Origin of the sequence: Halomonas sp. AOP12-B1-6 (genome assembly GCF_052379225.1) — a bacterium.
GTDB classification, from domain to species: domain Bacteria; phylum Pseudomonadota; class Gammaproteobacteria; order Pseudomonadales; family Halomonadaceae; genus Vreelandella; species Vreelandella casei.
This window is the reverse complement of record NZ_JBQSYK010000001.1, coordinates 920552-1151237: the sequence shown is the minus strand read 5'-3', so window position 1 is coordinate 1151237 and position 230686 is coordinate 920552. Positions and strand designations below refer to the sequence as shown.

The 230686-nt window shown below is 55.5% G+C and carries 214 protein-coding genes and 1 tRNA gene (2 of these 215 cut by a window edge); 124 read left to right on the top strand and 91 right to left on the bottom strand.

The features are described from left to right. Together ACT3TR_RS05180 and ACT3TR_RS05175 are read right to left on the bottom strand one after the other, a co-directional pair. Positions 1–317 carry the 5' end (the start) of an insulinase family protein gene (locus ACT3TR_RS05180; protein WP_444624420.1) on the bottom strand. 2575 nt of this gene lie to the left of the window's left edge, so the window shows 317 of its 2892 coding nt (coding positions 1–317); the start codon lies at positions 315–317; the stop codon falls past the left edge of the window. Next, the gene (locus ACT3TR_RS05175) at positions 317–1003 is read right to left on the bottom strand and encodes an SOS response-associated peptidase (protein ID WP_441684527.1); all 687 of its coding nucleotides are present in this window, start codon (positions 1001–1003) and stop codon (positions 317–319) included. The genes ACT3TR_RS05180 and ACT3TR_RS05175 overlap by 1 nt, the downstream gene beginning before the upstream one ends. A 191-nt stretch (positions 1004–1194) precedes the next feature. Between ACT3TR_RS05175 and ACT3TR_RS05170 the strand changes: the two genes are divergently transcribed. Together ACT3TR_RS05170 and ACT3TR_RS05165 are read left to right on the top strand one after the other, a co-directional pair. Beyond that, positions 1195–1809, top strand: coding sequence for a TetR/AcrR family transcriptional regulator (locus tag ACT3TR_RS05170; RefSeq protein ID WP_096276075.1), 615 nt, complete (start codon positions 1195–1197; stop codon positions 1807–1809). Then, positions 1806–2471, top strand: coding sequence for a 1-acyl-sn-glycerol-3-phosphate acyltransferase (locus ACT3TR_RS05165; protein ID WP_096276073.1), 666 nt, complete (start codon positions 1806–1808; stop codon positions 2469–2471). The genes ACT3TR_RS05170 and ACT3TR_RS05165 overlap by 4 nt, the downstream gene beginning before the upstream one ends. Before the next feature lie 26 nt (positions 2472–2497). On the opposite strand, the gene ACT3TR_RS05160 is transcribed toward ACT3TR_RS05165, so the two are convergent. Together ACT3TR_RS05160 and ACT3TR_RS05155 are read right to left on the bottom strand one after the other, a co-directional pair. Next, on the bottom strand, positions 2498–3772 hold the full coding sequence (locus ACT3TR_RS05160; protein ID WP_444624421.1) for an HlyC/CorC family transporter: 1275 nt from the start codon (positions 3770–3772) through the stop codon (positions 2498–2500). 118 nt (positions 3773–3890) lie between these two features. Then, the gene (locus ACT3TR_RS05155; RefSeq protein WP_441684526.1) at positions 3891–4688 is read right to left on the bottom strand and encodes a cytochrome C assembly family protein; all 798 of its coding nucleotides are present in this window, start codon (positions 4686–4688) and stop codon (positions 3891–3893) included. Positions 4689–4947: 259 nt separating this feature from the next. On the opposite strand from ACT3TR_RS05155, the gene ffh reads away from it, so the two are divergent. The 11 genes from ffh to ACT3TR_RS05100 all read left to right on the top strand — a co-directional run bounded on the left by ffh (position 4948) and on the right by ACT3TR_RS05100 (position 15997). Further along, a complete protein-coding gene (gene ffh, locus ACT3TR_RS05150) occupies positions 4948–6375 on the top strand; it encodes a signal recognition particle protein (protein WP_444624422.1) in 1428 nt (475 codons plus the stop codon). 247 nt (positions 6376–6622) lie between these two features. Beyond that, positions 6623–6871, top strand: a complete 249-nt coding sequence (gene rpsP / locus ACT3TR_RS05145; protein ID WP_096276065.1) for a 30S ribosomal protein S16 — start codon at positions 6623–6625, stop codon at positions 6869–6871. A 60-nt stretch (positions 6872–6931) separates the two neighbouring features. Beyond that, complete coding sequence (rimM, locus tag ACT3TR_RS05140; protein WP_444624423.1) at positions 6932–7501, top strand: ribosome maturation factor RimM; 570 nt, start codon at positions 6932–6934, stop codon at positions 7499–7501. A gap of 98 nt (positions 7502–7599) precedes the next feature. Further along, the gene (gene trmD, locus ACT3TR_RS05135; RefSeq protein ID WP_096282205.1) at positions 7600–8361 is read left to right on the top strand and encodes a tRNA (guanosine(37)-N1)-methyltransferase TrmD; all 762 of its coding nucleotides are present in this window, start codon (positions 7600–7602) and stop codon (positions 8359–8361) included. Positions 8362–8534: 173 nt separating this feature from the next. After that, entirely contained in the window at positions 8535–8891 is a 357-nt protein-coding gene (gene rplS, locus ACT3TR_RS05130) for a 50S ribosomal protein L19 (RefSeq protein ID WP_096276061.1), read from the top strand. A gap of 151 nt (positions 8892–9042) precedes the next feature. Continuing rightward, the gene (gene xerD / locus ACT3TR_RS05125) at positions 9043–9924 is read left to right on the top strand and encodes a site-specific tyrosine recombinase XerD (protein WP_096276059.1); all 882 of its coding nucleotides are present in this window, start codon (positions 9043–9045) and stop codon (positions 9922–9924) included. Continuing rightward, entirely contained in the window at positions 9899–10702 is an 804-nt protein-coding gene (locus ACT3TR_RS05120) for a DsbC family protein (protein WP_192536227.1), read from the top strand. The genes xerD and ACT3TR_RS05120 overlap by 26 nt, the downstream gene beginning before the upstream one ends. Positions 10703–10783: 81 nt before the next feature. Next, positions 10784–12100, top strand: coding sequence for a homoserine dehydrogenase (locus ACT3TR_RS05115; protein WP_096276055.1), 1317 nt, complete (start codon positions 10784–10786; stop codon positions 12098–12100). 6 nt (positions 12101–12106) lie between these two features. Beyond that, the gene (gene thrC / locus ACT3TR_RS05110; RefSeq protein ID WP_444624424.1) at positions 12107–13495 is read left to right on the top strand and encodes a threonine synthase; all 1389 of its coding nucleotides are present in this window, start codon (positions 12107–12109) and stop codon (positions 13493–13495) included. A gap of 7 nt (positions 13496–13502) precedes the next feature. Beyond that, on the top strand, positions 13503–15314 hold the full coding sequence (locus ACT3TR_RS05105) for a single-stranded-DNA-specific exonuclease RecJ (RefSeq protein WP_444624769.1): 1812 nt from the start codon (positions 13503–13505) through the stop codon (positions 15312–15314). 53 nt (positions 15315–15367) lie between these two features. Then, positions 15368–15997 (top strand): YitT family protein, encoded by a 630-nt coding sequence (locus tag ACT3TR_RS05100; protein WP_096276049.1) that lies wholly within the window; start codon positions 15368–15370, stop codon positions 15995–15997. Between the two features lie 60 nt (positions 15998–16057). On the opposite strand, the gene ACT3TR_RS05095 is transcribed toward ACT3TR_RS05100, so the two are convergent. Together ACT3TR_RS05095 and ACT3TR_RS05090 are read right to left on the bottom strand one after the other, a co-directional pair. After that, positions 16058–18343 carry a heavy metal translocating P-type ATPase gene (locus tag ACT3TR_RS05095; protein ID WP_444624425.1) on the bottom strand — a complete coding sequence of 762 codons (2286 nt, stop codon included), beginning with the start codon at positions 18341–18343 and terminating at the stop codon, positions 16058–16060. Beyond that, entirely contained in the window at positions 18340–18768 is a 429-nt protein-coding gene (locus ACT3TR_RS05090; protein ID WP_096276047.1) for a MerR family transcriptional regulator, read from the bottom strand. Before ACT3TR_RS05090 ends, ACT3TR_RS05095 begins: the two co-directional genes overlap by 4 nt. 279 nt (positions 18769–19047) lie before the next feature. Between ACT3TR_RS05090 and ACT3TR_RS05085 the strand changes: the two genes are divergently transcribed. From ACT3TR_RS05085 to ACT3TR_RS05050, 8 genes are all read left to right on the top strand, one after another. After that, entirely contained in the window at positions 19048–20427 is a 1380-nt protein-coding gene (locus tag ACT3TR_RS05085) for an OmpP1/FadL family transporter (protein ID WP_096276045.1), read from the top strand. Positions 20428–20592: 165 nt separating this feature from the next. Then, positions 20593–21691 (top strand): peptide chain release factor 2 gene (prfB, locus tag ACT3TR_RS05080; RefSeq protein WP_096276043.1). Its coding sequence is split into 2 segments (ribosomal slippage): positions 20593–20667 and positions 20669–21691, totalling 1098 coding nucleotides; the frame shifts between segments, so codons are not numbered across the junction. 34 nt (positions 21692–21725) lie between these two features. Then, complete coding sequence (lysS, locus tag ACT3TR_RS05075) at positions 21726–23264, top strand: lysine--tRNA ligase (protein ID WP_096276041.1); 1539 nt, start codon at positions 21726–21728, stop codon at positions 23262–23264. An 84-nt stretch (positions 23265–23348) separates the two neighbouring features. Further along, positions 23349–23729, top strand: coding sequence for a hypothetical protein (locus ACT3TR_RS05070; RefSeq protein WP_096276039.1), 381 nt, complete (start codon positions 23349–23351; stop codon positions 23727–23729). Positions 23730–23975: 246 nt separating this feature from the next. Beyond that, positions 23976–25379 (top strand): MFS transporter, encoded by a 1404-nt coding sequence (locus ACT3TR_RS05065; protein ID WP_096276037.1) that lies wholly within the window; start codon positions 23976–23978, stop codon positions 25377–25379. Positions 25380–25421: 42 nt separating this feature from the next. After that, a complete protein-coding gene (locus ACT3TR_RS05060) occupies positions 25422–25730 on the top strand; it encodes a BolA family protein (RefSeq protein WP_096276035.1) in 309 nt (102 codons plus the stop codon). Next, positions 25727–26596: a hypothetical protein gene (locus ACT3TR_RS05055; RefSeq protein WP_096276032.1), complete on the top strand. Its 870-nt coding sequence runs from the start codon at positions 25727–25729 to the stop codon at positions 26594–26596. The genes ACT3TR_RS05060 and ACT3TR_RS05055 overlap by 4 nt, the downstream gene beginning before the upstream one ends. Further along, positions 26586–27038, top strand: coding sequence for a GNAT family N-acetyltransferase (locus ACT3TR_RS05050; protein WP_096276030.1), 453 nt, complete (start codon positions 26586–26588; stop codon positions 27036–27038). Before ACT3TR_RS05055 ends, ACT3TR_RS05050 begins: the two co-directional genes overlap by 11 nt. Before the next feature lie 19 nt (positions 27039–27057). On the opposite strand, the gene zapB is transcribed toward ACT3TR_RS05050, so the two are convergent. Together zapB and rsmD are read right to left on the bottom strand one after the other, a co-directional pair. Next, positions 27058–27252 carry a cell division protein ZapB gene (gene zapB / locus ACT3TR_RS05045; protein ID WP_096276028.1) on the bottom strand — a complete coding sequence of 65 codons (195 nt, stop codon included), beginning with the start codon at positions 27250–27252 and terminating at the stop codon, positions 27058–27060. Between the two features lie 138 nt (positions 27253–27390). After that, positions 27391–27999: a 16S rRNA (guanine(966)-N(2))-methyltransferase RsmD gene (gene rsmD / locus ACT3TR_RS05040; protein ID WP_096276026.1), complete on the bottom strand. Its 609-nt coding sequence runs from the start codon at positions 27997–27999 to the stop codon at positions 27391–27393. Positions 28000–28089: 90 nt separating this feature from the next. Between rsmD and ftsY the strand changes: the two genes are divergently transcribed. The 4 genes from ftsY to rpoH all read left to right on the top strand — a co-directional run bounded on the left by ftsY (position 28090) and on the right by rpoH (position 32074). Beyond that, complete coding sequence (ftsY, locus tag ACT3TR_RS05035; RefSeq protein WP_444624426.1) at positions 28090–29385, top strand: signal recognition particle-docking protein FtsY; 1296 nt, start codon at positions 28090–28092, stop codon at positions 29383–29385. After that, positions 29382–30050 carry a cell division ATP-binding protein FtsE gene (ftsE, locus tag ACT3TR_RS05030; protein WP_096282203.1) on the top strand — a complete coding sequence of 223 codons (669 nt, stop codon included), beginning with the start codon at positions 29382–29384 and terminating at the stop codon, positions 30048–30050. The genes ftsY and ftsE overlap by 4 nt, the downstream gene beginning before the upstream one ends. Then, positions 30047–31090 carry a permease-like cell division protein FtsX gene (gene ftsX / locus ACT3TR_RS05025; protein ID WP_096282202.1) on the top strand — a complete coding sequence of 348 codons (1044 nt, stop codon included), beginning with the start codon at positions 30047–30049 and terminating at the stop codon, positions 31088–31090. Before ftsE ends, ftsX begins: the two co-directional genes overlap by 4 nt. A 114-nt stretch (positions 31091–31204) precedes the next feature. Further along, on the top strand, positions 31205–32074 hold the full coding sequence (gene rpoH / locus ACT3TR_RS05020; protein ID WP_096282201.1) for an RNA polymerase sigma factor RpoH: 870 nt from the start codon (positions 31205–31207) through the stop codon (positions 32072–32074). A 136-nt stretch (positions 32075–32210) separates the two neighbouring features. Here the strand turns inward: rpoH and slmA are convergent, their stop codons facing one another. The 5 genes from slmA to coaBC form a co-directional block, all read right to left on the bottom strand. Continuing rightward, positions 32211–32819, bottom strand: coding sequence for a nucleoid occlusion factor SlmA (slmA, locus tag ACT3TR_RS05015; protein ID WP_096282200.1), 609 nt, complete (start codon positions 32817–32819; stop codon positions 32211–32213). Positions 32820–32838: 19 nt separating this feature from the next. Beyond that, the gene (gene argB, locus ACT3TR_RS05010; RefSeq protein ID WP_096282199.1) at positions 32839–33738 is read right to left on the bottom strand and encodes an acetylglutamate kinase; all 900 of its coding nucleotides are present in this window, start codon (positions 33736–33738) and stop codon (positions 32839–32841) included. A 96-nt stretch (positions 33739–33834) separates the two neighbouring features. Then, positions 33835–35229 (bottom strand): phosphomannomutase/phosphoglucomutase, encoded by a 1395-nt coding sequence (locus ACT3TR_RS05005; protein ID WP_096282198.1) that lies wholly within the window; start codon positions 35227–35229, stop codon positions 33835–33837. Between the two features lie 57 nt (positions 35230–35286). Next, the gene (gene dut, locus ACT3TR_RS05000; RefSeq protein WP_096282197.1) at positions 35287–35745 is read right to left on the bottom strand and encodes a dUTP diphosphatase; all 459 of its coding nucleotides are present in this window, start codon (positions 35743–35745) and stop codon (positions 35287–35289) included. Continuing rightward, a complete protein-coding gene (gene coaBC, locus ACT3TR_RS04995; RefSeq protein WP_096282196.1) occupies positions 35742–37061 on the bottom strand; it encodes a bifunctional phosphopantothenoylcysteine decarboxylase/phosphopantothenate--cysteine ligase CoaBC in 1320 nt (439 codons plus the stop codon). The genes dut and coaBC overlap by 4 nt, the downstream gene beginning before the upstream one ends. A gap of 190 nt (positions 37062–37251) precedes the next feature. Here coaBC and radC point away from each other — a divergent pair, with 190 nt between their 5' ends. From radC to ald, 7 genes are all read left to right on the top strand, one after another. After that, entirely contained in the window at positions 37252–37926 is a 675-nt protein-coding gene (radC, locus tag ACT3TR_RS04990; protein ID WP_096282195.1) for a RadC family protein, read from the top strand. A 295-nt stretch (positions 37927–38221) separates the two neighbouring features. Continuing rightward, positions 38222–38458: a 50S ribosomal protein L28 gene (gene rpmB, locus ACT3TR_RS04985; protein ID WP_096282194.1), complete on the top strand. Its 237-nt coding sequence runs from the start codon at positions 38222–38224 to the stop codon at positions 38456–38458. Positions 38459–38509: 51 nt separating this feature from the next. After that, positions 38510–38665 (top strand): 50S ribosomal protein L33, encoded by a 156-nt coding sequence (gene rpmG / locus ACT3TR_RS04980; RefSeq protein ID WP_096282193.1) that lies wholly within the window; start codon positions 38510–38512, stop codon positions 38663–38665. 156 nt (positions 38666–38821) lie between these two features. Then, entirely contained in the window at positions 38822–39682 is an 861-nt protein-coding gene (gene mutM / locus ACT3TR_RS04975) for a bifunctional DNA-formamidopyrimidine glycosylase/DNA-(apurinic or apyrimidinic site) lyase (RefSeq protein ID WP_096282192.1), read from the top strand. A 172-nt stretch (positions 39683–39854) separates the two neighbouring features. Beyond that, positions 39855–41045 carry a class I SAM-dependent rRNA methyltransferase gene (locus tag ACT3TR_RS04970; RefSeq protein ID WP_096282191.1) on the top strand — a complete coding sequence of 397 codons (1191 nt, stop codon included), beginning with the start codon at positions 39855–39857 and terminating at the stop codon, positions 41043–41045. Between the two features lie 17 nt (positions 41046–41062). Next, the gene (locus ACT3TR_RS04965) at positions 41063–41497 is read left to right on the top strand and encodes an acyl-CoA thioesterase (RefSeq protein ID WP_096282190.1); all 435 of its coding nucleotides are present in this window, start codon (positions 41063–41065) and stop codon (positions 41495–41497) included. 190 nt (positions 41498–41687) lie between these two features. After that, on the top strand, positions 41688–42809 hold the full coding sequence (gene ald / locus ACT3TR_RS04960; protein WP_096282189.1) for an alanine dehydrogenase: 1122 nt from the start codon (positions 41688–41690) through the stop codon (positions 42807–42809). Positions 42810–42833: 24 nt separating this feature from the next. Here ald and ACT3TR_RS04955 read toward each other — a convergent pair whose 3' ends face one another. Further along, positions 42834–43082 (bottom strand): SlyX family protein, encoded by a 249-nt coding sequence (locus ACT3TR_RS04955; protein ID WP_096282188.1) that lies wholly within the window; start codon positions 43080–43082, stop codon positions 42834–42836. Positions 43083–43194: 112 nt separating this feature from the next. On the opposite strand from ACT3TR_RS04955, the gene ACT3TR_RS04950 reads away from it, so the two are divergent. Continuing rightward, positions 43195–43734: a cold-shock protein gene (locus tag ACT3TR_RS04950; RefSeq protein WP_096282187.1), complete on the top strand. Its 540-nt coding sequence runs from the start codon at positions 43195–43197 to the stop codon at positions 43732–43734. 86 nt (positions 43735–43820) lie between these two features. Here ACT3TR_RS04950 and ACT3TR_RS04945 read toward each other — a convergent pair whose 3' ends face one another. The 7 genes from ACT3TR_RS04945 to map all read right to left on the bottom strand — a co-directional run bounded on the left by ACT3TR_RS04945 (position 43821) and on the right by map (position 51595). Then, complete coding sequence (locus ACT3TR_RS04945; protein ID WP_096282186.1) at positions 43821–44210, bottom strand: hypothetical protein; 390 nt, start codon at positions 44208–44210, stop codon at positions 43821–43823. After that, positions 44207–45379, bottom strand: a complete 1173-nt coding sequence (gene dapE, locus ACT3TR_RS04940; protein ID WP_096282185.1) for a succinyl-diaminopimelate desuccinylase — start codon at positions 45377–45379, stop codon at positions 44207–44209. The genes ACT3TR_RS04945 and dapE overlap by 4 nt, the downstream gene beginning before the upstream one ends. Next, positions 45366–46391 (bottom strand): 2,3,4,5-tetrahydropyridine-2,6-dicarboxylate N-succinyltransferase, encoded by a 1026-nt coding sequence (gene dapD, locus ACT3TR_RS04935; RefSeq protein WP_096282184.1) that lies wholly within the window; start codon positions 46389–46391, stop codon positions 45366–45368. The genes dapE and dapD overlap by 14 nt, the downstream gene beginning before the upstream one ends. Positions 46392–46450: 59 nt before the next feature. Next, complete coding sequence (locus ACT3TR_RS04930) at positions 46451–46795, bottom strand: Spx/MgsR family RNA polymerase-binding regulatory protein (protein WP_096282183.1); 345 nt, start codon at positions 46793–46795, stop codon at positions 46451–46453. Positions 46796–46840: 45 nt separating this feature from the next. Then, a complete protein-coding gene (dapC, locus tag ACT3TR_RS04925) occupies positions 46841–48037 on the bottom strand; it encodes a succinyldiaminopimelate transaminase (protein ID WP_096282182.1) in 1197 nt (398 codons plus the stop codon). 91 nt (positions 48038–48128) lie between these two features. Next, positions 48129–50804, bottom strand: coding sequence for a [protein-PII] uridylyltransferase (locus ACT3TR_RS04920; RefSeq protein WP_096282181.1), 2676 nt, complete (start codon positions 50802–50804; stop codon positions 48129–48131). Next, positions 50804–51595 (bottom strand): type I methionyl aminopeptidase, encoded by a 792-nt coding sequence (gene map, locus ACT3TR_RS04915; protein ID WP_096282180.1) that lies wholly within the window; start codon positions 51593–51595, stop codon positions 50804–50806. The genes ACT3TR_RS04920 and map overlap by 1 nt, the downstream gene beginning before the upstream one ends. 348 nt (positions 51596–51943) lie before the next feature. Here map and rpsB point away from each other — a divergent pair, with 348 nt between their 5' ends. The 18 genes from rpsB to tilS all read left to right on the top strand — a co-directional run bounded on the left by rpsB (position 51944) and on the right by tilS (position 72834). Then, a complete protein-coding gene (gene rpsB / locus ACT3TR_RS04910; RefSeq protein WP_096282179.1) occupies positions 51944–52693 on the top strand; it encodes a 30S ribosomal protein S2 in 750 nt (249 codons plus the stop codon). Positions 52694–52935: 242 nt separating this feature from the next. Next, positions 52936–53805, top strand: coding sequence for a translation elongation factor Ts (tsf, locus tag ACT3TR_RS04905; RefSeq protein ID WP_096282178.1), 870 nt, complete (start codon positions 52936–52938; stop codon positions 53803–53805). Between the two features lie 149 nt (positions 53806–53954). Beyond that, positions 53955–54734 (top strand): UMP kinase, encoded by a 780-nt coding sequence (gene pyrH / locus ACT3TR_RS04900; protein WP_096282177.1) that lies wholly within the window; start codon positions 53955–53957, stop codon positions 54732–54734. A gap of 4 nt (positions 54735–54738) precedes the next feature. Next, positions 54739–55296 carry a ribosome recycling factor gene (gene frr / locus ACT3TR_RS04895; RefSeq protein ID WP_096282176.1) on the top strand — a complete coding sequence of 186 codons (558 nt, stop codon included), beginning with the start codon at positions 54739–54741 and terminating at the stop codon, positions 55294–55296. A gap of 92 nt (positions 55297–55388) precedes the next feature. Then, complete coding sequence (gene uppS, locus ACT3TR_RS04890; RefSeq protein ID WP_096282175.1) at positions 55389–56177, top strand: polyprenyl diphosphate synthase; 789 nt, start codon at positions 55389–55391, stop codon at positions 56175–56177. Further along, positions 56170–57012 carry a phosphatidate cytidylyltransferase gene (locus ACT3TR_RS04885; RefSeq protein ID WP_096282174.1) on the top strand — a complete coding sequence of 281 codons (843 nt, stop codon included), beginning with the start codon at positions 56170–56172 and terminating at the stop codon, positions 57010–57012. Before uppS ends, ACT3TR_RS04885 begins: the two co-directional genes overlap by 8 nt. Continuing rightward, positions 57009–58217, top strand: coding sequence for a 1-deoxy-D-xylulose-5-phosphate reductoisomerase (ispC, locus tag ACT3TR_RS04880; RefSeq protein WP_096282173.1), 1209 nt, complete (start codon positions 57009–57011; stop codon positions 58215–58217). The genes ACT3TR_RS04885 and ispC overlap by 4 nt, the downstream gene beginning before the upstream one ends. Positions 58218–58264: 47 nt before the next feature. Then, the gene (rseP, locus tag ACT3TR_RS04875) at positions 58265–59623 is read left to right on the top strand and encodes an RIP metalloprotease RseP (protein WP_096282172.1); all 1359 of its coding nucleotides are present in this window, start codon (positions 58265–58267) and stop codon (positions 59621–59623) included. Positions 59624–59723: 100 nt separating this feature from the next. After that, positions 59724–62075, top strand: a complete 2352-nt coding sequence (bamA, locus tag ACT3TR_RS04870) for an outer membrane protein assembly factor BamA (protein ID WP_407647780.1) — start codon at positions 59724–59726, stop codon at positions 62073–62075. 83 nt (positions 62076–62158) lie between these two features. Then, the gene (locus ACT3TR_RS04865; RefSeq protein ID WP_096282170.1) at positions 62159–62659 is read left to right on the top strand and encodes an OmpH family outer membrane protein; all 501 of its coding nucleotides are present in this window, start codon (positions 62159–62161) and stop codon (positions 62657–62659) included. 53 nt (positions 62660–62712) lie between these two features. Beyond that, positions 62713–63747, top strand: a complete 1035-nt coding sequence (lpxD, locus tag ACT3TR_RS04860) for a UDP-3-O-(3-hydroxymyristoyl)glucosamine N-acyltransferase (protein ID WP_096282169.1) — start codon at positions 62713–62715, stop codon at positions 63745–63747. A 149-nt stretch (positions 63748–63896) separates the two neighbouring features. Beyond that, complete coding sequence (gene fabZ, locus ACT3TR_RS04855) at positions 63897–64340, top strand: 3-hydroxyacyl-ACP dehydratase FabZ (RefSeq protein WP_096282168.1); 444 nt, start codon at positions 63897–63899, stop codon at positions 64338–64340. Beyond that, complete coding sequence (gene lpxA / locus ACT3TR_RS04850; RefSeq protein ID WP_096282167.1) at positions 64337–65104, top strand: acyl-ACP--UDP-N-acetylglucosamine O-acyltransferase; 768 nt, start codon at positions 64337–64339, stop codon at positions 65102–65104. The genes fabZ and lpxA overlap by 4 nt, the downstream gene beginning before the upstream one ends. Before the next feature lie 17 nt (positions 65105–65121). Further along, positions 65122–66294, top strand: coding sequence for a lipid-A-disaccharide synthase (gene lpxB / locus ACT3TR_RS04845; protein ID WP_096282166.1), 1173 nt, complete (start codon positions 65122–65124; stop codon positions 66292–66294). Then, positions 66284–66910 carry a ribonuclease HII gene (gene rnhB / locus ACT3TR_RS04840; protein WP_444624427.1) on the top strand — a complete coding sequence of 209 codons (627 nt, stop codon included), beginning with the start codon at positions 66284–66286 and terminating at the stop codon, positions 66908–66910. The genes lpxB and rnhB overlap by 11 nt, the downstream gene beginning before the upstream one ends. A gap of 79 nt (positions 66911–66989) precedes the next feature. Next, positions 66990–70496 (top strand): DNA polymerase III subunit alpha, encoded by a 3507-nt coding sequence (gene dnaE, locus ACT3TR_RS04835; protein WP_444624428.1) that lies wholly within the window; start codon positions 66990–66992, stop codon positions 70494–70496. A gap of 114 nt (positions 70497–70610) precedes the next feature. Further along, positions 70611–71567: an acetyl-CoA carboxylase carboxyl transferase subunit alpha gene (gene accA, locus ACT3TR_RS04830; protein ID WP_096282163.1), complete on the top strand. Its 957-nt coding sequence runs from the start codon at positions 70611–70613 to the stop codon at positions 71565–71567. Continuing rightward, positions 71548–72834 carry a tRNA lysidine(34) synthetase TilS gene (tilS, locus tag ACT3TR_RS04825; RefSeq protein ID WP_096282162.1) on the top strand — a complete coding sequence of 429 codons (1287 nt, stop codon included), beginning with the start codon at positions 71548–71550 and terminating at the stop codon, positions 72832–72834. Before accA ends, tilS begins: the two co-directional genes overlap by 20 nt. Here the strand turns inward: tilS and ppx are convergent. Further along, positions 72809–74359, bottom strand: coding sequence for an exopolyphosphatase (gene ppx, locus ACT3TR_RS04820; protein WP_096282161.1), 1551 nt, complete (start codon positions 74357–74359; stop codon positions 72809–72811). The genes tilS and ppx overlap by 26 nt on opposite strands. A 501-nt stretch (positions 74360–74860) precedes the next feature. Here ppx and rho point away from each other — a divergent pair. From rho to ACT3TR_RS04780, 8 genes are all read left to right on the top strand, one after another. After that, on the top strand, positions 74861–76120 hold the full coding sequence (rho, locus tag ACT3TR_RS04815) for a transcription termination factor Rho (RefSeq protein ID WP_444624429.1): 1260 nt from the start codon (positions 74861–74863) through the stop codon (positions 76118–76120). A 76-nt stretch (positions 76121–76196) separates the two neighbouring features. Beyond that, a complete protein-coding gene (gene ubiD, locus ACT3TR_RS04810) occupies positions 76197–77693 on the top strand; it encodes a 4-hydroxy-3-polyprenylbenzoate decarboxylase (protein ID WP_441683971.1) in 1497 nt (498 codons plus the stop codon). 57 nt (positions 77694–77750) lie between these two features. Next, complete coding sequence (locus ACT3TR_RS04805; protein WP_441683969.1) at positions 77751–78491, top strand: FAD-binding oxidoreductase; 741 nt, start codon at positions 77751–77753, stop codon at positions 78489–78491. Between the two features lie 212 nt (positions 78492–78703). Next, positions 78704–78871 (top strand): hypothetical protein, encoded by a 168-nt coding sequence (locus ACT3TR_RS04800; protein ID WP_441683967.1) that lies wholly within the window; start codon positions 78704–78706, stop codon positions 78869–78871. Between the two features lie 136 nt (positions 78872–79007). Then, positions 79008–79166, top strand: coding sequence for a hypothetical protein (locus ACT3TR_RS04795; RefSeq protein ID WP_441683965.1), 159 nt, complete (start codon positions 79008–79010; stop codon positions 79164–79166). A 2-nt stretch (positions 79167–79168) separates the two neighbouring features. Further along, positions 79169–80326 (top strand): 3-deoxy-7-phosphoheptulonate synthase, encoded by a 1158-nt coding sequence (locus ACT3TR_RS04790; RefSeq protein WP_444624430.1) that lies wholly within the window; start codon positions 79169–79171, stop codon positions 80324–80326. A gap of 68 nt (positions 80327–80394) precedes the next feature. After that, complete coding sequence (locus ACT3TR_RS04785) at positions 80395–80907, top strand: DUF3087 family protein (protein ID WP_096282157.1); 513 nt, start codon at positions 80395–80397, stop codon at positions 80905–80907. 59 nt (positions 80908–80966) lie between these two features. Further along, on the top strand, positions 80967–81698 hold the full coding sequence (locus ACT3TR_RS04780) for an MliC family protein (protein ID WP_096282156.1): 732 nt from the start codon (positions 80967–80969) through the stop codon (positions 81696–81698). Positions 81699–81724: 26 nt separating this feature from the next. On the opposite strand, the gene ACT3TR_RS04775 is transcribed toward ACT3TR_RS04780, so the two are convergent. Beyond that, the gene (locus ACT3TR_RS04775) at positions 81725–82795 is read right to left on the bottom strand and encodes a metal-dependent hydrolase (protein WP_096282155.1); all 1071 of its coding nucleotides are present in this window, start codon (positions 82793–82795) and stop codon (positions 81725–81727) included. A gap of 129 nt (positions 82796–82924) precedes the next feature. Between ACT3TR_RS04775 and ACT3TR_RS04770 the strand changes: the two genes are divergently transcribed. Together ACT3TR_RS04770 and ACT3TR_RS04765 are read left to right on the top strand one after the other, a co-directional pair. Beyond that, the gene (locus ACT3TR_RS04770; protein WP_096282154.1) at positions 82925–83365 is read left to right on the top strand and encodes a VOC family protein; all 441 of its coding nucleotides are present in this window, start codon (positions 82925–82927) and stop codon (positions 83363–83365) included. Between the two features lie 67 nt (positions 83366–83432). Then, on the top strand, positions 83433–83894 hold the full coding sequence (locus ACT3TR_RS04765) for an META domain-containing protein (RefSeq protein WP_096282153.1): 462 nt from the start codon (positions 83433–83435) through the stop codon (positions 83892–83894). Positions 83895–83907: 13 nt separating this feature from the next. Here ACT3TR_RS04765 and ACT3TR_RS04760 read toward each other — a convergent pair whose 3' ends face one another. The 8 genes from ACT3TR_RS04760 to ACT3TR_RS04725 form a co-directional block, all read right to left on the bottom strand. Further along, positions 83908–85038 (bottom strand): FAD-dependent oxidoreductase, encoded by a 1131-nt coding sequence (locus ACT3TR_RS04760; protein WP_096282152.1) that lies wholly within the window; start codon positions 85036–85038, stop codon positions 83908–83910. Continuing rightward, positions 85035–87179, bottom strand: a complete 2145-nt coding sequence (locus ACT3TR_RS04755) for an FAD-dependent oxidoreductase (RefSeq protein WP_096282151.1) — start codon at positions 87177–87179, stop codon at positions 85035–85037. The genes ACT3TR_RS04760 and ACT3TR_RS04755 overlap by 4 nt, the downstream gene beginning before the upstream one ends. Positions 87180–87298: 119 nt before the next feature. Next, a complete protein-coding gene (locus tag ACT3TR_RS04750) occupies positions 87299–87934 on the bottom strand; it encodes a TIGR04282 family arsenosugar biosynthesis glycosyltransferase (protein WP_096282150.1) in 636 nt (211 codons plus the stop codon). Next, a complete protein-coding gene (locus ACT3TR_RS04745; protein WP_407647781.1) occupies positions 87924–88586 on the bottom strand; it encodes a TIGR04283 family arsenosugar biosynthesis glycosyltransferase in 663 nt (220 codons plus the stop codon). Before ACT3TR_RS04745 ends, ACT3TR_RS04750 begins: the two co-directional genes overlap by 11 nt. Before the next feature lie 25 nt (positions 88587–88611). Then, complete coding sequence (locus ACT3TR_RS04740; RefSeq protein ID WP_096282148.1) at positions 88612–89244, bottom strand: ATP-binding cassette domain-containing protein; 633 nt, start codon at positions 89242–89244, stop codon at positions 88612–88614. Then, positions 89241–90920 (bottom strand): ABC transporter permease, encoded by a 1680-nt coding sequence (locus ACT3TR_RS04735; protein WP_096282147.1) that lies wholly within the window; start codon positions 90918–90920, stop codon positions 89241–89243. The genes ACT3TR_RS04740 and ACT3TR_RS04735 overlap by 4 nt, the downstream gene beginning before the upstream one ends. 3 nt (positions 90921–90923) lie before the next feature. Further along, complete coding sequence (locus ACT3TR_RS04730; protein ID WP_193062914.1) at positions 90924–92141, bottom strand: ABC transporter substrate-binding protein; 1218 nt, start codon at positions 92139–92141, stop codon at positions 90924–90926. Positions 92142–92197: 56 nt separating this feature from the next. Next, complete coding sequence (locus ACT3TR_RS04725; protein ID WP_096282145.1) at positions 92198–93241, bottom strand: aminoglycoside phosphotransferase family protein; 1044 nt, start codon at positions 93239–93241, stop codon at positions 92198–92200. Between the two features lie 135 nt (positions 93242–93376). Here ACT3TR_RS04725 and ACT3TR_RS04720 point away from each other — a divergent pair, with 135 nt between their 5' ends. Next, on the top strand, positions 93377–94687 hold the full coding sequence (locus ACT3TR_RS04720) for a serine hydrolase domain-containing protein (RefSeq protein WP_096282144.1): 1311 nt from the start codon (positions 93377–93379) through the stop codon (positions 94685–94687). A 114-nt stretch (positions 94688–94801) separates the two neighbouring features. Here the strand turns inward: ACT3TR_RS04720 and ACT3TR_RS04715 are convergent, their stop codons facing one another. Together ACT3TR_RS04715 and ACT3TR_RS04710 are read right to left on the bottom strand one after the other, a co-directional pair. Continuing rightward, positions 94802–97648, bottom strand: coding sequence for a valine--tRNA ligase (locus ACT3TR_RS04715; RefSeq protein ID WP_096282143.1), 2847 nt, complete (start codon positions 97646–97648; stop codon positions 94802–94804). 61 nt (positions 97649–97709) lie between these two features. Beyond that, on the bottom strand, positions 97710–98870 hold the full coding sequence (locus tag ACT3TR_RS04710) for an MFS transporter (RefSeq protein ID WP_096282142.1): 1161 nt from the start codon (positions 98868–98870) through the stop codon (positions 97710–97712). A gap of 170 nt (positions 98871–99040) precedes the next feature. Between ACT3TR_RS04710 and ACT3TR_RS04705 the strand changes: the two genes are divergently transcribed. Next, the gene (locus ACT3TR_RS04705; RefSeq protein WP_096282141.1) at positions 99041–99496 is read left to right on the top strand and encodes a Spy/CpxP family protein refolding chaperone; all 456 of its coding nucleotides are present in this window, start codon (positions 99041–99043) and stop codon (positions 99494–99496) included. An 87-nt stretch (positions 99497–99583) separates the two neighbouring features. On the opposite strand, the gene ACT3TR_RS04700 is transcribed toward ACT3TR_RS04705, so the two are convergent. From ACT3TR_RS04700 to ACT3TR_RS04690, 3 genes are all read right to left on the bottom strand, one after another. Continuing rightward, a complete protein-coding gene (locus tag ACT3TR_RS04700; protein ID WP_096282140.1) occupies positions 99584–100015 on the bottom strand; it encodes a DNA polymerase III subunit chi in 432 nt (143 codons plus the stop codon). Positions 100016–100103: 88 nt separating this feature from the next. Then, positions 100104–101243: a branched-chain amino acid aminotransferase gene (locus ACT3TR_RS04695; RefSeq protein WP_096282139.1), complete on the bottom strand. Its 1140-nt coding sequence runs from the start codon at positions 101241–101243 to the stop codon at positions 100104–100106. 161 nt (positions 101244–101404) lie between these two features. After that, a complete protein-coding gene (locus tag ACT3TR_RS04690) occupies positions 101405–102925 on the bottom strand; it encodes a leucyl aminopeptidase (RefSeq protein ID WP_096282138.1) in 1521 nt (506 codons plus the stop codon). Positions 102926–103071: 146 nt separating this feature from the next. Here ACT3TR_RS04690 and lptF point away from each other — a divergent pair, with 146 nt between their 5' ends. From lptF to ACT3TR_RS04640, 10 genes are all read left to right on the top strand, one after another. Beyond that, the gene (lptF, locus tag ACT3TR_RS04685) at positions 103072–104151 is read left to right on the top strand and encodes an LPS export ABC transporter permease LptF (RefSeq protein ID WP_096282137.1); all 1080 of its coding nucleotides are present in this window, start codon (positions 103072–103074) and stop codon (positions 104149–104151) included. An 11-nt stretch (positions 104152–104162) separates the two neighbouring features. After that, positions 104163–105227 carry an LPS export ABC transporter permease LptG gene (gene lptG / locus ACT3TR_RS04680; RefSeq protein WP_096282437.1) on the top strand — a complete coding sequence of 355 codons (1065 nt, stop codon included), beginning with the start codon at positions 104163–104165 and terminating at the stop codon, positions 105225–105227. Between the two features lie 4 nt (positions 105228–105231). Next, a complete protein-coding gene (locus ACT3TR_RS04675) occupies positions 105232–105705 on the top strand; it encodes an RDD family protein (RefSeq protein ID WP_096282136.1) in 474 nt (157 codons plus the stop codon). A 192-nt stretch (positions 105706–105897) separates the two neighbouring features. After that, positions 105898–106104 carry a (2Fe-2S)-binding protein gene (locus ACT3TR_RS04670; RefSeq protein WP_096282135.1) on the top strand — a complete coding sequence of 69 codons (207 nt, stop codon included), beginning with the start codon at positions 105898–105900 and terminating at the stop codon, positions 106102–106104. A 204-nt stretch (positions 106105–106308) separates the two neighbouring features. Beyond that, the gene (bfr, locus tag ACT3TR_RS04665) at positions 106309–106791 is read left to right on the top strand and encodes a bacterioferritin (RefSeq protein WP_096282134.1); all 483 of its coding nucleotides are present in this window, start codon (positions 106309–106311) and stop codon (positions 106789–106791) included. A gap of 394 nt (positions 106792–107185) precedes the next feature. Then, complete coding sequence (locus ACT3TR_RS04660) at positions 107186–108160, top strand: Bug family tripartite tricarboxylate transporter substrate binding protein (RefSeq protein ID WP_096282133.1); 975 nt, start codon at positions 107186–107188, stop codon at positions 108158–108160. Between the two features lie 74 nt (positions 108161–108234). Beyond that, on the top strand, positions 108235–108726 hold the full coding sequence (locus tag ACT3TR_RS04655; RefSeq protein WP_096282132.1) for a tripartite tricarboxylate transporter TctB family protein: 492 nt from the start codon (positions 108235–108237) through the stop codon (positions 108724–108726). Beyond that, on the top strand, positions 108720–110213 hold the full coding sequence (locus tag ACT3TR_RS04650) for a tripartite tricarboxylate transporter permease (protein WP_096282131.1): 1494 nt from the start codon (positions 108720–108722) through the stop codon (positions 110211–110213). Before ACT3TR_RS04655 ends, ACT3TR_RS04650 begins: the two co-directional genes overlap by 7 nt. After that, on the top strand, positions 110210–110905 hold the full coding sequence (locus ACT3TR_RS04645) for a GntR family transcriptional regulator (protein WP_096282130.1): 696 nt from the start codon (positions 110210–110212) through the stop codon (positions 110903–110905). The genes ACT3TR_RS04650 and ACT3TR_RS04645 overlap by 4 nt, the downstream gene beginning before the upstream one ends. Before the next feature lie 60 nt (positions 110906–110965). After that, positions 110966–111913: a 2-hydroxyacid dehydrogenase gene (locus ACT3TR_RS04640; RefSeq protein WP_096282436.1), complete on the top strand. Its 948-nt coding sequence runs from the start codon at positions 110966–110968 to the stop codon at positions 111911–111913. 214 nt (positions 111914–112127) lie between these two features. Here the strand turns inward: ACT3TR_RS04640 and ACT3TR_RS04635 are convergent, their stop codons facing one another. The 6 genes from ACT3TR_RS04635 to sodC form a co-directional block, all read right to left on the bottom strand. Then, positions 112128–113891, bottom strand: a complete 1764-nt coding sequence (locus ACT3TR_RS04635) for an ABC transporter permease subunit (protein ID WP_096282129.1) — start codon at positions 113889–113891, stop codon at positions 112128–112130. 13 nt (positions 113892–113904) lie between these two features. Next, positions 113905–115419 (bottom strand): ABC transporter substrate-binding protein, encoded by a 1515-nt coding sequence (locus ACT3TR_RS04630; RefSeq protein ID WP_096282128.1) that lies wholly within the window; start codon positions 115417–115419, stop codon positions 113905–113907. 122 nt (positions 115420–115541) lie between these two features. Beyond that, complete coding sequence (locus ACT3TR_RS04625) at positions 115542–116435, bottom strand: ABC transporter ATP-binding protein (RefSeq protein WP_096282127.1); 894 nt, start codon at positions 116433–116435, stop codon at positions 115542–115544. Next, positions 116436–117266, bottom strand: coding sequence for an ABC transporter ATP-binding protein (locus ACT3TR_RS04620; protein WP_096282126.1), 831 nt, complete (start codon positions 117264–117266; stop codon positions 116436–116438). It lies immediately after the preceding gene. 198 nt (positions 117267–117464) lie between these two features. Beyond that, entirely contained in the window at positions 117465–118934 is a 1470-nt protein-coding gene (locus tag ACT3TR_RS04615) for a carbon starvation CstA family protein (protein ID WP_096282125.1), read from the bottom strand. Positions 118935–119146: 212 nt separating this feature from the next. Further along, a complete protein-coding gene (gene sodC / locus ACT3TR_RS04610) occupies positions 119147–119683 on the bottom strand; it encodes a superoxide dismutase family protein (RefSeq protein ID WP_096282124.1) in 537 nt (178 codons plus the stop codon). A 406-nt stretch (positions 119684–120089) separates the two neighbouring features. Here sodC and ACT3TR_RS04605 point away from each other — a divergent pair, with 406 nt between their 5' ends. The 5 genes from ACT3TR_RS04605 to ACT3TR_RS04585 all read left to right on the top strand — a co-directional run bounded on the left by ACT3TR_RS04605 (position 120090) and on the right by ACT3TR_RS04585 (position 125165). Next, on the top strand, positions 120090–120863 hold the full coding sequence (locus tag ACT3TR_RS04605) for a pseudouridine synthase (protein ID WP_096282123.1): 774 nt from the start codon (positions 120090–120092) through the stop codon (positions 120861–120863). A gap of 11 nt (positions 120864–120874) precedes the next feature. Continuing rightward, positions 120875–121714: a tRNA cyclic N6-threonylcarbamoyladenosine(37) synthase TcdA gene (tcdA, locus tag ACT3TR_RS04600; RefSeq protein WP_096282122.1), complete on the top strand. Its 840-nt coding sequence runs from the start codon at positions 120875–120877 to the stop codon at positions 121712–121714. Beyond that, positions 121711–121929, top strand: coding sequence for a DUF1653 domain-containing protein (locus tag ACT3TR_RS04595; RefSeq protein ID WP_096282121.1), 219 nt, complete (start codon positions 121711–121713; stop codon positions 121927–121929). The genes tcdA and ACT3TR_RS04595 overlap by 4 nt, the downstream gene beginning before the upstream one ends. 177 nt (positions 121930–122106) lie before the next feature. After that, positions 122107–123015 carry an MBL fold metallo-hydrolase gene (locus tag ACT3TR_RS04590; protein ID WP_096282120.1) on the top strand — a complete coding sequence of 303 codons (909 nt, stop codon included), beginning with the start codon at positions 122107–122109 and terminating at the stop codon, positions 123013–123015. Between the two features lie 116 nt (positions 123016–123131). After that, positions 123132–125165 (top strand): RecQ family ATP-dependent DNA helicase, encoded by a 2034-nt coding sequence (locus ACT3TR_RS04585; protein WP_096282119.1) that lies wholly within the window; start codon positions 123132–123134, stop codon positions 125163–125165. Here the strand turns inward: ACT3TR_RS04585 and ACT3TR_RS04580 are convergent. The 5 genes from ACT3TR_RS04580 to ACT3TR_RS04560 are packed head-to-tail and all read right to left on the bottom strand — an operon-like array spanning position 125162 to position 130128. Beyond that, positions 125162–126583 carry an FAD-dependent oxidoreductase gene (locus tag ACT3TR_RS04580; protein ID WP_096282118.1) on the bottom strand — a complete coding sequence of 474 codons (1422 nt, stop codon included), beginning with the start codon at positions 126581–126583 and terminating at the stop codon, positions 125162–125164. The two genes, ACT3TR_RS04585 and ACT3TR_RS04580, sit on opposite strands and share 4 nt — an antisense overlap. Then, entirely contained in the window at positions 126583–127545 is a 963-nt protein-coding gene (locus ACT3TR_RS04575) for a polysaccharide deacetylase family protein (protein WP_096282117.1), read from the bottom strand. Before ACT3TR_RS04575 ends, ACT3TR_RS04580 begins: the two co-directional genes overlap by 1 nt. A gap of 4 nt (positions 127546–127549) precedes the next feature. Further along, a complete protein-coding gene (locus tag ACT3TR_RS04570; RefSeq protein ID WP_096282116.1) occupies positions 127550–128503 on the bottom strand; it encodes a polysaccharide deacetylase family protein in 954 nt (317 codons plus the stop codon). A 12-nt stretch (positions 128504–128515) separates the two neighbouring features. Then, a complete protein-coding gene (locus tag ACT3TR_RS04565) occupies positions 128516–129184 on the bottom strand; it encodes an isochorismatase family protein (protein ID WP_096282115.1) in 669 nt (222 codons plus the stop codon). Between the two features lie 26 nt (positions 129185–129210). Beyond that, a complete protein-coding gene (locus tag ACT3TR_RS04560; protein WP_096282114.1) occupies positions 129211–130128 on the bottom strand; it encodes an isocitrate lyase/PEP mutase family protein in 918 nt (305 codons plus the stop codon). 226 nt (positions 130129–130354) lie between these two features. On the opposite strand from ACT3TR_RS04560, the gene ACT3TR_RS04555 reads away from it, so the two are divergent. The 6 genes from ACT3TR_RS04555 (at position 130355) to ACT3TR_RS04530 (ending at position 136514) form a co-directional block, all read left to right on the top strand. Then, on the top strand, positions 130355–131161 hold the full coding sequence (locus ACT3TR_RS04555) for a GntR family transcriptional regulator (protein WP_096282113.1): 807 nt from the start codon (positions 130355–130357) through the stop codon (positions 131159–131161). A 144-nt stretch (positions 131162–131305) separates the two neighbouring features. Beyond that, entirely contained in the window at positions 131306–132745 is a 1440-nt protein-coding gene (leuC, locus tag ACT3TR_RS04550) for a 3-isopropylmalate dehydratase large subunit (protein ID WP_096282112.1), read from the top strand. Beyond that, entirely contained in the window at positions 132745–133383 is a 639-nt protein-coding gene (leuD, locus tag ACT3TR_RS04545) for a 3-isopropylmalate dehydratase small subunit (protein WP_096282111.1), read from the top strand. The genes leuC and leuD overlap by 1 nt, the downstream gene beginning before the upstream one ends. 247 nt (positions 133384–133630) lie before the next feature. Continuing rightward, positions 133631–134629: a TRAP transporter substrate-binding protein DctP gene (dctP, locus tag ACT3TR_RS04540; RefSeq protein WP_096282110.1), complete on the top strand. Its 999-nt coding sequence runs from the start codon at positions 133631–133633 to the stop codon at positions 134627–134629. Between the two features lie 65 nt (positions 134630–134694). Further along, positions 134695–135201, top strand: coding sequence for a TRAP transporter small permease (locus tag ACT3TR_RS04535; RefSeq protein WP_096282109.1), 507 nt, complete (start codon positions 134695–134697; stop codon positions 135199–135201). Beyond that, complete coding sequence (locus ACT3TR_RS04530; RefSeq protein ID WP_096282108.1) at positions 135201–136514, top strand: TRAP transporter large permease; 1314 nt, start codon at positions 135201–135203, stop codon at positions 136512–136514. The genes ACT3TR_RS04535 and ACT3TR_RS04530 overlap by 1 nt, the downstream gene beginning before the upstream one ends. 70 nt (positions 136515–136584) lie before the next feature. On the opposite strand, the gene zigA is transcribed toward ACT3TR_RS04530, so the two are convergent. Further along, a complete protein-coding gene (gene zigA / locus ACT3TR_RS04525) occupies positions 136585–137811 on the bottom strand; it encodes a zinc metallochaperone GTPase ZigA (protein WP_096282107.1) in 1227 nt (408 codons plus the stop codon). Positions 137812–138261: 450 nt separating this feature from the next. On the opposite strand from zigA, the gene ACT3TR_RS04520 reads away from it, so the two are divergent. The 8 genes from ACT3TR_RS04520 (at position 138262) to ACT3TR_RS04485 (ending at position 147953) form a co-directional block, all read left to right on the top strand. Further along, positions 138262–139455 carry an ABC transporter substrate-binding protein gene (locus ACT3TR_RS04520; RefSeq protein WP_096282106.1) on the top strand — a complete coding sequence of 398 codons (1194 nt, stop codon included), beginning with the start codon at positions 138262–138264 and terminating at the stop codon, positions 139453–139455. Positions 139456–139493: 38 nt separating this feature from the next. Then, entirely contained in the window at positions 139494–141452 is a 1959-nt protein-coding gene (locus tag ACT3TR_RS04515) for an ATP-binding protein (RefSeq protein WP_217990298.1), read from the top strand. After that, the gene (locus tag ACT3TR_RS04510; RefSeq protein ID WP_096282105.1) at positions 141440–142714 is read left to right on the top strand and encodes a sigma-54-dependent transcriptional regulator; all 1275 of its coding nucleotides are present in this window, start codon (positions 141440–141442) and stop codon (positions 142712–142714) included. Before ACT3TR_RS04515 ends, ACT3TR_RS04510 begins: the two co-directional genes overlap by 13 nt. A 162-nt stretch (positions 142715–142876) precedes the next feature. Beyond that, the gene (locus tag ACT3TR_RS04505) at positions 142877–144199 is read left to right on the top strand and encodes an ABC transporter substrate-binding protein (RefSeq protein ID WP_096282104.1); all 1323 of its coding nucleotides are present in this window, start codon (positions 142877–142879) and stop codon (positions 144197–144199) included. 69 nt (positions 144200–144268) lie between these two features. Then, on the top strand, positions 144269–145999 hold the full coding sequence (locus tag ACT3TR_RS04500; protein WP_096282103.1) for an ABC transporter permease: 1731 nt from the start codon (positions 144269–144271) through the stop codon (positions 145997–145999). Positions 146000–146015: 16 nt separating this feature from the next. Beyond that, complete coding sequence (locus tag ACT3TR_RS04495; RefSeq protein ID WP_096282102.1) at positions 146016–147065, top strand: ABC transporter ATP-binding protein; 1050 nt, start codon at positions 146016–146018, stop codon at positions 147063–147065. A 3-nt stretch (positions 147066–147068) separates the two neighbouring features. Next, positions 147069–147626, top strand: coding sequence for a histidine phosphatase family protein (locus ACT3TR_RS04490; RefSeq protein ID WP_096282101.1), 558 nt, complete (start codon positions 147069–147071; stop codon positions 147624–147626). Between the two features lie 123 nt (positions 147627–147749). Then, on the top strand, positions 147750–147953 hold the full coding sequence (locus tag ACT3TR_RS04485; protein WP_096282100.1) for a hypothetical protein: 204 nt from the start codon (positions 147750–147752) through the stop codon (positions 147951–147953). A 34-nt stretch (positions 147954–147987) separates the two neighbouring features. On the opposite strand, the gene ACT3TR_RS04480 is transcribed toward ACT3TR_RS04485, so the two are convergent. Continuing rightward, positions 147988–149355: a PepSY-associated TM helix domain-containing protein gene (locus tag ACT3TR_RS04480; protein ID WP_096282099.1), complete on the bottom strand. Its 1368-nt coding sequence runs from the start codon at positions 149353–149355 to the stop codon at positions 147988–147990. 94 nt (positions 149356–149449) lie between these two features. Beyond that, positions 149450–150082, bottom strand: a complete 633-nt coding sequence (locus ACT3TR_RS04475; protein WP_096282098.1) for a class I SAM-dependent methyltransferase — start codon at positions 150080–150082, stop codon at positions 149450–149452. Positions 150083–150459: 377 nt separating this feature from the next. Between ACT3TR_RS04475 and ACT3TR_RS04470 the strand changes: the two genes are divergently transcribed. From ACT3TR_RS04470 to ACT3TR_RS04440, 7 genes are all read left to right on the top strand, one after another. Further along, positions 150460–152043, top strand: a complete 1584-nt coding sequence (locus tag ACT3TR_RS04470) for a glucan biosynthesis protein G (RefSeq protein ID WP_096282097.1) — start codon at positions 150460–150462, stop codon at positions 152041–152043. Between the two features lies 1 nt (position 152044). Further along, a complete protein-coding gene (gene mdoH, locus ACT3TR_RS04465) occupies positions 152045–154546 on the top strand; it encodes a glucans biosynthesis glucosyltransferase MdoH (protein ID WP_096282434.1) in 2502 nt (833 codons plus the stop codon). A 299-nt stretch (positions 154547–154845) separates the two neighbouring features. Beyond that, positions 154846–156261 carry an ethanolamine ammonia-lyase subunit EutB gene (locus tag ACT3TR_RS04460; RefSeq protein WP_096282096.1) on the top strand — a complete coding sequence of 472 codons (1416 nt, stop codon included), beginning with the start codon at positions 154846–154848 and terminating at the stop codon, positions 156259–156261. Continuing rightward, entirely contained in the window at positions 156251–157090 is an 840-nt protein-coding gene (eutC, locus tag ACT3TR_RS04455) for an ethanolamine ammonia-lyase subunit EutC (protein ID WP_096282095.1), read from the top strand. Before ACT3TR_RS04460 ends, eutC begins: the two co-directional genes overlap by 11 nt. 157 nt (positions 157091–157247) lie before the next feature. Beyond that, positions 157248–158681, top strand: coding sequence for an ethanolamine permease (eat, locus tag ACT3TR_RS04450; RefSeq protein ID WP_096282094.1), 1434 nt, complete (start codon positions 157248–157250; stop codon positions 158679–158681). A gap of 118 nt (positions 158682–158799) precedes the next feature. Continuing rightward, positions 158800–159294 carry a CIA30 family protein gene (locus ACT3TR_RS04445; RefSeq protein ID WP_096282093.1) on the top strand — a complete coding sequence of 165 codons (495 nt, stop codon included), beginning with the start codon at positions 158800–158802 and terminating at the stop codon, positions 159292–159294. A 75-nt stretch (positions 159295–159369) separates the two neighbouring features. Further along, positions 159370–160083: an SIR2 family NAD-dependent protein deacylase gene (locus ACT3TR_RS04440; RefSeq protein ID WP_096282092.1), complete on the top strand. Its 714-nt coding sequence runs from the start codon at positions 159370–159372 to the stop codon at positions 160081–160083. Between the two features lie 41 nt (positions 160084–160124). On the opposite strand, the gene bioA is transcribed toward ACT3TR_RS04440, so the two are convergent. The 6 genes from bioA to bioB are packed head-to-tail and all read right to left on the bottom strand — an operon-like array spanning position 160125 to position 165812. Continuing rightward, on the bottom strand, positions 160125–161396 hold the full coding sequence (gene bioA / locus ACT3TR_RS04435; protein WP_096282091.1) for an adenosylmethionine--8-amino-7-oxononanoate transaminase: 1272 nt from the start codon (positions 161394–161396) through the stop codon (positions 160125–160127). Next, entirely contained in the window at positions 161393–162082 is a 690-nt protein-coding gene (gene bioD, locus ACT3TR_RS04430) for a dethiobiotin synthase (RefSeq protein WP_096282090.1), read from the bottom strand. The genes bioA and bioD overlap by 4 nt, the downstream gene beginning before the upstream one ends. Then, positions 162079–162861, bottom strand: coding sequence for a methyltransferase domain-containing protein (locus ACT3TR_RS04425; protein ID WP_096282089.1), 783 nt, complete (start codon positions 162859–162861; stop codon positions 162079–162081). Before ACT3TR_RS04425 ends, bioD begins: the two co-directional genes overlap by 4 nt. Continuing rightward, entirely contained in the window at positions 162858–163604 is a 747-nt protein-coding gene (locus tag ACT3TR_RS04420) for an alpha/beta fold hydrolase (RefSeq protein ID WP_096282088.1), read from the bottom strand. Before ACT3TR_RS04420 ends, ACT3TR_RS04425 begins: the two co-directional genes overlap by 4 nt. After that, positions 163601–164749 (bottom strand): 8-amino-7-oxononanoate synthase, encoded by a 1149-nt coding sequence (gene bioF, locus ACT3TR_RS04415; RefSeq protein WP_096282087.1) that lies wholly within the window; start codon positions 164747–164749, stop codon positions 163601–163603. The genes ACT3TR_RS04420 and bioF overlap by 4 nt, the downstream gene beginning before the upstream one ends. Continuing rightward, positions 164736–165812: a biotin synthase BioB gene (gene bioB, locus ACT3TR_RS04410; protein ID WP_096282086.1), complete on the bottom strand. Its 1077-nt coding sequence runs from the start codon at positions 165810–165812 to the stop codon at positions 164736–164738. Before bioB ends, bioF begins: the two co-directional genes overlap by 14 nt. 164 nt (positions 165813–165976) lie before the next feature. Between bioB and ACT3TR_RS04405 the strand changes: the two genes are divergently transcribed. After that, on the top strand, positions 165977–166771 hold the full coding sequence (locus ACT3TR_RS04405) for a tRNA-uridine aminocarboxypropyltransferase (RefSeq protein WP_096282085.1): 795 nt from the start codon (positions 165977–165979) through the stop codon (positions 166769–166771). A gap of 18 nt (positions 166772–166789) precedes the next feature. On the opposite strand, the gene ACT3TR_RS04400 is transcribed toward ACT3TR_RS04405, so the two are convergent. The 7 genes from ACT3TR_RS04400 to def form a co-directional block, all read right to left on the bottom strand. Next, positions 166790–168082: a TraB/GumN family protein gene (locus ACT3TR_RS04400; RefSeq protein ID WP_096282084.1), complete on the bottom strand. Its 1293-nt coding sequence runs from the start codon at positions 168080–168082 to the stop codon at positions 166790–166792. Positions 168083–168128: 46 nt separating this feature from the next. Continuing rightward, entirely contained in the window at positions 168129–169577 is a 1449-nt protein-coding gene (locus ACT3TR_RS04395) for a TrkH family potassium uptake protein (protein WP_096282083.1), read from the bottom strand. Between the two features lie 52 nt (positions 169578–169629). Further along, the gene (trkA, locus tag ACT3TR_RS04390; protein WP_096282082.1) at positions 169630–171003 is read right to left on the bottom strand and encodes a Trk system potassium transporter TrkA; all 1374 of its coding nucleotides are present in this window, start codon (positions 171001–171003) and stop codon (positions 169630–169632) included. 184 nt (positions 171004–171187) lie between these two features. Beyond that, on the bottom strand, positions 171188–171394 hold the full coding sequence (locus ACT3TR_RS04385; RefSeq protein WP_096282081.1) for a dodecin: 207 nt from the start codon (positions 171392–171394) through the stop codon (positions 171188–171190). A 62-nt stretch (positions 171395–171456) separates the two neighbouring features. Next, entirely contained in the window at positions 171457–172794 is a 1338-nt protein-coding gene (gene rsmB / locus ACT3TR_RS04380) for a 16S rRNA (cytosine(967)-C(5))-methyltransferase RsmB (RefSeq protein ID WP_444624431.1), read from the bottom strand. Continuing rightward, positions 172791–173783, bottom strand: coding sequence for a methionyl-tRNA formyltransferase (fmt, locus tag ACT3TR_RS04375; protein ID WP_444624432.1), 993 nt, complete (start codon positions 173781–173783; stop codon positions 172791–172793). Before fmt ends, rsmB begins: the two co-directional genes overlap by 4 nt. Positions 173784–173827: 44 nt before the next feature. Then, entirely contained in the window at positions 173828–174340 is a 513-nt protein-coding gene (gene def, locus ACT3TR_RS04370) for a peptide deformylase (RefSeq protein WP_096282078.1), read from the bottom strand. 180 nt (positions 174341–174520) lie between these two features. Between def and ACT3TR_RS04365 the strand changes: the two genes are divergently transcribed. Genes ACT3TR_RS04365 through aroE form a run of 5 tightly spaced genes read left to right on the top strand, consistent with a single transcriptional unit; the run spans position 174521 to position 178936 of the window. Further along, complete coding sequence (locus tag ACT3TR_RS04365; RefSeq protein WP_192535974.1) at positions 174521–175333, top strand: peptidoglycan-binding protein; 813 nt, start codon at positions 174521–174523, stop codon at positions 175331–175333. Positions 175334–175373: 40 nt separating this feature from the next. Next, on the top strand, positions 175374–176498 hold the full coding sequence (dprA, locus tag ACT3TR_RS04360) for a DNA-processing protein DprA (RefSeq protein WP_192535975.1): 1125 nt from the start codon (positions 175374–175376) through the stop codon (positions 176496–176498). A gap of 49 nt (positions 176499–176547) precedes the next feature. Further along, on the top strand, positions 176548–177105 hold the full coding sequence (locus ACT3TR_RS04355) for an L-threonylcarbamoyladenylate synthase (RefSeq protein WP_441686682.1): 558 nt from the start codon (positions 176548–176550) through the stop codon (positions 177103–177105). 56 nt (positions 177106–177161) lie between these two features. Beyond that, the gene (gene hemF, locus ACT3TR_RS04350) at positions 177162–178118 is read left to right on the top strand and encodes an oxygen-dependent coproporphyrinogen oxidase (RefSeq protein ID WP_444624433.1); all 957 of its coding nucleotides are present in this window, start codon (positions 177162–177164) and stop codon (positions 178116–178118) included. Then, positions 178115–178936, top strand: a complete 822-nt coding sequence (gene aroE, locus ACT3TR_RS04345) for a shikimate dehydrogenase (protein WP_096282073.1) — start codon at positions 178115–178117, stop codon at positions 178934–178936. The genes hemF and aroE overlap by 4 nt, the downstream gene beginning before the upstream one ends. 123 nt (positions 178937–179059) lie before the next feature. Here the strand turns inward: aroE and ACT3TR_RS04340 are convergent, their stop codons facing one another. From ACT3TR_RS04340 to ACT3TR_RS04265, 16 genes are all read right to left on the bottom strand, one after another. After that, complete coding sequence (locus ACT3TR_RS04340; protein WP_192535979.1) at positions 179060–179866, bottom strand: M48 family metallopeptidase; 807 nt, start codon at positions 179864–179866, stop codon at positions 179060–179062. A gap of 147 nt (positions 179867–180013) precedes the next feature. Next, positions 180014–180628: a hypothetical protein gene (locus ACT3TR_RS04335; protein ID WP_096282071.1), complete on the bottom strand. Its 615-nt coding sequence runs from the start codon at positions 180626–180628 to the stop codon at positions 180014–180016. Between the two features lie 87 nt (positions 180629–180715). Further along, positions 180716–182119, bottom strand: coding sequence for a ribosome biogenesis GTPase Der (gene der, locus ACT3TR_RS04330; protein WP_096282070.1), 1404 nt, complete (start codon positions 182117–182119; stop codon positions 180716–180718). Beyond that, the gene (gene bamB / locus ACT3TR_RS04325; RefSeq protein ID WP_192535981.1) at positions 182116–183270 is read right to left on the bottom strand and encodes an outer membrane protein assembly factor BamB; all 1155 of its coding nucleotides are present in this window, start codon (positions 183268–183270) and stop codon (positions 182116–182118) included. The genes der and bamB overlap by 4 nt, the downstream gene beginning before the upstream one ends. Next, positions 183267–183926, bottom strand: a complete 660-nt coding sequence (locus ACT3TR_RS04320) for a YfgM family protein (RefSeq protein ID WP_192535982.1) — start codon at positions 183924–183926, stop codon at positions 183267–183269. The genes bamB and ACT3TR_RS04320 overlap by 4 nt, the downstream gene beginning before the upstream one ends. A gap of 57 nt (positions 183927–183983) precedes the next feature. Continuing rightward, positions 183984–185285: a histidine--tRNA ligase gene (gene hisS / locus ACT3TR_RS04315; protein ID WP_192535983.1), complete on the bottom strand. Its 1302-nt coding sequence runs from the start codon at positions 185283–185285 to the stop codon at positions 183984–183986. A gap of 91 nt (positions 185286–185376) precedes the next feature. Further along, positions 185377–186492, bottom strand: a complete 1116-nt coding sequence (gene ispG / locus ACT3TR_RS04310) for a flavodoxin-dependent (E)-4-hydroxy-3-methylbut-2-enyl-diphosphate synthase (protein WP_192535984.1) — start codon at positions 186490–186492, stop codon at positions 185377–185379. 8 nt (positions 186493–186500) lie between these two features. Beyond that, a complete protein-coding gene (locus tag ACT3TR_RS04305) occupies positions 186501–187439 on the bottom strand; it encodes a RodZ domain-containing protein (RefSeq protein ID WP_444624434.1) in 939 nt (312 codons plus the stop codon). A 47-nt stretch (positions 187440–187486) separates the two neighbouring features. After that, positions 187487–188221 (bottom strand): type IV pilus biogenesis/stability protein PilW, encoded by a 735-nt coding sequence (pilW, locus tag ACT3TR_RS04300; RefSeq protein WP_441686764.1) that lies wholly within the window; start codon positions 188219–188221, stop codon positions 187487–187489. A gap of 137 nt (positions 188222–188358) precedes the next feature. Beyond that, complete coding sequence (gene rlmN / locus ACT3TR_RS04295) at positions 188359–189543, bottom strand: 23S rRNA (adenine(2503)-C(2))-methyltransferase RlmN (protein WP_192535992.1); 1185 nt, start codon at positions 189541–189543, stop codon at positions 188359–188361. Between the two features lie 115 nt (positions 189544–189658). Beyond that, positions 189659–190084, bottom strand: coding sequence for a nucleoside-diphosphate kinase (gene ndk, locus ACT3TR_RS04290; protein WP_444624435.1), 426 nt, complete (start codon positions 190082–190084; stop codon positions 189659–189661). Positions 190085–190308: 224 nt separating this feature from the next. Further along, positions 190309–190635 carry a HesB/IscA family protein gene (locus ACT3TR_RS04285; RefSeq protein WP_096282062.1) on the bottom strand — a complete coding sequence of 109 codons (327 nt, stop codon included), beginning with the start codon at positions 190633–190635 and terminating at the stop codon, positions 190309–190311. A 30-nt stretch (positions 190636–190665) separates the two neighbouring features. After that, entirely contained in the window at positions 190666–191832 is a 1167-nt protein-coding gene (locus ACT3TR_RS04280) for an aminotransferase class V-fold PLP-dependent enzyme (protein ID WP_193062904.1), read from the bottom strand. Positions 191833–191894: 62 nt separating this feature from the next. After that, positions 191895–192362: a Fe-S cluster assembly transcription factor gene (locus tag ACT3TR_RS04275; protein ID WP_444624436.1), complete on the bottom strand. Its 468-nt coding sequence runs from the start codon at positions 192360–192362 to the stop codon at positions 191895–191897. Positions 192363–192438: 76 nt separating this feature from the next. After that, positions 192439–193314 (bottom strand): serine O-acetyltransferase, encoded by an 876-nt coding sequence (cysE, locus tag ACT3TR_RS04270; RefSeq protein ID WP_193062900.1) that lies wholly within the window; start codon positions 193312–193314, stop codon positions 192439–192441. Between the two features lie 90 nt (positions 193315–193404). Further along, complete coding sequence (locus ACT3TR_RS04265) at positions 193405–194151, bottom strand: RNA methyltransferase (RefSeq protein WP_193062936.1); 747 nt, start codon at positions 194149–194151, stop codon at positions 193405–193407. 189 nt (positions 194152–194340) lie between these two features. Here ACT3TR_RS04265 and ACT3TR_RS04260 point away from each other — a divergent pair, with 189 nt between their 5' ends. After that, positions 194341–195135, top strand: a complete 795-nt coding sequence (locus ACT3TR_RS04260; RefSeq protein WP_193062898.1) for an inositol monophosphatase family protein — start codon at positions 194341–194343, stop codon at positions 195133–195135. A gap of 157 nt (positions 195136–195292) precedes the next feature. Here ACT3TR_RS04260 and secF read toward each other — a convergent pair whose 3' ends face one another. The 5 genes from secF to queA all read right to left on the bottom strand — a co-directional run bounded on the left by secF (position 195293) and on the right by queA (position 200964). Beyond that, positions 195293–196219 (bottom strand): protein translocase subunit SecF, encoded by a 927-nt coding sequence (gene secF, locus ACT3TR_RS04255; RefSeq protein ID WP_193062896.1) that lies wholly within the window; start codon positions 196217–196219, stop codon positions 195293–195295. Positions 196220–196268: 49 nt separating this feature from the next. Next, positions 196269–198122: a protein translocase subunit SecD gene (gene secD, locus ACT3TR_RS04250; RefSeq protein ID WP_193062894.1), complete on the bottom strand. Its 1854-nt coding sequence runs from the start codon at positions 198120–198122 to the stop codon at positions 196269–196271. 132 nt (positions 198123–198254) lie between these two features. Continuing rightward, positions 198255–198581 (bottom strand): preprotein translocase subunit YajC, encoded by a 327-nt coding sequence (yajC, locus tag ACT3TR_RS04245; RefSeq protein ID WP_193062892.1) that lies wholly within the window; start codon positions 198579–198581, stop codon positions 198255–198257. Positions 198582–198737: 156 nt separating this feature from the next. Beyond that, positions 198738–199853: a tRNA guanosine(34) transglycosylase Tgt gene (tgt, locus tag ACT3TR_RS04240; RefSeq protein ID WP_444624770.1), complete on the bottom strand. Its 1116-nt coding sequence runs from the start codon at positions 199851–199853 to the stop codon at positions 198738–198740. Positions 199854–199932: 79 nt separating this feature from the next. Further along, positions 199933–200964, bottom strand: coding sequence for a tRNA preQ1(34) S-adenosylmethionine ribosyltransferase-isomerase QueA (gene queA / locus ACT3TR_RS04235; RefSeq protein ID WP_096282055.1), 1032 nt, complete (start codon positions 200962–200964; stop codon positions 199933–199935). 114 nt (positions 200965–201078) lie between these two features. On the opposite strand from queA, the gene ACT3TR_RS04230 reads away from it, so the two are divergent. The 10 genes from ACT3TR_RS04230 to ACT3TR_RS04185 all read left to right on the top strand — a co-directional run bounded on the left by ACT3TR_RS04230 (position 201079) and on the right by ACT3TR_RS04185 (position 209831). Further along, positions 201079–201165: transfer RNA gene (locus tag ACT3TR_RS04230), tRNA-Leu, on the top strand. Between the two features lie 165 nt (positions 201166–201330). Continuing rightward, positions 201331–202098, top strand: a complete 768-nt coding sequence (locus tag ACT3TR_RS04225) for a helix-turn-helix transcriptional regulator (RefSeq protein ID WP_096282054.1) — start codon at positions 201331–201333, stop codon at positions 202096–202098. A gap of 146 nt (positions 202099–202244) precedes the next feature. Then, complete coding sequence (locus ACT3TR_RS04220; RefSeq protein WP_096282053.1) at positions 202245–202601, top strand: RidA family protein; 357 nt, start codon at positions 202245–202247, stop codon at positions 202599–202601. A 1-nt stretch (position 202602) separates the two neighbouring features. Further along, positions 202603–203538 (top strand): ornithine cyclodeaminase family protein, encoded by a 936-nt coding sequence (locus ACT3TR_RS04215; protein WP_096282052.1) that lies wholly within the window; start codon positions 202603–202605, stop codon positions 203536–203538. Between the two features lie 117 nt (positions 203539–203655). Further along, positions 203656–204729 (top strand): TRAP transporter substrate-binding protein DctP, encoded by a 1074-nt coding sequence (gene dctP / locus ACT3TR_RS04210; protein ID WP_096282051.1) that lies wholly within the window; start codon positions 203656–203658, stop codon positions 204727–204729. A gap of 119 nt (positions 204730–204848) precedes the next feature. Next, positions 204849–205394 carry a TRAP transporter small permease gene (locus ACT3TR_RS04205; protein WP_444624437.1) on the top strand — a complete coding sequence of 182 codons (546 nt, stop codon included), beginning with the start codon at positions 204849–204851 and terminating at the stop codon, positions 205392–205394. Next, on the top strand, positions 205391–206665 hold the full coding sequence (locus ACT3TR_RS04200; protein WP_441686722.1) for a TRAP transporter large permease: 1275 nt from the start codon (positions 205391–205393) through the stop codon (positions 206663–206665). The genes ACT3TR_RS04205 and ACT3TR_RS04200 overlap by 4 nt, the downstream gene beginning before the upstream one ends. A gap of 78 nt (positions 206666–206743) precedes the next feature. Then, the gene (locus ACT3TR_RS04195) at positions 206744–207775 is read left to right on the top strand and encodes a histone deacetylase family protein (RefSeq protein WP_444624438.1); all 1032 of its coding nucleotides are present in this window, start codon (positions 206744–206746) and stop codon (positions 207773–207775) included. Continuing rightward, entirely contained in the window at positions 207772–208878 is a 1107-nt protein-coding gene (locus ACT3TR_RS04190) for a class II histone deacetylase (RefSeq protein ID WP_444624439.1), read from the top strand. Before ACT3TR_RS04195 ends, ACT3TR_RS04190 begins: the two co-directional genes overlap by 4 nt. Then, the gene (locus ACT3TR_RS04185) at positions 208875–209831 is read left to right on the top strand and encodes a branched-chain amino acid transaminase (protein ID WP_441686719.1); all 957 of its coding nucleotides are present in this window, start codon (positions 208875–208877) and stop codon (positions 209829–209831) included. The genes ACT3TR_RS04190 and ACT3TR_RS04185 overlap by 4 nt, the downstream gene beginning before the upstream one ends. Here the strand turns inward: ACT3TR_RS04185 and ACT3TR_RS04180 are convergent. The 6 genes from ACT3TR_RS04180 to ACT3TR_RS04155 all read right to left on the bottom strand — a co-directional run bounded on the left by ACT3TR_RS04180 (position 209828) and on the right by ACT3TR_RS04155 (position 217512). Continuing rightward, a complete protein-coding gene (locus ACT3TR_RS04180; RefSeq protein WP_444624440.1) occupies positions 209828–210931 on the bottom strand; it encodes a pyridoxal phosphate-dependent aminotransferase in 1104 nt (367 codons plus the stop codon). The genes ACT3TR_RS04185 and ACT3TR_RS04180 overlap by 4 nt on opposite strands. Positions 210932–210988: 57 nt before the next feature. Beyond that, positions 210989–212368, bottom strand: coding sequence for an FAD-binding oxidoreductase (locus ACT3TR_RS04175; RefSeq protein WP_444624441.1), 1380 nt, complete (start codon positions 212366–212368; stop codon positions 210989–210991). 43 nt (positions 212369–212411) lie between these two features. After that, positions 212412–214043: an ABC transporter ATP-binding protein gene (locus tag ACT3TR_RS04170; protein WP_444624442.1), complete on the bottom strand. Its 1632-nt coding sequence runs from the start codon at positions 214041–214043 to the stop codon at positions 212412–212414. Between the two features lie 27 nt (positions 214044–214070). Then, positions 214071–214904 carry an ABC transporter permease gene (locus ACT3TR_RS04165; RefSeq protein WP_444624443.1) on the bottom strand — a complete coding sequence of 278 codons (834 nt, stop codon included), beginning with the start codon at positions 214902–214904 and terminating at the stop codon, positions 214071–214073. Continuing rightward, positions 214901–215881: an ABC transporter permease gene (locus tag ACT3TR_RS04160; protein WP_301733444.1), complete on the bottom strand. Its 981-nt coding sequence runs from the start codon at positions 215879–215881 to the stop codon at positions 214901–214903. The genes ACT3TR_RS04165 and ACT3TR_RS04160 overlap by 4 nt, the downstream gene beginning before the upstream one ends. 74 nt (positions 215882–215955) lie before the next feature. Then, positions 215956–217512, bottom strand: coding sequence for an ABC transporter substrate-binding protein (locus ACT3TR_RS04155; protein ID WP_444624444.1), 1557 nt, complete (start codon positions 217510–217512; stop codon positions 215956–215958). Positions 217513–217727: 215 nt separating this feature from the next. Between ACT3TR_RS04155 and ACT3TR_RS04150 the strand changes: the two genes are divergently transcribed. After that, complete coding sequence (locus tag ACT3TR_RS04150) at positions 217728–218438, top strand: GntR family transcriptional regulator (protein ID WP_444624445.1); 711 nt, start codon at positions 217728–217730, stop codon at positions 218436–218438. Next, entirely contained in the window at positions 218416–219453 is a 1038-nt protein-coding gene (locus ACT3TR_RS04145) for a histone deacetylase family protein (RefSeq protein ID WP_444624446.1), read from the top strand. The genes ACT3TR_RS04150 and ACT3TR_RS04145 overlap by 23 nt, the downstream gene beginning before the upstream one ends. Here ACT3TR_RS04145 and ACT3TR_RS04140 read toward each other — a convergent pair. Further along, on the bottom strand, positions 219450–219692 hold the full coding sequence (locus ACT3TR_RS04140) for a helix-turn-helix domain-containing protein (RefSeq protein ID WP_444624447.1): 243 nt from the start codon (positions 219690–219692) through the stop codon (positions 219450–219452). The two genes, ACT3TR_RS04145 and ACT3TR_RS04140, sit on opposite strands and share 4 nt — an antisense overlap. A 313-nt stretch (positions 219693–220005) precedes the next feature. On the opposite strand from ACT3TR_RS04140, the gene ACT3TR_RS04135 reads away from it, so the two are divergent. From ACT3TR_RS04135 to ACT3TR_RS04110, 6 genes are all read left to right on the top strand, one after another. Continuing rightward, positions 220006–223272 (top strand): helicase-related protein, encoded by a 3267-nt coding sequence (locus ACT3TR_RS04135; protein ID WP_444624771.1) that lies wholly within the window; start codon positions 220006–220008, stop codon positions 223270–223272. Continuing rightward, a complete protein-coding gene (locus tag ACT3TR_RS04130; protein WP_444624448.1) occupies positions 223269–224030 on the top strand; it encodes a DUF4391 domain-containing protein in 762 nt (253 codons plus the stop codon). Before ACT3TR_RS04135 ends, ACT3TR_RS04130 begins: the two co-directional genes overlap by 4 nt. Before the next feature lie 3 nt (positions 224031–224033). Then, positions 224034–224366 (top strand): hypothetical protein, encoded by a 333-nt coding sequence (locus ACT3TR_RS04125; protein ID WP_444624449.1) that lies wholly within the window; start codon positions 224034–224036, stop codon positions 224364–224366. Between the two features lie 25 nt (positions 224367–224391). Beyond that, on the top strand, positions 224392–226281 hold the full coding sequence (locus ACT3TR_RS04120) for a site-specific DNA-methyltransferase (RefSeq protein ID WP_444624450.1): 1890 nt from the start codon (positions 224392–224394) through the stop codon (positions 226279–226281). A gap of 12 nt (positions 226282–226293) precedes the next feature. Beyond that, the gene (locus tag ACT3TR_RS04115; RefSeq protein ID WP_444624451.1) at positions 226294–227409 is read left to right on the top strand and encodes a Fic family protein; all 1116 of its coding nucleotides are present in this window, start codon (positions 226294–226296) and stop codon (positions 227407–227409) included. Positions 227410–227698: 289 nt separating this feature from the next. Beyond that, positions 227699–230686: the 5' portion of a type III restriction-modification system endonuclease gene (locus ACT3TR_RS04110; RefSeq protein ID WP_444624452.1), read on the top strand. 120 nt of this gene lie beyond the right edge of the window; 2988 of the gene's 3108 nt are visible here — the first part of the coding sequence; it begins with the start codon at positions 227699–227701; its stop codon lies off the right edge, out of view.

Sequence of the window (230686 nt, the reverse complement as noted above, 5' to 3'; positions counted from 1 at the left end):
AATCCCTTAAGATCGTCAGGATCTTGAGCGCTGCCCACGCGAACATTCATTGATGCGGCCGCTTTGTCTGCTTCTGGGTCGCTGACGATAAGCACATTGAGCCCATTCTCCAGCGTCAAAACGCGATAGTCGCGGCTGTCATAAGGGCTGATGATCGGAGTGATTGTGTCCTTAATCGCGTCTTTAGTAGCGCCAGTCGCCGTGGTGTCACTATCATCGGCTAGCGCGCAAGAGGCTATTCCGAGGCTCACAAAAAAACCAAGCAGCGCGCGCTGAGGCAGAGCGCGCCAGTGCATTAAACTAGAAGATCGCAACATTACAGCTCCTGAGACACAGCCCAGCGCAGCATCGACCCGGTGGGATGGGCGCAGGCCGGTGACTGATAGGCGGGATTATTGACATATTTAGATACCGGAAAAGCGCCTAACAGTTCCAAAGGCGCCGGCGCTAATAGTGAATTAAGCGTTTGTGAGTCGGTGTCCGGGTTAAGCCATGCGGATAGCGCATGGCTTGGGATGACCACCGGCAAGCGGTCGGTCAGCGGTGATAAAAGAACATTGGCGGGCACGGTGATGAGCGCGGCTGAGTCACTAAACGCCGTTAGCGTGGTGTGGTAGCGGCACCATAGCGCGCCTAGCAGTAGCGGCGCCCGTGATACCTGGGTGACCAAGTAAGGCTGCTTGCTGCGCGGCTGATTTTTCCATAGATAGAAGCCGCTGACCGGGATGACGCAGCGGCGTGCGTTAAACGCATCGCGAAACATTGCTCGAGATTCAAGCGTTTCGGCTCGCGCGCAGTGAGGCGCATGATCTAGCACCTCGAGCCAGGGGGGCGTTAATCCCCAGAAAAGCGACGATAGCCGATACTGGCCCTGCTCAGCGCGAATCGCGGAGATGGGCTGTCGAGGCGCAAGGTTGGGCGATTCAATCAGCGGCTCAGATGTGTCGAGCGTCGGCAATAAACGGGTCAGCGGTAAGTTTTGCACATGCAGTCGCCCCGTCATACTTACCTCCTTTAGCAAAATCGTCGTGGAAGTGTACCTGTATAGCGGGAGACTTCGCGCAATAAAGCACGAAAGGGTGTTTTTTAGTGTCGAAAACAGTGTTCGATATAAGGTATCCTATATCACCCGTTGTTCCGACTAAAGTGCAGCGAGGCTTCCTTCTTGTTTGTTGTTGACCTTAAGAGATCGCCATGGCCCGTCCTAGACAGCATGCGCCCGATGCCCTCCATTCGCAGGTGATGAACGCTTGTGATGAGTGGTTGGCTGAGCAGCCAGTCCATGGTCTTTCACTGCGTGCCTTGGCGCGAGACGTCGGCTGTGCTCCCAGCACGCTGCTCAAGCTATATGGCAGCTTTAATAACTTATTGCAGCACGTTAATGTTGAGTCGCTAGCCCGCTTACAGCACACCATTGCTAGCCTTGCCGATGACGCCCCTGAGCCATGGCTGCGCGCGTTGGCGCATTCCTACTGGCGGTTCGCTGAGCAGGATTGCTACCGCTGGCAGCTACTTTTTGATTACCCGCTGGCGCAAGAGGGCGAGCTGGATCAGCGCCAAAGCGATTTGATCGAAGCGCTATTTACGCAGGTGGAGGCGTCGCTTAAATCTTATCAGCCTGCACTGGATGATCTTGAGGCACGTCGTTTGGGGCGTACTCTGTGGGGCAGTGTGCACGGCCTTGTTCAACTGGGCCTGAATGAGCGATTGGGCTACTGGCAAGGCCAGCAGTTGAAGGTTGATGAACTGTTGGATCAACTCATGAGCACCATCCTGGCGGGTTTGCGTCACCGTGAGGCATCGTCGTGACGGGGTGGGTTAATGCAGCTCGCCAAGTGTTGCGCTGGCTTATTTTTGTTTCAATGCGGCTTTGCTATCGGCTGCAAGTGCACGGTCGTCAGCATATTCCCCGTCAGGGAGCCGCGCTGGTGGTGTGTAACCACGTAAGCTTTATGGATGCGCTGGTGCTTGGAGGCGCGAGTCCTCGCCCGCTGCGCTTTGTGATGGATCAGCCGATTTTTGATTCCCCGTGGTTTAAATGGTGGTTTCAGCTGGTGGGGGCTATCCCTATTGAGTCCGAACGGCGCAGCCCGGGTGCTATAAGGCGTGCGTTGGATGATGTCAGCGAGGCGCTGCGCCAAGGTCAAATTGTCATGGTGTTTCCCGAGGGGCGATTAACCCCCGATGGCGAAATTCACGCCTTCCGGCGCGGTTTAGAGACGATTCTGGCGCGCGACGACGTACCGGTCATTCCCGCCGGGTTGGCAGGTCTGTGGGGGTCGTGGACCTCTCATCATGGCGGCAAAGCGCTTAAGAAATGCCCCCGGCGTTTCCGCGCCCCGGTCAGTTTGCACTTTGGGCCAGCGCTAAACCGTCTGGATGCTGACGACATGGCGCTAAGGCGGTTTCTTGAAGCGCGAGTGAGGGCGCTAAAGGCTGCGGCCGATCAGGACCTCGCCAATCGCCGCTGAAGGATGCTCTGCTGGCGAGCCTTAGCCTAGCGGCGTGGCAGGCGAGCTTTCTGCCAGCAGCGTGCTGAGGTGATGAGGTTGTCGCGAATCTCTAATATCTCCATACGCATATTGCCGATCTGTAGGCATGCAGGGCCTTCTGGAAACGCCTCAAGATGCTCAAGAATTAGCCCGTTCAGCGTTTTGGGCCCATCGGTAGGCAGCTGCCAGCCGAGCATTTTGTTAATCTCCCGGATATTGGCGGTGCCTTCAATCACATGGCTGCCGTCATCCTGCTGATGAATCTCTTCATCTTCGGACACGTCAGTGGTGAACTCGCCCACGATCTCTTCCAAAATATCTTCCAGCGTGACGAGGCCGTCCACGTCGCCATACTCATCGACGACGATGCCGATACGCCGCTTCTGCTTTTGAAAATTGAGTAGCTGGGTATGTAGCGGCGTCGATTCAGGAATAAAGTAGGGTTCACGGGCTTCCTGAACAATCGAGGCTTTGGTGACTTCGTCGCGAGAGAGAAAGCGTGCCGCATTGCGAAGGTGCAGCATGCCAATGATGTTATTGATATCGCCTTTATATACCGGCAGTCGCGTGTGCTGGCTGGTGCGAATCTGAGTCAAAATATCTTCTAACGAATCATCCAGATCGATACCCAGCACTTCATGGCGCGGCACCATAATATCGTTCACCGTGACGTTCTCCAGATCGAGAATGGAGAGCAGCATCGCGCGGTGGCGGTAAGGAATCAGCGTGCCGGCTTCATGAACGACGGTGCGCAGTTCATCTCGCGTTAGGTTGTCGCCACCGCTATCAACGCTTTTAACGCCAATGAGTCTGAGTAGGCCATTCGACATCACGTTGACCAGCCATACCAGCGGATAAAGCAGCTTTAGCAGCGGCTCAAGCGCGTAAGACGTGGGGTAAGCAATGCGTTCTGGCTTAATCGCGGCGTAGGTTTTGGGCGTGACTTCAGCAAAAATCAAAATGGTAATGGTTAGCAGGGCGGTAGAAATGGCAGGCCCTGATACGTCGCCAAAAAAGTGAATGGCGATAATCGTGGCAATCGAGGCAGCCAAGTTATTAACGAAGTTGTTGCCGATCAGAATGACGCCAATTAGGCGATCTGGGCGGGTGAGCAGGCGCATAACCCGTTTTGCTCTGCGATCACCGCTGTTAGCCTGATGGCTCAAGCGGTAGCGGTTGATCGACATCATGCCGGTTTCAGAGCTGGAAAAAAAAGCAGAAAGCACTATCAGTAAGGCTAGCAGGCCGAACAGTAACCCCAGGGGGAAGTCGTCGCTCAAGTCGAAAGGTCCTTTGTGGCGTATTAGGCTCGTTTTTAGAAGGTAGCGAGTAGTGTGTCAAGACAACTAAAGGCGTGGTTGCGCCTCGTCAGCAATTAAGCCGTTATCGGTTGAGTAGCTATCGATTGAGTATAATCTCAAGTACAAATTTGCTGCCAAAGTAAGCCAGCACGAGCAAGCCGCAGCCGCCTAGCGTCCAGCGCACGGCGCGCATGCCGCGCCAGCCAAAGCGATAACGGCCTATCAACAGCGTGGTGAAGATTATCCAGGCCAGGAGCGACAGCACTGTTTTATGCGCTAAGTGCTGGGCAAAGAGATTGTCGAGGAAAATGAGCCCGCTAGCGATGGAGAGCGTCAGCAAGATAATGCCGGCCCACACAAGTTCGAAGAGCACCCGCTCCATGGTCGTGAGCGGCGGTAACGATTGCACAATGCCACGTATATGATGGTGGCGAAGCGCTTGGTTCTGCAGGCCCACCAGCACTGCCTGGGCCGCGGCAATCGCCAGTACGGCAAACGCAAGCGCCGAGCTTACCGCATGCAGCAAAATGCCGGGCGTTAGGCCGGTATGACCCCCTTGATTCGGTAGCCAAGTGGCTGCCAAGAGCGCAATGCCTGCCAGCGGGAATAGTGCAATGCCAGCGTTTAAAACCGGTTTGAACAGGCTAGCCACGAGCAGCACATTAACCGCTACGGCCATCAGTAGCGTGGCGCTAGTGGAAAAGCCTGGCAAAAGCCCTGGGGATTGTCCTACCAGTTTGATCGCCACGGGGATGTGCAGCAACAGGCCCAGCACGGCGATTAGGCGCACCATACCTTGGCGCGGCGGCACGCGCCGGAACAATGTCATGCCCTGCCAAATGGCAGCGGCGACATAGAGAATAAAGGCCATCGTGGCGAAAGGGAGCGCCTGCATTGATGCTATCCGTGCGCCTTGCAGCGCGTTGCTTTAAATAAGTAAACGACGTTAAGAGCGGTTGCGGCCAAAACCTACTCCGCTACTATAACGAATCCAAGCCATATCGCACAGCCGTGCACGCGTATACGAAAATAGCGTGCTGGCTCTCATGATCGTCAATGCGCCCCATGGAGACTCAGGGCGTGAACGCGTATAATCGCGGCACATCAGTCCAGGGCGTGCGCGCCGACGGCAGTGACGGAGGCAGAGAGGCCCCATGTTCCAGAATCTTAGCGAGCGTCTTTCCCAGACGCTAAAGTCGATCAAAGGCCAGGCTCGCCTGACCGACGACAATATTAAAGACACCTTACGCGAAGTGCGCCGAGCACTGCTTGAGGCCGACGTAGCGTTGCCGGTCATCAAGGAGTTTATTGAACGCGTGCGCGAGCGGGCCGTTGGGCAGGAAGTATCCAAAAGCCTGTCGCCCGGTCAGCAGTTCGTCAAGATCGTTCAGCAAGAGCTGGAAGCGATCATGGGCGAAGCTAACGATGGCTTCGTGCTTAAAGGCTCCCCCGCGGTTGTATTAATGGCGGGTCTACAGGGTGCGGGTAAAACCACCTCTGTGGCCAAGCTGGCTCGCTATCTGCGTGAGCGCGAGAAGAAAAAAGTGCTGGTAGTGTCTGCCGACGTCTATCGTCCGGCGGCTATCGACCAGCTGGAAACGTTGGCGAAAGAGGTCGAGGTAGACTTCTTCCCGTCTCGCTCTGATCAGCAGCCGGTCGCGATTGCCGAAGCGGCGATCAAGCACGCTAAGATCCAGTTTCACGACGTAGTGTTGATCGATACCGCCGGCCGCCTGGCGATTGATGAAGCGATGATGGCGGAAATCCAGGCGCTGCATAAAGCAGTCTCGCCTCAGGAAACGCTGTTTGTGGTCGATGCCATGACCGGTCAGGATGCCGCCAATACGGCTAAGGCATTCAGCGAAGCGCTGCCGCTGACCGGGGTGATCCTGACCAAGGCCGACGGTGATGCTCGTGGTGGCGCGGCGCTGTCAGTGCGCCACATTACCGGCAAGCCGATCAAGTTTATGGGTGTCGGTGAGAAAGTAGATGCCCTGGAACCGTTCCATCCCGACCGCGTGGCCTCGCGCATCCTCGGTATGGGCGACATGCTGTCGCTGATCGAGGAAGCTGAGCGCACCGTCGATAAATCCAAAGCCGCCCAGCTTGCCAAAAAAGTTAAGAAGGGCGATGGCTTTGATCTGGAAGATTTTCGCGACCAGCTCCAGCAGCTTAAAAAAATGGGCGGTATGGGTGGCCTGTTAGGTAAGCTGCCTGGTATGGGGCAAATGGCCGAGATGGCCCAAGGCCCAGGCCCTGAGAAAGAGATGGGCAAGCTTGAAGCGCTGATTAACTCCATGACGCCTAAAGAGCGCCGTAAGCCCGACCTGATCAACGGTTCGCGCAAGCGCCGTATTGCCGCCGGTGCAGGCCTGCAAGTGCCGGACCTTAATCGTCTGCTCAAGCAGCATAAGCAGATGCAGAAAATGATGAAAAAAGCCGGCCAGAAGGGCGGCATGCAGAAAATGATGCGCGGCATGTCAGGCATGATGGGCGGCGGTGGCTCGGGTGGCCCAGGTGGAATGGGCGGCCCCGGCGGCATGGGCGGTATGGGCGGCCCCGGTGGATTGCCGCGACGCTAAAGTAGGCATCTGCTCGCTGGGTAAGGTTGACGGCCTTTGAGTTTTCTGGCTGTCAGGCTTTCCAAGCAGAGCGCATTTGCGTAGAATGCGGCCTCTTCATGCGTGGGTGTTGCCTAAAAGCGCGTAAAGCGCGGCAGCAGCGCCCATCAATGAAGGCCTTTATATAGCATGTAGCACGACGAGTGTTCCGACGGCGCTAAGCGCTAGAAATACACTCTCGTAACCTCAACCGAAGGATAGTTATCGTATGGTTACCATTCGTTTGGCCCGTGGTGGCGCCAAGAAGCGTCCCTTTTACCACCTGACCGTTACTGATTCTCGTAACGCTCGCGACGGTCGTTTCATCGAGCGTATCGGCTTCTTTAACCCGGTAGCCCGTGGTCAGGAAGAGCGTCTGCGCGTTGACCTAGACCGCGTTATTCACTGGCAGAGCCAAGGCGCCCAGCTTTCTGGTCGTGTTGCTGAGCTGGTTAAAGAAGCACGCAAACAGGCCTAAGCCTGCTGTGTGAGACTTGCTGTGTGAAATTAGTTGAGTGCTAGGTAGCTGAGGTCGTCAATGACGCGTTCTGAACTGAGTCAAAAGCTAAGCCAAGAACTAAGCCAAACTGACGACACGCATGTGGTGCTAGGCAAGCTGACTAGCCCTTATGGGGTGAAAGGTTGGCTGAAGGTGTATTCCTATACTAGCCCGATGGACAGCATTCTCGAATACCCGGAATGGTGGGTGCGCCAAGGCGAAACGCTTAAGCGCATAAGCATTGTTCAGGGGCGTCGGCAGGGCAAAGGCGTTGTGGTGCAACTGCAGGGCGTTGATGACCGTGATGCGGCTGAAGCATTGGCCCAAACGGACATTCTGATGCCTAAAGAAGCACTGCCCGAGCTTTCTGACGACGAATACTATTGGCATGAGCTTGAAGGCATGGCGGTCTTCACTCAGGCCGGCGAGCGGCTAGGGCGGGTAAGCTACCTGTTTGAAACCGGCGCCAACGATGTCATGGTGGTTCGCGGTGATCAGGATGCGATCGACATGCGTGAGCGGCTGCTGCCGTTTTTACCAGACGATGTCATTGTCAAAATCAGTCTCGACGAGGGCCGCATGGTCGTCAATTGGGATCCTGAGTTTTGAGAGAGCTGAGTAAGCTGAGCGAGTTGGATGCGCTGAACAATGATGTGCCGTCCGACTCAAGTGAGCCGGTCACTGGTGAAAACCTAGCAACGCCTGCAATGTGGATTGGTGTGGTGTCGTTGTTTCCCGAGATGTTTGATGCGCTAACGCAACAAGGCGTGGTCGGCAGAGCGGTAGATAAGCAGCGTATCGCACTGGAATTTTGGAATCCGCGGGATTATGCCACTGACCGCCACCGCAGCGTTGATGACCGCCCCTATGGCGGTGGTCCTGGGATGTTGATGAAAGTCGATACCCTGCGCGCAGCGATTTTTGCAGCCCGTGAGCGGGCACAGCAAGCCACTGGCCAAGTGCCGACGGTGATCTACCTGTCGCCTCAAGGGCGTAAACTAGATCAGCAGGGCGTTCAAGCACTAGCTTGTGCCGGACCACTAGTAGTCGTGGCTGGGCGCTATGAAGGCATTGACGAGCGCGTGGTAGAAAGTGACATCGATGAAGAATGGTCAATTGGTGACTATGTGCTGAGCGGCGGTGAGCTGCCAGCGATGGTGCTGATTGATGCGGCGGCAAGGCTGATTCCCGGCGTGTTGGGCCATCAGGATTCCGCTGTCGAAGACTCGTTTAATGACGGTCTGTTAGACTGCCCGCACTACACCCGTCCAGAGGTTGTTGACGGGCGCCAAGTGCCCGATGTGCTGTTAAGCGGTAATCATGCAGCCATCAAGCGCTGGCGGTTAAAGCAGTCGCTAGGCCGGACATGGCAGCGTCGTCCAGATATGTTAGAAGGGCGGCCGTTAGATGCCGAACAGCGCAAGCTGTTGAATGAGTTTATCGAGGAACACGCGCTGTCCACTCAGTAGGCGTTTGCCCACTCAGTAGGCCAGGGCGGCGGTGCAGGGCGAACAAGGCAGCAAGCCTGCGTACCTGTGTCACCCATAACGACTCCCGCGCAGCTTGTTTCGAGCGCCGGGATCACGGCTTCCGCCTCCCATGATTGAGCGGTCAAGCCATTACGTTATTCAGGAGTATGATGATGAGCAGTAAATGCAAAGTGATCCAGGCGATCGAATCTGAGCAAATGGGCAAAGAAATTCCTCCCTTTGCCCCCGGCGATACTATTGTCGTTCAGGTAAAAGTAAAAGAAGGTACTCGCGAGCGTCTTCAGGCATTTGAAGGTGTGGTCATCGGTAAGCGTAACCGTGGCCTGAACTCCGCATTCACCGTGCGTAAAATTTCTCACGGTGTTGGCGTTGAGCGTACTTTCCAGACCTACAGCCCGTTAGTTGACTCGCTTGAAGTCAAACGTCGCGGCGACGTGCGTCAAGCCAAACTGTACTACCTGCGCGAGCGCAGCGGTCGTTCAGCACGTATCAAGGAAAAGTTGGCTTAATCGCCACTGTTCCACAGGCACTCGCTGTTTTCGGACATGCGTAGCGTCTGGATACCAAAACCCCGTCACCGCTTTGCGGGGCGGGGTTTTGTCTATAGAGCAGGTGCTTTGCGTAGTCACGCTAAAGCAGGCGCCGGGAGATGGCTAACGTATGAGCGTTATTGATGCTTTTTTGGATGCCCTGTGGTTAGAGCAAGGGGCTAGCGACCATACTTTAGCGGCCTATCGACGTGATTTAACCGCGTGGCAAAATCATCTGGACACGCACGGTGAGGCGCTGTTGGCACCGCCGCCTGAGCGGCTCAGAGAATGGCTTTCCAGCCGCCGTGAGCAAGGCTACCAGTTACGTAGCACCGCCCGGCTACTATCGACCTTGCGTAGTTTTTACCGCTGGGGCCGTCTGAATAATCAGGTGGCGAGCGATCCTCTAACGGATATCAAGCTGCCGCGTGTGATCCCCGGATTGCCCAACACGCTGGATGAGGACGAGGTAGAGCGGCTGCTGATGGCGCCCGATACGGATACGCCGCTAGGAGTACGCGACCGCGCCATGCTTGAGCTGCTTTACGCCTGTGGCCTGCGAGTTTCTGAGCTGGTAGGACTCACCGGTGACGCGGTCAATCTTCGCCAAGGGGTGGTGCGAGTACGCGGTAAGGGCGATAAAGATCGCCTAGTGCCCATGGGCGAAGAGGCCGCCGATTGGATAGCTCACTACATGCAGACCGCGCGGCTTGCCTTAATGAGCGACCCAACGCGTCCGGCGCTGTTTCCTGGGCGCGCCGACAAAGCCATGACACGGCAAACGTTTTGGCACCGCATTAAAGTTCATGCGATAACGGCTGGGATTACCCGGCCGCTGTCACCGCATACGCTACGTCACGCATTTGCGACCCATTTATTGAATCATGGGGCCAATTTGAGAGTCGTACAGCTGTTGCTGGGTCATAGCGACTTGTCGACGACCCAAATTTATACCCATGTAGCCCAAGCGCGCTTGGAAAGCTTACATGCAGAACACCACCCACGAGGTTGAATTGATGATGCGTCAACGCCATTTTTTAGCACTGCCTTTACTGTCTCCTTTCTCAATGATGACGCTGCTGATAGCGGGTAGCCTATTGCCTGTGGCTGCTCAAGCCGATGACGTGGCAGACCGTTTAGCTGGCTCACTGAGCGTTAATGGTCAATCGATGCCTGTCGAAGCGGTTACTGAAACGCCCATGGATGGTATCTATCATGTGCGGCTGGAAAGTGGCGAGTCCTTCTACTCGAACGCTGACGGTAGCTACTTTTTGCTTGGCGACCTGTATGAAAATGCGCCCAGCGGGCTGATTAACTTAACGGAACAGGCGCAAAACCAAGAGCGCGCCGATGCGTTAGCGGCCGTGCCGGAAAGCGAGCGAGTCGTATTCCGCGGTGCCGCAGAGCCTAAGGCGACCATCGTGGTGTTTACTGACCCGACCTGCCCTTACTGCGCGCGTTTGCACGACACTATTCCCGAGCTCAATGAGCGCGGTATCGCCGTTCACTACATGGCCTTTCCTCGCGCCGGTATGAATAGCGCCGCTGCCACCACTCTGCAGCAGGTGTGGTGTTCGGATAACCGCAGCGAAGCGATGACCCAGGCCAAAGAAGGTCAGAGTATTGCTAGCTCGGCAAGCTGCGACAATCCCGTCGCCGGGCAGTATGATTTGGGCAAAGCATTGGGTGTGCAGGGTACGCCCGCCATTATTTTACCTGATGGGCAGCTAGTGCCTGGATTTGTGCCCCCCGAGCGGCTCACCGCCATGTTAGGCTTAGACGACGAATAACGTCACCGACAGCAACGACTGCTGAGACTCCAAATTTAAGACCCGACACTGACGGGTGCGAACTGTGAAAGGGGAAGTATTTTGAAACCGGTAAGAGTAGGTATTTGTGGTTTAGGCACTGTCGGTGGCGGCACCTTTAACGTATTGACCCGCAATGCCGACGATATTGCGCGTCGTGCTGGCCGTCCTATTGTGATTGAACAGGTCGCTCACCGCAGTATTCACCCTGACTGCGATATTACCGGCATCAATGCCACCTCTGACGTGTTTGAAGTTGCCACTAACCCCAATGTGGATGTCCTGGTTGAGCTGATTGGCGGCTACGATATGGCTCGCGAACTCGTGCTGACCGCCATTGCTAATGGCAAGCACGTGGTCACGGCCAATAAAGCGTTGATTGCCGTGCACGGTAATGAAATTTTCAAAGCCGCCCATGAAAAGGGCGTGATTGTGGCATTTGAAGCCGCCGTTGCCGGCGGCATTCCCGTGATTAAATCGCTGCGCGAAGGCTTAGGTGCCAACCGCATCGAATGGGTGGCCGGCATTATCAACGGCACCGGCAACTACATTCTTACCCATATGCGCGACGAAGGCCGTGCCTTTGAAGACGTGCTCGCTGAAGCACAAGCGTTAGGCTACGCCGAATCCGACCCCACTTTTGATGTGGAAGGCATCGACGCCGCGCATAAGCTGACTATTTTGGCCTCTATCGCCTATGGCGTGCCGCTGCAGTTTGAGCGCGCTTTCACCGAAGGCATTTCGCGAATCACCTCTGAAGATATTGAGCAGGCCGATAATCTAGGCTATGTCATCAAGCACTTGGGTATCTCCAAACGCACCGACCAAGGGCTTGAACTGCGTGTTCATCCCACGCTGATCCCCAAAGAGCGCCTGCTGGCCAATGTGCATGGCGTTAAAAATGCCATCGCGGTCATGGGCGATGCGGTTGGCCCAACGCTTTACTACGGCGCGGGTGCTGGCGCTGAGCCAACAGCGTCGGCAGTGGTTGCCGACTTACTTGACGTGGCCCGGGATATCGCCACGGATCACCGCTATCGCGTGCCTTATCTGGCGTTCAGCGGTATCGATGACGATGTCAGCCAGCTGCCCATCATGCCGATGGAAGATATCACCACGGCGTACTACCTGCGCCTGCTGGCCGTCGACCGCCCAGGCGTGTTGGCACGCGTGGCAACCATTCTTGCTGAGCAGGGCATCTCGATCGAGGCGCTGATTCAAAAAGAAGCCACCGAAGGCGAGCTGGTGCCGATTATTCTGCTGACGCATCGCACCAAAGAGAAACAGATGAACGAAGCCATTCGTGAAATCGAAGCAATGGCTGATATCGCTGGGCCGCTGACGCGTATTCGTGTGGAAAGCCTGGACGAAGGGGAGTAAGCCAAGATGCGCTATATCAGCACGCGTGGGCAGGCGCCCGCACTGTCTTTTGAAGAAGTAGTGCTCACCGGTATGGCCAGTGATGGTGGGCTGTACGTACCAGAAACGCTGCCTGAGTTTTCCCGCGAAGAGCTCGCCGATATGGCCGGGCTCTCCTATGCCGAGATCGCCTTTCGGGTGATGAAGCCGTTTGTGAATGGCGAAATCGATGATGCGACGTTCAAGCGTATCGTTACCGAAGCCTACGCAACGTTTAATCACGATGCGGTAGTGCCGCTCAAGCAGCTCGATGCCAATCACTTTTTGCTTGAACAGTTTCATGGCCCAACTCTGGCGTTTAAAGACGTAGCGCTGCAGCTGCTAGGTCGCCTGCTGGATCACTTCCTGAAAAAGCGCGGCGAGCGCGCGGTGATCATGGGAGCCACATCTGGCGATACTGGGTCGGCGGCGATTGAAGGCTGCCGCCACTGCGATAACCTGGATATCTTTATCCTGCACCCGCACAACCGCGTGTCGGAAGTGCAGCGTCGTCAAATGACCTCGGTGCTGGCCAACAACGTCTTCAATATTGCCATTGAGGGCAATTTCGATGACGCCCAGGCAATGGTGAAAGCGAGCTTCGCCGATCAAACCTTCTTGAACGGGACTCGCCTGGTCGCGGTGAACTCGATCAACTGGGCGCGCATTATGGCGCAGATCGTTTACTACATTGCGTCGGGCGTTGCGCTAGGCGCGCCGCATCGTGAGGTGAGTTTCTGCGTACCGTCGGCTAACTTCGGCAACGTATTTGCAGGCTACATGGCCTACAAAATGGGGCTGCCGGTGAAGCAATTCATCATTGCCACCAATGCCAACGATATTCTGCATCGCACATTAGCGGCCAACGACTTCTCCAAAAAAGAGCTGGCGGCGACGCTAGCGCCTTCCATGGACATCGTGGTGTCGTCTAACTTTGAACGCCTGCTGTTTGACGCCTATGACCGCGACGGCCTGGCCGTGGCGGCGCTGCTTGAACGTTTTCAGCAGGAGCCTACCGCCTTAGCGGATGCGCCGCTGGCCAAGCTGCGCGAGAAGTTTGCAAGCTACAGCGTGGACGATACAACCATTCTGGAAGCGATCCGTGACGCCCATAAACGTACGGGCGAAATGCTTGATCCGCATACCGCTACCGGCTATTGGGCCGCTGAGCGTGCCCGTGCGGACCAGTCAACGCCGATGATTACGCTGGCGACTGCGCACCCGGCCAAATTTGCTGAAGCCGTGGTGAAAGCGGGCTTCCTCGGCGTGCCGTTGCCGCCGCACATGGACGATCTGCTTGAGCGCGAAGAGCGTTACACCGTGCTGCCCGCCGAGCTTGCCGCCGTGCAGCAGTATGTCGCTGAACATCGTCGTTGAACCGTTAATGAACGCCGTGAATGAGTTGTCTAACGACGCGCTGCCCCCTAGTACAACCAGGCCGCGCTTGGAGCCTCGTCCACTGGACGAGGCGCTCTACGCTCGCGCGCAAGCAGAGGGCCTAAGTGAGCTACAGGCGCGCTTGCTAGCCTCACGCTTGCCGGGCTATAGCGGTGAGCTTGCGCCGTTAATCACACCCAGCCTGCGGTATTTGGCTCACCCTGAGAAGCTTGTCGACGGCCGCCGCGCCGCCGAACGCATCGCCCAGGCGGTCGCCGAAGGCGAGGCCATTGGCATTCTTACCGATTACGACGTCGACGGAATCACGTCGCACGTGGTGATTCGGCGCACGCTAGTGGAGCTATTCGGCGTGCCGGAAGGCAAATTGCACAGTTTGATTGGCCATCGTATTAACGACGGCTACGGCATTAGTCTGCCGCTGGTGGAACGCACGCTCGCACTTAAGCCTTTTCCAACGCTGGTGATCACTGCCGACTGCGGTAGCTCCGATGAGCCGCGTATTGCACGCCTCAAAGCAGCGGGTATCGACGTAGTGGTCAGCGACCACCACGCGCTGCCGGTGGAGGGCCCGCCCTCGTCGGCCTATGCCTGTGTAAATCCGACCCGCAATGACTGTGACTATCCCGACAAAACGATTGCCGGGTGTATGGTGGCATGGCTGCTGATGTCGCTTGCACGCGGCGTATTGATCGAGTGGGGCGCGCTGCCAGAATCGACGCCCAAGCTTTCGCCCTGGCTTTCCTACGTGGCGCTAGGCACTGTAGCTGACTGCGTCTCGCTGGGCGGCAGCCCCGCTAACCGCGCAGTGGTCAGCCAGGGCTTAACACTGATTAATCGTATGGATGCGGCCTGCTGGCGCGCTATGGCCACGCGCTTAGGCGCTGACAGCGTGCCGTTTAATGCCGAGACACTGGCGTTTCAGATGGGGCCGCGTATCAACGCGCGTTCGCGGCTTGATGATCCCTACGCGGCGCTGCATTTTATGCTTGCTGAAAGTGATGCCGTTGCCAATCGTCAGCTCGACGTGTTGGATCAGGATAACCAGTCGCGCAAGGCCATTGAGGCGGATATGGCTGCCGAAGCGCGCACCCTCGCGGTGAGTGCACTGTCCGCTGACGAGCCTGCCGTCATAGTGCTGCTGGAAGATGGTCACCCTGGTGTGCAGGGCATCGTTGCCTCGCGATTAGTGCAGGCCTACGGGCGCCCGGCATTGGTGCTTACCCAGGCCGCGACCCCCGGCATGCTCACCGGCTCTGGTCGCTCAATCGATGGGCTGCATCTGCGCGATGCCCTGCAGCGTACTTATGAGCTTGCTCCCGAGGCGCTGCCGCGCTTTGGTGGTCATAGTGGCGCGGCGGGCGTTGGCGTGCCTCGGGGCCAGCTTGATGCTTTTAAGGCGGCTTTCTTGCAGGCAGTCAACGAGCAGTTGGGAGGGCGAACGCTTTACCCGCGCTTATGGACCGACGGTGAGCTTTCCATCGCACAGCTTTCGCTGACAACGCTAAAAGAGATTGAAATGCTCGGTCCCTACGGGCGTGAATTTGATCCTCCGCTGTTTGAAGGGCGCTTTATTGTCGAAGCGCTGCGTCCGGTCGGTGCCGAGGGCTCGCATTTGATGCTGGAGCTTTCCACCGGTCCGGTAACCTGCAAAGCCATCTGGTTTCGTGCTTTAACGCCCGGTGAGCTGCCTGGTTTCAGCGTGGGGGATACGCTGCACTGCGCCTATAAGCTTAATCGTAACCGCTGGCGCGGCCGCGAATCACTTCAATTGATGGTCGAACACGCCAGCGCTATTTAAACCGTCCCACAAACTCGTAAACCCCCAACAACCTCCAAGTAAGGTCGCCCCTTATGCGCGTGGAAGATTTACCCAAAGACCAGCATCGTCCTTATGAAGATCTCATGGCGATGCTGCTGGGCACGTTTTTTGTTGCGCTGGGCGTCACCTTCTACACCCATGCGGTGCTTCTCACGGGCAGCACCGCGGGTCTGGCGCTGTTGCTGAGCTATATGACCAGTAGCGTCACCGGCTGGGGCTTTGGGGTGTACTTTTTTGCCATTAACCTGCCGTTTTATTATTTGGCCGTTAAGCGTATGGGCTGGAGTTTCACGCTGCGTACCTTTGCTGCGATTGGTTTGGTCTCGCTGTTTTCGGAACTCACCCAAGGCTGGGTGCAGTTTGCTAACGTGCCTTCGCTCTATGCTGCGTTAATGGGTGGTGCGTTAATGGGCATTGGCATGCTGATGCTATTTCGCCACCGCACCAGTCTTGGTGGTATTAATATTTTGGCGCTTTATCTACAGGATAAACACGGCCTGCGCGCAGGATATGTTCAACTGGCAATCGATGGCGTCATTTTACTGATTGCATTGACACAGCTACCGTTAGATCGCGTGGGCTACTCGGTGCTGGGGGCGCTGACGCTCAATCTGATTATCGCCTTGAATCATAAGCCAGGGCGCTATATCGGCGTCAGCTGAGCCAGAACCACCACACAATCAGCGCGATGGCACCCAGCCCTGCGAGGTTAACCAATATACTCATGAGGCAATCTCCGGGTTGTCTGATTTCCATAGCCGTAAACGGTTGGCGTTACTCACCACGGTGATGGAAGAGAGCGACATCGCTGCTCCGGCGATCATTGGCGAGAGCAAAGTGCCGGTGAGCGGGTAGAGCACGCCGGCGGCGATGGGAATACACAGCAGGTTATAGCCAAACGCGCCCACCAGGTTTTGTTTGATATTACGCAGCGTTGCCCGGCTTATCTCAATGGCGGACGCCACTCCGTGTAGCGAGCCGCGTATTAGCGTTATGCCCGCACTCTCAATCGCTACGTCGGTGCCTTGACCAATGGCAAAGCCTACATTTGCCCGGGCCAAGGCGGGCGCATCATTAATGCCATCGCCCACCATGCCAACGATTTCTCCCGCCTTTTGCCGCCGCTCAATCTCGGCATGCTTTTCTTCAGGCAATAGACCCGCACGATACTCGTCAATACCCACTTCCTGAGCAACTGCCTTGGCGGTGTGCTCGTTATCACCAGTGAGCATCACAATGGTCAAGCCGTCTTTTTGTAGACGTTTGATGGCGGCCACGGTGTCGCGACGCAGAGGGTCGCTAATACCAAACAGGGCGGCCAGTTTGCCATCTATCGCTAAGTACACCAGCGTGCGGGCCTGCGCTTCCAGAGTGCGGGCTTGGCCCTCACCCGCATGGAGATCCACCCCCGCTTCCGTCAGTAGGCGAGCATTGCCCAGTAATAGTGATTTGCCATCGGCAGTTTGCGCCTTCACGCCACCCCCGGTCACACTATCGAAATGCTCAATCTCAGCGGTTGGAGCGTTATGTTCTTCGGCGTAATACATCAGCGCCGTTGCCAGCGGATGTTCGGAGCCTTGCTCCAGTGCGAACACCCATCCCAGTGCGGTGGATTGCTCGGTGTCAAACATCTGTACATCAGTGACGCTGGGCTTGCCTTGGGTCAGCGTGCCGGTCTTATCGACGACTAGCGTGGTGAGCTTGCTGGCGGTTTGCAGCGCTTCGCCGTTGCGCACCAGTACTCCGTACTCTGCCGCTTTGCCAACGCCGATCATGGTCGAGATGGGCGTTGCCAGGCCCAGCGCGCAGGGGCAGGCAATGATTAGCACGGTGGTCGCCGTGACCAGCATATGGATGACCAGCGGTGCCGGCCCCAGGTTGAACCAGACCAGCGCCGTGAGCACGGCAATGATCATGACCGAAGGGACAAATACGCTGGAGACCTGATCGGCGAGTTCGCCAATCGGTGGGCGCGAGTTCTGGGCACTCGCCACCTGTTCGGTAATCTGCCCAAGCCGAGTGTCGGCGCCTACTCGCGTTGCTTGATACACCAGCCCGCCACGACCATTCACCGTGCCAGCGCTGACGTCATCGCCAACGTGCTTGGCAACCGGCACCGGTTCGCCAGTAAGCATGGACTCATCAATATGGCTTTGGCCTTCGGTCACCTGGCCGTCTACCGGTAGGCGTTCGCCGGGGCGTACCCGAATATGATCGCCTGTGCGCACATCATCAATCTCAACCTCCTGCTCCTGGCCGTCGCGGATAATCCGCGCCGTGCGGCTTTGCAGATCGAGTAGGCGCTTTAAAGCATTGCTGGTACGACCGCGCGCGCGTAGTTCCAGGGCATTGCCGAGCAGAATCAGCCCGATCACCATCGCAGAGGCTTCAAAATAGATACCCTGAGCCACCTCCGGTAGCCACGGTGCGAGCAGCACCACTGCCATGGAGTAAAGCCAGGCGGTGCCAGTTCCCATGGCAATCAGCGTATCCATATTGGCCTGATGATGTTTTACGCTCTTCCAAGCATTGACGAAGAAGTGACGCCCGGGAAAGGCCATGACGGCTAGCGTGAGCAGGCCAACGACTAGCCAATAAAGACGCCCCATGCCCACTGGGTGAGGGTGAAAAAAGAACATGCTAAGCATGAGAGGAATCGCTAAGGCTAGCGAAGCAGCGCTGCCGCGTAGCCGCTGCTGATAGGTCTTGGCATCTTGCTCTGCGCGAGTACGCTCGGCGTCAGCCATGTCCACAATAGGTGCCGCGCTATAGCCCACCGCTTCAACGGCGGCGATTAATGCTTGGCTTTCCGCGCTGCCAACTACCTGCGCAGAGTGGGTGCCGAAATTCACGCTGGCGGTGTCGACGCCATCGGTATGCTCAAGCGCTTTCTGAACACTTGTTACACAGCCCGCACAGGACATGCCGCTGATCGCTAAACGCTGCTTTTTCACCGTGTGCTGGGCATTGCCGGTAGCATCGCGGATGACGCTCAACGAGTTGCTCATGGTGTCTCCTGGCTAGACGCTGGCGCTGGAAAGCTTTCAATCAAGCGGCATACGCTGTGTCCGTCAGGCGTGCCGTCGGGCATGTTTTGCCAGCTCACGAGGGCATGCTCCATGCGCTCGGCCAGCGCTTCCAGTTCAGCAATGCGGGCGCGAATGAGAGGTAGGCGGCTGGTGAGCAGATCACGCACCAGCGGGCAGGGGGAGTCGCCCTGGTCGGCGTGGGAAAGTATGTCGCGGATTTCAGCGACGCTAAAACCTAGCTTGCGCGCCCGCTGAATAAAGCGCAGCCGCTCTAAGTCGGTATCTGAAAACAGCTGATAGCCGTTATCCGGGTGGCGCTGCGGGGCCAGCAGCTGCTCGCGGGCGTAATGGCGCACGGTCTCTGCGGTGACGCCGCCACGTTTGGCAAGCTCATTCACTTTCATGGCCGTCTCCCTCATCTAATAAGCGAATCGTTGGATTGCATCATGCTTTTAAGTGTAAAACCTATGGGTAACCCACAGGTCAAGCTAGGCTTAGTGAATGAGTGAAAATAACTAAAACACTGATTTAAAACGATCGTACGACTAATGTATAAGCGAAAAATGAAATAAAACGCTCGTTTACTCTTGATCCTTTAGCGTAGTTGCGAGAAAACAGTCATGTAAAAAATAACGAAGTTGGATCGTCTGTATCCATCGGATCATTGGGAAGAGAGGCTCGCTATGAACAATACATTTAAGAATAATAAAGTTAAGAGCAATAAATTTAATAAGCTCACCCTGGCTGCTGCCATCACAGCCGCCTTCGCCAGCCAAGCCCACGCGGGCGGGTATCAAATCAACGAACAGAGCGTAAGCGGGCAGGGTTACGGCCATGCTGGGCGCAGTTCTAACATCAACGATGCCTCTATTGTTTATGGCAACCCGGCGGGCATGTCATTTTTAGATCGTGCCCAAATCACCGTGGGTGGAACCTATTTAAATGTAAATACGGATCTTTCAAATGTGGAGGCTACCCGTAATATCGACTCCGGCGTTGCCCTCGGCGGTGCGCCTAATGGCAATCAAATTCCTCTGGGGAGTATTCCCGGCGGTAACGATGGCGATATGGTGCCGGGTACTTTCATTCCCTTTGCCTTCTATGCACAGCCCGTTACTGATCAGCTAGCGTTTGGGTTTGGGGTGTACGCGCCGTTTGGCTCTAAAACCGAGTATGAAGATGACTTCCAAGGCCGCTACTTTGGTGATTACACCGAAGTGACGGTAGTCAGTGCCCAGCCGACGGTGTCTTATCGCTTTAACGATCAATGGGCGGTCGGCGCTGGTGTTACTTATAACCGGGTAGAAGGCGAGCTGCGCCGCCAGTTGCCCTCAAGCCCCGCTTTTGATGCCGCTGGCGATATCGATTCGCGCGTTGAGGGTGACGACGAGGCGTGGGGTTATAACTTAGGCGTTATTTATCGCCCGGTAGCTGAAACGACGCTGGGTCTGACTTACCGCTCAAAAGTAGATTACAACTTGGAAGGCAGTTTTAGTGCGACCGATCCTATGGGTAACGTGGTGCGTGCTGATTCAGCAAGCCTCAATCTAACCACGCCTGAGACGGTTAACCTCTCGCTGACGCAGCAGATGACGGATCGTCTTAAGTTGATGTTTGGCGCTTCATGGGTGCGCTGGAGTCAATTTGATGAGATTTTGGTCAGAGGCAGTCAGGGCGACCAAATCACTCAAGAGCCACAAAATTATTCAAACGCATGGGCATTTGCCACCGGCGGTGAATATCAGCTAACGCCTACCTTGGCGTTGCGTGCAGGGGTGTCGCTGGACTTTACGCCGACCAATGATGAAGATCGCAGCGTGCGTATTCCTTCGGATGATCGGCGCATCTTCTCGCTGGGGGCCGGTTGGAGCCCAACGCCTGATATGACGCTAGACTTTGCATATTCTTACCTGACCGAGCGCGGCACGTTTGTAGAGCAGGAGCGTAATGACCTGCTAGCCAGCGCTGCCACGGGGGGCGCGGCCATCGGTGGAGCGAATTATTCGGCAGACTACAAAAACGAAGCCCATGGCTTTGGCGCTCAGCTGACCTATCGCTTTTAAGCCACAGAGAAGGCTAAGCCTTATCGAAACCCGGCGCACGCCGGGTTTTTTATTGCCCTGACGCTGGCCATTGGATGCGGGGCGGGTCGGCTTTCGTTACACTATGCGCTTTTCTGATCGATACACCTCTGTACGATCCGATGCAGACCACGCTAGGGCAATCCCATGTTGGAAACCAACCCGATTCATAACCAGATCAAGGACCTGTCTGAGCGGACAGACGTTCTTAGGGGGTATCTTTGACTATGCCGAAAAGCAAGATCGGCTAGAAGAGGTCACCCGCGAACTGGAAGACCCCAATGTCTGGAACGATCCGGCCTATGCGCAGAAACTGGGCAAAGAGCGCGCCTCTCTTGAGGCCATTGTGGCCACCATTGATGATCTCGACCAGGGCTTAGGCGATAGCCGAGACCTGCTAGAGTTGGCTGAAATGGAGGACGACGAAGGCACGGTTGATGAAGTGCGCAAAGAGCTAGACAGCCTGCAGGCTGCGCTTGAAAAGCTTGAGTTCCGGCGCATGTTTTCTGGTGATATGGATCAAAATAACGCCTATCTGGATATTCAGTCTGGCTCTGGCGGCACCGAAGCGCAGGACTGGGCGAATATTTTGCTGCGCATGTACCTGCGCTGGGCGGAAAGCCACGGCTTTAAAGCCGATATCAGCGAAATTTCTGCCGGTGAAGTGGCCGGTATTAAGTCGGCAACGGTACATATCCAGGGCGATTATGCGTTTGGCTGGCTGCGTACAGAAACTGGCGTGCATCGTTTAGTGCGCAAAAGCCCGTTCGACTCAGGCGGCCGCCGGCATACTTCCTTTGCATCGGTCTTTTTATCGCCGGAAATTGACGACAGCTTCGAGGTTGAGATTAATCCCTCGGATCTGCGCGTTGATACCTATCGCTCTAGCGGCGCCGGCGGGCAGCACGTTAACACCACCGATTCTGCGGTACGGATCACTCACGAGCCAACCGGCATCGTCGTGGCCTGCCAAGGGCAGCGTAGCCAGCACGCTAACCGCGACTTTGCTATGAAGCAGCTGAAAGCACGGCTGTGGGAACACGAAATGCAAAAGCGCAATGCAGCCAAGCAGGAAGCCGAGGATTCAAAAGCGGATATCGGCTGGGGTAGCCAGATTCGCTCTTACGTGCTTGACGATCAGCGCATCAAAGATTTGCGTACCAGCGTGCAGTCCAGCAACTGCGATAAGGTGCTCGACGGGGATATTGATCAGTTTATCGTCGCTAGTCTCAAGCAGGGTTTGTAATTTTTTAACGGTTTGATTATCAACAGGGTGCCACATGGCTAACCAAGACGCGTCTGAGCAGCATGGCTCTGAAACACATGGCTCTGAACACCAGGAAAATCATCTGATCGCCGAGCGCCGGGCCAAGCTTGCCGCGCGTCGTGAACTGGCCGCCGAGCAGGGTAAGAGTGCGTTTCCAAATGATTTTCGCCGCGATAGCTTAACCGTCGAGCTGCAAAATAAGCTGGGCGATAAAGAAAAGGCGGATCTTGAGGGGCTTGATCATCACGCCTCGGTGGCGGGGCGAGTCATGCGTCAGCGCGGGCCGTTTATCGTTATTCAGGACGTGGCCGGACAAATCCAGCTGTATGTGGATAAAAAAGGCCTGCCCGCTGATGTGCTAGACGATATTAAAAGCTGGGATATTGGTGACATCGTGGCCGCTCGCGGGCCCGTGCACAAGTCCGGTAAGGGCGATTTGTACGTCATGATGAAAGAGGCCCAGCTACTGACGAAGAGCCTGCGTCCGCTGCCAGATAAGTTTCACGGCTTGACTGATATGGAGGCCCGCTACCGCCAGCGCTATGTGGATCTGATTATGAATCCGCAGTCGCGTAAGGTGTTTGAAACCCGTGCCGCGGTGATCAGCTCCATGCGTCGCTTCTTTGAAACGCGCGGCTTTATGGAAGTAGAAACGCCCATGCTGCAGCCGATTCCTGGCGGTGCCGCAGCGCGTCCTTTCATCACGCACCATAATGCGCTGGATATCGACATGTATCTGCGTATTGCGCCGGAGCTTTATCTCAAACGCTTAGTGGTGGGCGGTTTTGAAAAAGTCTTCGAGATTAACCGCAATTTTCGCAATGAAGGTCTGTCGACGCGCCACAATCCAGAATTCACCATGGTGGAATTCTACTGGGCGTACGCGGATTATCGCGACCTGATCGATATGACCGAAGCGATGTTGCGCACGGCAGCCGAAGAAGTGCTGGGCAGCGCGGTGATTGAATATCAGGGCACTAGCTATGATTTTGGGCAGCCGTTTGATCGTTTGACGCTGCGTCAGGCGATTTTGGATCACGGCGACGGCATTGCTGACAGCGATTTAGATTCACTAGAGGCTGCGCGAGCGGCTGCTGAGAAGCTCGGTATCAAGGTCAAAGAGAGCTGGGGCCTGGGTAAGGTGCAAACAGAGATCTTTGAAGAAGTCGCTGAGCACAAACTCGATCGGCCGACGTTTATTATCGAGTATCCGGCTGAAGTCAGCCCGCTGGCGCGGCGTAATGATGCTAACCCTTTCGTTACCGATCGTTTTGAGTTCTTTGTTGGTGGCCGAGAAATCGCCAACGGATTTTCGGAGCTCAACGACGCCGAAGACCAGGCCGAGCGTTTCCGCGCCCAGTCAGCGGAAAAAGACGCAGGTGACTTGGAGGCAATGTATTACGACGCCGATTACATCCGCGCGTTGGAGTATGGTATGCCGCCTACCGCAGGCGAGGGCATTGGTATCGACCGTCTCGTCATGCTATTTACCGACAGTCCCTCTATCCGTGACGTGCTGCTGTTCCCTGCAATGCGCCCTGAAGTGGACTAAACAAATTCTATAGCGGATGAAAAGTTGGTAAGGGCGCGTTATAGCGCCCATAATGGTCAACGTTTCGACGGCGAGGAGAATCCCATGAAACTGCTTAACCGCTCCGCATTGAGCGTCAGGCCGACCCAGCCCTTTGTGGACTGGATCAACGCGCTGGAACCCACCATGGGAGACGACGACCTGACCTTGGACGACGTCGAACGTGAAAGTACCATTTACCTGATTCCTGAGATGGATACGCCGGAAGCGCTGGAAACGTTTGTGCGCGACCGCTACGTGGACATTCTCGAAACGGAGCTGCGCGCGTGGGAAGAGGATGAGGGACAGTGGCCGGATAAACTCGATTGGGCGCTGTTTCAAGAATTTGTGCGCGTCGAGCACAGCTATCTAGCGATTGATCTTGATGATGAAACCGCGCTTGAAATATCAGAAGTAGATGACGCGCTGCTGTTAGATAGTGAGTAGGCGTAGCATTCGAACGGTATAGGCGCTTTAAAACGCGCTGCGCTAGGCCTAATCCTTACTCGCCGACGTTTGAGGCAGAGCCTAGCATTGGCGCACTTTGAAACCGGCTAAGGCCGGTTTCTTTGTTTCTAAATACTGTGCTTCTAAATGCTGTGTTTCTACATGCTGTGTTTCTAAAAACTATGATTCTAAAAACTGTGTTGTTTTAGCCGTTTCGTTAAGGAACGCTCCTCTAGGAACTTCGCTATGCGATTGTTTGAAAGCCGTCCCGGAGACGATGGCCTGCCAGGCCCTGAGCGCGCTCTGGCGGTGCTGGCGCTGGTCACCGGTACCTTAATGGCGGTGGTCGATACCACGATGATTAACTTGGCGCTGCCGACCATTGCCGCCGATTTAGATGTGCCCGCTTCGCGTGCGGTGTGGATTACCAATCTTTTTCAGGTAGTCTGCGCCGCTTTTCTGCTCGTCTTTGCAGGCATTAGTGAGCTAGTTACTCGCCGCCGGCTGTATCTATTCGGAATAGGGATCTTTGTTGCGGCCTCGTTAGGGGCGGCGCTGTCGCGTAATTTGGAAACGCTGCTTGTTTTTCGTGCCTGCCAGGGGCTAGGCGCCGCGGCGACATTGTCGATAGGCCCATCGCTCTATCGGGCGATTTTTCCTTCGCGCTTGCTCGGCAGTGCGCTTGGCCTCAGCGCGTTAGTGGTCGCGGGTGGCTACGCCGCGGGGCCTACGCTGAGCGGAGTGATTTTATCTTTCGCCGACTGGCCTTGGCTGTTTGCATTAAATGTTCCGCTGGGCATGTGCTCTTTCTGGCTAGCGAGCCGCGCGCTGCCCCGCGAAAAGCCGCGTAAAGGCAGCTTTGATGTGGCCGGCGCGCTGCTTTCCATGGTGATGCTGGCCAGTCTATTTATCGCCATGGACGCCGTAGGCCACGCCGTGCCGATTTGGCAAAGCGCTGGCTGGGCGCTGCTGGCAGTGCTGGCTTGCGGCGGATTTATTATTCGTCAGCGCCGCGCACCTTACCCGCTGCTGCCGCTTAGCGTCTTTTCTGAGATGCGCTTTACGCTAGCGGTGTCGGCCTCTGGGCTAGCGTTTATTGGCCAAGGGCTGACGTTTGTAGCGCTGTCTTTTTTCTACCAAGAACAGATGGGGTTTACGCCGCTGGAAACCGCATGGCTATTCACGCCTTGGCCGCTTGCCATCATGTTGGTGGGGCCGATTGCAGGGCGTTTAGCGGACCGGATTAACCCCAGCGTGCTGTCGAGCACGGGGCTAGGACTATTAATTGTTGGCCTGATTGCACTGGCATTAGTGGATGAATCAACCGGAGTGGCGGGCAGCCTGTGGCGCACCGCGCTATGTGGGATAGGGTTTGGACTGTTCCAGCCGCCCAATAATCGCGAAATGATGGGCAGCCTGCCATTAGAGCGCAGCTCGAATGTGTCAGGCGTGATGAGCACGACGCGTACCGTTGGCCAGTCATTTGGCGTGGCGATAGTGGGGGCTGCGCTGGCGCTGGGTTGGCCGGTTCAGGTAACGCTATGGCTAGGGGCCGCAACGACGCTGCTGGCATTACTGGCAAGCGTGGCACGTATGCCGCTGGCTCGCCGCGCGTTACACGCCCGTCGGGCATCGTCGGCGGGTCACTAAGCGGGTACAATAAAACGGTTTCTGATCTCTAGGAGAAATGACATGACGCTGCAGACACAAATTGAGCAGAAGTTAACGGCATTAGCGCCTGACGTGCTGCAGGTTGAGAACGAAAGCCACATGCACAACGTGCCCGCTAACTCTGAAACTCATTTCAAGGTGACGCTGGTTAGCGAACTTTTCAGCGGCATGATGCCGGTGAAGCGCCATCAGCAGATCTATGCGCTGTTGGCTGATGAGCTTTCTGGCCCGGTTCACGCGCTGGCATTACATCTTTATACCGCCAGCGAGTGGCAGGCCCGGGGCGGCGAACGTCCGAACTCACCGAACTGCCATGGCGGCGAAAAGTGACACAAGAAGTTATTCGGCGGCACTACCTTGATGCTATGGGCATTACGGCCTGGGCCGCTAAATATCAGCTACCGAATGCACTGCCCACCGAGGCCTGTGAGTGGGAGGAGTCTGCGCCCGCTCCGACGCCGCCTCGTGAGCGCCTGCAGGCGTTGTTGGATGATGCCCCGGCGCCAAGGCGAGCGGCGCCCGAGTTATCAGTGCCAGGCGATGTAACCGCTTCGCCCTCCGCGATTCGCGCTCTGCTGACCAACGATCAACCCGGGCAAGCCAAGCACGCGGGCGAACCGCCGGTTCCAGCAGCGCTGCCAGATTCTCAGCCCGCAGAGGCTGTTGCTGCGCCTGATGCAGCGCCCGCTAAGCCGCTCGCATTTTCACTTTCCTGCCTGTGTGTTGACGGGCGTTGGCTGGTGCTGCACGCAGGTGAAATGAGCACCTCAGAGCAGCAGCTATTGATCAATCTACTCTATGCGGCGGGTATTCAGCCCAGCGTCGCGCCAAGTATCACGCACTTTACTTGGCCGCAGATGACCAACGCCTTTGCCGTTGAAGACCCTCTGGATGAAGCCCGTGAAGGCTTGGCGGCCTTTGTCGCCGGCCGCGTAAATCGTCAAGGATGGCAATTAGAGCAGCTACTATGGTGGGGAGCGCTAGGCGCCGATCAAGGCACCTTGGATCGCGTCTTAAACGTGGCCGATGGGCAGAGCCATACGCTTTCGCTGCCGGTATGGCAGGGGCCTGCGCTGGCTTCACTGCTCGACAATACGAACAATAAGCGTGATCTTTGGCCTGAGCTTCAGCTGTTGGGCCAGCAATGGGCATCGGTTAGCCCTGCGGACACTCCTCAGGCGGCTGATGATCACTGAGTTGAGGGTCGACGATTTAGCATTACTCACCGCGCTGGAGGATCAGGCGCGAAGCGGCATTAGCGCTTCACAGCTGCAGGCCGCGCTTAGCTGTCAGCAAACCTGTGTGTTGGGCCTATGGCATCAGAAGGCGCTAGTAGGCTATGCCATTGTGGTGCAACTGCTGTTTGACGCTGAGCTACAGGCGATAGGCGTATTGCCGGTGTGTCGTCGACAGGGCGCAGGTGACGCGCTAATGGGCGCCGTCTTAACGACAGCTCAAGGATGGTCTAGCGAGCGGCTGTTGCTGGAAGTTCGCGTTGGCAATCTTAGCGCTATCCGGCTCTATCAGCGCAGCGGGTTTAGCGAAGACGGGCGACGAAAGGGCTACTATCCAAGCTGCCCAGCGGTTGAGGGCCCCGCCGGGCGTGAGGACGCGCTATTGCTGTCTCGAGTGCTTTAGTCGCGTGCCAATGCGCCGTTTAGGACGCGCTGGCGTTATCTTGGCTGTCGAATTTGCTTAACAGGCTGTTGAGACGACGCTCCCATTCTTCACGCTCTTCTTTGAACTTGGCATTTTCACTGCGCAGCTCTTCATTTTCCATTTTCATCATTTCTAGAGCGTCAACGGTATCGGTGACTTTCTGTTCAAGCTGATTAAATAGTTCCAGGCTCATGCATGTCTCCATAGAGTAAAAACGAGCACCAAAAAAAGTAACTAACAAAAAATAAGTACCCAGAAACAAGCGCCGTGCTTGCTAATAGGGACGAATGAGGCGAGCGTAACGCCGCTGCCGCGTGGCGGCAAGCGCTGTTTACGGCAATTGACGTTGGTAAAGCCGTGCGGTGCTTTCGCCGGCCTGGGTTTCGCGGTGTAACTGCCAGTTAATAGGCACGTCCGGCGCCAGCGACGTCTCGGTTTCGAGGTAAATCATTGCCTCACTGGCTAGCCAGCCACCGTTTTCTAGCGCGTGGCAGCACGCTGCGGCTAACTGCTGGTGAAAGGGCGGGTCTAGAAATGCCAGCGAATACGGCTTTGCCGCTCGCGTTAGATACGCCTGCACATCGTTAACATGTACTGCGCTTGCGGTAATATTAAGCAGGGTAAGATTCGCCGACAGCTGCGCAGATACGCGCGGGTCGCGCTCGACAAAGTCGACACACGCAGCGCCGCGTGACAGCGCTTCAATACCCAGTGCGCCGGTGCCTGCGAACAGATCCAACACCGCTTGGCCGTAAAACTGTTGGCCTAGCCAGTTGAACAACGTTTCACGCACGCGGTCTGGGGTTGGGCGCAGGCCAGGGCTGTCTAACACCGGTAGCTGGCGGCGGCGAAATTCTCCGCCAATAATGCGCAGCTTGCCAACCTGCTGAGCAGGTGCGCGGCGAGAAGTGGGTGAACGTGAGGAGCGTTGTCGTGTCATGAAGCGGATTGTAGCGGGCTAGTTATCCAAAGTCTTGGGTTACGGTGTTAGCATAACCTTAATGTTCACTATTTTTGTCGGGTAGCACTCATGTTTGGTTTTTTTAAGCGTAAAAATAAGCAAGATCCACAGCAGACGCCTCAAGAAGAAGAGCAGCGGTTAAAAGAGCAGACCCAAGAGCAGGCTGATGAGGTGGAAATTGAGCCCGAACTTCCTCCTGAGCCTGTTGAAGAGGCCCCGCAAGCACCGGATACTTTGCCAGAGCCAGAGCCAGAGCCAGAGCCAGAGCCAGAGCCAGAGCCAGAGCCAGAGCCAGAGCCAGAGCCAGAGCCAGAGCCAGAGCCAGAGCCAGAGCCAGAGCCAGAGCCAGAGCCAATCGCTCCCCCTGCTGTTTTGCAGGAAAAGCCAGGGGCGGAAAAAAGTGACAAAAAAGGCTGGTTTGCGCGGATTAAATCAGGCCTGGGCAAAACCCGCGCTAATTTGACCGACGGCATCGCCGATCTGTTTTTAGGTAAAAAACAGATCGATGACGAGCTATTAGAAGACTTAGAAACGCAGCTGTTGCTGGCCGATGTCGGCATTGAAGCAACGACAGAGATCATTGGGCGCCTGGAAGCGCGCGTCTCGCGCAAAGAACTCAATAATCCCGAAGCACTCTACCGTGGTTTGCAAGAAGAGCTGACCACTATGCTGGAGCCGGTCGCCAAACCTCTTGTGATTGAAAAACGCTCGCGCAATCAAGAGGGCAACGGGCCGTTTGTTATTTTAGTCGTCGGCGTTAACGGCGTGGGTAAAACGACCACTATAGGTAAGCTGACTCAGCGTTTTCAGCGTGAAGGTAAAAGCGTCATGTTGGCGGCTGGCGATACCTTCCGCGCCGCCGCCGTTGAACAGCTCAAAGTATGGGGCGACCGTAACCGCGTGCCGGTGATTGCCCAGCATACCGGTGCCGATAGTGCTTCGGTTATTTATGACGCGGTAGCTGCTGCCAAAGCACGCGGTGTCGATGTGCTGATTGCCGACACCGCCGGCCGGCTACATAACAAAAGCCACCTGATGGAAGAGCTGAAAAAAGTCCACCGGGTGATGCAGAAACTAGATACCAGCGCCCCTCATGAGGTGATGCTAGTACTCGATGCGGGAACCGGGCAAAACGCTATTTCTCAGGCCAGTACCTTTAACGATGCCGTGCCTATCAGCGGTATCACCTTGACCAAGCTGGATGGCACCGCCAAGGGTGGCATTATTTTCGCGCTGGCTAAGCAGCTAGGAACGCCGATTCGCTTTATTGGCGTGGGGGAGGGCATTGATGATCTTCGCCCCTTTGAGGCCAGTGATTTTGTGCATGCGCTGTTTGACCGTCAAGAGGATGATGTCAACGCATGATCGCTTTTGAGCATGTGGGAAAGCGCTATGGCGGCCGTTTTGAAGCGCTAGCGCACCTCAATTTTCGTGTCGGTCGAGGTGAAATGGTATTTCTTACCGGCCATTCCGGCGCGGGTAAGAGTTCACTGTTGCGCTTAATCATGCGTCTTGAAAAGCCCAGTCGCGGGCGTGTCATAGTGGCCGGTCACGATATTGCCCAGCTGCATGCCAGCCAGGTGCCGTTTTATCGCCGCCAAATTGGCGTCGTCTTTCAGGACCACCAGCTGCTCTTTGACCGCAGTATTTTTCACAACGTCTCGCTGCCGCTGGATATCCAAGGGATTGAATCCCGCGAAACCGCTCGTCGAGTGCGTGCGGCGCTAGATAAGGTGGGGTTATTACACCGTGAGAAAGCGCTGCCGATAGAGCTGTCTGGCGGTGAGCAGCAGCGGGTGGGCATTGCTCGCGCCGTGGTCAATAAGCCCGCGCTGCTGCTGGCGGACGAGCCAACGGGTAACTTAGACCCTCAGCTTTCGGCGGATATCATGGGGCTGTTCGAGGATTTTAATCGCATCGGCACCACTGTCATGATTGCTAGCCACGACCTCGCTCTGATTGCACGACTGCGTCATCGTATTCTGCGCTTGAGTGACGGTCGTCTCGTGGGCGACGAGGGGGCGCTATGAAGCCATCGGCTACTCCCAGGCGCCGCCAAGGAGCGGCGTTAAAAACGCCGCGCAGGTCGCCCGCCAAAGCACCTGATAATAAACTTTCGCAGCGAGGCGCCAGGTCGCATCAGGCGCGCTTTTCAAGCCGCCTGCGGGCCTGGGGTCGTCACCACCGCAGCATGGCAGGAGACAGCTTCTATCGCTTGGTGCGCTACCCGGTTGGCAATCTACTAACAATGCTGGCCATTGCTATTGCGCTGGTGCTGCCGGCCGCTCTCTGGCTAACGTTAGATAGTGCGCGCCTGCTAGATGCGGAGCTTGATGAGAGCGCAACGCTAACGATGTATCTAGAGTTGGCCGCTGATGACGCACAGGCTCTGCGGATTGAAGAAGCCGTCAATGCTGAGGGGAGTGTGCTTGAGACACAGTTGATCAGCGCGGACCAGGGTATGGTGGAATTTCAGCAGGCGCTGGGGCTTGATGATGCGCTGGCTGGCCTGGACGATAATCCGCTGCCGATTAGCATCGTAGTGCGACCAGAAAGCGTTGACCCTGCAGCCATGCAGCAGCTGGCTAACACGCTTGAAGCGCTTTCGGGCGTTGATGAGGTGCGAGTCGATTTAGCCTGGGTCGAGCGGCTCAGAAACTTAGCCGAGCTTGGCCGGCGCGTTGCCCTGGCGCTAGGAGCGCTGTTCGGTTTAGGGGTGCTGCTGGTGGTTGGCAATACTATTCGCTTGTCCGTAGAAAGCCGCCGCCGAGAAATTGAAGTTGTCATGCTGATTGGCGCTACTCATGCTTTTGTTCGGCGGCCATTTTTATATAGTGGCGCTTGGTACGGTGTCGGTGGCGGCCTGTTAGCACTGGGGCTACTCGGCGTGGGCAATCATTGGCTATCACTGCCGGTGGCGGCACTGGCCGCAAGCTACGGCGCGAGCTTCTCCTTGCCTCAACTTGATGTGACAGGCTCTACAATTCTGCTATCTTGCAGTACACTACTAGGCTGGTTGGGCGCTTGGCTGGCGGTGACTCGCCATCTCTCAAGTATTCGTCCAAGATGATGCCGTTGGGTGGCAAAGGCTTTGAACCTTATCCACACAATCGGGTCTGAATGTATAAGTTAATTAAGGCGTGCTACGTCAACCACGATGGTTTACAGGGGAGACCACCTGCACATGAGCACTAGTCTTCTACCGGTGGGGCAGCTTTCACCCGGCGGCGATCTGGGCGGTTATATCCGCGCGGTCAATGGTATTTCGGTATTAACGGCCGATGAAGAGCGCGAGCTTGCCTATCGTTTGCACGATGAAGGCGATTTAGAAGCCGCTCGGCGTTTAGTTATGTCGCATTTGCGCTTTGTTGTGCACATTGCCCGCAGTTATTCAGGTTATGGGTTGCCGCAAGCGGATCTAATTCAAGAAGGTAACGTTGGCTTGATGAAAGCCGTCAAGCGTTTTGATCCCAACCACGGCGTTCGGCTGGTTTCTTTTGCGGTGCACTGGATCAAAGCTGAAATACACGAATTTGTACTGCGTAACTGGCGCATTGTGAAAATCGCCACGACGAAGGCTCAGCGTAAGCTGTTTTTCAATTTGCGCAGCGCTAAGAAGCGCCTAGCATGGTTGAACAACGACGAAGTCGCCGCTATTGCTAAAGATCTCGACGTTAAGCCTGAAATTGTTCGCGATATGGAAGGCCGCCTTTCTTCTTACGACGCTGGGTTTGACGGCTCGCCGAGCGACGATGACGACAGCGCTTATCAAGCGCCGGTGCATTTTTTAGATGATGCTGCGTCAGACCCGGCAACACAGCTGGAAGACAGCAATTTCGAAGAAGACTCCACGCGTCGTTTGCAACTGGCGTTGGAAGGGCTGGACGATCGCTCGCGAGATATCTTGCAGCGCCGCTGGTTAGCCGAAAATAAAGAAACGCTGCATGATTTGGCCGACGTTTACGGCGTGAGTGCAGAGCGTATTCGTCAGCTTGAAAAAAATGCCATGAAAAAGCTGCGCTTGAAAATGGGTGAAGATTCCATTGCTGCATAGCTAGGTTTAACTAACGTAAGTTTAAATACCGTAAGTTGCAGTATGGTATGTGTAATACAAAAAACCGGCCCTCTTTAAAAGCAGGGCCGTTTTTTATGGGTAAGCTTTATGGGGCAAGAGCCCGCGTCCCGTTGGCTTAGGCAGGGAGTGCGACGGCGCGTAGCAAGTGAGCCGACAACAATGACCACTGATCTTCCCAGTGCTCGGTCGGCAGGCGTTTAAAGTCACTGCGCACGTACTGCGAAATGCGTCCCTCTGCCTGGGCTGTTAGCAGGTTAGCGGCGGCCGGGGCCGGAATGGTGGGCCGCAGCCCTTCGCGAAGTTCTGCCTCGCGGAGGATCTGCTTTAGCTGCGTCTCTAGGCGCTCAAACAGCTGATTGACGCGCTGGCGCAGCCGAGCGGTTTCGCCAGTAAGCACGTCGCCCCCCATCACGCGAGCAAGGCCAGGGTTCTTTTCAGCAAAGCCTAGTAGCAGCGCAAGGATGGTGCCGCAGCGCGTGGTGGCATCGGGTACGTCTTCTAAAATGCGCGTAATCCGGGCAAAAATACTCTCTTCAATAAAGTCGATCAGCCCCTCAAACATGCGCGCTTTGCTAGGAAAGTGGCGATAGAGTGCCGCTTCGGATACTCCCACCTGGCGCGCCAGGGCCGCCGTGGTAATGCGTTTTCCGCTGTCCTCTTCAAGCATCAATGCCAGCGCCTGAAGAATTTGCTCGCGACGGCGAGGCTTTTGGTCATCACTCATAAAGTGCCCTCCGTCGCGGTTAGTACGCGTCCATTATTTGAGTGCCTACCCCAGCATTGGTGAAGATTTCTAGCAACACTGCGTGGGGGACGCGGCCATCAATAATGTGTGCGCTGTTCACACCGCCTTTAACGGCATCAAGAGCGCAGCGGATTTTGGGCAGCATGCCGCCATAAATCGTGCCATCGGCGATTAGGGCATCTACCTGGAAAGTGGTTAATCCAGTAAGTACTTCGCCTTCGGCATTCATTAAGCCGGCCACATTGGTGAGCAGCATTAATTTTTCGGCATTAAGAGCTTCGGCAATCTTGCCGGCCACTAAGTCGGCATTAATGTTGTAGCTGTGGCCTTTTGCATCAACGCCGATGGGGGCAATCACCGGAATAAAGTCGCGAGCCGCGAGCATCTCGATTAGCTCGGTTGAGATCGACTCGACTTCCCCTACGTGACCAATGTCGATAATTTCAGGCGCGGTCATTTCGGGGCTTTGGTGCTCAACTTTGAGCTGGCGGGCACGAATTTGTGCGCCGTCTTTACCCGTTAAGCCTATCGCCTTGCCGCCGCTCTGGTTGATGAGATTGACGATGCTTTTATTGACCAGGCCGCCTAGAACCATCTCAACGACGTCCATGGTTTGCGAGTCGGTGACGCGCATGCCGTTCACAAAGCGTGACTCAATGTTGAGCTTTTTTAGCAGGTCGCCAATTTGCGGGCCGCCACCGTGCACCACCACTGGATTGATACCGACTTCCTTCATTAACACGATATCGCGTGCAAAGGAGTCTATCAGGGTGCTTTCAGTCATCGCATTGCCGCCGTATTTGACCACGACGGTTTTGCCGGAAAACTGTTGGATATAGGGAAGTGCTTCAGAAAGCACTTCCACAACGACCTGGGGGTCGCTACTGGCTGAACTCATTATGTTGTCCCTTGCGAACGTTGTTATGCTGATCACATTTGTGCTGATGCAGTGATAAGGGCCGTGCTTTCTTGGTGCACACGATCCCTTCGGCGCCTAGCTTTCTTCAATGGCGAGCTTAAGCTCTGGCGCGGCGCGTAATAACGCGGTGTTAAAAACAGTTTTGACGCGCGCTAGGGCGGCATCGTCTTTGCCTTCAAAGCGCATCACCAGTGCAGGCGTGGTGTTAGAGGCTCGACACAGCCCCCAGCCATCGGCATAGTCGACGCGAATGCCGTCCAGCGTGGTTTTGATACCTTCGCCGAAGTCGCCCTCGCGAGCAAGCTTATCCACGATAGAAAATTTGTTAGCGTCGGTCACCGCAATATTAATTTCCGGGGTGCTCACGTCCTGGGGGAATTGTGCGAAGAGCGTATCAGCGTCGTCAGATTGGTTAGCTAAAATCTCAACCAGTCGGGCGGCGGCATAAAGGCCATCGTCAAAACCATACCAGCGTTCTTGGAAAAAAATATGCCCGCTCATTTCACCTGCCAGCTGGGCACCCGTTGCTTTCATGCGCGCCTTGATCAGCGAGTGCCCGGTGCGCCACATTTCCGGTTCGCCGCCTGCTTCGCTGATTACTTTCACCAGGTTGCCCGTGGACTTAATGTCAAAAATGACCTTGGCGCCGGGCTGGCGAGTGAGCATGTCGGTGGCAAATAGCATCAGTAGATGATCGGGAAAAACTAGCTGGCCGTGAGGCGTCACAACGCCTAGACGATCGCCGTCACCATCGAAGGCAAGGCCAATATCAGCGCTGGTTTCGTGAACCTTGCGTATCAGATCTTGCATGTTCTCCGGCTTGCCAGGGTCCGGATGGTGATTGGGAAAGTTGCCGTCGATCTCAGCAAACAATGGAATCGTCTCCACGCCTAGGCGCGACAGCAGCTGTGGCCCCAGCTCTCCGGCGACGCCGTTGCCGCAGTCGACAACGGCTTTTAGCGGCCTGCTGAGGCGAACATCGCCTAAAATACGCGCTAAGTACGTTTCGCGAATATCTTGCTGAGTGATGCTGCCTTGGCCCTCTACTAGCTCGCCCGACTGGATGCGCTCGAACAGGGCAGTGATGGCATCGCCGGAAAGCGTTTCGCCGCCCAGCACAATTTTAAAGCCATTATAATCTGGCGGATTGTGGCTGCCGGTCACCATGACGCCCGACTGGGTACCCTCTAGCAGATGCGTAGCAAAGTAAAGCACCGGGGTGGGCACCATGCCAATGTCGATGACGTTGCGCCCTGCAGCGTTTAGACCGCGCATTAAGGCCGCTTGCAGCCGCGCGCCGGAAAGACGCCCGTCGCGTGCCACCACCACCGTGGACTCACCGCGTGCGGCCGCCTCGGAGCCCACAGCGCGGCCAATCATCTCGACCGTGCTTTCTGTCAGCGTGTCGTCAACAATGCCGCGAATGTCGTAGGCGCGAAAAATCGAAGCGGGTACGGTTTGTGCATCCATAAGGCTTCCTAGCTAAACGCAACATGCGTTGCTCATCGCGGCGTTATCCGCCAAAGGCTACTGACTGCCGGTGCTGCCAAATCCTGCGCTGCCGCGTGAAGAATCTTCAAAAGCGTCCACAAGAGAGAGTTCGGCCTGTACAACAGGCACAAGCACATACTGTGCCAGACGCTCAAAGGGCGCGAGCGTAAACGCGCTTTGGCCACGGTTCCAGACAGAAATCATCAGCTCACCCTGATAATCAGAGTCGATTAAGCCGACCAAGTTACCCAGTACGATGCCGTGCTTATGCCCCAGACCCGAACGCGGCAAAATCATGCCCGCAAGGGCAGGGTCTTCAATATAGATGGCAATGCCTGTGCGTACGAGCTGACATTCGCCGGGGGCTAATGTTAGCGGCTCATCTAGCAGGGCGCGAAGATCCATGCCTGCGGAGCCTTCGGTGGCATACGTTGGCAAATAGTCGTTTAGTCGCTCATCCAGCAGTTTGCACTGTAGCCGAGGTCGGGCGGTCATAGGATGTCTCCAGAAGCGGTGTTAGATGATTTTTCAGCTGTTTGTGTCGCTAGTAGGGCGAGCGCTTGACGAATAATGGTGCCAGCCAGCTGTGTTTTTGGCTGGGGCGCTTCTGATCGACTTTCAACGCCTTGAGGCGTGCGCCACAGGAGCCAAGCAGCGTTCTGGTCGCTGCCAAAGCCAAGGCCGGCTAAAGAGACGTCATTAGCGACGATCATGTCCAGCCCTTTGCGCTGCAGCTTGTCACGTGCGTAGCGCTCGATGTCCTGGGTTTCGGCAGCAAAGCCGACCACCAGCGGACGCTGCTCAGCAGGCAGTGCCGCGACGCTGGCGATAATGTCAGGGTTTTTTACCAGGGTCAGGGTAAGCGTATCACCCGTTTCCTGTTTTTTGAGTTTGTGCTCGGCGGGGGCCGCGGCGCGATAGTCGGCGACGGCGGCACAGCCAATAAACAGCGCGGCGCGGGGCGCTAGCCGCTGAGTCTCGGCGTGCATCTGTTCGGCAGACTCTACGTCAATACGCGTGACGCCTTTTGGTGTGGGTAGCTCAACTGGACCGCTGATTAGCGTCACGTTGGCGCCTTCAAGCGCCGCCGCAGCGGCCAGCGCGAAGCCCATTTTCCCCGAGCTGTGATTGGAGAGGTAGCGCACGGGGTCGAGCGGCTCACGGGTAGGGCCCGCCGTAATAACAATATGAGGAGCACTCGCTGCAGGGCGTGGCGTGGCGGGAGATGCCATAAATAGGTCGACAATCGCGCTAAAAATCGCGTCAGGCTCGCTCATGCGGCCAGGACCGACATCGCCACAGGCTTGGTCGCCGGCAGCGGGGCCTATCAGTTGCCATTTGTCGTTTTCCAACTGCGCTACGTTGCGCTGTGTGGCGGGATGGCGCCACATGGCTTGGTTCATCGCCGGGGCAATGAGTTTAGGCGCATCAGACGCTAAACACAGCGTAGTGAGCAGGTCGTCGGCCATGCCGTGTACTAGACGTGCGATCAAGTCGGCGGTGGCCGGTGCAATCAGCACGACATCTGCCCAGCGCGCTAGCTCAATATGCCCCATGCCCGCTTCGGCCTCAGGGTCGAGCAAGGACGTGCGCACCGGCTCGCCAGAAAGCGCCTGCAGCGTTAGTGGCGTAATAAACGCCTGTGCCCCGCTGGTCATCACCACGCGTACCTCGCAGCCTGCTTGCTTAAGCAAGCGCACCAAAAGGGCGCTTTTATAGGCCGCGATACCCGCGCTAACCCCTAGTAGCACACGCTTTCCCGTGAGCGTCGACGCCTTGTCAGGCGCGCTTATTGAAGTACCAGAAGCCATGAGCAGTGATCCACGTCAGCGTTCGTGAGGAGGCTTACCATACCATTGGCATCGCGATTTGGCATGCTAGGGGTAAACAAGGTTAAGCTAGCATTATCCGGGCTAGTTTTAATGAGGCTTGTCTGTGGGCGACTATTCTCAATAAGGCGGATATCAATAAGCACAAAAGAGATGAAGGCAGGAAGGTGTCATGGGAATCAATCATTGGCCGGAAGGTGAGCGGCCCCGAGAAAAACTATTAAATAACGGCGCTCAGGCGCTTTCAGATGCAGAGCTACTGGCGATTTTCCTGCGCGTTGGCGTGCAAGGCCGCTCGGCGGTTGATTTAGCGCGAGACCTGCTCAGCAGCTTTGGCGGCTTGCGGCCCCTGCTAGAGGCTAATCAGGCAAGCTTTTGCGCCGCGCATGGATTGGGCAGTGCTAAGTATGCCCAGCTTCAGGCGACGCTTGAGTTGTCGCGACGTCATTTGGCCAGTCAGTTGGCACGCGGCAATGCGCTAACGTCACCTGCCTTGGTACGTCACTATTTGAGTTCACAGCTGCGCCATTTAGGGCATGAAGAATTTGCGGTGCTTTTTTTAGATACTCAGCACCGAATTATTCGCTATGAATCGCTGTTTCGCGGTACCCTAGACAGCGCATCTGTTTACCCCCGCGAAGTTGCCAAGCGCGCGTTAGAACTTAGCGCTGGCGCCGTTATCCTGGCTCACAACCACCCCTCTGGCGTGGCAGAGCCAAGCGATGCTGACCGACGTATTACGGAACGTTTAAAAGACGCTCTCGCACTGTTTGACGTGCGCGTGCTGGATCATTTCGTGGTGGGGGATGGAGACGTGGTCTCTTTTGCCGAGCGTGGCTGGCTATAAGCTCAATTGGTGCATCGTTCTTAGCCGCTAAGAGATTCGCGGTGTAGAACATGGCGCCATCCTTGTTTTGCTAAGTTTTGTGAGCAAAAAGGCTGTTTTTTAGCCTTTTGGGTCGGTTTAGCTTGCTGCTAGTCAGGTGCTCTGGTATAAAGTGCCACCTTTAAACTTGGGTTGAATAACGGATTTGGATAAAGCTTGGCCGGTTAACCGCGTCGACGCCTTCCTTGCTCCGGTTTGCCCGACAGTTTTGAACACTCAGGTTATTATATCCTGGCCAAGCAGTTGAGAGGCTCTCATGTCCAAAGTATGTCAGGTTACCGGTAAGCGTCCGGTAACTGGAAATAACGTTTCACACTCAATGCGTAAGACACGTCGTCGTTTCTTGCCAAACCTGCACACCCATCGTTTTTGGGTTGAGTCTGAAAACCGCTTCGTCAAGCTGCGCGTTTCTACCAAAGGAATGCGCATTATTGATAAAAACGGTATCGACGCAGTTTTGGTTGGTATTCGTAAGCGCGGCGACGCTATCTAAGCCAGCTTTTGGCCAAGCGTTTCGGACCAAGCATTTTGGAAGGATTAAACCATGCGCGATAAAATCAAGTTGGTGTCTAGTGCCGGTACAGGCCACTTCTACACCACTGATAAAAACAAGCGGAACACGCCGGACAAGTTCGAATTCAAAAAATTCGATCCGGTCGTCCGTAAGCACGTTATGTACAAGGAAGCTAAGATCAAGTAATCGCTGTTGCGATGAAGATCGGCTTTCACTGCAGGCTAGCGCCTGTTCAAAAACCCGGCCCCAAGCCGGGTTTTTGCATGCATGTCTTTCATGTTACATGCGTCTCTTTGCCACTTTCACAAGGCTGTCATCAATAGGCCGGTACAGTGTCCAAATATGCCCGAACTCCCCGAAGTTGAAACGACCCGACGCGGGATAGCCCCCTATATTGAGGGCCAGGAAATTACCGAGGTGTTGGTGCGGCAGCCACGGCTGCGTGTGCCGGTGCCAGAGGATCTCGCTGAGAGGTTGGTGGGCGCGCGGATTGGCGTGTTGACGCGACGTGCTAAATATTTGCAGATCCCCATTCACGCTGGCCAAGCGCCAGAAGGCGAACGTGATACCGCGCAACAAGCGGATGCAACGCTGCTATGGCATCTAGGTATGTCGGGTAGCCTGCGTATTGCTAGGGTGGGGGACTTGCCTAAAAAGCATGACCATGTCGATGTGGTGACTGCCAGCGGCTATGTGTTGCGCTACCATGATCCTCGCCGCTTTGGCTTTGTGGATTGGCAGCAAGAGGATGCAGCGCTGGATAAGCGCCTTGCGCACTTAGGACCAGAGCCGCTGTCTGATGCGTTTAACGGTAAATGGCTATACACGCTCTCGCGCAACAAGCGGGTGGCGGTTAAGCCTTTTTTGATGGATAACCAGGTAGTGGTTGGCGCCGGGAATATTTACGCGGCCGAGGCGTTATTTATGGCCGGTATTGATCCACGGCGCGCAGCGGGCCGCGTGTCCCTCGCGCGCTATCAGCAGCTGGCGGTAGCGGTAAAAGAGGTGCTGGCCGCTGCGATTACTCAGGGCGGCACTACGCTACGCGATTTTGTGAGCGGCCAGGGTGAGCCGGGCTACTTTGCCCAGCGCCTGAAGGTTTACGGGCGCCATGGCCAGCCGTGCTTTCGCTGTGGTGCTGAACTGCGCCGCATTACGCTTGGCCAGCGCGCCAGCGTGTTCTGTCCCGGCTGCCAGCACTAATGGCCGCCCCTAATACTGTTGTTTTGCACCTCAAATGATTGCCCTATTCAAGTTTGTTGCCATGCCTAGGTTTTATTAAGCCTAAGATTTTCTAAGCCTCAGGTTTTTCAAGCCTAAGTTTTAAGGCAACGTTTTAAGACAAAGCGCTAAAACAGCGCTTTTGGAGATTTTTGTGACCCAACGCCTGCGCCTAAATAAACACGCTGACCGCCGCCTTAAAGCGGGACATCTTTGGATCTACTCCAACGAGGTCGATATTAAAGAGACGCCGCTGAAAAACTTTGCGGCAGGCGAAACCGCTCTGGTAGAAGCTTCCAACGGCAAAGTCATGGCGGTGGCGTATGTGAATCCTCATTCGCTTATTGCGGCGCGGGTCATGTCACGCGATCCCGAAATGCGCTTGGACCGCTCGCTGTTTGTGCACCGCTTTAACCAAGCGCTTGCTCTGCGCCAGCGCCTGTATGACCAGCCCTATTACCGCTTGATCCACGGCGAAGGGGATCTGCTGCCAGGTTTGGTGGTTGATCGCTTTGGCGATGTGGTCGTCGTTCAGCTCAATACTGCCGGCATGCAGGCATTGGCAGATGAGATCGTTGATGCGCTGGAAAAAGTCATCAAGCCTGAAGTGATCGTCTTCCGTAACGATACCGGCGGGCGTCGTCAGGAAGGGTTAGAGGCTCACGTTGAAGTGATCAAAGGCGTTTTGCCTGACGAAGTCTTGCTTGAAGAGAACGGCGCGCGCTTTGCTGTGCCGGTTATTAACGGCCAGAAAACCGGCTGGTTCTTTGACCACCGGGTGAACCGCGAGTGGCTCAATCGCCAAGTGTCGGGTAAGCGCGTACTGGACGTGTTCAGCTACGTGGGCGGCTGGGGTGTTCAGGCCGCGGTTCACGGTGCCAAAGATGTGCTGTGCTTAGACTCTTCCAAGACAGCGCTTGAGCAAGTGGCTCGCAACGCCGAGCTGAACGGTGTTCAGGAGCAGGTTGCCGTGGGTGAGGGCGATGCTTTTGAAGCCCTGGCGGCTTTGAAAGCAGACGGTGAGCAATTTGATGTCATCGTGCTTGATCCGCCTGCGTTTATCAAAAAGCGCAAAGATATTCCCAACGGCGAGCGTGCCTATGCCCGCTTAAACCGCGAAGCTATGCGCCTACTGGGTCGCGATGGCCTGCTGATGTCCGCCTCGTGCTCTATGCACTTGGCGAATGATCGGCTAATGGATGTCGTGCGTGGCGCGGTACGCCACCAAGACCGTCAAGGCCAGGTGATTTTCCAGGGCCACCAAGGGCCTGATCACCCGGTACACCCGGCTATCCCAGAAACGTCTTACCTAAAAGCACTCGGCGTGCGTGTGTTCCGCGATTAATCGAAAGGAAAAAGCTAATGGAGTGGGCGCTGCCTGATCCCTTCATGATTGATATCCGCGTGGCTGATGAGGCGATTGACGCCTATCAGCACGCCAACAACAGCGAGTATCTGCGCTGGGTTGAGCAGATCAGTTGGGCGCACTCGGAGGCGCTCGGGCTGTCGCTTGAGCGTTATCGTAAGCTTGATCGTGCCATGGTGGTTCATCGCCATGAGCTGGACTATCTCGCGCCCGCCTTTGCAGGCGACGAACTGCTGTTGGCGACCTGGATTGTCGATTGTGATGAGCGGTTCAGTTTGACCCGGCGTTTTCAGCTTAAGCGACCGCGGGATGGCAAAACGTTGCTAAACGCACGCACGCGCTTTGCCTGTGTCGCGCTTAGTACGGGGCGGCCCAAGCGGCTGCCCGATGAGTATCGGCGTATCTATGGCGGCGCGGTGGTGGTGGAGTGACGCAGGGACAAGTTGAATTTTTCGTGTAGAAACGGCATTCGCTAGATTTTTCTCCTAAAAAACGCCTTAGCCGGCGTTTTTTTTGTTTTTATTTTCTGGGCTGGTGGTCAACGTTAGGGGTGATGTAGTTTGCCTAACAGAGCTAATTTTTCTGCTGAGCGCCGACGTTACATTAAAAAGGAAGCCGCCAATGAATATCGCCATCCCTAAAGAAATTAAAAATCATGAATATCGAGTGGCTTTAACACCCGCCGGCGCACGCGAGCTAGTCGAGCGTGGCCATCACGTCAGTGTTCAGGCCGGTGCCGGTGAGGGTGCGGGATTTGCGGATGACGACTATCACGCCGCCGGAGCGCAGATAGAAACCGATGTAGAGGCGCTGTGGCGCGGTGCAGAGCTGATTCTTAAGGTCAAAGAGCCTCAGTCGGAGGAGGTGGCACGGCTCACCGCGAAGCATACGCTGTTCACCTACCTACATCTTGCCGCTGAACAAACGCTTACCCGTGGGCTGATGGAAAGCGGCGCGACCTGTATCGCCTATGAAACCATTACCGACGCGCGTGGCGGCCTGCCGCTGCTGGCGCCGATGAGCACGGTGGCCGGTCGAATGGCCGTTCAGGCCGGTGCGCACAGCCTAGAAAAAGCCCAGGGGGGCGCTGGCGTGCTGCTGCCCGGTGTCCCTGGCGTTGCGCCGGGCAAAGTGACCGTGATTGGGGGAGGCGTGGTCGGCGAAAACGCGGCCCGTATGGCGCTGGGGCTAGGTGCTGACGTCACCATCCTGGATAAGTCGCTGGCCCGGCTAGAAGTGCTGGACGATCGTTATCAGGGGCGCATTAAAACGGTTTATTCAACTACCGACGCATTAGACAGCGCTGTGCGTGAGTCCGATATGATCATTGGCGCAGTGCTGGTGCCTGGTGCGGCCGCTCCCAAATTAATCACTCGGAATATGCTGGCTAATATGAAGCCCGGCAGCGTATTGGTCGATGTCGCGATTGACCAGGGCGGTTGTTTTGAAACCAGCAAACCCACGACGCACGCCGAGCCGACCTACATCGTTGATGGCATTGTGCACTACTGCGTGGCCAATATGCCCGGTGCGGTAGCGCGGACCTCTACCCAAGGGCTAACCAATGCAACGCTGCCGTTTGTGATTGCGCTGGCAGATAAAGGCTGGCAGCAGGCGCTGCGTGATGACTCGCATTTTCTGCCGGGCCTTAATGTCCATGCCGGGCGAGTGACGTACCCTGCGGTGGCGCAAGCGTTTGGTCTTGATGGTGTTGATCCCGCCAGCGTCATCAGCGGCAGTTAAACCGTCCACCCGCTGGCCGTCGGTTTAATAGTGCGGAGGCAGCTCATCCTCAGGGCGTCGGCCACCCTGGGGCTCGCTATCTTGGAGTGCCTGATGTTGCTCGCGCAGACGTTCGCGCATTAGCCCACTTAGCTGCTCTAATTTTTCCAGGCGCCGCTCCTGTTGCACGACCGCTTGGTCTAGCGTGTCCAGCCAGTGTTCTTGGTAGGCGAGACGACTTTCTAACGATTCAAGAAGTTGAGTTAGCTCAGCAGGCGTTAATTCGTGGGTCATGATAACATTGCAGCCTTATGTAGTAGTATGCCGGTGCTATTGGGAGTGGGCCTGATAGTTCGGGTATTGTCCTTCGTCTGTTACCCATACAACAAGAGAGCTTTCTTTTTCTATGAACCCAAAAGTTGTGTTTCGCTGTTTCTTAATCAGTGTATTACTGTCCGCCCCCACGCCATTTCTGCTGGCGGGGATTGTTCATCTAACCGATAGTGCGCTCGCTGAGCTATGGTTGGCCGAGTTAGCCATCAGTGGTATGAGCGGTGTGTATATTGCCGTTGCTATAGGGTGTTTTATTGTTTTGTTCCTCGGCACCTTGGCATCAGCGGCGCTTGCGCCTTCAATGGTGGCGTCAGACGCTATGGCACGCTCCAAGTCAGCGTCGCGCCCGCCCCAGGCGGCTCCTTTGGAAGATGATGAGGAAGAAGACATCATCGACCCCAATGATGGCCGTGAAGAAGGTGATGTAAAGTGGTTCAACACTAACAAAGGTTACGGTTTTATTACCCGCGACAATGGCGAAGACGTATTTGTACATTTTCGCGCCATTCGTGGTCGTGGCCCGCGTATGTTGGCAGAAGGTCAAATTGTGCGTTACCACGTGATAAAAAATGAGCGTGGCCTGCAAGCTGACGATGTGAGTATTATCGAGTAGGTTTAACCACTTATTTGATAGCAAACGACCCCGCCAAGGCGGGGTCGTTTGCGTTTAGCTCGTTGGGTGGTTTAGTGAGCCTGATATCAGCGGCCCGAATCTGGCCACGCAATTTCACCTTCTTTGCCGCCCGGGAATACTTGCCAAAAGCGATCAGGATCATCGCCAGGGTGCCAGCCGCCTAGCGAGCAGCGCACCTCGGTTTGCAGCGCTTCGGCTGCCTGCTGGGCGCAGTCTTGGTCGGTTAGCCAGGGGGTATGGTTGCTATCAAACCAAAGGCTAGCAAACCCATCCGCAGCCCTATCAACCAATAAAACCGGTACACAGTCGCCCTGATATTGGCCGCGGGTTTTCCACTGGCCTTTACCGGCTGGGCTAAGCGGCGGTGCTATCAGCGAGCTTTTAAGCCACGCATTGAGTGCGTCAAGCGAAATGCTCTTCAGGTAAATTTCTATATCGGGGTAACGCTCCATCATACGTTTGCCTCGCCGGGTGTGAGCAGCGCCTGTAGCGTGGCTTCGTAAATCCGGCTTAAATCGTCTAGATCGCTGGCGCGAACGCGCTCATTGACCTTGTGGATGGTATCGTTAAGCGGTCCTAGCTCGACCACTTGCGCGCCCAGGGTGGCAATAAAGCGGCCATCAGACGTGCCGCCGCTGGTTGAAAGCGTGGGCCTCAGGCCGGTCACCGCTTCAACACCTTTAATGGCCGCATCGACAAGCTCGCCTTCTGCAGTCAAAAATGGCTCGCCATTGAGCGTCCAGTCTACCTGATACTCAAGCGCATGCTGGTCCAAAATAGCGTGTGTGCGCGTTTTGAGCTCCTCGTGCGTCACCTCGGTGGAAAAGCGGAAGTTAAATACCACCTCCACGTCGCCAGGGATCACGTTGGTGGCGCCTGTGCCCGCTCGAAGGTTAGATATTTGAAAGCTGGTGGCCGGGAAGAAATCGTTGCCAGCGTCCCAGTGCTCGTTGATGAGCGCCGTTAGCGCAGGCATCGCTTGATGAATAGGGTTGCGCGCTAAATGCGGGTAAGCCACGTGGCCTTGAATGCCTTCGACGTGCAGTACGCCGCCGAGCGAGCCGCGGCGCCCGTTTTTAATCACATCGCCCAGGCGCTCAGTAGAGGAAGGCTCGCCGACGATGCAGTAATCAAGGCGTTCATTGCGCTCGCGTAAATGCTCAACCACCGCACGGGTGCCATCCACTGCGGGGCCCTCTTCGTCGGAGGTAATCAGAAAGGCAATTCGCCCATCGTGCTGAGGGTAGCGAGTAACAAAACGCTCAACCGCTGTCAGCATTGAGGCCAGGCTGCCTTTCATATCGGCAGCGCCGCGGCCGCAGAGCATGCCCTCGTCGTCGATACAGGGTTCAAACGGCGGATGCTGCCAATTGATATGCGGGCCGCTGGGGACCACGTCGGTATGCCCCGCGAACGCTATGACGGGGCCGTGATGGCCGCGTATTGCCCAAAAATTTTGCACATCGCCAAACGGCAGACGCTCAATATGAAAACCGAGCGCTTCTAAGCGCTCGATCATCAGCGGCTGGCAGCCCTCGTCGTCTGGCGTGACCGACGCACGGCGCAGCAGCTCAAAGGCGAGCGTGAGCGTCGGCGACAGTGATTCAGACTCAGTTATGGGCATGCAGCGCCTCGTTTAGGGCGATCGCACTTTTATTGGTCAAGCACTCGATGCGGCCACTTTGTGAATTGCGGCGCCATAGCAGGTCATCTTGGCCGGCTAACTCGCGCGCAGCGACGGTATTCACTTCTTGGCCTTGCTCATCCAAAAGCGTAATTTTAGACCCTGCGGTGATGTACAGGCCTGCTTCTACCGTGCAACGGTCGCCCAGCGGAATGCCGATGCCTGCGTTGGCGCCGATCAAGCAGCCTTCTCCGACCTTAATAACCATATTACCGCCGCCGGAGAGCGTGCCCATGGTCGAGCAACCGCCGCCAAGGTCAGAGCCTTTGCCGATCATGACGCCGGCTGAAATACGGCCTTCAACCATGCCAGGGCCTTCAGTGCCGGCATTGAAGTTGACGAAGCCTTCGTGCATGACGGTGGTGCCTTCACCCAAATAAGCGCCCAGACGCACGCGGGCGGTGTCAGCAATGCGAATGCCGGTGGGCACCACGTAGTCGGTCATTTTGGGGAACTTGTCAACGCAGTCAACGGACAGCGCGCGGCCGGCCATGCGCGCCTTCAGGCGGCGCGTTGGTAGCTCTTCAATATCAATCGCGCCTTCGTTGGTCCAGGCGATATTGCGCAGCAGGCCAAACATACCAGTGAGATCGAGGCCGTGAGGCTTAACTAGGCGATGCGACAGTAGGTGCAGCTTTAAATACACCTCAGGCACGGTTTGCGGAGCTTGGTCTGTGTCCAGGAACATGGCTACCAGGGGGCGCTGGCTGGCAGAAAGCGCTTCAGCAAGCTCCGCTTGGGCAGAATGGCCGGCGGCTTCTAACGCCTTGGCCAGCCGCGTGCAGTCTTCGGGTAGAAAGCTGATGGCGGCATTGCCCTTGGGCGCATCTAGCGCTTGTTGCGCGGCCTCCACCAGACTCGCTTCTGGGTTGAACAGTGGCGCCGGGTAATAAATTTCCAGCCAGTTGCCCTGAGTGTTTTGAGTGCCGATTCCAAGCGCAAAGCTCAGCATAAGTCGTCGTCCTGTGGTTAGGGAAAAGGGTCGTAAAAATAAACAGTGTGTGGCCGCGGCTAGCCGCGTAGCTGGTCGTAATCGCCCTCGCGATAGCCGACTAAAATGGTGGCGTCGTCTACTTCGAGCAGCGGCCGCTTAAGCAGCGTCGGATGTTTGATCAGCAGTTGGCGAGCCGAGTTGGCGTCGTAGTTTTTCTCCTCATCGGAAAGCTCGCGCCAGGTTTTGCTGCGCTTATTGATTGCCTCCACTAGTGCTACGCGCTCAAGGATGTGCTCAAGCAAGCTCGCTGAAAGGCCATCTTTGCGTAAATCATAGCTTTTAAAGGCAATACCTTTCGCTTCTAAATCTTTTTGTGCCTTACGGCAAGTGTCGCAATTATTGATAATGTAGAGCGTTCGCATACGACCTCCAAGAACGTTAAATAAGGGCGCGGTGAGTAATCACTGTTAACCGAGCTCTATCAGCTGGCGAATTCGCTGGGCCGCTTCAAGCGTGGGCGCTAACTCAGCGACCAGCGCTAATCGCAAACGGCCGGCTCCGGGATTTTTGCCACTTCTGCCGGTACGGCCCATTAGGCTGCCGGGCAAAACGCTCACGTGCTGCTCAGCGAATAGGCGTTGGGTAAAGGCGATGTCGTCACCGCCCGGTACCGCAGGCCATAGATAAAAACTAGCCTTTGGCGCCGGAAAGTCCATTACGGGTGCGAGTACACCGGTAACGGCGCTAAACTTTTCGCGATAGGCGTCGCGATTCGCGCGCACGTGGTGTTCATCCTGCCAGGCGGCGATAGAAGCATGTTGCAGTGGTAGCGACATTGCGCAGCCGTGATAGGTACGGTAGCGCTTAAAGGGCGTCAGTAATGCCGCATCGCCCGCCACAAAGCCAGAGCGCAGCCCTGGCAAGTTGGAGCGTTTGGAAAGCGAATGAAAGACGACGCAGCGCCGGTAATCGTCGCGCCCAAGCTCTGCGCAGGCCTGCAACAGGCCGGGCGGTGGGGCGGCTTCGTCAAGATACAGCTCCGAGTAGCATTCATCGGAGGCGATAATAAAATCATGTTCATCAGCCAGCGCAATCAGCTGCTTGAACTCATCAAGAGGCGTGACCGCACCGGTAGGGTTGCCCGGCGAGCAAATAAAGACGATCTGCACCTCGCGCCACGTGGCGGCGGGCACCGCGCTAATGTCGGGTCGAAAGCCATTCTCAGCGGTGCAGTCCAGGTAAAGCGGCTCGCCACCGGCTAACAGCGTCGCGCCTTCGTAAATCTGATAAAACGGATTGGGTACGGCAACTTTGGCCGGGCGGGTGCGGTCCAGCGCCGCCTGAACAAAGGCGAAGATAGCTTCTCGCGTGCCGTTAACCGGCACTACGTGGCGCTCGCTATCCAGCTCGCGCAATTGAAAACGCTGGGCTGCCCAGGCAGCAATCGTTTGGCGCAGTGCAGGCAGGCCGTTAGTGGCCGGGTAGCGGGCCATTTCCAGCTGATGCGCCACCATGGCTTCCAGCGCTGCGGGGTAGGGGGCGTGCTGGGGTTCGCCAATCGTCAGCGAGATAGGTGCGATCTCAGCCGGTGGGGTGAGCGCTGCCTTGAGCGCGGCCAGCTTTTCAAACGGGTAGGGATGCAGGGCGTCAAGGTCGGCGTTCATGATATGTCCGTTGGTGGCGTGGCGGGCGTAGACCGACAATTATAAGCAAGCCCCAGTGTTGGCTCAAACCTTACTGGGCTTGCAGAGCATTCTAAACCCCTAATACTTCTATTAAGCGCTCGCGCAGCTGCTGCTGGCGCTCGGGGTCAGTAAGCGGCTCACCGGCTTTGGTGGTAATGAAAAATACGTCTTCTACGCGCTCGCCTAGCGTGGCAATTTTGGCCGCGGAAATAGCGATGTCCTGCTCCATGAAAATACGCCCTACTCGGGCCAGCAGGCCGGGGCGGTCGGGGGCCGTTAGCTCTAATAGGGTGCGCTCATTAGCCGGATCTTGTTCAATGATGACCTCGGTGGGTACCTTGAAATGCTTGAGCTGGCGCGGAGTATGGCGGGTGACAATCGTGGGGTAGTCATCAGGATCATCGAGCTCTTCGACTAAATGCTGACGCATCTCCTCGATGTACGCAGGATCGCGGATCGGCTGGCTGTGACTATCAAGGACGATAAAGGTATTTAGCGTCCAGTCGTTATGCGAGGTAGCAATACGCGCATCGTGAATTGATAGGCCGAGCTGCTCCATGGCGGCAGCGGTGGCAGCGAATAGATCATCCACCGAGCGGGTGTGGATGAATACCTTGGTGCCGCCTTCGGCCATATCTGCCGTGGGCGCGCTAATCAGCACCAGCGGTAGCGGCGACGGGTTGTGATTGAGGATGCCCTGGGTTTGCCAGACGATTTCGCTGGGCGCGTACTGTAGAAAATAGTCTTCCCCGAGCGAATCCCAAAGCTGGTCAATTTGGCCGCGATTGACGCCAATGGTTTGTAGCAGCGAACGCGCTTCTGTTTTCGTCTCGCGTACCCAGTCGTCGCGGTCCGGTGGATTGTTCAGGCCGCGGCGCAGGGCGCGTTTGGTTTCGGCGTGAAGTTGGCGCAGCAGCGATGCACGCCAGCCATTCCATAGCGTAGGGTTGGTGGCATTGATGTCGGCGACGGTGAGCACGTACAGATAATCTAAGCGGGTCTCGTTGCGCACGATCAGAGCGAAATCGCGAATCACGTCGGGATCGGTAATGTCGCGCTTTTGTGCCGTCATCGACATCAGCAGATGGTGCTCGACAAGCCAGCTAACGAGGTTGGTGTCATGCAGCGATACGTGATGCTTTTGACAAAACTGCTCGACATCGCGGGCGCCGATTTCTGAGTGATCGCCACCGCGGCCTTTGCCAATATCGTGAAATAGGCCGGCAATCCAAAGCAGCTCCAGCTTTGGCAGCTGCGGTATTAGCGCAGCCGCGACTGGGAAGTCGCTCTTGGCGTCCGATTTGCGAAAACCGTGCAGAAACTTAAGCAGCCGCAGGGTGTGAGCATCGACGGTATAGATATGAAACAGATCGTGCTGCATGAGGCCCACCGCGCGGCCAAATTCAGGCAGATACTTGCCTAGAATGCCGTAGCGGTTCATGCGGCGCAGCTGGCGTGGCACGTTGCCAGGGGCGCGCATAATGGCCATGAATAGCCGCTGGTGGCGAGGCTCGTCGCGATAGTGATCGTCAATTTGGTGGCGGTGATCACGAATCAGCCGGATCGTGTCCGCGCGAACCCCTTCAATCTCTGGGTGCTGGGCCATGAGGAGAAACAGTTCCAGCATGGCCGCGGGCTGCTCGCGAAATAAAGTGCGCGAGCGCGCTTGAATGTAGCCGCCTTTGGTCTCAAAGCGCTCATTGAGTTTGACGGTTTCTAGGGCCTCTTTGCCACGCAGAATGACTTCGTCAAAATGCTGTAGCAGCATGTCGTTAAGGCCTGCGAGCGCGGTGACATGCCGGTAGTAGCGTTTCATGAATTGCTCAACCGCCAGGCGTTCCGGCGTATCGCGAAAGCCAAACATGTCGGCAATGGTGCGCTGGTGATCAAACAGCAGGCGGTCTTCAGCGCGGTCGGTGAGCATATGCAGGGCATAGCGGACCTGCCATAAAAACGCCTGGCCCTGGCTTAGAATGCGCAGCTCGGCATCGTTCATAAACCCTTTGGCCACGATGTCGGTGTACTGCTCAGTATCAAAATGGCGCTTCGCGACCCAGCCGATCATTTGGATGTCGCGCAGACCGCCTGGGGAGCTTTTAAGGTTGGGCTCCAAATGGTATTCAGAGTTGTTGTAGCGGTAGTGGCGAGATATTTGTTCCTGCCATTTGGCCTCGAAAAAACGGTCGGCGGGCCAAATGTTGCTGGCGCTTAAGCGCTGCTGCATGGCGACACGCAGGCTTTCGGGGCCTGCGATTAGGCGCGATTCAAGCAGGTTGGTAATCACCGTCACATCGGCTTTGGCTTCTCGCTCGCAGTCGTTGAGTGAGCGCACGCTATGGCCAATTTCAAGGCCGATATCCCACAAAAAAGTGATAAACGCGGTGAGCGGCTCGCGGTAAGCGGTGTCATCGTCCTGTGCCAGCAGCAGTAGCAGGTCGATATCCGAGTGAGGGTGGAGCTCGCCCCGGCCGTAGCCACCCACTGCGACCAATGCAATACCGTCATCAGGCCATGCTTGCAGTGCCCAGGCTATCGCCAGCAGTTGGTCTAAATACCAGGCGCGCCCACGCACCAAGTCGCGAATATCCGCTCCGGCACGAAACTGGTCATCTAGGCGCGTCTGTAGCTCGCGCAGGGCCGCCTTAAACGGTGCAATCGGTGAGCGCGAACCTGCAAGCTCGGCGCGAAAGGCGTGCAGGTCGTAAAGCGAGGTGTCCGGTTCAAACCGGTAGTGGTGTAGGAGCATCAGTTGGGCAAAAAGCTGAAGTCTTCTTCGCTACGTGCAGTCAGCACCTCAACGCCAGACTCAGTGACCAGCAGCGTATGTTCCCACTGGGCAGAAAGGCTGCGATCTCTGGTGACGGCCGTCCAGCCATCGCGCAGTACCTTGGTTTTGTAGCCACCAACGTTGATCATCGGCTCGATCGTGAAGCACATACCCGCCGCCAGTTTAATGTCGGCATCCGGCGCGTAGCCATCGTAGTGTAAAAACTGCGGCTCTTCGTGAAACTCGGCACCTAGCCCGTGGCCGCAGAAGTCGCGGACGACCGAATAGCCGTTCTCTTCAGCGTGCTTTTGAATCACGCGGGCGAGTTCAGAAAGGCGTACCCCGGGTTTTACTAATTCGATGCTTTTATACAGGCACTCTTGAGTGATGCGGCTCAGTCGCTCGCCCTGAATGTTCTCACCGATGATAAACATAACGCTGGAGTCGCCGTGATAACCCGCTGGGGTCTTAACGGTGATATCCAGATTCATGATGTCGCCTTTTTTCAGCGTCTTGGCATCGTCGGGAATGCCGTGGCACACCACGTGATTCAGCGAGGTGCAGGTCGCCTTGGGGAAGCCATGGTAGTTCAGCGGCGCAGGTGTTGAGCCCAGTTCATTAACAATGTATGCGTGGCAAAGGCGGTCGATTTCGCCGGTGCTGATGCCCGCCTGCACATGCGGGGTGATCATTTCGATGACGCTGACCGCTTGGCGTCCGGCTTCGCGCATGTGTTCGATTTCAGAAGGCGTCTTGATAGGAACGTTCATGAATACTCGATTTGAATGTAAATGGGGCAAATAGAATGGCGCAATTTAAAACCGTAAAACGGGGCGCGACTTCATCTTGGCAATGATCTATGGTATAAAGCCGCGCGCTTTCCTGCAATCGTGATTCCGAGCTTCTTTATTGGCTGGGTGCACACTGAAGGGCGGGGCAATGAATATGCAGTGTGCCACGAAGCGGCGCGTTGCTTGCTTAATCACTAAAAACGTCAAGCCTTAAAAACACACATGCACCGGCACATGGTCCCGGGTGCCGCTGGCAGCGTCTAACGCAGTCAACGGTCGGATCCATGGGGTGCGTGGAGGCCTAACCCGAGTTTGAGGAGTTTTACCATGTCTCACGTCAATATGCGTGACCTGCTTAAAGCAGGCGCTCACTTCGGTCACCAGACCAAGTACTGGAACCCGAAGATGAGCAAGTTTATCTTCGGCGCGCGCAACAAGATTCACATCATCAACCTTGAACATACTCTGCCGGCACTGAATGAAGCGGTTGATGTGGTTGAGAAGATGGCGGCATCCAACAACAAAATTTTGTTTGTTGGCACCAAGCGCAGCGCTAGCAAGGTAATTAAAGAAGAAGCCAATCGCAGTGGCCAGCCGTTCGTCAACCATCGCTGGTTGGGCGGCATGCTGACCAACTTCAAGACCATTCGCCAGTCTATTAAGCGTCTGCGTGATCTTGAAACCATGCGTGAAGACGGTACGTTCGAGAAGCTGACCAAGAAAGAAGTCTTGATGGCGACTCGCGAGCAAGAAAAACTTGAGCGTTCTATCGGCGGCATCAAGAACATGGGCGGCCTTCCGGACGCGCTGTTCGTCATCGACGTTGACCATGAGCGTATTGCGATCAACGAAGCCAACAAGCTTGGCATCCCGGTCATCGGCGTGGTGGATACTAACTCCAACCCCGATGGCGTTGATTACGTGATCCCAGGCAACGATGACTCTATCCGCGCTATCCAGATCTACGTTAAAGCGATTGCGGATGCGTGTGGTCGTGCCAAAGAAAGCAATGCTCAAGAGTTTGTTGAAGTGACCGAAGAGGCCGCTGCAGCTGAAGACAACACGGCTGCTGAGTAATAGCCGCTGTGGATGCGGTTGATTTAGCCGCATCGTGATGAAGGGGGCTATGCCCCCTTTGTCGCGCTACAGATGAATAATCTGAGCAAGTCGAATTTGCCCGCTCGTCGAAGCCGGCTTCGTAATGCAGAGTGATACATGATGGTCATCTATTTTGGCTATACTCGCCTGTGTTGCGTCTAACTCTCATAGCACTATTTTCAAGTGCTACTTCAATAGCACTATTTCAGAGGTGAATTCTCATGGCAGCTATTAGCGCCTCTCAGGTCAAGGAACTTCGCGAACGTACCGGTCTCGGCATGATGGAGTGTAAAAAAGCACTCACCGAAACCGATGGCGATATCGACGTTGCAATCGAAAACCTGCGCAAAAATTCAGGCCTTAAAGCCGCGAAGAAAGCCGACCGTATCGCCGCAGAAGGTGTGGTAGTTACGCGCGTAGCGGAAGACGGTAGCTACGGCGTAATGGTCGAAATCAACTCCGAGACCGACTTTGTTGCGCGTGATGACAACTTCATTTCGTTTGCTGACAAAATCGTTAGTGGTTTCTTCGCCGCTAAAAACGAAGATGTCGCTGCTGTAATGGCGGGCGATCTGGAAACTGCACGTGAGCAGTTGGTTCAGAAAATTGGCGAGAATATCGGCGTGCGTCGTGCCGTCGTTGTTAACGCTGTAGAAGGTGGTTTGGTTGGCGAATACGTCCACGGTGGCCGCATTGGCGTTTTGACTGTATTGACTGGCGGTACCGCGGCCGTCGCGAAAGATGTTGCGATGCACGTGGCCGCTATCAATCCTGCGGTTGCGCTTCCTGCTGACATGCCCCAAGAACAGCTTGATCAAGAAAAAGCTATTATCTTGGCACAGCCGGATATGGCCGGTAAGCCGGAGCAGATCGCTGAGAAAATGGTGCAGGGTCGCTTGAAAAAGTACCTGGCCGAAAACAGCCTAACCGAGCAGCCGTTTGTTAAAGACCCTAACCAGACCGTCGCTGAGTTCGTTAAAGCAGCGGGTGGCGAAGTCGTGAGCTTCACGCGCTTTGAAGTAGGCGAAGGTATCGAAAAAGAAGAAGTCGATTTTGCTAAAGAAGTTATGGAACAGGCTGGCCGTCGCTAAGGTCAGAGGTTTCAAGAAGAACATGGCGTGCGCGCGAGCGCACGCCTTTGCGTATCCGGCCCTTGTAATTGGTTCTTGTGCAACGGATGGTTGTACAAATCAGGGCTACCCCGCCTGCTTGTGTTCAGGCCTGCCTCAGGAGAGATGCCATGTCACGTGATGTTCAAGAGCCGACCCCTTACGTCGCACCCAGCAAAGGCAACGCTGAGAGTTCGAAGTCAAAATACAAACGTATTTTGCTCAAGCTTTCGGGCGAAGCGCTGATGGGCGAGCACGATTTTGGTATTGACCCCAAGGTACTTGACCGCCTGGCGCTGGAAATCGGTCAACTGGTGGGTATTGGCGTGCAAGTGGGTATCGTGATTGGCGGCGGTAACTTGTTTCGCGGCGCCGCGCTCAGCGAGGCCGGTATGGATCGTGTGACTGGTGACCATATGGGGATGCTGGCCACGGTCATGAATGCGCTGGCCATGCGTGACGCACTCGAACGTTCCAACATCCGTTCGCGCGTTATGTCGGCTATCCCGATGAGCGGTGTGGTTGAGCACTACGATCGGCGCACTGCCATTCGTTACTTAACCTCCGGTGATGTTGTGCTTTTCTCGGCGGGAACGGGTAACCCCTTCTTTACCACTGATTCAGCTGCCTGTTTGCGCGGCATTGAAGTGGATGCTGATGTGGTGATCAAGGCGACCAAAGTTGATGGCGTCTACAATAAAGATCCGGTAAAACACCCGGATGCTGTGAAGTATGACCAGCTTTCTTACGACGACGCCCTAGATCAAAAGCTGGGCGTGATGGATTTGACCGCTATCTGCCTGGTACGTGACCATAATATGCCGGTGCGGGTGTTTGATATGAATAAGCCTGGTGCCCTGCTGAATATGGTGGTGGGGGGCAAGGAAGGCACGCTGATATATAGAGGGTAATGACGTGATCAACGATATTAAGAAAGATGCCGAATCGCGCATGAAGAAAAGCGTTGAGGCACTGAATAGTAACTTCAATAAAATTCGTACCGGGCGCGCTCATCCGAGTATTCTGGACGCGGTCACCGTTGATTATTACGGTAGCCAGGTGCCGCTTACCCAAGTAGCCTCTGTGAACGTTGAAGATGCTCGTACGCTGAGCATTGCGCCGTGGGAACAGGGCATGGTTCAGAAGATCGAGAAAGCCATCATGACGTCTGACCTTGGCCTTAACCCGGCCAGCGCGGGTAACGTCATTCGTGTTCCGATGCCGATGCTGACTGAAGAAACTCGCAAGGTTTACATTAAACAGGCGCGCAGCGAAGCAGAGAATGCTCGCGTTGCCGTGCGCAACGTGCGTCGTGATGCCAACGGTGACTTTAAGTCGCTGTTAAAAGAAAAAGACATTACCGAAGACGATCAGCGTCAAGGTGAAGATGAGGTTCAGAAATTGACCGACAAATATATCGCTGAAGTCGATAAAGCGTTGGCCGCAAAAGAACAGGATCTTATGCAGGTATAAGTCTGTGTTTTATTTAATGACGGGCAGCGTTAGCTGCCCGTTTTTCGACGCTCTGGCGGGTGTTTTATGACTGAACTTTGGCGCGAGAATCCATGACGTCACCGCAGTTTCCCAAAAAACAACCGGACGATGCCAGCGTTCTTTCCCTGGATGGGGAGGCTATGCCGTCTCATGTTGCCATCATTATGGATGGTAATAACCGCTGGGCGCGTGCGCGTGGGCTTTCTGGCGTGCGTGGACACCGTGCAGGCGTTGAAGCGGTTCGTGCGGTGATTCAGCGTGCCGCTGAGCGTGAGGTGAAAACGCTTAGCCTGTTCGCTTTCTCCAGCGAAAATTGGAAACGTCCAGCAGCAGAGGTTAATGCGCTGATGGAGCTGTTTTTAATGGCGCTTAAGCGTGAAGTCAAAAAGCTCAATGAGCGCAATGTACGGCTGTCGATTATTGGTGAGGAGCGTGGTTTTTCACACGCTATTCAAAAGCATATTCAGCGTGCTGAGGCGCTAACGGCGCATAACACGGGTATGCATTTAGTGATTGCCGCCAACTATGGCGGGCAGTGGGAAATCGCCCGCACGGCGCGAGCTTTAGCTGAGCAGGTTGCCGCCGGTGACTTAGCACCTTCCGCCATTGATGAAGATTGCTTCGATGCAGCGATGGGCAGCGAGCGAGTGCCGCCGGTCGACCTGTGCATACGGACGAGCGGTGAGCAGCGGCTATCTAATTTCATGCTCTGGCAGCTTGCCTATGCTGAGCTGTATTTTTCACCTCTGTTATGGCCTGATTTCGGCGCAGACGCTTTTGATTTGGCGTTAAACGACTTCTGTCAGCGTCGTCGTCGCTTTGGTATGACAGACGAACAAATTGAGGCGCAAGGTGCTTAAACAGCGGATTATCACCGCGGCTTGGTTAGCGCCTCTTACGCTAATCGGCCTGTTCGGATTACAAGGCGGTGCGTTTGCGCTGTTTACAGCCTTGATAGTTGTGCTTGGCGCTTGGGAGTGGACCAATTTAGCCGGCGTTACTCGCCAGCGTGTCCGCTTACAGCTGGTAGCCGCTTTAGCCTTGCTGATGGCAATTATGTGGCTGAGCGGTGCGGTATTTGCCGTTTGGCCGCTATGGCTCGCCGCAGTGGGCTGGTTAGTAAACCTTTACTGGGTCGTCCGCTACCCGGCAGCGGGGGCGCAGTGGCAAGCCACAGGGCGCCGCTTAGCAATGGGTTTATGGGTGCTACTACCGTGTTGGGTGGGCTTTAACGTGCTGCGTGATAGCGGCGCGATTTGGCTGTTGTTCGTGATGCTGCTTGTCTGGACCGCCGATATCGGTGCTTATTTTGCAGGTCGTCGATGGGGTAAACGCAAGCTTGCACCCCGCGTTAGCCCCGGAAAATCCTGGGAAGGCGTTATTGGAGGGCTGGTAGCAACCTCACTACTGGCACTAGCGTTTGCCATTTGGCAGCCGCTGGGCGTCGCGGGAGGATTAGCGTTGATCATAATCACCGCTCTGGTCACTCTGATTTCCGTGCTTGGTGATTTGTTAGAAAGCATGTTGAAGCGATATCGCAATATTAAGGATTCCAGTCAGCTGCTGCCTGGTCACGGCGGAGTTTTAGACCGTATTGACAGCCTGACAGCCGCCATTCCGCTGTTTGCGCTGCTGTATCTCGAAGTCTTGGTCGCAAGGTTTGCTCCAATGCTGGTCCAAGGACTGCCGCTATGATTCAGTCAGCTAAGCCATCATCGTTGCAGCGAGTTACGGTGCTAGGATCGACGGGCTCTGTGGGGGCTAGCACGCTTGACGTGATTGCCCGCCATCCCGAGCGCTATGTAATTCACGCGCTAACTGCACACACCTCAAAGGAAGCGTTGCTAGCCCAGTGTTTGGTGCATCGACCGGCGGTCGCCGTGCTAGATAGCGATGCTGATGCCGCATGGCTGCGTCGTGAACTTAAGCAAGCTGGGCAGCAGGTCGATGTCAATGCCGGCCCGAAAGCGCTATGTGACGTTGCTCGAGATGCCAGTGTCGACTGTGTTATGGCCGCTATTGTGGGTGCCGCAGGCTTGCTGCCAGCACTGGCGGCGGCGGAAGCAGGCAAGCGAGTGCTGCTGGCCAATAAAGAGGCACTGGTCATGAGTGGCGCGCTGTTTATGGAGGCTGTTTCCCGCTCGGGCGCAACGTTATTGCCAATTGATTCCGAACATAATGCCATCTACCAGTGTCTACCCGTGAAGCATCGCGGTGGGTTGGCACAACACGGTATTACCCAGCTTATGTTGACGGCCTCTGGAGGGCCGTTTCGCACTTGGCGTCAGGCCGACATCGATAGCGCAACGCCAGAGCAGGCCTGTGCCCATCCTAATTGGTCAATGGGGCGCAAGATTTCAGTCGACAGCGCAACGTTGATGAATAAAGGATTAGAGCTGATTGAAGCCTGCTGGTTATTTGATGCAACCCCTGAGCAAATCCAGGTGGTGGTTCACCCGCAAAGCGTGATTCACTCCATGGTGGCGTATCATGACGGGTCAGTGATTGCCCAGCTGGGTAATCCAGATATGCGCACGCCTATTGCCTACGGGCTTGCTTGGCCTGAGCGTATTAACGCTGGAGTGGAAACTCTTGATCTTTTTCAGGTGGCACGGCTCGATTTTGAAGCCCCTGACGAAGCGCGTTTTCCCTGTTTAGGCCTTGCTCGCGCAGCGATGCAGCAAGGCGGATTGGCGCCGGCCGTATTAAATGCAGCGAATGAAATAGCGGTTGAAGCATTTTTGCAGCATCGGCTGGGCTTTTCTGCGATTGGACAGCTGGTAGAAGAAATTCTTTCGCGTCCCTCTGAAGGTCGCGTTGATAGTGTGGAAAGCGTATTGGCAGCCGACCAGTGGGCGCGACATCAGGCGATTGAGCTGGTAACCAAGTGGTCCGCTTAAGCATCCGCTGAGCTGGTCGTTAAGAGCGGGGCGTAAAGGAGTTTAGTGTGGGCCTGATACAAAATATTTTAGCGGTCATTGTGGTGCTGGGCCTGCTAGTGACTTTTCACGAGTTTGGCCATTTTTGGGTGGCACGCCGTTGCGGCGTCAAAGTGCTGCGCTTTTCGGTAGGTTTTGGTAAACCTTTGTGGTCCCGGGTTGATCGTCAAGGCACCGAGTACGCTATCGCGGCGATTCCGCTCGGCGGCTATGTCAAAATGCTTGATGAGCGCGAAGCGCCGGTTCCAGAAGATCAGCTAGACCAGGCGTTTAACCGCAAGACAGTTTGGCAGCGCATTGCTATTGTGGCAGCGGGGCCGATCGCTAATTTTTTGCTAGCAATCGTTGTGTACTGGGGGCTATTTGTGGCCGGTACCACGGTCGTTGCGCCCATGGTGGGGGACGTTATTCCGAACTCCCCCGCCGAGCAGGCAGGGCTTGCGCGTGGCTATGAAATTGTCGCTGTTCAAGGCGATGAAATGCGCTCTTGGGAAGATGTTAATCTAAAGCTAGTGTCTATCATTGGCTTTAGCGGCGAGCTGAGTATTGATGCACGCCCAGAAGGGGCGAGTGATTCCCAGCGCTATATGCTGCCGGTGGCAGATTATTTGGTGCGTCAGGATCCACCGCAGCCGTTGGAAACGCTGGGTATCACGCCGTGGCAGCCAGAGTTTCCGGCTATTTTAGGCCAAGTCGTGAGTGGTGAGGCCGCCGAGCAGTCGGGCCTTATGGCTGGCGATACCATGGTGGCGATTAATGGCGAGCAGGTGGATGATTGGATGCACTTCGTCAATATCGTGCGGGGCAGCCCTGGTGAAACGCTGCAGCTCACTTACGAACGAGACGGCGAACGGTCGAATATAGATTTAACCCCAGGGCGTAACAGCTTAGATACAGGGGTAGAAATTGGTTATATCGGTGCCGGCGCGCAGCAGGTTGAGTGGCCTGCGGAGTTCCAGCGTGAAATCCGCTATGGCCCTATTGAAGCGGTTGGACAGGCGCTTTCGCGCACCGGAGAGATGACGCTATTAACCGTAGATGCCATACGGAAGATGTTGGTTGGGCTTATTTCTCCCTCCAATTTATCCGGGCCGATTACCATCGCGCAGGTGTCTGGAGATTCAGCGCGTGCGGGGGTAGAAGCGTTTGTCGGCTTTCTAGCGTATCTTTCTATCAGCCTTGGGGTGCTTAATTTACTACCAATCCCCGTGCTTGATGGTGGCCATTTGCTTTATTATTTCATGGAGGTCGTGCGTGGACGGCCAGTATCTGAAAGAACACAAGCCGTAGGATTGCGCATTGGGCTTGCCATGGTTGGCACCCTGATGTTGATGGCCCTCTATTTTGATCTGATGCGCCTGTGGTAATGACGCGTGTAGCGCGCAGGATGCCTTGTCATCTGCCTGCACAAATGTATATGGTGCCTGTCTGGAATGATGGGCAGACCAACGCGAGCGAATTGACTGCATGAAAATCAAGACCCTTGGAATGGCGGCACTTTTGCTGGCAGGCGCCAGCGGCGCCCAAGCACAATCCTTTGATGTTTCAGACATTCGAGTGGAAGGACTACAGCGGGTATCTGCCGCCTCGGTCTTCAATGCGTTCCCAGTCAGTGCCAATGAGCGCGTCAGCGAGGCCCAGTTGGCTAACGCTGCTCGTGATTTGTTTGCAACGGGACTTTTTGATGATGTCTCCTTAGCACGCGAGGGAGATGTGCTCGTTATTCAGGTCGTTGAACGCCCGACCATTGCACGGCTACAGATCAACGGCAACGACCAGATATCTGAAGACGATCTGCGTAATGGCTTACGCCAATCGGGCCTTTCTGAGGGGCAGGTGCTGGAGCTTTCTACGCTAGAGGAAATTCAGCGCGAGCTGGAAGGTGTTTATCAGTCTCAGGGTCGCTACAGCGCCAGCATTGATACCGAAGTTGAAGAAATTGATGAAGGCCGCGTTCAGGTCAATATCAACATCAATGAAGGCGAAATTGCTAAAATTAGCCAGATCAATATTATTGGTAATGAGGCCTTTGATGATGAAACGCTGCGCCAAGTATTTGAGTTAAACGATCGGCCGGGGCGGTTCTTTGGCTGGTTCTCTAGCGACGAGTACTCCCGCGAAGCATTGTCGGGCGATATTGAGCGACTGCGTTCTTACTACTTAGACCGCGGCTACGTCAACTTTGACGTTACCTCGACTCAGGTATCGATTGGTCCCGAGAAATCGGAGATTTTCATCACGTTAAACGTTGATGAAGGTCAACAGTATCGCGTTGGTAATATTCGTTTTGCGGGTGATCTACAGATCAGCGAAAACGAAGCCCGTCAGCTGCTCACCGTTAATGAAGGTGAGATTTTCTCGCGTGGTGATGTCAATGCCTCCACTGAAGCCCTGCGTCAGCGGCTAGGTGCGGAGGGCTTTGCCTTTGCTGATATTCAGGGCGTGCCTGAAATATCGGACGATGGTGAGACGGTCGATTTGGTCATCGCCGTTAATTCAGGTGAGCGTGCCTATGTGCGCCGCATTGAGTTCTTCGGTAATACCACCACTCAAGATGAAGTGCTGCGTCGCGAGATGATTCAACTAGAAGGCGCGCCTGCTTCGACGGATGCCATCACTCAATCGCGTCAGCGTCTAGAGCGACTGGGTTTCTTTAGCCAAGTAGAAGTGGATACGCAGCCTGTTCCTGGTGAGCCGGATCTGCTGGATGTTACCTATAACGTTGAAGAGCAGCCTTCCGGTTCGGTGTCGGCAAGCGTTGGCTTTTCTCAAAGTGCCGGCGTTATCTATGGCGTAGGTCTATCGCAGAACAACTTCCTTGGTACGGGTAATCGGGTCAACATAGGGGCTCAGCGCAGCGATACCTTTACCAGTGTCAACTTTGGTTTCACCGACCCCTACTGGACGCTCGATGGGATTTCTCGCGGTTACAATGTTTTCTACCGCGAAACCGACTATGCCGATTCCGATATTTCTACGTTCTCGACGGATGCCTATGGTGCGGGTATTAACTTCGGCTACCCTGTCAGCGAGCTATCGCGGCTAAACTTTGGCGCCAGTCTTGAAGACCTAACGGTCAAAACCTACTTTGATACGGCCTCTGAAATTCGCCGCTATGTGGAAGACCAGGGTGAGGACGCGCAAAGCCTTAAGCTAACGGCCAGCTGGACACGTAATAACCTTAACCGCGGTATCATGCCGACGGATGGTAACTACCAGCGTCTTTCAATAGAAACCGGTGTGCCGGGCAGCGATGCGGAATATTATAAGCTGCGTGCGCGTGCCCAGCAGCTTTTCCCGATCAACGATGATGAGTCCTTCGCGCTCAAATTTACCGGTAATGTTGGCTATGCCGACACGTTAGGCGGCAACGATCCGTTCCCCTTCTATGAGAACTTCTACGCCGGTGGCCTAGGCTCGGTACGTGGTTTTACCTCTAATACGTTAGGTCAGCGCACGACGCCATCTTCTGAAGGCGGCCGTAATCGTACGTTGGGTGGTAACGTTTCAATCGAAGGCAGCGCCGAGATCATTTTCCCGCTGCCCTTTATTGAAGATCAGCGCGCACTTCAAACATCGCTGTTCTTAGATGGTGGTAATACCTTCCTGAGCTCTTGCTACGATGTGCTGGATGAAGATGCCGGCCGTCAGCAGTGTAACTCGGGCGTTGATTTAGGTGACCTGCGCTACAGCACAGGTATTGGCCTTTCTTGGCTGACACCAGTGGGCCCGCTAACGTTTAGTGTTGCTCGCCCATTGAACGATGAGAGCGGCGACGATACACAGTTCTTCCAGTTCTCATTGGGACAAACGTTCTAAGAGCTCTAAGAGGCAGCCGTTCTAATTTTGCTAGGTCGCGTGCCATGGTGGCGCGCACTAGCGTGACCTAAGGAGTTAACACAATGCGTAAACTGACAGCGGTTGTATGCTTGTTGGGCGCGATGATTTTACCTGCTCATGCGGCGGAAGTGGCCGTACTTGATTGGCGAGCAGCGTTGATGAATACCCAGTCTGCTCAAGCGTCACTGAGCAGTCTGGAAGGTCAGATCGGCAGCCAGCAGCGGGAAGCGCAGTCTCTTGGCAACGAGCTTCAGCAGCTCCAGCAGCGCTTGCAAAACGAAGGTGAAACAATGGGGCAGTCCCAGCGTGAGTCGCTGATAGGCGAATTGCAGCAAAAGGGCAGCCGTTTTGAGCAACTTCGTCAAGAAGTGATGCAGGCACAGCAGCGTTCTGAACAGCAGTTTTTAGAAAGCGCTGAATCCAAGCTAGAGCAAGCCGTAGAGCAAGTGCTAGAGCGTCACGGCATAGACGTGCTGGTTGAGCCACAGGGTGTACTACACTCCGGTGTTGACCTGCCTAATCTGACCGACGAAGTCACTCAGATTTTTGATGGCTTGAACTAAATTTAAATGATGTTTGGTGTGGCCTGGCCACACCAAAGCTTCTCTGGGTTCCCATGACGCACGCTTCTCATCACCTTACTCTTGCAGACATTGCTCGCCACTTAGGCGTTGCCTTTAAGGGCAATGCTGAGCAGCCGATACGCGGTCTTGCGACGCTAAAAGAAGCGCAGCCGGATCAAGTGGCTTTTTTGGCGAACCGTGCCTATTTGAAAGATTTGGCGACGACTCAGGCAGCGGCGGTGTTATTACACCCCGAGCATGGCAAAGATTGCCCTGTGCCGCGTCTGGAAATTGATAACCCGTATTTAGGCTATGCCAAGCTCTCTCAGCTGTTTGATCCGTTGCCGGCGCGCGATGTGATCGGTATTCACCCGACGGCGGTGGTAGCTGATGACGTTCAGCTAGGTGCCGATGTTTCTATCCAGGCGCACGCAGTCGTGGAAGCAGGAGTGGTGCTTGGCAGCCGCGTCGTTATTGGTGCCGGTAGTATGGTCGGGGCCGATAGTCAGCTCGGCGAAGGTACGCGCCTGCACGCCAACGTTACCGTCTGCCATGGCGTCGTTATTGGCAAGAACGTGATCCTGCAAAGTGGCTGTGTCATCGGCGGCGATGGGTTTGGCTTTGCTCACGATGGTGCCGGCTGGCATAAAATTGTTCAGTTAGGTGGCGTTGTGCTGGGTGATGATGTGGAAGTCGGCAGTTGCTCGAGTATTGATCGTGGCGCGCTGGGTGATACGGTAATTGGCAATGACGTTAAAATCGATAGCCAGGTGCAAATTGCCCATAACGTTATTATTGGCGACCACAGTGCAGTGGCAGGCTGTGTCGGCATTGCGGGCTCAACGAAAGTCGGCAAGCACTGCATGTTGGGCGGCGGCGTCGGGCTATCCGGCCACCTGACCATTTGTGATGGCGTTCAGGTGACGGGAATGAGCCTGGTCACGAACTCTATTCATGAGCCTGGTGTCTACTCTTCGGGCACTGGTGCCATGGCCAATAACCAGTGGCGGAAAAACGCGGTGCGCTTTAAGCAGCTCGATGATATCGCCAAGCGTTTAGCGCGATTGGAAAAAAAGCAGCGAGATTAACAAGTGCTGAATGATTTTATCCGCCGTTAGCTTGAGGCTAGATCGCGGCGGGGTATAATCCACAGCCTTTTCACCAGCAGGCGTGCTGGTATTTACCTGATTCCCCTTCAGGTGTTTCAGGTTTTTTTGTCATTTTAGAGGTCGCTACGATGGTTATGGATATCAATGAAATTCGCGAATACTTGCCCCACCGCTATCCGTTTTTGCTGGTGGATCGAGTAACGGAATTGACCATCGGTGAGTCCATCGTTGCGTACAAGAACGTTAGCATCAATGAGCCGTTTTTCAACGGACATTTTCCGCACCATCCGATCATGCCCGGCGTGCTTGTTATCGAAGCGCTGGCACAGGTATGTGGCATTCTTGGCTTTAAAACGGTTAATAAATTACCGGCCGATGGTTACGTCTATTATCTAGTAGGTAGCGATAAAGTGCGCTTCAAGCGCCCGGTTATGCCCGGTGACAAGCTCACGTTAGAAGCGAACGTTATCAAAGGTAAACGCGGTATCTGGAAATTCGCCTGTCGCGCTTCTGTTGATGGCGAGCTAGCCTGCGAAGCGGAAATTATTTGTGCCGAGAGGAAGGTTGCTTGATACATCCTACTGCCTTGGTCGACCCAGCGGCGCGTCTCGCCGATGACGTTGAGGTGGGTCCTTTTAGTGTTATTGGGCCAGACGTCACTATCGGCGCAGGCTCTGTCATTGGCCCTCATGTGGTGGTTAAAGGCCCCACTACTCTGGGCGAGCGTACGCGTATCTTTCAGTTCGCCTCTGTAGGCGAAGACTGCCAGGATAAAAAATACGCAGGCGAGCCAACGCGCCTGGTGATGGGCGACGATAACGTAATTCGCGAAGGCGCCACGCTGCATCGCGGTACGGTTCAGGATCGCAGTGAAACCACGATTGGTTCGCGCAATTTATTTATGGCCTATGTGCACGTTGGGCATGATTGCGTTATTGGTAACGACTGCATCTTGGCTAATCAGGTCACCTTGGCTGGCCATGTCACCGTCGGCGACTACGTCATCCTAGGTGGCTTGTCGGCAGTACATCAGTTCTGCCACTTTGGCGATTATGCGATGGCGGGCGGTGGCTCGATTATTACCAAAGACACGCCTGCGTATATCATGATTAATGGTAATCCTGCTGAAGCACGCGGCCTTAATTTAGTAGGTTTGAAGCGTCGAGGCTTTAGTCGCGAAGCGATTAACGCACTTACTGCAGCCTACAAAATGGTGTATCGCCAGGGCTTGACGACAGAGCAGGCGCTTGCCGAGATGCGCAGCCGCTTTGATTTGCCTGAGGTCGAGCATTTCGCCGCCTCTATTGAGCGCTCGACACGCGGCATTACCCGCTAGCCCATGCGAATTATTTTATGACCCTGCAACGCGTTTATCTCGTGGCTGGGGAGCTCTCCGGCGATATTCTGGGCGCAGGGTTGATGCGCGAGTTGAAAGCGCGTCATCCGGGCGTTGAGTTTCGAGGTATGGGCGGGCCTCGCATGCAGGCTGAGGGCATGGAAAGTCGTTTTCCATTAGAAACCCTGTCAGTCATGGGGCTAGTTGAAGTGCTCAAGCATCTGCCTGAGCTGATTCGTGTGCGGCGTACTTTAAAAACAGAAGCGCTGGCCTGGCAGCCGGATATTATGCTGGGCATAGACGCACCTGATTTCAATTTGGGGCTAGAAAGACAGCTCCGCGAGGCAGGTATCACGACCGCTCATTACGTCAGCCCCTCCGTTTGGGCGTGGCGTCAGGGCCGAGTGAAAGGCATCGCCAAATCAGTCGATGGCATGTTGACTCTGCTGCCCTTTGAAGCTGCTTTTTATCGCGCCCATCGAGTCCCCGTCGTGTTTGTTGGCCACCCGCTGGCCGACGAGCTACCGCTTGAAAATGATCGTGATGCCACGCGCCGTGAACTCCACGTGCCTGCTGATGCGCCGGTGATGGCTCTGCTGCCGGGCTCGCGCGCTAACGAAGTGCGTTTTTTAGGCGCTACTTTTTTGGCCGCTGCCGAGCAGCTTTGTCAGCGTCATCCCGCGCTGCACGTTGTTATTCCCGCCGCAACGCCTGATCGACGTCGTGAAATAAGCGCACTACTTGCCGACTACCCGCGGCTTGCAGAGCGTACTAGTTTGCTAGATGGGCAAGCCCGCGAAGCCATGGTGGCAAGCGATATTGTTTTGCTCGCCTCCGGTACGGCGGCGCTTGAAGCGATGCTCTGCCACCGGGCGATGCTGGTCGCTTACAAAATGGCGCCAGCCACTCACTGGCTGGCGAAGCGGCTGGTGAAAACTCAGTGGGTGTCGCTGCCGAACCTGATCGCGCAAGAAACACTGGTGCCTGAGTTGATTCAGGAGGCTGCCTCGCCTGAGGCGATTGCTGACCAGCTCAGCGCTATGTTGACCGATGAGCCGAGCCGTTACGCGCTTGAAGCGCGCTTTGCCGAGATACACGCCACGCTGCAGCGCAACGCTAGCCAGCGTGCGGCGCAAGCGCTCGGCGCATTGGCAGCAGGGCAGCCATGGGAAGAGGCTTATGACGATTAACTACGCCGACTATCCGCCTTTAGAGATTGCCTATAGCGGCCAGCGGCTTGCCGGGGTCGATGAAGTGGGACGCGGACCACTGATCGGCAGCGTAGTGGCCGCTGCGGTCATTCTGGATTCTGCCCATCCGATTGAAGGTCTGACTGACTCGAAAAAATTAAGCGCGCGTCGCCGTGAAGCGCTGGACAAACAGATCCGCGCGCGGGCAATAGCGTTTGCGATAGCAGAGGCCAGTGCCGCCGAAGTGGACGCGCTAAATATTTATCACGCCACTCATTTAGCTATGCGCCGAGCCATTGATGCGCTGGCGCCTTCGGCCGAGTATCTGCTCATCGATGGTAACAAGCTTCCCGGTCACCGGTTGCCCGGGCAAGCCGTGGTAAAAGGCGATGCCCGCCATGCGGCTATCGCCGCAGCATCAATTTTGGCTAAAGTGTGGCGCGATGCCCAAATGGTGACGCTGGATATGCGCTATCCTGAGTATGGTTTTGCCCGTCACAAAGGCTACCCCACAAAAGAGCACCTAGCGGCACTGTCTGCGCATGGGCCTTTACCCGAACATCGACGCAGCTTTGCGCCCGTTCAGCGTCAGCTATCAACGACCAACATACCCTAGCGCTGCTTTAAGCCAATGTTTTTATTTGCCGAGAATGTTATGAATTTGTTGAGGGTGTTATGACGTTAGCGAGAGTCTCATGACGGTACCGTTTGTCCATCTGCGTTTGCACAGTGAGTACTCCCTGGTCGACGGCCTGGTTAAGCTTAAATCGCTGGTCAGTACCACCGCTGAACGGGCGATGCCGGCGCTGGCCTTGACCGACGAAACCAATTTATTTGGTTTGGTAAAATTCTATAAAGCGGCCCAAGGCGCTGGGTTAAAACCCTTGATTGGCAGCGATTTATGGCTTCAGAACCCGCACGACGAATCGCACCCTTACCGTATAACGCTGCTGGCGATGAATGACGTTGGCTATCGTAATCTCACCGAACTGATCTCTAAGGGCTGGACTCACGGCCAGCGCCAGGGGCGCGCCATTCTCGACAGACAGTGGGTGATGGAGCAGAGCGAGGGGTTGATTGCGCTCTCCGGCGCTCGCGAGGGCGAAATTGGTCGCCATCTGCTATCTGATCACGAGCAGGATGCGCGGGCGCTGCTGAAAGAATGGCAGGCAGCTTTTCCGGAGCGTTTTTATCTGGAGCTAGTGCGCACCGGGCGCCCCTTAGAAGAGGCCTGTGTTCACGCAAGCGTCAAGTTAGCCATCGAGACTGGTACGCCGGTAGTCGCTACCAATGACGTGCGCTTTTTGGCTCGCGAGGATTACTGGGCCCATGAGACCCGGGTGGCGATTGGCGAAGGCAAAGCGTTGGACGACCCGCGCCGCGAGCGTCGTTATACCGAAGAGCAGTATCTGAAAAGCCCCGAGGAGATGGCGGCGCTGTTCTCCGATATCCCCGAAGCGCTAGAAAACAGCGTGATGATTGCCCAGCGCTGCAGCGTCAATGTGCGCCTTGGCGAGATTTTCCTGCCTGAGTTCGAAATTCCCGAGGGCATGACGCAGGACGAGTTTTTTCGTAAGGTTTCCCACGACGGCCTGAAGGATCGTTTGGATTTCTTATTTCCCGCTGAGCGCTATCCTCGCGAGAGTGACGAATACAAAGCGATCGACCAGCGCTATCGCGATCGGCTTGAATTTGAGCTGAACGTTATTATTCAGATGGGCTTTCCCGGCTACTTCCTGATCGTTATGGATTTTATCCAGTGGGCGAAGGATAACAGTGTGCCGGTAGGGCCTGGGCGTGGTTCGGGTGCAGGTTCGTTGGTAGCCTACGCGCAAAAAATTACTGATTTAGATCCGATTGGTTACGACCTGCTATTCGAGCGCTTTTTGAATCCTGAGCGTGTTTCCATGCCCGACTTTGACGTCGATTTCTGCATGGAAAAACGCGACAAAGTCATTGAGTACGTGGCCGAGCGCTACGGGCGTAACGCGGTCTCGCAGATTGTTACTTTTGGCACCATGGCGGCGAAGGCCGTGGTGCGCGATGTTGCTCGCGCTCAGGGCCGGCCTTATTCGCTGGGCGACAAGCTCTCTAAGCTGATCCCTTTTGAAGTTGGTATGACGCTGTCCAAAGCGATTGAGCAAGAGCCAGCGCTTAAAGAGTTTATCGGCAACGACGAAGAGGCCGAAGAGATCTGGGAGATGGCGCTTAAGTTAGAGGGCACCACGCGCGGTACCGGCAAACACGCGGGCGGCGTGGTAATCGCGCCGACCAAACTCACCGATTTCTCACCGCTGCTGTGTGATGAAGATGGCTCAGGCCTCGTCGTCCAGTTCGATAAAAACGATATTGAAGAAGCGGGCCTGGTCAAATTCGATTTCTTGGGTCTGCGTACGCTGACGATTATCGACTGGGCGCTGGAGATGGTCGATAAAGTGCGTAGCGTTAACGGCCAGGGGGCGCTGAATATCGACAGCATTCCGCTGGACGACGCACCGACCTTTGAAATGCTAAAGCGCGCCGAAACCACCGCGGTGTTCCAGCTTGAATCGCGTGGCATGAAGGAGCTGATTAAGCGCCTGCTGCCCGACTCACTAGACGACATGATTGCCCTAGTGGCCCTGTTCCGTCCCGGGCCTCTCCAGTCGGGCATGGTCGACGACTTTATCAACCGTAAGCACGGCCGGGCCGAAGTTTCTTATCCACACCCGGATTACCAGCATGAACTGCTTAAGCCGGTGTTGGCGCCTACCTACGGCATCATTCTTTACCAAGAGCAGGTCATGCAGATCGCTCAGGTCATGGCAGGCTACAGCCTTGGCCAGGCCGATATGCTGCGTCGCGCCATGGGTAAGAAAAAACCCGAAGAAATGGCTAAGCAGCGCGACGGCTTTATGGATGGCTGTGCCGCCAACGGTATCGATAAGAATCTGGCCGGTAACATCTTTGACTTAGTAGAAAAATTCGCCGGCTACGGCTTTAACAAGTCGCACTCGGCTGCTTACGCGCTGGTGTCTTACCAAACCGCTTGGCTGAAAGCCCACTATCCGGGCCCCTTTATGGCGGCCGTCATGTCCACCGAAATGGACAACCTGGATAAAGTGGTGCCGCTGATTGAAGAGTGTCGCAATCTTAAGCTTACGGTGACGCCCCCAGACGTTAACGTGGGGGGCTACAAATTCACGGTGGATACGGACGCTCGCGTTGTTTATGGCCTGGGCGCGATCCGAGGTGTGGGCGAAGGGCCGATTGGTGCCATTGTTGATGCCCGTAAGGCGGACGGCCCGTTTAAGGATATCTTCGACTTTTGCCGGCGTATGGATCCTAAACGGATGAATAAGCGCACCCTGGAGGCGCTGATTCGCTCCGGTGCACTCGATACGATAGGTCCTAATCGTGCGGTGCTGTTCGCGGCGATGGAAGACGCGCTAAAAGCCGCTGCGCAGAATCATACCAATCAGAATCTGGGCATGCTGGATATGTTTGGCGATGCCTTCGCCGAAGCCGACGACAGCGAGAGCAACGTTTACACCGAGTATCTCAGCGCGCGTGAGTGGACTGATCGCGAAAGGCTTTCGGGGGAGAAAGATACCCTGGGGCTTTACCTAACCGGTCACCCGATTGACGAGTACGAGCGTGAGTTAAAGCGCTTTGTTTCCACTCGCATCAGTGATTTAAAACCCTCTCGCGATCCTCAGCGTGTGGCAGGGCTGGTGGTTGGCGTGCGCACGATGAAGTCCAAACGTGGTGATACCATGGCGTTTATCACCTTGGATGACCGCACCGGACGCATTGAAGCCTCGCTGTTTGGCGAGCTGTTTGAGCAGCTGCGCGGCCAGATTGAGTCCGATCAGGTGTTAATTGTTGAAGGCGAAGTCTCTAGCGACGAATTTTCTGGCGGTTTGCGCCTGCGTGGTAAAGATGTCACGCCTATGGTGACAGCGCGAATTCGCTATGGTCAGGCGGTTGAGCTTGCCCTAGACGCTGAGCAAATCAACGGCCGTTTAATTGAGAGCCTGCGTGATAGCCTTACGCCCTACCGCGATGAAGCAGGGCTGCCAGTACGCCTGCAGTACCGCCATCCGGCAGCGGTGGCTTGGCTTGAGCTTGGCGATGAGTGGAAGGTCGCGCCGAGCGACGATTTATTGCTAGCGCTGCGAGATGTGCAGGGCCAGGCGGGTGTTCAACTTCGCTACCGCTAGCCAGGCGACCACGGAGCCTTCACCTTGCGTGGCAGAATCAGGGTGCGATAATGCTCTTATTCTCTCATTCTTTATCAATGCTTATTTCGATCAGGCTTCTTACAGGTAGCGCCGATGAATCCTAATTATCTCGATTTTGAACAGCCCATTGCCGAACTTCAGGCAAAAATTGAAGAGCTGCGTTTAGTCAGCTCCGACAGTCAGGTAAATCTCTCGGATGAGATCTCTCGGCTGGAAGAAAAAAGTCGCAAACTGACGGAGTCGATCTTCAAGGATTTAACTCCCTGGCAGGTTTCTCAGCTATCGCGTCACCCGCAGCGTCCCTATACGCTCGACTATCTTGAGCATGTTTTTACTGACTTTGATGAGCTGCATGGCGATCGTAACTTCGCCGACGATGCCGCTCTTGTTGGTGGAGTTGCGCGGTTGAACGATGCGCCGGTAATGGTGATTGGCCATCAAAAAGGCCGTGACGTGAAAGAGAAGGTGCGCCGCAATTTCGGTATGCCGCGTCCGGAAGGTTATCGCAAAGCGTGCCGCCTGATGGAGATGGCCGAACGTTTCAAAATGCCGATTCTGACCTTTATCGATACGCCCGGCGCATACCCAGGCATTGATGCCGAAGAGCGCGGTCAGTCAGAAGCAATTGCCTACAATTTGGCCGTTATGTCTCGGTTGAAAACACCGATTATTTCTACCGTGGTGGGTGAGGGTGGCTCCGGTGGCGCGCTGGCTATTGGCGTTTGCGACGAGCTACAAATGCTGCAGTACTCGACTTACTCGGTGATCTCGCCGGAAGGCTGCGCCTCGATTCTATGGAAGAGCGCGACCAAAGCCTCTGACGCTGCTCAGGCCATGGGCATTACCGCCGAGCGTCTAAAAGAGCTTGGGTTTGTCGATTCATTGATTAAAGAACCGTTAGGCGGCTCGCATCGGCATCCTCTAACCACCGCTGAGCGCGTTAAAGAGGCGCTGTCTGCCAGCTTAGAGCGTTTGCAGTCGATGGACACCGAGGCGCTACTGGAACGCCGCTACAAGCGCTTAATGAGCTATGGCGCCCCAGCCGCTTAGCACACTGCAAAGCCTGCTTAACGACGCCCTGGCGGAAACCCCGCCGGGGCGCTCTGTTTGGGTGGCGCTATCCGGCGGTTTAGATTCGTGCCTACTGGTAACACTCGCCGCCATGGTAGGCAAGCAGGCTAATCGCTGCGTTCGCGCTGTTCATATCAATCACGGCCTTCAGGCGGCTGCCGAGACCTTTGAGGCGCATTCGCGGGCGCTGTGTGAACGCTTGAATGTGCCGCTGACAGTGGTCAATGTCACGGTGGCTGTGCAGGGGCAGGGTATCGAAGCCGCGGCGCGTAACGCTCGCTACGAAGCTTTTTACGCCACGCTAGCCTCTGGTGATGCGCTATGGCTTGCCCAGCACCAGGATGATCAGGCAGAAACGTTTCTGCTCGCTGCACTACGTGGCAGCGGGTTGCGTGGCCTGGTGGGCATGCCTTATCGGCGTGAATCTCAGGGCATTACGCTTGTGCGCCCCTGGCTGAGCGCACGTCGAGCCGAGTTGGACGCCGCAGCGCGTTCGTTAGCGCTAACGTGGTGTGAAGATCCTACCAATAGCGATATCAGCTTTGATCGTAATCGCCTGCGCCATCGCGTGCTGCCGGAGATCCAGGAGCGCTGGCCAGGAGCCGCGCGCGCGTTAGCGAATAGCGCGGCGCATGCGTATGAGGCGGATGCCGTGCTGGGCGAATATGTGGCAGCAGAGCTAGCGGGCCTTATGTCCAATGATGGTCAGGTGGATGTCGATGCGCTTAATCGATGCTCACGCCCGCGTCAGCGGCTGCTGGTGCGGGCGCTGTGCCAACAGCAAGGCTTGCCGCCGCCGCCGCAAAAACGCTTAGAAAGCCTGTTGGAGCAGCTTACAGCTAAGGCGAGTGCAGAAGTCTGCGTTGAGTGGCCGGGTGTTCAGGCGCGGCTATGGCGTCAGCGGCTCTACGTGATGACAAAGTTTGAATCGCTACCGCCATGGGACGTTTTCTGGGACGGTCAAACGCCGCTGGAAACGCCATTGGGGCGGTTAGGTTGGCAGGTGGCTTGCTCACAACGGCTGCGGGTAGCCTGGCGCAAGGGGGGCGAAGTGATTCAGTTGCCCGGGCGTGGTCGGCGCGATTTAAAGCGGTTGCTGCAAGAGGCATCCGTGCCGCCCTGGGAGCGCGAACGGCTAGTGGTGGTGATGCAGGCAGGGGCCTGTATTGGTGTGATTTCTCCTCCTGAGAGACTGCTCTGGCAGGCTGAAGGCGTCGAATTTACTCCTCAGCCTTTACCTGCTTAACCGCAAAGTTAAACCCCGCGGCTTGCATAAACGCCTGCTCCTGTTCGAGGTCGGTGCTCAGCAGGGTGGGTTCATCGCTTTCCGGCAGTGTAATCGTCAAACTGTCGCTATCGACGTTTATTAGCGGCAGCGCTGGCATCGCTTCAGGTCGAGAATGATTAAATAAAACCGCCAAGCGCAGCAGTCGGGCAAGCTTTTGAGCGCTTGCCTGCTGTGTTTCTGGCAGCGCCTGCCACTCTTTGAGCGGAAATTTGCGTCGATGGGCGCGCACTAGAAAGGCAAGCTGGCGCTGTTCCGGGCGTGAAAAGCCGGCCAGGTCCGAGTGTTCTAACAGGTAGGCCCCATGGCGGTGAAATTGGCTATGGGAAATCGCAAGGCCAATTTCATGCACATGGCTTGCCCACTGTAAGTGGCGTGCCTGGGCAGGGCCCAACGACCAGGCATGACGTACCTGATTAAATAAGCGCTCGGCGGTGTCGGCGACATTGGCTCCCTGGCGAGTATCTACATCGTAGATTCGCTTCAGCGATTCCAGGCTTTTCGAGCGTGAGTCTTCAGCACTATTGCGTCCCGCCATATCGTAGAGCACGCCTTCGCGCAGGGCGCCGTCCGCAAAACGCATTTGCGTGAGATCGAAGGCTTCAAAAATTGCGCCTAGAATGGCAACCCCTGCAGGAAAGACTTTAGCGCGATCAGCCTTTAGACCATCGAGTTCGACTTTATCCAGCTGCTTGCATTTCAGCAGGCGCTCGCGCAGTTTTTTTAACCCACTTCGCGTAATAACTCCTTCATGAGGCGTATCGCCGTAAGCATGCAGCACGCTAGCGGCAGCTTTGATCGTGCCGCTTGAGCCGACCGGGTCGTCCCAGCCTAAACGCTGATAAGGGCGCTGGATATTGGCGAGCTCTGAAAGGGCGGCAATTTCAGCACGGCGCATGCGTTTTTCGTTTAACTCGCCATCGGGGAAAAAGCGTCGAGAAAAGGTCACGCAGCCCATGCGTAGGCTTTCCAATGCTTTGGGTTCAAAGGCTTCGCCAATGATGAACTCGGTGGAGCCGCCGCCGATATCGACAATTAAGCGGCGGCCGTTTTCAGCCAGCGCGTGAGCAGCACCCAGGTAAATGAGGCGGGCTTCTTCGCGACCGGCAATAATCTCGATAGCGTGACCCAGCTGAGCTTCCGCGCGCTCAATGAAGGCTTGGCTGTTACGCGCGTCGCGCAGCGCGTTAGTGCCGACGATGCGTAAGTTGCCATAGGGAATGTCGCTTAGAAACGGCGCGAAGCGGCCCAGGCAGTCCAGCGCACGCTGTATGGCTGCTTCATTGAGCAGCCCATCATCATCTAAACCCGCTGCCAGCTGGACTTTTTCGCCCAGTCGGGCGACGACCTGTAGGCGCTCATGCTGATAGTTGGCCACCAAAAGATGGAAGCTATTGGAGCCCAGGTCAATCGCGGCAAAACGCTGCGGCGCAACGCTTTCTGTCTCCGCAGTGGCGGTAGTGGGTGTCGAAAGGTCCTGGGGCATACGCTATCCTTCTTATGATCTGTGCCAAGGTTGCGGTGAGCTTTATCCATTGTCAATTACCAAAGACTTGCGTTTGTCGCGATGCTTGACTACCATCGAGCTACTGGCTTGATATGACCTAGTTTGTTAGTGTGTCCACAAGCGCGGCGTTATGGTAATAAATCGTTTTACATTCGTCGTTCAAGTACGGCATCTTGGTCGCCCCAGACGCTACTCATGGTTTATCTCGTTAGCGTCAGCCAGATTTCCAAGTCGTCAGATAGCCCACTGGTTTCGCCACTCTCCTGTGCGAACCAGATTAAACAACCGTTAGCACCCTCGAGTTGAGCCTTAATCACACTAACCAATAGTGTCATTAACTGAGCCCAATCAAGTTCCTTTCATTTTCGAGCGCGTGTCTTTTCCGGGGTCTGAACGCATCACACGGCGTAACTGAAACGCCTCCTGTCTTATTCCCGGCGCCTAGCGCCCAGCTTCCATGAGCAATTTTCTAACACACCGATGAATCTTACTGAACTCAAGCAAAAAACCGTTCCCGAGCTCCTCGATATCGCCCGTGAAATGGGTATTGATAACTTGGCCCGTTCGCGCAAGCAGGACATCATTTTCGCCATCCTGAAAAAACACGCCAAAAGTGGCGAGGATATTTATGGCGATGGTGTGCTGGAAATTCTTCAGGATGGTTTTGGCTTCCTGCGTAGCGCTGACAGCTCCTATCTGGCCGGTCCAGATGATATTTACATTTCGCCTTCACAGATCCGTCGTTTCAATCTGCGCAAGGGCGATTCCATTTCAGGCAAAATCCGTCCGCCGAAGGAGGGTGAGCGCTATTTCGCCCTGCTGAAGGTCAGTCAAATCAACTTTGACCGTCCGGAAAACGCCAAGCACAAGATACTGTTTGAGAACTTAACACCCCTGTTCCCAGACGCTCGCATGCGTATGGAGATCGGTAACGGCTCCACGGAAGACCTTACCGCGCGGATCATTGATCTCACCGCGCCGATTGGTAAAGGCCAACGTGGCTTGCTGGTATCGCCGCCTAAAGCGGGTAAAACGCTGATGTTGCAAAACATCGCGACCTCTATCACGCGTAATAATCCAGAGTGTCATCTGATCGTACTGTTGATCGATGAGCGCCCTGAGGAAGTGACCGAAATGTCGCGCACCGTGCGTGGCGAAGTGGTTGCATCGACCTTCGATGAGCCGCCAGCGCGTCACGTACAGGTGGCGGAAATGGTCATCGAGAAAGCCAAGCGTTTGGTTGAGCACAAGAAAGATGTGGTCATCCTGCTTGACTCGATTACTCGCTTAGCGCGCGCTTACAACACCGTAGTGCCTAGCTCCGGCAAAGTACTGACCGGTGGTGTGGATGCCCACGCGCTTGAGAAGCCAAAGCGCTTCTTCGGTGCTGCGCGTAATATCGAAGAGGGCGGCAGCCTGACGATTATCGCCACTGCGCTGGTCGATACCGGCTCTAAGATGGACGAAGTCATCTTTGAAGAGTTCAAGGGTACCGGCAATATGGAAGCCCACCTGGACCGCAAGCTGGCCGAGCGTCGCGTATTCCCGGCGATCAATATCCGTCGCAGTGGCACTCGTCGTGAAGACTTGCTGGCCTCTGAGGATGAAATGCAGCGCATGTGGATTCTGCGTAAGCTTCTCAATCCGATGGAAGATACCGCCGCGACCGAGTTCCTGATTGATCGTCTGAAAGACACCAAGACCAATCTCGAATTCTTTGAAGCGATGAAGCGCCGCTAGCGTGTTGTTCATATCAGCGCTGCTAGCGTTGAGTAGGACAAACGCCGCCGCGCAGTAGCCAGCCAGGGAGCGTGCCTTGAAGTACAAAGACTTGCGTGAGTTCATCGCGGCGTTAGAAGCCCGTGGTGAACTCAAACGTATCCACGTCGAAGTCGATCCTTATCTGGAAATCACTGAAATTTGCGACCGCACGCTGCGTGCCGGTGGCCCGGCGCTGTTGTTTGAAAACGTCAAGGGCCACGACATGCCGCTGCTGGGCAACCTCTTTGGCACGCCCAAGCGGGTAGCGTTGGGAATGGGGCAGGACTCGGTAGAAGCGTTGCGAGAAGTCGGCAAGCTGCTGGCGTTTCTCAAAGAGCCCGACCCGCCTAAAGGCTTAAAAGATGCCTGGGACAAGCTGCCGATTTTCAAGCAAGTGCTCAGCATGGGGCCCAAAAACGTCAAGCGGGCGCCGGTGCAAGAAGTGGTTTATGAGGATGACGACGTCGACCTGGGTCTGCTACCAATCCAGCACTGCTGGCCTGGCGACGCAGGGCCGTTGGTCACCTGGCCGTTGGTGATTACCAAAGGGCCGCATAAAAAGCGCCAAAATCTTGGTATTTATCGTCAGCAGAAAATCGGTAAAAACCGCCTGATTATGCGCTGGCTATCCCATCGCGGCGGCGCTTTGGATTTCTTAGAGTTTCAAAAAGAACATCCCGGTGAGCCGTTTCCGGTGGCGGTGGCTTTGGGCGCTGATCCGGCAACGATTCTTGCCGCCGTTACGCCCGTGCCAGATTCTCTTTCGGAGTATGCCTTTGCAGGGCTGCTACGTGGTTCGCGTACTGAGCTAGTCAAGTGCGGCCATGCGGATCTTGATGTGCCGGCATCGAGCGAAATCATCCTCGAAGGCTTCATCTATCCCGACGACATGGCAGCGGAAGGTCCCTTTGGTGACCATACCGGTTACTACAATGAGGTCGATCACTTTCCTGTCTTTACCGTCACCCGTATGACCATGCGCCGTGACGCGATTTATCATTCAACCTACACCGGGCGTCCGCCTGACGAACCGGCGATCCTTGGGTTAGCGTTGAACGAAGTATTTGTGCCGATTCTATGTAAACAATTTCCAGAAATTGTCGACTTTTATCTGCCGCCAGAAGGCTGTTCGTACCGCATGGCGGTGGTCACTATGAAGAAGCAGTATCCTGGCCATGCCAAGCGCGTAATGATGGGGGTCTGGAGCTTTCTGCGGCAGTTCATGTACACCAAGTTTGTGATTGTGCTGGATGACGACGTTGATGCGCGCAACTGGGAAGACGTTATTTGGGCCATCACCACGCGAATGGATCCCGCACGCGATACCGTCTTGGTAGAGAATACGCCGATTGATTATCTCGATTTCGCCTCGCCGGTCTCAGGCCTTGGGTCGAAAATGGGGCTAGATGCCACCAATAAATGGCCGGGTGAAACAGACCGGGAGTGGGGCACCCCCATTGTGATGGACGAAGCCGTTAAAGCGCGGGTGGATGATCGCTGGGAAGCACTTGGGATTGGCCTTGATTTGCCGCCCTCTCGCCACGGCGGTTAAACGTGCCGCGTTATAGTTGACCGAAATAGTTGACCGAATTTGCAAAAAGAGGCTTTCATGAGTGCAAGGACGTTGACTTGCCAAGTTACCGAAGTTGAGAACTTGAATCCCGATGTGTTTGGCGTGACGCTCGAAGGGCGCGCCGAAGCTATGCAGCATGCACCGGGCCAGTATTTAGAGCTTAAGTTAGACGATACCACCTGGGTGCCGTTTTCGATTGCCAGCTTCGATCGCGGGGATGGCATTGTTGAACTACATATTCAGCATTGGCCGGAGCGAAACAATTCCGTGCGCCTACGAGAGCTGTTGAAGGTCGCGAACCAACTAACGCTGCGATTGCCGGGCGGTGAATGCGTGCTGGATCGTCAAAGCCAGCGGCCGCTTATGCTCATCGCCGCGGGTACCGGCTTTTCACAGATGAAAGCCATGGTTGAGGCGGTGCTGCACGAACAGCCCGATCGGCAAGTATCGCTATGGTGGGCCGCACGCGAACACCGTGATCTTTATCTAGAACAGCTGGCCAGCCACTGGGCGCAAACGTATCCCAACGTTTCATTCCATGCTGTCACCGAGCTTCCGTTAGAGGAGCCGCTAGCGGCAGGAGCGCGGATTAGCCATCAGCAGGGGCGTATTGATGATGCCCTGAAGGCCGCGGATATTGCCCCGCATGCGCATGATGTTTATTTATCAGGCTCGCCAGGCATGGTGTATGCCTGCCTGGACGTGCTTGAAAGTAAAGGCATGCCATTAGAGCGCGTGTTTTCAGACGTGTTCGCCTATGCGCCACGGGCTAGCTAATATCCCAAACATGATTTTTCTTAGGCCCGCTAAAGCTCTTTTCTAAGCCCTTTTTTAGCCCTGTTTGACTTGAAGGGCACCGCTTAGCTGCAAGCTTTTAACATATGAGTATTGCCATTTGAAACGCTTGCAGGCAGGATAAAGGCATTACGCCACTGCGGCAGCCCTTAGGGCGATCGGTCAGGGCTCACCATTACCAACGGAAAATCAGCATGCGACGACTCGCCACGCCATTCACAGTTAAGCCCCAGCCGATAATGGCTGATGGCTTGCGTGTGAGCGTGGAAAGCCTTCAGCCAGCGCGTAGCGCTGAGCTGGCTAACAGCATTGCATCTTATTGGTATTGGTTTAGCCACGGTGTGCCCTTGGCCGACGTCTAACGTCGCGCTACCAGGCACACCACTCGGTTGCCTGCCGCAAGCACAGAAGCCCCGGTCGGTAACCCCGCCGGGGCTTTTGGCGTTTTTGGACGTATCTATAGTGATCGTCATCATTATTTCATTAAGGAGCGGCACCATGATTTATCGCGTACTGACTAACGCTTTTGCTATTGGCTTTGTGGGCTATTGCTATGGCTGGCGATTTAGTGGCGCGCGATCGGTGCTAGCTGCCACCTCCGATCGTGTTCGCCTGGGTGGTCACTTAGTCAATCGATGTACGATTACGGAGAGTTAATCATGAATGCGCCCATCAGTTCTGCTGTCAATAGCCCTGCAAGATCAAGTCATTCAAACCATAGCCCTTCAGAACATAGTCCTTCAAAACATAGTCCTTCAAAACATAGTCCTTCAGAACATAGCCCTAACGGCGATACGGCCTTCACCGCGCCGTCCGAAAGGCTGCCTACTCCCGATGCGCTTCGTCAGCGTGTTCCGCTTAATGACTCGCTACGTGAGCAGATTTCGCGCCAGCGTCACGCCGTGCAGCAAATTTTAAGCGGTCAGGATGATCGCCTGCTGGTCGTCGTAGGCCCCTGCTCGGTGCATGACCCCAAAGCGACGCTAGAGTACGCCGATCGTTTGGCCGCACTCAGCGAGCAAGTGGGCGAGCATATTTTGCCGGTGATGCGCGTTTATATCGAAAAGCCACGCACTACGGTGGGTTGGAAGGGGCTAGCCTACGATCCTGATTTGGATGGCAGTGGCGATATGGGGCGTGGCTTAGCACTTTCCCGTGAGCTGATGCATGCGGTTGCAGCACGCGGCTTGCCGGTGGCTACCGAGCTTTTGCAGCCAATGCTGGCACCTTATCTGGACGATTTGCTGAGCTGGGTGGCGATTGGCGCACGCACAACAGAGTCGCAGCTGCACCGCGAGCTAGCCAGTGATTTAGCCGCCGCGGTGGGGTTTAAAAATGCCACCAGCGGCGATGTACAGGTGGCGATTGATGCCATGGAGGCAGCGGCGCATCCACATCAGCGCTTCGCGGTTGATTCTCAGGGTCACCCTATTGTCCAGCAGGCGGCAGGCAATCCGCATACTCACGTCGTATTACGTGGTGGCCACGGTGAACCCAATTACCAGGCGCATCACGTGCGTGCGGCTATTGCCGCGTTGCGTAACGCTGGGCAAAATCCACGGCTGATGGTGGATTGCAGCCACGCCAATGCGCGTAAAGACCATCGTCGCCAGAGTGAGGTTATGCTGGATGTGCTGGCTCAGCGCCAGTCAGGCGAGGCCAACCTAGTCGCACTAATGCTAGAAAGCCATCTGTTTGAAGGCAAACAGCCATTAAAGCCCGGCGCAATGCGCTACGGCGTGTCGGTCACAGATGCTTGCATGGGCTGGGAAACCACCGAACATCTGCTCAAAACGGCCGCGGAGCGTTTAGCTTAGCGCAAGTGCTTGTTTGCCCTGGCCAGCCCCGTATCATAAGAGCGTTTCCAAAGATAACGAGGCTGGCTATGGTATTTAACCTAGAACATCACGACCCTGAGGCCTACCGTCGCAAAGCTCGTATGATTAGCTTTGCCATGGCGGGGCAGCTGATTATTTTTGGTCTATTATTTTCAATGCTGCTGACCTCTACCTTTGGCAGCAGCCTGTGGCTCAACGTCTTAGGCGTTGTGCTTGGATTACTAGCAACCAGCGCACTATTTGCCGTGCTGCGTGAGCGCCCGTGGATGGCAGAGGTGCGCTATGTTTGGCAGCTTAAGCATCACCTGTCACAAGTCAGCGGCTATCTTGCTCCGCTGCGGCGTGAACTCGAAGAGAACAATCGCACTGCGCTGGACCTACTGACTTTTTATCATCAGGGCATGGCGCAGTTAGCCGAGCTTAATGGGCGTACCGCCAATAGTGATCCAGAGCGTCTCGCCGAAAAAAGCCAGCTTAAAATAAAGCGCGAAGAGCAGGGGTTATCACCACGAGTAGAAAGTGTCGATACTCAAGACCTGCAAGCGTTCAAACGCGGGTAGGCACAACGCAAGCCATAGAATCCGTCATACAGGGAACCCATCACAGTGAATCCAGTACAATGAACATGCTAACAACACGCGTATGGGCGTCGGTCGTGACAGGGCTGATGGTCGCCTTAACGGGCTGTGCAGCAACGCCTTCAGCCGAAACGGCCGTTGCTAACCAGGCAACGCTGGAAAACCGGGCACCGTTTCTACCCTCGGCGCTTTTTCCCGGCTCTGCGCAGCAGTTTGAAGCGTGGCACTGCATGCCCGCTCAGCAGCACCTCGTCACCGCGACCAATGACAGCGACCTGCGCCTTTGGTCACTGCATGGTGCTTGGCGATTGCCCCAGGCGATTGTGGCCAGCGGCGCTCGCTATCAGGATGGTGAAATTAGCTTCTGGAATCGCGGTGACCAGGCACGCGTGGAAACGCCGCGGGGCCAGCTGCAGTGCTCGATTGCTGAGCAGCGTGATGCCTTAACTCGTGCAGAGCAGCCCGGCGTCATGTTCTTTGGCCAGGGCAATGAGCCAGGATGGTCGATTGCGTTAGCCCACGACACGCCGACGCTAATGATCGAGCTCAATTATGGTGAGGATAAAATCCAACTGCCCTACATGGTCAGCGTGATGGATAACGAGGCCGGCCGAGTGGTGATTGAAAATGGCGATGTCGAGCCCTTCTTTCGCGTTCGCATTGAGGCGGGGGCCTGCTTCGATGACATGAGCGGCAAGCCTTTCCCCGCCCGAGTCACGCTGACCTATGGTGGCGAGCAGTACAGTGGCTGCGGCCAGGGTATCGCTCCATAAGCCCTGCCCAATGCTCAGGCATTAACTTAACAGCGATAAGCCGTGGGCTCCGCTCGCCATGCATCCGCCACAAATTCGTTAGCGCATAGAGCGGAAGGGTTGCCGGTGGCGCGAGCGGCGAGGCGTAACAGCGTTTGCATAGGCAGTTCACGCGTATTTTCTAGCTGCTCGGTTACCGCCATGGGTGTCCAGCCGCCATCCTCTAAGGTTGCGAGTGTAAAGCTAAACGGGTGAAAGCCTGGAAAGCCGAGCCTGACATCGGTGGCAATCAGCGTCTCTTTACCGTCCAGCAAGCGTGTCTCGTAGCGTAAGAATGGGCCGGCAAACCATTCTAAACGCTGGCCCTGCTGGCTAGCGAGAGCGGCCTGTTCTAACTCAGCGTTTCGACGTAGCGGCTCAAGATGTGGTGAATGCTGGCCATCAAACAGACTGACCAAACTTTCATAGTAGCGATCGCCGTCCACCAGCGTTACGCGCCATAGCGCGATACTGAACGGCGCTGGTTGGATAAGTAAGGGCGCATCTTCCAGGCCTTGTGCCGCTAGCACCGGCGCTAAACGATGCTCCACCGCGGTTTTGGCGCCTATCGCCATGATGAGGTAAACGCTGGAGATGGCTAATCCCCAGGTGCAGGCTTTAGCTATCCGCCTTGAAGCCAAGCCGATGCCGAGGGCAATCAGCAGGGGCAGCGTGTAGAACGGATCGATAATAAAAACAATGGGCAGCGCGGCTGGGGGGAGGTCGAGAGGCCATAATAGCTGGGTGCCGTAAGTGGTCAGCGAATCTAACAATGGGTGAGTGGTCAGCCCCAGAGTAAAAAGCCACCACCAGCGTTGAAAGGAGATATCGCGGGCAGGGGCAAAGCGTGTGCACAGCAGTGCCATTAGCGTGGCTAATCCGGTAAGCACAAACAGCGAATGGCTAAAGCCGCGATGCTCGGTGACATTGGCCACAGCATCGCCATAATCCAACACCACGTCCAGGTCCGGTAAGGTGCCGAGCACTGCGCCAATGAGTAATGCTTTGCCGCCAAGGCGGCGTCCTAGCACAGCACCGCCAATGGCAGCACCCAGCGCGGCTTGAGTGACTGAATCCACAGGTTTCTCCGTCGGGTAAACCCAGTTAAGATAAACGTTATGGTGTCATTGTACAGCGTTGCAATGTTTTGGTCTTGTTGTCACGCTTTTGTAAAGCATGGCTAAGATGAATTATTCACAGGAGTCGTTATGCAATATCTTCATACCATGGCGCGGGTTAGCGATTTAGACGCATCACTACATTTTTACTGCGACTTGTTGGGCCTCAAGGAAGTGCGTCGCAAAGAAAATGAGCAAGGCCGTTTCACGCTGATTTTCCTAGCGGCGCCAGCGGACGAGCAGCGTTCAGAGCGGCTGACCGCGCCTGAGCTAGAGCTGACCTACAACTGGGACCCAGAAGAGTATTCAGGTGGGCGCAATTTCGGCCATTTAGCCTATCGTGTCGATGACATTTACGCGCTTTGCCAATACCTGCAGGATAACGGCGTCACTATCAACCGTCCGCCGCGCGACGGCTATATGGCGTTTGTTAAATCGCCGGATGGTATTTCGGTAGAGCTGCTGCAGAAAGGCGATGCGTTAGCACCGCAAGAACCCTGGGCTTCTATGGAAAATAGCGGTAGCTGGTAATCCATTCGCGGGTCATCTATCTGCTGATCGTCGTTAAGCTTAATCGCTAAAGAGGGAAAGGATCATCATGACCATGAAAGGTTGGCGTTTATTGCCGCTGCTTGCTTCGGCCGCACTGTTGTTAAGTGCCTGTAGCAGCACCCCAGGGCCGAGCTCTGCAGGGGGAGGCCAAATGAGCGGCTCTTCGCTCTCAGGCCCTATCGTTGAGCAGCGCTGGAATCTATTGCTGGTTGGCACTGACGAGCGGCTGTCCATGTCGGAAACGCCCTATTTCCAGATTGCAAAGGACGGCAAGGTCAGCGGTTATGATGGCTGCAACCGCTTTACCGGTGAAGTGACGCTTGGCGATAGCCAGCGCATAGCGTTTAGCGAATTAGCGACAACCCGCATGGCGTGCCCCCAAATGGCCGATGCAAAGCGGGTAACGGATATGATGGAAACGGCCTACCGTTATTTAATTGATCATGATCGGCTGGTCTTTTTTGGTCCGGACAGCCGAGTGCTCGGCGGCTGGCGCGAAGGCAAGTAGGCTGTTCTGAGCACTACTTATTAGGCGGATTGAAGCGTGCGATAAAGCGCGCATCGATCCGCTTTTTCCATTTCCAAACCCATCGGCCTGAGATGCCAGCGTGACCATAGCTGGCAATGGCCCGGCCATCGCCGGTGCCAATCAGTGCCAGGACGCGCTTCGGCGCCTGCCAGTCCGTCAGCGGCTCGTCGTGGCAAGCGCGGCGAAGGTTCTCTGCTAGATGAGGCCCCATGCGCACCGCGTAAACGCCGGCGTTAGGCAGTGCTGGCGTTAGCGCGGCACAGTCACCGGCGGCAAAAATCCCCGGCTGATCGCTGGCTTCTAGCGTGTTGTTTACCCGAATAAAGTTATATTTATCCAGCGGTAATGCCGACTCTGCTAGCCAGCGATGGCCAACGGCGCCGGTTGCCCATAGCACGATATCTGCGCGAATCAGCATGTTGCAGTGCGTTAAAACGCCGCCGTCAACCAGCGCGGCTCCGCGTATTTGCGTGTGCACACTAATGCCCGCGCGTGATAGCGCACGCTGAGTTAGGCCGCGAGGCAGGCGTCCCGCGCCGGGCAACAGTCGATCAGATGCGCTGAGCAGATGCCCCTGCCAGTCAATATCTGCACGCTGGTGGCGTAGCTGCGCCATCACGCTCATCAGCGTTTCGCAGCCTGCCGCACCGCCGCCAATGCCGACAACGCGTTGAACGCCGCCGCTGGGCAGGTGCTGAACATGCGCCTGTAAGGCTTGCCAGCGCTCATGTAGCGAGCTTAACGGGCGCATCGCCATCAGCTTGGGCAGCCGTTCGCCATGCTGCTGAGGTGGAACGAGGGTGGAGCCGATGTTGAACGAGGCAATGTCAAAATCAATCCGGTCGCTATTTGCCAGCGTTACGTAACGCGATAGCGTGTCGATGTGGCGAACGGAAGAAAGCAGCAGCCGTGCATTGGCGCGCTGGCACAGTGCCGCCACGTCGATCTGAGTCTCACGCAGCGTACATTCACCTGCTAGCCATGTCGGCACGCTACCCGAGTAAGCTGCTAAAGCACTGTCGCTGACAACGGTAATGGCAATGTTTGGATCTGGCCGCTTTGCAAACGCTTCCAGCACAAAGGCATGGGCATGGCCTGCACCGATCAGCAGCAGCTGCTTCATTTTGCGTCACCGCGCCGCCAGTTGAAGTAGCGTTTCAATAGCGCCAGCACCCGCTCGGGCTTATGCGCATTTTTCCATACGCCTGCCGTTGCCTTGGCCGCCTCACCTAACGTGGGGTAGGGATGAATAGTGCCCAACAGCTTGTTAAGCCCCAGGCCATGCTTCATGGCGAGGGTAAACTCACCCAGCCACTCGCCAGCATTTTCAGCCACAATCGTCGCGCCGAGAATTTTATCTTTACCGGGTGCGGTGAGTACCTTGATAAAGCCTTGAGTGGCACCTTCGGCAATGGCGCGGTCGCTCTCGCTCATCGCATAGCGAGTCACTTCAAATGCAATACCCTTTGCTTCAGCTTCTTTCTCATTCAGCCCTACTCTGGCCACCTCAGGCTGAACGTAGGTGACGGCGGGCATAACACGGTAGTCCACCGCAAAGCTCTTGAATTCACCAAACAGTGCGTTGACCGCTGCGTGCCATGCTTGATGTGACGCAGCGTGGGTGAGCTGATAAGGCCCGGCTAAATCACCGCAGGCCCAGATATTAGGAAGCCGCGTTTGCAGCCGCTCGTTAAGCTCCAGCGTGCCCGCTTGAGTGGTAGTGATACCCAGCGCTTCTAGCCCCAAGCCCTCAAGGTTGGCTTGGCGTCCGGCACTCACTAATAGATAGTCAAAGGCGAGCAGCGTGCGTTCGCCTTGATGCTCAACGGCCAACTGGTAGCCAGCGGCATCACTTATCACTTCGAATGCCTTGGTATGGGACATCACCGTGACGCCTTCTCCAGCCAAGGTGTTTTCAATCAGTTCACCAACGTCATGGTCTTCACGCCCCAGCAGCTGGGCAGCTTCTTCTACCAGCGTGACGTGGCTGCCCAGGCGAGCAAAACTCTGGCTCAGCTCGCAGCCAATGGCACCACCCCCCAGTACAACTAGGCGCTTGGGTAGCTCCGTGAGCGACCAAAGGTTTTCTGAGGTTAAAACGGGGGCGCCCTCAATGCCCGGCAGGGCTGGAATACGTGGCCGTGCCCCGGTGGCCAACACGATATGGCGGGCAGTCAGCGTTTTATCGCCGACCTGGACTTCCCACGGCGAGATGAGCGTGGCGTGATTTTCATGCACTTCCACGCCTAAGCTGCTGTAGCGCTCTACGCTGTCGTGGGGTTCGATATCACGAATTGCCTGATGAACGTGCCCCATCACCTTGGAAAAATCGATCTCTGGTTCGCTGGCGCTGACGCCAAAGCGTGACGCGGTGCGAATCTCATGGGCTGCGCGGGCGGCGCGTATCAGCGCTTTAGACGGTACGCAGCCGGTATTCAGACAATCGCCACCCATCTTATTTTTTTCCACTAGAGCCACTTTGGCGTTCACGGCGCTAGCGATGTAGCTGGTGACCAGCCCCGCTGAGCCTGCGCCAATCACCACAATGTCATAATCAAAGCGCTGGGGGCGGGTGAAGCCCTGGTAGGCCTTGCGTTGCTGCACTAATAGCACGATGCGCCGGGCAATCCAGGGGAAAATCGCCAGCAGCGCAAACGAGGCTAACAGCGTCGGGGAAACGATGCCGCCCAGGCTCTCAAGCTCACCCAGCTGGCCACCGGCATTGACGAAAACCGCCGTGCCCGGCAGCATCGCAAGCTGGCTCACCCAGTAAAACGTCACGGTTTTAATCCGCGTTAGCCCCATGACCAGGTTGATCATGAAAAATGGAAACACCGGCACAAGGCGTAGCATAAAAAGATAAAAAGCGCCGTCGCGCTCAACGCCGCGGTTTACCGCTTCAAACTGGCGCGGAAAGCGTTTTTCAATCGGTTGGCGAAATAAAAACCGTGAGAGTACGAAAGCTAACGTCGCACCCAGCGTGCTGGCAAACGAGATAATGAGCAGCCCCCAGCCCAAACCAAACAGCGCACCGCCAAGCAGTGTGAGCAGCGTGGCACCCGGTAGCGAAAGGGCGGTCATCACCACGTAGACGGCAAAAAAGAGTCCCGCCACCTGCCATGGATTTTGATTAAACGCCGCTTGAAAGTCGCTTTGGTACGCCTTAAGGGTTTCTAGCGTGAACCACTGGTGGGCACCGCTCAGAAAAAACACGCCAATGGCAATGACCAGTAGCACGGCAAGAATCAAACGTTGTCGGGTCACGATAAGCTCCAGGGGCAGGGGGCGGGAGTAAGCATGCTGTGTTTAACTGCTTTTATATTGCGTTTAACTGCTTTTATATAAAGAGGGAGATTCACTCAGTTAGAACAGAATCTGTTTCCTTACACGGAAAGCGCTAACGCTTTCCAGCGCTGCCAATCTTCTGGACGGTCTACATCCCAGATGGTTGCCGGATAAGCGGCCTGCAGCCCCATCGCCTGAATACGCTGCTGGGTGGTTTTCAGCACGGTGTGGGTTCCCCAGGGGATGTCGGTAAAGAGTGCAGGGTAATCTTGCTGGGTGCCGACAAAACCGTAGCCGCCGTCTTCCGCGGGTAAAATGACCACATCGTAGCGGGCGAGCTGCTGTGCACAGGTGGTAATCAGCGCACTGGTAATACTGGGGCAATCACTGCCCATCAGCATGGCGGGCCCCGGCGTACTGTTGAGAGCCTGGCGAACCCGAGTGCCTAGATCGCCGTCCGGCTGAGGGCGTAACGCCAAGCCGTATTGATTGTGCAACTCAATAAATAGCGGGTGGGTGTGGTCAAGCGCCGTCCATAGCGTAATCTGCTCAGCGGGCAGTGCCCCGCAGGCGTTGGCAACACAGTGGCGCACCAGTTCAGCGTGTGCATTGGCCGCACCGCTTTCTCCCAGCAATGGTGCCAAGCGCGTTTTTGCCTGCCCAGCAAGCGGCGCTTTGGCCAGCAGGTGCAAATGAGGCAGCGGTTTGCGCTGAATAGGCATCTTAGCGGGCATCGCGATATTCCTTGGCAAGCTGAGTGGCGCTAACGCCGCGCCAGTAGCGATAGCGCAGCCGCCACATCAGGCAGATGGTTTTCAACGCGCCGTGCTGATCCCAGCGTCTGCCTGAGCTTATCACTTTTGCCGTTAGGCAGGCGGGAGGCGATGCGCGAGTGAGCCGCTTACACAGCTCAATATCTTCCATCAGCGGCTGCTCGGCAAAGCCGCCCATGGCTTGGAACGTGCTGGTGCGTACAAAGATGCCTTGATCGCCGGTCGCGATGCCGGTGAGCCGCGAGCGCTTATTCATCATCCAACTCACCACGGGTAGCCAGCCACTGTGGCCGTTAAGCTGAATATCAAAGCGGCCCCAGGCATGGGTTGTTAGCGCTTGGGCTATCTGCTCCATGGCGCCCTCGGGCAAGCGAGTATCAGCATGCAGAAACAATAGCGTAGGTGCACTCGCCTGCTGTGCGCCCACGTTCATTTGCGTCGCCCGGCCGGCCGGGCTGTTGAGTAAATGGTCTGCCAGCGGCCTGGCGATATGAACGCTGTCATCGCTGCTCCCGCCATCAACTACGATGACCTCGATTTGCTGAGCAGCGTTCGGTGTGCGCAGTGGTTCCAACGCATTCTTAATGCTGGCGGCTTCGTTCAGCACCGGCATTATGATGCTGAGCCGAGGCAGTTGTTTAGCCAAGCTCAATGACCGGCCCTCCTGCAGCGTCGGCATCAGCGCGGTCGTGGGTAACCAGCAGTGTAGGCAGGCCAGCCTCGCGCAGCTGGCCAAATACCAGCGAGCGCGTCTCCTGACGTAGTGCCGTATCCAATTTTGAAAACGGCTCATCCAACAGTACTGCCTGCGGCTTCGAAAGCAGCAGGCGCATTAAGGCTACCCGTGCTTTCTGGCCACCGGAAAGGGTGGCGGGATCGCGCTTTTCAAAGCCTGCCAGGCCTACCTGTTCAAGGGCATGCGAGATTTGCCGGTGTTTATCGTTACTCTGACGAGGTAGCCCAAAGCGTAGGTTGCCGCCGACGCTCAGGTGTGGAAACAGCAGTGGATCTTGAAACAGTAGCCCGATACCACGCTTCTCGGCGGGCAGTGTGTCCAGGCGCTGTTCATCCAGGTAGAGCTGGCCCAAGGCAGTGAAGGCGGGTGACAAAAAGCCCGCCAGATAAGCCAGCAGGGTGGACTTGCCCGAGCCGGAAGGGCCCATCACGGTCAATACGTCGCCCGGTGGTATCACACGGTCGATAGCGAGCAGCATCTCGCTCTCTAGCGAGATAGTCAGTTGCTTGATGTGAAGCCTGGGATTGGCGTTCATACCACTCCTTGCATAGTGCGCCGTTTCGCCCACACCCATCGCGGGATCAATAAAGCGAGGCTAAAACCGATAAAGGGCAGCAGCGCTTGCAGTAAGGCAAGCACCGCGATGAGGCGCCGATTGCCCCCAGAAGCCATGGCTACCGCTTCGGTAGTAATCGTAGGAATACGCCCGCCGCCCAGCAACAGCGTGGGTAAATACTGGCTGATACTGACCGCTAAGCTGACCGCGCAGGCAGTGAGCAACGGGGCCAATAGCAGCGGCAGGCGCACCTGCCAGAACGCACGCCATGGCCCTACTCCAAGGGAATGAGCGACCTGTACCCAGCGCGGGTCAAGACGCCGATACGCTTCAGAGAGCGATAAGTAAAGATAAGGCGCCACAAACAGTAAATGCGCCACAATCACTAATGCTAACTGGGGGCGAATACGCATACTCTCCGCCGCGACGACTAAGCCAAATAGAAAGGCGACCTGGGGAACGATAAGCGGTAGATACAGCAGCCACTGGGAGCGGCTAACCGGCAAGTGGTGACGCACAGCGTTCTCAAGCGTTGCCACGACCAGTACGCCAGCAATGAGCGTTGAGGCAAGCCCCACGCTTAGCGTATTCATCAGTGGTGTTATCACACTCGGCAAAATGCGTTGCCAGTGATCCAGCGTGAAAGTGCCAGGGAAAGCATCAGGAAAGCGCCAAAAACCGGCGAGCGAAAATACGACCAACCCTCCTATCGCGCTGATGACCAGCAGCGTTGTCGTTGTTAACAACATACGGCCGCTAATGGCGATAGTTGTAGAGCCAGCTTTCCTGGCACCATTTACTAGCCAGTAATGGCTGAACCGCCTGATGCACTGTTCGCCCAGCCACCAGGTTAATAGCGCCGCCAGAGTGACCCCAAGCTGCAATACCGCCCCTGCAGAGGCCATATAGCGTCGATCCAAATTCGGATCATTGAACCAGCTAAGAATCGACACGCTAAGGGTTGGCGGCAGTGTGGGGCCGAGAATGAGCGCCATATCGACAACCGACGTGGCATAGGCGATCACTGCATACACCGGCAGCCGAATCAGCGGGTAAAGTGAGGGCAGCACGGTTTTTAACCAGGCAATCGTGGGCGTATAGCCCAGAGAGCGCGCCATCATTAAGCGCTTTTCTGTGCCTAGCTGGGGGAGGGCTGCAAGGCACATCAAGAGTAAAAAAGGCACTTCTTTAAGCATCAGCCCGGCCATCAATGAGAGCCCCCAAGGATCATTGACGATCAACACATCCGGTGGGCGTTCCCAGCCGGTCAACCCAGGCGATATCCATCGTACAAACAGCCCGGAAGGAGCGATAAGAAACGCTAAACCAAACGCCACTGCCGCATGAGGAATCGCTAGTAGCGGCGAGACCAGTCGTCGAATGCTGCGGTCTAACCAAGTGCCACGGTTGGCCGCCAGGAACAGTACCACAACGCTAAGCGCTACCAGGGTGGTGATCAGCCCACTCACATAGCTCAGCAGTATTGAGCGGTGAAGCCCTGGGTACGCCCAAAGAGCCCGCCAGGCATCAAAGTGAAAGGTTTCACCGCCCAGTACCGGCAAATAGCCAAACGCCGGAAGGATGATCATCGCAAGGCCCGCCGCTAACGGCACCACCAGCGCGCTTATCAATACCCAGGGCGCCAGAAAAAGCATGGCTTAGTTCACGTAGCGTTGTTGCCACGCGTCAGCGAGGGCATCCACCCAGCTGGGATGCGGCTGGCCGAGCACTTCACCAAGCTCGCTAGGCGGGAGTGTGGCAATGCCTAGGTCAATACCATCAAACAGCGCACGCTCTTCGTCAGTGAGCTGCTCCATCGCTAATACAGTGCCACTGCCCCACACTTCAGGATCGTGTTTTTCCGCCTGAGCCTCGGGGGACATCAGGTAGTTGGCCACCACCATGGCACCCGCCTTGTGCTCGGCGTTATAAGGAATTGCCATAAAGCTCATATTACCGATCATGCCGCTGTCGTGAACATAGCTGCGTACCGTTTCGGGAAGCTCATAGTTGGCGATAGCGCCCGATGCTTCCGTGGCGCTGAACGAAAGGGCAATGCCAATTTCGCTGTCGCCCATTAAGCCGCGTAAATCGGCGCTATTAGAGGGGAAGGCCCTGCCCGAACGCCATAACTGTGGATGAAGCTCGTCTAGATACGCCCAAAGAGGTGCGGTGGCCTGGTCAAAGTCGTCTGTTTGCATCGGTTCATAGAACAGATCTGTGTTGTCGACTAGCTCCAGCAGGGCCTGGGTAATAAACGCATTGCCCAGGAAGTTAGGCACCTGTGGGTAGGTAAACTCTCCAGGGTGTTGCTTAGCCCAGTCCAGAAGCTCTGGCATATTGTGAGGGTGGTCTTCTACCAGCGCTGTATCGTAATAAAACACTACCTGGGAGCTGCTCCAGGGGGACTCTAGCCCGTCGACGGGAATCGTCCAGTCGTAACGCACGGCAGGCGTATTGTCTGGGTCGGTAAGCGGGTAGTGGGGCAGTGAGTCCGCCCAAGGCCCGAACAGTAGGTCGCTGCTTTTCATCGCGGCAAAGTTCTCGCCGTTAATCCAGATCATATCGACGCTGCCTGCGTCGTCATTGCCCGCCTGTTTCTCTGCTAAAACCCGTGACACCGATTCTGACGTATCGCCTAGCTTGACGTGAACTAGGTCGATGCCATAAAGCTCGTCAACTTGCTGTGCCACCCACTCGATATACGCATTGGTACGTGCTTCGCCGCCCCAGGCATTCCAATACACGGTTTGGCCTTCAGCTTGCGCCGTTACGCTTTGCCAATCGTTGGGATCGGGGTTGGCCATGGCAGTAACAGCCATGGGCATCATCGCCATGGCAATAGTGGCACGAAAGGAATTACGGTTCATCGGCATCGCACACCTCGTGGGGACTGATATTTTAGGATTGGCAATAGAAAAAGCGTAAAGCGCTACAGGGAGGCCTGTAAGCACTGCAGCTCGCTGTGAACATGGTCAATAATGGGTAAGGATAGATAATGCTCAACGCGATCACGGACGTGCTCAATGACGGCCGCATCGGTGAGTTCCGCCGACCAGTCTTCACCGCGCTGTTGGGCATCCTTGGCGTTTAAGTGCTGGGCTCGCCATTTGGTGCACCATGTCAGCGACCAGAGCCAGGTGGCGCGACGACAAGCGACCAAGGTCTCTGCACTGGGTGTTTCGTCCATGGCGGTTTGCCAGCGGCGGTAAAACGTAATCACCTCGCCCAGCGACAGTACCGCTTGGCTATTGATATCCCACGTAGTCGAGGTATAAAGCGAGGTATGCGCAAGATCAATGCCCGGTAAACCATAGCGGCACTTTTCCAAATCCACTAAGACAGCGCGGCCATCGTCACGGATTAAAAAGTTGCCAGGGTGAGTATCAAAGCTAATGAGCGTAGGCGTGGCATCGCGCAAGCGGGGCGAGAGCATATCCAGTTCTTGCTGAATGCGTTGCGTGACTTTGCTTGAAAGCTGGGCATCACTCAGCCAGTTAGCCTGCTGGCGCACTTCAGTGACCATTGCTTGCCACGGGTCGTCAGGCGCAAGCAGCGGTTTTCGCGCCGCGAGACTGGGCAGCGGTTGGCGATGCAGGCTCGCCAAGGCATCCGCAATGGCGGGTAGATCATCCGGCAGTTGGGCTAAGCGACCACGGATAGCCTCGACCAATAGCCCGCCGCGTGGCAGGGTATCGCTGGGTGGCAAGGTGCCATAAAACCTTGGCATATGACCACCTGGGCTAGCGCGCTGATAACAGGCGGCTTGGTAGGCCAGGTTTTCTTGTGGTGGCAGGTTCATTTGGCTCTGCTTTGGCAGTCGTGCCACCCAGTCGTCACCATCGCTGCGGTGAACCCATACGTGATCGTGAGCAAGCCCGGTATCCGCCATCGGCGATAGCTTGCGGTACGAAATCCCTGCCCGCTTAAGTTCGCTTGCCAGCGCCTCTAGTCGCGCCTCGATAGGTGTCGGCATAAAGCAGTCCGTGTCGTTGCTGAATCAGCGATGCTAGTAAGTCAGAGTTTTGAGACTAACCTTACACGGTTGGTAAGAAAAAGTAGTTAAGCTGCGATAGCAGGACGCAAAATACAACATGCTAGGAGAACCGAGATGCTGAATATCACATGGGTACAGCTCACGCCCATTAATCGTAGTTGCCGAAATGCTCTGCAAGAAAGGGCGATAGAACGTCGGAAGCGCTGGTGCGTGCTGGGTGTTTTGCCGATCTGCCTGCTACTTTCCAACGGCGTGATTGGCGCTGAGTATCGTCACGCCGAAGAGCCCATTGGCGACGTGGAAGACGTCTACAGTGGCCACTTAACGCCGGATATGGCCGTCAATACGTTTCGGAATATCGATCGATTGTTCCCTTCGCGGACTATTGCCGCAGGAGAGTCTCCTCGCCCTTTGCCGACCTCTGATGCTTCTTTGGAGGGACTCTCCGTTGAGAGCGATGATAAAACATATGATCTCTATGACTACCTGGCGTTGAACAGCGTTGCGGGTCTGTTGGTTATGAAAGATGGCGACGTCGTTTATGAGACTTACCAACGGGGTAACGATGAGAATACGCGTTGGATGTCGATGTCTGTGGCCAAATCTATCTCCTCAACGCTTGCGGGCATGGCAATCAAGGATGGCCTGATCGAGAGCCTCGATGCCCAGGTGGTGGACTACGTGCCAGCACTGGAAGGCAGTGCCTATGACGGCGTCAGTCTGCGCGACATCCTTATGATGTCATCGGGGGTCGCCTGGAACGAGACCTATACCGATGTGAGTTCGGACCGCCGGGAATTGTTGCGTGCCCAGATCGCCCAGACCCCGGGTGGCGCCATGGAGGTAATGTCAGAGCTGCCACGAGCCGCTGAGCCCGGCACGATCAACAACTACAGCACTGGTGAAACGCAGATTCTTGCCGAGTTTATCCGCGGCGCTATCGACAGGCCCTTGGCGGAATACCTTTCGGAGAAACTGTGGCAGCCCTACGGCATGCAAAGTGATGCGACCTGGTGGCTTGAGTCGCCGGATGGCGTAGAAATTGGCGGCAGCGGTATTGGTGCGACGCTTCGTGACTATGCCCGCTTCGGCCAGTTTATTCTCGACGACGGTGTCATCGATGGCGAGAGCTTACTGCCTGAGGGGTGGGTGGAGGAGGCGTCTACGCCCAAAACATTGGAAGGCGGCGATGACTTAGACTACGGCTACATGTGGTGGACCGGCTGGACTCCGCAGTCTCGAGAAGACCAGGCATTTTCTGCGGTGGGCATTCAAGGCCAGTACGTCTACATCAATCCGGCCCACAATATAGTCATCGCCCAGAACGCCGCCGAGCCCAAACCCGTGGGTAAAGAGGTCGTTGACCCCATGGTGTTTTTCGACGCTATCGTTGAGCACTTGGATGACCAGCAAGAAACACCGTAAGCAACTCAGTGCTAAAGTAACTCAGTACTAAAGCCAAAAAAGCGGCGCGCCCATTCAAAGAGGGCGCGCCGTTTTCAATACTAGGCTTAGCGTTTTCAGCGCGCCCGAATAGCCTTACAACGCCTCGATCTTCACCTTTTGCTCTTCCAACAACTGCTTGGTGGCTTGGAGTTCCGCGAGTTTGCAGCGCTCTTTGTCGACCACGGCAACCGGCGCCTTCGCGATAAAGCCGTCGTTGCCGAGCTTTTTCTCGATGCCGTCGATGAATTTATCCTGCTTTTCGATCTCTTTGGCTAGGCGGGCCAGCTCGGTATCTTTATCGATTAAGTCTGCCATCGGTACCAGCACTTCCATATCACCCACAAGCTGCGTGGCGCAAAGCGGTGCGTCGTTGGGGTTTTCAAGCCAGCTAACGCTTTCCAACTTGGCGAGTTTAGACAGGAAGTGACGGTTGCTTTCCAGACGTTCGATGTCCTCGGGCTTGCCTTTGGTGAGCATCACGTCGAGTAGTTTACCGGGGGAGATGTTCATCTCGGCGCGGATATTACGCACGGCAATGATGACGCCTTTCAGCCACTCGATATCCAGGCTTGCCTGATCGTCAATTTTGCTTGCGTCGGTTTCCGGCCAAGACTGCAGCATGATCGACGCACCTTCACCCATAAACACGCCCGCCAGCGGCGCGACGCGCTGCCAAATCTCTTCGGTGATATAGGGCATCATCGGGTGGGCGAGGCGCAGAATCGTTTCGAGTACGCGCACCAGCGTGCGGCGGGTGCCTCTTTTCGCTTCTGCAGTGGCATTTTCGTCCCACATCACCGGTTTGGAAAGCTCCAGATACCAGTCGCAGTACTCGTTCCAGACAAATTCATACAGCGCTTGTGAGGCGTGGTCGAAACGATATTCATCCATCGCTTTAGTGACCTGAGACTCAACCTTCTGCAGCTGCGAAATAATCCATCGGTCAGCCAGAGAGAGCTTAACGTCACTGCCGTCTATCCCGCAATCTTCGCCTTCGGCATTCATCAGCACATAGCGCGAGGCGTTCCACAGCTTATTGCAGAAATTGCGGTAGCCATCCAAGCGGTTCATATCAAACTTGATATCGCGCCCTGTGGTGGCTTGGGAGAGGAAGGTAAAACGCAGCGCATCGGTGCCGTGAGCTTCGATGCCGTCTTTAAATTCGTCCTTAGTTGCCTTGGCAATGGCCTTCGCCTGCTTCGGCTGCATCATATTGCCGGTGCGTTTGTCGAGCAGTTCATCCAAGGTGATGCCGTCGATCAAATCGATGGGATCGAGTACGTTGCCCTTGGATTTGGACATTTTCTGACCCTGACCATCACGCACTAGACCGTGCACATACACCGTTTTGAACGGCACCTGCTTGGTGAACTTCAGGGTCATCATGATCATCCGAGCAACCCAGAAGAAGATGATGTCAAAGCCGGTGACCAGCACGCTGGAAGGATGAAACGTCTCAAGCTCTGGCGTTTGTTCTGGCCAGCCGAGAGTGCCGAAGGTCCACAGGCCCGAGCTAAACCAGGTGTCGAGCACGTCTTCGTCTTGGGTAAGCGTCACGTCGGCACCAAGGCCGTGCTTCTCACGTGCTTCTTCTTCGCTGCGGCCAACGTAGATATTGCCTTCGGTGTCGTACCACGCTGGAATGCGGTGTCCCCACCACAGCTGGCGGGAGATACACCAGTCTTGCAGGTCGCGCATCCAGGCGAAGTACATGTTTTCGTAGTTCTTGGGTACGAACTGAATATCGCCGTTTTCCACCGCTTCAATGGCAGGCTTGGCGAGAGATTCCACTGCCACAAACCATTGGTCGGTGAGCAGCGGTTCAATCACGTCACCTGAGCGATCGCCATGGGGCAGGGTGTTGTTAACGGCTTCTACCTGCTCCAGCAGGCCAAGTGCATCCATGTCCGCAACGATTTGCTTACGCGCTTCGAAGCGATCCAGGCCGGCGTACTTGGCAGGCAGGCTGGCATCTTCGTCAGGATGAGGCTGACCCTTCAGGTCAAAGATTTCTGCGCGTTCAAGGATCGCCGCATCTTTGGAGAAAACGTTAATCAGCAGGTGGTTATGCCGTTTGCCGACTTCGTAATCGTTAAAGTCGTGGGCGGGGGTAATCTTGACGCAGCCCGAGCCTTTTTCTATATCCGCGTGTTCGTCGGCCACTATCGGAATACGCCGACCAACCAGCGGCAGCTCAATAAAGGTGCCGATCAATGAGGCGTAGCGGGCGTCGTCTGGGTTCACGGCTACACCGGTATCACCGAGCAGCGTTTCAGGACGGGTGGTGGCGACTACCACGTAGTTTTTGCCATCAGCGGTTTGCACACCGTCTGCCAGCGGGTAGCGGAAATGCCAGAAGCTGCCTTGCTGCTCTTTGTTTTCTACTTCTAAATCAGAAATGGCGGTGTGCAGCGTCGGGTCCCAGTTGACCAAACGCTTGCCACGATAAATCAGCTTTTCTTCGTGAAGACGAACAAATACTTCTTGTACTGCTGTGTAGAAACCGTCGTCCATGGTGAAGCGTTCACGGCTCCAATCTACGCTTGCGCCCATGCGGCGCAGCTGGCGGGTAATCTGCCCGCCTGACTCTTCCTTCCATTCCCACACTTTATCGATAAACGCATCACGGCCTAAGTCGTGGCGGGTTTTGCCCTCTTCCGCGGCGAGTTTACGCTCCACCAGCATTTGCGTGGCGATACCGGCGTGGTCGGTGCCTACCTGCCACAGCGTGTTGTTACCCTGCATCCGCTTCCAGCGCGTCAGGGTATCCATAATGGTGTCCTGGAACGCGTGGCCCATGTGCAGGCTGCCGGTGACGTTAGGCGGGGGGATCATGATCGAAAAAGGCGCGCCCTTACCGGAAGGGGCGAAACGGTTGTCGGCTTCCCAGCGTTCGTACCAGCGGGTTTCGATCTGCTCGGGTTGGTAGGTCTTTTCCATGGGAGTCGGCTCACGGCTGGCAAAAAATGTGCACAAGTATAGCGCGAGAGGTGCTGGCTCGTCAGGTGCTTCGGGTGCGCATCGCGATGAGTCCAAGAATCGGGCCTGGCAGCAGCCACCAAATGACCGCTAGCGACTGGCTTGACCACAGTGCGGTGACCAGCGCAATGGAGGGAATAGTAATCCCGAAGCCAATGGCATTCATCATCGCCAGCGCCGCCCCTAAACGTTCAGGCGGCGCGGCGGCGCTGGCCAATGCTGAAAACTGGGCAGAGTCGGCAATCACGCTAATCCCCCATATGCCTAACAGCGCTAAAAGCAGCCAGGGCGAGGCGTTGCCAAGCAGCGGGTATATCAAACACAGCGCGCCAGAAACCGCCAATGCGATACAGGCCACTCTGTCGCTGCCGATATGACGGCTCCATTTACCCGCCAGCACACAGCCGGGTAGCCCCAAGGCAATAACGGCAAAGCTCAGCCACGGCTGGGCACTGCTGGCGGCGCCTAGGCGCTCTAGCTCCCGGGCGACTAAAAACGGCACCAGTGCCCAAAGCGCGTACAGCTCCCAGCAGTGGCCGAAGTAGCCCAGCGCAGCGGCGCGAAAGCGGGACTGTTTGAACGCTGCTAACCCCGCCCACGGCTGGCCGCTTTTGGCGATGGCCGGTAGGTGAGGGCCAACGCCCAAGCGAGCAATCATCAGTGCGGCGACCAGTGCCAGCAGTGACGCCAGCAGCAGCGGCCACTGCCAGGGAAGATGCAGCGTTAAACCGCGCAGCAGGTGTGGGGACGCAATGCCTAGGGTCAGCATGCCGACTAGCCAGCCTAACGCCGCCCCAGCATGGCTTGGCGTCCAGCTCACGACTAGCTTCATGCCGAGCGGATAGATGCCTGCCAGGCAAAGCCCGGTGGCAAAGCGCGCCACTGCGGCGAGCGTCACGCTCTCGGCGACGCCAATAAAGGCGGCATTGATCAATGCGCCCAGCACCGCTGAAATCGCAAACAGGTGGCTGGCGCGGACACGATCGGCCAAGCCTGTGGTGGCCATTAGTAGGGTGCCGGTAATAAAGCCGGCTTGAACGGCGATGGTTAATAGGCCCAGATCACTTTCGCTCAGGCCTACGGCCTCCTGGAGCGCCAGGCCAACGCCGTTAACGCTGAACCACAGCGAGGTGCCAAATAGCTGGGCGATGACAATAACGGCCAAGGGGTAGCGCGTGAGCACGTTTGAGTCTCCAATAGTGTAACGGGCGCGGCAAGGCCCCTAATGGTAATCAACAATTTTTCATTGCGACGAATTTTTTGAAAACAGCATTGTCGGAGAGCGAGAGTACCGCAAGACCCGCCAGGATTGTGCCGGGGAGGAAATTCATTTTGTACGCAATTGGAGTTTTTATGCAGTTAGCTAAACTTTTCGTTCCAGCAGTCGCCGCCCTGGTGTTCAGTGTGCCCGCTATGGCTCAGCAAATGGGTGGTGGTGCCCCCAGTGTCGATGACCAGGTTAACCAACTCGACGAAATGGTGGATCTGAATGATGGGCAGAAGGAAGAACTCAGCAACCTTTTGACCCAGATGCAAGACGACGTTGGTGCCAATGAGCAGGAAGCCCAGCAGTTGCAACAGCAACTCAGTGAGCACGTTCAGCCTGATTACGACGAAGCTGCCATTCGGGCGGATGCAGAGCGTCTTGGTGACCTAACGGCCGAGATGACCGCGGATAGCATTATCATACAGTCTCAGATCGAAGGCGTTTTCACTCAGGAGCAGCGCGATCAACTGGATGAGGCCATGGCTCAGCAGCAGGAGCAAATGCAACAGATGCAGGAGCAGATGCAGCAACAGGGAGGCTAAGGCGACGACGTACTGACAGAGATTGCCTGGTTCTGCTGATGACCCCGCCAAGTGCGGGGTCACGTGTTTATGGGTGCCGTTCAGCCATTACCCCAATTTATGCGGCACAACTTCATGGCCGAGCTCTTTATAGCGCTGCCAGCAGGCGCGTTTGGCGACCAGCACTTGTTGGTGTTGATTGATGATCTCGGCGATCCGCGCGTAGTTTTCTACGCCGTCGGGAATGTCGGGGTGCAGGTTAAGCAGCGCAGTCTCTTGCGCAGGTACCGGAAGCTGTTGCCAGCCAAGCGTAATGGGCACGCTGGCGGCCATTTCGCTACCTTCCAACGCGTGGGGCAGGTAGGCATCGGGGCGAAAATTCCACAGCGCGCTGTCGGCCTGCTCAGCGAGCGCTTTGTCCTCGCAGTGCAAATGCAGCTGATAGCCCTTACGCCAGATGGTCTCGGCGAGCTTACAGGCAAACTGCAAACGGGCTTCTAGGGTCGTGTCGGGCAGGATGTAAAAATCAATGCGCGCCATAGCGATTCCAGATAAGTCGGGTCTAGAGTAAGCGGCTCCAAACGACGCCGCCGCAAAGAATGCGGCGGCGAGAAGAAGCGCTTCGGCGTTAAACCAGCTTAGTTAGCCAGCCGTGCGTATCTTCACTACGGCCATACTGCAGATCGAGCAGCTTGCTACGAATGCGCATAGCGACTTCGTTGCTGTCACCAGCGCCTTCAATGGCAGATTTGAGGCGAATACGCTCGTTTTCGGAAACCAGCTCGCCCACCGGGGTGATCACTGCGGCGGTACCGCAGGCAAAGACTTCGATGATCTCACCCGACGCTGCGCCTTCGCGCCACTCATCAATGCTGATCGGGCGCTCTTCTGGCGTTAAGCCTTCCTCTTTGGCCAGCGTCAGTATCGAGTTGCGGGTCACGCCTTCCAAAATAGTGTCGGTTAAACGTGGCGTTACCAAACGGCCATCTTTAAACACGAAGAACAGGTTCATACCACCCAGCTCTTCAACCCACTTGTTTTCAGCAGCATCTAGAAACGCAACCTGGCCACACTGATGAGCTTCAGCTTCTTTCTGCGCAGCTAAGGACGCCGCGTAGTTACCTCCACACTTGGCAAAGCCAGTGCCGCCTGCGGCCGCGCGCTTGTAGTTCGAGGAAAGCCAGATCGATACCGGCGCAACGCCGCCTTTAAAGTAGGCCGCCGCTGGTGAAGCGATCACGTAGTAATCGACCTCTTGAGACGGGCGAACGCCTAAAAACGCTTCAGAAGCGATCATAAAGGGGCGTAGGTAAAGGCTGCACTCGTCGGAGGTGCTGGCGGGCGTGGGGACCCAAGCATGATCTTGGGCCAGCAGCGCTTTTAGCGAACCAATGAAGTCTTCATCGGAGAGTTCTGGGAGTGCCAAACGACGCGCGCTGCGGCGAAAACGCTCGGCGTTTTTCTCAGGACGAAACGTCCAGATCGAACCGTCAGCATGGCGATAGGCTTTAATGCCTTCAAAAATTTCCTGGCCGTAGTGCAGCACTGACGCTGCAGGATCTAGCATCAACGGGCCATACGGACGCACCTGATGGCCGTGCCAGTCGGCGTCTTGGGTCCAGCGAACGTGGGCCATGTGGTCAGTGAAATACTTGCCAAAACCTGGGTTACTTAGGATATTGCCACGAATATCATCTGCCATCGGCTGATTGGATGGCAGGGTTTCAAAACTCGTTTCAAAACCCGTTTCAAAGCTTGCAGTGGGCACGGCTATTTGTCTCCGCTAGAACCACGCCCAGGGTTGGGCACGGTTGGATACGATGGTGAATTCGATACAGCAGCACCGAGCCTCGGCTCGGTGCTGCTTGATATATCCAGGTTTAACGGTTGCGGCGCAGAAAGGCAACCGTTTCACGCATGAACGAGGCGTTAAGCGTCACTATTTTCGACCTGAGTGTCGGTTTCACGATCAAGCAAGTACTGGGTTAATAGGCCAACAGGGCGACCCGTTGCGCCTTTTTGCTTGCCGGAATGCCACGCGGTGCCTGCGATATCTAGGTGTGCCCAGGGGAAGTGATCGGCAAAACGTGACAAAAAGCACGCTGCGGTGATCGTGCCCGCTGGACGACCGCCAATATTGGCAAGATCGGCAAAGTTAGAGTCTAGCTGCTCCTGGTACTCGTCCCACAGCGGTAAATGCCACGCGCGGTCCCACGCGGCTTCACCTGCATCTAATAAGTCGAGTGCCAAATCGTCGTCGTTGGAAAGCAGACCGGTGGCGTGGTGGCCCAGGCCAATAATCACCGCGCCAGTGAGGGTGGCGATATCCACCACGCTTGCCGGCGTAAAGCGCTCGGCATAGGTCAGCGCATCGCATAGCACCAAGCGGCCTTCTGCATCAGTGTTGAGCACTTCAACGGTCAAGCCTTTCATCGTCTTGATAATATCGCCAGGCTTGGTGGCATGGCCGTCGGGCATGTTTTCCGCGGCGGCAACGATAAAGACTAGGTTGAGCTTTGGCTTAATCGCCAGTACCGCTTTGACGGTCCCGAAGACGCTGGCGGCGCCGCACATATCGAATTTCATTTCGTCCATGCCTTCACCAGGCTTGAGCGAAATGCCGCCGGTGTCGAAGGTAATGCCTTTTCCGACCAGCACATGGGGCGCGTCTTCAGCGTTTTCAGCACCGGTATATTTCATTACGATCAGGCGGGTTGGCTCTTTGCTACCGCGACCTACGGACAGTAATGAGCGTGCGCCCAGTGCTTCGAGCGCCTCTTCATCGAGAATCTCAACGTCCAGCGCACTGTTTGACTCGCGGCCTAGCTGCTGCGCCTGCTCGGCTAGGTAGCTGGGGGTGCAGATATTGGCAGGCAGATTACCTAGCGTGCGGGTGTAGTTGATGCCTTGGCCAATTGCGTTGCCTACTAGAGCACCTTGCTGAACGATAGGCTGCGTGCTGGCGTCACTAATGACGAGTGTGAGTTTGGTAAGACTGGGGGCTGGCGCAGGCGTCGATTTGAACTGATCGAAGCGATAAATAGCCCGCTCAGCGGCTTCTAATACTTTACGAGCTTTCCAGGCCGCGTCGCGGTCGGTTAAAGGTATATCATTAAAAATGACGCTGGCTTCATCAATGGGCAGTTTCACCAGCGCGGCCATGGCGGCATCCAGCGCCTTAATGTAGGCCGCTTCCTGGCATTTTTCGCGTTCGCCCAAGCCGACCAATAACAGCCGCTGTGCCCCGAGGCCTGGCGCAAACGGTATCATGAGTACGCTGCCTAGCGAGGCATCAAAGTCGCCGCGCTCCATCAATTGGCCGATCAGACGCTCGCTAGCGTCGTCCAGTTTGGCGACGCTGGGCAGTAGGTCACTACCTTTAAAAACCGGCACTAAGAGACAGGCGGTTTCGGTTTTGGCCGGATTAGCAGTTTGAACGGAAAATTCCATGACGTCTCCAACAAGACAAGCATCGAGGGATTCGGGATAATGCCTCGTTGCTTTTGAATTTGAAAAGGCAGTGAGAATAGTTTCATTAGTGTACCCAAGCCATGCGGGTATTGCATGGCATCCTGCACGACTAGCCGGAGAGCGCGTTGATTTTATTTCGGTATTTAACTCGCGAAGTGTTACTCACCATGGCGGCGGTTGCCGGCATTCTGCTGTTGGTGATCATGGGCAGCCGTTTTATCCGTTATTTCGCAGATGCGGCGGAGGGTGACTTTCCCGTCACTATTTTAGGCAGCCTGATGATGTTTCACCTGCCTGGCTTTATGGAACTGATACTGCCGCTGTCGTTTTTTCTAGGCATTTTGCTGGCTTACGGGCAGCTCTACATGAACAGTGAGATCACTGTCATGGTCGCCTGCGGTATGAGCCCGACGCGATTGTTGAAAGTAACGCTGCTGCCGGCCAGTGTTGTCGCGGTGCTGGTAGGCATGTGCAGCCTATGGCTGACACCCTATGGCGCGCTGCAAACGGAAACCGTACTGGAGGAGCAGCGCAGCCGTTTGGATGTGTCTGTGCTCGCACCGGGGCGCTTTCAGGAGTTTGGTGGCGGCCGCACCGCGTACATAGGCAGCTTTACCAGTGATGGCACTGAGATGCAGGATGTATTGGTGCACGAGCAGAATCAGCCCGGCGATGAAAATACCCACGACTATATTACCCGTGCCGCCTCTGGCTATCAGGAAACCCGGATCGATACGGGCAGCCGTTTTCTGGTGCTAGATAGAGGCGAGCGCTATGGCGTCACCCCCGGGCAGCAAAGCGCTGAACGGCTCACCTTTGATCGCTATACGCTGCGTTTAGGGCTAAACAGTAATCGGCAGTCGCTGGATTCCCTGGAGTATGCCACTACGCCAGCGCTATGGAATGATCCAAGCCCGCGTGCACAGGCACAGTGGCAGTGGCGTGCAGGGCTCCCGCTAATGGTGTTTATATTAGCCCTAATGGCGCAGCCGCTTTCCCGTGTTAATCCCCGTCAGGGGCGTTTTGGCAAGCTGCTACCGGCGGTATTTTTATACGTCGCGTATCTGAGCCTTTTACTTGCGGTGGTCGACGCCATCGGCAGTGAAACGTGGTCCGCCACGCTGGGTGTATGGCCGGTACATGGGCTGTTTTTAGGATTGGGCCTGCTGCTGCTGTGGCACTCGCAACGTAAGGGAATGCGCTGATGGTGAATCTGCTGATGGTTGACCGCCTGGACCGCTATATCGCCCGCAACGTGCTGGCGGCTATTGTTGTGGTTCAGTTCGTGCTGTTGGGCTTGGATATTACGATTGCCTATATCGATAACTTAGGCGACGTCCAGGCTGGCTATACTGCCCTTGATGCGCTGTTTTACTTGCTGATGCGTACGCCGTGGCGCTTCTATCAATATGCCCCGGTGGCAGTGTTAATTGGCGCGTTAATTGGCTTGGGCAGCATGGCCTCTAATAACGAGCTCACCGTTATGCGCGCCTCTGGGCGCTCCCTCGCACGTATTGTGTGGGGCGTGATGAAGCCTGTGCTGCTGGTGATCGTCGTGGTGTTGCTGGTGGCTGAATACGTCAGCCCGCGCACCGAACAACACGCTGAGGCGTGGCGCTTAGAAAAGATTCAGGGCGAAGGCACGATGCTGACTAGCCGCAGTGGCTGGCAGATTGAGGGCGACAGCGTCTACCGCTTCGGGGCGATCCGTGCTGATGATGTGGTGCTTGATTTAACCCGCTACCGCTTTGATGACCGGCAGCTAGTGGAAGCCACCTATGCCCAGCGCGCGCTTTGGGAAGACGGCGCCTGGCGTTTGGAAAACGTCTCTACGACGCGCATCTTCGATAATCACACTGAGTCCGACCAGGCCGCAAGCATGGGGTGGGAAACGTCCTTTACCCCCACGCAGCTTGAGCGCTTGCTGCGCGATATAGAAAGCCAGGCGCCCAGTGAGCTTTGGTACTACGCGAAGTTTCTCGCTGATCAAGGTCTGCAAAATGATCAGGCACTGCTGTATTTTTGGCAGAAAATGCTAATGCCACTCACCATGGGCTCATTAGTGCTGATTGCGGCCTCGTTCGTGTTTGGCCCGCTGCGCACCGTGGCCGCGGGTACCCGCGTGTTTTACGGGGTAATTACCGGCCTCAGCTTTAAATATGTGCAAGACCTACTGGCGCCTGCATCAACGATTTTCGGATTCTCACCCGTGTGGGCCGTCTTAGTGCCGACGCTTGTGTGTGCCGGGGTCGGGATCTATTTCTTACGCCGCAACGGTTAGCAAGATGCGCACGCGACGCTTTACTCAGTTGGGTGATGCGTGGCCAGCAGGCCTAGGCCGCCGCTTAGGCGCCATGCTCTACGACGGCTTTTTGGTTACGGCAATCTGGATTGCAGTGACGGTGGTTCACCTAATGTTTTTCCGCTATATGCTGGGCCAGTCGCCTGAAGACATTGGCGCCACCGCCTGCGATGTTTGGAGCCTGCGAATCATGCTGGTCGTGTTTGTCAGCCTGTTTTTTGTTTTCTCCTGGACGCGCGGCGGCATGACTCTGGGAATGCAGGCATGGCGGCTGCGTGTGCAAACGCGAGAGGGCTATTCACTGAGCGTGACGCAGTGCCTCATTCGCTGCGGCGTTGCGTGGCTATCGCTGCTGACGCTTGGGTTAGGCTATCTGTGGGTGCTGTTCGACCCACAACGACGTAGCTGGCCAGATATTGTGTCTAAAACGCAAACCGTCGTACTGCCAAAAGGCTAACGCGGTCGAATTTGCGCCGAAAAATAATAATTAGGCGAAAATTATTGCCTGCAAAAAATGTCGCGGCGCCAATATGTTATCGAGAGGCAGCTGTGTGTTAAGACGAATGCCTCCCAAAAAGCAGTCATTTCTACTTGATAAGATGTATACGAATCATTTACATTCATCTCATAGCTTATATGAGGTGTCACCATGTACGTTTGTGTGTGCAAGGGAGTAACCGATCATCAGATTCGTCAGCAGGTAAGCGACGGTGCGCGCAGCTGGCGGGAAGTACGCGAAGCAACCGGCTGCGCAACGCAGTGCGGTAAGTGCGCGTGCTATGCCAAATCTATTACCCGCGATGCCGTACAAGAAGCGCGTCAAGAAGCCGATATGGGACTTGCTTACGCCGTGTGACGCGAATCACTCTTGTTAGAGTTATCGTTTGCAAATGTATGATTTGCTTGAACTTTTAAACACCTTATCTATACTCTCAGGAAAGCTGGGAGTGTAGCTATGTGCGTCTATACTCCTTCTCTAACGTAACTGCTTGATCGCATTATTTAAAGGCCACTTAAACACTGGCTTAACCATCAGCATTACCGTTGAAAAGGTGACATTATGAAAGGTGATACTAAAGTTCTTGAGCATCTCAACAAGGCGCTTGGTAACGAACTCGTCGCGATTAATCAGTATTTTTTGCATTCCAAAATGTACAAAGATTGGGGCCTGAAAGCACTGGCCAAGTGGGAGTACGAAGAATCCATCGAAGAGATGCAGCACGCTGACAAGATCATCGAGCGCATCCTATTCCTAGAAGGCATTCCCAACCTGCAAGACCTGGGCAAGCTGCACATTGGTGAAAACGTTAAAGAGATGCTCGAAAGCGATCTAAAAATCGAGCACGATGGCCGCAACGATTACATTGAAGCCATCACCTACTGTGAAAGCGTAAAAGACTACGTTACTCGCGATATGCTGCGCGACCTGCTCGCCGATGAAGAAGGTCACATCGACCACATCGAAACTGAGCTGAAATTGATCGAACAGGTGGGTATCCAGAACTACCTGCAGCGCCAAATGCAGATGGCTGGCGAAGAATAAATACGCTGGCAGTATTACCGTATTAAGTGATCGTTTCACGTTAATGCGCAAAGCAAAACGGGCAGCCCATGGGCTGCCCGTTTTCTATTAGGCTACTCGCGAGTTATGAGCTAGTCGCCAGAGTCTTGCCTGACTTTCCGCTCTCTGAAAATAACCATGAAGCTATAGAGCCTCTACATATTATTCCTGCCGCAAAGCATTTGCCGCCATTCTTCAAAAAACCTCCATCACATTGATAATATTAATAGTTAACTAAATCAATTGCTTGTTCCGTTTAATGGATGTTTTTTTCACGACTGAAATTTGCTTCAAAGACTAAAGTTTAAGCTTCATTGCTTTGACATAGTGCATTTAAAAAGCTTTATATATCGTGATATATCAAAGGAGTGTGACTATGCGCAAAACAACCTTTCTAACAGCATCGGCGCTACTTATTGCTGGCCTTATTCCCTCTCTGGCGTTGGCTCAATGGCCGGAACGACCTGTCAATATTGTCGTTCCTTCGGGTGCTGGCGGCGGTACCGATCAGACCGGGCGAATGTTGGCTGAAAGGCTTCAGGAATATTTCGGCCAACCCTTCAATGTAATTAATCAGGGGCAAGGGGGAGGTGTAATAGGTCTTTCCTCAATCAAAAATGCTGATCCCGACGGCTATACGCTGGGGGTTCTTTATAATTTCGCCCATTACGCGGCGATGGGGCAGGCCGACTTTGATGCAGCAGACTTTACTGCTATTGCACAGTTCAACTTTGATCCGGCTGGCTTCCAGGTTCGCGACGACAGTCCTTGGGAGAATATCGAGCAGGCTTTGGATGATATTCAGCAGTCTCCAGAGGATTATGTTATTGCCTGCGGTGGTGGGTGCGGGGGCTCCTGGCCCATGGCTGTTGCAACAATGATGGATCAGTACGGTGTTGACGTATCAAAGGTGCGTTTTGTATCAGGTCAAGGGGCTGCCGCTGCATTGCAGGATCTTGCTGCTGGCGGTGTCGATATTGTTCCTTCTTCTCTGCCTGAGGCTAGTCCCTTGATACAGGCGGGGCGCATCAAATCGCTAGTAGTGATGGGTGATGAAAGGCTGGAAGCTTTCCCTGACGTTCCTACGCTGGCCGAAGCTACCGACATAGGCTTGCAGCTGGGAGCCTGGCGTGGACTAGTGGCTCCCCAAGGGTTACCTGATGAGATCGTCGAGCGGCTTGAAAGCGCTATGCATGAAATCGTGAACGACGATCAATGGCGCCAACAGATGACTGATCGCGGTTTTGGTATTCAGTGGCGTGATGCCCTTACGTTCAGCGATTTTATGAACGAGCAACAGGCCTCGGTACGCGAGCTCATCGAAACCATCGGTTTAGTCAAAAGCAACTGATTCTTGCTTGTCATTCGCCGGCGGCATGCCTAAGTGCCGCCGCAGTTCAGACAGTCGTACTTGGAGTCATCGCTTTGAAATTCGACGACAGTATCAGTGGGCTACTCATTATCTGCTTCGGCAGCATGGTCATTTTTTTTGCTCAACAGTTACCGACACTGCAGTTTATCGATTATGGGCCGGGCTTCTTTCCTACCTTGATCGGTATTGTGCTTGTTATATGTGGGTTGTCTGTACTGGCGAAGCGGATTGTTTCCAGCCAAGGCAAGATAGCTACTTGGGTGCGCATCGATAGTGATCAGGATGTATGGAAATCGCTATTAACCATTGGCTTTGTGATTGCCGTTATTCTTTTTTATATCTTTACCGTCAAAATTCTGGGTTTTTTGGTAACGATGCCGCTGGTGCTTTTTTCATTATTGTTTTATTTCCACCGCCGTCTTGGTCGAGATCTGGGCATTGCTGTTATTGGTAGCATCGCCTTCCATAGCTTTTTTTATCAGTTAATGTCGGTGCAGTTGCCTTGGGGCCTGTTAACACCATTCGCGGGGACTCTGACATGGTAATGAATGCTCTAGCGTTATTGTTCACGCCCACAACACTTGGTGTCATGCTCGCGTGCGCTCTTTATGGGCTCGTGATTGGTGCTATTCCCGGGTTTTCCGCTGCGATGGCGGTCGCCCTAATGGTTCCCGTCAGTTACTTCTTGGATCCTGTGCCCGCGCTAGCAGGCGTTGTCACTCTCTGCGCTATGGGTATTTTTTCGGGAGATATTCCCGGCGCACTGTTACGTATTCCTGGAACACCAGCTTCCGCAGCTTATGTTGATGAATCCTACAGAATGACTCAGAAGGGGCAGGCAGGGCTCGCTCTGGGAACAGGCTTAGTATGCTCGTCAATAGGTGGGATATTCGGCAGCATCGTATTGATTTTTGCAGCGCCCTCATTAGGGAATTTAGCCCTGCAGTTTAGCTCAGTTGAGTATTTCTGGTTGGCTTGCATGGGTCTGACCGCAGCGATTGCCGTCTCTCAGGGCTCAACCGCTAAGGGAGTTGTTTCCTTAAGCCTTGGTTTGTTGATTGCAATGGTAGGCCTTGACCCGGTATCTGGACAGCCTCGTTTCGCCTTCGGCACGGAATATCTCTCCGGCGGGCTAGGCTTTATACCGGTGCTCATCGGTTTATTTGCCTTATCAGAAGTCTTTCGATTTGCGCTGTCGCCAAAGGGCGATGAGCTTGCACCGGTAGGCAAGTTAGATGATGTTTTTCGGGGAGTGCTGTCTGAGATTAAGCGCATGGGGTTTCAGATACTGCAGGGTTGCGGCATTGGGACTCTGGTCGGCGCTATTCCGGGGGCTGGAGCTGACATTGCCTCTTATATCGCTTATGCCAGCACGAAGAAACAATCCCGTCACCCGGAAAAATTCGGCACTGGAATCGTCGATGGCATAGCATCAGCCAGTGCTGCCAATAATGCGTCGATTGGTGGAGCTCTCGTCCCGGCCACAGTGTTTGGTATTCCTGGTGACAGCCTGACAGCTGTGATTATAGGCGTCCTTTATATGAAAGGGCTTAACCCAGGGCCTACCGTTTTTCTGACGCAAGGTGATCTTATCACCGCAGTATTTCTTGCCTTCTTACTCGCCAATATTCTGATTGTACCGTTTGGCTATCTTGCGATCCGTATTTTCAGGCACATTCTAGCCGTGCCGCGAACGATTTTAATGCCCTTAATCATCGCGGCTTGCATTATCGGTGCGTTCGCGGTGGAGAATACGGTGTTTGCCGTCGTGACAATGCTGTGCGCCGGTATACTTGGCTTTTTCATGGAAGAAAATGGTTTTCCGCTTGCGCCAGCGATTCTCGGCGTCGTATTGGCTCCCATCGTTGAAGAGAATTTTCTTAATACATTGGTAAAATCAAATGGCGATATGCTGGTCTTCTTCAGTCGTCCTATCGCCTTGGCTCTAGCAGTAATCACTATCGCTATCTGGGTGGTTCCTCCCTTGCTAGCGCTTCTACGTCGCAATAAAGGCAGAGTTAAATCAACATGAACGGATCTTACGGTTCTACTATATCAACGCTTTTCTCGCGTGCAGAGGAGGCCTATACGATCATCGAAGAGATGATCGTTACATTGACCCTAGTACCGGGAGAGATTCTGACGGAGCAGGCACTCTGCGAGCGGCTCGATATGGGTCGAACACCCATTCGGGAAGCGCTATTAAGACTTAAGCAAGACTATTTGCTTAGCGTTCTGCCCAGGCAGGGGATTTTTATCCAGCCGATTGATACGACGACAGCTCTTGAGGCTTTAGACGTTCGCCAGCATGTTGAAGGGTTGCTTATCAGGCGCGCGAGCCAACTGGCTAGCGATAGCCAACGGCAAGAGTTCCTGCGTATGGCCGATCAGGCCGAAAAGGCCTTAAAAAGTGCCGATAACGTAGCTTTCTCACAGATTGATAAGCGTTTTAACGAACGAGTGTGTGAAGCAGCCAGGCACGCTGTTGCTGCTAAGACCATCATGCCACTGCATGCAGTATCACGCCGAATTGGCTTTTTCTTGTCACAGTTCGCGGATTTGGGCCTAGCTGACACGGGGCTGCCCCACGTGGAAATCATGCGGGCAATCGCTGAGGCCGATGCGGATACGGCACTAACCTCGCTAGGCGTGCTGCACCGGCGTACGCGCGAGCAGACTCTTGCTATCGAACGAGAAGGGTTACTTGATCGAGCTAACAAGTGATCGAATCATTGTTGCTGCCGGTGCCCGTTAATGCTTATTCAGAAGGATGAAACTGTATATATGCCCCGATCTAATATAATCCTAGTAGGTGCTTATTCTCCCCAACAGCGTGAACGGCTAGAAACTCGTTTTACCACGTGCTCTGTTGATACTCCGCAGCAGTTGATGAGGCTCGCTAGCGACGAGCGGAAGGCCTGTGCAGCAGTTGCCTGTCATGGTCACTCACCTTTTGGTGCTGCTGAAATGGATGCGCTTCCCAGCTTGCGTCTGATTGCCAACTTTGGTGTGGGTTACGACGATATCGATATCGACGCGGCTACGAGCCGCGGTATCACGGTGACTAATACGCCCAACGTGCTAAATGATGATGTCGCTGATTTGGCCGTCGGAATGTATTTGGCCCTCAAGCGTCGCCTTATTGCTGGTGATCGCTGGGTGCGCAGCGGAGACTGGGCGCGTATTGGCTCATTTCCGCTGAATGCACATACCAGCGGTCTGCGTGTTGGCATATTAGGAATGGGGCGGATAGGTAAGGAAATTGCTGACCGCATGGTAGCGTTCAAAACCACCGTGCATTACCAATCACGTCAGGCCAAACAAGTACCTTCTGATTGGGTTTATCATGCCGATGCCATCGATCTAGCACGCTCGGTGGATGTTCTGTTTGTAACGATAGTGGGTGGAGATGAAACTCGCCATTTCGTATCGGCTGAGGTACTCAGTGCATTACCTAGCGATGCCGTTGTGATCAATGTTTCCAGAGGCACGGTGATTGATGAGGATGCGCTAATTCAGCGTCTGCAAGGCGGATTTTTAGCGGGCGCTGCGCTTGATGTCTTTGCAACTGAGCCGCATGTAGATCCGCGGTTGTGCGATCAAGAAAATGTCTTGCTTCAGCCCCATCAAGGTTCGGGTACTATTAATACGCGCGAATCCATGGGGGACTTGCAGTACGCCAATATTCTTGCCTTCACAGAAGGTAATGAGCTAATAACGCCTGTTAATTGATATGCAAAATTGCGCTAATTACCTACCAACGGTAATAACAACAGCAGCACAACAACGGAGCATTCGCTCGAGCGTGGGCTAGTCATAGGATGCAGGAGGCGCCTGTTTTTGTGTCGAATAGCCTGCTATTTACAGCAATCCAGATTGTTATATAAAACGTGCTAAAAGCAAAACGGGATTACAGGCTAATTCCACTGATGGTTGCTCCATATAGTCAACGTGATACTTTCCTGACGCCGACAATGCTTGAAAGCGATACGGCGAGGATGGAAAGCAGAATCAGCGCCAGCGCAGGGATAAGCACCGTCCAGGGCCCACGCTCGATATAGGGCATGCCTTCGGCCAGTATTAGCCCCCACTCAGGTGACGGCGGGCGTGGGCCAAGGCCCAGAAAGCCCAATGCCGCAAGGGCGAGCGCCACTCCTGGTAAGCGCAGCATGGCATGGCGAAACACCGGGCCAAGTACTGCTGGCAACACATAACGGCTCATCAAGCGAAAATGGCCGACGCCTAAAATAGGCGTAATCCGCACGTGGGGTTGGGCTTTGACTTCGGCAACCAGCGCTGCCGTATGGGCCGCCAGCGGTGCCCAGGCAACCGCTGTTACGGCAATAATGGCGCCGCTGGCGCTAGGCCCTGCCAGCCCCGCCACGATAAGCCCCGCAATCGTGGGCGGAGTAGCCTTGGTGATTTCAATCGGACCGGTTGCAAGCCTTGGCGCCAAGCCCATGAGAAGCCCGAGCACCAGCGACAAGCAGACAACGGCAACGGCCATCCCCATGGTGGAAAGCGCCCCGTGAGCAACGCGTGCCAGAATATCCCGTCCCGTTCCGTCCGCGCCTAGTGGCAGTGCCCAGCTTGGCGGCTCAAGACGCATAAACAATGAGCTAAACGGGTCACGTGTCATCCCTGCAACCACCAGCACACATAGCAGGGCGATGGCCACCGAGGGTACTACCCATGCCCCTCGCTGGGCATGTCGCTCGCTATGCGCCACCGGCAGTGCGCCCAGCCGAAACGCACGCCCTAGCAGCAGCGCGCGGCCAATGTTGGCCAAGCTGCCCAGCACAATCGCAATCACCAGTAGAATAAGAATCCCGGTTTGAAGCGCAGGCATGTCCTGCGCCGCTGCTGCTCCCAGCGTTGCCCGACCAAGCCCTGGAATAGAAAACACCTGCTCGACGGCAATCGCACCACCGGTTAAGCCTACCATCACCATGCCCACCTGAGGCATAAGGCTAGGTAGGGTTCGTCGCAGTGTTGCCAAGGTAATCCGGCTGCGTGAAAAACCCGCCACGCTCCAGGTGGCCACCCAGCGCTCGGTAAACGTCGTCGCCAGGCCATCGCTAAACAGCCGACCCAGCAAGCCGCCTGCCGGTAAGCCTAGCGCCAAGGCAGGCAGTACGGCATAGCTTAAACCGCGCCAGCCGTAAGGTGGCAGCCAGTTGAGCCAGGCGGCAAAAATGACCAGCAGTATGGACGCGAGCAAAAACTCAGGCAGAGCTGTCAGCGTTGCGCCAACCGCGCCGGATGAGCGGCTGACCCGGCCGTTAAGGCCGCGACGAACCACCGGCACGCAAATAAGAGTGGCCGTGATAACTGCTACCAGCATGCCAAACGCCATTAACGTGACCGATACCTGCGCGCTTTTTAACATGCCCGGCAGTACGGGCGCGCCAGATATCCAGGAGTTGCCCGCATCGCCACGCATTAACCCTATCAGCCAGCTTTGCAGCTGTTCAAGCGGGCCAAGCTCAAGGCCAAGCTGGGCACGAATGGCTGCCAAAGCTTCGGGCGTTGCCTCTTGTTCGGCAGAACGCGCTCGCAGAATACTCAGCGCCGGGTCCCGTCCTGATAGCCACGGCAGCAGCCCGACCAGAACCACCACGCCCGCCAATGTTACCAGGCGCGAGATCAGCGGGATAAAGGGTTCAATGCGCAGGCGGCGCCACAAGCGCAACGGTATCGCGGTCGTCATTCGTGATGTGCCCTTAGGACTCGCTATCGTTGTTGAACATGGTTTTTTCGGTGATCAGCATACGCTCGCGCGGATCGCGTTCGGCATTGGCAACGCGTGCCGATTCGCCCTGAATAACGCGCTCATGCAGCATGGGAATCGCCGCATCGGTACGCAAAATGGCCGTTTCTGCATCGATAATCGCTTGGCGTCGTGCTTCGCCAGTGGGCAGAACGGCAGCGGTGGCTAGCGCCTCATCTACGGCTGGGTCGCACAGTTGGGCGATATTAAAAGAGCCCGCACAGGCGAAGTCGCTAAACATGTAGGCCACCGGATCGCCGGAGTCGAGTACCGTCGCCCGAGAGAGAATAAACGCATCGAATTCACCCGCCAGTGCGTCTGCTTCGATATGCGCGTACTCACGCACTTCCTGGCGAACGTTAAAGCCGGCGCGGGTTAGCTGCTGTTCCAGCAGAACGGCGACTTCGGGAAGCTCTGCGCGGTCGGTAAAGGTGGCTAGGGTAATCTCGGTACCGTTCGGCGCGGTGGGCGCTGTAAGATCCTCTATCGGCGTGCGAATACCGCTCGCCCAGGCAAGCGCCGGGCCTAGCAAGCCCTCGGCAATATCGGCACGGCCTTCATAGACGGTGTTTACAATCGACGGGCGATCAATCGCTTCACGTATCGCCGCGCGCAGAGCCGGGTCAGCCAGCGGACCAGACTGAGTGTTGAGATAGAGCGTATTGGTACGCGGCATAGGCACTTCATGAACACGCTCAGGGTCGAGAAGAGCGGCCTGCGATACCGGGATAGCTTCAACCACATCCGCCACGCCGGTTCTTAATGACGCTGCCCGCGCGGTACCATCGGGTACGTAGTCGGCATCAATACCGGCCGCTGCCGCAGGCTCGCCCCAGTAACCCTCAAAGCGGTCAAGCTTGGCGCTGGTGGTACCGTTGATCTCTTTCAAAACGAACGGGCCAGTGCCTGCTTCGATAGGATTGACCCGGCCATCATCCCCGTAGGCTTTGGCGGCTAAAATCGCCAGCTGTGGGCTGGAAAGCCGGTTAGGAATCAGCGGATCGTCTTCTTCTGTGTGCACAATCACCGCGTTATCGCCATCGGTTTCGATGGTCATAGTGACCCCGTCTAGAATGCGCGGCTTCGGGGTTGCCTGAGTGGCTGCGGTGAGCGAATTCACCACGGCATTGGCTGTTAGCGCTGTGCCATCGTGAAACGCTACGCCGTCGCGAATGAGAAACCGCCAGGTTTTCGGGTCAAGTTGTTGCCACTCGGTGGCCAGAAATGGCTGGGGGTCGCTGTTGGCATCCAGGCGAATGAGGGTTTCTGCATTGCTCCAGCGCGACAGCTTAAACGCATCGTCGGATAGCGGCGTTAACCCCGAGCGGGGTGGCTGAAGCATGGCCACATTAATACGCGGGCCAACATCCGATGAGATGGTGTCGCGCTGTTCTTCAAAACAACCGGCAAGCAGTAAAGGAGCAGCCAGGGCAAAGGGTAGGGAAAGACGAAGCGGGCGGCGTAACATTGAAAACTCTCCTAAGTAAAGTGACTAACAGGCAAGCGATTGCCCAAACGCGCTAGGTCAATGCCTAAGCGCTGTGCCGGGCGAATGGGGTTAAAAAGTGTCTGGCGGTTTACCTCGCACGTTTATAAGAGTGCTTCTACCTCAGCGGCGTTGCAGTCTGGATAAGCACAGGTAGGCAGTTGGGAGACGGCATTAATCAAGTCCCGCGTGACCGGATGGTGAGGGTTACGCCATAGCTCAGCGGTGGGGCGGTCTTCAACAATGCTGCCGTCATCCATCACCAGCGTGCGCTGGCACAGCTTGGCAACGACTGATAAGTCATGCGACACCATCAACAGTCCAGTGCCGTTCTCATCGCAAAGCTGTTTGAGTACGTTGATAACCTGGGTGCGAACCGGCAGGTCGAGGCCGCTGAGCGGCTCATCGGCCAATAAAAAGCGCGGGCGAGTAGCAATGGCGCGGGCAATCGCTACTCGCTGAGCCTGACCACCAGACAACTCATGAGGCTTGCGATCCAGAAAATGCGCATCCAGACCAACCTGCTCTAACGCTTCGCAAGCGCGTTCAACCGGATCGCAATCAACCTTGAGTCTAATCAGCGGCTCGGCGACCAAGGCGCGAACGCTCATCCGCGGGTCAAGCGAGGAAGCCGGGTCCTGAGGGATATATTGAACCGCTTGACGGTACCACCTGAGCTTGGCCGTAGAGGCGGGGCGTACAGCTTTCTGCTGACAGGTAACCGAGCCGGTATCGGGGGCTTCAATTGCTAAAAGTGAGCGCAATAACGTGGTTTTACCCGAGCCGGATAGGCCCACCAATCCCACGCGTTCGCCGGGATACAGCGCCAGGTCGATATCGCTCATTACCTGCTTGCGCTCGCCTGCCCGCCAGAACACCTCGCGAGGCAGTGAAACGCTCTTATTGAGCCCACGTGCCGAGAGGAAAGCAGTTTTTTCGCTCACTACCGCGAGGTCATTTAAAACGACTCGGCCATTAAAAAGGGTTGCGCGCTGCATCTAGGCACTCTTTAAGTAGTCAACGGGCATTAGCTCGGCCGCATTCGTTAGTTCGGTCGGATATACGCTGTGGGCGGCGGCTACCAGTTGCTGAGTGAAACGATGCTGAGGAGCTGTAATCAGAGTGTCCAGCGCGCCGCTTTCGATCATGACACCACGCTCAATAATTACGGCTCGCTTGCAAAGCTGCGCTGCAGCGTGAAGGTCGTGGGTAATAAATAGCAGCGCGCTATGTGCGGTGTCCGTATGTTCACGTAACGCCCGCAGTACCTGGGCCTGGGTGACCACATCTAGCGCGGTGGTGGGCTCATCGGCGACCATCAGCGAGGTTTTACAGGCCATCGCCAGCGCAATGCAGACACGCTGGCGCTGGCCGCCGGAAAGCTCAGCTGGGGTGCGCTTGATCAACCGCTGAGGGTCATCCAAGCCCATGGCCCCCAGCAGGGCCACGGCGGCTTGATCGGCAGCTTTGCGCGATAGGCCATGATGGCGCGAAAACGGCTCACGTAACTGAGAGCCTACCGAGACCAAGGGGTTGAGCGCCGAGAGCGAGTCCTGAAATACCATCGACACCCGAGTATCTTTTCGACGCCGCGCGGCGGGCGTTTGAATAACCTCACGGCCCTGAATGCGGATGCTGCCCTGCACCTGGGCGTTGGGAGGTAAGAGACCCAGCACCGCTTTAGCAGTGAACGATTTACCCGACCCGGATGCGCCTAGCAGGCAAACACGCTCGCCAGGTAATACGTCAAACGAGAGGCCATCAACCACCGGGTGTCGGCCAATTTGAATGCGCAGGTCACGCACGGATAAAACAGGATCGCTGCACATTGATAACATCTCTAGTAAAGCGGCTAAGCTATTAGTGATTGTTATGGTATATCATTTCTTGTTGCTGCGGCAATATTAGTCTCAATACAAAAAATTATAGGGCAGTGCCAAATGGACCGTAAGAAGACATAAAAAAAGCGCTGAAAAATCAGCGCTTAATCGTTATTAGTCGGCTGTTTGCCGTCTATCTATAGGCAGTTATTTTGTGGCGGTAGCGAAACCTTCGTCACCCGTACCAAATTTCTCTGCTGGCTCATCAACCGCAAACGTGGTGCGGCTTAAGCGACGAACACGTTTCATAAATAGCGCAATGCAGAGCAATGTTCCTAACGCCGCCACAAAGTAGCTGGTATTTAGCGGCAGGCCAAAGCCAATCGGCGCGTAGGCTAGGTAGGTGAAGGTCGCCATGGTCATAAAGGTGGCTGGAATCGACGTGATCAAATGGGGCTTACGCGACAGCACTAAGTACATGGTGCCTACCCACAGGGCAATAACCGCGGTGGTTTGGTTCGCCCAGGAGAAGTAGCGCCATAGCAGCGTGAAGTCCATATGCGTTAGTGCATAGGAGACAACAAACAGCGGTAGAGCCACCAGAATGCGCTTAATCATCGGCTTTTGATCGACTTTAACGTAGTCGGCGATAATCATCCGCGCGCTGCGGAAAGCGGTGTCACCAGAGGTGATCGGCAGCACGATAACGCCGAGTATGGCCAGCGTACCGCCTACAGCGCCGAGCATGGTGGTAGAAACTTCGCTAACGACAGCGGCAGGGCCACCGGCGGCAAGTACGTCGGACAGCGTTTGGTCGCCGTAGAACAGGCTCATAGCGGCGGCGGCCCAAATCATCGCGATCACGCCTTCAGTGATCATCATGCCGTAGAAAATTTTGCGTCCATTCGTTTCGTTTTGCGTGGTGCGCGAAATGATCGGTGTTTGAGTAGCATGAAAGCCGGAAAGTGCACCACAGGAGATCGTTAAAAACAGCAGCGGGAAGATAGGAGCTGCTTCAGGATGCATGTTCTCGAAAGATAGCTCAGGAATGGGCGCGCCGGTGACAATCAAGCCAATGCCGATACCGGCCGCACTGAACAGCAGTAGCGCACCAAAGTAAGGATAAATACGGCCGATGACTTTATCGATCGGCAGCAGTGTCGCGATTAAGTAGTAAATAAAGATGGCGACGATAATCAGCGTCATCGACAGTGAGGTCATATTCGCCAGCAGCGCAGCGGGAGAGGTGACAAAGACCGTGCCGACCAGCAGCAGTAGCAAAATGGCAAAAGCATTAACGACGTGCTTCATCGCTTTGCCGAGAAATTTGCCCGCTAGCTGTGGTAAATGAGCACCGTGGTTACGAATTGAGATCATGCCGGTTAGATAATCGTGCACGGCACCGGCAAAGATGCAGCCGACCACAATCCATACAAAGGCAACCGGGCCGTAAAGCGCGCCAAGAATCGGTCCAAAAATCGGCCCTACGCCGGCAATGTTTAATAGCTGAATGAGTGAGTTACGCGTGGTATTCATCGGCACGTAGTCGATGTCATCGCGCATGGTGAAGGCTGGTGTGCGTCGTTTGCGGTCGGTCACGAACACGCGCTCAACGAACTTCCCGTAGGTAAAGTAGCCTGCAATTAGCAGCAGGATCGATACAATAAAGGTGATCATCTAAGGTACCTAGAGCAGTTAGAGGGATTAGCCGGAGTCGGCAAGACGCTTACTAGCACGCTGGCACACCAGCAGGTGCGTTTAAACCGGGATGAATGTACAGATAAGGCCCGTAGATCACAGCTAGACTTTAGTTGGTGATTTTCGATAAACCGTCAATAAAACGGGCAGCCAGTGGCTGCCCGTTTTTGATGCCGAAGTGAACGCTTGTCTTAAGACTCAACGACACCGCAGGCCATGCGAGCGCCGCCACCACCCAGGTGGGGCTCATCCTTATAGGTATCGCCGCCTGCGTGGATCATTATGCTACGGCCCGGCATATCTTCCATGCTCAGGCGTGGTGCCAGCACGGGGAGGTTGGCTTCGCCGTCCTCATTGACCGTTAGCACCGGTAGATCACCCAAATGGCCTTCGCCGTAGGGGCCTAGGTGAGTATCCGTTTCTTCCGGATCATAGTGGCCGCCGGCGGCTTGCGCTGCGGTCATTTCGCCGTCGTCATTCTCGGCAGGATCGCAGCTGGCGTTCTGGTGAACGTGGAAACCGTAAACACCGGGCTCCATATCCGTGAGTGACGGGGTTAGCAATAAACCGTGCTCGGTGCTTTCGAGTGAAACGGTGCCAATCGACTCTTCAACACCGTCAACGCTGACTTTATGCATCTCAACGTCAAGCGTTTCGTTAGCCTGCGCCGCTGTACTTGCGAGCAGTAATGAGGCGGCAATGCCGGTAAGCGAAGCTATATAGCGCATAGTAATTTCTCCTTCCTAATCCATGGAAACGCTGTGACAGCGTTGCCCATTTAAGGTAGCTGCCACACCACCACTATGCCAACGAACGATGTAAAGCGCTACTCAGGGCCGTTACCTGATGTCTGCCAGGCGATGGCTCAGCCTGTGCTCAGCTAGCCAGCCATGCCACAGAAGAGCGTCTCATCAGGGACTCTTTATTGATCATTTATGTAGTCATATAACATAACGATAAATAGCTAAAAGGTTTATCGTATCGAGCGGATGACATCTCGCTGCCAAGCCGCGACAATGGCGTCCTATTTTTATAAGCAGTTTTTATAAACAGTTTGTGTAAATAGTTTGTGTAAATAGTTCTTAGATAACCGTTCTAGACCGTTTTTGTCGCTAGCTTTTACCGGGGAGCGTTATGACGCCACTCACTATCCTCTATCAGGATGAGTATCTCGTTGCGGTGCATAAGCCATCGGGGCTTTTAGTGCATCGCTCGGCGCTAGCGCGTGGCGAAACAGAGTTCCTGCTTCAGCGGTTGCGCGACCAGCTTGGCAAGCGGGTGTATCCCGTTCATCGGTTGGATCGGCCTACCTCAGGCGTCATCGTATTTGCGCTTTCATCAGCAGTGGCGGGGCTGCTCAGCGAGGCCTTTAGCGAGCGCCAAGTCGAGAAACGCTACCTCGCCGTGGTACGTGGCAATGCCCCTGAAAGCGAGCGTTTAGACTATCCACTGCGTGAAGAGGACGGCACGCGGCCTAAGGCGGAAATGCCCGCAATGCCCGCGATGACTGATATTCGCCGCCTGGATAGTGTCGAACTGCCTGTTCAGGTCGACCGCTATTCGGTGGCGCGTTACTCGCTGGTGGAGGCGAGGCCGCTGACCGGACGTCGCCATCAGATTCGCCGCCATCTTTCTCGGCGAGGCTATCCCATTATTGGCGATGCCAAACATGGCAAAAGTGTCCACAATCGTTTTTTTGCCGAGCAGCTGGGCGCACCACGTTTACTGCTAGCCGCCACTTATTTAGCCTTCGATCATCCGATGTTGGATAAACGCGTACAGTTAAGTTGCGCCGTGGACGACACCATGGTCGCGCTGTTTAATCATCTTGGCTGGGCCGGACACTTACCGCTGGATAGTGTGCGTACGCCACCTCACACACCGCTTTCCGCCCTCCAAGCGCTATGAGTGATCCCGCTATGTTCTCCGCGATTTCAGCTACCAACCTGCCAGCCTCTGCCGATTACGACGCTCGCTTTGGCGGGATTCGTCGTCTTTACGGCCAGCGCGCTGTTGACGTGTTTCGTCATGCTCACGTGGTGGTGGTGGGTGTCGGCGGGGTGGGCAGCTGGGCCGTTGAGGCGCTGGCGCGCTCCGGGATTGGCAAGCTTACGTTGATCGACCTAGACGATGTGTGTGTTTCCAACGTTAACCGCCAACTCCACGCGCTGGATGGCACCATTGGCCAACCCAAGGTAGACGTGCTGGCAAGCCGGTGCCGTCTGATTGCGCCTGAGATCGAGATCGTTGCCGACAGCGCTTTTGTAACGCCCACCAATCTCGCCGAGCGTATCCCGGATGACGCCGACCATGTGGTAGATGCCATCGACAGCGTGATCGCCAAGGCCGCGCTCATCGCCTGGTGCAAGCGCCGCAAGATTCCGATTACCGTGACCGGCGCCGCCGGCGGGCAAACCGACCCAACGCGCATTCAGGTCGCTGACCTTACCCGCACCGAGCACGACCCGCTGTTATCTAAAGTGCGTTCACGACTGCGCCGTGACTACGGTTTCTCCCGCAATCCCAAGCGGCGCTTCTCGGTAGAGTGTGTCTACTCCGACGAGCAATTGGTGTATCCCAGCGGTGACGGTGAGGTATGCCTGCAAAAGCCCGGCAGTGGTGAAGCGACGCGATTAGATTGCGCGTCAGGCTTTGGCGCCGCCACCTTTTTGACCGGCACCTTTGGCTTTGTCGCCGCCTCAAAAGTGCTCGAACGCCTCGCTAAAAAAGCCCATGCCGCCCATAAGGAATTACCATGACCGCTCCCGTTCCCGGCATCTATCGCCATTACAAAGGCAGCCTTTACGAAGTCATCGGCACCGGCCAGCATAGCGAAAGCGAAGAGTGGCAGGTGGTTTACCGCGCCCTTTACGGCGACTACGGCCTGTGGGTGCGCCCGCTTGAGATGTTCACTGAAACCGTCACTAAAGAAGGCCGCACGCAGCCACGCTTCGCGCTGGAAAAAGCGTTTTAGTCTGCGTGAGTTCAATTCTCTAAGTCCGCTATTTTGTCGCCGCCACCTGACGTCAGGTAGGCGGCATTTTTATACGTGCTATTGCTTATATTCCATAATTAGATATGTTTATAACGAATATTTTTGCGCGGACGCTAGGTTTCACCGCGCAGTGGTACACGCATTTAGGAGGCAAGCATGAAGACCTTTGCACTTTCTCAAAGCACAGGTGCAGGCACACCCGATGTGGCGGGGTTTTTTGATTCCCGTACTTTTAGCGTTCAATACATCGTGAGCGATCCGGCCACCCGGCAGTGCGCGATTATTGACCCGGTGTTGGATTTTGATGAGAAATCTGGCGCGACAGCGACTTTCTGTGCTGACGCGTTATTAGCCTATATAGAAGAGCAGCAGCTCACGGTCACATGGATTTTAGATACTCACCCTCACGCCGACCACTTTTCTGCCGCGCAGTATTTAAGACACAAAACCGGCGCGCCGACGGCCATTGGTCAGCACATTACCAGCGTGCAGGCGTTGTGGAAGGACATCTATCACTGGCCTGAAATGCCTACCGATGGCCGCCAGTGGGACACGCTGTTTGCCGCAGGCGACACGTTTCACATTGGCGAGCTAAGCGCCCAAGTACTGCATTCTCCGGGCCATACGCTGGCATCGATTACTTACGTGATTGGCGACACTGCGTTTGTTCACGACACCCTGTTTCAGCCTGATTTCGGTACCGCGCGGGCTGACTTTCCTGGCGGCGATGCAAAGTCGTTGTGGGACTCTATCCAGCAAATTCTTGCACTGCCCAGTAAAACGCGCCTTTTCACCGGCCACGATTATATGCCGGGCGAGCGCGACCCTGAATGGGAAAGCAGTGTCGCGGAGCAGCGCGCTCATAACCCACACGTAGTGGGCAAAAGCGCCGACGACTACATTGCTCTGCGTCATAAGCGCGATAGTGAACTGCCAATGCCCAAGCTTATTCTTCACGCGCTGCAGGTGAATACGCTGGGTGGCCGTTTGCCGGAGCCTGAGGCCAACGGCAAGCGCTATCTTAAAATCCCCTTGGATGCCCTAGATGGCGTGAATTGGGGCTAGCGTCAGCGCAACTGCATGGGTACTTATTATTTTTAGGGTCGTGTCTTTCGTTGGTGAAAGCGTCTTGAACCCGGTAGCGTGTTACCCCAAGACGTCACCCCACTTTAGGAAGATGCATGACTTCAACTTCTCCGCAACAAACGCTGAAAGCCGTATTTGGGTTTGACGACTTTCGGGGCGGCCAGCAGGCGGTGGTGTCACGCGTACTGGAGGGGCACTCTACCGCGGCGATTTTCGCCACCGGTGCGGGCAAGTCGCTTTGCTATCAGCTGCCGGCGCTGCACTTGCCGCACTTAACCCTGGTGGTATCGCCGCTGCTGGCGCTCATGCAGGATCAGCTGGCGTTTCTAACGCGCCACGGCGTGGCAGCGGCCAGCATTGATTCCACTCAAGACCGCGAGACTGCGCGCGATATAATGGAGCGCGCTAAATGCGGTGAGTTAAAAATCCTCATGATCTCGGTAGAGCGGCTTAAAAATGAGCGCTTTCGGCACTTTTTGCGCCAGGTTCAGATCTCGCTGTTAGTGGTTGATGAAGCCCACTGCCTGTCTGAGTGGGGGCATAATTTTCGGCCGGACTACCTTAAGCTGCCGGATTATCAGCGCGACTTTGCTATTCCCCAGGTGCTGCTGCTGACCGCTACCGCAACACCTGTGGTGATTGCCGATATGCGCGATAAGTTCGCCATCGCGCCAGACAACGTCATTACTACCGGCTTTTATCGCCCTAATCTTGAGCTTCTGGTAGCGCCCGCCCTGCAAGACCGCGAGCAGCAGTTGATTAGCTGGCTGAAGCCACAGATGCAGCCGGGCAGCGAGGCGCCGACGATCATTTACGTCACTCTTCAACAGACTGCCGAGCGCGTGGCGAAAGCGCTGGCGGCCCAGGGCATCGCGGCGCAGGCCTATCATGCGGGGCTGGATTCACAGCGTCGCGATGAGATTCAGCGCCAGTTTATGGGCGGCGAATCGCCCTGTATCGTCGCCACGATTGCTTTTGGTATGGGGATCGATAAGGGCAATATTCGCAACGTGGTGCACTTTGACTTACCCAAATCGATTGAAAATTATAGCCAAGAAATTGGCCGGGCTGGCCGCGACGGCCAGCCCTCCACCTGCCTGACCATGGCCGGGCGCGATGGCCTGCAGGTACTAGAAAACTTCGTTTACGGTGATACCCCTGAATATGCCGGTATCTACCGTTTGCTGGAAGAGATTGTGGCGGCTGGAAGCTCGCCAGACCGTCAGTGGGAAGTGCTGCTTAATACGCTTTCTCGTGATGCCAATATCCGCTTATTACCGCTGAAAACGCTGCTGGTGCGGCTAGAAATGCACGGCATTATTGCGCCGCGCTTTGCCTTCTTAGCTGACTATCGGCTTCGCTACCACAGTGAGCCGGGTGCTCTGGCTAGCCGTTTTGAAGGCGAACGCGCGGCTTTTGTGCGGCTTATCATCGACAATGTTCCTGTGGCGCGGACATGGGGCACGGTCGATTTTGAACGCCTGCACAGCGCAGGGCAGGCGCAGCAGATTGACGCCTCGCGCGCCCGGGTCATTACGGCCCTTGAGTACTTCCAGGACAAAGGTTGGCTGTCGCTGGAAGGCAAGCGAATGACCGACGTGTATGAGATTTGCCAGCCAGAGATCGCGATTGAAGCATTGGCCCGCCAGCTGTATGACGAATGCCTAACGCGAGAACGCACGGAGATTGAGCGGCTGCATTCAATGCTGGCGCTATTTGAATCGCAAAGCTGCTTAACCCGGCGGCTGGCGCAGCATTTTGGAGATAGCACCTTTGGCGATAGCTCTCTTGAAGACAGCACCTTTACTGGGCAGGATCGCTGCGGGCACTGTTCGGTGTGCTACGGCAACCCTGTGCGCCTACCGGACTCATCGCCGCAGCCGGCGCTGTCGGATAACGACTTCACACGCTACGCCGTGCCCTTCATTGAGCGACACGCCGAACAGTTCGGCCAACCGCCAAATGCACAGCGGCTGGCGCATTTTTTGTGCGGGCTAACCATGCCGATTTTTACACCGCTCAAAGCACGAAGTCTTAACGGCTTCGCGGTCTTTGAGCAGCGTGGTTATCCTGATGTGCGTCAGTGGGCAGAGCAGAGGCTGGGCGGGCGGCTAGGGCATGGCCTCTAGGGCAAGACGGCCGAGCTTAGCTTTAAGCGCAGCAATTCAGCGGCACTTTTACCCGCCACTGCACCCAGCACCACCGCACTAAGCAGCCCATTGCCGGAAAGGTAGCCGCTGTCGTTTGAACCTGAAACACCGCGAGCGGCACCGCCGGCGGCGAATAGGTTGGGAAGCGCTTGGCCTTGGGTATTGAGCACCCGTGCGGTGGAATTGACTTCTAACCCCCCTTGAGTATGAAACAGCGCCCCGGTGACGCGGATGGCGTAGTAGGGTGGCTTGAGCAAGTGGGTAGGCTCAAAGCGGCGGCCAAACCTATCAGAGCTTTGCTGTTTCGCCAGTTGGTGCATGTCAGCAAACGTCGCTTGGAGCGCATTGAGGGGCAGCTTGAGATCTTCTGCTAGCTCTTCCAGGCTTGCAAAGCGTCTGACCGCGCCGCTTTCAAGCGCGTTGCGATAGTCCTCGAAGGCCTGGGCAGATTCGTCAATGCGCGCATCAAACAGGTTCCAGGCTATTTTCTCGGGCTGCGCCAAGACCTTGGCGGCCTGTTCGGAGTAGCCGCCGTGCTCATTGGAGAAGCGCTCTCCGTTTATATTAACCTGGATACCACCCTGCATCATGAGTGCCCAGCTAATCAAAATCTGATGGGGCGTTGCCAGCGATCCATGCCCTTGGCAAGCGCCTAGGTCTTTGGTGCTGGCGCTCATCGCCTGGCCCCACAGCAGTGCATCGCCCTGGTTGCCTTCATGGCCGTAGTAAAGTGCATTCTTGAGCGTCGGGAGGTAGCGCTCCACGAGCTCCACATTCCCACCATAGCCATTGCAGGCCAAAATTAACGCGTCGCAGCCGATGCTTTCACGACTGCCGTCCGGGCGTTCTAACGTTATGCCGCGCACCCGTTGAGTGCTATCAACGTGCAGATCGACCACGCGTGCCTGGGTAACAATATCAATGCCCGCCGCCTCGCTGGCGTTGAGCAGCGCGCCCATCAGCTCTTCGCCTGTGCGCCGTGGCGTGGCGTGCATGCGCAGCTGGCTATGGCCTGGGTAGAGAAAACCGTCCACCAGCTCGAACGGTATATGGTGCTGGTCGGCGAGCCACTCGATGGTGGGGCCGGATTGGTGGGCGAGCAGCTCGACAATGGCAGGGTCTGCTTCGAAGCCATTCTTCTTCTGAATATCCTCCGCCATCACGTCGGGCGAGTCACTTACCCCGAGTGCGTGCTGAAAGTGCGTATCAGCAGCGGGAATAAAGCCTGATGACATCGCGGTGCTGCCACGTGGGAGCGGGTCGCGCTCCAATACCATCAGCTCCACGCCCGCCTCTTGCGCCGCCAGCGCTGCGACTAGGCCGCAGGCGCCTGCGCCAATAATGACCAGCGGCAGGTGGGCGTCAAACGTATCGTGGGCGTAAGGAAGGATCGCCATCAGCGGGTTGCTCCCTTTGCGTGGCATTGAGCGGCGTTAAACGCATCGAGAATGTCGCCCGCCGGTGCTTGCCACACCGCTGAATGCCCGCTGATATGGGCCAGCACTTCTTCTAAACAGGCAATGCGGTGGGGTTGGCCAACAAGCCAAGGATGAAGATTGAGGGCAAATAAGCGCCCACCCTGCTGCTGAGATTCTTCCAGCAGAAAGTCAAACGCATCTTTGACCTGCGTCACCCAGGCATCTTCTGAGTGCAGGTTCTGGCTCATCACAAACTGGTCTTCGATTTCGGTGGCCAGCGGCATCATGGTCACGCTGCCCGCGCTGTTATGGCCAGGCTGTTGGTGACAAACATAGGGCATATCGTCGTTGACCCAGTCGGCGCAGTACTCAATGCCGTTTTCGGCCAGCAGGTCGAGCGTGTTGAAGCTCTGGTGCTTGGCAGGGCTCAGCCAGCCGCGTACAGGTTGGCCGGTCACACGCTGCAGCGTCTCAACCGAGCGCTTGACCAGCTCGGCCTCTTCTTCAATCGGTAAGCCGCCGTAGTGCAGATGATCCATGTTCCAGCCGTGGGCAATAAATTCACCGCCGTGCTCTTTTAGACGCTGCACTAAATAGGGCGTCTGCTCGGCCAACTGCGCATTCATCGCAAAAGTCGGTGTGATGTTGTGCGCTGCCAGCGCCTTGAGAACGCGATAGATCCCCACGCGGTTGCCGTAATCGCGCAGTGAAAAATGGCGTAGGTCCGGGTAGGGCATGGTCATGCCGTTGGGGACTTTGAACGGTTTGCCGCGCTGATTTAACGGGTAGAACTGCAGTGAAATGTTGATCCACACCGCAAGGGTTTTGCCCTCGGGCCAAGTGACCGGCGCGCGGTCGCTCAGCATCGACCACGCATAGTGCTCGTGGTCGTAGCCGTGGCGGCGCAGAGGGTAGTCGAGATAGTCGTTGTTAAGCGCCATAGCGTTACCCCTGTTTGCGTGCGGTGGCGGCCTGGGCCTTCATGCTGTCGAGGGCGGCGTCGTAATAATTGGCTAGATAGTAATCGGCAATCTCGCGCCCGGTGGCAACCCACACATCCGGGTGGCCGGTGATGTATTCAAGCGCCTCTTCAAACGCCTTGATTCGGTGCGGGCAGCTCACTTGGTAGTTGTGGGTGGGAATGCACATCACCGTGCCGGACTCCGCGCCCTCGGCGTACAAGCGATCAAAGTGGCGCTTGAGCATGGTGGCATACTGGCGCGGCTCTACTTTATTCACCGCATAGACGATGGTGTCGTTCATCTCCAGCGAGTAGGGCATGGAGATAAACCGCTTGCCGGAGCGAACGCTGACCGGCGTCGGCTGGTCGTCGTGAAACAAGTCGCAGGTGTAAATCCCACCTTTGTCGCCGAAGAGCTCTTCGCCCACTTCGGCAAACAGGTCCAGGGTGCGTTCCGAGTGGGAGAGTGCCGGTGCCAGATACCCTGCGCAGGCCTGGCCGGTATGGCGATGAATCGTTTCCATACTGTCGCGGATCATTGCCCGCTCTTGGTCTTCGCTGAGGCCGTAGGTGTAGCGGGTGTTGTAAATGCCGTGGCTGAAGAACTCCCAGTCACGCTCTTTGCACATCTGGATAATTTCAGGATGGTGCTCACATAGCGCCACGGAAAGTGACACCGAGCCGCGAATGCCGTATTTCTCAAGCAGCGCCATTTGGCGCTGATGGCCCACCCGGTTGCCGTAATCGCGAATGCTGTAGCCAGGCACCGATGGATGCGGGTGCGGCCAAGGATTACGCTGCGGATTCAGTGGCGGATCAAGCTCGTAATATTCAATATTAGGGGCTACCCAGAAGGCCACCTTGGCGCCTCCCGGCCACTCGATTTTGGGTCGCTGGTCGTAGGCCCAGTAATCGTAAACGCCTAATGACTCTTTCATAACCGGCTCCTCTTATTGCTCATTACCTTCCAGCCACGCTAATACCTCAGCGACGGGCAGTACGTCGGCATATTTAAGGTGCAGGTCGGTCAGGTTGGCGTAGTGGTAGCTTTCGTGTTTATCGGATACGCACTCCATTGGCACGATGGTGCGATAGCCCCGCGATAAGCTTTCCACCGCTGTGGCACGAATACAGCCAGAGGTGGATCCGCCGGTGATAATCACGGTATCAACTTGATGCCACACTAGCAGTGACTGCAGCGGCGTTTCGAAAAAGGCCGACGGCATGCGTTTGGTGTAGATCACGTCGCGGCTGCGGTCGATCTCGCAGCGCTCGTCAAACTCGGCGCGCTCAGAATCGTATTTGATATTCTGCAGCGAATCCGGCGTGTCGGTACGTGTGCCCCACACGCCCGCATCGTCAGCAGAATCCAAAAACGCGACGTGGGTCCAGACCACCGGCCAACCCCTTGCCCGGAAGCCGTTGGCAAGCTGGTTAGTGTATTCCAGCTGCTTGGGGTCGGTTTCGTAAGCGGTTTTGAACAGGTCCGTGCGTGTGTAGGCTTTTTGCGGATCGACGTTCACCAGTACCGCTTTGTTACCAAAGCCAAACGGTACTCGCTGTGGGTTGGCCATGACGTCGTTAAAAATTTCTTTCGCCGTTTTGTCGGTGGTCTGCATCGTCGTTTCCTGTTAATTATTAGCGTTTAGCGATTATCGTATTGCTGGCCAAGTTCGAGCATCGCCTCGGTGCCTAAATAATCGTTAAGCTGTTTGAAATCCAGCATTTGGTCGCGAAAGGCGTCGGTAGTGCCATCCTGCTTAAGCGTGGCGAAGAAGCGGCTAGCCATGTGTGTAATTGCCCGGACTAATGCGCCAGGGAAAATCACCAGCGAAAAGCCGAGTGCTTCGAGTGCCTGGGCGTTCTGCAGCGGCGTATCCCCGCCTTCCACCATATTGGCCATAATCGGCACTTTGCCTTTGAACCGCGCCATGATCTTGCTGATGTCTTCATCGCTGCGGATGCCTTCGATAAATAGCATATCGACGCCCGCTTCATAATAGGCCTGAGCGCGCTCAATGGCGCTGTCGGTACCCTCTACGCCCAGCGCATCGGTACGCCCGATGATCAGCGTTTTATCGCTTTCACGGGCATCTAGCGCTGCATGCAATTTGCCGACCATTTCGCTTTTGGAGACCAGCGTTTTACCGCGCAAGTGGCCACAGCGTTTCGGGTACGTTTGATCCTCAAGCTGAATGGCATTGGCGCCCGAGCGCTCCAACAAGCGCACGCTGCGCATCACATTCATAGCGTTGCCAAAGCCGGTATCACAATCGACCACTACCGAAAGATTGGTCCGTTCGCGGATATGCGACATCGCCGCGCAAATTTCGGTAATGCTGAGCAGGCCAATATCCGGGCGTCCCAGCTGGGTATAGGCCAGGCTGGCGCCAGAGAGATAAACGCTCTCGAAGCCTGCCTGCTCGGCGAGAGACGCGCCGAGCGCATCAAACACGCCAGGGGCGACCACAATCGGGGTATCTTGCAGCTGCTGTTTAAGCTTAGCTGGTTGGCGTGAAGCTTGTTGTGGAGCCTGACTTGAAGAGCTGGGTTGGCGTGTCATAGCGGTCTCGTGGTTGTTGGATAAGCGTCAGCTCGGCCTATTTAAGATCACATGGCTAGCGATACTTACGGTCGCAGATTCTGTAATAATAGCGTTCAAACGACCGAAAAGGTGTTACTGATCATCTTTTGATATGTATTATATGTAATACACTTTTATGTCTATTATTATCCCTGCGTCAAGCCTAATATGATTTTTTTGAACAATATACTGAGGAGAGGCGTGGATGAGTGAGACACAACCCTCTGCGGTGGGCGGCACTAAATCACACCGAATTTACTTGCTGTTGAAAGACACAATTTTGAGCGGTCGGCTGTCAGCGGGCAGTAAGTTGCCGGGTGAAAACAAGCTGGCCGAGCAGCATGGCGTTTCGCGGGTAACCGTGCGGCGAGCGATGGAGGCGCTGCAGGCGATGGGATTAGTCGAGCGTAAGGCAGGGGTGGGTACGGTGGTGTTGGAGCAGCCGCTGGATGCCACGGTGATGACCGCCAGCGTGTCTAACCTGATGCCCAACATGGTCAAGATGAGCCAGGCCTCCCAAGTGCGGCTGCTGGAGTTTGCCTATGTGCTGCCGCCTGAGGCGGTGCGTGAACGCCTGGGTATGGCGCAGAGCGGCAAAGTACAGCGCTCGGTACGTGTACGCATGGTTGACGGCAAGCCGTTTTCGCACCTGGTGACCCATGTGCCAGAAGCTATTGCCCTGCACTACAACGAAATGGACTTAGCCCATACGCCGCTGTTTGTGCTGTTAGAGCGCAGCGGTGTGAAGGTTGATCACGCTTCCCAGTCTATTTCCGCGACGCTGGCCAGCCACGAAGTCGCAGAGGCGCTGGACGTAGCCGTGGGCTCGCCGCTGATCGCGCTCACCCGCGTGGTTTACGATGAGCAGGGGCAGGGTGTGGAGCACTTGGATGCGCTGTATCGTCCAGATCGCTATCGCTTCCAGATTGATCTAGAGCGTAACGGTGACGATAACTCTCGCTACTGGGAGCCAAAGGTGGGTGGGATGCCAACGGGCGGAAAAGATGAGTAAAGAAGCGGTTTAATTTTAATGTATTAAAATTAATACAGATTTAAAATTGTAAAAAATACATTTGACCAGTGTTATTGAATTGCGCTAGTTGTATTGGGGTGGTTAAGATAAGTCCAACGAAGGCCGAGGCAACGAGCGACGATAATGAGTACCCCAACAACGCTGTTTGACAAAGTTTGGCGCGCCCACGAGGTGCACTGCAGTGAAAGCGGTCAAAGCCTGCTGTGGATCGACCGCCACTTTGTTCATGAGGGCTCCTTTCACGCCTTCAATAAGCTCGCTGAGCGCCAGCTACCCGTTGCGCGGCCCGATTTAACCTTTGGTATTGCGGATCACTATGTGCCAACGCTGGCTCGCGATCTGGCCGGGGTTGCCGATCCCAAAGTGCGCTCAATGATTGAGCAGCTGTCTCACAATACTCAGCAGCATGGGGTGACGCTGTTCGGCCTGGACGACCCGCGCCAGGGGATTGTGCACGTGCTGGGCCCCGAGCAAGGGCTTACCCAGCCGGGCATGGTGATGGTCTGCGGTGACAGCCACACCGCCACCCATGGCGCCTTTGGCAGCATCGCGTTTGGCATTGGTGCCTCGGAAGTGGCCCATGTACTGGCGACGCAAACCCTGTGGCAAAGTAAGCCCAAGGTGATGCGGATTACCGTTGAAGGTCAATTAGCAGAGGGCATCACCGCCAAAGATATCGCGCTGACCTGGATTGCGCGCCTGGGCGCTGACGGCGCCCGCGGCTATGCCATTGAGTACGCGGGCGAAGCGATCCGCTCGCTTTCAATGGAAGCGCGTCTGACGCTGTGCAACCTTTCCATTGAGGGCGGTGGCCGCTGCGGCATGATTGCTCCGGACCAAACGACATTCGACTATCTGCGCGATCGTCCGTGGAGCCCACAAGGCGACACTTTCGACCAGGCCTGCGCTTATTGGTCAACGCTTTATAGCGACTCAGATGCTCACTTTGATCTTGAAGTAACGCTACACGCCGATGACATCGCACCGACCGTCACCTGGGGCGTTTCGCCCGAAGAGGCGCTGCCAATTGATCACTCGGTGCCGGATCCTGAGCAGCTTAGCGACCCGGCAAAAGCACGCCAAGCTCGCGAAAGCTTAGCCTACATGGGGTTAACGCCAGGGCAAAAGCTGACTGATATCACGATTGACCGAATCTTTATTGGCTCATGCACCAATGCGCGTATTGAAGACCTGCGCGCAGCGGCGGCGGTTCTCGCCGGCCATAAAAGCCTCGTGCCGGGCATGGTGTCGCCGGGCTCAACGCTAGTCAAAATCCAGGCTGAAGCTGAAGGGTTAGACCGAATTTTTATCGATGCAGGGCTTGAGTGGCGCCATTCGGGCTGTTCCATGTGCGTGGGTATGAACGGTGATTTGGTGGCCAGCGGTGAGCGCTGTGCCTCGACGACCAACCGTAACTTTAAAGGTCGCCAGGGGCCTGGCGCGCGCACGCACTTGATGTCGCCTGCGATGGTGGCGGCGGCGGCCGTCAGTGGGCGGCTAGCCGATATACGTGCGCTGCCTGCTGGCACTGGTTCAAACGTTCAGGCTTCAGGAGCGTATTAATGCAACCGATTACCGTATTAGACACCCTTGGTGTTGCCCTGGCTGCCGCTAACGTGGATACCGATCAACTGATTCCTGCGCGCTTTATGAAAGAGCCGCGCAGCGTCGGCTATGGGCAGTTTTTGCTTTATGACATTCGTCACGATGAACGCGATAACCCCGACCCTGAATTTATTTTACATCGCCCTCACGCCGGTGATGCCCAGGTGATGGTGAGCCGCCGTAACTTCGGTGCGGGCTCGTCCCGGGAGGCCGCAGTGTATGCCCTGGTGGATTACGGATTCCGCTGCGTAATAGCGCCGAGCTTTGGCGATATCTTTTCATCCAACGCCGTTAATAATGGCTTGCTGCCCGCCGTTGTGGAAGAAGATGACGCCGAGCGCCTGTTATCAGCGTTGGGCGATACAACAGCCGCCATCAACGTCGACCTGGAGAAACAGATCATCCGCGTTGCCGAGGTAGAGGTTAGTTTTTCAATTAGCCCCGTGTGGCGGATCAAGTTGCTCAATGGGTGGGATGATATTGATATGACCCGCCAGCATGCAGAAGCCATTACGCAATTTTCGAGCGATTACGTTAAGCAGTTTCCGTGGGTAATCGCGACGCCGCCGAGCGCATCACTGATTAGTAAAGGATAGGGTTAGTAAAAGATAGCGGCTCAAGCCGGCATCTTAGCCATCGTTAAATCGGCCATATCTATAAAAACAGCACGCACGCTTGCACCAACGGTTCATGAGCACGGTTTTATAAACACGGTTTTATAAACATAGTTTTATGAACATAGGTTTATGAACATAGGTTTATGAACATCCGACAGCGTTTATGAACAGTAGATCAGACATAACAACCGCTATAAAAGCAGACTATCTTGTGCAGGAGAGAACGATGAAAAAAGTAACCATAACCCTAGGCTTGCTCACGGCCTTAGCGTCAGGGCAAGCGCTGGCAGTAGATCAGATTAATGCGGTACACGCGTTTCCTCCTTCGCTGATTTATACCCAAAGTTTCCTCGAGTTTGTCGATAAGGTGAATGAGCGCGGTGAAGGCGTTGTGAAAATCAACGTGCGCGGCGGCCCTGAGGTAATCGGCCTTTCCGAGCAGCCCGATGCCGTGCGCAACGGCGTAGTGGATATGGCCTATACCGCGGCAAGCTTTTATGCCGGTACCGTGCCTGAGCGCGATGCCATGGTGGCGTCAAATACCAACGCTATCTATGCGCGTGAAAATGGCGGTATCGACCTGCTCAATGAAATCCATCAGGAAAAGATGGGCACCTACTACCTAGGCTGGTTCGACAGCGGCGTCAGCTACAACTTCTATACGATTGAAGAGCCTAGCATTGATGAAGCAGGTAATCTGAGCGTTTCGGGCCTGCGCCTGCGCAGCAACCCGGTATATGACGCCTTCTTCCAAGATTATCTGGGTGCACAGCCGATCAGCTTGCCGACCACCGACGTATACGCCGCCCTTGAGCGCAGCGTGGTGAACGCTACCGGCTGGACCCAAATTGGCCTGAAAGATCTCAACTGGGATCGCTTTCTTAACTACCGCGTTGATCCTGCCTTCTTTTCTACCGATATGGGCGTGATCGTTAATCTGGATAAGTGGAACCAGCTCAGCGAAGAGTCACAGCAAATCCTTCAGGAAGTTGCCATTGAGCATGAGCGCGAAAGCGCCGAGAAGCTGGCCGACTTAGCCCAAGAACAGCAGGCTCAGCTTGAAGCAGACGGCATGCAGGTCGTGACGCTAGAAGGTGAGGCCGCACAGCGCTTTTCAGAGGCTGCCCGTGACTCGACGTGGGAGCGTATGCGTCGTCAGATGGAGCGTCATCCTTCTGGTCTTGAGCACTATGACGAGCTGATCGAGAAGTTTAACGACTTATAGAAACGTAAAGGGGGGCGTTGAGCGATCAAGCGCCCCTTTGGTGTGATTCTTTTTCAGGGTCTCTTATGCGCTACGCACAACGCGGCTACTTGCTGCTACTTAATGGCATGGCTTTGCTGGCCGCTATCATGCTGGTCTGGCTGATGGTGGCAGTGGTGCTCTCGGTGGTTATTCGAAATTTGGGCCTGCAGCCCTCGGCGTGGTTTTTCCTTTCCACCGAATACGCCATGTTTTATCTCACCCTGCTGGGTGCGCCCTGGCTGGTGCGCCAAAAAGGGCACGTACATATTGAACTGCTGACCTCTGTGCTGCCGCTGCCCGTGCTTAATATTCTTAGCCGAGGCGTGTCGCTGCTATGTGTCGTGGTGTGCGGCGTATTGGCGTGGAAAGGGCTGGATTTATTACTGCTCAATATAGAACGCACCGACTATGACGTGCGTGCCTTCTTTGTGCCGAAATGGATGCTGACCATTGTGTTTCCGATCAGCTTTACCTTAATGGCGATCGAGTTTGGCCGCTTTGTAGTGGGCCATGAAATTCTTCACAGCGGCGAAGCGGGGATTAAAGAATAATGGAATGGTACTTTGCGCTCGCGTTTCTGCTCTCGCTGATTCTTATCTTTATGGCGATTGGCACCCCTATCGCCCTAGCGTTTTTGGCCGCCAACGTGATTGGTGCGTGGCACTTTATGGGCGGCCAAACCGGCATTTTGCAGATGCTCAACAACGGTTTTGGCGCGCTTTCCAGCTTTAATCTGGTGCCTATTCCGCTGTTCCTGTTGATGGGGGAGCTATTTTTTCGCACCGGGCTGGGTATGAAGATGTTCAATGCCGTTGACCAGCTAATGGGTAAGCTGCCCGGGCGTTTGTCTTATGTGACGGTGGTGGGTGGAACGGCATTTTCCACGCTGAGCGGCTCTTCGATGGGCTCCACTGCGCTGATGGGGTCGCTGCTGGTGCCTGAAATGGAGCGTCGCGGCTATAAGAAGAAAATGGCGATTGGCCCCATCCTTGGCACCGGCGGCCTGGCGATTATTATTCCGCCCTCTGCGCTGGCGGTGCTGCTGGCGACGCTAGCGAAAGTGGATATTGGCGCGCTGCTGATTGCCGGTATTTTGCCGGGACTGACGCTGGCGGGGTTTTATATCGCCACCATCTTTATCCAAACCAAGCTGGACCCTGAAGCTGCACCGGCCTATGAGCTGGAACCAGTTTCGCTTAAAGCTAAGCTCCGCCTGATCATTACCGATATTTTGCCCATGCTTAGCGTTATGGTCATTATTGTGGCGCTGATGTTGATCGGTTTTGCTACGCCCTCAGAGGCCGCCGCCTTTGGCGCGTTGGGTGTGATTATTTTGGCGTTTATCTTCCGTTGCATGACCTGGGAAGCGTTTAAGCTTTCGGTGACCGGCGCGTTGAAGGTCACGCTGATGGCTTATTTAATCGTGTTTGGCTCGGCTACCTTTAGCCAGCTGCTGGGCTTTTCCGGCGCTTCCGGCGGTTTGATCGGCTGGGCAACCGGTTTTGACCTGTCGCCGATCTTGATGCTGCTGGCAATGTTTGCGGTGCTGCTGGTGCTGGGCACGTTTATGGAGCAGATTTCCATCATGATGCTAACGGTGCCGATCTTCTTCCCATTAGCACAGGCGTTAGGATTTGATCTGGTGTGGTTCGGGATCATTGTCCTGCTGGCACTGGAAATCAGCTTCTCAACGCCGCCTTTAGGACTGCTGCTGTTTGTTATGAAAGGGGTGGCGCCTCCCGGCACAACCATGAGTGAGATTTACTCGGCCGCTATTCCTTACATTCTGTGTTCGATGCTGCTAGTGGCCCTGCTGATTGTATTCCCCAGCCTGGCGACCTGGTTGCCCAGCATGCTGCAGTAACGGCGTTACGGTTAATGAAAAAAGAGAGGCGTCTGCCTCTCTTTTTTTATGCGTACCTCGCCGCAGTGGCTTACTCCCAGGCGGGAAAAGGATCGGGCAGTTGCTTCCATGCCGCCATACCTTCCAGCAGTTCTGCCTCGCTTAGCAGGCAGGCATCCAGCGCTTCACGCATTTGGGTTTGATCCAGGTTCTGGCCGATAAACACCAGCTCCTGGCGCATATCGCCAAACGGCTCCTGCCATTTTTCCATAATGAAGTGCCGCGTCTCAGGATCTTCCGGCCAGTTGGCTTCCGGTATGGCTTTCCAAAACATGCCGGCGGGGCCGTGGTGAGCGATGCCGCCTGCCTGGCTCCACTGACCTGCGGCCTGAGGGCGGGTGGCGAGCCAGAAAAAGCCTTTCGAGCGTAATAGCCCTTTGCCGAACCACTCTTGGTTGAGCAGGTCGTGGAATTTCTGAGGATGGAAAGGGCGGCGGGCGTAATAGGCAAAGCTGCCAATCCCGTATTCTTCGGTTTCAGGCACGTGCTCGCCGCGCATTTCTTTTAGCCAGCCGGGGGCCCGCTGAGCGCGCTCAAAGTTGAATTTTCCGGTGTTGAGCACTTTATCGAGCGGTACGCCGCCTTGCGTGATGGGCACCAGCTCGGCATCAGGGTTTAACGAACGTAGTATGGCCTTTAAGGCTTCCAGCTCTCGATCGCTAATCAGGTCGGTCTTGCTGATCAGCAGCACATCGCAGAACTCGATTTGATCGACGAGTAAGTCCGCGACGTTGCGCTCGTCGTCTTCGCCCAGACTTTCGCCAGCGTCAGCGAGGCTTTGCGCTTCGCGATACTGCTCAAGGAAATTAGCGCCATCGACTACGGTGACCAGCGTATCCAGCCGCGCAACGTGGGAAAGGCTCTGGCCGCTTTCATCTTCAAAGGTAAAGGTTTCCGCCACGGGCAGCGGTTCGGAAACACCGGTGGACTCGATGACCAAGTAATCAAATCTGCCTTCCCTTGCCAGCTGGCTGACTTCTTCAAGAAGATCTTCGCGAAGAGTGCAGCAAATGCAGCCGTTGCTCATTTCTATCAAGCGCTCTTCTGACCGGTTAAGCACGACCTCACCATCTAGCGTCGATTCACCAGGGCCGCCGCGCACTAAGGCCGCATCGATATTCACCTCGCTCATATCGTTGACGATCACCGCCACGCGGCGGCCTTCACGGTTGGCAAGAATATGATTGAGCACAGTGGTTTTACCAGCGCCCAGAAAGCCGGAGAGCACGGTGACGGGTAAGGGGGAGAACGCAGTCATTGCTAGATCACCTCTAAACGGGTTTATGTTATGTGATAATATAACAATAAATTCATGATGTCATCGACGTCACATTCTCATTTCTAAAGATGGTGATATTGAAACTGTACTACTGCCGCAATTAACACCGTGAGGTAGGCTCTAGCCATTGGGGCAGTGCATTACTCTGCCTGGATTTAGAGGCAGTTAACGTTTGGTGTAAGTATTTCCTAACGCTTGTAGTCCATTGCCTTCATTACTCAATGTATTGCGTTCATACGTTGTTGTATTGCCATTCCTGGCGATCGGCAATCCAATATAGAGAGCGATTAAAAAAGTAAGCATCTGTTTAATGAGGCGATGTGGTTAAGCCCAAACAAAGTTCCATAGCTGTTTATTAAAAAGTCAGGAGGGGTCAATATGATGCCTTATAACAATTAAATAGATAGCGGCTGTTGTAAGGGGGCGGGTATGCACTGGGGAATGCAGAATAAATACTTGAAGCACATACTGGTCGTCATGTGGGTAACTACGGCATTAGTAATGACGCCAGCATCGGCAAATGAGTTAAGGATTATCACTTCTTATCAATCTGATATGGTCGATCCTATCGTCCAAGCATTTGTTCTTCGCCACCCTGACCTCTCTATTCGTCTCTTGAATAAGAACACTCACGCAGCCGTTGATGAAGTACTAGCCGGAAATGAGCGCCACTTTGATCTTATTTGGGCCTCAGCACCTGAGGCCTTCGTAGTGTTAGATGAAGGCGAGCGGCTTAATGATATAGGGCATGGGGCGTTCGTGGATTTTGCATACTCAGCCGTAGGGTGGACATGGCGTACCCCATATGATGGATATGTACCTCAAGAGTGGAACGATCTGTTAGATCCAGTTCTTGTGCAAGATATTGCCATATCACACCCATTACGCTCCGGCACAACGCACTCATTGCTAGAGACGATTTTACAGGATCGTGGTTGGCAAGCAGGATGGGCCTGGATTCTTGAGCTAGCAGGCCAGCTAAATACTATTTCAGCACGTAGCTATGGCGTATTAGAAGGTATCGAGAACGGTGACTTTTCTATCGGTTTGACTATCGACTTCCTGGCGTTGACGCGCAGTCAACGCGGATTGGTGTTTCGCTATGGTCGCCCCGTTATCGTTATCCCCGCGCGTATTGCTGCTCTTCAAGGGGGCGCGCAGCCCGTTGCAGCGCACGCCTTCATGGAGTTTATTCTATCTCCCGAAGGACAGCGTATTTTGCTGAATCCCGATATCCGCCGCATTCCTGTGAATTCTGAAGTCCGAGCCGAGCTATCGGAATCGTTGGACCCATCCATTCGCGCGGCCCTGAACTTTAGTTGGTCGCGCTATGATCCTGAGCTGGCTGCGCGCCGCTACTGGCAGATTAATCAGCTGTTTGAGGCCTTTGTTGCACGTGATTTACTGCTACGCCGAGAGCTCTGGCGACGGCTGCGCGCGGTAAATAATGTTCCGGCGTTCGAGATTGACCGAGTTCGTCAACTGCTGACATGGATGCCGATAACCGAGCATCAGGCGCGCTCTGCCCCTCAGGATCGCGAGACGCTGTTGGAATGGGCCGAGAGATCTTATGGGATATTACGTGATGTGGAAGCGCTTATCCGTGAACTGGAGCGTCAATGATGGGCTGGCGGTATAGGGGCTCAATCCGTGGACAATTGGTGGCAGTACTCATATTGGTTGTTATTGTCGCGACGGGAGTGCTGGCAGTAGGCATGATGGTGATGCTGCGCGCCGAGCATGACTTTCGTGTGCTGGCGGAGGAGCGCATTCCCGCTGTGGCGTTGGCGGGTGAGCTGGCTGAGGCCACTGGCGAGTTGGCCGCACTAACGATGCAAGTGGTCGCCGCCCCAGAGATGCATGATGAGAGTATGAAGCGGTCCATAGACAATGCTTCTGCAGCGGTAGAGGCGGTACTGGGATCGCCAATTTGGTTGGCAGCATCTGGGCGCTATGCCGTCCGCACCTCCATCGAGACCGCTGAAGGTAATCTACGTCGTGCGCTCGCTGAATTTGGCCGTCTTAGTGCTGAACTTGAAATGCTCCGGCAAGAAGACACCCGGACAGGTGCGGGCTTGCGTTGGGCCCACGCTGATGTGCAGGGCCAGGTGCAAGGAATCCTAAGTGATCTGTCCTTCAACATGGACACGCAGTTAGCGACGTTAGTGGATAACGGTGGGTTGATGGCTCGCGAGGGCGCTAAGCAGGCATTATCTCAAGATTGGCTGCTGCGCGATCGGGTACAGCAAATTGGCTCCGAGGCCGCAACCCTAACGGCTCTGCTATTACAAGCACGTTCAAGTGACCGTCTAGAGGCAATAGAGCAGGCGGCCACACTAGGGCGTGACACATTAGACCGGCTAGAGCTAGCGGAGCTGAACTTGCCACAACGAATTGATGTGGCGTTACTGCTACAAGCGCTAGAACAGCTGAAGGGGCTTGCTTTGGAGCCCAATAGTATTTTCGCGCAGGTACGCCAGCGTCTAGCGCTTCACCACGCTGCTGTAAATGAGTTGCATAGTGCTCAGGCCGCTCTGGCCGACATGCAAGCACGCTTGACCGATTTAGGGCGTGCTGAGCGAATCGGTGCCCAGCGGCGCGCTGACACCGCCGCGACGACGATCATGCAAGGCTCGTTATGGCTGGGAATGGTAACGCTGTTGGGAGCTGTGGCGACGGCCATTATTTTGGCCATCTTTGTTCACAAGCGTATTTTGCTAAGGATTGAAAGGCTCTCCACTGATTTAACGCTTATCGCGCAAGGCGATTATCCCTTGCACGATAAAGCTAGCAATGTGGCAAGGGGAGATGAAATCGCCAATATGGCACGTGCGGTCAAAGTATTTCGCGCTTCAGTTCATGAGCGTCAGCAGGCAATTGAGCGTTTAGAATTGACTCAGCGTGAACTGGTACAAGCGGGTAAAATGGCAGCGCTTGGTCAGATGTCGGCTGCGATCAGCCATGAAATCAATCAGCCACTTGCCGCTATTGGGCATCGCCTGCACAACTTAGGTATGGCCCACCCCGAGACGCATCCCGCTATTGCACGTATTGAAGCGCTGCTGGAACGTATTACCCGCACTATCGGCCATCTGCGTCGTATCGCACGTCGCTCGGCTCATCGGAATGTCCGCGTCATACTGGCTGACCCCATCCAGGCCGCATTGGAGCTGCTGGATCATCGCCTGCGTAGCGAGAGTGTGCATGTAGAGTGTGATGATCTGGCAGGAATAGATGTTTCTGGTGACGATATTTTATTAGAGCAAGTGCTGCTCAATATTTTGGGCAACGCACTAGATGCAATTGAATCGCGGGAAAACGTGGCCGAACCAGGCCTTATCCGTATCGAGCTGACTCAGCACAACCCCGTTCTTCTGGTGATTTGTGACAACGGTGTAGGCCTAGGGGGGCAAAGTGGACTAGCGTTGACCGATCCTTTCGTAACCACCAAAGAACCAGGTAAAGGGCTAGGTTTGGGTCTTTCCATTGCATTCAATGTTATGCAGGACATGGGCGGACACTTGCAAATTGAGCAGAACTCGCAGGGTGGAGCCGAGGTAAAACTACGCCTGAACCGTTGGCAGGATAAAGAAAAAGAGGTGATGAAATGCCCGAAGTGATGCTGGTCGAGGATGACGAGGACCTTCGCCAGGCGACCACCGAAACGTTGGAACGAGCAGGGTTCCAGGTTCATGGATATATGGCTGCCCAAGAGGCGTTGAACGAGCTGACGGCAGATTTTCCAGGTGTGATCCTGTCTGATATGCGCATGCCTGGCTTATCCGGGCTGGATTTTCTCGATTGCGTGCGGGAACTCGCGCCGGAAGTCCCCTTCATTTTGATCACGGCCCATGGCGATGTGCCCGCCGCTATGCGCGCCATGCGCAATGGCGCGCATGATTTTTTGGAAAAGCCTTGCTCTCCAGAGTTGATGCTGGACGTGCTAAAGCGGGCTCAGGCCATGCGTGATTTGTATCTGGAGAACGAACGACTGCGTCAAACGGGCATTGAGGATCGATTAATCGGAGGTTCTGCCATCATACGGCAGTTACGAGAAAAACTGCGACGCCTAGCGTGCCTTGATGTCGACCTGCTGATTGCCGGAGAGACCGGTACCGGCAAAGAGCTGGTTGCACGGGTACTACATCATCTATCGGCGCGGGGCGCTTCTCCCTTTGTAGCCATAAACTGCGGTGCGTTGAGCGAGGCTGATGTAGATCGCGAACTATTCGGTACCAGCGATTCACCTGGGCTCATCGCGCGAGCGCAAGGCGGCGTGCTTTACCTGGACGAGCTTGAGTCAATGCCTGATAACTTGCAGGTGCGTTTGCTGCGCGTGGTTGATACGCGCGAAATTACGCCGCTGGGAGCAGCACCCCGGTCGGTCGATCTGCGTATTTTGGGTAGTGTTAAACACCCAACCGAGCAGCTAGTGGCCGAAGGCAGACTACGTGCTGACCTATTGCATCGCTTTAACGCAGGAACGCTTTTTTTACCGTCACTACGCGAGCGCGAAGATGATGCGTTGTTGCTGGTCAACCATTTTGTTGTAGAGGCTGCGGCCCGCCATAACTTGCCGAAGATGCATATAGATAGTGCCCTAAGTCGCCGCATTGCCTACTACGACTGGCCAGGCAATGTTCGAGAGGCCCGCAATCTGGCTGAGCGGCTAGTCATCGGTCTGGATACTAGCTTGTGTATGACTAGCTATGCCGGTAAGGGAAAGGGCCAGGGGTACGACGCGGCGATGGAAGAGTTTGAGGCCCGTCTACTGCGTTCTACTCTGCTTCAGTCTGGAGGCCGAAAAGCCGAAGCCGCTGCTCTTTTGGATATTCCCCGAAAACGTCTTTATTTGCGCCTGCGCCACCACGATTTGCTGTAATGAAAAATGGGACATTTATGACCCATTTGGTGTGTCGGTTTTGACCCTAAAAATTAAATAAAACAATAGGTTGAAAGGTTTTTTTCTATCTTGCATAGTTCCTGTGTGTTAAAGCACGCCGAGCTTTTACCGGTGCTCGTCTGACGACCATGGGAGTATAAAATGAACAAAACCATGACGATTAGTGCACTTGCACTAATAATGACTTCCTCCGCTGCCTTTGCCGATACGGTGACTGTAGTGACTTCATTCCCGCGCGATTTGACTGATCCCTTCAAGGCTGCCTTTGAATCCGCCTACCCCGACACGACGTTAGAAGTAGTCAGCCGTAATACGAATGCCGCCGTTTCGTATCTACAAGAAACCCGCAGTGCCAATAGTATCGACCTTATGTGGGCGTCGGCGCCTGATGCCTTCGAAGTACTCAAAGAGGAAGGGCTACTGGCTGCCGTAGATGTACAGTATGAAGGTATCCCTGATGAAATCGGTGGCTATCCGATTCATGACCCCGATGGCACCTACTATGGTTTTGCAGCCTCGGGATACGGGATCATGTACAACACTCGTTATATTCAGGCCAACGACTTACCTGTGGCTGAAGAATGGGAAGATCTCAAGCGTGCCGAATACAATGGGCACGTAGCGATGTCTGCCCCCTCGCGTTCTGGCACTACTCACCTGACGGTCGAAACCGTGCTTCAGGGCGAAGGTTGGCAAGAGGGTTGGGCAACATGGAAATGGATCGCGGGTAATATGAATACGGTTACCGAGCGTAGCTTTGGGGTGCCTGATGCAGTTAATTCAGGGGCCACTGGTTTCGGAATCGTCATCGACTTCTTCGGCTTGGCGTCCAAGGCATCTGGCTTCCCCGTCGAATTAGCCTATCCAAGTGTGACAGCCATCGTTCCTGCTAATATCGGTATCATCGAGAATGCTCCCAATCAGGAGGGGGCCAAGCAGTTTGTAGAGTTTCTACTCTCACTTGAGGGGCAGGAAGTCCTACTGAGTCCCGCCATCATGCGCTTGCCGGTCAATCCAGATGCTTATGCTAACGCGCCTGAGGATTTCCCCAATCCGTTCTCGGAAGAGTTTGCTCCTAATGCAATCGAGTTTGATGTCGATGTATCCGGAGAGCGTTATAACCTGGTGAACTCTCTCTTTGATGTGCTAATAACCTACCGCCTCAATGACTTGCGAGCCGCAGTAGCTGCCGTCCAGCAAGCCGAGGCAGCGCATGCAGAAAGTGGTAACGAGGAAGCCCTGGCTCTTATCGCTGAAGCACGTGCATTGATCGAAGCGATGCCAGTGACCGAGGAAGAGGCACTCAACCCTTCCTTAACGAACGTTTTTACTTCCTCAAGTGCCGATGCTGACACTGAAGTTGTAGGGCGTCAGTCCGAGATAGAGCAGTCCTGGGACAGTTTTGCTGTCCAGAACTATCGCCAGGCAAAAGAGCTCGCCGATCAAGCAATCGCGCTGAACTGAGTGCTCTGAAACAAGTAGAGTTCCGCGCTGCCTCGTCAGCGCGGTAATTGACGACACTCCGAGGTTATAATGCCTGATTCATATCAGACCGCTTCACGCGGGTTCACCCTGTTTCCCCGTCTGTCAGGTGCTGCCATCTCAGGAATTCTGATCGCCATTTTCCTTATGGCCTTTCTGATTTTGCCAGTTGCGCAAGTGCTCTATGTGGCCTTTTTGGACTCACGCACTGGGGGCTTTACATTACAGAACTTTCAAGATTTCTTTAATACCAGCCTTTTTCGCGAAAGTTTCGTTAACTCGCTTTACGTTTCGGTCATGTCAGTCGTGTTTGCAACATTGATTGCGCTACCACTGGCCTATATCACCACGCGGTTCAACTTTGCTGGCACTGCGGCGATTCAGGCATTGGGCATTATTCCCTTGATCATGCCACCGTTCGTAGGAGCGGTTGCCATGTCGCTGTTATTTGGCCGCAATGGTTCTGTCAACCTGCTTTTGAACCAGTATTTCGGCTTCCGCATACCGTTTATGGAGGGGCTCAACGGGGTCATACTCGTTCAATCTATACACTATTTCCCTTTCATCTTGATCAACCTGTCGGCGAGCCTTCGAAATATTGACCGCTCGATGGAAGAAGCAGCGCAGAACCTGGGTTCGCACGGAATGCGAATGTTTCGGCGCATTGTGTTCCCGCTGGCAATGCCCGGATATTTGGCCGGTGCAGCGCTGGTATTCATCAAAGTATTCGACGACCTGGGAACGCCATTACTGCTTAACGTCAACAATATGTTGGCGCCGCAGGCTTATCTGCGTATCACCGGAGTAGGGATTAACGACCCGATGGGTTACGTGATCTCGTTCATTTTGGTGGTTTTCTCGATCTTCTCTCTATGGGCATCGTTTTTGTTCATGCGCGGAAAGGACTATGCCACCGTTCAAAAAGGCGGCGGAGGTCTATCGCGCCGCGACCTTAAACCACGTGAGAAATGGCTGGCCTGGGGCGTGATTCTGTTGATTCTGGCATTGGTGCTATCCCCCCACTTAGGGCTGCTGCTACTAGCCTTTGGTACGATTTGGTCGTTCTCTCCGCTGCCTGATGGCTTCACAATGGAGCACTTCGTCACGATCTTTACCCAGTCCTCACAATATGTATGGAACACGCTAATCTATGCTGGGTCAGCAGCCCTGATCGACGTGCTGCTGGGTACTGCGATCGCCTATATTGTGATCCGTACAGGATTGCCGGGCCGCAAATGGCTGGACTACATGGCCACCGCTGCATTGGCGGTACCGGGGGTGGTGCTGGGTATTGGTTACCTGCGTATGTTCCACGGTGTCCAATTACCGTTTGGGCTTGGCCAACTCTCGAGTTTCTGGGGCATTATCATCATCGCGCTTGCAGTACGACGCCTTCCCTATGCGCTACGTGCTTGCATGGCGGCGTTGCAGCAAGTCTCCCTATCGCTAGAGGAGGCGGCTGCCAGTCTTGGCGCCTCGCGTACCAGCACAATCCGGCGCATTGTCGTGCCGCTGATGACTGGAGGCATCCTGGCCGGATTTGTCACTAGCTTTGCCACCGCCGCAGTAGAACTCTCTGCGACGATCATGCTAGTTGGGCGCGCTTCGGATGCACCACTTGCCTATGGAATCTACTTATACATGCAGTCGCCCGCTGGACGTGGAGCAGGTGCCGCGCTTGGTATTCTGGCGGTCGTGATCGTAGCGCTGGGTACCTACCTGTCGCAACGCATCATTGAGCGTGAGCGTGTCCGTCAGACCATGTCCAACGACCAGCATTAAGATTCGGAGAGTATAGATGAGCCAGACCAAAGCCGGTATACAGATCGAGGACTTGCACCTGTCCTTTGGCGAAACCAAGGTGCTGGAAGGTATTAACATGGTGATTGAGCCGGGGGAGTTCTTTGCCTTTTTAGGCCCCTCCGGTTCGGGGAAGTCAACGCTCTTACGCGCGATTGCAGGATTTGGTCCAACGCCGCGTGGCCGCATCCTTATTGGTGGGCACGATATCGCCAGCCTGCCACCATGGAAACGTAACGTGGGGATGGTGTTTCAGTCCTATGCGTTGTGGCCACATATGTCGGTACGCAGAAACGTAGCTTTTGGACTGGAGGAACGCCGTATTCCCAAACGCGAGATTGGTACTAAGGTTGAACAAGCCCTCGAAACTGTAGGCCTATTGCACCTGGCTGACCGTATGCCCGCACAACTGTCGGGTGGGCAGCAGCAGCGCGTCGCACTAGCTCGTACCATCGCCATTGAGCCGCAGGTGTTGCTGCTTGATGAACCGCTCTCGAACCTGGATGCTGCACTACGTGTTCAGATGCGACGTGAATTGCTAGCCCTACAGCGAAAGCTAGGCCTAACTACGATTTTCGTGACACACGACCAGGAGGAAGCCAATACCACTTCTGATCGCATGGCAGTGCTTGATCGAGGCGTGATCCAGCAGATTGGTACGCCCCAGCAGCTTTACGATTACCCTGAAAATGCCTTCGTAGCTGGGTTTCTCGGTACTGCGAATATCCTTAAAGGCACCATGCAGGAGGGCACGTTTGTCACTGAAGCTGGGCAGCGTCTACCTACGAGCGAGAATGTGCTGGGAGCCAACCGCATTGTATTGCGCCCGCAGAACATTCGCTTAGCCGACGCTGGGGCAGATGGTGACATTGTTGGTCAAGTGGCACATCGAGAGTTTCTAGGTAGTCAGATTCGCTATTTAGTCGACACGCCTGATGGTTGTATCGTTATAGACATGCTTCACTCCTTTGGACAGCCACCGTTTGAGCCCGGGGCGTCGATTTCGATGTCTATCGATAGTCGCACCGCACCGCTGCTAGTGGATTAAACTATGGAAGAGCTGTGGTTTATCCGCCATTTTCGTACATCATGGAACAGTGCTGGCCGTTTACAGGGCCAGCGGGACATTGCGCTAGATGACCCTCTAAGCGATCAGGATACAAAGACATTGCAGGGTAACCTTGAAAGAATAATGGGCCAAGAGTTCGCACTGGTAGTGACCTCTCCATTGCAACGGGCGTGGCAAACGGCAGCGTTGCACGGGTTTCCAGAGGCTGAGCCAGATCCCGACTTAGTCGAGATAGCTTTTGGCTCATGGGAAGGTTGTACATGGGATGATCTCGAATCCGAACATCCCGGTATCTGGCAAAGCGCACCGCATAGGTTGGTGCTGGGGGAACCGTTCGAGGCATTCAATGCTCGGATCATGCGGTTTTATGAGCGAGTGCTTGCAACGCCCGGTCCGGTATTGGCCTTTGGCCATGGCGCTTGGCTAGGAGGCTTACAGCGGCTTCTCAACGAAGATTCTGAGAAAGGACTATCGCGGCAACTGTTAGGTAATGGAGCGCTCCTCAGGTTGAATCTGGCATCCAACCAAAAAATGCGGTAGCAATATAAATGTCATCATCATTGTTGAATGTAGCGGTGGTGGTAGGATAATGCCCACATTTTTAGAGGGCTTCAAAAATATAGCTAAGGCCATATAGGCTAGTTTCTGCTAAGGGGTAATCCTTTGTTTGACGATCTTGCCCCCACCGAAACAGAATATCAAAGTGGAAATGCGAATTATGGCCCCACTCACGCCGAGCTGGTTTCCTTACCTATTCGCGATCATGAGATGAGTGCCCGCACTATTGAGGTGCAAACGTTAGCTGGGCGTACGCTGCCTAAAGGAGTGGCCGACTTTCTGGAAGACTTGTATATCGCCTTGGCGTAAGCGTTATGGTGAGAACACTATAGCGACCCAGCGCTCAGCGATTACGCGCATGCCTCTTAGTGGCTATGCACCAGCGCAGCGCATCAATCACGATAAAGACCGCCAGACTCACGCCAAGCACCGGTAGCGCTAAGCCTAGAGCGATAGCGATCACGCTCACACTGAGTTTGGCAGTGAGCGGTAGCATGAGCCAGGGTTCTGCAATGGTGGGAAAGCGCTGGCCGCTCGCTGCGCGCAGCCGTCGCCATGCCGTTACATAGCCCAGTGCGATCAGTGCGACCAGCCCCGCGGCGATTAGCGCTAGCACTAGCTGATTGGCGATACCAAACAGTACCCCCATATGCAGATCAACGCCCCAGCGAGTGAGCTTGGCGGCTAAGGGAAAGGTAGAAAAATCAGTTTGATCGGTCACGGCCATGCTGTGTGGATGTAGTGCGATTTGATCGACCTGTGTTGGCCAGCGTCGGTCTATTTCCGCTACCCGCCACGCTTGGTTTTCATTTGTCGGTGGAGAGAGCTGAATACGGTGGGCCTTTAAGCCGGCTGCCCGAGCGGCATTTAGCGCGCGGTCAAAATCCTCGGGCAGCAGCTGTACGCTGGTGGTAACGGGAGCCGAATGACCGTGATGCTCTGCGTGTTCATCGTGTGGCTGGCTATCGGTGTCGATTAGTGCCGTCGAGGCACTTGGCGTGCTCCAGCCCCAGGCATTGCGCAGCTCTCCAATGTTGCCGCCCGCCCATTGGGACCAGGTAAGCCCGGTTGCCGAAAAGAAGAGCAGTCCTAGCGACAAGATCACCCCTAGCGTTGCATGGCGCCGTCGCGTTGACTGGCGTCCGGAAAGCATTTTTAGCGAGCGACGCTGCCAAGCCCATAGCAGAATCCCCCCGAGCGCGGCTAGCCAAAGCCACGAGGCGGCCAGCTCGCTATAAAGACGGCCAACATCGCCCATTAATAGCTGGCGATGAAAGTGATCAATAGCGGTGCGTAACGGTAAGATACCGCTGGTGCCGTAAACCGTAGTGTCACCCGTGACGACCAGCGAAATAGGGTCAACAAAGATCGCACGGTGTTCCGAGGGTCCAAGATCAGGCGCGTTAAACATCAGCCGAGTAGTGTCGCCGAGCTGTGGTGCGGGGCGCACGGCGTTTGGCAATGTCGATTGGTCTAAGTAGCGTTGGGCCGTATCAATCTGGGCGGCCAGCGGCTGAGCCTCGCCCTGGCTGACGCCATATAGCGTGTCGTGATAAAGCCACTCTTCCAGCGGCGGGCTCAGCAGATAAGCAATTCCGGATAGCGCAGCGATGAGGATAAACGGCCCAACGAAGAGGGCAATATATAAGTGCAGGCGACTAAGCAGCGTGAACAGTAGTTTGCTAGTGCGAACAGATGGGCGTTTTGTCATTTTTATTCCGAGCTTAATCGACTAAGTAGCTGATCAGATTATACAGTATCGTTATCGATCACTAGTCAGCAGGCTGCGGTTAAAGGACGCATAATTAAGCAGTTGAGTGCATAGGCTTGGTGGCGAGCAGGGCGCGAAATACCCCGTTCATCAGCACGGGTTCGTCATGACGAATGGAAAAACCTGCCGTCGTGAGTAGCGGCTGCGCTTGGCGGGTGATATCAGTGGCAATGGCCGATGTCAGTTGATTCAGCAAGCGCCGGCCCGCTCCCGAAGGCTGGCTATCCGGTTGGAATTTGTCCATCACGCACAGCTGTCCACCCGTTTTTAACACGCGATGCGCTTCGCTAAGCCCTTGCTGCGGGTTAGGCATCACCGCAATGATCAGGTGCATGATCACGACGTCAAAGTGTTCATCGGGATAGTTGAGCGACTCAGCATTCATAACGCGGCATTCAACGTCGCGGCGAAGTGCTTCAGCGCGTTGGGCTGTACGCTTAACCATAGCGGGTGCCAAGTCGGTGGCGTGCAGCTCAATATCATGCGGTAGAAAGGGCAGGTCCAATCCCGTACCCGCACCGACCATGAGTGCTCGCATGCCTGGCTCCCAGTCCACTTGGCCGAGCGCAATGCGTCGCGGTTTACGAAATGCGCGGTTAGCGACGGTGTCATAAAAGGGGGCGTAGGCGGTATAGCGTAGGCGATTCCATGCGGTAGTATTGAACACGTGAGATACTCCAAGCGAGCCGTTTTGAGTACTCTCTGTTGTACACCACGTCAGGCTGCAGCGCTAAGCGTTTGCGAATAACCCCCACTGCATTGTTTTGTCGTTACAGGTTTATGATGACTGTTTTGTCGAGACTGTTTTATCGAGACTGTCGCTACGGCCCGAAGCTTTAAGAACCACCTAGCCCATAACCAGTCTATAATGTTCTCTTACAAGGATATCGGGGTGGGTAGCTGATTTAAGCTGCTGGCGACTGATGCCTTCGTTGTGCTTGAATACGGCGCATTCAACTGATCGAATGAGCATGATGGTATGCCAATTCGGCACATAAGCGAATTTGAACTTAGTCAAAGGATTGTCCAGGAGCAATACGCTAAATGAGAGGATTTACCCCACGAAACATCTTAAGCCGCAAAGGCTTTCGCTCTGTCGCCGTTCTAGGCGGGCTGCTGATTGGCAGCATTCCTCTTGAAGCTTTCGCCTTCGGTTTTGATGATGTTGCCAGACAAGCCGAGGAATTGGCTCAGCAGGGTTACAGCGCGCCAGAAACGGCCATGCCAAATGAGCTGCAAGAACTCAGCTATGCGGAGTATGCGCAAATCCAATATAAGCGGGATCGCGATGTTTGGAGCGGTACTGGTTCGCCGTTTACGCTTAGCTTTTTCCACGAGGGAATGCATTACAACAGTGCGATCCAGTTAAATAGTATTGATCAGCAGGGCGACGTTCATGGCTTTGCTTACAACGCTGACGATTTTACCTACGGTGATTTAAATATCCCTGACGGCGTTAAAAATAGCGACGACCTGGGTATCGCCGGCTTGAGAATTAACTATGCGATGAATGATGCTGATCGCAAAGATGAAGTCATGGTGTTTCTAGGCGCAAGCTATTTTCGTGCCGTAGGTAGAGGGCAGGTTTACGGTGTTTCAGGGCGCGGGCTTGCGGTTGATACGGGGCTGCCATCGGGTGAGGAGTTCCCACGCTTTAAAGAAATGTGGATTGTCGAACCTAGCCAAGAAAGCCAATATTTAACCATTTTTGCATTGCTCGATTCACCTAGTGTGACCGGTGCCTATCGCTTTGTGCTGCGCCCTGGTGACGAAACCTTGGTCGATGTACAGTCGCGCCTTTATTTGCGCCGCTCGGTCGAAAAACTGGGGATAGCACCGTTAACGAGTATGTACCTTTACGGCCCAGAGCAGCCTTCATCGACGCTTAACTATGTGCCCGCCATCCATGATTCTAATGGCTTGCTCATCAACGATGAGCAGAATGGCCGAACCTGGCGCCCGCTGGTGAATCCGGCCAGGCTGATGATGAATCGACAAGAAACGCCTGAGTTAGGCGGTTATGGGTTGATGCAGCGCGGCCACAACTTTAGCGACTATCAGGATCTTGATGCGCGCTATGACCTGCGTCCAAGCGCCTGGGTCGAGCCGCTTAATGACTGGGGTGCCGGTAGCGTTGAGCTGATTCAAATTCCCACCAGTAATGAAACCAACGACAACATCGTATCGATGTGGTTGCCTAATGAAATGTATGAGCCGGGTACGCCACTGGCCTTTGATTACCGTATGACGACCTCCGTCGATGAAGAGCGTCATCTGGATCCGCAGCTTGCCTGGGTTGATGAAACCAGACGCTCGCGTGGCGAGGTGGTTAGGGATAACCTCGTTCGTGAGGCCGACGGTACGCTCGCGTTCGTTATCGACTTTGTTGGGCCCGCGCTTGATGGTATTGGCAGCAATGCCAACATCAGCGTTCAGGCAAGCGTGGGGGATAATGGCAACTTAGCGTCTAGCCGCGCTGTACCTAATCCGGTTAGCGGTGGCTGGCGCGTGTTTATCAACGTGAAGCGCGAGAATACCAGCCAGCCGCTAGATATAAGGGCGCAGCTAATGCGCGATGGCAAGCCGATCTCTGAAACTTGGTACTATAGGCTGCCTGCGAATGGCTGATATGAGTGCTTCCAGGACGCCTGCGCCGACTAATCGTTACCTTGAGCGCTTGGCGCTCGAGACTCAGGATCGCGATGAGCGGCGTAAGCTATTAGTCGGTGATCTTGATCAACACGACATGGCGTCGTTGCATGCTACGTTAGGCGGGCACAGCGAGGAATATAGCGACGACAGTGATCCGGCCGCGTCATCCGTTGGCCGGCGCTTGGCGCTGGCCTATGCAGAGCCGCCGCTAGCGCCACCTGAGGTGCTTTCAACCGACGCGTCAGGCATTACTCGATTGCGCACGTCGCTTCCCATCAAGCGAACGCCGCTGGCACCGGAGCAGTGGTCGACCAATCCTATTGTGAATACCGGTCGGCGCCTTAAGAACTGGGCTAACCGCGGTTGGAGCCGCCGGCGCAAAAGAGAATATCATTCGCCTGCGGCCTGGCGATGGGTGGCCACCAGGCGTCGCTGGATTTTGCTGGTGCTGATTTTCGGCCAAAGCATCATCGCGGCCAATCAGATGCGTACCGTGCTTCCCTCTCAAGGGCAGCAGTGGCTTGAGATAACTATCCTGTCACTGTTTGTGCTGCTGTTTGCCTGGGTATCCGCAGGGTTTTGGACGGCGCTGATGGGGTTCTTCCAGCTATTACGCGGCAATGATCGCTACGCCATTGATAGCGAAGTCGGTGACGAGCCGATTCACGCCGAAGCGCGCACAGCGCTGCTGGTGCCGATTTGTAATGAAGATGTTGCCCGAGTGTTTGCCGGCGTGCGCGCCACGTTGGAATCGCTACGCAGCACGGGCAATGATCAGCATTTTGACATCTTTATTCTGAGCGATACCTTTGATGCCGACATTGCTATTCAGGAAAGCTACGCTTGGCTTGCGATGTGCCGCGATCTGGAGGCTTTCGGGCAGGTTTTTTACCGCCGCCGACAGCGCCGTGTAAAACGTAAAAGCGGCAATCTTGACGATTTTTGTCGCCGCTGGGGCGCGCTTTACCGCTATATGCTGGTGCTGGATGCTGACAGCGTGATGAGCGGTAAATGCCTGACTCGCTTGGTGCAAATGATGGAGGTGCATTCCAAAGCGGGCATTATTCAAACCGCGCCACGGGCCTCCGGGCGGCTCAATTTGTATGCGCGCATGCAGCAGTTTGCAACACGGGTTTACGGGCCGCTGTTTACCGCGGGGCTGCACTTTTGGCAGCTTGGTGAGTCGCATTATTGGGGCCACAACGCGATCATTCGCTTGGCCCCTTTTATGCGTCATTGCATGCTCGCACCGTTGCCTGGCAAGGGGTCGATGTCGGGCGAGATTTTATCCCACGATTTCGTTGAAGCGGCATTGATGCGCAGCGCCGGCTGGGGGGTGTGGATTGCCTATCGGTTGGAAGGCAGCTATGAAGAAATGCCGCCTAACTTACTCGATGAGCTCAACCGCGACAGGCGCTGGTGCCACGGCAACTTGATGAACTTTCGGCTGTTTTTCTCGAAAGGCATTCATCCCGTACACCGTGCCGTGTTCCTGACGGGCTTAATGTCTTATCTCTCAGCGCCGCTATGGTGTTTGTTCTTAGTGCTGTCTACCGCGCTACTAGCCGTGCATACCTTTGGCACGCCTAACTACTTCCCAGAGCCGGGAATGCTGTTTCCCGTGTGGCCGCAGTGGAATCCAACCTTAGCCGTGGGGCTGTTCGGTGTGACCGCGCTACTGTTGTTCTTGCCTAAGTTTCTTAGCGTGCTGCTGGTGTGGATCAACGGTAGCCGCCAATTTGGTGGGCCGCTCAAAGTGTTGGCCAGCATGGTGCTCGAGTCGCTTTTTTCGATGCTACTAGCGCCGGTAAGAATGCTGTTTCACACCCGCTTTGTACTGGCATCCGTGATGGGCTGGGAGGTTCAGTGGCGATCACCCTCGCGTGAAAATAGCGACACCACCTGGGGCGATGGGATACGCAACCATTGGAGCCAAACGCTGATAGGCGCCGTGTGGGCCGCAGGCGTTTACGTGCTTGAACCGACGTTTCTTTGGTGGCTATCGCCTATAGTGGTTTCCCTGATGGTGTCTATCCCGGTATCGGTACTGTCGAGCCGAGTCTCGCTAGGGCGCTTAAGCTTTCAAAAGCGGCTGTTCAGGATTCCTGAAGAGACGCAGCCGCCGCGGGTGCTGCGGCGTATGGTGAAATTGCTTTCCCAGATGAACGCAGGAATGGCCGCACCGTCCTTTGCCCAGGTGGTGGTGGACCCCGTCCCTAATGCGCTGGCCACTGCGTTAGGCGCTTCACGGCATTCAGATGCTGAGCCCGTGCGCAGGCGTCGAGACGAGCGGGTTTCACGCGCGGTCAGGATGGGCCCGGCGGCAATGAGTCAGTTGGAGCGTTTAGACTTTCTAGATGATCCGGTGATGATGTCGCAGTTGCACTACCACGTGTGGAACGATAGCAACGCGCATCAAAGCTGGTTTGGCTATGGCCTGCCAGGGCGCGACTCCAAACACCTGCCTACGTTTAAATAAGCGTTTTATAACGACTAATCAAGCTGGCTGAAAGGCTGGCTTGATTCTCTTCTCTTCTCTTCTCTTCTCTTCTATTGCCATTCAATGCCGCGCTCGTCGTTTGCCAAAACTTGCTACCCATATTGATTGATAGCGCTATGATTGATGGAGCTATAGTTTATGGAGCGATAGTTTATGGAGCGACAGTTGAAACGCGCCACTTTTCAAATCTCAATGATCTGTCAGTATGATTAAAGTGGCCGCTGCAAGGCCGCATTGAGAAAAAGTAAGAGCGAAAGAAAAAGAAAAAGGAAAGCACTATGGCCCATACCTATCACACCACGGTGGGAAGTCGCAGCTACCGCTTCGCAAACCTAGCTGAGCTAATGGCAAAAGCCACGCCGCCCCGTTCGGGTGACCGCTTGGCTGGAGTGATGGCAGAAAGCGCTGAAGAGCGCGTGGTCGCCCAAATGATGCTGGCTGAGCTTCCTCTCACCACCTTTTTAAATGACGCGTTAATTCCTTACGAAGACGATGAGATCACCCGGCTGATTATGGATGATCATGACGCCGACGCTTTTGCCCCCATTCGACATCTCACGGTGGGTGATTTTCGTAACTGGCTGCTTTCGGATCATGCGTCTAGCGAGGCGCTTACCGCCATACGCGCAGGCGTTACGCCTGAAATGGCCGCCGCGGTGAGTAAGCTAATGCGCAACCAGGATCTCATCTTGGTGGCTAAAAAGTGCCGGGTCATTACCGCCTTTCGCAATACTATTGGCCTACCTGGGCGGCTCTCCACGCGCTTACAGCCTAATCATCCTACCGATGACGTAACCGGCATTGCCGCCAGTATTCTCGACGGCCTGCTCTACGGTAGCGGCGATGCAGTGATTGGCATCAACCCAGCCACTGATAACGTCGCCCAAAGCGTTAAGCTGATGCGCTTAATGGACGATGTGATCCAGAAATATCAAATTCCCACCCAATCGTGCGTGCTCACGCATGTGACCAACACGCTGGAAGCGATAGAGCAGGGCGCCCCTGTGGATTTGGTCTTTCAATCCATCGGTGGAACGGAGGCGACTAACCGCAGCTTCGGCTTTGACTTGAGCACGCTGGCGGAAGCCGAAGCTGCGGCGCAGTCGCTTAATCGCGGCACGGTGGGGCGCAACGTGATGTACTTTGAAACCGGCCAAGGCAGCTCGCTTTCCGCCGATGCTCATCACGGGCTCGACCAGCAAACCTGCGAGGCGCGTGCCTATGCCGTGGCGCGTAAGTTCAACCCTCTGCTGGTGAATACCGTGGTGGGCTTTATCGGCCCCGAGTATTTGTTTGACGGTAAGGAGATCACCCGCGCCGGGCTTGAAGACCACTTCTGCGGCAAGCTGTTGGGCGTGCCCATGGGGTGCGATGTTTGCTACACCAACCACGCTGAAGCCGATCAAAATGATATGGATAATCTGCTGACGCTACTTGGCGTGGCGGGCTGCAACTTCATCATGGGCATCCCCGGTTCTGACGACATCATGCTCAACTATCAAACCACCTCTTTTCACGATGCGCTTTATGCGCGCCGAGTGCTGGGGCTGAAAGCGGCGCCAGAATTTGAGCGATGGCTTGAAGAAATGCAGATTTTCCAGGATGTGAGTACCTATCGGCTTAATGACCAGCTGCCCGCTGCCTTTGCGAATAGTCTGCGTCATCTACCTAAGGAGCCTCGCCATGGCATATAACGGATCATCGCCTATCGTGGTGGAGAACCCCTGGGAGCGCCTCAGTGCCTTTACCGATGCACGCATTGGCTTAGGGAGAGCGGGCATCAGCCTGCCGACCAGCAAGCTGCTGGCATTCCAGCTGGCCCATGCTCAGGCGCAAGATGCGGTCCACTGCCCGCTAGACGTCGAAAAACTGGCCGATGAGCTTGCTCAGGCTCTTGAGTTGTCTCAACTACCCCTGCGCCTGCATAGCCATGCTCAAGACCGTGCGACGTATCTTCAGCGGCCCGATTACGGCCGACGGCTTAACGACGAAACCCGCGAGCAATTGCAGCAAGCCGCCACATCTCAGCAGCGCTTTGACCTGTCGGTGGTGATTGCCGATGGGTTGTCGGCACTGGCTGTGCAGCAGAACAGTGCAGCGTTTCTCAGCGCACTTTATCAACTGTTCAAAAACGATAGAGTCGATTGGCAGCTAGCGCCGCTCACGATTGTTGAGCAGGGGCGGGTCGCGATTGGCGACGAGATAGGCGCACTGCTGAATGCCGATGCCGTGCTGGTTATGATCGGTGAACGGCCCGGGTTGAGCTCGCCAGATAGCCTGGGGCTGTATATGACCTGGGCGCCGCAGCCAGGGCTTAAGGACGATAGCCGCAACTGTATTTCTAACGTGCGCCCGGCAGGCTTGCAGGTCGAAGAAGCCGCCAGGCGCTTTTTTTTACTGTTAAAGGAGGCCCGCCAGCGCAAGTTGTCAGGCGTTACGTTGAAAGACCGCAGCGAAGACGATGTGCTCGAAGGCGATGCCTCTGCAAGCGGCTCCACGCGTAACTTTTTGGTTGCCGATTAAAGCGGTTAATCCATGCAAGTTGCACTCTGAAAAGAGCCTTCTAGATCGATCAAATCAACATCTTCTAACAACAATATGGAACGTCGTAATCAGTACTTGAAACGAGGAACGGCACGCCGCTGACAACTCTTTCGTTCCACATGAAAAGGCCGCAACGATGACACAACCCTCGATTGATCAGGCGTATCTGGCAAAGCGCCAGCTGCGTAAAGGTACTGCTGGGTGGATGCTGCTAGCAGGACTGGGCGTTTCCTACGTGATTTCCGGAGATTTTGCCGGTTGGAACTTTGGTATCGCCGAAGCGGGATGGGGCGGCTTTGCGATTGCCGCCTGCTTAATGGCGCTAATGTACCTAGCTTTGGTGCTATCGCTGGCGGAGATGTCGGCGGCGATACCTGCCGCGGGCGGTGGCTACAGCTTTGCTCGCCAAGCGATGGGGCCGGCAGGCGGGTACTTAACCGGGCTTGCGGTATTGATCGAGTACGCCTTAGCGCCCGCCGCGATTGTGATTTTTATTGGCGCAGCGGTTGAGTCATTGCTAGGCATCAATGGGCCATTGGTTTACCTGATTTTCTACGCGGTGTTTATCGGCATTCATCTGGCTGGCGTGGGTGAAGCGCTTAAAGTCATGATGGTCATTAGCGGCCTGGCGGTATTTGCCATCTTAGCGACCGCTGTGGCGCTGATTGGCAGTTTTGACGCGGCCAATCTATTTGATATAGCCCCCACCGATGCAGCGGGCGCGAGCACGTTTATGCCGTTTGGTTGGTACGGCGTTTGGGCGGCGCTACCGTTTGGGATGTGGCTGTTTCTGGCGGTCGAAGGCGTACCGCTGGCCGCTGAAGAAGCTAAAGACCCCGCACGCGATATGCCTAAAGGTATTATCGCTGCGATGCTGTTTTTGCTGTTCACCGCGCTGCTGGTGGTTGTGCTGTTAGCCGGTGCTGCCGGGGCTGAGATGATCGGCCAAAGCGGCGTGCCGCTGGTTGATGCGCTTAATGCGACCGGCAACCCGATGCTGGCGACCACGGTTAACGTGCTGGGCTTGGCTGGGCTAATTGCCTCGTTCTTTTCGATTATTTATGGCTATAGCCGGTTGGTGTTTGCGCTTTCACGCGGGGGCTATTTGCCTAAGCGCCTATCGCTGACCAGCGGGCGTAAAGTGCCTTATCTGGCGCTGATTGTACCCGGTGTGTTTGGCTTTCTGGCATCGCTAAGCGGGGAAGGCGACCTGATGCTAGCAATGGCCGTGGTAGGGGCCACTATTTCCTATGCGCTGATGGCGCTAAGCCATATTTTACTGCGTTTAAAACAGCCTGATTTGCCACGACCCTATAAAACGCCGGGGGGCATTGTGACCTCATCGATCGCGCTGGTGCTGGCCTTAATAGCCTTAACCGGCGTATACGCGTTTGATCCACGCGCGTTTAACTACACCATCGTGCTGTTTATCGCGGGGGCAGCCTACTTCTTTCTCTACAGCAAACATCATCTGGTGGCGAAAACCGCCGAAGAAGAGTTTGCGCTAGTGTCCGCCTCACCTGAGGATCTGGATAAGAGCGAACCCGTATCAACTGCCGCTAAGCTGTAAGCGAGCCAGCGATTAGGCTACTGTGGTAAGCCCCTGACGGTATGATGTCGGGGGCTTTTTCTTAGTTATTTTGCCTATCTATTTTTTTTCTATCTATGAGCCATGGCGAGGTGGCCTTATGACGCTGACCTTTAATAATCCTGACGAGCAGCAGCGCTGGTATGCAGTGGATGATGGTGTCATGGGCGGTGTTTCCCAAAGCAGGTTTAGCGTCACCGACGGTGAAGGTCGTTTTCAGGGTGAGGTGTCGCTCGAAAACGGCGGCGGCTTTGCCTCTGTGCGCCGTGAGCCTAGTGATTTTGAATCCACGCTAGCGGGAGCCGAGGGCATCGCTGTTACCGTTCTAGGCGATGGCCGCACCTATCAATTACGCCTGAAAAGCACCGCGCTCGGCGATGCATCGGCGTATCGGGTGAAATTTACGCCCTCCATCGACACCTGGAAGACGCTGAGCTTCACGTGGGGCGACTTTGAAGCAGTGCGGCGTGGCACGCTACTCCGCGATGCACCTGCGATAACGCCTAGTGATATTCACATGCTGGGTTTCTTGATTGCTGATCGCACCGCTGGGCCATTCTGCCTACAGGTCCAACGTATTGAGTCCATCGACTAACGCTGATGACCTGTTCTACTCAGGCTAGCTAGCGACTCTATGGGCATGCACTGGAATATAAGTAATGAGGGAATCATGACAGCAAGGCCGCATTTAGTGGTGTTTACCGGATCGGGAATCAGCGCCGAGAGTGGCATCAAAACGTTTCGTGCCAGCGACGGCCTTTGGGAGGACTATCCGATTGAAGACGTCGCCACACCACGGGCGTGGCAGCGTAACCCACAGCAGGTGTTGGATTTTTATAATCAGCGCCGCGAGCAGATCCGCCGAGCTAAGCCCAATGCGGCGCATAAAGCCCTGGCAGCCCTTGAGCAGGATGGGTTTGACGTCAGCATCATTACCCAGAATATCGACGATCTTCACGAGCGGGCAGGTTCGCGTCATGTGCTGCACTTACATGGTGAGATTTTAAAGGCGCGCTCATCGATTGATGACCGCATGCGCTATCCGCAACCTAAAGGGGGCATCGAACTGGGCCAGGTTTGCGACAAAGGCAGCCAGCTACGCCCTGATGTGGTTTGGTTTGGCGAGTCGGTGCCGCTATTTGCCGAGGCCTGTGAACTTGTCAGTAAGGCTGATTTTCTATTGGTGGTGGGTACCTCGCTGGCGGTGATGCCTGCCGCTTCGCTGCTCTCGTACATTGATTACGAGACGCCCTGCGCGCTGGTCGACCCAGAGGCCGATATACTCAGCCCGCCGGGCGTCTTGGCGATCAATGCCACCGCGGGCGAGGGTGTTCCCGCGCTGGTCAATCGCTGGAAGCAGCAAGGTAATTTACGACTGTCTTGAAAATTTGAGACGCAAGTGAATCGGTACAGCCTTTGGCTTTATTAAGCCCTTAAAAACCACGCTTTCATGACGTCGGTAATCTGGGTGATTTCCGCTTCAGAGGTGATATAGGCGGGCATGGTATACAGCCAGCGACCAATAGGGCGCAGCCAAACGCCGCTTGCGCGGGCAAAGTCTCCTACGCCTTTTAGCGTCTCTGCAGAGTGCGCCTCGATCACAGCGGTGGCACCGAGTACTCGAACGTCGGCAACGGCTGGATGTGCGTTTAGCGCTTGGTCTTCCAGTAGTTCATGTTGCAGCTGCTGGCTGAGTCTCGCGATTTTGCCCAGGTAATTCTCTTCCTCAAATACACGCAGACTCTCCAGCGCCACGCGACAGGCGAGCGGATTGCCCATAAACGTGGGGCCGTGCATAAAAGCATGCTGAGGGCTGTCACCGATAAAAGCGTTGTGGACGCGATCCGTCGCCAGAGTGGCGGCGTGACCCAGATAGCCGCCGGTTAAGCCTTTGGAGAGCACCATAATATCCGGCGTGACGTTCGCGTGGTCAGCAGCAAACAGCTTGCCGGTGCGGCCAAAGCCGGTAGCTACCTCATCGAAAATCAGTAGCACGCCAAACTCATCGCACAGTGCCCTGGCGCCAGCAACATAGCCCGGTGACGTCATGTTGAGCCCGCCAGCAGCCTGCAGTAACGGTTCCATCAATAGCGCTGCGATCTCGTGATGATATTGCTCAAGCACACCTCGCAGAGCATGAAGATCGTGTTCAACCTGCTCTGCGGTGGCATCAAAAGGAGCCGTAGGTGCCGGGGCAAAATGATGCTGTGGCAGCAGGCCTGAAAAAAGGCTGTGCATGCCTTCTTCTGGGTCGCAGACCGCCATGCAGCCGGTGGTGTCGCCGTGGTACGCCTTCATCAGCGAAAGCATCTTTGCCTTGCCAGGGTTGCCGGTGAGCACTTGATACTGGAGGGCCATTTTCATCGCCACTTCCATGCCCACCGAACCACTGTCCGAATAGAAAACGTGATTCAGCCCAGCGGGCGTAATGCGCACTAGTTCCCGAGCCAACTGGTCGGCGGGCTCATGGATTAAGCCGCCAAGCATGACATGGCACAGCTCGCCGGCCTGCTCACGAATAGCCGCCACCAAGCGCGGGTGGCCGTAGCCGTGGATCATGCACCACCAGGAACAGGTGGCATCCAGCAGGCGTTCACCGCTTTCAAGCACAAAGTGAGCGCTTTCACCGCCAACCACCTTGGGCGCGGGTGCTTGTGTTTTTAGATGTGAATAAGGATGCCAAACCGGCGTATTCATAACGGCTCCAGGGAGAGATAGGGGGCGGCAGTCGCGGCCTCGGGGGCATCAAGGTGGGGGATAATGCCTAAGCAGGGGGCCGCTAGCCTCGTTTTTAAGTGGGCAATATTGGCCTCAAAGCGAGTTGAGTCGGCGGCAAAGGCGGGGTCGACCACGCTGCCTGCCCAACCTGCGAGCTGCAGGCCATTGGCACGAATGGCTTCTGCCGTTAAGCGGGCATGATTCAAACAGCCTAGCTTCAAGCCGACGACCAGAATCACCGGCAGCTTGAGGGCGATTGCCAGGTCGGCGAAATCTTCCTGGGCGTTTAATGGGACCCGCCAACCGCCTGCGCCTTCAATCAACGTGAAGTCTCTCGGTGTTTGGGTAAACGTTTTGCGCAGTAAGTGAGTAATGGCGCTGGCTTTCAGCGGTTGGCCTGTTTCTATCGCAGCGAGATGAGGCGCTATAGCGGGCGCAAAAGTGATGGTGTTCACCGTGGCGTAGTCGACTGAGGGCACGCTCTGTCGCTGTAGTGCCAAAGCATCATCGTTACGCAAGCCATCGCTTGTCTGCTTACTGCCGGAGGCCACCGGCTTAAGGCCCAGCGTGCTCAATTGCTGCTGGTGGGCGGCATATAGCAACGCGCTGGTCACCAATGTTTTACCCGCATCGGTATCGGTGCCCGTAACAAACCAGACGTTCATAGCGGTTTTTCCAAATGCAGGGTTAAACAGCGATAGCTCACCGGCAGACCCATCCGCTCGCGCAGTTGCTCAAAGCGCGCTTGTGCGGTGGCGATGTCAGCTCGCGTAAGAGGGGTGTGCGATCGGGCAAGCTGTGCTCCCACACCTTTAATGGACGCCATGACGGCCGTTAGGTCGGGATAGTAGAAACGCTCAGTCGACGCAGTCTGCTGAATAATCGTTAAGCGGCTTTTAGCGATGGCCTGCACGACACTTGCCTGATCAGGCGTTTTTAGCAGTGCTTCGGGTCTCTGCCAGGCTTGGGCAACTTCTTTCAACGTTCCTGGCAGTAGTGTCGTGATATGCGCTTGCCCACCAGGCTGTAACACGCGGTAGAGTTCATTCATGACGGCGCCAATATCGGGACACCACTGCACCGCTAGATTGGAAAATACCAGATCAAATGAACGCTCATCAAATGGCTGGGCGGCAGCGTCGCCTGGTTGCCAGTCGATGCTTTCACCGTGGCGCTGGCGGGCCTGTTCCAGCATGCCGGGCGCTAAATCTAATCCAGTGATATGCGCGCGGGAGTAACGGGTTGCCAATCGCTGGGCCCAGTAGCCGGTGCCGCACCCCATATCCAACACGTTAAAAGCATGGGTAGGTAACGAACCCCAAAGTATCTCGCCTATTTGGTGCTGCGCAGTGGCTAGCGCATCGTAGCGAGGAGCGGCTCGGGAGAAAGCGTGGGCGACTCGCGCCTGCCAGTGAACTTCGCTGTTCAGCGTTAGATCTATCATAAAATCGCCATGTTGGCATGAGCTATCTGGGTCGCATGGCGGATAATCGACGCCGCGAGAGCCTGCGGCTGGGAGAGCATAGGGCAATGTCCGACACCGCTTAGCGTTTCGCTTATACGGTGCTGAGCGCGGCTAATGAAGGGATCATATTCGCCGGTGAGGCGTACAGCCGGGCAGGGGGATGCCGCTAAGCGTGAGCGATTATCAATCGACGCCAGCCACTGCAGGCCGGTAGCAAGGGTGGTGTTGTCGGCGGGTGGCGTATCGCCCAGCAAGCCACGTAGTTGCCGATATGCCTGCCGAGGGTTGGGCTCTCCTTGCGCCTGCCAGCGCAAAAAGTGTTGCCACGTCGCGATAGGTTCGCGCTGAAAGGCACGTTGGAACGCATTTAGCTCGCTAGTAGCGACACCGCCGCTGGCACTGTCTTCGCCTCGGGAACAGAAAGTATCGCCCGTACCGAGCAGAATTAGGCCGCGTGGTGGGGGAAGGTGTTCAAGTAGCGCCGTTGCCAGTAGCCCGCCTAATGACCAGCCGACCCATACCGCATTGCTGGATAATGCCGATACCATAGCGTCGGCTAACTGTGTCAGCGTTGCATGATTTTTTATCTCAGGGGTATCGCCATAGCCAGGCCACTCAATAGCCTTAATCTCAAAAGAGTCTGGCCAGTAAGCTTGTAGCGGTCGCCATATACGGCTATCAACTCCCCAGCCTGAAAGCAGTATTAAGCGCAGGCGTTTCATAGCGATTCCTGCTGCTGGCAGTCGTGAAGTGCCGCCAGCAGTCGATCAATATCCTCGTGCTGATGGCGTGCGCTAAGAGTAATACGTAGCCGGGCTTCGCCCTTAGGCACCGTGGGTGGTCGAATCGCACCTACATGTATACCTTGTTCTCGTAACTGAGCGGCCCAACGCAGCGTGCGCGACTCGTCTGCTAATATTAGTGGCTGAATAGGGGTGGACGAATCGCTGAGCGATAGCCCCAAGTGCAACGCCTCATGGCGAAAGTAAGCGATGTTAGCGTTCAGATGGGCACGGTGTTCTGGTTCCTGCTGAACGATCTCCAGCGCTTTGAGGGTTGCGTTGGCAATGGCCGGGGGCTGAGCGGTGGTGTAGATGTAGCTGCGTGAAAACTGAATCAGATGATCGATTAACGCGGCATCCCCGGCCACAAATGCTCCTGCAGTGCCCAATGCTTTGCCTAGCGTGCCGACCAAAACCGGCACATCGTCACTACGCCAGGTGCTGCCCACACAGCCACTTCCTTCGTCGCCGAGTATTCCTACGCCGTGGGCATCGTCGATCATCAGCCAGGCGTTATGGCGTTGGCTTACTGTTACTAGCGCCCCAATATCGGCGATATGGCCGTCCATGCTGAAGACTCCATCGCTGATGACGAGCTTATGCACGCTATCGCTGCGCTTCAGCAGATTTTCCAGGTCGTTCATATTGCGATGATGATAGCGCCTGGAGCGCGCGCCGCTTAAGGTGGCTCCATCCAGTAATGACGCGTGGTTGAGGCGGTCTTGAAAGATAGCCGTGTGGCTATCCGCCAGTGCTTGCAGCACGCCAATATTCGCCATATAGCCAGTGGAAAAAAGCAGCGCCCGCTGCCGCCCCGTCCAGCTTGCCAAGGCTTCTTCCAGCGCATCGTGAACATCCAAGTGACCGCTGACCAAATGGGAGGCACCGGCCCCTGCCCCGAAACGCCGTGCGCCTTCGGCCTGGGCCTCGCTGACACGTGGATCGTGGGCAAGACCCAAGTAGTCGTTACCTGCAAAGTCGAGCGTGTCACGCGCCAGTGCTTGGCGCGTTCGCCAACGGTGTTGCCGCTGACGATCCGTGCGTGCATCGTCTAGCCGTTGTTGCCAGGCATCAAGCACTGACATCCACCGCTAACTCTGCCACGCGTTCGGCGTGCACCTGCTGCTGCGCTTGCTGAGCGAGACGGGCGGCGTGGATAGCGTCGCTTTCACAGGTGTCGCGTGTTTCAGGGTGAAGGCCAAGCTTAGTAAACAGCGCACGATCGCGATTCGCCTGAGGGTTGCTGGTCGTCAGCAGCTTGTCGCCGTAGAAGATCGAGTTGGCCCCGGCCAAAAATGCCAGCGCCTGGGTCGACTCGTTCATCTGCTCACGGCCGGCGGATAGCCGCACGTGGCTTTGCGGCATCATAATGCGGGCGACCGCAATAGCGCGGATAAATACAATGGGATCTAAATCTTCGACGTTTTCCAGCGGCGTGCCGGGCACTTTGACCAACATGTTGATCGGTACGGACTCCGGATGCGGCGACAGCTTGGCCAGCTGTTGCAGCAGGGCGCTGCGGTCGTTGGCCTCTTCGCCCATGCCAAGAATACCGCCGGAGCAAACCTTCATGCCCGCGTCGCGGACGTTAGACAGCGTTTCCAGGCGGTCGCTGTAGGTGCGGGTGGTGATGATTTCAGCGTAGTAATCCGGCGAGGTATCCAGGTTGTGGTTGTAGTAATCAAGGCCCGCCGTGGCAAGCCGGCTAGCTTGCTCACCGTCCACCATTCCCAGCGTCATGCAGGTTTCCAGACCGACCGCCTTGACCTGACGCACCATCTCTTCGACTAACAATAGATCCTTATCGCGCGGGCTTCGCCACGCTGCTCCCATGCAAAAACGGCTCGCACCGGCTTCTTTAGCCGCTTTGGCTTGTTCGACGACTTTCTCGATTTCCAGCAGTTTCTCTTTTTCAAGCTGGGTATTGTAGTGGCCGGACTGGGGGCAGTATTTGCAGTCTTCTGGGCAGGCGCCGGTTTTAATCGATAGTAGCGTCGAAATCTGCACCGCGTTAGCGTCAAAGTGGGCACGATGAACCTGCTGGGCTTGAAACAGTAGGTCGTTAAACGGTAGCGCGAAAAGCGCGTTGATTTCATCCAGCGTCCAGTCGTGACGCTGACTAAGGCGTTTTTCGCGGGCTAATGACATGATGTAAACCTTTTGGGTTTTAATAGTTGACGAGACTTTAGCGGCGTTGCGCTTTATGTGTCAACGTTGGAAAGTTTTTAGGTTTACGGTGGCGATGGAAATATTCGTCAAGATAGCGCGCGCTCCTTTATACTCTGCGCCCTTTTCCACACTTGAGAGCGCGGATGTCTGCTTTTGATCGCCCCGTTGATACTGATTCTTCTGGGCCTGGTTTTTCTGGACATGGCGACGGCTCCGTTGCCGAATATCCGCGTCCACCTCGGCGTGAGTTCAAAGCGCGCGGCAGTTTTGTGACGCGCTGTGAGGCTTGCCAGCTTCCCGTTATGAACTGTTTGTGCCCGTACCAGGTGAAGGCTGAGAGCCACGCGCAGGTATGGCTATTGACCCACCCACTCGAACATTTTAAGCCGACTAACACCGGGCGTTTGATACGCGATGTGCTGACGACGACGCAGGTGTTTACCTGGTATAGGATGGCGCCAGATGCATGCTTGCTGGCACTGCTGGAAGATCCGCGCTATGCGCCTTTTTTGATTTTTCCAGACGATCAGGCAGATTACGCCGATAGAGTAGTGGGGCTGGAGGCGGTTGAAGAAGCTAAAAGCCAGGCGCGCATTCCGGTGTTTATTATTTTAGACGGCACTTGGCGTCAGGCGCGGCGCATGTTTCGCAGAAGCGTCTATTTGGATAAATTGCCGATTCTGCCGTTACATACCGAGCGTGAAACCCGCTATCGGTTAAGAAAGCCCGCGTCTAAAGCGCATCTGTGTACGGCAGAAGTGGCCATCGAGCTGCTGCGCCAGGGCGGTGATATCGCCGCTGCGGATAGGTTAGATGATTATTTTGATGTGTTTAACGATAGCTATGCGGCGAGCCGACTGCATCACAAAATAGACCCGCCGACCGCCGCCATGCGGCGTCTTTCTGCACAGCGAGACGTAGCGCTCACAGAGGAGTGAGCGCTACGAAGAGCGCTTTTACGCACTGCCAAATAACGCACCGGCAATTCTAAAGCCTGCCACCCAGGTGCCTATTGCTGAGCCGAGAGTGGCGAGAATAAAGACTAGCAAGGTGCGCGATACGCGGTTCTTCCACCAGCCTTTTAGCTGCGTGACATCGTGGCGCAACGTTGAGAAGTCGCGCACTTTGGGTTTACGCATGTAAAGCTCAACACCCGCAGCCACGAAGCCTGCGCCAATCGTCGGATTCAGTGATGTCAGCGGGGCGGCGAAGAAGGTGGCGATCACGGTCACCGGGTGTGCTAAAGCGATAATGGTCGCACCGCCCGCAAGAATCCCGTTAATCAAGAACCACTCAAGAACCAGCTGCCAGCCAAGGCCGGTGTTGCGCGAGAAGCCGACGGCAAAGCCTGTTAACACCAGCGCGGTAATCAGCCACGGCAGAATTTTCCAGAGTTTCGTTGGCGCCGGGGTCGCTTCAAGTGATTCGCGCTCAACCTTAGGGTCAGCGGGCAGCGGCGCTTCAAGATGCTCAACGGTACCTTTCAGGTGGCCTGCGCCGATGACCACCAGCACATGCTGGTAGCGCCCCGGAGGGGCATCTTCTGCCAAGCGTAGCGCCATATAGCGGTCACGCTCGCGAATAAGCGGCGCATAAAGCGCTTCAGATTCGGCGGCAAACTCATTGAACGTTGCCTCAAGCATATCGCCTTCTTTGAGCTTTTCGATATCCTCTTTGGAAACATCCTGACGTGATAGCACGCTGCCGATAAGGCCTGAAAATAGCGAGAAGCGCTGCCACCACGGCACGTTGCGATAAATGCGTTTTAGCGTCAGGCCCACATCGCGGTCAACCAGCAGAAGCGGTAGCTGCAGCCGGCTAGCTTCTTCCACCGCCGCGCGCATTTCTGCCCCAGGCTGAATGCCGGACTGATCGGCAATGCGCTGCTGAAAAGCGCCCAGCGCAAGGCTTGCGGCCACCATGCCCGCTTTGCCTTCTTTAAATACTTGGAACAGGTCCTGCTCGCCCATGGCATCTGGGTTGGACATGCTGTGATGGCGGGCATCACAGAGCTCAATAGCCACGGCATCAAACGCGCCGCTGTCCAGCAGCTTGCGCACGTCGTCCGCGCTCTCTGCTGATACGTGGGCAGTGCCCAGCAGCGTATAGCGGGTATCGCCAATGGCAATTGTTTTTAGCGGCCCGCTGGTGGCCGGGAGTGAGGCCGGCGCTGCTTCCAGCGGTGGTGTCTGTGTGTCCGGCGTATCGTTACCAGACGCTTCTTCAGGGAACGTGTCTTCGTGATTCATTAACGGCTCTCAAGTCGATCAAATAAGTAGGCCTGATGTGTGATATTTAACGTCGCCAGAAGGCGGGAGTAAAAAGCACCAGTACCGTAAAAATTTCCAGACGTCCTAGCAGCATGGCCATCACCAATATCCATTTTGCGAGGCTAGGCAAGTCGCCATAGTTAGTGCTGGCTTCACCCAGTGCGGGGCCAAGATTGTTGAGCGCTGACCCAACCGTCGACCAAGCCGTCACTTGATCTACGCCGGTCGCCATTACTCCTACCAGCATTAAAAAGAACAGCAGGACGTAAACGGAAAAGAAACCCCACACGGCTTGGGCAATGCCGTCGGGAACGCTGACTTTACCGACTTTCACCGCAATCACCGCGTTGGGGTGAATCAGCCGCATGATTTCACGCATGCCCTGCTTAAGGATCAAAATAATCCGTATGACTTTCATGCCGCCCGCCGTCGAGCCGGAACAGCCGCCCACAAAGGCTGCGACAAAGAGTAAAAACGGCAGCGCGCCGGGCCACATCGAGAAGTCGGCGACGCTATAACCGGCGGTCGTGGCGACAGACACCACCTGGAAAATCCCGTGCCGTAAACCGCGCTCCGTTTCGTAGGTATTTGTCAGCCAGAGCGACAGCACCGTGATCACCGCCAGGGCGAGCAGGAAGAGCATTAAAAAGCGTGCTTCCGGATCATGGAAGTAGTGCAGCAGGCTTTTTTCACGCCAAGCGATAAAATGCAGGCTAAAGCTAAAGGCTGATATCAGCATAAAGACGACACAGATCATTTCAATCGTTGCGCTATCGAAATAGCCGATACTGGCGTCATGCGTAGAAAAACCACCGTTGGCAACGGTGGAAAAGCTGTGGCTCAGCGCATCAAACCAGCTCATGCCCGCCAGCATATACGCAATCATGCAGGCGATCGTCAGCGTGGCGTAGATGTACCACAGGGCTTTCGCTGTTTCGGTGATGCGGGGGGTGAGTTTGGAGTCTTTGAGCGGCCCCGGGATCTCGGTACGATAAAGCGCCATGCCGCCAATGCCAAGGGTGGGCAAAATAGCCACCGCCAATACCACAATCCCCATGCCGCCTAGCCACTGGAGCTGCTGACGATAATAAAGAATCGATTCGGGTAAGAAGTCGATGCCGGTAATTACCGTTGCCCCGGTGGTGGTTAAGCCGGAGAACGACTCAAACACCGCGTCGGTAATGCTTAACGAGCCATCTCCAAACAGCATCAGCGGCAGCGAGCCAAACAGCGCCAGCACCGTCCAAAACATCACGGCGATAATAAAACCATCACGGATCCGCAGCTCTTTTTGAGAGTGCCGGTTGGGTAAATACAGCAATAGCCCCGTGGCGACCGAAATCGCAATGCCGATGATAAAGGCACTCCACACGCCGTCGCGAAACCATAGTGACATCAGCGTGGGAGGCAGCATGGTAAGGCTGAAGAGCATCAGCAGCAGCCCCAAAATGCGCAAAATAACCCGCAGACTCATGGTTGTCGCATGCTCCTGTTATTCGTTCTGGGTGGCAGTGATGCTGGGGTTATCAAAAGAATGTTAAACCAACTTGGAACAGGCGCTCTACATCGCGGATACGCCGCTTATCGATCACGAACAGAATCACGTGGTCGCCGCTCTCTACCATGACATCGCCGTGGGCAATAATGACCTCTTTGCCGCGTACAATTGCGCCGATGGTGGTGCCATCGGGTAGGTCGATGTCACGAATGGCACGTCCGACTACTTTGGAAGACTGCTTGTCGCCATGGGCGATGGCTTCAATTGCTTCGGCCGCTCCGCGACGCAGCGAGTGCACGTTAACGATGTCGCCGCGACGTACGTGGGTGAGCAGGCTGCCGATGGTGGCCTGCTGAGGGGAGATTGCAATATCGATTTCGCCGCCTTGGACCAAATCCACGTACGCCGCGTTGTTAATCAGCGTGAGCACTTTTTTCGCCCCTAGGCGCTTGGCGAGCAGCGATGACATGATATTGACCTCGTCATCGTTGGTCAGCGCGCAGAAGATATCGCACTCTTCAATGTTCTCTTCTTCCAGCAGTCTCTTGCTGGTGGCGCTGCCATGCAGTACGACGGTACGGTCCAGTCGTTCCGAGAGCGTGGTGCAGCGTTCCAGGTTGTGCTCGATAATCTTGACCTGGTGGCTGTGCTCTAAGTGCTCTGCCAGCCGCTCGCCGATATTACCGCCACCGGCGATGACGACGCGGCGAAAGTCGCGTTCGACTCGGCGCAGCTCGCTCATTACCGCACGAATGTCGCGACGGGCGGCCAGGAAAAACACTTCGTCGTCGGCTTCAATCACGGTATCGCCGCGCGGAATGATCGGCCGGTTACGTCGGTAAATAGCGGCTACGCGGGTGTCTACATTGGGCATGTGGTGGCGCAGAAAGGCGAGATCCTGACCCACCAACGGGCCGCCGTAAAAGGCCTTAACCGCCACCAGCTGAACCAACCCACCGGCAAACTCCAGTACCTGCAGCGCCCCTGGATGCTCAATCAAACGGCGTACGTGGTCGGTGACCACTTGCTCTGGGCTGATCAGTACATCAATGGGAATGGCTTCGTGGGCAAAAAGCCCTTTGCGGGTTAAGTACGCTGTGGCCCGCACTCGGGCAATTTTGGTGGGCGTACGAAACAGCGTGTGCGCTACCTGGCAAGCGATCATGTTGATCTCGTCGCTGTTCGTCACGGCGATCAACATATCGGCGTCTTCACAGCCCGCCTGGCGCAGCACTATAGGATAAGAACCCGGCCCCGTGATGGTGCGGATGTCGAGTTTGGTATGTAACTCGCGCAGTTTTTTGGCATCAGTGTCGACGACGGTGATGTCGTTTTCTTCGCGAGCGAGGTGTTCTGCTAAGGTGCCGCCGACCTGGCCGGCGCCAAGAATGATGATTTTCATTGCTGAGCATCGGTTCCGTTAAAAGCACCAGCGCGATGTCGAAAGACCGAGAGGCGGTCTTTCGACTCCTTCCTTCAAAACCCTGGCGTTTATGAACGAGTGCTTTGGGCCAGGGCGTCTATCATGCGCTGCAATAAAGACGGCGGCCAGTGTAAACTAGCCGCCGCTGAAAAGCAGGTGAGTATTACTCTAGCGTGAAGCCGACCTTAACCGTGACCTGCCAGTGCGCTACCTGGCCGTCTTCAATGTGGCCACGGGTATCAATCACTTCTAACCAGCGCATATGTTCAATCGTCTGCGATGCTTTGGCCAGAGCGTTTTGTACTGCTTCCTCGATGCCTTTCTCGGAAGACCCGGTTAGCTCTACATGCTTGTAGGTATGATGACTCATGATATCTCCTTCCTTGTCATAAATTCACTGCCCAGGCTAGGGCGATAACAACGTAGCCACGGCTAGGCAGTGCGCTTTTCTAGTCTGGCATAAAAAAAGCCATCGTGACTGCTCACGGCAGGAAACAATTGACGACCTGCGCCGCTGACAATGCCCCAGGCGACGTCGTTAGGCGTCGTAACGTGGGCATCTGGGGTGCGAGCAAGAAATGCCTCAATCTGTTCAGCGTTTTCTTCCGGCAGCACAGAACAGGTGGCGTACAGCAGCGTGCCGCCTTCGCGCAGCATGGGCCAAAGATTGTCTAGCAGCTGACGCTGAAGCTTGGCCAGCGGGCGGATATCGTCCTTACGGCGCAGTTTTTTGATATCTGGATGGCGTCGGATAACGCCAGTGCCCGAGCAAGGTGCATCGAGCAAAATGGCATCAAACGGTGTGCCGCTCCACCACTCGCCCTCGGTGGCATCGGCATGTTGCAGCACGGCTTCAACGCCTAAACGGCTTAGCGTATCTTCCACGCGCGCTAGGCGCTGGTTATCGCTATCAATGGCGGTCAGTTGAATATCAAACTGCTCAAGCAAATGGGCTGTTTTACCGCCGGGTGCACAGCAAGCATCCAACACGCGAGCGCCGGGACGTGGCGCAAGTGCGGGCCCCAGTAACGCCGCCGACAGCTGGGCCGCTTCATCTTGAACGCTAACGTGGCCGTCCTCAAAACCGGGCAGCACCGTGACATCGCAGGGCGTTTCCAGAGTGATAGCATCGGGGGCATGCAGGCATAGCTGCCCAGTCAGGCCTTGTTCGGTCAGTAGGGCTAAATAGGCTTCACGGTCATTGTTATGCTGATTCACCCTTAATGTCATCGGGCCTGCGTGGTTGTTGGCCTCAATGATGTCGCGCCACTGCTCAGGCCATGCCTGACGCAGCGCGTTGAGCAGCCAAGGCGGATGTTCTAGCGCGACGTTCTCATCCTGGTCTACCTGCGCCTGGAGCGCTTCGGACTCGCGCTGCAGGCGGCGTAAGCAGCCATTTAAAACGCGGGTGGCCCACTCTTTGTTGAGTAGGCGTGCAGCACCCGCTGTCTCACCGACGGCCGCATGGGCCGGAATGCGCATGTACAGCAGTTGATAAATTCCGACCAGAAGCAGCGCTTGTACATCGCTGTCGCGCTTCTTAAACGGCTGCTTAAGCAGCACGCTGGCTAAGGCTTCCAAACGCGGTAAGCGGCGGCAGGTGCCAAAGCAAAGTTCTTTTAGCAGCCCGCGATCGCGAGCCACTACGCTGTGATCATCTAAGCCAGCCAGTGAGCCTTGGTCGCTTAGCACCGGGGCCAGTGCGCGCGCTGCAGCGGCGCGTACTTCTTGGCCACTGCCGCCGCTTTGTGGGGAGCGCTTTTGGTTCATCGTGAGTTTCCTTCGCTGGACTGTGCTGCTGGTTTACCAAAACGAGTGCCGGTGGCAAGACGCGCGTGGCGCGCATTCAATAGGTCGCGTACGGCCATGGCTTTACCGCCGGGCAGCTGCGCGCTGCTCACGCATAGCACCTCGCGGCCTTCGACACCGCAGGCAATCCGCAGGTGATCATCGCCGTGGTCTAGCAGGGTGCCTGGGGCACGGGCGGCGTGATCGCCTTCTTCCACGCTCGCCATCAGCAGCCGAAGGCGCTCATCTCCCAGTGCGCACCAGGCCACTGGCCAGGGGTTGAACGCGCGGATTTTGCGGGCTAAGAACTGAGCCGGCTGAGCAAAATCGAGCTCCGCTTCGGCCTTGCTCAGTTTGGCGGCATAGGTGACGCCATCTGCAGGCTGTGGCGTGGCATGAACGCTATCGGTGATCAGGGAGTCCAGCACGTGAATCAGGGCGTTCGCGCCTTGAGTCGCGAGGCGGTCGTGTAAATCACCACCCGTGGTGTGCGACGTAATAGGCGTGCGCACTTCTGACAACATCGCGCCAGTATCCAGGCCAGCATCCATCTGCATGATGGTCACGCCGGAGGCGCTATCACCCGCTTCAATGGCCCGCTGAATGGGCGCTGCGCCGCGCCAGCGGGGGAGCAGCGAAGCGTGCACATTGATGCAGCCTAATCGTGGTATATCCAGCACCGCTTGAGGAAGCAGCAGCCCATAGGCGACCACCACCATGATGTCTGCATTAAGCGCGGCCAGTTCGGTTTGAGGCTCGGGCTCTTTTAGGCTCTGAGGCTGATACACCGGCAGGTCGTGTTCCAACGCCAGCTGTTTCACCGGGCTGGGCGTGAGTTTGCGACCACGCCCGGCAGGGCGGTCGGGCTGCGTATAAACCGCCACCACGTCATGCTGGCTTTCCAGCAGCGTTGCAAGACTTGAAGCGGCGAATTCAGGCGTGCCGGCAAAAACAACGCGCAATCGAGACATAAAGAGGGGGTTACCTAGCTTATGTAAAGTATCAGTAGAAAACGTTAGGCGTCCTGCATTTGCTTATGGCGTTTCTGCATTTTTTTGAGGATGCGATCACGCTTAAGTGGCGACAGGTAGTCAACAAACAGCACGCCTTCAAGATGGTCATACTCGTGCTGAATGCAGTGTGCCAGCAGGCCTTCTGCCTCTAACTCGTAGGCATCGCCGTTGCGATCCAGCGCGTTGAGCTGCACTTTAAGATAGCGCGGCACTTCGGCGTAATATTCCGGGATCGACAGGCAGCCTTCCGACAGCGGCTCTTTCACGTCGCCTATCGGGGTGTAGCGCGGGTTGATGAGCACCAGCGGCTGGGAGTTGTCGTCGCTGACATCCATGACAACGACACGGCGGTGGACATCGATCTGAGTGGCGGCTAGACCGATACCACGAGCGTCATACATGGTCTCCAGCATATCGTCGACAAGCGTACGTACCTCATCGTCGACGGTTTCCACCTCAGCGGCCTTGGTGCGCAGGCGCTCATCGGGGAATTCAAGAATAGGAAGTTTGGCCATGGCGTTACAATCACCGTTATGCTGAGTCTAAATTAAGTCAAACTAGGCTGTGAGCAGCGTCGTCCAGCCTAAGTACTTTATGATGGGCCACTATACCATGCTGTCAACGTTTCTGGGCATGCGCGCCCACTGCTTACAGCGTTTCATCATCTACATCATCATCGCACCGGGGAGAGCAGGATGGCGATAAAACAACACCTTTCTCGTCGCGCTTTTTGCGCGCTGTGGTTGAGCGCCGCGTTGCTAGTAGGCGTTGCTTGTGCCGCTGAGAACGGCCAGCGGGTAGTGACGCTTTCACCTCAGGTGCCTGTTTCGATAGACGTAGCGCAAGCCTTTTTACGACAGCATCGCGTGGTCAATAGCGCTGAAGATATCAACGAGCTGGCCTACGTTGTCGCCGGTGAGGATCGCCGCTTGATGAGTGGCGCGGGCGATAAGCTCTATGTGAGAGGCGACGTCCCACGCCACGCTCAAGTGGGAATTTACCGCCAGTCAGCGCCATATCAAACGCTGGATGGCGCGCCCTTAGGCATCGAGCTTATTAACGTCGGCACTGCTCGGCATGTGAGCGATGACGGCGACATTGTGCAGCTTGAAGTGCTTAGCTCCCATCAGGAAGTGCGGGTTAACGATCTTGTTTTACCGCTACCAGAGCCTGCGCTGGGCGCTGAGCTGATCCCGCGCGCGCCGTTAACGTCAGTTGAAGGGCACATCATTGCCGTGCCTGATGGCGTGCGCTTTATTGGGCACCTGCAAATCGTTACGCTGGATCTGGGCCGCCTTGATGGGCTGCAGCCAGGCCACGTGCTGCAGATTGAGCAGCAGGGTGAGCGGGTTAGCGATCCGCGCAGCGAGGAGATGATTCAGTTGCCCAGTACCGAGGCGGGCAGCGTTATGGTGTTTAAGCCCTTTGATCACGTCAGCTATGGGCTGGTGATGCAGGCATCGCGCGTGCTGGAAGTCGGTGATCACGTCTCTTCATCGGTTCGTTAATTAAGCGGGAAGCATCAACGTTGGTGAGTAAGGAGGCGGTATGAACACGCAGCAATGGCTGGTTATCAATGCGCTGCCTGGTATGGGCGCACTGCGGATTGCGCAGTTGGTTGCCCGTCAGCCTCAGTGGCCGGAAGGCTGGCTGGCAGCGCTGCCGAGCCGCGCAGCCAAAGAGCTGCGTGTGTGGCTTGAGCATCCTGCTCGTAGCCCGCTGCAAAAGGTGGTTGATGACACGCTGGCATGGCAGAAAAACATCCCTAATCGGCATGTGCTGCACCGCGACCACCCCGCGTGGCCGGCACTGTTGAATGAAGTCGCCGATCCGCCGGTGGTGCTGTGGGCCCAGGGCGACCTTGACGCACTGGAAGGGCCTAAGCTTGCCATCGTGGGAACCCGCCGTCCGACCGGCGAAGGCAGCCACAATGCACAAACGTTTGCCCGTGACTTAGTGCGTCGTGGCTGGTGTGTGGTCAGCGGTATGGCGCTCGGCGTGGACGCAGTTGCTCAGCGTGCGGCACTGAAGGCGGGTGGCAGCACAATCGCCGTACTGGGCTGCGGCGTTGACGTGATTTATCCTGCCTCACATCGTGATTTGCACGAACAGCTCAGCCAAGTGCCTGGCGGGCTGCTGCTGTCGGAACACCCGCCTGGCACGGTGGCGCGGCCTGCGTTCTTTCCTCGCCGCAATAGAATAGTCACCGGCCTTGCCCTCGGCACGTTGGTGGTCGAGGCAACCGAGAAAAGCGGCTCGCTGGTCAGTGCACGGCTCACGTTAGAGCAGAATCGTGAATTATTCGTGCTACCCGGTTCACTGCATAACGTGCAGGCAAGTGGTTGCCTGGCGCTATTGCGTCAGGGAAGTGCCTCGTTGGCCTGTAGCGTTGACGATATCATCGCTGATCTTGGCCACTGGGCGGGGGCGTTTATCCCCGAGACCGATGCCATTCAGCCTAGCTTGGGGGCGTTGGAAGGTAACCCGGCTAGCGCAGAGCCGCTACCGGATACGCTACTAGAGGCGCTGTCGGCTACGCCAACGCCTATTGATTTACTGGTGCACGCAACCGGTGTGACGGTCAGCGACTGCCAGCAAAGGTTGCTGATGCTGGAGCTAGACGGCTGGGTAGCCCAGCAAGCGGGAGGCTGGGTGCGGCTGCCGCGCCCATGATAGGATAAAACCATTAAAGACACGTTAGTTCTGACGGTGAGGAGAGACCATGAGCCTGGCGACCGACCTAACCCCTGCGATTAGCGCGCTGCGTGCAGGGGGTGTGGTTGCATGCCCCACGGAATCGGTCTGGGGGCTTAGCTGCGACCCTGAAAATGACGAAGCCTTGGCGCATCTTATGCGCATGAAAGAGCGCGACCCTGCAAAAGGCCTCATCCTTGTTGCCGCCAGTATCCAACAGTTTCAACCTTGGTTAAGCCAGCTGCCGCTTACCATGCACGCGCCACTGGCCGCTAGCTGGCCTGGTCCTAATACTTGGTTAGTGCCTGACAACGGCCGAAGCCATGGGCTCGTGCGTGGCGCCCATGCGCGTGTAGCGCTCCGCGTGACCGACCATCCGGTGATGAAAGCGCTGTGCGAAGCCTTTGGTGGTCCACTGGTGTCAACGTCGGCCAACCGTTCGGGAGAGCCGCCTGCGATGAGCGCTGCCGAGATCACGGCGATTTTCGGCGATGAGGTCGCCTATGTGGTGGAAGGCACTCTCGGTGGCAATGCCAAGCCCAGTACCATTAGAGACTTAGCCACCGGTAAAATCATGCGTGCTTAACCGGCTCTCCAACTACTTATTATTCTCCAATCACCATTCACTACCCAGGAGTTACCGTGGCCCACGAGCATCTTGATGACGTTAAACGCTACCTTCTGGATTTGCAGGATCGGCTCTGCGCAGGGTTAGCTCAAGCCGATGGCGAGGGTCAGTTCAAAGAAGATAGCTGGAATCGTGAAGAGGGCGGCGGTGGCCGTTCCCGGGTGTTAACGAACGGTGACGTGTTTGAAAAGGGCGGCGTCAATTTCTCGCATGTTTACGGTGCCCAGCTTCCGCCGTCGGCCACCGCCGCGCGGCCTGAGCTTGCCGGGCGCAGCTTTCATGCGCTGGGCGTTTCTTGGGTGCTGCACCCTGAAAACCCACATGTGCCTACTAGCCATGGCAACGTGCGCTTTTTTATCGCTGAGAAAGCCGGAGAGCCGCCGGTCTGGTGGTTTGGCGGCGGCTTCGATCTGACGCCCTTCTACCCAGTGGTGGAAGACGTACAGCATTGGCATCGCGTCGCCCAAGCGGCCTGCGAGCCGTTCGGAGACGATGTTTATCCGCGCTACAAAGCATGGTGCGATGAGTACTTCTACTTGAAGCATCGTGATGAAACGCGCGGCGTGGGCGGGCTGTTTTTCGACGACCTAAACGAAGGCGATTTCGCAGAATGCTTTGCCATTCAGCAAGCGGTGGGTGACAGCTTCCTAGATGCTTATTTGCCTATTGTAGAGCGCCGTAAGCAGGATGCCTGGGGTGAGCGCGAGCGTGATTTTCAGCTCTATCGGCGCGGTCGCTACGTGGAGTTTAACTTAGTGTGGGACCGCGGCACGCTGTTTGGCCTACAAAGCGGTGGGCGCACAGAATCTATTTTGATGTCGATGCCGCCGCTCGCACGCTGGGAATACGCCTTTACGCCCGAGCCAGGCAGCGCTGAAGCTGATCTGCAAAACTTCTTACACCCCCGGGACTGGCTAAACGAAGCCGCCGAGGGCGTGCCTCACCGAAACTCTATTGAAGCGCCGTTATGACCGATTACTACTGCGTGTTTGGAAATCCAGTCAAACACTCCAAGTCGCCGCTGATTCACGCCGAGTTTGCTCACCAAACGCAGCAAGCGGTTGAGTACACTGCCCAAGAGGCGCCAATCGATGGTTTTGCGGGTGCCTGGCAAGCATTTGTTGAGGTGGGAGGGCGCGGTGCCAACGTTACCGTGCCGTTCAAAGGCGATGCTTTTGAACTATGCGATACGCTGAGCCATCGAGCCGCCCGAGCCGGAGCGGTGAATACGCTAATAGTGGAAAACAATGGTCGCACCTACGGCGACACCACCGATGGCATCGGGCTAGTACGTGATCTGGCCTATCACCGGGTGGCGTTAGCGGGAAAGCGGATTTTGGTCATGGGGGCAGGCGGTGCTGTGCGCGGCATACTTGAACCTCTGCTTGCCGAACAGCCCAGCGAAGTCATTGTGGTCAACCGTACCGCCGCCAAGGCTGAACAGTTGGCCCGCGATTTTGCTGATCTGGGACCTATCACTGGCGGTAGTTTTGACACGATTGCCGGGACGTTTGATGTAGTGATTAACGGCACCAGCGCTAGCCTTACAGGCGCTTTACCGCCGCTACCTGATGCGTTGTTTAATACCCATGCCTGGGCCTACGACATGATGTACGGTGCAGAGCCGACGGTATTTTTGCAATGGGCTGGGCCACGTGGCGCTAAGCTGTTAGACGGCTTAGGCATGCTGGTCGAGCAGGCCGCAGAGTCATTTTTTTTGTGGCGAAACGTGCGTCCGGATACGGCTCCCGTGCGTGAAAGGCTGCGCCAATCGCTCAACTATACATAGTTTACGTTACAAGCAGCCCAGGTGATAAATCGTTTCAATAAGGTTTAGCACGCGTCGTTAATGGGCTATAAAAAAAGCGGGGCCGGATAACTAATCCGGCCCCGCTTTTTTAAACGCAGGCTATCAAGGGCGCGGGCAGTTGGGCTTACGGCCATTGCTGCGGGCTTGCTCATAGGTAGCCAGAGCCTGATCCATATTGGCTTGTAGGCCTTCAATCCGATTACCTTGGCCGGGGTGAGTCGACATCCACTCAGGGGGCGCGCCGCCGCCGCCGGTGGCGGCCTGCATGTTTTCCCATAGCGTCACGCTTTGGCGTGGGTCAAAGCCTGCTTGCGCCATCAGGTCCAAGCCAATCACGTCGGCTTCACTTTCATGCGCCCGAGAGAATGGCAGCACGATACCGTACTGGGCACCCATGCCCAGCACGCCCATCAGCTGTTGGCCGCCGGCGGACTGCATGCCTGACGCACTGGAAATAGCCGATAAGCCTAGCGATGTGGCGTTTTGAGTGGAGGCGCGCTCATTAGCGTGGCTTGCCAGCACGTGGCCGACTTCATGCCCAATGACCGATGCCAGCTGATCCTGGCTAGTGGCAACGTCCAGCATGCCGGTGTTCACGCCGATATAGCCGCCGGGCAATGCAAAGGCGTTGGGCTGTTCGGATTTAAATACGCGGGTTTGCCAGTCTAACTGCTGCTGCTCGGCGGGCAGTGCGGCGATAACAGCATCGGCAATACACTGCACATAGCGTTGGCTAGTTTGGTTGGCAGCGGGAAGCTCTTGCTGGTACTGAGCAAACGCCTGACTGCCCATTTCATTAAGTTCGCTGTCAGACATCAATAGCAGCTGCGAACGTCCTGTGGGCGAGGTGGTACAAGCAGCGATAGACACACATAAAGCGGTCATAGTAAAAGGGCGAAGCCAGCGCATAAGACGTTTTCCTTTTAGACGAATGAGTTTCTTGTTCATAAGATAGCCGCTGAAAGCAGTCAATCAATCCTTGCTATCATAACCTACCTAAAGGGTAAGTATTGATGCTGAACGGCATCGCCACGTAAGGCCCTTGACTGAAATAGCTTATCCTTGCGGTATTAGCTGACCATCAGCGCCCACGTTCAGACGAATGGTCGGAGTCAATAACCCTGCGGGAAGCCGCATACCTAGCCCGCGTAGATCCCCTGGCGTAATCGCCAACTGGCTGCCGGCTGGTAGCTCGCCTTGAGTGGCTAATTGGCTGGCAAGCTCAAGCATGGGGGCCATGCGCTGAGTGTCGGTGGCTAGCACGTCAAAGGCAACTGGCAGGCGTAAGTTAGCATCGTCGCCGGAGGTCAGCGTAACGTCTTGCTTATATTGGCCCTGAACAGGGTCAACGCCGGGCATATCTAGCGTCCAGCGAAAGCCTGACATTTCGACCGGTGGCATGCCCGCGGGCAACCCCAGGCCCATGGCAACGGTGGCTTGTATGGGTAGGCTTCCCGCACCGAGACTAGAGGCGATCAGGCTGGTTAGATCACTGGTATCTAGCCCTGCTTTGATGTTGTATGGGCCAATGCGCACATCTTCAATGCCCAGCGAATTTATCGCCAAACGAAACGCAAATAGCCCTGTTTGGGGTAGGGCAAGACAGCCGGCCAGCAGGCTGGCAAGGCCCAGCATGACTAACCAGCGAAAGCGCAGAGCAGCATTAAACATAACATTCCTCGTAAGGCGAGTAAGGCAAAACGCCCGCTTGACGATGCAAGCGGGCGAATGTGAATCACAAGGTAAAACGTTAGCGCATTAGCGACGGCTCTTGCGCGCCTCTTTGGTGCGATTAAGCTCGCGTTTCTTGGCCTTCTCTTTGTCACTGGCCCCCGCCATGTGGTCGAACGGGTTGCTGCCCGAACGAAACTCAAAGCGAATCGGCGTTCCGCGAACCTTCAGCACTTTACGGAAAGTGTTGGTGAGGTAGCGGCGATAGGCTTCTGGCACGGACTCAGTTTGATTGCCATGTACCACGATAATCGGCGGATTACTGCCGCCCTGGTGCGCCATACGAAGTTTAATCCGTCGCCCCTGTACCATCGGGGGTGGGTTTTGGCTTACCGCATCCTGCAGCAGGGTCGTTAGGCGATTGGTCGACCAGTGGGCATTGGCCGCGTCAAAGGCACGGTCAATCGAGGGGTAAAGATCACCCACCGCAGTGCCGTGCAGAGCGGAGATAAAGTGCAGCTCTGCGTAGTCAGCAAAACCTAGGCGGCGCTTGATCTCAACGCGCATTTTCTCCTTGGCTTCGCTCTCTAGACCATCCCACTTATTCACCGCCAGTACCAGCGCGCGCCCGGTGGTCAATACATAGTCGAGTAGGTGCAAATCCTGCTCAACCAAGCCGCTGGAACCGTCCAATACCATGATCACTACATGCGATTCTTTGATCGCATCTAGGGTTTTGATGATAGAAAATTTTTCGGTGATTTCGCGGACGTTCTTGCGCCGCCGAATGCCCGCCGTGTCAATCAATACATAAGGCTTGCCGCGGCGTTCAAAAGGAATTTCGATAGAGTCGCGGGTGGTACCGGCCTCATCAAAGACCACTACCCGGTCTTCACCAAGCAGACGATTGACGAGGGTTGATTTGCCGACGTTAGGTCGGCCAATCACGCCAATGCGAACGCCCTTGCTGCCGGTGTCAGCAGGAATGCTGGCATCGCGCTCGGGAAACGGCTCAAGCACCACGTCGATTAACGTAGAAACATTGCGCCCGTGTGCGGCGGCAATCGGCCATGGGTCGCCAAGCCCTAACGACCAGAAATCGCCCATGGCCGAGTGTTCTTCTAGGCCGTCGGTTTTATTCACTACCAGCCAGGTTTTTTTCTGATTAACCCGCAGGTGATTAGCAATCGCTTGGTCTGCGGGCATGAGGCCGGCGCGCGCGTCGACCATAAACAGCACAATATCTGCTTCATCAATAGCAGCGAGTGACTGCTCCGCCATCGCGGCGTCGATTCCCTCTTCGTCACCGCTGATGCCGCCGGTATCAATCACTGTATAGACTTTATCGCCCAGCATGCCGTTGCCATATTTGCGATCGCGGGTGAGGCCCGGAAAATCGGCCACGAGTGCATCACGCGAACGCGTTAGGCGGTTAAACAACGTCGATTTGCCCACATTGGGGCGACCGACTAAAGCAATGACGGGTGTCATGGAGTGACTTCCAGGGTTTCCAGGCGACCATTGTTGGCCTGGACATGAATGGTGCTGCCTTCAGTGACGGGGCGCACGCTAATGCCTGATTTGTGCACGCGCGTACGTCCGACAATGTCGCCTTCGCGTGCATCGATCAAGTGAAGGTAGCCTTCAAAATCACCGACCACAATGCGGCCGCCGGCAAACGCAGGTGCGGTTAGCCAGCGATCTTCTAAATCTTCGTTGCGCCAAACTTCTTGGCCATTGTCTGCATCTAGCGCCACAACGTTGCTGTCATCGGTGACGATATACAGCAAGTTACCGACCAGCAGCGGCGTATGGCGGCTGGAAAGGTTTGCTTCCCAAAGCAGGTCGCCTTGGGTGGCTTCCAGTGCGACGACTCGGCCGTTATAGCTGGTGACAAACAGGCGGCCATCGGGAGTGATAATCGGCTGGCCGGAAAGATCCACCAGGCGCTCTACTTCGCTACGCCCACGCGGAGTGGCAACCTGCATATCCCAAAGTGGCTGGCCGTTGCGATTATCAAGCGTCGCTAAGCGGCCATTCGCTAAACCGATAAAGCTGACAGGATCAATCACCATCGGCGTCCCGGTGCCGCGCAGCGTTAGCGACGGCTGTGAGCTAGTGTATGCCCAGCGCTCTTCGCCCGTGGCGCGGTCCAGCGCGGTAATTTGACCATCAACGCTTTGTACGATCAGCAGCTGCTGGTTAGCCTGTGGCGCAGCCAGCACTTCACTGGATACCCGAGCACGCCAGCTTTCGCTGCCATCGCGCTGATCCAGCGCGATCACTTCGCCGTTACCGGCTAAATAAACCTGTCCAGCAATCGCCGTTAGTGCGCTGGAAATAGGCGTTTCAAGATCTATTTTCCACTCAACGTCGCCGCTGTCCGCATTCATTGCCATCACAACACCGTTGGCATCAGCGGCAAAGACGCTGTCGCCTTCACGATCAGGCGCAATAGGGTAGCGTGCATGGCCTAAACCATCGCCAATGTTGCGCCGCCATTGGGTGTCTAGCGACGCGGTTTCGTTGAAACTGCGCAGTTCTTTCGGCGTATAGGCAGGCTCGCCTTTACTGGCACAACCAACTAACAGCGCCAGCGTCAGCGCGCCTAAACCAGCTCGCATCATGTGTTTGGTAATCATTGTGTCGCCTCCTCAGCGCCGAGATCGTCAAGCTTGAACTGCACGCCGTAAAGCGGCTGGTCTTGCGTTTGGGCAAGCTCCATGGCGTTTTCCCATGCATCGCGAGCAGCATCAGTGTCGCCTTTGGCAACAAACGCATCGCCGCGCACGTTTGCCCGCTGAGCTGCCAGCGCATCGCTAATCGGCTTTTCTAACAGCGCTAGCGCTTCATCGGGGTTGCCGTCGGCAAGCTCTACTCGCGCTAAGCGCAGCCAAGCAAGACTCTGCACGTAGCGGCGCGAGGAGTCATTGGCAACGCTTTCCAAGGAGGCTTTAGCGCCCTCCAGGTCATCTTGCTGCACGGCTAAACGCGCATCGAGCAACAGGGCAAGTTCGGCATACAGCGTATTGCCATGCTCTTCATTCAGCTCATTGACCATCTCACGTACGCTGGCCACGTCATCATCGGCAAGCTCATTGTTCGTGGTCATGTTGACGATCTGCTGGTAGCGCATGGAGGCGGCTTCTGACTGGCCCTGTTGATAATTTTGCCAAGCATGCCAACCGAATACGCCCGCTCCCGCGAGGACCGCGCCTGCTACCAAGGAGATTCCATTTTCTTTCCACCAGCGCTTGACTGCGTCTAGCTGCTCTTCGTCGCTTCTCAGCTCCGCCACGGGCGGCCTCCTATTTTAGTGGGTATGCACGAACAGGCACTCTGTGCCTGCTGGGCGTTAAGCATTAATGACTAACAGTTCGCGTAGCGTATCGCCTAGCATTGCAATAGACGCTCGCTGCTGTTCGCGATCATCGCGTAGGAATTTTAGCGTCGCCGACTGCTCAGCAATTTCATCTTCGCCGAGCAGTATGGCCATGGTGGCGTTGCTTTTATCGGCTTTCTTCATACGGCTTTTAAAGCTACCGCCGCCGCAGTGAAGCTGCAGGCGGAGTGTGGGAAGCTCACTACGAAGCTGCTCGGCCAGGGTGATTGCCGCCAGAGTGGCGTTATCATCCATTGGCAGTAAGAAGACGTCACAGCCGCCCAGCGCATCGTCGGGAATTAACTGCAGGGTTTCAAGCAGCAGAATTAGCCGCTCAATGCCCATGGCAAAGCCTACCGCGGGGGTTGGTTTGCCGCCTAGCTGTTCGACGAGGCCGTCGTAGCGTCCACCCGCACACACGGTGCCCTGGCTGCCCAGCGCTGTGGTAGTCCACTCAAATACGGTGCGGCAGTAGTAATCAAGCCCGCGCACAAGGCGTGGATTGATGACGTAGGGAATACCCGCCGCCTCAAGTATCTTCGTGAGCTGCTCAAAGTGTTCGCGTGATTCAGTATCCAGGTGATCCATCAACTGCGGTGCCGTATTCAGCATGTCAGCCATCGCCGGATTTTTAGAATCCAGAATACGCAGCGGGTTGCTGGTCAAGCGGCGCAGAGAGTCTTCATCCAGCACGTCGCGGTGCTGCTCAAAATAGGCAACCAGCGTGTCTCGATAGGCCGCGCGCGCCTCAGATGAACCCAGCGAGTTGAGCTCTAAGGTGACGTGTTCCATCAGGCCCAGCTCTTGCCATAGGCGGGCCGAGAGAAGAATCACTTCGGCATCTATATCGGGGCCGTCAAAGCCAAAGGTTTCGACACCAATTTGATGAAACTGACGATAGCGGCCTTTTTGCGGGCGCTCGTAGCGAAACATGGGTCCCTGGTACCACAGCCGCTGGGTTTGGTTATATAGCAGGCCATGTTCCATCGCCGCGCGCACGCAGCTGGCGGTGCCTTCCGGGCGCAGGGTCAAGCTCTCGCTGTTGCGATCGTCGAAGGTGTACATCTCTTTTTCAACGATGTCGGTCACTTCACCGATAGAGCGCGCAAACAGCGCCGTTTGCTCAACAATAGGCGTGCGAATTTCATTGAAACCGTAACGCAGCATGAGCTGGCGCACTTTGGTTTCAAAAAATTGCCAGCGCGGGCTATCGCTGGGTAACAGATCGTTCATGCCACGGATGGCTTGAATCTTTTTAACGCCAGTCTTGCTCAATGAAAACTCCTTAGTCTGCCTTTAGGCGCCGCGCGTTCACAGTCTTGGTGTGAAACTCATTCGGGCGAGCTTGGCAGTACACCCTCAGCGCTTAAGTGCTGCGGGCAATCATGTCATCTTGCTGCTGCTGTTTTTCGCGTACTTTGTCACGAATCAGTCGCTCTAAGTCATCTACCAGATGGTCATTGCGTAGCTTGCTGGCCGGTTTTCCATCGATATAAACCAAGTTAGCGGGGCTGCCGCCGGTAAGGCCGATATCGGTCTCTTTGGCTTCGCCTGGGCCATTAACCACACAGCCAATCACCGATACATTGAGCGGCGTCATGACGTCTTCCAGCCGCTCTTCCAGCTGGTTCATGGTGTCGATAACGTCAAAGTTCTGTCGCGAACAGCTGGGGCAAGCAATAAAATTGATGCCTTTAGCGCGCAGCTTGAGGCTTCTGAGCATGTCAAAGCCGACCTTGATCTCTTCTACCGGATCGGCCGCCAGCGAGACGCGGATGGTGTCGCCAATGCCATCCATTAACAGCATACCTAGGCCAATCGATGATTTGACGGTGCCTGAGCGCAGCCCACCCGCTTCAGTAATACCCAGATGCAGCGGCTGTTCAATGCGTGCAGCAAGGTCGCGATAGGCGGCTACCGCCATAAACACATCCGAGGCTTTTACGCTGACTTTAAATTCTTGAAAATCGAGACGATCAAGATGATCGATATGGCGCATGGCCGATTCAACCAGCGCAGCCGGTGTCGGCTCGCCGTACTTTTTCTGCAGGTCTTTTTCCAAAGAACCGGCGTTAACGCCAATGCGAATGGGAATGCCGTTATCCCGAGCCGCGCTAACCACTGCGCGCACGCGGTCCTCTCTACCAATGTTGCCGGGGTTGATGCGCAGGCAGTCCACGCCAAGCTCTGCAACGCGCAGGGCGATTTTGTAATCAAAGTGAATGTCGGCGACAAGCGGTAAGTTGACGAGTTTTTTGATTTTACCAAAGGTTTCCGCAGCGTCCATGTCAGGCACCGAGACACGCACAATATCCGCACCGGCTTTTTCCAGTTGCTGGATTTGTGCCACAGTGGCGGCGACATCAAGCGTGTTTGTGTTGGTCATGCTCTGTACAGAAATCGGAGCATCACCGCCAACCGCTACGTTACCCACGTGAATCTGGCGGGAAAAACGGCGTTTAATCGGAGAAGGGGCGTGCATAGGGCGGGTCACTCTCCCAGGGTAAATCGGGCTACGTTATTGGCACCGGCTTGGGCGGGAAGATCAACTTCCTCACCCTGGTAGCGCAGTTCAACGCCAGTGGCATTGCCCACTGTTAAACGAAACGGCGGCTGGCCTTCGACACTGGTGGACGTGCCGGGCGTTTGCAGGCCAACAAAAATGCGCTGATTGGTGGCGTCAAAAATTTCGGTCCACGACTGTTCGTTGAACGTTAGCTCAAGAACGTTGGCGTTCGTTGTCACTTCTGCGTCGGCGGTGTCCTGAGAATCGCTTTCTACCGCTGCGGTTTCTGCCGGCGGCGCGTCGTCGCTACTGACCAGCGTCGGCGGGTCGAGAACAGCGACGGCATCGGCGCCGCCTGCTTGCTCCTGGGAAACCGGCGCTGCGTTTTCATCAGCGCTGGTAATGCTGGGCTCGACGGCGGCACTGTCTGCTTCCGACGGCTCTGCTGGCGCATTCTGCGTCTCTTCTGTAGACGAGGAGCCAAGGCCGGGCGGTTCATTGCCACCACGGCTTTGCCACCACATCACCGTTACCGCAATTAGCCCAACAATGACCAGCAGAGTAACGAGTTTGAACAGCCAGGCGCCAATGCGGGAAGGCGGCCGGGTAGTCGATACCGGGATGACCTTACGCTCAGCATCGATGCTGCCATGGCGGGCCTGATAAGCCTCGAGCACGAGGCGGTCATCCATGCCGAGATATTTTGCGTAGGCGCGCAGGTAGCCGCGGCGATAGGCCGCGACGGGAATTTCTTGGTAGTTATCTTGCTCTAGCCCGTTGACCACGGCCGGGCGCAGGTTCAGCGCTCGGGCGGCATCGGCGAGCGGCACGCCAAGCTGTTCTCGCTGGCGAGAGAGAAGCTCACCAGGAGAAACGGTGTTGGTGCTATTAATGACGCTTTCTTGTGACTGTATATCGCTCATGGCTGAGCATCCTTCATTAAATAAGCGGTGGTCAGGGCGTCAATCAATCAGTCGGTGCCAAGCTGGCGCTGGTAGTCGGCGGCGATGCTATGGTCACCGCGGGCATGGGCGATATCAACTGCCATCTCTAGCGCTGCTTGATCGGGCTCAGCGAGCTGTAAATAAGATTGCAGCGGTGACCAGGCCTGAGCGTAATTGCCCTGCGAATATTCGAGTTCAGCTAACATTAAATAGCCGCGCGCATTGCGCGGATCAATACTTTGCGCACGCTGCAGCCTGGCGCGCGCGTCATCAAATTCTTCCAGCGCCACATAACACTGCCCGAGGTTGGTAAATAACTGGGACCGGTTGGCGTACTGGGCATCCTGGGATGCAGTCTCTAGCTGTTCACAGGCGGGGTCAAACTGGCCCTGGCCGTACAAAAACGCCGCATAGTTGTTACGGGCGCGCGTAAAATCAGGTTCAGCGTTAACCGCTTGTTGAAAATAGTCGTTGGCCAGTGCATTTTCGCCCTGGCGCTGGTAAACCAATGCTAGCGCTTGCAACGCTTCTGCATGGTGAGGGGCAATATCGAGCGCCCGGTCCAGTGCATTAAGCGCGCGGGGAAGATTGTCGCGCTCCAGATAAGCGACGCCAAGCTGCGTATAGGCATCGGCCGCTGCTGGGTTGGCTTGGGGTGAAGCCGTGTTGGATGAAGCACAGCCAGCAAGCCACAGGCTGCCGATAAGCACGGTCAGCAGGTGCACCCGAATTGGGTGTTGGCGCTTGCGGTGAGCGATCATATCAATCCTCTCGTGGTGAACGTCCAACGACTAATAACAGTGCAAATAAAGCATAGCGCCGTGACAATAAAAACCGTGACCATCAAAGCGCCGCGCTAGGCGGAAGTCAAGCCAAGCCCTGTTTTGTAACCGTTGCGTTAGTCGGCATCAAGCTGTACCGACTGGATATGGCGCGCACTGCGTTTAGTACGGTCTTTCACGAGCCCAACTAACTGGCCGCAGGCGGCATCAATATCTTCACCGCGAGTTGTTCTCACCGTTGCATTGTAGCCTTCATCGTAAAGCCACTGCTGGAAGCGCATGACCTGGTTGCGCGACGGTTTTTCGTACCCGGAATTAGGGAACGGATTAAACGGAATCAGGTTAATCTTACACGGCAGCTCTTTAAGTAAAGCGGCGAGCTGCTCTGCGTGCTCCTGCTGATCATTGATGTCTTTGATCAGCGTGTACTCAATGGTGATCTGCCGATTGTCTGGTCCTTTGGACAGGTAGCGATGGCAGGCATCCAGCAACGCGCGAATGTTATATTTGCGATTGATGGGTACCAGCGTATTGCGCAGCTCGTCCGTTGAGGCGTGCAGCGAAATGGCCAGACTAACGTCTATTTCATCGCCGAGCTTGTCGATCATCGGCACAACGCCGGAGGTCGACAGTGTCACGCGGCGCTTTGACAGGCCATAGCCGTTATCGTCAAGCATCAGCTTCATGGCCGGCACAACGTTATCAAAGTTGAGCAACGGCTCGCCCATGCCCATCATGACAACGTTGGTTACCGGGCGGTTGGCCGTATCACGGCGCGGGCCAACGCTACGCTGAGCGACCCACACCTGGCCAATGATTTCAGCTGCGGTTAAGTTGCGCTGAAACCCTTGCTTGCCGGTGGAACAGAAGCTGCAGTCCAGCGAGCAGCCGACCTGAGAAGAGACGCAGAGCGTGCGGCGCTTGCCGTTCTCAGCCGGAATCAATACCGTTTCTACGTAGCTGCCATCTTCTACTTCCAGTACCCATTTGCGGGTGCCGTCGCTGGAAGTGCCTTCATAGACTACCCCAGGGCCACGAATTTCTGCTACCCGCGCCAGTTTTTCACGCAGCGGTTTGGAGAGATTCGTCATGGCAGCAAAATCATCGCTACCCTCTTGGTGAATCCACTTCATTAGCTGCGCAGCACGGAATTTCTTTTCGCCAATCGACAAAAAGAACGTTTCCATCTGCTCGCGGGACATGCCGAGCAGGTTGTGGCGTTCAGGTGACGCTTTGGCAGCAGGTGTGCTGGCGGCATCAGAACGAGGAGCGGGCGTATGTTGGGCTACAGTGGTGGTCATGGCGATCAGCGTTAAAGAGAAGGGCGGAGGCGTAGCCTCCGCAAAATGGCCGGCAACGAAAGTCGATACGGCGGCGCCATCAGTTAGGCCCATCAGTCAGGCCTATCAGTCAGACTTAGCGCGGGCAAATTTCGTCGTTGCCGAAGAAGTAGCTAATTTCGCGCTTAGCACTTTCTGCAGAATCAGAACCATGGACAGCGTTGGCGTCGATTGTTTCCGCAAAATCGGCGCGAATTGTGCCAGCAGCGGCATCTTTCGGGTTAGTGGCGCCCATCAAGTCGCGATTTTTAGCAATGGCGCCTTCACCTTCAAGTACTTGAACCACAACCGGGCCAGAGGTCATGAAGCCAACGAGGTCTTTAAAGAAAGGACGCTCTTTGTGCTCTGCGTAAAATCCGCCAGCTTTCTCTTCAGAAAGGTGTGCCATTTTGGCCGCTACTACGTTCAGGCCGGCTTTTTCAAAGCGAGCGATGATCTCACCGATAGCATTTTTGGCAACGGCGTCAGGCTTGATAATAGAAAGAGTGCGTTCAGTAGCCATGCGAATGGTCTCCTTGAGTTCTTGAAAAAGAATTAAGCAAAAATTGCCGCCTCAGAAACCCAGGGCGGCCAAGACAAAATGATTTGGCTAATGTGGTTCAGCAGTAAGCGCATTTAAAAGCGCACGGGAATTCCCCGGCTGCCTGAACTCAGATATCCAGGGGCGCGATTATAGCGCTTAAGCCGGGGGATGAATACCGGTGATGAAACCTCGCCGCATATAGCTTAAACGGTAAAGCTCTCGCCGCAGCCGCATTCATCTTTTACGTTAGGGTTATTAAACCGGAAGAAGCGGTTGAGTCCTTCGCTAACGTAATCCACTTCACTGCCGTTGAGCATCTCTACAGCATCGGGCGCAACGTACACGCTGGCGCCGTGGGCTTCAAAATGCACTTCTTCTTCACTGATTGTATCGGCAAAGTCGAGCACGTAGCTAAAGCCTGAGCAGCCGCTAGGTTTGACCGAAACCCGCAGGCCCAGGCCTTGGCCGCGCTCGTCAAGCACATGGCGGATCTGCTGTGCGGCAGCCGGTGTAATGTTAAGTGTTGCCATGGGGCGTCCTCCTTAAAAAGTGTCAGCCGCTTAACGTGGCGGTGCACGTAAACTGCTCACCGCGTGGCGAATGAGCGTTAGCGCATGATCAATGTCGGCTTCGGTGGTGAAGCGGCCAAAGCTAAAGCGCAGCGATGAAAGCGCAAGCGAGCGTGGCGTGCCGATGCCAAGCAATACGTAGGAAGGATCGACGCTGGCCGAGTTGCATGCTGAGCCGGTGGATACAGCGACGTCACGCAGCGCCATCAGCAGCGATTCACCGTCGACCCCTTCAAACGCCAAGTTGAGAATGTTAGGCACAGCGCTATCGAGCGGCGTATTGGCAAAAATGCCCTCTACGCCTTCCAGTCCGGCTAAAAAGCGCTGTTGCAAACGGCCGATATGCGCGTTGTCGTCATCGAACTGTTGCTGCATTAAGGCAAGCGCTTCACCCATTCCCGCAATTTGATGGGTCGGCAGCGTTCCAGAGCGCATGCCGCGCTCGTGGCCGCCGCCGTGAATGAGTGCCTCAATGCGAATGTCCGGATGGCGCTTAACATAGAGCGCCCCTACGCCTTTCGGGCCGTAGGTTTTGTGCCCAGAAAGCGACATCAAGTCAATTTGCTGAGCCACCACGTCGAGCGAGATGCGCCCCGTTGCTTGCGCCGCATCGGTATGGAACGCGGCGCCAAATTCATGGGCGACGCCCGCCAGCGCGGCGATATCATTAATGCTGCCCAGCTCGTTATTGACGGCCATTAACGAGACCAGCGTGGTGTCGTCACGCATGGCAGCGCGCAGCTGCTCAGGCTGAATGCAGCCATCGCGCCCTGGCGTTAGCCATGTCACCTCAAAGCCTTCTTTTTCAAGCGCGGCAGCGGTATCAACCACCGCCTTGTGCTCGATTGTAGAGGTTACTAGGTGCATGCCGCGCTCGCGATTAGCGCGCATAAAGCCAGTCAGCGCTAAATTGTTCGCTTCCGTGGCACCGCTGGTCCAAACAATCTCTCTAGGATCGGCACCAATGGCATCGGCCACCTGGCGGCGCGCCTGCTCGACCACCTGTTCCGCCTGCCAGCCGAGCATGTGGCTGCGCGATGCGGGGTTAGCAAACAGCTGGTCAACCGTTAAATAGCGCTGCATGACCTCTACCACGCGCACGTCAACCGGCGCGGTGGAGGCATAATCTAAGTAGATTGGCAGCGTAGGCGTGGTCATGGTTAAGGTACCGGCGGTTTATTAATAATAACGACACAAGAAGCGCTAATGAATGGCTGGCGCTAAGGCGATGAGACCAGAATGCCGGCGTCAGCGCGCTGATCCTGTCGCGCTGCTATCTTTATGACATCAGGACGCAGGATCAGTTGTGCCAGGGTCATTTCATCAAGAAAGTGACGAATCTGAATAGACAGCTCGCACCATAAATGGTGGGTCAGGCAAGTGTCGCCCTGCTGGCAGTCTGAAAGCCCTTGGCAGCGTGTGGCATCAACGCTTTCATTCACCGCGTCAATGACGTTCGATACGCTGATAGCGGCCGGCGGCTGCGACAGCAAGTAGCCGCCGCCCGGCCCGCGCACGCTGTCAACCAAGCCGGCGCGGCGCAGGCGAGCAAACAGCTGCTCTAAATAGGAGAGCGATATTTCTTGGCGTTGGGAAATATCGCTTAGGCTGGTCGGGCCGTTATGGGCATGCAGCGCTAAGTCGAGCATGGCGGTAACGGCGTAACGGCCTTTGGTGGTCAAGCGCATGGCAAGCACCTCGACGCTGAACCCTCAGCGCTAACGGCAAATGTGTCGCCATTATGGGAAAGCCTGAGTGCTTTGGTCAACTATTACTCGGTGGCGGCGCTGTTGGCCCGCTGCCTAAATCGTTAGCAGAGGGCGCCGTTGAGCGCTTTTCGACGCTAGAGCAGGCGCTATCATGCTCATCCAGAATGTCGGCAAAATCTTCGTTGCGTAGCGCAGGCAAACGACCTTCGCGGTAGTCGCCGTCTAATTTGCGCAAGGTCGAACACATATGTTCGATGCGTTCATCCACCGCATGCATATGATCAAGCATCGCCTGCATCGAGCGTGCAACGGGGTCTGGCATGTCCTGGCTAACGCCGTACGCATCAAAGCCAAATTTCTGGCAGATGGCTTCACGGCGAGCCGGGTCGACGTCCAGGGCTTCTTCTACATCGGGGTCGGCGCGCTTAACAATTTTGCCCGGAATGCCGACCACCGTAGCGCCTGGGGGTACTTCTTTAGTGACCACTGCGTTAGAGCCAATCTTGGCCCCGGCACCCACGATAAAGGGGCCGAGTATCTTGGCACCGGCACCGACAATCACACCATCCTCAAGCGTTGGATGACGTTTGCCTTTGTTCCAACTGGTGCCGCCGAGCGTGACGCCTTGATACAGCGTCACGTTATTGCCGACTAGAGCGGTTTCACCAATCACCACGCCCATGCCATGGTCGATAAAAAAGCGTCGCCCAATGGTAGCGCCTGGATGAATCTCAATGCCGGTTAGCCAGCGCGAGAAGGTTGATAGCGTCCGTGACAGCCATTTGAGATTTTTCTTCCACAGCCAGTGGCTGCAACGATGCAGCAGCAGCGCGTGCAGGCCAGGGTAGTTGGTCAGCACCTCAAGAAAGTTGCGTGCGGCCGGGTCGCGCTCAAATACACTGTTGATGTCTTCACGCAGGCGTTGAAACATAAGAAGTCCTTGGGAGCGACAACGAATTTTAGAGGATACTGCGATGTTGGGGCGTCTGCCGATGACTTCAAGCTACGCCGGCAATCAGCGCTAACGTCGCGGATTGCCTGCGGCTTTGTCGGTAGCCGATAGGATTCCACGCAAAATATTGATTTCCATGCGCTCAGGGCGGGCGCGCAAGTATAAGCGGCGTAGTCTCGCCATGAGCTGTCGCGGTTGGGCCGGGTCATGAAAATCAATGTCAATTAGCGTTCGCTCTAGATGCTCAAAATAGTGCTCGATCTCAGCGTGTGTCGCCAGCTCTTCTTCATCGACAGCTGCCGCTGGCGGCGTATCGACTTGGCCAAGCCACGCCATACGACACTCATAAGCCAGCACTTGAACCGCCGCTGCCAAATTGAGTGAGCTAAAATCAGCATTGGTGGGGATATGCACATGGGCATGGCATCGCTGGAGCTCAGCATTGGTAAGGCCGCTGTCTTCGCGGCCAAAGACCAGCGCGATGCGGGCACCCTCGGGCTGACACTCTGCGGGCAGGCGGTCCGCTAATTCTCGCGGAGAGAGCATTGGCCAGGCCAGCGTACGCGAGCGTGCGCTGGCGCCAACGGCTAAGGTGCAGTCAGCCACCGCTTCTTCTAGCGTTGTATGTACGCGCGCTTGATGAAGCAGGTGATCAGCCCCTGATGCGCGGGAAATACTGTCCTGAGTCAGTACCTCACAGCGGGGGGCGACGAGAGCTAAATCTGCTAAGCCCATGTTGTGCATGGCGCGTGCCACGCCGCCGATGTTGCCAGGATGGCTAGTGCCAATTAGAACAATGCGAATGCGCTCAAGCATGATAGGGCCCGGTAAATAGTGCTCGGTGATCAATAAGGTGTAAAACGCGCAGTCTAGCATGAGTCGATGGCATGCCCGAGAACGGTCTGCTAGAATTGCGCCCCAAAGGCGACTATACGCGCCTGCGCTTAGCGCTCTGTTGTTTGCTTTACACCCCGTTCTTTAACATCACTGTCACAAGGCCCGATCATGAATCCTATGGTCCAATTTACGCTGCGTGCTGCACGCGGCGCTGTTGAACATTTTATGCGTGTACGCGAACGTATTGAAAACGCTCACGAAGAATTTAACCTTGATCGCCTGCTCGATGAGACGGCGCGCAAGGCCGAAGCAACGATTGTTCAGCAGTTGGAACGCGGTTATCCCCAGCACGGTGTTACCGGCCGCTTTACACCGCATAGAGCGGGTGAAGGCGAAGGTGCGGATGTCGTCTGGAAAATTGAACCAATGCACGGCTATTCCAATTTAGCCGTTGCCGGTACGGGCTTTGCACTGTCAGTGGTGTGTCTTATCAAAGGTCGTCCCGAGCACGCGGTGATTATTTCCCCGTTCGGCGACGATGAATATATCGCCAGCCGCGGTCGCGGCGCTCAGCACAATGACAAACGCATGCGCGTTAGCAAGCCCACTGCCATTACGGGTACGCGCATGGCGATGAGTCTACCGGAAGCCTGGCTGCGCACTCGTCATTTACCTGCTTACTTAACCGTTAGCCAACAGCTCGCCCCGCAGGTAGAAACATTGCTGGCGACGGGAAGCGGTCTCTTGGATTTGTGTGAACTCGCCTGTGGCCGCGTTGACAGCGCCTTCGTGCTGGGTCTGGAAGAGCAGGATATGCAGGTGGGTACGCTGTTCTTAAAAGAAGCCGGTGCCCTGATGGGTACGCCTGACGGCCAGCCGATAGTGAAAGTAGAAGGGCTGCTGATGGCGGCTGGTCCACGCCTTTATAAAGCGCTGATCAAGCAGTTGACGCCGCACTTTTAAAGCGCACTGCCCAGCCAAGCACTTCGGATAAGTTAAGCACTTCGAATAAGTTAGGCGCTGCGAATCATGTAAGTGCATCGAATAAAAAAGGCCCCTGCTGGGAAACCAGCAGGGGCCTTTTTGTAGGCTCGAGATACTCAGTTAAGAAAGGGTGCCGTTAAGGCAGCTCTTCCTCTTCTTCGTCGGTCTCTTTTTTGGTCGGTATCAGGTCTTCTCGTGACAGCTTCAACGGTAGCAGTAGCGCCGCGGCAATGTAGATAGAAGAGAACGTGCCAACCCCGATGCCAACCAGCAGCGCGATGGCAAAGTTTTCGATCATATCCCCGCCCAGTAGCAGCAGAGCGAGCAGTACCAAAATGGTGGTGCCCGATGTTGCCAGTGTGCGGGAAAGCGTGGCGTTAATCGCTTCGTTAAAGATCTGCGGCATATCATCGATTCGTGAGGTTCGGATCATCTCGCGAATGCGGTCATAAACCACGATCGTATCGTTCAGCGAGTAACCGATCACCGCCAAAATGGCCGCCAGTACGGTAAGGTCGAAATCGAGCTGGAAGAGGGCAAAAACACCCACTACGATCACGACATCGTGTAGCAGAGCCAGCAAAGCGCCAATCGCAAACTTGTACTGAAAGCGAAGCGCCACGTAAACCATGACGACGCCCAGCGCTACCAGTAGGCCTAGGCCGCTTTGGTCGCGTAGCTGGTCGCCTACCTGTGAGCCAACGAACTCAGCGCGAACAAGGTTCACGCTATCGCCACTCGCTCGCAGTAGGTTGACGACTTCGGCACCTACGTCAGCGTCAAACGCTTGCTGTAGGCGAATTAAAATTTCTGTCGATCCGCCAAACGTCTGCACGGAAACATCTTGAAAGCCGCTTTGTTCGAGCAGCACGCGAATTGCATCGAGTGAGGGCGCTGCGCCGTAGCGCACCTCAATCAGCGTGCCGCCGGTAAAGTCCAATCCCAGGTTGAGCTGCTGGAATAGGATGGCGCCAATCGACACAATTAATAGCAGGGCGGAAACGGCAAACGCGATGTTGCGCCGTCCCATAAAGTCGATTCGCAGGTGTGATAGGGGTTTCATTACCACCTCTTAAGTTCTGGGCTAAGCACACGAATTAAATCCATGCTTTTCAAATCCACAGCTTTTTGACGGGTTTGCTGCCATAAGCCAAGTTGACCATGGCGCGAGTCACCATTAGCGCGGTGAATAGCGATGTCAAAATACCGATAGAAAGCGTGACCGCAAATCCTTTAACCGGGCCGGAGCCAATCGAAAATAGGATGATAGCCACAAGCAGCGTAGTGATGTTGGCGTCAACGATCGAGGTAAACGCGCGTTCATAGCCTGCTTGAATCGCCTGCTGAACCGATAAACCGTTACGCAGCTCTTCACGTATTCGCTCAAAAATTAGCACGTTGGCATCTACCGCCATGCCCAGCGTCAGCACTATGCCGGCAATGCCTGGCAGTGTCAGCGTCGCGCCCAGCATCGACATTACCGCAACCAGCAGCGTTAAGTTCAGCGCTAGGGCAATGTTGGCGAACACGCCAAAGACTTTGTAGCGCACCAGCATAAAGATCACGATCAGCAGCAGGCCGATCTGAACCGACAGCAGGCCTCGCTCAATGTTTTCAGCGCCCAGGCTTGGTCCAATCGTGCGCTCTTGGACAAAGTAGATAGGCGCTGCAAGCGAGCCAGAGCGCAACAGCAGCGCAAGCTCGGAGGCTTCTGTTGGTGAGTCTAAGCCGGTGATACGAAAGCTGTTGCCTAGCGCGCTTTGAATCGTGGCTAAGCTAATCAGGCCGCGCTCAACATAAGGCTCGCGCTCAAGCGTTTCTTCGCCCGTTTCCGGGTCGACCACCACGGTATCTTCGCTTTTATGCTCAATGAACAGCACCGCCATATTGCGACCAATGTTGGTGCGCGTGGCGCGGTTCATCAGCGTGCCACCGGTGCCATCTAGGTTGATATTAACCTGGGGGCGGCCATTTTCATCAAAGCTATTGCTGGCGCTGGAAACACTGTCACCAGTAATGATGACATCACGCATTAGCTCAGCGCTGCGTGCTGAATCATTCCGAAACGTCAGCGTTTCTGTTTCGTTAGCCGGCGTGTCGTTACGCGCTTCTAAGCGAAACTCTAGGTTGGCGGTTGCACCGACAATACGTTTCGCGGCAACGGTATCCTGAACACCAGGTAGTTCAACCACAATTTGATTGGGGCCTTGGCGCTGTACCATGGGCTCCGCAACGCCCAGTTCGTTGACCCGATTGCGCAAGGTGGTCAAGTTCTGGTTAATCGCGTAGTCCTGGATGCTGCTGACAGATTGATCGCTTAATGTCATGACTAAGCTAGATGCGCGGCCATCGCCTGCATTTGAATACTCAAAGTCAGGAAAGTCGCGAGTGATCAGTCGGCGTGCCGTATCACGGTCTTCAGCGCTGGCAAAGTCGATCGAGAGTGAGCGATCTTCTACGTCGGTATTGCGGTAGCGGATACGCTCGCTGCGCAGCAGCTCGCGCATGGCGCTGGCGTTAACTTCAAGGCGCTGGGTCAGTGCGGCGTCCATGTCCACTTCAAGCAAGAAGTGCACGCCGCCACGTAGATCCAGGCCTAACGTCATAGGCGAAGCAGAAAATGACTGCAGCCAACTAGGTGTCGCTTCAGCGAGATTTAACGCCACCGTGGCATCACTGCCGAGTACGTCAGTGGCAATGTCGCGAGCGTTGAGCTGGTCATCGTCATGGCGCAGACGAATGAGCCATTGCCCGTTTTCTTCTTCTATCGCCTTGATGTCAATGTCGCTTTCAGTTAGCGCGGCTTCAACAAGGTTAATCTGACGTTCGTCCAGCGAGTCGCCTTGGGCGCTGCTGATTTGGACGGCGGGATCTTCGGGGAATAGATTGGGAAGCGAGTAGATAAGGCCGACCGCCAGGACGACGAGTATCAGCAGATACTTCCACAGGGGGTAACGGTTGAGCATGCAAGCCCTGCCTTCAATTACAAACGGAATGCTGTGCACAGACATGCTGTGCACAGCAAAGTTCACCATCATTCATACCATGTCACCCCTGCCGGGGTGGCTGGCACTGTGTCGGCAGGGGTGTTGAAAGCATTAGATGGACTTAATAGTGCCTTTAGGCAGTACGGCAGCAACGGCATTTTTCTGCACGTTAACTTCGGTGCCTTCAGATATCTCGATGGTCAGGAATTCGTCGCTCACTTTAGAGATACGACCTACCAAGCCGCCGCCGATGACAATTTCATCACCTTTGTCTAAATTAGTGACTAGCTGCTTATGCTGTTTGGCACGTTTGGCTTGCGGGCGCCACAGCAGGAAGTAGAAAATCAGTACGAAGCCGACCAGCATGACGATTTGCGCAATACCACCGCCACCGGCGGCGGCTTGGGCATGGGCTGGTGAGATGAAGAAATCCAGCATTGCAGAGAACTCCTGAGTTAGAAAAGCGTGGTTTAAAAGCTTAGGTTTAGAAAAGCTTAGGTTTAGAAAACATGGGTCTAAAAAACATGGTTTAGAAAAATATAGCCAAACAGTTTAAACCACGCGCCAAGGCACGTGGCGATTAATTCGTTAGATTTACGCTAGGGGAGGCACTGGCAGGCCGCGCCGAGCATAGAAACCTTCCACAAAGGCCGTCAATGTACCCGCTTCAATTGCCGCGCGCAAATCAGCCATTACACGCTGGTAGTAACGTAAGTTGTGAATGGTGTTTAGCATTGAGCCGAGCATTTCATTGCAGCGGTCTAAGTGGTGCAAATAGCCCCGTGAGAAATGCTGGCAGGTATGGCAATCGCACTCTTCATCAAGCGGACGCGTGTCAAAGCGGTGCTTGGCGTTACGAATTTTGACCGTGCCGTCTGACGTGAACAGGTGGCCGTTACGCGCATTACGGGTAGGCATAACGCAATCGAACATATCCACGCCGCGGCGTACGCCTTCCACGAGATCTTCAGGCTTGCCGACGCCCATTAAGTAGCGGGGCTTGTCATCGGGCATCCAGCTGGGCAGGTAGTCGAGAACCTTGATCATCTCTTCTTTAGGTTCGCCGACGGAAAGCCCGCCAATCGCTAGGCCGTCAAAGCCGATTTCCAGCAACCCTTTCAGCGAACGTTCGCGAAGCTCGGGATGCATGCCGCCTTGAATAATGCCAAACAGAGCAGAAGGTGACTCGCCGTGGGCATCACGTGAACGCTTGGCCCAGCGCAGCGATAGCTCCATGGACTTTTCGGCTTCCTCAAAGGTCGCCGGGTAGGGCGTGCATTCGTCAAAAATCATGACCACGTCGGAACCCAGCGAGCGCTGAACAGCCATGGACTCTTCCGGCCCCATAAAGACTTTGCTGCCATCGACCGGCGAGCGGAAGTGCACGCCCTGCTCGGTAATTTTACGCGTTTTGCCCAGCGAAAAGACTTGGAAGCCGCCGGAGTCGGTGAGAATCGGCTTGTCCCACTGGGCGAAATCGTGCAGGTCACCGTGGGCTTCAATCACCTCCGTGCCGGGGCGCAGCCACAGGTGAAAGGTATTGCCCAGGATGATTTCAGCGCCGGTCTCTTTAATCGAGTCGGGCGTCATGCCTTTTACCGTTCCGTAAGTGCCGACCGGCATAAACGCAGGTGTTTCAACCGTGCCGCGGGGGAAGTGCAGGCGACCGCGGCGTGCGCGGCCATCCTCAGCCAGGCGCTCAAAGCGCATAAAACATTCGTTTCGCATAAAAATAACTCGTTAATCTCGTTCGTTTGGCGCGGCTTGTGCAAGGTTGATAAAGCAATTACTAACGGGTCAATAGCATGGCGTCGCCGTAGCTAAAAAATGCATAGCGCTCGGCCACCGCCTGCTGATAGGCGTGCATGATGGTGTCGTAGCCTACAAAGGAAGAGACCAGCATCAGCAGGGTGGATTCAGGCAAATGGAAGTTGGTAATTAAAGCATCCACACAGCGCCATTGATAACCGGGATAGATAAAAATGTCGGTATCGCCGCTGTACGACGCGATCTGCCCATCGCTGCTTTTTTGGCAGGCGCTTTCCAGGCAGCGCACGCTCGTCGTCCCCACGGCCACAACCCGCTTGCCAGCCGCCAGGGTGTCACGCACCTGTTGGCAGGTAGCCTCAGAGACTTCAATCCACTCGCTGTGCATGTGATGCTCAAGGATATTATCCACGCGCACTGGCTGAAACGTACCGGCGCCCACATGCAGCGTCACAAAGGCACGATTAACGCCTTTGTCAGCGAGGGCGTCCAGCAGCGGCTGGTCAAAGTGCAGCCCTGCGGTGGGTGCCGCTACTGCACCGTCACGCCGGGCGTACACGGTCTGGTAGCGCTCACGGTCGCTGATCTCATCTTTCCGGGTAATATACGGCGGCAGCGGCATATGGCCGTGTTTTTCAAGCAGCGCAATCATCGGCGTGTCGCCTAAAAAGCGCAGTTCGAACAGCGCGTCGCGGCGGCCTTCTACGATAGCGTGAACATCACCTTCAAAAATCAATTCCGTGCCGGGCTTAGGTGATTTACTAGAGCGAATATGCGCCAAGCCGCGGTGAGCATCCAGCGGGCGTTCAAGCAGCATTTCTATTTTTCCGCCGCTTGCCTTGTGGCCGTGCAAGCGCGCGGGAATGACGCGAGTATCGTTGAACACCAGCAGGTCGCCAGGTTCCAGAAGTGCCAGCAAATCAGGAAAACGACGATGCTCTAGCGCGCTGCTTTGCCCATCCACGCACAGCAGACGGCAGTCGCTACGCTGCTCAGAAGGGTAGCGAGCAATTAACTCGTCGGGTAGCTCGTAATGAAAATCCGCGCGCTGCATGGCGTATGACTCTTAACGTTGATCAAACAGGCGACATAGGATAGCGCTTTGGCTGGATAAAGTCAGTCGATGCGATTGACCTACCTCAATTTTTACGTATAATGCGCATCCATTGCCGGTATGGCGGAATTGGTAGACGCAGCGGATTCAAAATCCGCCGCCTTTACGGGTGTGCCAGTTCGAGTCTGGCTACCGGCACCAAATACTAAGGGCTTAGCGTTCATCGCTAGGCCCTTTTTAGTGGTTTCAATTTGTTAGTGCCCGCCATTTGCGTTTTCTCGTCTGAGACAATGCATTTGTTCGCTTTTTCCTGCCTAGCCGTTTTATAGTGAATGAATCGCATTCGATGAAAGACGGACTCTCGCCATGGCCCTTTTTGAGCTGTATAGCCGCAATCTCGCCCAAGAGCAGGTGGCTCATACTCACGATTTTCATCAGCTTATCCTGGCGACCTGCGGCGTGACTGAGCTTTCGATGGAAGGGCAGGGGGAGCGGGTAACTGCCCGCCGAGGCTGCCTGATTCCCTCTTCGCGCCATCATGAATTTCAAGGCGATGGCAGCAATCGTACGCTTGTGTTGGATATTCCCGTTGCGCACTTGGCGCTAATCGAACAAGGCGGCGAAATTGAGCGCCTTTTCGATAAGCCGCGTTTTTTCAGCGTTCCGCCGGCGCTAAATCAGCTGACCCACGCCTTGGCGCACCAGTTGGAACAGTGCCCTGCATTACAAAATGAAATCGCGATCTTGTTACTGCGCGCGCTTTATATGTATTTGCAGGATGCTACGCCGACGGCCGTCGCGCAGTTGGGGCAGCACTGCATTAGTGAACGCCTGGATCTCGCGCGCTTAGATGCGTGGTTGGACCAGCACTTGGCCGATGACGTCCGTGTGGATCAACTGGCTTCTTTATGCGCTTTGAGTCCGGGGCATTTTCACAGCTGTTTTCGTGAGCTTACCGGCGTCACGCCGCTGGCATACGTGCAGCGTAGGCGTTTAGAGCATGCCCGAAACCTAGTGCGGCATAGCACGCTGAGTCTTGGGCATATCGCCATGCTAGTGGGCTTTCGTGATCAGGGCAGTTTCTCCCGCGCCTATCGCCGCTACTTTGAACTTTCTCCTTCTTCAGATCGTTAGGCCCTTCCTCTGATCGTTAATCCCCACTGCTTGCCGCGTTTTGTCTTGTTTGCATGACTTGCGGGCAAATCTATCGCAGTGTCGGGCAAGTAATTTTCCCAGTAGCGCTTTAGTCTCTTAAGACCTTATTTTACCGGAGAGACCCGATGAGCGTTACTTACCAAGACAGCAATGCGCGCATGAGCCAAGTCGCCATTCATAACGGCACCGTCTACCTTGCTGGCCAGGTTCCCCCCGATGCTACTGCGGATATGCGCGGCCAGACTGAGCAAGTGTTGGCGCGCATCGACCAGCTGCTCGCTCAAGCCGGCACTTCTAAAGAACACTTGATCTCAGCGCAGATCTGGGTGACCAGCATGGCTGAATTCGATCAAATGAATGCCGCGTGGGATGCGTGGGTCGTTCCCGGCCGCCCACCCGTGCGCGCCGCGCTTGAAGCGAACCTCGCTAAGCCTGAGTGGAAGGTCGAAATTATGGTCATTGCCGCACTGCCGGAGGCCTAATATGCGGGTCATCTCTGCCGAGGAGGTCGCCCGCCATCTAACCTGGGATGGCTTGATCAAGCGGCTGCAAACGACGTTTGTAGAGGGCATTGAGTCTCCTCCCCGTCATCATCATGCGATGCACCGTCCTGACGGCGAAGCCACGATGCTACTCATGCCCGCTTGGGAAACAGCGGGCTATATCGGCGTTAAAATGGTCAACGTGTTTCCACAAAACGCCGATCACGGTATTCCTGCTATTTCGGGGCTTTACCTGCTCAGCGAAGGTAAACACGGGCAGCCGTTGGCCTGTATTGATGGTAGCGAGCTAACGCGTCGCCGTACCGCGGCAGCGTCTGCACTGGCGGTTAAAGCGCTGGCGAATGCGTCGGCAGAAACGCTGCTGGTCGTGGGCACCGGCAAGCTGGCACCCATGGTGATTGAGGCCCACACCAGCGTGCGCCCGATCAAGCGCGTGATGATTTGGGGGCGCAACCTTAGCAAGGCGGCGGCGATTGCCGACGAATACGCTGGGCGCTTTGAAACACAGGTAGTTGAAGACTTGGCCTCAGCCGTCGCGCAAGCTGACATCGTGAGCTGCGTCACGCTTTCGACTCAGCCGATTATCAAAGGCGAGTGGCTCACGCCGGGGACGCATCTTGATTTGATCGGCGCTTTTCGCCCACAGATGCGTGAAACCGACGCTGAGTGTGTGCGCCGTGCACAGGTATTTGTGGATACCTATGCCGGTGCTAAAGGCGAGGCGGGCGATATCCTTCAAGCGATAGAAGAAGGCGCTTTTCGCTTTAACGATATTAAGGCTGAACTTGCCGAAGTGCTGTCCGGCACAAAGCCGGGACGCTCTGATCAGGCCGCCATCACGTTATTCAAATCGGTGGGTGCCTCACTTGAAGATTTAGCTGCGGCTATTGAGGTATGGGAATCACTGCCCGAATAACGCTGCATAAATAACGTAACGGGCTGATGCTGATAATAAGACGCTAGATATAACAGCCTGTTACGTCACAACGCCAGTCATAACGAAGACCGACTAATAACCAAAACGAGGTGTGTTATGAAAACGAATCAATCCTTACTAATTGCCGCCCTGGCAGCACTGCCCTTGGCCATTGCCAGCGTCAATGCCCAAGCGCAGTCCTATGAAATGGTGATTGCCACTCAGATTCCGGAAGATATGAGTAACAACGAAATCTATCCGGCACTGATGCATTTTAAAAACCTGGTGGAAGCACGTACCGACGGCGACCTTGAGGTCAATATCTTCGGCGGCGGTCAGCTAGGTTCAGAAGTTGAGAACGGTTCGGAAGTGCAGGGCGGGCGCACACTGCAGTCGACGATTATTACCGCAGGCGCGATGTCATCATTTTACGAAGACTATCAAATGGTCACGGCGCCGTTCCTGTTTACTAACTGGCGCCAAGCATGGACCTTTTTTGACAGCGAGTGGTTCGCTGACTTTATGTCCGGCACGATTGAAGCGGCCAATATGCGTTACCTGGGCACCTTTGATGACGGTGGTGGTTTCGTCGCCTTTACCAATAACGTGCACTTGATTAAGACCGTCGAAGATTTAGAAGGGCTGAATATTCGCACCGAAGAAAACCCCGCCCACGTCGCGATTATGCGCTCGCTAGGCGCCTCTGCAACGCCACTGCCTTGGGGCGAGCTGATCACTGCGCTGGAAACCGGTCTTGCCGATGGCCAGTTCAATGCGCCGGTGCTCAACACCACGTTTAACTTTGATGCCGTCACCGACTACACCACGCTTACCGGGCATGTGTATAACAGCGCCCCGTGGGTCGTCAGCGAGTCCTGGTATCAGTCGTTGCCTGAAGACTACCAGCAGGTGCTGATTAGCTCTGCGCGCGAAGCCATTCAGCTGAGTCACGGTATGTCAGGAGCGCTGGCAACAACGAGCTGGGTGGAATCCTGTGAACGCTTCGTCGAATGCTACTTAATGCCTGATTCAGAGCGTGAACGCATGGCCGATATTGCCCGCCCGGCATGGCAAACGTGGATCGTCGATGACTTTGGTATGGACGAGACCCGCGTGCAGGGCCTGCTTGATGAAGTCGCGCGCGTCGGCCAGCAAGTGGCAGACGATGACTACCGCATTTATGGTCAATAACAGCAGGGTCAGTAAGAGCTGGGTCAATAAAACCAGGGCCAATAACTGCTGGATCATTAACGGCTAATTCTTAACCAACGCTGGAGCGGCTGTTATGCGCTCCAGCGTGAGGGATGGTGATGGGTGTATTAAAACCTTTGCGCCGGCTAAGCGATAGCATCAATCAGGTGGCCATTGTGGTCTGTGTGGGCTGTATCCTGGCAATGTTGGGGATCTCGTTTACCGCCTTTCTTTATAAGCTAGCGACGGGCAGCACGCTGAGCTGGACCTACTCGCTGGCACGCCTCTTTCTACCGTGGATCGGTTTTCTTTCCATGACCATTTCGCTGCGCTACGGCGAACATGTGGCCATGACGCTGCTGATACGCAGCCTGCCAAAACTCCTAGTGCAAATCGGAGCAGGGCTCTGCCTGGCGGTGATCGGCTTGTTTGCACTCATGCTGATTTGGTATGGCTGGGGCTACTTCACTAATGCCACTCAGGTTTACATGGTCTCCGACCAAATTCGTATCCCCAGTAAGGTTACCGCCATCGTGGTGCCGATTAGCGGCGTCATTATGCTGCTCCACTTAGTGCATGGCTTCTCCTTGCTAGAGCACTTTTTAGATGAGAGCGAGATGATTGACGAGCTCATTGAAATCAATGACGGGGAGAACCGCTCATGACGCCCGCGATTCTAGTATTCGTATTGCTATTATTTATTGGTGCGCCCGTTGCGGTGGTGATGGCGATGTCGGGGCTAGCGGGTGGTTTCGCACTGGGCGGTGAGCGCATGCTGGGTATTATTGCCGACCGCATGTTCTCGGGCGTTTCCGGCTTTCTATTGATTGCCATTCCCTATTTTATCTTTACCGCTGAACTGATGAACCAGGGTGGGCTAACCCATAAGCTGATCGCGTTTAACAATGCCTTATTCGGCCGTGTGCGCGGGTCGCTTTCCCATGTCAATATTTCGGTATCGGTGTTTTTTGCTGGCCTAACCGGCGCCGCCGTCACGGATACCGTGGCGATTGGTAAAATCATGATCCCCGAGATGAAGAAACAGGGTTACGACGCCGAATATGCCGCCGCCGTCACCGCCTGTTCATCGATCATTGGGCCGATCATTCCCCCCAGCGTGGTTATGGTGGTGTACGCCACGCTGCTGCGGGATATTTCGGTGATCGATCTGTTTGCGGGGGGGATTATTCCCGGGCTGTTAATGGCATTAGCTCTGCTGGGAATGAGCTTTTTTCTAGCCTGGAAACGTAACTACCCTAAGCAAGCGCCAACGCCGTTTAAGGCCGCAATGATCGCTCTACTGGTCGCGCTTCCTGCGATGGTAGTGCCGCTGATTATCATGGGCGGTATTCTCTCCGGGCTTACAACGATTACGGAAGCCTCCGGCTTTGCGGCCGTTTATGCGATTATCATTGGCACCGTGTTCTATCGCAATCTTACCTGGCGAAAAATATGGGACTCGCTGGTGACCACCGTGCGCTTTTCAGGCGTGGTGTTCTTTCTATTGGCAACGTCTGCGGTGCTGGGCTGGTTTGTCACGCGCTCGGGTATTGCCCGAGACGCCGCCAGCTTGATTACCACCTTTAGCGATATGGCCTTTGTGCAACTAATGCTGGTATGCCTGCTACTGTTAATCATAGGCACGGTGATGGATGTATTGCCCGCGTTAGTCGTGATTGCCCCGGTGTTAGTCCCCGCGATGATTCAGCTTGGCTTTGACCCTTTGCACTTCGCTATTTTGATGATTGTGGTGCTGAATATCTCCAATGTGACGCCGCCGGTAGGGATGACGCTAATGACCGCCGCGCGAATAGCCGAAGTGCCTTACGAGCGAGCAATTATTGCCTCGCTACCGTTCTACGTCTCGTTTCTGGTGGTGATTGTGCTGCTAGCCGCATTTCCAGCGCTTTCCACCTGGATTCCGTCTTTACTCTAATGGGCTACCAGGGGTTGTACGAAACGTCATCGAACGCAGGCCGTTCTCGTCAAGAACCTAAGGATTGCGAACTTAATCATGAAATGCTTCTACCATCCCGACCAAGCCTCTCATGCACCGCCAACGTTTTTACTGCGCGGGCAGCCTGCGCCGTCACCGGAAGGTCCGGTGCGCGCAGAGCTGCTCTCGCAAGGTTTGGCTAGCGTAGGGCTTACACTTACAACGCCTAGCGAAGCGGATTCTCCTCGGCTGCGTAAGCGCTTAGAGCAGATTCATACGCCGCGCTACCTGCAGTTTTTGGAGACTATTTACGCGCGCTGGCAGGCGCTGCCTAACGCAGCCGCGTTTGTCGCGCCGAATATTCATCCTTGCGGGGGCGGCCACCATTACCCGCGCCATCCTATTGGCCAAGCGGGCTGGCATCTGCACGATATGGCCTGCCCGCTAGGAGCTACAAGCTTTCGGGGCGCGCTGGCCTCCGCTGCGACGGCTGAAGCCGCTGCAGAAGAAGTGCTTAACGGTGCGCCAAATTCCTACGCCCTATGTCGCCCGCCGGGCCATCACGCTGGGCCTGAGCGCGCGGGTGGCTTTTGCCTACTCAATAACGCCGCGCTGGCAGCCACGGTGCTGCGTGAGCGCTTTGCCAAGGTGGCGATCATTGATGTGGATCTTCATCACGGCAACGGCACCCAGGATATTTTTTATGCCCGCAGTGACGTGTGGACCGGTTCGCTGCACGCCGACCCCAGCGACTTCTACCCGTTCTTTTGGGGCGGTGCCGATGAAGAGGGCTGTGGCGAGGGCTTAGACGCTAACGTGAATTTGCCTTTATCAGTCGGAAGCGATGGCGAGGTCTTTCTAGATGCGTTGGCGGTGTTAATTGATCACCTTCAGAGCTATGCACCCGATGCAGTGGTAGTGGCGCTGGGACTGGATGCCCATAAAGACGACCCGTTAGCCGGCTTGAACGTGGAAACCGACGCCTTTGTCGATGTGGGCAAGCGCTTAGCCGCGCTGTCGCTGCCCACGGTGATTATTCAGGAAGGTGGCTATCCTACTGAGCATTTAAGCGTCAACTTAGCCGCCTTTATGCAGGGCTTTGCGCCATGAAGGCAACCGGCTTTTACTGGCATGAGCGCTGCTTTTGGCATGACCCAGGGGCGATAGGCGTATTTTCCGCACCCGGTGAGTTTTTACAGCCCCAGGCGGCGTCTGAAAGCCCGGAGAGCAAGCGTCGGTTAAAAAATATTCTCGAAGCCAGTGGGTTGATTGATGAGCTTCACGTCGTGAAGCCACCGGCAGCGATGGTTGATGATCTGCTGCGTTTTCACACCCCGCGCTATTTAAATCTGCTTCAGGCGGGCGACAAAAGCCAAGGCGGTAACGGTGGCGACTGTGCGCCCTTTATGCCCGGCAGCTGGGCGGCGGCTACTCAGTCGGCGGGTTTGGCGGTGGCGGCTGTTGAGGCGGTAGCGCGGGGCGACGTAAGCGACGCTTACGCACTATGCCGCCCGCCTGGCCACCACGCAGAAGCCGATCAAGGCCGCGGTTTTTGCCTACTGGGCAATATTCCCGTGGCGGTGATGCGCGCTCGTGCCCTGGGGCAGGTGAAACGCGTGGCGATACTCGATTGGGATGTTCACCACGGCAACGGCCAGCAGGCCGCCTTTTACAGCGAGCCTGACGTATTCACGGTGTCGCTCCATCAAGCGGCTAACTACCCGCTGGAAACCGGTAGCTTTGACGAGCAGGGCGAAGGCCCCGGCCTCGGCGCCAATCTTAACTTACCGCTGCCGCCAGGCTGTGGCTTGGGCGCCTACGCGCACGCCATGGAAACCCTGGTACTGCCTGCGCTGGAAGCCTTTGCGCCTGAATTGATCGTGGTGGCCTGCGGCTATGACGCCTGCGCCAAAGACCCGTTAGGCAAAATGCTGCTCAATAGCGCAGCGTTCGCCCGCATGACTGCCCAGCTGAAAGCACTGGCCGAGCGCTGCTGCGAAGGCAAGCTGGTAGTGATACACGAAGGCGGCTACTCGGAGGGCTACGTGCCGCTATGCGGTCACGCGGTTATCCAAACACTGGCGGGCAGTACGACGACCGTACCCGACCCGCAAAACGATGAAATTGCCGCGTGGGGCTATCAGGCCCTGCAACCGCACCAGCAGGCCTTAATTGAAAGCTGGTGCCAACAGTGGGAGCAAGCAAAACGATGACACCGCTTGATGATCGCGATGGCTGGATTTGGCTAGACGGCGAATGGCGTGAGTGGCGCGACGCTAAGGTTCACCTGTTTACCCATACCCTGCACTACGGTATGGGCTGTTTTGAAGGTGTGCGTGCTTATGCAGGCGCTACGGGCACGCATCTGTTCCGCGTCGCTGAACATACGCGCCGCTTGGCAGAAAGCGCCCATGCGCTGGACATTCCACTGCCGTTCAGTGAGGCAGACATCATCACTGCTCAGCGCGAGTGCCTGAGTAAAAATAGCCTAACCAATGCCTACCTAAAGCCCACCGTGTTTTTAGGCTCAGAAGGCTTGGGGCTGCGTGCTCAGGGGCTCAGCACCCACCTGATGGTGGCAGCGTGGGATTTAGGCCCATACATTTCACCGCAGGCGGCCACCCACGGGCTGCGGGCCCTGACCTCTTCCTGGGCGCGTCACCATGTCAATATCAGCCTATGCCGGGCCAAGACGAGCGGGCACTACGTTAACTCGATGCTCGCGCTCAATACCGCCGTGAAAGCCGGGTTTGATGAAACCATTATGCTTGACCCAGAAGGCTATGTGGCCGAGGCCTCGGCGGCTAACGTCTTTTTGCTGCGCGATGGCGTACTGCACACGCCGGAAGTGACGTCGTGCCTGCAGGGCATTACCCGGGATAGCGTGATTCAGTTAGCGCAAAAAGTGCTGGGCATTGAAGTGCGTGAGCGGCGGATTACTCGCGATGAGCTATACACCGCTGATGAAGCGTTCTTAACCGGCACCGCCGCTGAGATACTGCCGCTGCGCGAGTTGGATGGGCGGCGTATTGGCGCCCGCGCTGGGGCGCCACCGGCCAATGAACCCATTCATCCAGACAGCGTGACGGCTCAGCTGCAAGGCTTATACCGTCAGGCGGTGCGTGGCGAGCTGGATGATTTTAGACATTGGCTAACGCAGGCTTAAGCGTTAATCGCAGCCTCTAATGCCGCTAGTCTTCCTGGTTCCAGCGCTGCTTGTACGGCGGTAATACGAATGATGTTGGCAAGCGCCGGGTGTGCCAATCGAGCCACTAACACGCCTTCGGCGAGCAGCTGCTGATGCACCTCGGCGGCGAGTTCGGCGCTGGGTAGGCGGATGCCAACAAAGTTCGTGGCGCTGGGCAGTACGTCGGCACCCAGCGCGCGAAAGTGCGCTGCCAACTGCTCGCGGCGCGCTTTCACATCGGCTACGTGCTGGTCGACCTCGTCAGGATGGTCGAGCACCACTTCCGCGGCCACTAGCGTTAACGACGACACCGCATAGTGAATGCGCACTTTCATCATCATCGCCAGCACGTCAGGGTCAGCGATGGCGTAGCCAATGCGCAGGCCAGCCAGGCCATGGGCCTTGGAGAGCGTACGCAGTCGTATCACGCCGGGCAGTGCTTGGGCAGCAAACTCGCGGTTAGCATCGTCGCGAAAATCTCCATAGGCTTCATCTAGCAACAGCCAGCAGGTATCGGGCAGCGCTTCACGCAGCTGCACAATCGCGCTGTCGCTGTGTAAGTGGCCGCTGGGGTTGTCGGGATTGGCTAAGTACACCAGTCGTGCATCTTCTTTATGCGCCGCAGCGACTATCGCTTCGAGGTCGGGCGCCAGCAAGCCAGGTGCCTCAGCGTAGCTGGGCTCAACCAAGCGGCATCCCTGGCCAAGTGCAAAATAGCCAAAGGTGGGGTAGGTGCCGGCGGTGCAGATGACGGTCGCGCCGGGTTCACAGGTCGTGCGCAGGGCCAGGGCAATAAGGCTGTCGGCACCGGCATCGACCAGCAGCGTTTCAAGTGCCATACCATGCTGGGCACTCAGGCGCTGGCGCACGCCGAGCGCCTCGGCATCGCCGTAGCAGTAAACGTGTTCGGCTAGGGCATCGCCAAAGTGCTCGCGCAGTGCACGGTGGGGCATGTCCAGGCCTTCGTTAGAGCCCAGTCGATGAGGGATCTCCTTTCCGATGCGGCGCTCTAACACCTTGATGCCAGGAAACGGGTTAACAGGGCCTTCACTGGTTAAGTGTTCGGGATAGCGGGGCATAGCGGTTCCTAAAAGCGGTCTCAAAAACAGTCGTAATGATCAGTGTTGGGCGTGTAGTTAAAGCACTTTACCGCGATTCAATAAATTGAGCGGGTCTAACGCTTGCTTGAGGGTCTGCATCAACTCGATCTCGGCGCTGGCACGGCAGGTGCTTAGCCACGGGCGCTTTTCTAGGCCAATGCCGTGCTCCGCGGACACCGACCCGCCAAGTGCAGTCAGCGGCTCATAAACCATGGCTTCGACTTCACGGCGAATCTCGATGGCATCGTTGCCCGTACTCACGGAAATATGCAGATTGCCATCGCCTAAGTGGCCAAACACCACTAGCCGCGCCTCTGGCCAGCGCTGCGTTAGCTGCGTTTCCAGCGCGAGGGTGTAGCGCTGCATATCGGCAATCGGCAGGCTAACATCGAACGTAAATACCGGCGCTAGGCCTTTAACGAGCCCTTCAATGTCTTCACGAACGGCCCACAGCCCATCACGCTGTGCGTGAGACTGGGCGATCACCGCATCGACGATCAGCTCGCTTTCGAGCGCGCTTTCCAATGCTTCGCTGAACTGGTTGGCATTGCGCTCAGCGTCGCTGCCCAACGATTCAATGATGACATAGAAGGGGTGATGCGTTGGAATCGGTGGGGTATGGCGCCCTAGCGTGTCTGTCAGCAGGCGGTAGTGGTTTTGCCACATGACCTCAAAGGCGCCGAGGCTTCCGCCTAGCGCTTTGCCCATATGGCTGAGCAGGCCGGTTAGCGCTTCAAACGAAGGGCAGGCCACCATCGCCGTCTGCTCGCTAGGTGTCGGAGGCTGCAGGCGCAGCACGGCGCGGGTCACAATGCCCAGGGTGCCTTCGCTGCCGATAAACAGCTGCTTTAAATCGAATCCTGCGTTGTTCTTAAGCATGCGATTCATCGAGCTAACCACACGGCCATCGGCCATCACCGCTTCCAGGCCGAGCACCTGCTGGCGCATCATGCCGTAGCGAATCACCCGTACGCCGCCTGCATTGGTGGCGATATTGCCGCCGATCGTACAGCTGCCGCGGGCGCCTAAATCCAGCGGAAACTGTAGGCCGACTTCTCGCGCTGCTTCTTGCACCCGTTGCAGCGGTGCCCCGGCTTGCACGGTGAGCGTGCCGCCCACTTGATCAATCTCTTCAATGGCCGTCAGGCGTTCGAGTGAGATCACCAGCTCGTCAGGGCTTGCTTCAGCACCGTGTACTAATCCCGTTAATCCGCCGTGAGTGACTATCGACTGCTGCACCTCATAACAGGCGCGCATGACCGCAGCCACCTGCTCGGTGTTGGCAGGGCGAACGAGCGCCCCTGCCTGGCAGGGCGCCCCGGTCATCCAGTCGACGCTGCGGCTGTGCACATCGTTGCCGGTCAATACATGGGCAGGGCCAACAATGGCACGCAGTGCCTCCAGGGATATCTGCATTGGTTATCCTTACTGATGATTAAATGTGCGCGGCTATGAGTGCTTAAGCCGTCGCTGCTACAGGCGCTTCACGGCCTGGAATCGCCTTAAGAAGCGCTTGAGTATACGCTTCGCGCGGAGCGAGAAATATTTGCTCAGCGCTGCCTTGCTCGACAATGCGGCCATGCTGCATGACGACAATACGATCGCAAATATGCGCCGCCACCCGCAGGTCGTGAGTGATAAAGAGAAGCGACAAAGAAAGGCGCTGCTTTAGTTCTTCAAGCAGCTCCAACACCTGAGCCTGAATGGACACGTCCAACGCTGAGACGGCTTCGTCCGCGACGATCAGCTCTGGATTCAACGCCAGTGCTCTGGCAATGCCAATCCGCTGGCGTTGGCCACCGGAAAATTCATGCGGGTAGCGCTCTACCGCCCCGGCGCCCAAGCCGACCATGTCCAGCAGTTCACCTGCCTGCTTGAGCGCCGCCGCTTTGGGCGTGCCGTTAGCAATCGGCCCTTGTGCAATCGCCATGCCCACTTTGGTACGCGGGTTGAGCGAGGCGTAGGGGTCTTGAAAAATCATCTGCACTCGGTGGCGCTCGCGGCGCAGCGCATCGCCTTTAAGCTGCGAAAGGTTGATGCCATCCAGCAGCAGTTCGCCGCTGTCAGGATTCTCAAGCCTCACCACGCAGCGGCCCAAGGTAGATTTTCCCGAGCCGGATTCGCCCACAATGCCCACGGTTTCACCCCTAGCTAAGGTGAGTGAAACATCCTCTAAAGCACGCACTTCGCGGGAAGGTTTGAGCCAGCCGCCTCGGGAACGAAACACTTTATTGAGCTGCTTGATCTCCAACAGAGGCGCTACCTGGCTGGTCTCGCGGTGAGGTGGTACCGCGTTGCTGGGAATCGCTGCGATCAGCGCCTGAGTGTAGGCATTCTGAGGCGTCTCCAGCACCGCTTTCGCATCACCTAGCTCTACTATTTTTCCGTGGCGCATCACGCAAACGCGGTTGGCGACTTCAGCGACGACGCCAAAGTCGTGAGTAATAAACATGACTGACATGCCGCGGCGGCTTTGCAAATCGCGAATCAGCTCCAGAATCTGCGCCTGGGTGGTGACATCCAGCGCCGTGGTGGGCTCATCGGCAATCAGTAAGCTAGGCTCCAGCGCCAGTGCCATGGCGATAATCACCCGCTGGCGCTGCCCGCCGGAAAGCTCGAATGGGTAAGCGCGAATGGCTTTTTCGGGCTGCGGAATGCCGACTTCAATTAACAGCTCCAGCGCACGCGCCTGGCGCTCTTTGGGCGTCAGCTGGCCGTGGGCTTCAAACACTTCGGCAATTTGTGCGCCTACCCGCATCAGTGGGTTAAGAGCGGTCATGGGTTCCTGGAAAATCATGCCAATTTTCAGGCCGCGCAGGGCGCGGTGCTGCTTTTCCGTCAGGGCGAGTAGGTTTTGCCCTTCAAATAGTATCTCGCCTTGGGTGGGGCGTACGCCTTTTGGCAGCAGGCCCATCACCGCATTGGCGGCCATTGACTTGCCGGAGCCTGATTCACCGACCACACACATAATTTCGCCGCGCTTTACGTCGTAGCTAACATTCTCTACCGCTAGGGTGCGATCGGCGCCTTTAGGTAGCGCAATACTGACATCGCGAATGCTAAGTACGCTTTCTGTTGATGCTTCATTCATAACAAGCACTCCAGCCATAACAAGCGCCTAGCGCTCGCGGGAAAGTTTAGGATTCAAAGCATCGTCTAGCCCTTCACCCACGAGATTTAACGCGAGTACCGTTAGTAAAATGGCTACCCCCGGAAAGAAGCTTAGCCACCATGCCTGGCGAATCACCGTACGCGCCGCTCCAATCATATAGCCCCAGGACATCACGTTAGGATCACCCAGGCCCAGAAACGACAGCGCCGATTCCAGCAAAATAGCGGTGGCCACCATTAATGACGCCAGCACGATAATGGGCGACAGCGTATTGGGCAGAATCTGGCGCAGGATAATAGTGCTATTGGATTGGCCAACCAAGCGCGCGGCTTCGACATATTCACGGTTGCGCAGCGACATAAACTCAGCGCGCACCAGGCGGGCCACCGGTGGCCAACTGACAATCGCAATCGCCAGCACTATTGAGGTGATGCTGGGCTGCATAATCGCCACTAGCACGATCGCCAGGGCGAAGTTGGGAATCGTCTGAAAAAACTCGGTAAAGCGCATCAGTATGTCGTCAACTAACCCGCCGTAGTAACCGGCAATCGCACCCAGCGGAACGCCAATAAGCAGCGCCACACTGGTCGAAACTAGCCCAATCAAAAGCGATACCCAGGCGCCGTGCATTAAGCCGGAAGCCACGTTGCGGCCCATGGTGTCGGTGCCTAGCGGAAACCCATCTTGCGAGAGCGGTGGCAGAAAGGGCCGCTGAACCATACGCCAGGGCGATTCAGGAAACAGCAGCGGGGCGAGTATGGCCATGGCGATAATCGTCAGCAGAATAATCAGCCCCACCAGGGCACCACGGTTTTGCGCGAAGCGTGCGAAAAAGCTCATGCGGCCCCCTTCTTGATGCGTGGATCAGCCAAGCTGTACACCACATCAGTGATGATATTGAAGACGATGACCAAGGCCGCCGAGAAGAAGAAAATGCCCAGCAGCAGGTTGTAGTCGCGCTGCTCTAGCGCTTCGAACATCAGGCGCCCAATGCCGGGCCAGGCAAACACGGTTTCGGTTAGAATCGCCCCGCCGACCATTTGCCCCGCTTGAAGGCCTGCTAGCGTGATAATCGGCAGCAGCGCATTACGCAGCACATGGCGGCGCTGAATAATGCTCGGTTTTAAGCCCTTGGCCCGGGCGGTTTTAACGTAATCCTGCTGAGCGGCATCGAGCATTGATGTGCGCGTCATTCGGGTATAAATCGCCATAAAGAACAGCGCTAAGGTTGTCGCAGGAAGCACCAGGTGTTTGGCGACATCAAGCGCCAGCGCAAAGCCGGTATGGCCTGCGCCAACGGTGTAAAGGCCGTAGGCCGGCAGCCAGCCCAAGTAAACCGAAAACACCACCACTGACATCAGCGCGACCCAGAACAGCGGCGTGGCATAAAACACCAGCGCCAGCGCCATAATGATCGAACCAGAGGGCTTTTTAACCCGCGCTGCCGCCATCGAACCCGCGACGATGCCGAGTACTAACGAAAGCACAAAGGCCGTGCCGGTGAGCAGTAGCGTAGCGGGGAGGCGCGCCATAATCAGGTCAAACACCGGAACGCCCAGGCGGTAGGAGTAGCCGAAATCGAGCATGGCGATGCCCGACACGTAGCGCCAGAGTTGAACATACATCGGCTGGTCGAGGCCGAAGCGCTCGCGCAGCTGATTGAGGAACTCTTGGTCTGCAGCGCCCGCTTGGCCAGCCAGAATGGATGCTGGGTCACCGGGGGCCAACTGAATCAGTAAAAAGTTAAAAATAACGATTAAAAACAGCACAATAACAGCTTTAAAAAGCCGCATGAGTATTAAGCGAGCGTAAACCATGGGCACATTCCTGACGTAGCTGAAACGCCCACCCAGCGCGTAATGCCTGGGTGGGGCTAGGCATTTGCTAAAAACTAGCGGTCTAGCCAGGCGTCCTTAAAGCCGTCGTTAACGCCTACGCTAGACGTCACCAGGTTCTTCACATCACAGCGGTATAGCGTCGGGAAACCCAGCTCCATCAGCCAGCCAACGGGTACATCTTCATGGAGGATTTCTTGGACTTCGCGGTAAAGCGCCTCGCGTTCTGCGTCAGGAAAGGCAGTGGCTGCTTCGTTAAACAGCTCGTCAACGCGTGCATTTTCGTAGCCTTCAACGTTATTCCAGGGCGAACCTTTGGCAATATTGTCTGAAAGATAGGTACGTGAAATGCCCAGCGCCGGGTCACCGTATTGGTACAGGTAGGTGAAGGCCAAGTCATAATCCCAGTCGCCCAAGCGCTGGTTCCAGCCGCCCACGTCAGTGGCTTGAGTGCTGACGTTAATGCCCACTTCGCGCAGGTTTTGCTGCACGGCTTCGGCCCAACGGGTCCAGGTTTCACCGTAAGGCAGTGGCAGAATGGTGATTTCTTCGCCGTCGTAGCCCATTTCTTCTAGCAGCTCACGGGCACGGTCTGGATCGTAGTCGTAGGGTTCTAAATCTTCATTCTGGAAGCGCGCGTTAGAGCCAAAGGCAGAAAGCGGTACTTTGCCCAGGCCGTTCCACAGCACATCGCGGGCGAACTCCCGGTCCATGGCGTACATCACCGCTTGGCGGAAGCGTTTATCCGCGGTGGGGCCTTCGCGGTTATTCATCCATAGCATCGAATAGGGGCTAAAATACTCATGGCCCTCTTCGGTCATGCAAACGTTATCCATTTGCGCTAAGCGAGGAATATCGAAGTTTTCGACGGTGCCGCTAGGCAGCACATCGATACTCTCATTTTCAAATGAGACTGCGCGGGAAGCGCCATCAGGAATGATGTGCCAGTTAATGCCGTCCAGGTAGGGCAGGCCGTCTTCGTAATAGTCTTCGTTTTTGACCAGCTCGATAACCGTGCCGCGCTCCCAGTTAGCGAATTTAAACGGCCCTGTGCCAATCGGGTGGTCGTTGTGCTCGTTATTACGGAAATCAGTGCCGGCGTAAAGGTGCTCGGGCACCATGGTGAAGGTGCCCGCTTCAAAAGAGAGCAGGAACGGGCCAAAGGGTTGAATCAGGGTAAAGACCACGGTGTGGTCATCGGTGGCCTCAATGCTTTCAACGTGTTGTAACACGGCCCGCGCGCTGGGGTTTAACTCGCGGTGAAAGACATCGGCAGAGAAGACAACGTCATCTGCGGTGAAGGCTTCGCCATCGTGCCAGGTAACGCCTTCGCGCAGGTGAAAGGTATAGGTGCGGCCATCCTCACTGACGTCCCATGACTCTGCCAACTGCGGCATCGGCTCAAGATCAGTGGAGTAGCGTATGAGCCCTTCATAAATATTGCCCGCTACGGTGCGCGTGGGGGCATTTTGCACCATACCGAGCACCAAGCCTGGCGGCTCTGGCTGAATAATCGTGTTAACTGTTCCCCCTTGCTTTGGCTCATCAGCCAGGGCGGCAGAGGTAAAGGCGAGTGCTGCAGCGGAAATAGCCAACGCTAAAGTTTTTTTCATGTTTCCTGCTCCTCAGTTATTAGCACGTAATGGGTTTACGTAGTCGTTAGGCGAGCGAGGCGTGGCGCGTTAGGCCCAGTTGTGATGTTTGTTAGAGGCCTTCTTTGAAAATAGCAGCATGTGGTAAAACTGTCGACAGTCGGCAATCGTTCGTCGACAAGAAGGTTTTTTTCGTCATACTGAAGAAAACGCGTCATACCCCATGAGTAACGTTTATGGTCTCATCAACGGTGCCACCCAAGGCCTTTATTCAACAGCAAAACTTAGCCGAGCAAGTTGCCGACTACTTGACCCAAGCGATTGTTAAGCAGCATTTTTTGCCCGGTGAGCGGCTTTCAGAAGTGCAGCTTTCCCGCGACTTGGGCGTTAGCCGTGCACCGGTGCGTGAGGCGGCGCGCCTGCTGGAAAGCCGCGGGCTGCTGATCTCAAAACCCCGGCGCGGCTTCTTTGTAAGGGCGTTGAATGCCGTTGAACTCGAAGATGCCTTTGATTTTCGGCTGTGTTTAGAGCGCCATGCGATTCACCGCCTAGTTGGCCGCTATACGCCCGATGCCCAGCGCGCGTTAAAGCAGCAGGTAGAGGTGCTCTGTGAGGCCGCCGCCGGTAACGACGGCACGCGCCGTATTGAAGAAGATCTGCAGTTTCATCGCTTAATGCTGCACTACGCCGGTAATGAACGGCTGCTGCGCGCTTTTGACGACTTGAGCCACGAGCTGCGCTTATGCATTACCTTAATTACCAAAACGCATGAAGCCCCCGACACCATCGCGACCAGCCACTTCAAACTGCTCGATGCGCTGGATAGCGGTAGCCCTGAGGCTTGCCGCGAGGCAATTGACTACCATATCGGCGTGGCCCGCGACTCCGTGGTAAAGGGTGTGGGCGAAATAGGGGGGCATCCCGATGAAAACATTCTTTCATGCTGAGCAACTGCTCCATCAGCCGCAAACCTACTTCTCCCGCGGGAAAATGCGCACGCCCCAGGAAATGCCTGAGCGCGCCACGCAGTTGCTGGCAGCCGCTAAACGTCTTGATTTTGATGTCCAGGAACCCCTGGATTACGGCGTGGCGCCGCTAAGGGCGGTCCATTCGTTTGCCTATCTGCGTTTTCTTGAAAGTGCCTATCGGCGCTGGCACACGCTTGACGAAGACTGGGGGGAAGAGGTCATCTCCAACATCTTCGTGCGCTCGCCCAACGCACTGCGCGGCATATTGGCAGAAGCCGCACGCTACCTGGCAGACGGTAGCGCACCGGTGGGTCAGCACACCTGGCCGTCGGCTTACTGGTCAGCGCAAAGCGCGGTGGCCGGTGCCGAGGCCTTACTGGAGGGTGATCGGTTTGCCTATGCGCTATCGCGCCCGCCGGGCCATCACGCAGGCATTGATTCCGCCGGTGGCTTTTGCTTTCTCAATAATGCCGCCATTGCCGCGCAGCATCTTAAAACGCGCTACCCGCGCATCGTGGTGTTAGACCCCGATATGCATCATGGGCAGGGTATTCAGGAAATTTTCTACCAGCGCGACGATGTGCTGTATATCTCGATCCACGGCGATACCACTAACTTTTACCCCGCAGTAACCGGCTTTGAAGACGAGCGTGGGCAGGGTGCCGGGCTGGGCTACAACCTCAACCTGCCGATGCCCCACGGTTCACCGGAATCGGTGTTTTTTGATCGCCTGGAGCAAGCCTGCCAAGCCATTCGGCTATTTGAACCCGATGCGATAGTGCTGGCGCTGGGATTCGACATTTACGCGCTTGACCCCCAAGCCAAGGTGACTGTTTCAACCCCAGGGTTTTGTGAGCTAGGCCGTAAAGTAGCCAGCTTGAACGTACCTACGCTGGTGGTGCAGGAAGGGGGATATTACCTTGAAGGGTTGGAAGCCAACGCGGTGAGTTTCTTTGCAGGGTTGCTGGGTAGCGTAGGAAAAACAAACGATTAAGCCAGTATTTCCAAGCCTTTTTCCGCCACCAGATTCAGCAGCTTCAGCGAAGGGCCATTGGGTTTTTTCTGACCTTGTTCCCACTTCTGAACGGTAGACACACTGGTATTAAGGTACGCGGCGAACACGCCCTGGCTAGCGTGATTTTTTGTACGGATATGCTTGATCTGAACCGATGTGTACTCTTTCACGGGCGGCAGGCAGAGCGCATCGAACTCACGTAGCGTGGTATCTTTCATTACACCAGCCGTGTGCAGGTCCTGAGCCGTTTCATGCACCATGTCTAAGATTGATTTATCTATCTTTTTCTACCTTAATTAACGCATCCAGCTTAACAAATTTGGTTTGCAACCCTGAATACATAGAATAACTGTAGCATTTTGGATCATCAGGTAGGGAAGGGCAGGCCTGCACCGGTACCCTTCTCAGCCTTACCGACCAAAGTGAAGCAGAGCATGGCCCATCTGCCGTTTTTCTGCGCCTGATATTGCAATAATCAACAATGATACAGATACACCGTTTTATGTTGTACACAAGGGGACGCACGTGGAAATGATCGACAACATCAACTGCCTTCTGGGTGACGATTTAAAAGACACGATCAAACCGGGTGCCCGCCTGAAAATTGCGGCTTCTTGCTTCTCTATATACGCATTTGAAGCGCTCAAGGCAGAGTTGTCTGATGTAGAGAGCCTGCAGTTCGTGTTTACCGCCCCCACGTTTGTGCCCAACGAAGTGACCGACCGCCTGAAAAAGGAGCGCCGGGAGTTCTTTATTCCCAAATCCCAGCGTGAAAGCGGGCTTTACGGCACCGAGTTTGAAATCCAGCTTCGCAATAAGCTTACCCAACGCGCGGTGGCACGCGAGTGCGCTGACTGGATACGCCAAAAAGCCAGATTTCGCTCAAACAAAACAAAAGCTCCCATGCAATCCTTCGTTCATGTGGCGGGGGGCGATAGCCGGGTGGCCTACATGCCGGTTAATGGTTTTACCGCTGTAGACCTGGGTTACCAGCAGGGCAACGCCGTATCCAACTTCGTCACCCGTGTGGACGAACCGGCGCACGCACAAATGTATCTACAACTGTTCGACCAAATCTGGAACGACGCTGATAAAGTCGAAGACGTTACCAATGCTATTTGCGACCACATTAAGTCGGTGTACCAGGAAAACGCCCCAGAGCGAATCTACTTCCTCATGCTCTACAACATCTTTCACGACTTCCTGGAAGATGTAGATGAAGACGTACTGCCCAACGATCTTACGGGATACCGCGACAGCTTGGTTTGGAACAAACTGTTTAACTACCAGAAGGATGCCACCACCGGCATTATCAACAAGCTGGAAACCTACAACGGCTGCATCCTGGCGGACAGCGTGGGGCTCGGCAAAACCTTCACTGCACTGGCCGTGGTCAAATATTACGAGCTGCGCAACAAATCGGTATTGGTGCTTTGCCCAAAGAAGCTCGCGGACAACTGGCGCAACTACAATAGCAACCTCACAACCAACATCTTTGCCAAAGACCGCTTCAACTACGACGTGCTTTGCCACACTGACCTGTCTCGCACTGGTGGTGAGTCCTTCGGCATTCCTCTGAACCGGGTCAACTGGGGCAACTACGACCTGGTGGTGATCGACGAGTCTCACAATTTCCGCAATAACGATGTCTACAAAGACCGCGAAACGCGTTACCAGCGGTTGATGAACAAGGTCATCCGCGCCGGCGTAAAAACAAAAGTGCTGATGCTGTCGGCTACTCCGGTTAACAATCGCTTCAACGATCTGCGTAATCAACTGGCACTGGCCTACGAAGGTCAGTCAGACGCGCTCGGCAAGCACCTGAAAACCGAAACCAGCATAGAAGAAATTTTCCGAAGAGCTCAAAAGGCATTTAACGAGTGGTCAGTATTGCCACCGGAAGGGCGCACAGCAGCTTCGATTCTTCGGGCGCTGGATTTCGACTTCTTCGAGCTCCTGGACAGCGTAACCATTGCCCGATCACGCAAGCACATCCAGACTTTCTACGACACCACAGATATTGGGCCATTTCCGGAGCGGCTCAAGCCATTGTCGTTCCATTGCCCGATTACTGAGCGGACAGATGTGGCAGACCTCAATCACATTTTTACTCAGTTATCCGTGCTTAAGCTGGCCGTGTATGCACCCATCAGCTACATCCTGCCAAGCCGCATACGCAAATACGAAGAACTATACGACACTCAGGTTGAGGGCGGCAAAGGCAAACTAAGGCAGGCCGACCGCGAGCATAGCCTGCAGGCATTGATGACAACCAACCTGCTTAAGCGGCTGGAAAGCTCTGTCGCAGCCTTTCGGCTGACACTGGCCTCGCTCGGGAAAAATCTCTCTCGAACCCTAGAGGCTATTGACGCTTTTGAGTCCAGCGGCCAGGCTGGTCGGGTCGGCGATTATCTGAGTGACATCGATGCCCTTGATGGTGAAGACGAAGACCTGGGCGGGCTGGATGAATTCACTGTCGGCAAAAAAGTACAGATCAGCCTCGCTGACATGGACCTGCCCTCATGGCGCTATGACCTGGCTGCTGACCTGCAATTGATTGATGGGCTGCTCGACGCCATGCGCAAAGTGACGCCGGCCGATGATGCCAAGCTCCAGCACCTGCTAAAACTAATCAACGGTAAGCTCGAAAACCCAATCAACCCCGGCAACCGCAAAATTCTGATCTTCACCGCCTTTGCCGACACCGCAGACTACCTTTACGACAACCTGGCCCTCATGGCTCGGAAGTTGGGGCTCCACGTTGGCAAGGTGACCGGGTCGGCCGCTCCCAAGTCAACTCTGCATAAGACGTTCGACTTCCAGAGTCTGCTCACCCTGTTCTCGCCCCGCTCCAAAGAAAAGGACATCGCGCTCCCAAATGAGCCGGGTGAACTGGATATCCTGATAGGCACCGACTGCATTTCAGAAGGCCAGAACCTTCAGGATTGCGACTACCTAATCAACTACGACATTCACTGGAATCCGGTGCGTATTATCCAGCGCTTTGGCCGAATCGACCGCATCGGCTCACCCAACCAACAGATACAGCTCGTCAATTACTGGCCGGACATCAGCCTGGACGAGTACATCAACCTCAAAGAGCGGGTGGAAAATCGCATGGTGATTGCGGATGTAACTGCCACCGGCGACGACAACGTCCTCACAGCCAAATCCAGCGAAATCGCGTATCGGAAAGAACAGCTTAAGCGCATGCAGGATGAGGTGATCGAACTGGAAGACGTCAAAGCCGGTGTGTCGATTACCGATCTTGGTCTGAACGACTTTCGCATGGACTTGCTCAACTACGTGAAAGAGCACGGCGAGCTGGAAAGCGTGCCGTTTGGCATGCACGCCATCGTTCCAGCCCAACCGCAACTGGGCATAGAGCCCGGCGTAATCTTCGCCCTGAAAAACATCCACGAAAGCGTAAACGTTAACCAGCAGAACCGCCTGCACCCTTACTACCTGGTGTATATTGGCGACGATGGTGAGGTGGTCGCAGACTACACAGAGGTCAAACGTTTGCTCGATTTAGTCCGCAGCAGCTGCAAAGGCAAAGTGGAGCCCATTCACGACCTTTGCCAGCAGTTCAATGAACAAACGGATGATGGGCGCAACATGAAGCGCTACTCCGACCTGCTCAGCCAGGCCATCCGCAGCATGATCGACGTTAAAGACGAGAAAGACATCGACAGCCTGTTCAGCGGTGGCCGCACCAGCGCTCTGACCAATACCATTAAAGGGCTGGATGACTTCGGGCTGATTGCCTTTCTGGTCATTGAAAGGCAAGGTGCATGACCCTGTTTGCCTGGCCCAAGGCAGCGGCCTTTGGCCGTGTGGTACCCAAGCGCAAGGTATATGAGCATGCCGCCGTTAGTAGCGCCCTGAAAGAGCGTTTTGTTCAACAGGTGGAGCAGATTACCTGGGCCTATAAACTGGCCCCGGAGACGGTCAACTTGCCCGCCAATAAGGCCGTGACGGAAATTCAGGTATTTCGCATCACGCTCAAGGGTGCCGAGCTTGATAAGGATGTGCTCAAAGCCATAGACCGTTCGGTTCCTTTTCCGCTGATTTTCGAGCTGATTCAAAATGGGCGGATTAAGGTAGTCGCAGCTTACAAGCGGCACTCGCACACTCAGAAAGGTAACGTGGATGGCAGTTGCTGGGTGTTAGCCAGTTATTTTGAATCCGACTGGAAGCCCGCACACACAACACGTCAGCGATTGCCAGTGGCACTGGATATGGGCAGCCTCTATGAGCAACTGCTCAGCCCGCTGGTGCAATATGGGGTAAGTTATCGCAAGGGGCAAAGCTCAGTTCCAAAAACGAGAGAGCCGGTAACGGCTATTTATTCGATGGCGGCGACAGGCGCACAACCAGAGCGACTGAGCCTTGAGCAGCGCATCGAATTGGCCGACGCTATAGCGACACAACAGGAAGAAATTCAGCGGATCAAAGCACGGCTGCGCCGTGAGAAACAATTCAACAAGCGCGTGGCCATCAATGCGGAGTTACGCGGGGCCAAACACAGACTTTTTTTCTTAAAGCGGAGATAGAAAATGGATGTTGATTTTTTCTCAGAAGCTAGCGATGTTCTTTTAGAAGTTGAAGTGAATAAGAGTCATGCCGCTCAATTTGAAGACCAATACCTTGCTACAACAGGCGAGCACCCCAGCCTTGGGAGCGGCTACCAACATCAAAATAACAAGTGGGGCGGTGAGTATAGAATATATTTTAACGCAGATTTTAATATTATAGGAGCACTCTCAGATATCGGTGTTCACGTTGAACAAGGCGGCCGACCTTACCGCTCTTCTCGGAGGTGCAGGGTTAATAATAAGGAGTTTTTTTGGGCTCTTGTCGCGCTTGGCTATCGACTAGGCGAAAGTTGATCCTAATCTGTGTAAAGGAGATATTATGAGCATCGAAAAACAGGCAATGAAAACAAAAGATTTTTCTTTGGAGGTTGCTAGGGCTATTGCTAACCTAGTGCCTGAATCGATTACTGAGTCAAAAGATGACGATGGCAAAGTCAAGATATCAATAAATTACCAGGCACTGAAAAATGTTTTGGGAGACCTAATAGATAGCGAGCAAAGCGAAAAATATCAACTTAGTTGGCCCGGGAAAAGTGCTTCTGTTTTGGCATCAGCCTCAAGTACAGAAAAAACATTGAGACCTGAAAGAAAACAAAGCTTGATGTATGAAGACACCAAAAATACTTTTATTGAAGGCGATAATCTTGAAGCTTTAAAATTACTTCGAGAGAACTATCTTGGACAAGTGGATGTTATTTATATAGATCCACCATACAACACTGGCTCCGACCTAATATATAACGACAAATTCGTCAGCTCTACAAAAGATTATTTGAATTTAAGTGGTCAAGTTAGTGGCGAGGGCGAGCATTTAACCTCAAATCTTAAGGGTAATGGTCGCTTTCATTCCGACTGGCTTACAATGATATTCCCCAGGCTCCGTATCGCAAGACAGTTATTATCGGAGCAGGGCATCATTTTCATTTCCATAGATGATAATGAGCGCGCTAATTTACAAAAGATTTGCGAGGAAATTTTTGGCACGGAAAACTTTATTGGCTGTTTTATATGGAAGCGCCGAAGTGGCTCTATGGACTCCACCAGCAATCTTAGTGAAGATCACGAGTATGTGCTTGTCTATTCTAGATTTGGAGCTAGCTTGAACGGGGTTCGCAGGACTTTTGAAAAATACTCGAATCCAGACGATGACCCGCGAGGGCCATGGATTTCTGACAACCTGAGCGCTGGCAAGCCAGGTGGCGATACTTACTACTCTATTGTCGACCCGAATACAGGGAGTGAATACCTTCCGCCAAAAGGTCGCTATTGGCCTTACAGCCGAATCACAATGGCTAAAAAAATATCTGAAGGGCGTGTGCTTTTCCCAAAATTTTCAAGCGGCACGCCAATGCTCAAAAGATTTTCATCAGAGGCAATGAAAGAAACTATACCCGTCTCTTCTTGGATAGAGCGCCCAGGAGCCGGGGGGCAGAGTACGATTTGCTGCCCGATGAATAGCTCTGCAACAAGAGCGCTTAAAGAGCTACTTGGCAGTAAAGTATTCTCTTTCCCAAAGCCGGTTGAGCTCGTGCAGGCGCTAGTTCAACAAGGTGGATCCAAAGACGCTCTAGTTTTGGATTTTTTTGCAGGGTCGTCCACTACAGCACATGCGGTGTTAAATTGTAATGCAAACGATGGGGGGCGGCGCCGATTTATTCTTGTTCAGATTCCAGAAGCAATCGACAAGAGCACGGAAGCTTTTAAAGAAGGTTATTCTAATATTGCAGAAGTCTCGAAAGAGCGAATCCGCCGCGCGGGCCAAAAAATTCTCGAAGGCGACTGCCACTCCGACTGGAACCGAGATGTCGGCTTCCGTGTGCTGAAGGTGGACACCTCAAACATGAAGGACATCTACTACCGCCCCGACGAACTCTCCCAAGGAGATCTGCTGGAGGCAGTAGATAACATCAAACCCGACCGCACCCCAGAAGATCTTCTATTTCAGGTGCTGGTGGACTGGGGCGTTGATCTGACCCTGCCAATTCGCAGCGACACCCTTCAAGGGAAAACCGTATTTTTCGTCGATGACAATGCGCTAGTCGCTTGTTTCGACAGCGGCGTGACCGAGGATCTGGTCAAAGAACTGGCCAAGCATGAGCCCCTGCGCGTGGTTTTCCGTGACAATGGCTTTGCCTCCGATGCGGTAAAAATCAACGTCGAGCAGATATTCCGTCAGCTGTCGCCCAGCACCGAAGTCAAAACCATTTAAGGAAGCGCCACCATGCAATCCTATGTGCCGGATAGCCTGCCCCTTACCGAGCTGGATTTTCGCCAATTATTGCCCTTGGTGGGTCAAGCCAATGCTGCCCTGGCGCGCTACGATGGTTTGTTACAAGGCATTCCCAATCCTGCCGTGATGCTTTCCCCTTTAACGACTCAAGAAGCGGTACTGTCATCTAAAATTGAGGGCACCCAGGCAACAGTGGACGAAGTGCTGGAGCAGGAAGCAGGCCTGATCAAGAAGGGCGAGAAGTACACGGACATCTTGGAGATTTCTAACTACCGCGCCGCGCTTTTTAACGCTCGTGAATATCTGGAGTCCTACCCAATCAGGCTTGGTTTTATTCGTGAGTTACACCGTATCTTGATGAACAGTGTTCGTGGCCAGGAGAAAACTCCAGGCGAGTTCCGCAAAGATCAAAACTGGATAGGCCGCGCGGGCTGCAAGATTGTAGACGCAACCTTTGTACCGCCAAACCCGATGCAGCTCCCAGACTACCTGGCTGCCTGGGAGCAATACCTGGACAGTGATGATATTGATTTTCTGATTCAAACGGCAGTCGTTCATGCTCAGTTTGAGCTATTGCACCCGTTCAAGGATGGCAATGGCCGGATTGGGCGCATCCTGATTCCCTTGTTCCTTTATCAGAAGCGGGCTTTATCGCAGCCCATGTTCTATTTGTCGGAGTACCTGGAGCACAACAGAGATGAGTATTACGAGCGCCTGAAAGCAATTTCAGCCGAGGGAGACTGGAACAGCTGGATTGCATTTTTCCTTAGGGGTGTCAGTCAACAGGCTGAGGATAACAGCCAACGGGTGCAGAAAATCCGGGCTCTTTATGAAGAGATGAAGCAAGCCATTCAGGAAACCACTCGCTCCCAGTTCACGCTCCACCTTCTGGATGCGATTTTCAGCAAACCCATTTTTAGAACATCTGATTTGGCCAAACAACTTCATCGAGAATTTGGAGTGCATGAAAAAACAACGCCTAGTCTATTGCGACAGTTAAAAGATGTCGGAATTTTGCTTGAGCTGGAGCCTGGGAGCGGCAGGCGATCTGCAACGCTATGCTTTCCTCGCTTGATCAACCTTGCTGAAGGGCGAAAAGTGGTTTGAAGAGCCTGCAAACGGAACAACACAAGTTGTAGAGCCCAATTTCAAAAACAGACTCCCCTAGGGTTTTTGTGGAGTCTCAAAGCTCTGCAAACACCCTTGTAGAGCTTTATTTAAGGTATAGGCTCCTCAAAGGTGGTAATAGAGTATATCCACACAAGGTTCACGCTTACTCAACGAAACTAAAGAACACATAGCTATCTATTAGAAAATAGATTATTCCGTACATGAATTTCTTTCTGCAGTACCTACACGCAGAAAGAATGCAGAATGAATGCAGAAAGAGAGCGCCATGAAACTGAAGTTCAAAACTCAGGCCTACCAGACCCATGCCGTTGAGTCCGTGGTGGACTGTTTCGCCGGTCAACCCATGCGCGACGGCCTGACCTACCGCATCGACCCCGGCCGGCAGGCTCAGACTGGCGCTTTCGATGCAGAGGGCTTCAAAAATGCTGACCTGGCGCTAAACGAAGTCCAGGTATTAGAGAACATCCAGGCCGTTCAGCGCCGCCAGAACCTTGCAACGTCATCGTCACTGACCGATTTCACCACTTATGACAACAAGGGCAACCGTGTACCGGCCAAGGCTGCCTATAAAAAAGACGCCCTGGCAGCCACACGCATCCACTTAGACGTGGAAATGGAAACCGGCACCGGCAAGACCTACTGCTACATCAAGACCATTTTTGAGATGAACAAACGCTATGGCTGGAGCAAGTTCATCATCATGGTGCCCTCGGTTGCCATCCGCGAGGGTGTTTATAAGTCGCTACAGATTACCGCTGAACATTTCACTGAAAGCTATGGCAAAAAGGCGCGGTTCTTCATCTACAACTCCAAGCGCCTGCATGAGCTGGAGAGTTTCTCTTCCGACGCCGGCATCAATGTGATGATTATGAACATCCAGGCCTTCAACGCCCGGGGCGCCGATAACCGGCGTATTTATGACGAGCTCGATGACTTTCAGTCGCGCAAGCCCATCGACGTTATTGCCGCAAACCGGCCAATCCTGATTCTGGATGAGCCACAGAAGATGGAAGGTAAAGCCACCATGGAGGCTTTACCTCAGTTTAAACCATTGGCGATTCTCCGCTATTCGGCCACCCATCGAACTCAACACAACCGGGTGCATCGCCTTGACGCGCTAGATGCTTACAATCAGAAACTGGTGAAGAAGATCGCTGTACGAGGTATTCAGACTCGTGGTCTGGCCGGTACAAATGCCTACCTATACCTGGAAGGTATCGATATCTCTAAGCATGCGCCTGTTGCCCGTATAGAGCTGGAAGTGAAACTCAAATCCGGCGAAATCAAGCGCCAGATCAGGCGTCTTCGGTTCAAAGATGATCTGTTTGCGGTGTCTGGTGAGCTGGATCAATACCGGGACGACTTCACCGTCAGCCAGATTGACGCTACCACCGATACCGTGGAGTTCACCAATGGGCTGGTACTCACCGCTGGCGAGGCCAGTGGCGACGTTTCCGAAGGCGATATCCGCCGCATTCAGATCCGCGAGACCATCAAGGCGCACCTGGACCGGGAAAAGCAGCTTTTCACGCAAGGCATCAAAGTCTTGTCGTTGTTTTTTATCGACGAAGTAGCCAAATATCGTGACTACGAGCAGGAAGATGATAATGGCGTGTACGCCCGCATCTTTGAAGAAGAGTATCAGCTGCTCAAGAAGGAATACCTGTCTGAGCTTGCTATAGACAATCAGGCCTACCGCCAGTACCTAGAAGGCATTGACCCAACCAGCACTCACAATGGCTACTTCGCTATTGATAAGAAGACCAAGCGCCTGAAAGATCCCGCCGTGGGTAAACGCGCCACTGACTCCGATGATGTGGACGCCTACGACCTGATTCTGAAAGACAAAGAACGCCTGCTTTCTTTTGACGAACCCACGCGATTCATCTTCTCACACTCGGCATTGCGTGAGGGCTGGGACAACCCCAATGTATTCATCATGTGCATGCTCAAGCACAGCGATAATACTATTTCCCGTCGTCAGGAGGTGGGGCGCGGTCTGCGATTATCAGTTGATAGGCACGGCGACCGCATGGACAACCCGGCGGTGGTTCATGACATCAACGTACTGACGGTAATTGCCAGCGAGAGCTACAAAGATTTCGTTACCGGGCTACAGCAGGAAATCAGTGAGAACTTGAGCGCTCGGCCTCGTCAAGCAACGGAAACCTATTTTACTGGCAAGCTACTGGTTACCGAGCAAGGCGCTTTCGAAGTCACTCCAGCCATGGCCAAGCAGATCTACCGCTATTTGGTGAAGAACGACTATACCGACGACACAGACCGAGTTGTTGATACCTACTATGATGCGAAGGAACAAGGCACTCTGGCGGACTTGCCAGAAGATCTGAAGCCCTTCAGTGACCAGATCTTTGCCTTGATCGACACCGTGTTCAGCGAATGCCAACTGCCCAGGATTGAGGATGGCCGCAAACCGAAGACCAACCCACTCAATGCCAACTTCGACAAGAAAGAATTTCAGGCCCTGTGGCAGCGCATCAACCGCAAGGCGGTGTATCGCGTCGATTTTGACTCCGATGAACTGGTGAGCAAATGCATCGCAGCGCTGGACAAAGAGCTACGTGTAACGCCCCTGCAGTACACCGTACAGAAAGGCATTCAGCAAGATGCACTGACCGACGAGCAGTTGCGCAAGGGCGACGGCTTTAAAGTTGAAGAAACGGCGACCGAATACGGAAACTCTATCCACTCCCGGGTACGATATGACCTGTTGGGAAAGGTGGCCGAAAATGCCCGCCTGACCCGCGCAACTGCCGCCAGCATTCTGCAGGGCGTTCAGTCAGCCGTGTTCAATCAGTTCCGTCAGAACCCGGAGCACTTCATTGCCGAGGCATCACGGCTTATCGCCGAACAAAAAGCGGCAATGGTGATTGAACGCCTGGCCTACGACCAGGTTGATGAGCGCTACGATGTGGATATTTTCACGGCCAATCAAACCGGCCAAGACTTCTCCCGCGCTACAGAAAAGCTGAAGAACCACGTATACGACTACGCAATTACAGATTCAGACGTCGAGCGCCGCTTCGTGAACGAGCTGGATACCAGCAGTGAAGTAGTGGTTTACGCCAAGCTCCCAAGGGACTTTCTGATCCCAACTCCCGTGGGCGATTACAACCCGGACTGGGCGATTTCCTTCCAGGCTGGCAACATCAAACACATCTACTTTGTGGCTGAGACTAAAGGCACGATGTCTTCCATGAAGCTACGAGAAATCGAAAAAACTAAGATCGAA

Excerpts from the sequence above, each read along its gene's own strand:
- ACT3TR_RS05175 (WP_441684527.1), bottom strand. The coding sequence starts at position 1,003 with ATGACGGGGCGACTGCATGTGCAAAACTTACCGCTGACCCGTTTATTG.
- ACT3TR_RS05170 (WP_096276075.1), top strand. The coding sequence starts at position 1,195 with ATGGCCCGTCCTAGACAGCATGCGCCCGATGCCCTCCATTCGCAGGTG.
- ACT3TR_RS05155 (WP_441684526.1), bottom strand. The coding sequence starts at position 4,688 with ATGCAGGCGCTCCCTTTCGCCACGATGGCCTTTATTCTCTATGTCGCC.
- ffh (WP_444624422.1), top strand. The coding sequence starts at position 4,948 with ATGTTCCAGAATCTTAGCGAGCGTCTTTCCCAGACGCTAAAGTCGATC.
- rpsP (WP_096276065.1), top strand. The coding sequence starts at position 6,623 with ATGGTTACCATTCGTTTGGCCCGTGGTGGCGCCAAGAAGCGTCCCTTT.
- rimM (WP_444624423.1), top strand. The coding sequence starts at position 6,932 with ATGACGCGTTCTGAACTGAGTCAAAAGCTAAGCCAAGAACTAAGCCAA.
- trmD (WP_096282205.1), top strand. The coding sequence starts at position 7,600 with ATGTGGATTGGTGTGGTGTCGTTGTTTCCCGAGATGTTTGATGCGCTA.
- rplS (WP_096276061.1), top strand. The coding sequence starts at position 8,535 with ATGAGCAGTAAATGCAAAGTGATCCAGGCGATCGAATCTGAGCAAATG.
- xerD (WP_096276059.1), top strand. The coding sequence starts at position 9,043 with ATGAGCGTTATTGATGCTTTTTTGGATGCCCTGTGGTTAGAGCAAGGG.
- ACT3TR_RS05120 (WP_192536227.1), top strand. The coding sequence starts at position 9,899 with ATGCAGAACACCACCCACGAGGTTGAATTGATGATGCGTCAACGCCAT.
- thrC (WP_444624424.1), top strand. The coding sequence starts at position 12,107 with ATGCGCTATATCAGCACGCGTGGGCAGGCGCCCGCACTGTCTTTTGAA.
- ACT3TR_RS05105 (WP_444624769.1), top strand. The coding sequence starts at position 13,503 with ATGAACGCCGTGAATGAGTTGTCTAACGACGCGCTGCCCCCTAGTACA.
- ACT3TR_RS05100 (WP_096276049.1), top strand. The coding sequence starts at position 15,368 with ATGCGCGTGGAAGATTTACCCAAAGACCAGCATCGTCCTTATGAAGAT.
- ACT3TR_RS05095 (WP_444624425.1), bottom strand. The coding sequence starts at position 18,343 with ATGAGCAACTCGTTGAGCGTCATCCGCGATGCTACCGGCAATGCCCAG.
- ACT3TR_RS05090 (WP_096276047.1), bottom strand. The coding sequence starts at position 18,768 with ATGAAAGTGAATGAGCTTGCCAAACGTGGCGGCGTCACCGCAGAGACC.
- ACT3TR_RS05085 (WP_096276045.1), top strand. The coding sequence starts at position 19,048 with ATGAACAATACATTTAAGAATAATAAAGTTAAGAGCAATAAATTTAAT.
- lysS (WP_096276041.1), top strand. The coding sequence starts at position 21,726 with ATGGCTAACCAAGACGCGTCTGAGCAGCATGGCTCTGAAACACATGGC.
- ACT3TR_RS05070 (WP_096276039.1), top strand. The coding sequence starts at position 23,349 with ATGAAACTGCTTAACCGCTCCGCATTGAGCGTCAGGCCGACCCAGCCC.
- ACT3TR_RS05065 (WP_096276037.1), top strand. The coding sequence starts at position 23,976 with ATGCGATTGTTTGAAAGCCGTCCCGGAGACGATGGCCTGCCAGGCCCT.
- ACT3TR_RS05060 (WP_096276035.1), top strand. The coding sequence starts at position 25,422 with ATGACGCTGCAGACACAAATTGAGCAGAAGTTAACGGCATTAGCGCCT.
- ACT3TR_RS05050 (WP_096276030.1), top strand. The coding sequence starts at position 26,586 with ATGATCACTGAGTTGAGGGTCGACGATTTAGCATTACTCACCGCGCTG.
- zapB (WP_096276028.1), bottom strand. The coding sequence starts at position 27,252 with ATGAGCCTGGAACTATTTAATCAGCTTGAACAGAAAGTCACCGATACC.
- rsmD (WP_096276026.1), bottom strand. The coding sequence starts at position 27,999 with ATGACACGACAACGCTCCTCACGTTCACCCACTTCTCGCCGCGCACCT.
- ftsY (WP_444624426.1), top strand. The coding sequence starts at position 28,090 with ATGTTTGGTTTTTTTAAGCGTAAAAATAAGCAAGATCCACAGCAGACG.
- ftsE (WP_096282203.1), top strand. The coding sequence starts at position 29,382 with ATGATCGCTTTTGAGCATGTGGGAAAGCGCTATGGCGGCCGTTTTGAA.
- ftsX (WP_096282202.1), top strand. The coding sequence starts at position 30,047 with ATGAAGCCATCGGCTACTCCCAGGCGCCGCCAAGGAGCGGCGTTAAAA.
- rpoH (WP_096282201.1), top strand. The coding sequence starts at position 31,205 with ATGAGCACTAGTCTTCTACCGGTGGGGCAGCTTTCACCCGGCGGCGAT.
- slmA (WP_096282200.1), bottom strand. The coding sequence starts at position 32,819 with ATGAGTGATGACCAAAAGCCTCGCCGTCGCGAGCAAATTCTTCAGGCG.
- argB (WP_096282199.1), bottom strand. The coding sequence starts at position 33,738 with ATGAGTTCAGCCAGTAGCGACCCCCAGGTCGTTGTGGAAGTGCTTTCT.
- ACT3TR_RS05005 (WP_096282198.1), bottom strand. The coding sequence starts at position 35,229 with ATGGATGCACAAACCGTACCCGCTTCGATTTTTCGCGCCTACGACATT.
- dut (WP_096282197.1), bottom strand. The coding sequence starts at position 35,745 with ATGACCGCCCGACCTCGGCTACAGTGCAAACTGCTGGATGAGCGACTA.
- coaBC (WP_096282196.1), bottom strand. The coding sequence starts at position 37,061 with ATGGCTTCTGGTACTTCAATAAGCGCGCCTGACAAGGCGTCGACGCTC.
- radC (WP_096282195.1), top strand. The coding sequence starts at position 37,252 with ATGGGAATCAATCATTGGCCGGAAGGTGAGCGGCCCCGAGAAAAACTA.
- rpmB (WP_096282194.1), top strand. The coding sequence starts at position 38,222 with ATGTCCAAAGTATGTCAGGTTACCGGTAAGCGTCCGGTAACTGGAAAT.
- rpmG (WP_096282193.1), top strand. The coding sequence starts at position 38,510 with ATGCGCGATAAAATCAAGTTGGTGTCTAGTGCCGGTACAGGCCACTTC.
- mutM (WP_096282192.1), top strand. The coding sequence starts at position 38,822 with ATGCCCGAACTCCCCGAAGTTGAAACGACCCGACGCGGGATAGCCCCC.
- ACT3TR_RS04965 (WP_096282190.1), top strand. The coding sequence starts at position 41,063 with ATGGAGTGGGCGCTGCCTGATCCCTTCATGATTGATATCCGCGTGGCT.
- ald (WP_096282189.1), top strand. The coding sequence starts at position 41,688 with ATGAATATCGCCATCCCTAAAGAAATTAAAAATCATGAATATCGAGTG.
- ACT3TR_RS04955 (WP_096282188.1), bottom strand. The coding sequence starts at position 43,082 with ATGACCCACGAATTAACGCCTGCTGAGCTAACTCAACTTCTTGAATCG.
- ACT3TR_RS04950 (WP_096282187.1), top strand. The coding sequence starts at position 43,195 with ATGAACCCAAAAGTTGTGTTTCGCTGTTTCTTAATCAGTGTATTACTG.
- ACT3TR_RS04945 (WP_096282186.1), bottom strand. The coding sequence starts at position 44,210 with ATGATGGAGCGTTACCCCGATATAGAAATTTACCTGAAGAGCATTTCG.
- dapE (WP_096282185.1), bottom strand. The coding sequence starts at position 45,379 with ATGCCCATAACTGAGTCTGAATCACTGTCGCCGACGCTCACGCTCGCC.
- dapD (WP_096282184.1), bottom strand. The coding sequence starts at position 46,391 with ATGCTGAGCTTTGCGCTTGGAATCGGCACTCAAAACACTCAGGGCAAC.
- ACT3TR_RS04930 (WP_096282183.1), bottom strand. The coding sequence starts at position 46,795 with ATGCGAACGCTCTACATTATCAATAATTGCGACACTTGCCGTAAGGCA.
- dapC (WP_096282182.1), bottom strand. The coding sequence starts at position 48,037 with ATGAACGCCGACCTTGACGCCCTGCATCCCTACCCGTTTGAAAAGCTG.
- ACT3TR_RS04920 (WP_096282181.1), bottom strand. The coding sequence starts at position 50,804 with ATGCTCCTACACCACTACCGGTTTGAACCGGACACCTCGCTTTACGAC.
- map (WP_096282180.1), bottom strand. The coding sequence starts at position 51,595 with ATGAACGTTCCTATCAAGACGCCTTCTGAAATCGAACACATGCGCGAA.
- rpsB (WP_096282179.1), top strand. The coding sequence starts at position 51,944 with ATGTCTCACGTCAATATGCGTGACCTGCTTAAAGCAGGCGCTCACTTC.
- tsf (WP_096282178.1), top strand. The coding sequence starts at position 52,936 with ATGGCAGCTATTAGCGCCTCTCAGGTCAAGGAACTTCGCGAACGTACC.
- pyrH (WP_096282177.1), top strand. The coding sequence starts at position 53,955 with ATGTCACGTGATGTTCAAGAGCCGACCCCTTACGTCGCACCCAGCAAA.
- uppS (WP_096282175.1), top strand. The coding sequence starts at position 55,389 with ATGACGTCACCGCAGTTTCCCAAAAAACAACCGGACGATGCCAGCGTT.
- ispC (WP_096282173.1), top strand. The coding sequence starts at position 57,009 with ATGATTCAGTCAGCTAAGCCATCATCGTTGCAGCGAGTTACGGTGCTA.
- bamA (WP_407647780.1), top strand. The coding sequence starts at position 59,724 with ATGAAAATCAAGACCCTTGGAATGGCGGCACTTTTGCTGGCAGGCGCC.
- ACT3TR_RS04865 (WP_096282170.1), top strand. The coding sequence starts at position 62,159 with ATGCGTAAACTGACAGCGGTTGTATGCTTGTTGGGCGCGATGATTTTA.
- lpxD (WP_096282169.1), top strand. The coding sequence starts at position 62,713 with ATGACGCACGCTTCTCATCACCTTACTCTTGCAGACATTGCTCGCCAC.
- fabZ (WP_096282168.1), top strand. The coding sequence starts at position 63,897 with ATGGTTATGGATATCAATGAAATTCGCGAATACTTGCCCCACCGCTAT.
- lpxB (WP_096282166.1), top strand. The coding sequence starts at position 65,122 with ATGACCCTGCAACGCGTTTATCTCGTGGCTGGGGAGCTCTCCGGCGAT.
- rnhB (WP_444624427.1), top strand. The coding sequence starts at position 66,284 with ATGACGATTAACTACGCCGACTATCCGCCTTTAGAGATTGCCTATAGC.
- dnaE (WP_444624428.1), top strand. The coding sequence starts at position 66,990 with ATGACGGTACCGTTTGTCCATCTGCGTTTGCACAGTGAGTACTCCCTG.
- accA (WP_096282163.1), top strand. The coding sequence starts at position 70,611 with ATGAATCCTAATTATCTCGATTTTGAACAGCCCATTGCCGAACTTCAG.
- tilS (WP_096282162.1), top strand. The coding sequence starts at position 71,548 with ATGGCGCCCCAGCCGCTTAGCACACTGCAAAGCCTGCTTAACGACGCC.
- ppx (WP_096282161.1), bottom strand. The coding sequence starts at position 74,359 with ATGCCCCAGGACCTTTCGACACCCACTACCGCCACTGCGGAGACAGAA.
- rho (WP_444624429.1), top strand. The coding sequence starts at position 74,861 with ATGAATCTTACTGAACTCAAGCAAAAAACCGTTCCCGAGCTCCTCGAT.
- ACT3TR_RS04805 (WP_441683969.1), top strand. The coding sequence starts at position 77,751 with ATGAGTGCAAGGACGTTGACTTGCCAAGTTACCGAAGTTGAGAACTTG.
- ACT3TR_RS04800 (WP_441683967.1), top strand. The coding sequence starts at position 78,704 with ATGCGACGACTCGCCACGCCATTCACAGTTAAGCCCCAGCCGATAATG.
- ACT3TR_RS04795 (WP_441683965.1), top strand. The coding sequence starts at position 79,008 with ATGATTTATCGCGTACTGACTAACGCTTTTGCTATTGGCTTTGTGGGC.
- ACT3TR_RS04790 (WP_444624430.1), top strand. The coding sequence starts at position 79,169 with ATGAATGCGCCCATCAGTTCTGCTGTCAATAGCCCTGCAAGATCAAGT.
- ACT3TR_RS04785 (WP_096282157.1), top strand. The coding sequence starts at position 80,395 with ATGGTATTTAACCTAGAACATCACGACCCTGAGGCCTACCGTCGCAAA.
- ACT3TR_RS04780 (WP_096282156.1), top strand. The coding sequence starts at position 80,967 with ATGAACATGCTAACAACACGCGTATGGGCGTCGGTCGTGACAGGGCTG.
- ACT3TR_RS04770 (WP_096282154.1), top strand. The coding sequence starts at position 82,925 with ATGCAATATCTTCATACCATGGCGCGGGTTAGCGATTTAGACGCATCA.
- ACT3TR_RS04765 (WP_096282153.1), top strand. The coding sequence starts at position 83,433 with ATGACCATGAAAGGTTGGCGTTTATTGCCGCTGCTTGCTTCGGCCGCA.
- ACT3TR_RS04760 (WP_096282152.1), bottom strand. The coding sequence starts at position 85,038 with ATGAAGCAGCTGCTGCTGATCGGTGCAGGCCATGCCCATGCCTTTGTG.
- ACT3TR_RS04750 (WP_096282150.1), bottom strand. The coding sequence starts at position 87,934 with ATGCCCGCTAAGATGCCTATTCAGCGCAAACCGCTGCCTCATTTGCAC.
- ACT3TR_RS04745 (WP_407647781.1), bottom strand. The coding sequence starts at position 88,586 with ATGCCGGTGCTGAACGAAGCCGCCAGCATTAAGAATGCGTTGGAACCA.
- ACT3TR_RS04740 (WP_096282148.1), bottom strand. The coding sequence starts at position 89,244 with ATGAACGCCAATCCCAGGCTTCACATCAAGCAACTGACTATCTCGCTA.
- ACT3TR_RS04735 (WP_096282147.1), bottom strand. The coding sequence starts at position 90,920 with ATGCTTTTTCTGGCGCCCTGGGTATTGATAAGCGCGCTGGTGGTGCCG.
- ACT3TR_RS04730 (WP_193062914.1), bottom strand. The coding sequence starts at position 92,141 with ATGCCGATGAACCGTAATTCCTTTCGTGCCACTATTGCCATGGCGATG.
- ACT3TR_RS04725 (WP_096282145.1), bottom strand. The coding sequence starts at position 93,241 with ATGCCGACACCTATCGAGGCGCGACTAGAGGCGCTGGCAAGCGAACTT.
- ACT3TR_RS04720 (WP_096282144.1), top strand. The coding sequence starts at position 93,377 with ATGCTGAATATCACATGGGTACAGCTCACGCCCATTAATCGTAGTTGC.
- ACT3TR_RS04715 (WP_096282143.1), bottom strand. The coding sequence starts at position 97,648 with ATGGAAAAGACCTACCAACCCGAGCAGATCGAAACCCGCTGGTACGAA.
- ACT3TR_RS04705 (WP_096282141.1), top strand. The coding sequence starts at position 99,041 with ATGCAGTTAGCTAAACTTTTCGTTCCAGCAGTCGCCGCCCTGGTGTTC.
- ACT3TR_RS04700 (WP_096282140.1), bottom strand. The coding sequence starts at position 100,015 with ATGGCGCGCATTGATTTTTACATCCTGCCCGACACGACCCTAGAAGCC.
- ACT3TR_RS04690 (WP_096282138.1), bottom strand. The coding sequence starts at position 102,925 with ATGGAATTTTCCGTTCAAACTGCTAATCCGGCCAAAACCGAAACCGCC.
- ACT3TR_RS04675 (WP_096282136.1), top strand. The coding sequence starts at position 105,232 with ATGCGCACGCGACGCTTTACTCAGTTGGGTGATGCGTGGCCAGCAGGC.
- ACT3TR_RS04670 (WP_096282135.1), top strand. The coding sequence starts at position 105,898 with ATGTACGTTTGTGTGTGCAAGGGAGTAACCGATCATCAGATTCGTCAG.
- bfr (WP_096282134.1), top strand. The coding sequence starts at position 106,309 with ATGAAAGGTGATACTAAAGTTCTTGAGCATCTCAACAAGGCGCTTGGT.
- ACT3TR_RS04660 (WP_096282133.1), top strand. The coding sequence starts at position 107,186 with ATGCGCAAAACAACCTTTCTAACAGCATCGGCGCTACTTATTGCTGGC.
- ACT3TR_RS04650 (WP_096282131.1), top strand. The coding sequence starts at position 108,720 with ATGGTAATGAATGCTCTAGCGTTATTGTTCACGCCCACAACACTTGGT.
- ACT3TR_RS04645 (WP_096282130.1), top strand. The coding sequence starts at position 110,210 with ATGAACGGATCTTACGGTTCTACTATATCAACGCTTTTCTCGCGTGCA.
- ACT3TR_RS04640 (WP_096282436.1), top strand. The coding sequence starts at position 110,966 with ATGCCCCGATCTAATATAATCCTAGTAGGTGCTTATTCTCCCCAACAG.
- ACT3TR_RS04635 (WP_096282129.1), bottom strand. The coding sequence starts at position 113,891 with ATGACGACCGCGATACCGTTGCGCTTGTGGCGCCGCCTGCGCATTGAA.
- ACT3TR_RS04630 (WP_096282128.1), bottom strand. The coding sequence starts at position 115,419 with ATGTTACGCCGCCCGCTTCGTCTTTCCCTACCCTTTGCCCTGGCTGCT.
- ACT3TR_RS04625 (WP_096282127.1), bottom strand. The coding sequence starts at position 116,435 with ATGCAGCGCGCAACCCTTTTTAATGGCCGAGTCGTTTTAAATGACCTC.
- ACT3TR_RS04620 (WP_096282126.1), bottom strand. The coding sequence starts at position 117,266 with ATGTGCAGCGATCCTGTTTTATCCGTGCGTGACCTGCGCATTCAAATT.
- ACT3TR_RS04615 (WP_096282125.1), bottom strand. The coding sequence starts at position 118,934 with ATGATCACCTTTATTGTATCGATCCTGCTGCTAATTGCAGGCTACTTT.
- sodC (WP_096282124.1), bottom strand. The coding sequence starts at position 119,683 with ATGCGCTATATAGCTTCGCTTACCGGCATTGCCGCCTCATTACTGCTC.
- ACT3TR_RS04605 (WP_096282123.1), top strand. The coding sequence starts at position 120,090 with ATGACGCCACTCACTATCCTCTATCAGGATGAGTATCTCGTTGCGGTG.
- tcdA (WP_096282122.1), top strand. The coding sequence starts at position 120,875 with ATGTTCTCCGCGATTTCAGCTACCAACCTGCCAGCCTCTGCCGATTAC.
- ACT3TR_RS04595 (WP_096282121.1), top strand. The coding sequence starts at position 121,711 with ATGACCGCTCCCGTTCCCGGCATCTATCGCCATTACAAAGGCAGCCTT.
- ACT3TR_RS04590 (WP_096282120.1), top strand. The coding sequence starts at position 122,107 with ATGAAGACCTTTGCACTTTCTCAAAGCACAGGTGCAGGCACACCCGAT.
- ACT3TR_RS04585 (WP_096282119.1), top strand. The coding sequence starts at position 123,132 with ATGACTTCAACTTCTCCGCAACAAACGCTGAAAGCCGTATTTGGGTTT.
- ACT3TR_RS04580 (WP_096282118.1), bottom strand. The coding sequence starts at position 126,583 with ATGGCGATCCTTCCTTACGCCCACGATACGTTTGACGCCCACCTGCCG.
- ACT3TR_RS04575 (WP_096282117.1), bottom strand. The coding sequence starts at position 127,545 with ATGGCGCTTAACAACGACTATCTCGACTACCCTCTGCGCCGCCACGGC.
- ACT3TR_RS04570 (WP_096282116.1), bottom strand. The coding sequence starts at position 128,503 with ATGAAAGAGTCATTAGGCGTTTACGATTACTGGGCCTACGACCAGCGA.
- ACT3TR_RS04565 (WP_096282115.1), bottom strand. The coding sequence starts at position 129,184 with ATGCAGACCACCGACAAAACGGCGAAAGAAATTTTTAACGACGTCATG.
- ACT3TR_RS04560 (WP_096282114.1), bottom strand. The coding sequence starts at position 130,128 with ATGACACGCCAACCCAGCTCTTCAAGTCAGGCTCCACAACAAGCTTCA.
- ACT3TR_RS04555 (WP_096282113.1), top strand. The coding sequence starts at position 130,355 with ATGAGTGAGACACAACCCTCTGCGGTGGGCGGCACTAAATCACACCGA.
- leuC (WP_096282112.1), top strand. The coding sequence starts at position 131,306 with ATGAGTACCCCAACAACGCTGTTTGACAAAGTTTGGCGCGCCCACGAG.
- leuD (WP_096282111.1), top strand. The coding sequence starts at position 132,745 with ATGCAACCGATTACCGTATTAGACACCCTTGGTGTTGCCCTGGCTGCC.
- dctP (WP_096282110.1), top strand. The coding sequence starts at position 133,631 with ATGAAAAAAGTAACCATAACCCTAGGCTTGCTCACGGCCTTAGCGTCA.
- ACT3TR_RS04535 (WP_096282109.1), top strand. The coding sequence starts at position 134,695 with ATGCGCTACGCACAACGCGGCTACTTGCTGCTACTTAATGGCATGGCT.
- ACT3TR_RS04530 (WP_096282108.1), top strand. The coding sequence starts at position 135,201 with ATGGAATGGTACTTTGCGCTCGCGTTTCTGCTCTCGCTGATTCTTATC.
- zigA (WP_096282107.1), bottom strand. The coding sequence starts at position 137,811 with ATGACTGCGTTCTCCCCCTTACCCGTCACCGTGCTCTCCGGCTTTCTG.
- ACT3TR_RS04520 (WP_096282106.1), top strand. The coding sequence starts at position 138,262 with ATGCACTGGGGAATGCAGAATAAATACTTGAAGCACATACTGGTCGTC.
- ACT3TR_RS04510 (WP_096282105.1), top strand. The coding sequence starts at position 141,440 with ATGCCCGAAGTGATGCTGGTCGAGGATGACGAGGACCTTCGCCAGGCG.
- ACT3TR_RS04505 (WP_096282104.1), top strand. The coding sequence starts at position 142,877 with ATGAACAAAACCATGACGATTAGTGCACTTGCACTAATAATGACTTCC.
- ACT3TR_RS04500 (WP_096282103.1), top strand. The coding sequence starts at position 144,269 with ATGCCTGATTCATATCAGACCGCTTCACGCGGGTTCACCCTGTTTCCC.
- ACT3TR_RS04495 (WP_096282102.1), top strand. The coding sequence starts at position 146,016 with ATGAGCCAGACCAAAGCCGGTATACAGATCGAGGACTTGCACCTGTCC.
- ACT3TR_RS04490 (WP_096282101.1), top strand. The coding sequence starts at position 147,069 with ATGGAAGAGCTGTGGTTTATCCGCCATTTTCGTACATCATGGAACAGT.
- ACT3TR_RS04480 (WP_096282099.1), bottom strand. The coding sequence starts at position 149,355 with ATGACAAAACGCCCATCTGTTCGCACTAGCAAACTACTGTTCACGCTG.
- ACT3TR_RS04470 (WP_096282097.1), top strand. The coding sequence starts at position 150,460 with ATGAGAGGATTTACCCCACGAAACATCTTAAGCCGCAAAGGCTTTCGC.
- mdoH (WP_096282434.1), top strand. The coding sequence starts at position 152,045 with ATGAGTGCTTCCAGGACGCCTGCGCCGACTAATCGTTACCTTGAGCGC.
- ACT3TR_RS04460 (WP_096282096.1), top strand. The coding sequence starts at position 154,846 with ATGGCCCATACCTATCACACCACGGTGGGAAGTCGCAGCTACCGCTTC.
- eutC (WP_096282095.1), top strand. The coding sequence starts at position 156,251 with ATGGCATATAACGGATCATCGCCTATCGTGGTGGAGAACCCCTGGGAG.
- eat (WP_096282094.1), top strand. The coding sequence starts at position 157,248 with ATGACACAACCCTCGATTGATCAGGCGTATCTGGCAAAGCGCCAGCTG.
- ACT3TR_RS04445 (WP_096282093.1), top strand. The coding sequence starts at position 158,800 with ATGACGCTGACCTTTAATAATCCTGACGAGCAGCAGCGCTGGTATGCA.
- ACT3TR_RS04440 (WP_096282092.1), top strand. The coding sequence starts at position 159,370 with ATGACAGCAAGGCCGCATTTAGTGGTGTTTACCGGATCGGGAATCAGC.
- bioA (WP_096282091.1), bottom strand. The coding sequence starts at position 161,396 with ATGAATACGCCGGTTTGGCATCCTTATTCACATCTAAAAACACAAGCA.
- bioD (WP_096282090.1), bottom strand. The coding sequence starts at position 162,082 with ATGAACGTCTGGTTTGTTACGGGCACCGATACCGATGCGGGTAAAACA.
- ACT3TR_RS04425 (WP_096282089.1), bottom strand. The coding sequence starts at position 162,861 with ATGATAGATCTAACGCTGAACAGCGAAGTTCACTGGCAGGCGCGAGTC.
- ACT3TR_RS04420 (WP_096282088.1), bottom strand. The coding sequence starts at position 163,604 with ATGAAACGCCTGCGCTTAATACTGCTTTCAGGCTGGGGAGTTGATAGC.
- bioF (WP_096282087.1), bottom strand. The coding sequence starts at position 164,749 with ATGTCAGTGCTTGATGCCTGGCAACAACGGCTAGACGATGCACGCACG.
- bioB (WP_096282086.1), bottom strand. The coding sequence starts at position 165,812 with ATGTCATTAGCCCGCGAAAAACGCCTTAGTCAGCGTCACGACTGGACG.
- ACT3TR_RS04405 (WP_096282085.1), top strand. The coding sequence starts at position 165,977 with ATGTCTGCTTTTGATCGCCCCGTTGATACTGATTCTTCTGGGCCTGGT.
- ACT3TR_RS04400 (WP_096282084.1), bottom strand. The coding sequence starts at position 168,082 with ATGAATCACGAAGACACGTTCCCTGAAGAAGCGTCTGGTAACGATACG.
- ACT3TR_RS04395 (WP_096282083.1), bottom strand. The coding sequence starts at position 169,577 with ATGAGTCTGCGGGTTATTTTGCGCATTTTGGGGCTGCTGCTGATGCTC.
- trkA (WP_096282082.1), bottom strand. The coding sequence starts at position 171,003 with ATGAAAATCATCATTCTTGGCGCCGGCCAGGTCGGCGGCACCTTAGCA.
- ACT3TR_RS04385 (WP_096282081.1), bottom strand. The coding sequence starts at position 171,394 with ATGAGTCATCATACCTACAAGCATGTAGAGCTAACCGGGTCTTCCGAG.
- rsmB (WP_444624431.1), bottom strand. The coding sequence starts at position 172,794 with ATGAACCAAAAGCGCTCCCCACAAAGCGGCGGCAGTGGCCAAGAAGTA.
- fmt (WP_444624432.1), bottom strand. The coding sequence starts at position 173,783 with ATGTCTCGATTGCGCGTTGTTTTTGCCGGCACGCCTGAATTCGCCGCT.
- def (WP_096282078.1), bottom strand. The coding sequence starts at position 174,340 with ATGGCCAAACTTCCTATTCTTGAATTCCCCGATGAGCGCCTGCGCACC.
- ACT3TR_RS04365 (WP_192535974.1), top strand. The coding sequence starts at position 174,521 with ATGGCGATAAAACAACACCTTTCTCGTCGCGCTTTTTGCGCGCTGTGG.
- dprA (WP_192535975.1), top strand. The coding sequence starts at position 175,374 with ATGAACACGCAGCAATGGCTGGTTATCAATGCGCTGCCTGGTATGGGC.
- ACT3TR_RS04355 (WP_441686682.1), top strand. The coding sequence starts at position 176,548 with ATGAGCCTGGCGACCGACCTAACCCCTGCGATTAGCGCGCTGCGTGCA.
- aroE (WP_096282073.1), top strand. The coding sequence starts at position 178,115 with ATGACCGATTACTACTGCGTGTTTGGAAATCCAGTCAAACACTCCAAG.
- ACT3TR_RS04340 (WP_192535979.1), bottom strand. The coding sequence starts at position 179,866 with ATGCGCTGGCTTCGCCCTTTTACTATGACCGCTTTATGTGTGTCTATC.
- ACT3TR_RS04335 (WP_096282071.1), bottom strand. The coding sequence starts at position 180,628 with ATGTTTAATGCTGCTCTGCGCTTTCGCTGGTTAGTCATGCTGGGCCTT.
- der (WP_096282070.1), bottom strand. The coding sequence starts at position 182,119 with ATGACACCCGTCATTGCTTTAGTCGGTCGCCCCAATGTGGGCAAATCG.
- bamB (WP_192535981.1), bottom strand. The coding sequence starts at position 183,270 with ATGATTACCAAACACATGATGCGAGCTGGTTTAGGCGCGCTGACGCTG.
- ispG (WP_192535984.1), bottom strand. The coding sequence starts at position 186,492 with ATGCACGCCCCTTCTCCGATTAAACGCCGTTTTTCCCGCCAGATTCAC.
- ACT3TR_RS04305 (WP_444624434.1), bottom strand. The coding sequence starts at position 187,439 with ATGAGCGATATACAGTCACAAGAAAGCGTCATTAATAGCACCAACACC.
- pilW (WP_441686764.1), bottom strand. The coding sequence starts at position 188,221 with ATGATCGCTCACCGCAAGCGCCAACACCCAATTCGGGTGCACCTGCTG.
- rlmN (WP_192535992.1), bottom strand. The coding sequence starts at position 189,543 with ATGACCACCACTGTAGCCCAACATACGCCCGCTCCTCGTTCTGATGCC.
- ndk (WP_444624435.1), bottom strand. The coding sequence starts at position 190,084 with ATGGCTACTGAACGCACTCTTTCTATTATCAAGCCTGACGCCGTTGCC.
- ACT3TR_RS04285 (WP_096282062.1), bottom strand. The coding sequence starts at position 190,635 with ATGGCAACACTTAACATTACACCGGCTGCCGCACAGCAGATCCGCCAT.
- ACT3TR_RS04280 (WP_193062904.1), bottom strand. The coding sequence starts at position 191,832 with ATGACCACGCCTACGCTGCCAATCTACTTAGATTATGCCTCCACCGCG.
- ACT3TR_RS04275 (WP_444624436.1), bottom strand. The coding sequence starts at position 192,362 with ATGCGCTTGACCACCAAAGGCCGTTACGCCGTTACCGCCATGCTCGAC.
- cysE (WP_193062900.1), bottom strand. The coding sequence starts at position 193,314 with ATGTTTCAACGCCTGCGTGAAGACATCAACAGTGTATTTGAGCGCGAC.
- ACT3TR_RS04265 (WP_193062936.1), bottom strand. The coding sequence starts at position 194,151 with ATGCTTGAGCGCATTCGCATTGTTCTAATTGGCACTAGCCATCCTGGC.
- ACT3TR_RS04260 (WP_193062898.1), top strand. The coding sequence starts at position 194,341 with ATGAATCCTATGGTCCAATTTACGCTGCGTGCTGCACGCGGCGCTGTT.
- secF (WP_193062896.1), bottom strand. The coding sequence starts at position 196,219 with ATGAAACCCCTATCACACCTGCGAATCGACTTTATGGGACGGCGCAAC.
- secD (WP_193062894.1), bottom strand. The coding sequence starts at position 198,122 with ATGCTCAACCGTTACCCCCTGTGGAAGTATCTGCTGATACTCGTCGTC.
- yajC (WP_193062892.1), bottom strand. The coding sequence starts at position 198,581 with ATGCTGGATTTCTTCATCTCACCAGCCCATGCCCAAGCCGCCGCCGGT.
- tgt (WP_444624770.1), bottom strand. The coding sequence starts at position 199,853 with ATGCGCTTTGAGCGCCTGGCTGAGGATGGCCGCGCACGCCGCGGTCGC.
- queA (WP_096282055.1), bottom strand. The coding sequence starts at position 200,964 with ATGCAGCGCGCGGATTTTCATTACGAGCTACCCGACGAGTTAATTGCT.
- ACT3TR_RS04225 (WP_096282054.1), top strand. The coding sequence starts at position 201,331 with ATGGCCCTTTTTGAGCTGTATAGCCGCAATCTCGCCCAAGAGCAGGTG.
- ACT3TR_RS04220 (WP_096282053.1), top strand. The coding sequence starts at position 202,245 with ATGAGCGTTACTTACCAAGACAGCAATGCGCGCATGAGCCAAGTCGCC.
- ACT3TR_RS04215 (WP_096282052.1), top strand. The coding sequence starts at position 202,603 with ATGCGGGTCATCTCTGCCGAGGAGGTCGCCCGCCATCTAACCTGGGAT.
- dctP (WP_096282051.1), top strand. The coding sequence starts at position 203,656 with ATGAAAACGAATCAATCCTTACTAATTGCCGCCCTGGCAGCACTGCCC.
- ACT3TR_RS04205 (WP_444624437.1), top strand. The coding sequence starts at position 204,849 with ATGGGTGTATTAAAACCTTTGCGCCGGCTAAGCGATAGCATCAATCAG.
- ACT3TR_RS04200 (WP_441686722.1), top strand. The coding sequence starts at position 205,391 with ATGACGCCCGCGATTCTAGTATTCGTATTGCTATTATTTATTGGTGCG.
- ACT3TR_RS04195 (WP_444624438.1), top strand. The coding sequence starts at position 206,744 with ATGAAATGCTTCTACCATCCCGACCAAGCCTCTCATGCACCGCCAACG.
- ACT3TR_RS04190 (WP_444624439.1), top strand. The coding sequence starts at position 207,772 with ATGAAGGCAACCGGCTTTTACTGGCATGAGCGCTGCTTTTGGCATGAC.
- ACT3TR_RS04185 (WP_441686719.1), top strand. The coding sequence starts at position 208,875 with ATGACACCGCTTGATGATCGCGATGGCTGGATTTGGCTAGACGGCGAA.
- ACT3TR_RS04180 (WP_444624440.1), bottom strand. The coding sequence starts at position 210,931 with ATGCCCCGCTATCCCGAACACTTAACCAGTGAAGGCCCTGTTAACCCG.
- ACT3TR_RS04175 (WP_444624441.1), bottom strand. The coding sequence starts at position 212,368 with ATGCAGATATCCCTGGAGGCACTGCGTGCCATTGTTGGCCCTGCCCAT.
- ACT3TR_RS04170 (WP_444624442.1), bottom strand. The coding sequence starts at position 214,043 with ATGAATGAAGCATCAACAGAAAGCGTACTTAGCATTCGCGATGTCAGT.
- ACT3TR_RS04165 (WP_444624443.1), bottom strand. The coding sequence starts at position 214,904 with ATGAGCTTTTTCGCACGCTTCGCGCAAAACCGTGGTGCCCTGGTGGGG.
- ACT3TR_RS04160 (WP_301733444.1), bottom strand. The coding sequence starts at position 215,881 with ATGGTTTACGCTCGCTTAATACTCATGCGGCTTTTTAAAGCTGTTATT.
- ACT3TR_RS04155 (WP_444624444.1), bottom strand. The coding sequence starts at position 217,512 with ATGAAAAAAACTTTAGCGTTGGCTATTTCCGCTGCAGCACTCGCCTTT.
- ACT3TR_RS04150 (WP_444624445.1), top strand. The coding sequence starts at position 217,728 with ATGGTCTCATCAACGGTGCCACCCAAGGCCTTTATTCAACAGCAAAAC.
- ACT3TR_RS04145 (WP_444624446.1), top strand. The coding sequence starts at position 218,416 with ATGAAAACATTCTTTCATGCTGAGCAACTGCTCCATCAGCCGCAAACC.
- ACT3TR_RS04140 (WP_444624447.1), bottom strand. The coding sequence starts at position 219,692 with ATGAAAGATACCACGCTACGTGAGTTCGATGCGCTCTGCCTGCCGCCC.
- ACT3TR_RS04135 (WP_444624771.1), top strand. The coding sequence starts at position 220,006 with ATGATCGACAACATCAACTGCCTTCTGGGTGACGATTTAAAAGACACG.
- ACT3TR_RS04130 (WP_444624448.1), top strand. The coding sequence starts at position 223,269 with ATGACCCTGTTTGCCTGGCCCAAGGCAGCGGCCTTTGGCCGTGTGGTA.
- ACT3TR_RS04125 (WP_444624449.1), top strand. The coding sequence starts at position 224,034 with ATGGATGTTGATTTTTTCTCAGAAGCTAGCGATGTTCTTTTAGAAGTT.
- ACT3TR_RS04120 (WP_444624450.1), top strand. The coding sequence starts at position 224,392 with ATGAGCATCGAAAAACAGGCAATGAAAACAAAAGATTTTTCTTTGGAG.
- ACT3TR_RS04115 (WP_444624451.1), top strand. The coding sequence starts at position 226,294 with ATGCAATCCTATGTGCCGGATAGCCTGCCCCTTACCGAGCTGGATTTT.